General features: G+C 50.7%; 194 protein-coding genes, 1 tRNA gene and 1 riboswitch (1 of these 196 running past the window's edge). Of the genes, 123 read left to right on the top strand and 72 right to left on the bottom strand.

The annotated features are described in order from the left end of the window. Positions 1–20 precede the first annotated feature (20 nt). Together ypaB and yfaL are read left to right on the top strand one after the other, a co-directional pair. Positions 21–164 carry a protein YpaB gene (gene ypaB, locus ACJHXB_RS11175; protein WP_001300064.1) on the top strand — a complete coding sequence of 48 codons (144 nt, stop codon included), beginning with the start codon at positions 21–23 and terminating at the stop codon, positions 162–164. 424 nt (positions 165–588) lie between these two features. Next, positions 589–4347, top strand: a complete 3759-nt coding sequence (gene yfaL / locus ACJHXB_RS11170) for an AIDA-I family autotransporter adhesin YfaL/EhaC (RefSeq protein ID WP_001220058.1) — start codon at positions 589–591, stop codon at positions 4345–4347. A 139-nt stretch (positions 4348–4486) separates the two neighbouring features. Here the strand turns inward: yfaL and ubiG are convergent, their stop codons facing one another. Beyond that, on the bottom strand, positions 4487–5209 hold the full coding sequence (gene ubiG, locus ACJHXB_RS11165; RefSeq protein WP_000990765.1) for a bifunctional 2-polyprenyl-6-hydroxyphenol methylase/3-demethylubiquinol 3-O-methyltransferase UbiG: 723 nt from the start codon (positions 5207–5209) through the stop codon (positions 4487–4489). Between the two features lie 146 nt (positions 5210–5355). Here ubiG and gyrA point away from each other — a divergent pair, with 146 nt between their 5' ends. Beyond that, positions 5356–7992 carry a DNA topoisomerase (ATP-hydrolyzing) subunit A gene (gyrA, locus tag ACJHXB_RS11160; RefSeq protein WP_001281252.1) on the top strand — a complete coding sequence of 879 codons (2637 nt, stop codon included), beginning with the start codon at positions 5356–5358 and terminating at the stop codon, positions 7990–7992. Positions 7993–8103: 111 nt separating this feature from the next. Here gyrA and atoB read toward each other — a convergent pair whose 3' ends face one another. The 6 genes from atoB to atoS all read right to left on the bottom strand — a co-directional run bounded on the left by atoB (position 8104) and on the right by atoS (position 15354). After that, positions 8104–9288 (bottom strand): acetyl-CoA acetyltransferase, encoded by a 1185-nt coding sequence (gene atoB, locus ACJHXB_RS11155; protein WP_000786525.1) that lies wholly within the window; start codon positions 9286–9288, stop codon positions 8104–8106. A 30-nt stretch (positions 9289–9318) separates the two neighbouring features. Continuing rightward, positions 9319–10641, bottom strand: a complete 1323-nt coding sequence (locus ACJHXB_RS11150) for a TIGR00366 family protein (protein ID WP_000580275.1) — start codon at positions 10639–10641, stop codon at positions 9319–9321. Continuing rightward, on the bottom strand, positions 10638–11288 hold the full coding sequence (gene atoA, locus ACJHXB_RS11145) for an acetate CoA-transferase subunit beta (protein WP_000339065.1): 651 nt from the start codon (positions 11286–11288) through the stop codon (positions 10638–10640). The genes ACJHXB_RS11150 and atoA overlap by 4 nt, the downstream gene beginning before the upstream one ends. After that, positions 11288–11950 carry an acetate CoA-transferase subunit alpha gene (atoD, locus tag ACJHXB_RS11140; protein WP_000850538.1) on the bottom strand — a complete coding sequence of 221 codons (663 nt, stop codon included), beginning with the start codon at positions 11948–11950 and terminating at the stop codon, positions 11288–11290. Before atoD ends, atoA begins: the two co-directional genes overlap by 1 nt. 195 nt (positions 11951–12145) lie before the next feature. Continuing rightward, the gene (atoC, locus tag ACJHXB_RS11135; protein WP_000125300.1) at positions 12146–13531 is read right to left on the bottom strand and encodes an acetoacetate metabolism transcriptional regulator AtoC; all 1386 of its coding nucleotides are present in this window, start codon (positions 13529–13531) and stop codon (positions 12146–12148) included. Then, positions 13528–15354, bottom strand: a complete 1827-nt coding sequence (atoS, locus tag ACJHXB_RS11130; RefSeq protein ID WP_001468979.1) for a two-component system sensor histidine kinase AtoS — start codon at positions 15352–15354, stop codon at positions 13528–13530. The genes atoC and atoS overlap by 4 nt, the downstream gene beginning before the upstream one ends. 166 nt (positions 15355–15520) lie before the next feature. Between atoS and rcsC the strand changes: the two genes are divergently transcribed. Continuing rightward, positions 15521–18370 carry a two-component system sensor histidine kinase RcsC gene (gene rcsC, locus ACJHXB_RS11125; protein ID WP_000876041.1) on the top strand — a complete coding sequence of 950 codons (2850 nt, stop codon included), beginning with the start codon at positions 15521–15523 and terminating at the stop codon, positions 18368–18370. A gap of 85 nt (positions 18371–18455) precedes the next feature. Here the strand turns inward: rcsC and rcsB are convergent, their stop codons facing one another. Further along, positions 18456–19106 (bottom strand): response regulator transcription factor RcsB, encoded by a 651-nt coding sequence (gene rcsB / locus ACJHXB_RS11120; protein ID WP_001061917.1) that lies wholly within the window; start codon positions 19104–19106, stop codon positions 18456–18458. Between the two features lie 16 nt (positions 19107–19122). Next, positions 19123–21795, bottom strand: a complete 2673-nt coding sequence (rcsD, locus tag ACJHXB_RS11115; protein WP_001249118.1) for a phosphotransferase RcsD — start codon at positions 21793–21795, stop codon at positions 19123–19125. Between the two features lie 738 nt (positions 21796–22533). Between rcsD and ompC the strand changes: the two genes are divergently transcribed. From ompC to mqo, 6 genes are all read left to right on the top strand, one after another. Continuing rightward, positions 22534–23640, top strand: a complete 1107-nt coding sequence (ompC, locus tag ACJHXB_RS11110) for a porin OmpC (RefSeq protein ID WP_000865595.1) — start codon at positions 22534–22536, stop codon at positions 23638–23640. A gap of 111 nt (positions 23641–23751) precedes the next feature. Beyond that, on the top strand, positions 23752–24807 hold the full coding sequence (gene apbE, locus ACJHXB_RS11105) for an FAD:protein FMN transferase ApbE (protein WP_000406107.1): 1056 nt from the start codon (positions 23752–23754) through the stop codon (positions 24805–24807). Between the two features lie 73 nt (positions 24808–24880). Next, on the top strand, positions 24881–25945 hold the full coding sequence (gene ada / locus ACJHXB_RS11100) for a bifunctional DNA-binding transcriptional regulator/O6-methylguanine-DNA methyltransferase Ada (protein WP_000786360.1): 1065 nt from the start codon (positions 24881–24883) through the stop codon (positions 25943–25945). Continuing rightward, a complete protein-coding gene (gene alkB, locus ACJHXB_RS11095) occupies positions 25945–26595 on the top strand; it encodes a DNA oxidative demethylase AlkB (RefSeq protein WP_000884968.1) in 651 nt (216 codons plus the stop codon). Before ada ends, alkB begins: the two co-directional genes overlap by 1 nt. A 75-nt stretch (positions 26596–26670) precedes the next feature. Beyond that, positions 26671–28314 (top strand): microcin J25 efflux ABC transporter YojI, encoded by a 1644-nt coding sequence (yojI, locus tag ACJHXB_RS11090; protein WP_000422209.1) that lies wholly within the window; start codon positions 26671–26673, stop codon positions 28312–28314. Positions 28315–28531: 217 nt separating this feature from the next. Next, positions 28532–30178: a malate dehydrogenase (quinone) gene (gene mqo, locus ACJHXB_RS11085; protein ID WP_000758076.1), complete on the top strand. Its 1647-nt coding sequence runs from the start codon at positions 28532–28534 to the stop codon at positions 30176–30178. Positions 30179–30327: 149 nt separating this feature from the next. Here mqo and eco read toward each other — a convergent pair whose 3' ends face one another. Beyond that, positions 30328–30816, bottom strand: a complete 489-nt coding sequence (gene eco / locus ACJHXB_RS11080; RefSeq protein ID WP_000849214.1) for a serine protease inhibitor ecotin — start codon at positions 30814–30816, stop codon at positions 30328–30330. Between the two features lie 132 nt (positions 30817–30948). Continuing rightward, complete coding sequence (locus tag ACJHXB_RS11075; RefSeq protein ID WP_410233495.1) at positions 30949–31113, bottom strand: hypothetical protein; 165 nt, start codon at positions 31111–31113, stop codon at positions 30949–30951. Positions 31114–31221: 108 nt separating this feature from the next. Here ACJHXB_RS11075 and napF point away from each other — a divergent pair, with 108 nt between their 5' ends. Genes napF through ccmH form a run of 15 tightly spaced genes read left to right on the top strand, consistent with a single transcriptional unit; the run spans position 31222 to position 43361 of the window. Further along, complete coding sequence (gene napF / locus ACJHXB_RS11070) at positions 31222–31716, top strand: ferredoxin-type protein NapF (RefSeq protein ID WP_000686723.1); 495 nt, start codon at positions 31222–31224, stop codon at positions 31714–31716. Then, a complete protein-coding gene (gene napD, locus ACJHXB_RS11065) occupies positions 31706–31969 on the top strand; it encodes a chaperone NapD (RefSeq protein WP_000557378.1) in 264 nt (87 codons plus the stop codon). Before napF ends, napD begins: the two co-directional genes overlap by 11 nt. Next, the gene (napA, locus tag ACJHXB_RS11060; protein WP_000778064.1) at positions 31966–34452 is read left to right on the top strand and encodes a periplasmic nitrate reductase subunit alpha; all 2487 of its coding nucleotides are present in this window, start codon (positions 31966–31968) and stop codon (positions 34450–34452) included. The genes napD and napA overlap by 4 nt, the downstream gene beginning before the upstream one ends. A gap of 6 nt (positions 34453–34458) precedes the next feature. Next, on the top strand, positions 34459–35154 hold the full coding sequence (napG, locus tag ACJHXB_RS11055) for a ferredoxin-type protein NapG (protein ID WP_000091291.1): 696 nt from the start codon (positions 34459–34461) through the stop codon (positions 35152–35154). Further along, entirely contained in the window at positions 35141–36004 is an 864-nt protein-coding gene (gene napH, locus ACJHXB_RS11050; RefSeq protein WP_000013503.1) for a quinol dehydrogenase ferredoxin subunit NapH, read from the top strand. Before napG ends, napH begins: the two co-directional genes overlap by 14 nt. Further along, complete coding sequence (gene napB / locus ACJHXB_RS11045; RefSeq protein WP_000835177.1) at positions 36001–36450, top strand: nitrate reductase cytochrome c-type subunit; 450 nt, start codon at positions 36001–36003, stop codon at positions 36448–36450. Before napH ends, napB begins: the two co-directional genes overlap by 4 nt. Before the next feature lie 9 nt (positions 36451–36459). After that, positions 36460–37062: a cytochrome c-type protein NapC gene (gene napC / locus ACJHXB_RS11040; protein ID WP_000528376.1), complete on the top strand. Its 603-nt coding sequence runs from the start codon at positions 36460–36462 to the stop codon at positions 37060–37062. Positions 37063–37074: 12 nt separating this feature from the next. Beyond that, complete coding sequence (gene ccmA, locus ACJHXB_RS11035; protein ID WP_000525568.1) at positions 37075–37698, top strand: cytochrome c biogenesis heme-transporting ATPase CcmA; 624 nt, start codon at positions 37075–37077, stop codon at positions 37696–37698. After that, positions 37695–38357: a heme exporter protein CcmB gene (gene ccmB, locus ACJHXB_RS11030; RefSeq protein ID WP_000971741.1), complete on the top strand. Its 663-nt coding sequence runs from the start codon at positions 37695–37697 to the stop codon at positions 38355–38357. The genes ccmA and ccmB overlap by 4 nt, the downstream gene beginning before the upstream one ends. 41 nt (positions 38358–38398) lie before the next feature. After that, entirely contained in the window at positions 38399–39136 is a 738-nt protein-coding gene (gene ccmC, locus ACJHXB_RS11025; RefSeq protein WP_001295447.1) for a heme exporter protein CcmC, read from the top strand. Next, positions 39133–39342 carry a heme exporter protein CcmD gene (gene ccmD / locus ACJHXB_RS11020; RefSeq protein ID WP_000186540.1) on the top strand — a complete coding sequence of 70 codons (210 nt, stop codon included), beginning with the start codon at positions 39133–39135 and terminating at the stop codon, positions 39340–39342. The genes ccmC and ccmD overlap by 4 nt, the downstream gene beginning before the upstream one ends. Then, positions 39339–39818, top strand: a complete 480-nt coding sequence (gene ccmE, locus ACJHXB_RS11015; RefSeq protein ID WP_001026418.1) for a cytochrome c maturation protein CcmE — start codon at positions 39339–39341, stop codon at positions 39816–39818. Before ccmD ends, ccmE begins: the two co-directional genes overlap by 4 nt. Beyond that, positions 39815–41758, top strand: a complete 1944-nt coding sequence (gene ccmF / locus ACJHXB_RS11010; RefSeq protein ID WP_000982474.1) for a cytochrome c-type biogenesis heme lyase CcmF — start codon at positions 39815–39817, stop codon at positions 41756–41758. The genes ccmE and ccmF overlap by 4 nt, the downstream gene beginning before the upstream one ends. Beyond that, complete coding sequence (dsbE, locus tag ACJHXB_RS11005; RefSeq protein WP_000824447.1) at positions 41755–42312, top strand: thiol:disulfide interchange protein DsbE; 558 nt, start codon at positions 41755–41757, stop codon at positions 42310–42312. The genes ccmF and dsbE overlap by 4 nt, the downstream gene beginning before the upstream one ends. After that, complete coding sequence (gene ccmH, locus ACJHXB_RS11000) at positions 42309–43361, top strand: cytochrome c-type biogenesis thiol:disulfide oxidoreductase CcmH (RefSeq protein ID WP_001211558.1); 1053 nt, start codon at positions 42309–42311, stop codon at positions 43359–43361. The genes dsbE and ccmH overlap by 4 nt, the downstream gene beginning before the upstream one ends. A 34-nt stretch (positions 43362–43395) precedes the next feature. On the opposite strand, the gene narP is transcribed toward ccmH, so the two are convergent. Beyond that, positions 43396–44043 (bottom strand): nitrate/nitrite response regulator protein NarP, encoded by a 648-nt coding sequence (gene narP, locus ACJHXB_RS10995; protein ID WP_001113637.1) that lies wholly within the window; start codon positions 44041–44043, stop codon positions 43396–43398. 319 nt (positions 44044–44362) lie between these two features. On the opposite strand from narP, the gene yejO reads away from it, so the two are divergent. Beyond that, positions 44363–46954 carry an autotransporter YejO gene (yejO, locus tag ACJHXB_RS10990; protein WP_001604671.1) on the top strand — a complete coding sequence of 864 codons (2592 nt, stop codon included), beginning with the start codon at positions 44363–44365 and terminating at the stop codon, positions 46952–46954. Between the two features lie 102 nt (positions 46955–47056). Here the strand turns inward: yejO and ACJHXB_RS10985 are convergent. The 3 genes from ACJHXB_RS10985 to ACJHXB_RS10975 form a co-directional block, all read right to left on the bottom strand. Further along, positions 47057–47133, bottom strand: a tRNA-Pro gene (locus ACJHXB_RS10985). A 74-nt stretch (positions 47134–47207) separates the two neighbouring features. Beyond that, entirely contained in the window at positions 47208–48968 is a 1761-nt protein-coding gene (gene yejM, locus ACJHXB_RS10980) for an LPS biosynthesis-modulating metalloenzyme YejM (protein ID WP_000256203.1), read from the bottom strand. A 19-nt stretch (positions 48969–48987) separates the two neighbouring features. Further along, on the bottom strand, positions 48988–49215 hold the full coding sequence (locus ACJHXB_RS10975; RefSeq protein WP_001135667.1) for a YejL family protein: 228 nt from the start codon (positions 49213–49215) through the stop codon (positions 48988–48990). 181 nt (positions 49216–49396) lie between these two features. Between ACJHXB_RS10975 and yejK the strand changes: the two genes are divergently transcribed. Beyond that, positions 49397–50404, top strand: coding sequence for a nucleoid-associated protein YejK (gene yejK, locus ACJHXB_RS10970; RefSeq protein WP_000050790.1), 1008 nt, complete (start codon positions 49397–49399; stop codon positions 50402–50404). A gap of 138 nt (positions 50405–50542) precedes the next feature. On the opposite strand, the gene rplY is transcribed toward yejK, so the two are convergent. Next, on the bottom strand, positions 50543–50827 hold the full coding sequence (gene rplY / locus ACJHXB_RS10965) for a 50S ribosomal protein L25 (protein ID WP_000494186.1): 285 nt from the start codon (positions 50825–50827) through the stop codon (positions 50543–50545). 124 nt (positions 50828–50951) lie between these two features. Next, complete coding sequence (locus ACJHXB_RS10960; protein WP_000578056.1) at positions 50952–52712, bottom strand: DEAD/DEAH box helicase; 1761 nt, start codon at positions 52710–52712, stop codon at positions 50952–50954. A gap of 149 nt (positions 52713–52861) precedes the next feature. Between ACJHXB_RS10960 and rsuA the strand changes: the two genes are divergently transcribed. The 3 genes from rsuA (at position 52862) to ACJHXB_RS10945 (ending at position 55452) form a co-directional block, all read left to right on the top strand. Continuing rightward, positions 52862–53557: a 16S rRNA pseudouridine(516) synthase RsuA gene (gene rsuA / locus ACJHXB_RS10955; protein ID WP_001234850.1), complete on the top strand. Its 696-nt coding sequence runs from the start codon at positions 52862–52864 to the stop codon at positions 53555–53557. A 27-nt stretch (positions 53558–53584) separates the two neighbouring features. Next, entirely contained in the window at positions 53585–54775 is a 1191-nt protein-coding gene (bcr, locus tag ACJHXB_RS10950) for a multidrug efflux MFS transporter Bcr (protein WP_000213369.1), read from the top strand. 332 nt (positions 54776–55107) lie between these two features. Beyond that, positions 55108–55452 carry a YejG family protein gene (locus ACJHXB_RS10945; protein WP_000202798.1) on the top strand — a complete coding sequence of 115 codons (345 nt, stop codon included), beginning with the start codon at positions 55108–55110 and terminating at the stop codon, positions 55450–55452. Positions 55453–55455: 3 nt separating this feature from the next. On the opposite strand, the gene yejF is transcribed toward ACJHXB_RS10945, so the two are convergent. The 10 genes from yejF to yeiP all read right to left on the bottom strand — a co-directional run bounded on the left by yejF (position 55456) and on the right by yeiP (position 67895). After that, positions 55456–57045 (bottom strand): microcin C ABC transporter ATP-binding protein YejF, encoded by a 1590-nt coding sequence (gene yejF, locus ACJHXB_RS10940; protein ID WP_000194918.1) that lies wholly within the window; start codon positions 57043–57045, stop codon positions 55456–55458. 1 nt (position 57046) lies between these two features. Continuing rightward, the gene (locus tag ACJHXB_RS10935; protein WP_000088924.1) at positions 57047–58072 is read right to left on the bottom strand and encodes an ABC transporter permease; all 1026 of its coding nucleotides are present in this window, start codon (positions 58070–58072) and stop codon (positions 57047–57049) included. Further along, positions 58072–59166 (bottom strand): microcin C ABC transporter permease YejB, encoded by a 1095-nt coding sequence (locus ACJHXB_RS10930; RefSeq protein ID WP_000501604.1) that lies wholly within the window; start codon positions 59164–59166, stop codon positions 58072–58074. Before ACJHXB_RS10930 ends, ACJHXB_RS10935 begins: the two co-directional genes overlap by 1 nt. Beyond that, entirely contained in the window at positions 59167–60981 is a 1815-nt protein-coding gene (locus tag ACJHXB_RS10925; protein WP_001316494.1) for an extracellular solute-binding protein, read from the bottom strand. Between the two features lie 81 nt (positions 60982–61062). Continuing rightward, positions 61063–62619 carry a cyclic di-GMP phosphodiesterase gene (locus ACJHXB_RS10920; RefSeq protein ID WP_000470594.1) on the bottom strand — a complete coding sequence of 519 codons (1557 nt, stop codon included), beginning with the start codon at positions 62617–62619 and terminating at the stop codon, positions 61063–61065. 180 nt (positions 62620–62799) lie between these two features. After that, complete coding sequence (mepS, locus tag ACJHXB_RS10915) at positions 62800–63366, bottom strand: bifunctional murein DD-endopeptidase/murein LD-carboxypeptidase (RefSeq protein ID WP_000241011.1); 567 nt, start codon at positions 63364–63366, stop codon at positions 62800–62802. A gap of 411 nt (positions 63367–63777) precedes the next feature. Continuing rightward, positions 63778–64491 carry a Kdo(2)-lipid A phosphotransferase gene (gene lpxT, locus ACJHXB_RS10910; RefSeq protein WP_001468970.1) on the bottom strand — a complete coding sequence of 238 codons (714 nt, stop codon included), beginning with the start codon at positions 64489–64491 and terminating at the stop codon, positions 63778–63780. A 38-nt stretch (positions 64492–64529) separates the two neighbouring features. Continuing rightward, the gene (yeiR, locus tag ACJHXB_RS10905) at positions 64530–65516 is read right to left on the bottom strand and encodes a zinc-binding GTPase YeiR (protein WP_000198813.1); all 987 of its coding nucleotides are present in this window, start codon (positions 65514–65516) and stop codon (positions 64530–64532) included. Positions 65517–65633: 117 nt separating this feature from the next. Further along, a complete protein-coding gene (locus tag ACJHXB_RS10900; RefSeq protein ID WP_001091924.1) occupies positions 65634–67100 on the bottom strand; it encodes a mannitol dehydrogenase family protein in 1467 nt (488 codons plus the stop codon). A gap of 222 nt (positions 67101–67322) precedes the next feature. After that, a complete protein-coding gene (gene yeiP / locus ACJHXB_RS10895; RefSeq protein ID WP_001136827.1) occupies positions 67323–67895 on the bottom strand; it encodes an elongation factor P-like protein YeiP in 573 nt (190 codons plus the stop codon). 154 nt (positions 67896–68049) lie between these two features. Here yeiP and ACJHXB_RS10890 point away from each other — a divergent pair, with 154 nt between their 5' ends. Next, entirely contained in the window at positions 68050–68304 is a 255-nt protein-coding gene (locus ACJHXB_RS10890; RefSeq protein WP_000389030.1) for a YkgJ family cysteine cluster protein, read from the top strand. Here ACJHXB_RS10890 and setB read toward each other — a convergent pair. Further along, positions 68301–69482, bottom strand: a complete 1182-nt coding sequence (gene setB, locus ACJHXB_RS10885; protein ID WP_000551950.1) for a sugar efflux transporter SetB — start codon at positions 69480–69482, stop codon at positions 68301–68303. The two genes, ACJHXB_RS10890 and setB, sit on opposite strands and share 4 nt — an antisense overlap. A 367-nt stretch (positions 69483–69849) precedes the next feature. Between setB and fruB the strand changes: the two genes are divergently transcribed. From fruB to ACJHXB_RS10855, 6 genes are all read left to right on the top strand, one after another. After that, the gene (fruB, locus tag ACJHXB_RS10880; RefSeq protein WP_000487246.1) at positions 69850–70980 is read left to right on the top strand and encodes a fused PTS fructose transporter subunit IIA/HPr protein; all 1131 of its coding nucleotides are present in this window, start codon (positions 69850–69852) and stop codon (positions 70978–70980) included. Beyond that, a complete protein-coding gene (gene fruK / locus ACJHXB_RS10875) occupies positions 70980–71918 on the top strand; it encodes a 1-phosphofructokinase (RefSeq protein ID WP_000091263.1) in 939 nt (312 codons plus the stop codon). The genes fruB and fruK overlap by 1 nt, the downstream gene beginning before the upstream one ends. Before the next feature lie 16 nt (positions 71919–71934). Further along, positions 71935–73626, top strand: coding sequence for a PTS fructose transporter subunit IIBC (gene fruA, locus ACJHXB_RS10870; RefSeq protein WP_000854461.1), 1692 nt, complete (start codon positions 71935–71937; stop codon positions 73624–73626). A 423-nt stretch (positions 73627–74049) separates the two neighbouring features. After that, complete coding sequence (locus ACJHXB_RS10865; protein ID WP_001208114.1) at positions 74050–74991, top strand: pseudouridine kinase; 942 nt, start codon at positions 74050–74052, stop codon at positions 74989–74991. Beyond that, complete coding sequence (gene psuG / locus ACJHXB_RS10860) at positions 74979–75917, top strand: pseudouridine-5'-phosphate glycosidase (RefSeq protein ID WP_001292458.1); 939 nt, start codon at positions 74979–74981, stop codon at positions 75915–75917. The genes ACJHXB_RS10865 and psuG overlap by 13 nt, the downstream gene beginning before the upstream one ends. A gap of 93 nt (positions 75918–76010) precedes the next feature. Then, positions 76011–77261, top strand: a complete 1251-nt coding sequence (locus tag ACJHXB_RS10855; protein ID WP_000353879.1) for a NupC/NupG family nucleoside CNT transporter — start codon at positions 76011–76013, stop codon at positions 77259–77261. A 67-nt stretch (positions 77262–77328) separates the two neighbouring features. Here the strand turns inward: ACJHXB_RS10855 and ACJHXB_RS10850 are convergent, their stop codons facing one another. Beyond that, positions 77329–78027 (bottom strand): transcriptional regulator YeiL, encoded by a 699-nt coding sequence (locus ACJHXB_RS10850; protein ID WP_000658598.1) that lies wholly within the window; start codon positions 78025–78027, stop codon positions 77329–77331. Positions 78028–78156: 129 nt separating this feature from the next. Between ACJHXB_RS10850 and rihB the strand changes: the two genes are divergently transcribed. Next, positions 78157–79098: a ribosylpyrimidine nucleosidase gene (rihB, locus tag ACJHXB_RS10845; RefSeq protein ID WP_000415455.1), complete on the top strand. Its 942-nt coding sequence runs from the start codon at positions 78157–78159 to the stop codon at positions 79096–79098. 99 nt (positions 79099–79197) lie between these two features. Next, positions 79198–80448: a NupC/NupG family nucleoside CNT transporter gene (locus ACJHXB_RS10840; protein WP_001468965.1), complete on the top strand. Its 1251-nt coding sequence runs from the start codon at positions 79198–79200 to the stop codon at positions 80446–80448. 55 nt (positions 80449–80503) lie between these two features. On the opposite strand, the gene ACJHXB_RS10835 is transcribed toward ACJHXB_RS10840, so the two are convergent. From ACJHXB_RS10835 to ACJHXB_RS10825, 3 genes are all read right to left on the bottom strand, one after another. Further along, the gene (locus tag ACJHXB_RS10835) at positions 80504–81592 is read right to left on the bottom strand and encodes a sugar kinase (protein WP_410233494.1); all 1089 of its coding nucleotides are present in this window, start codon (positions 81590–81592) and stop codon (positions 80504–80506) included. 2 nt (positions 81593–81594) lie between these two features. Beyond that, entirely contained in the window at positions 81595–82452 is an 858-nt protein-coding gene (nfo, locus tag ACJHXB_RS10830) for a deoxyribonuclease IV (protein WP_000873880.1), read from the bottom strand. Positions 82453–82525: 73 nt separating this feature from the next. Next, a complete protein-coding gene (locus tag ACJHXB_RS10825; protein ID WP_000182053.1) occupies positions 82526–83575 on the bottom strand; it encodes a YeiH family protein in 1050 nt (349 codons plus the stop codon). Between the two features lie 98 nt (positions 83576–83673). Between ACJHXB_RS10825 and yieE the strand changes: the two genes are divergently transcribed. The 3 genes from yieE (at position 83674) to cirA (ending at position 88501) form a co-directional block, all read left to right on the top strand. Continuing rightward, the gene (gene yieE, locus ACJHXB_RS10820; protein ID WP_000548295.1) at positions 83674–84555 is read left to right on the top strand and encodes a DNA-binding transcriptional regulator YeiE; all 882 of its coding nucleotides are present in this window, start codon (positions 83674–83676) and stop codon (positions 84553–84555) included. Positions 84556–84759: 204 nt separating this feature from the next. Then, on the top strand, positions 84760–86229 hold the full coding sequence (gene lysP, locus ACJHXB_RS10815) for a lysine-specific permease (protein WP_000253273.1): 1470 nt from the start codon (positions 84760–84762) through the stop codon (positions 86227–86229). 292 nt (positions 86230–86521) lie between these two features. Beyond that, the gene (cirA, locus tag ACJHXB_RS10810; protein ID WP_000489238.1) at positions 86522–88501 is read left to right on the top strand and encodes a catecholate siderophore receptor CirA; all 1980 of its coding nucleotides are present in this window, start codon (positions 86522–86524) and stop codon (positions 88499–88501) included. A gap of 31 nt (positions 88502–88532) precedes the next feature. On the opposite strand, the gene yeiG is transcribed toward cirA, so the two are convergent. Further along, positions 88533–89369: an S-formylglutathione hydrolase gene (yeiG, locus tag ACJHXB_RS10805; protein WP_000425463.1), complete on the bottom strand. Its 837-nt coding sequence runs from the start codon at positions 89367–89369 to the stop codon at positions 88533–88535. Positions 89370–89626: 257 nt separating this feature from the next. Between yeiG and folE the strand changes: the two genes are divergently transcribed. From folE to mglC, 6 genes are all read left to right on the top strand, one after another. Beyond that, positions 89627–90295, top strand: coding sequence for a GTP cyclohydrolase I FolE (folE, locus tag ACJHXB_RS10800; RefSeq protein WP_001139613.1), 669 nt, complete (start codon positions 89627–89629; stop codon positions 90293–90295). Positions 90296–90311: 16 nt separating this feature from the next. Continuing rightward, on the top strand, positions 90312–91469 hold the full coding sequence (yeiB, locus tag ACJHXB_RS10795; protein ID WP_000440899.1) for a DUF418 domain-containing protein YeiB: 1158 nt from the start codon (positions 90312–90314) through the stop codon (positions 91467–91469). A 141-nt stretch (positions 91470–91610) separates the two neighbouring features. Then, positions 91611–92651 carry an HTH-type transcriptional regulator GalS gene (gene galS, locus ACJHXB_RS10790; protein ID WP_000628658.1) on the top strand — a complete coding sequence of 347 codons (1041 nt, stop codon included), beginning with the start codon at positions 91611–91613 and terminating at the stop codon, positions 92649–92651. A 279-nt stretch (positions 92652–92930) separates the two neighbouring features. Further along, on the top strand, positions 92931–93929 hold the full coding sequence (gene mglB / locus ACJHXB_RS10785) for a galactose/glucose ABC transporter substrate-binding protein MglB (RefSeq protein ID WP_001036964.1): 999 nt from the start codon (positions 92931–92933) through the stop codon (positions 93927–93929). Positions 93930–93989: 60 nt separating this feature from the next. Next, positions 93990–95510: a galactose/methyl galactoside ABC transporter ATP-binding protein MglA gene (gene mglA / locus ACJHXB_RS10780; protein ID WP_000255046.1), complete on the top strand. Its 1521-nt coding sequence runs from the start codon at positions 93990–93992 to the stop codon at positions 95508–95510. 15 nt (positions 95511–95525) lie between these two features. Continuing rightward, the gene (mglC, locus tag ACJHXB_RS10775; RefSeq protein WP_001275118.1) at positions 95526–96536 is read left to right on the top strand and encodes a galactose/methyl galactoside ABC transporter permease MglC; all 1011 of its coding nucleotides are present in this window, start codon (positions 95526–95528) and stop codon (positions 96534–96536) included. Between the two features lie 70 nt (positions 96537–96606). On the opposite strand, the gene preA is transcribed toward mglC, so the two are convergent. The 7 genes from preA to ACJHXB_RS10740 form a co-directional block, all read right to left on the bottom strand. Beyond that, a complete protein-coding gene (gene preA / locus ACJHXB_RS10770) occupies positions 96607–97842 on the bottom strand; it encodes an NAD-dependent dihydropyrimidine dehydrogenase subunit PreA (RefSeq protein WP_000956077.1) in 1236 nt (411 codons plus the stop codon). Then, positions 97836–99074: an NAD-dependent dihydropyrimidine dehydrogenase subunit PreT gene (gene preT, locus ACJHXB_RS10765; protein ID WP_001136380.1), complete on the bottom strand. Its 1239-nt coding sequence runs from the start codon at positions 99072–99074 to the stop codon at positions 97836–97838. The genes preA and preT overlap by 7 nt, the downstream gene beginning before the upstream one ends. A gap of 318 nt (positions 99075–99392) precedes the next feature. Further along, positions 99393–99632, bottom strand: a complete 240-nt coding sequence (locus ACJHXB_RS10760) for a DUF2542 family protein (protein WP_000383096.1) — start codon at positions 99630–99632, stop codon at positions 99393–99395. A gap of 2 nt (positions 99633–99634) precedes the next feature. Then, the gene (gene sanA, locus ACJHXB_RS10755) at positions 99635–100354 is read right to left on the bottom strand and encodes an outer membrane permeability protein SanA (protein WP_000920064.1); all 720 of its coding nucleotides are present in this window, start codon (positions 100352–100354) and stop codon (positions 99635–99637) included. 149 nt (positions 100355–100503) lie between these two features. Beyond that, a complete protein-coding gene (gene cdd, locus ACJHXB_RS10750; protein WP_000553570.1) occupies positions 100504–101388 on the bottom strand; it encodes a cytidine deaminase in 885 nt (294 codons plus the stop codon). 129 nt (positions 101389–101517) lie between these two features. After that, positions 101518–102213 carry a CidB/LrgB family autolysis modulator gene (locus tag ACJHXB_RS10745; protein WP_000968208.1) on the bottom strand — a complete coding sequence of 232 codons (696 nt, stop codon included), beginning with the start codon at positions 102211–102213 and terminating at the stop codon, positions 101518–101520. Beyond that, positions 102210–102608, bottom strand: a complete 399-nt coding sequence (locus ACJHXB_RS10740) for a CidA/LrgA family protein (protein WP_001299855.1) — start codon at positions 102606–102608, stop codon at positions 102210–102212. The genes ACJHXB_RS10745 and ACJHXB_RS10740 overlap by 4 nt, the downstream gene beginning before the upstream one ends. Before the next feature lie 238 nt (positions 102609–102846). Here ACJHXB_RS10740 and dusC point away from each other — a divergent pair, with 238 nt between their 5' ends. Beyond that, complete coding sequence (gene dusC, locus ACJHXB_RS10735; protein ID WP_001525051.1) at positions 102847–103794, top strand: tRNA dihydrouridine(16) synthase DusC; 948 nt, start codon at positions 102847–102849, stop codon at positions 103792–103794. A gap of 372 nt (positions 103795–104166) precedes the next feature. On the opposite strand, the gene yohP is transcribed toward dusC, so the two are convergent. Beyond that, positions 104167–104250: a small membrane protein YohP gene (yohP, locus tag ACJHXB_RS10730; RefSeq protein WP_000691708.1), complete on the bottom strand. Its 84-nt coding sequence runs from the start codon at positions 104248–104250 to the stop codon at positions 104167–104169. A gap of 223 nt (positions 104251–104473) precedes the next feature. Between yohP and mdtQ the strand changes: the two genes are divergently transcribed. Then, complete coding sequence (mdtQ, locus tag ACJHXB_RS10725; RefSeq protein WP_001078164.1) at positions 104474–105910, top strand: multidrug resistance outer membrane protein MdtQ; 1437 nt, start codon at positions 104474–104476, stop codon at positions 105908–105910. 52 nt (positions 105911–105962) lie between these two features. After that, on the top strand, positions 105963–106724 hold the full coding sequence (locus ACJHXB_RS10720; protein ID WP_000079535.1) for an SDR family oxidoreductase: 762 nt from the start codon (positions 105963–105965) through the stop codon (positions 106722–106724). A 118-nt stretch (positions 106725–106842) separates the two neighbouring features. Here the strand turns inward: ACJHXB_RS10720 and ACJHXB_RS10715 are convergent, their stop codons facing one another. After that, positions 106843–107421 carry a DedA family protein gene (locus ACJHXB_RS10715; protein ID WP_000365433.1) on the bottom strand — a complete coding sequence of 193 codons (579 nt, stop codon included), beginning with the start codon at positions 107419–107421 and terminating at the stop codon, positions 106843–106845. 169 nt (positions 107422–107590) lie between these two features. Between ACJHXB_RS10715 and ACJHXB_RS10710 the strand changes: the two genes are divergently transcribed. Next, the gene (locus ACJHXB_RS10710) at positions 107591–108178 is read left to right on the top strand and encodes a Yip1 family protein (protein WP_001295454.1); all 588 of its coding nucleotides are present in this window, start codon (positions 107591–107593) and stop codon (positions 108176–108178) included. A gap of 173 nt (positions 108179–108351) precedes the next feature. Further along, positions 108352–109284 carry a D-alanyl-D-alanine endopeptidase gene (pbpG, locus tag ACJHXB_RS10705; RefSeq protein WP_001319943.1) on the top strand — a complete coding sequence of 311 codons (933 nt, stop codon included), beginning with the start codon at positions 108352–108354 and terminating at the stop codon, positions 109282–109284. A 38-nt stretch (positions 109285–109322) separates the two neighbouring features. On the opposite strand, the gene dld is transcribed toward pbpG, so the two are convergent. Continuing rightward, positions 109323–111038, bottom strand: coding sequence for a D-lactate dehydrogenase (dld, locus tag ACJHXB_RS10700; protein WP_000097382.1), 1716 nt, complete (start codon positions 111036–111038; stop codon positions 109323–109325). A 195-nt stretch (positions 111039–111233) separates the two neighbouring features. Between dld and bglX the strand changes: the two genes are divergently transcribed. From bglX to yehW, 5 genes are all read left to right on the top strand, one after another. Further along, the gene (gene bglX, locus ACJHXB_RS10695) at positions 111234–113531 is read left to right on the top strand and encodes a beta-glucosidase BglX (RefSeq protein ID WP_000871482.1); all 2298 of its coding nucleotides are present in this window, start codon (positions 111234–111236) and stop codon (positions 113529–113531) included. 148 nt (positions 113532–113679) lie between these two features. After that, positions 113680–114597, top strand: coding sequence for a glycine betaine ABC transporter substrate-binding protein OsmF (gene osmF / locus ACJHXB_RS10690; RefSeq protein ID WP_001131230.1), 918 nt, complete (start codon positions 113680–113682; stop codon positions 114595–114597). A gap of 6 nt (positions 114598–114603) precedes the next feature. Continuing rightward, positions 114604–115761, top strand: coding sequence for a glycine betaine ABC transporter permease YehY (gene yehY / locus ACJHXB_RS10685; RefSeq protein WP_000221812.1), 1158 nt, complete (start codon positions 114604–114606; stop codon positions 115759–115761). Then, on the top strand, positions 115754–116680 hold the full coding sequence (yehX, locus tag ACJHXB_RS10680) for a glycine betaine ABC transporter ATP binding protein YehX (RefSeq protein ID WP_000569373.1): 927 nt from the start codon (positions 115754–115756) through the stop codon (positions 116678–116680). Before yehY ends, yehX begins: the two co-directional genes overlap by 8 nt. Before the next feature lie 4 nt (positions 116681–116684). Continuing rightward, on the top strand, positions 116685–117416 hold the full coding sequence (gene yehW, locus ACJHXB_RS10675; protein ID WP_000783103.1) for a glycine betaine ABC transporter permease YehW: 732 nt from the start codon (positions 116685–116687) through the stop codon (positions 117414–117416). Here yehW and ACJHXB_RS10670 read toward each other — a convergent pair. After that, entirely contained in the window at positions 117397–117504 is a 108-nt protein-coding gene (locus tag ACJHXB_RS10670) for a protein YohO (protein WP_001216963.1), read from the bottom strand. The two genes, yehW and ACJHXB_RS10670, sit on opposite strands and share 20 nt — an antisense overlap. A 59-nt stretch (positions 117505–117563) precedes the next feature. Beyond that, positions 117564–118295: an HTH-type transcriptional regulator MlrA gene (gene mlrA / locus ACJHXB_RS10665; RefSeq protein ID WP_001240388.1), complete on the bottom strand. Its 732-nt coding sequence runs from the start codon at positions 118293–118295 to the stop codon at positions 117564–117566. Positions 118296–118516: 221 nt separating this feature from the next. Between mlrA and btsS the strand changes: the two genes are divergently transcribed. From btsS to ACJHXB_RS10650, 3 genes are read left to right on the top strand one after another with little or no spacing between them, the layout of a single operon-like run. Continuing rightward, positions 118517–120202, top strand: a complete 1686-nt coding sequence (btsS, locus tag ACJHXB_RS10660; protein WP_001295431.1) for a two-component regulatory system sensor histidine kinase BtsS — start codon at positions 118517–118519, stop codon at positions 120200–120202. Next, on the top strand, positions 120199–120918 hold the full coding sequence (btsR, locus tag ACJHXB_RS10655) for a two-component system response regulator BtsR (RefSeq protein ID WP_001308766.1): 720 nt from the start codon (positions 120199–120201) through the stop codon (positions 120916–120918). Before btsS ends, btsR begins: the two co-directional genes overlap by 4 nt. A gap of 46 nt (positions 120919–120964) precedes the next feature. Next, a complete protein-coding gene (locus ACJHXB_RS10650) occupies positions 120965–121435 on the top strand; it encodes a DUF1456 family protein (protein WP_001295430.1) in 471 nt (156 codons plus the stop codon). 41 nt (positions 121436–121476) lie between these two features. Here the strand turns inward: ACJHXB_RS10650 and ACJHXB_RS10645 are convergent, their stop codons facing one another. From ACJHXB_RS10645 to metG, 9 genes are all read right to left on the bottom strand, one after another. Then, the gene (locus ACJHXB_RS10645) at positions 121477–121938 is read right to left on the bottom strand and encodes a YehR family lipoprotein (protein WP_001295429.1); all 462 of its coding nucleotides are present in this window, start codon (positions 121936–121938) and stop codon (positions 121477–121479) included. Positions 121939–122062: 124 nt separating this feature from the next. Continuing rightward, a complete protein-coding gene (locus tag ACJHXB_RS10640; RefSeq protein ID WP_001604659.1) occupies positions 122063–124063 on the bottom strand; it encodes an SWIM zinc finger family protein in 2001 nt (666 codons plus the stop codon). Further along, positions 124060–125196: a vWA domain-containing protein gene (locus tag ACJHXB_RS10635; protein ID WP_001468956.1), complete on the bottom strand. Its 1137-nt coding sequence runs from the start codon at positions 125194–125196 to the stop codon at positions 124060–124062. Before ACJHXB_RS10635 ends, ACJHXB_RS10640 begins: the two co-directional genes overlap by 4 nt. Then, positions 125189–127468 carry a DUF5682 family protein gene (locus tag ACJHXB_RS10630; protein ID WP_410233493.1) on the bottom strand — a complete coding sequence of 760 codons (2280 nt, stop codon included), beginning with the start codon at positions 127466–127468 and terminating at the stop codon, positions 125189–125191. The genes ACJHXB_RS10635 and ACJHXB_RS10630 overlap by 8 nt, the downstream gene beginning before the upstream one ends. A gap of 10 nt (positions 127469–127478) precedes the next feature. Then, a complete protein-coding gene (locus ACJHXB_RS10625; protein WP_410233492.1) occupies positions 127479–128567 on the bottom strand; it encodes an ATP-binding protein in 1089 nt (362 codons plus the stop codon). A gap of 575 nt (positions 128568–129142) precedes the next feature. Then, positions 129143–129463: a protein YehK gene (gene yehK, locus ACJHXB_RS10620; protein ID WP_000636949.1), complete on the bottom strand. Its 321-nt coding sequence runs from the start codon at positions 129461–129463 to the stop codon at positions 129143–129145. A gap of 60 nt (positions 129464–129523) precedes the next feature. After that, positions 129524–133156, bottom strand: a complete 3633-nt coding sequence (gene yehI / locus ACJHXB_RS10615; protein WP_000356850.1) for a DUF4132 domain-containing protein YehI — start codon at positions 133154–133156, stop codon at positions 129524–129526. 9 nt (positions 133157–133165) lie between these two features. Next, a complete protein-coding gene (locus tag ACJHXB_RS10610) occupies positions 133166–136915 on the bottom strand; it encodes a DUF4132 domain-containing protein (RefSeq protein WP_001215557.1) in 3750 nt (1249 codons plus the stop codon). Positions 136916–137055: 140 nt separating this feature from the next. Next, positions 137056–139089: a methionine--tRNA ligase gene (gene metG, locus ACJHXB_RS10605; protein WP_001306372.1), complete on the bottom strand. Its 2034-nt coding sequence runs from the start codon at positions 139087–139089 to the stop codon at positions 137056–137058. Between the two features lie 131 nt (positions 139090–139220). Here metG and apbC point away from each other — a divergent pair, with 131 nt between their 5' ends. The 6 genes from apbC (at position 139221) to ACJHXB_RS10575 (ending at position 146008) form a co-directional block, all read left to right on the top strand. Further along, entirely contained in the window at positions 139221–140330 is a 1110-nt protein-coding gene (gene apbC, locus ACJHXB_RS10600) for an iron-sulfur cluster carrier protein ApbC (RefSeq protein WP_001005448.1), read from the top strand. 262 nt (positions 140331–140592) lie between these two features. After that, positions 140593–140874 (top strand): YehE family protein, encoded by a 282-nt coding sequence (locus ACJHXB_RS10595; RefSeq protein ID WP_001308761.1) that lies wholly within the window; start codon positions 140593–140595, stop codon positions 140872–140874. A gap of 295 nt (positions 140875–141169) precedes the next feature. After that, positions 141170–141712, top strand: a complete 543-nt coding sequence (locus ACJHXB_RS10590; protein ID WP_000830475.1) for a fimbrial protein — start codon at positions 141170–141172, stop codon at positions 141710–141712. Positions 141713–141792: 80 nt separating this feature from the next. After that, positions 141793–142467, top strand: a complete 675-nt coding sequence (locus ACJHXB_RS10585; protein WP_000677339.1) for a fimbria/pilus periplasmic chaperone — start codon at positions 141793–141795, stop codon at positions 142465–142467. A gap of 15 nt (positions 142468–142482) precedes the next feature. Further along, positions 142483–144963 carry a fimbrial biogenesis outer membrane usher protein gene (locus ACJHXB_RS10580; protein WP_000945399.1) on the top strand — a complete coding sequence of 827 codons (2481 nt, stop codon included), beginning with the start codon at positions 142483–142485 and terminating at the stop codon, positions 144961–144963. A gap of 10 nt (positions 144964–144973) precedes the next feature. Beyond that, the gene (locus ACJHXB_RS10575) at positions 144974–146008 is read left to right on the top strand and encodes a fimbrial protein (protein WP_001604656.1); all 1035 of its coding nucleotides are present in this window, start codon (positions 144974–144976) and stop codon (positions 146006–146008) included. 79 nt (positions 146009–146087) lie between these two features. Here ACJHXB_RS10575 and rcnB read toward each other — a convergent pair whose 3' ends face one another. Both rcnB and rcnA read right to left on the bottom strand, forming a co-directional pair. Next, on the bottom strand, positions 146088–146426 hold the full coding sequence (gene rcnB / locus ACJHXB_RS10570; RefSeq protein WP_000153063.1) for a Ni(II)/Co(II) efflux transporter accessory subunit RcnB: 339 nt from the start codon (positions 146424–146426) through the stop codon (positions 146088–146090). Positions 146427–146644: 218 nt separating this feature from the next. Next, positions 146645–147469, bottom strand: coding sequence for a nickel/cobalt efflux protein RcnA (rcnA, locus tag ACJHXB_RS10565; RefSeq protein WP_000134572.1), 825 nt, complete (start codon positions 147467–147469; stop codon positions 146645–146647). Positions 147470–147589: 120 nt separating this feature from the next. Here rcnA and rcnR point away from each other — a divergent pair, with 120 nt between their 5' ends. The 5 genes from rcnR (at position 147590) to ACJHXB_RS10540 (ending at position 151351) form a co-directional block, all read left to right on the top strand. Continuing rightward, positions 147590–147862: a Ni(II)/Co(II)-binding transcriptional repressor RcnR gene (gene rcnR / locus ACJHXB_RS10560; RefSeq protein ID WP_000019944.1), complete on the top strand. Its 273-nt coding sequence runs from the start codon at positions 147590–147592 to the stop codon at positions 147860–147862. Between the two features lie 91 nt (positions 147863–147953). Next, positions 147954–148050: riboswitch (TPP riboswitch) on the top strand. A gap of 34 nt (positions 148051–148084) precedes the next feature. Further along, entirely contained in the window at positions 148085–148873 is a 789-nt protein-coding gene (gene thiM, locus ACJHXB_RS10555) for a hydroxyethylthiazole kinase (RefSeq protein ID WP_001195599.1), read from the top strand. Beyond that, positions 148870–149670: a bifunctional hydroxymethylpyrimidine kinase/phosphomethylpyrimidine kinase gene (gene thiD / locus ACJHXB_RS10550; protein ID WP_000822277.1), complete on the top strand. Its 801-nt coding sequence runs from the start codon at positions 148870–148872 to the stop codon at positions 149668–149670. The genes thiM and thiD overlap by 4 nt, the downstream gene beginning before the upstream one ends. A 64-nt stretch (positions 149671–149734) precedes the next feature. After that, a complete protein-coding gene (locus tag ACJHXB_RS10545; protein ID WP_001604655.1) occupies positions 149735–150553 on the top strand; it encodes a glycoside hydrolase family 25 protein in 819 nt (272 codons plus the stop codon). A gap of 51 nt (positions 150554–150604) precedes the next feature. Beyond that, entirely contained in the window at positions 150605–151351 is a 747-nt protein-coding gene (locus tag ACJHXB_RS10540) for a GntR family transcriptional regulator (RefSeq protein ID WP_000434052.1), read from the top strand. On the opposite strand, the gene ACJHXB_RS10535 is transcribed toward ACJHXB_RS10540, so the two are convergent. Genes ACJHXB_RS10535 through ACJHXB_RS10525 form a run of 3 tightly spaced genes read right to left on the bottom strand, consistent with a single transcriptional unit; the run spans position 151325 to position 154565 of the window. Then, the gene (locus tag ACJHXB_RS10535) at positions 151325–152290 is read right to left on the bottom strand and encodes a carbohydrate kinase family protein (RefSeq protein WP_000011998.1); all 966 of its coding nucleotides are present in this window, start codon (positions 152288–152290) and stop codon (positions 151325–151327) included. The two genes, ACJHXB_RS10540 and ACJHXB_RS10535, sit on opposite strands and share 27 nt — an antisense overlap. Then, positions 152287–153291, bottom strand: a complete 1005-nt coding sequence (locus ACJHXB_RS10530) for an ADP-ribosylglycohydrolase family protein (RefSeq protein ID WP_000846210.1) — start codon at positions 153289–153291, stop codon at positions 152287–152289. The genes ACJHXB_RS10535 and ACJHXB_RS10530 overlap by 4 nt, the downstream gene beginning before the upstream one ends. Next, positions 153288–154565, bottom strand: coding sequence for a nucleoside permease (locus ACJHXB_RS10525; RefSeq protein WP_000858471.1), 1278 nt, complete (start codon positions 154563–154565; stop codon positions 153288–153290). Before ACJHXB_RS10525 ends, ACJHXB_RS10530 begins: the two co-directional genes overlap by 4 nt. 256 nt (positions 154566–154821) lie before the next feature. Between ACJHXB_RS10525 and fbaB the strand changes: the two genes are divergently transcribed. The 8 genes from fbaB to ACJHXB_RS10485 all read left to right on the top strand — a co-directional run bounded on the left by fbaB (position 154822) and on the right by ACJHXB_RS10485 (position 162350). Beyond that, entirely contained in the window at positions 154822–155874 is a 1053-nt protein-coding gene (gene fbaB, locus ACJHXB_RS10520; RefSeq protein WP_000129551.1) for a class I fructose-bisphosphate aldolase, read from the top strand. A gap of 227 nt (positions 155875–156101) precedes the next feature. Continuing rightward, positions 156102–156956: a tagatose-bisphosphate aldolase subunit GatY gene (gene gatY / locus ACJHXB_RS10515; protein ID WP_001308759.1), complete on the top strand. Its 855-nt coding sequence runs from the start codon at positions 156102–156104 to the stop codon at positions 156954–156956. A 28-nt stretch (positions 156957–156984) separates the two neighbouring features. Further along, positions 156985–158247 (top strand): tagatose-bisphosphate aldolase subunit GatZ, encoded by a 1263-nt coding sequence (gene gatZ / locus ACJHXB_RS10510; protein WP_000853870.1) that lies wholly within the window; start codon positions 156985–156987, stop codon positions 158245–158247. Positions 158248–158256: 9 nt separating this feature from the next. Next, positions 158257–158709: a PTS galactitol transporter subunit IIA gene (gene gatA / locus ACJHXB_RS10505; RefSeq protein WP_000182900.1), complete on the top strand. Its 453-nt coding sequence runs from the start codon at positions 158257–158259 to the stop codon at positions 158707–158709. Between the two features lie 30 nt (positions 158710–158739). Then, positions 158740–159024: a PTS galactitol transporter subunit IIB gene (gatB, locus tag ACJHXB_RS10500; protein WP_000823288.1), complete on the top strand. Its 285-nt coding sequence runs from the start codon at positions 158740–158742 to the stop codon at positions 159022–159024. 3 nt (positions 159025–159027) lie between these two features. Continuing rightward, positions 159028–160383 (top strand): PTS galactitol transporter subunit IIC, encoded by a 1356-nt coding sequence (locus tag ACJHXB_RS10495; protein WP_000490663.1) that lies wholly within the window; start codon positions 159028–159030, stop codon positions 160381–160383. A 47-nt stretch (positions 160384–160430) separates the two neighbouring features. Beyond that, the gene (gene gatD, locus ACJHXB_RS10490) at positions 160431–161471 is read left to right on the top strand and encodes a galactitol-1-phosphate 5-dehydrogenase (protein ID WP_000844258.1); all 1041 of its coding nucleotides are present in this window, start codon (positions 160431–160433) and stop codon (positions 161469–161471) included. Positions 161472–161576: 105 nt separating this feature from the next. Beyond that, on the top strand, positions 161577–162350 hold the full coding sequence (locus tag ACJHXB_RS10485) for a DeoR/GlpR family DNA-binding transcription regulator (RefSeq protein WP_001295426.1): 774 nt from the start codon (positions 161577–161579) through the stop codon (positions 162348–162350). Positions 162351–162431: 81 nt separating this feature from the next. Here the strand turns inward: ACJHXB_RS10485 and yegS are convergent, their stop codons facing one another. Next, positions 162432–163331, bottom strand: coding sequence for a lipid kinase YegS (yegS, locus tag ACJHXB_RS10480; RefSeq protein WP_410233491.1), 900 nt, complete (start codon positions 163329–163331; stop codon positions 162432–162434). Between the two features lie 414 nt (positions 163332–163745). On the opposite strand from yegS, the gene yegR reads away from it, so the two are divergent. Next, positions 163746–164063, top strand: a complete 318-nt coding sequence (yegR, locus tag ACJHXB_RS10475) for a protein YegR (protein ID WP_001303579.1) — start codon at positions 163746–163748, stop codon at positions 164061–164063. Positions 164064–164391: 328 nt separating this feature from the next. Here the strand turns inward: yegR and yegQ are convergent, their stop codons facing one another. The 8 genes from yegQ to mdtA form a co-directional block, all read right to left on the bottom strand. Further along, on the bottom strand, positions 164392–165753 hold the full coding sequence (gene yegQ / locus ACJHXB_RS10470) for a tRNA 5-hydroxyuridine modification protein YegQ (RefSeq protein ID WP_000476008.1): 1362 nt from the start codon (positions 165751–165753) through the stop codon (positions 164392–164394). Positions 165754–165900: 147 nt separating this feature from the next. Beyond that, positions 165901–166233, bottom strand: coding sequence for a YegP family protein (locus tag ACJHXB_RS10465; protein ID WP_000929408.1), 333 nt, complete (start codon positions 166231–166233; stop codon positions 165901–165903). A 179-nt stretch (positions 166234–166412) separates the two neighbouring features. Beyond that, positions 166413–167135, bottom strand: coding sequence for a two-component system response regulator BaeR (gene baeR, locus ACJHXB_RS10460; RefSeq protein ID WP_000137880.1), 723 nt, complete (start codon positions 167133–167135; stop codon positions 166413–166415). Then, positions 167132–168535 carry a two-component system sensor histidine kinase BaeS gene (gene baeS / locus ACJHXB_RS10455; RefSeq protein WP_000675154.1) on the bottom strand — a complete coding sequence of 468 codons (1404 nt, stop codon included), beginning with the start codon at positions 168533–168535 and terminating at the stop codon, positions 167132–167134. Before baeS ends, baeR begins: the two co-directional genes overlap by 4 nt. Further along, a complete protein-coding gene (locus tag ACJHXB_RS10450) occupies positions 168532–169947 on the bottom strand; it encodes an MFS transporter (RefSeq protein WP_000130907.1) in 1416 nt (471 codons plus the stop codon). The genes baeS and ACJHXB_RS10450 overlap by 4 nt, the downstream gene beginning before the upstream one ends. Continuing rightward, positions 169948–173025 carry a multidrug efflux RND transporter permease subunit MdtC gene (gene mdtC / locus ACJHXB_RS10445; RefSeq protein WP_000667504.1) on the bottom strand — a complete coding sequence of 1026 codons (3078 nt, stop codon included), beginning with the start codon at positions 173023–173025 and terminating at the stop codon, positions 169948–169950. Further along, positions 173026–176148, bottom strand: a complete 3123-nt coding sequence (gene mdtB, locus ACJHXB_RS10440) for a multidrug efflux RND transporter permease subunit MdtB (RefSeq protein WP_001197927.1) — start codon at positions 176146–176148, stop codon at positions 173026–173028. Then, positions 176148–177395: a multidrug efflux RND transporter subunit MdtA gene (mdtA, locus tag ACJHXB_RS10435; protein WP_000678997.1), complete on the bottom strand. Its 1248-nt coding sequence runs from the start codon at positions 177393–177395 to the stop codon at positions 176148–176150. Before mdtA ends, mdtB begins: the two co-directional genes overlap by 1 nt. A 278-nt stretch (positions 177396–177673) precedes the next feature. On the opposite strand from mdtA, the gene ACJHXB_RS10430 reads away from it, so the two are divergent. From ACJHXB_RS10430 to yegI, 6 genes are all read left to right on the top strand, one after another. Beyond that, a complete protein-coding gene (locus ACJHXB_RS10430) occupies positions 177674–177730 on the top strand; it encodes a type I toxin-antitoxin system Ibs family toxin (RefSeq protein ID WP_100249772.1) in 57 nt (18 codons plus the stop codon). A gap of 271 nt (positions 177731–178001) precedes the next feature. After that, positions 178002–178058 carry a type I toxin-antitoxin system Ibs family toxin gene (locus tag ACJHXB_RS10425; RefSeq protein WP_012767742.1) on the top strand — a complete coding sequence of 19 codons (57 nt, stop codon included), beginning with the start codon at positions 178002–178004 and terminating at the stop codon, positions 178056–178058. A 272-nt stretch (positions 178059–178330) separates the two neighbouring features. After that, positions 178331–178390, top strand: coding sequence for a type I toxin-antitoxin system toxin IbsA (gene ibsA / locus ACJHXB_RS10420; RefSeq protein WP_010723109.1), 60 nt, complete (start codon positions 178331–178333; stop codon positions 178388–178390). Between the two features lie 220 nt (positions 178391–178610). Then, entirely contained in the window at positions 178611–179270 is a 660-nt protein-coding gene (locus ACJHXB_RS10415) for a vWA domain-containing protein (RefSeq protein ID WP_000003176.1), read from the top strand. Next, positions 179267–180028, top strand: coding sequence for a protein-serine/threonine phosphatase PphC (gene pphC / locus ACJHXB_RS10410; protein ID WP_000119097.1), 762 nt, complete (start codon positions 179267–179269; stop codon positions 180026–180028). The genes ACJHXB_RS10415 and pphC overlap by 4 nt, the downstream gene beginning before the upstream one ends. Further along, on the top strand, positions 180025–181965 hold the full coding sequence (gene yegI, locus ACJHXB_RS10405; RefSeq protein ID WP_001468939.1) for a protein kinase YegI: 1941 nt from the start codon (positions 180025–180027) through the stop codon (positions 181963–181965). Before pphC ends, yegI begins: the two co-directional genes overlap by 4 nt. A gap of 12 nt (positions 181966–181977) precedes the next feature. Here the strand turns inward: yegI and yegD are convergent, their stop codons facing one another. Continuing rightward, on the bottom strand, positions 181978–183330 hold the full coding sequence (gene yegD, locus ACJHXB_RS10400; RefSeq protein WP_000469753.1) for a molecular chaperone: 1353 nt from the start codon (positions 183328–183330) through the stop codon (positions 181978–181980). Positions 183331–183463: 133 nt separating this feature from the next. Here yegD and alkA point away from each other — a divergent pair, with 133 nt between their 5' ends. Beyond that, positions 183464–184321 (top strand): DNA-3-methyladenine glycosylase 2, encoded by an 858-nt coding sequence (gene alkA / locus ACJHXB_RS10395; protein WP_000288358.1) that lies wholly within the window; start codon positions 183464–183466, stop codon positions 184319–184321. A gap of 37 nt (positions 184322–184358) precedes the next feature. Here alkA and ACJHXB_RS10390 read toward each other — a convergent pair whose 3' ends face one another. After that, positions 184359–187676 (bottom strand): diguanylate cyclase, encoded by a 3318-nt coding sequence (locus ACJHXB_RS10390; protein WP_000043744.1) that lies wholly within the window; start codon positions 187674–187676, stop codon positions 184359–184361. A gap of 317 nt (positions 187677–187993) precedes the next feature. Between ACJHXB_RS10390 and udk the strand changes: the two genes are divergently transcribed. The 3 genes from udk to asmA all read left to right on the top strand — a co-directional run bounded on the left by udk (position 187994) and on the right by asmA (position 191183). Beyond that, positions 187994–188635, top strand: a complete 642-nt coding sequence (udk, locus tag ACJHXB_RS10385; RefSeq protein ID WP_001295424.1) for a uridine kinase — start codon at positions 187994–187996, stop codon at positions 188633–188635. Positions 188636–188726: 91 nt separating this feature from the next. Beyond that, positions 188727–189308, top strand: a complete 582-nt coding sequence (gene dcd, locus ACJHXB_RS10380) for a dCTP deaminase (RefSeq protein ID WP_001234777.1) — start codon at positions 188727–188729, stop codon at positions 189306–189308. 21 nt (positions 189309–189329) lie between these two features. Further along, positions 189330–191183 carry an outer membrane assembly protein AsmA gene (asmA, locus tag ACJHXB_RS10375; protein WP_001252363.1) on the top strand — a complete coding sequence of 618 codons (1854 nt, stop codon included), beginning with the start codon at positions 189330–189332 and terminating at the stop codon, positions 191181–191183. 292 nt (positions 191184–191475) lie between these two features. Here the strand turns inward: asmA and ACJHXB_RS10370 are convergent, their stop codons facing one another. Both ACJHXB_RS10370 and ACJHXB_RS10365 read right to left on the bottom strand, forming a co-directional pair. Then, positions 191476–193059 carry a TerC family protein gene (locus ACJHXB_RS10370; protein ID WP_000454701.1) on the bottom strand — a complete coding sequence of 528 codons (1584 nt, stop codon included), beginning with the start codon at positions 193057–193059 and terminating at the stop codon, positions 191476–191478. Between the two features lie 200 nt (positions 193060–193259). Next, positions 193260–193409 (bottom strand): hypothetical protein, encoded by a 150-nt coding sequence (locus ACJHXB_RS10365; protein ID WP_162829205.1) that lies wholly within the window; start codon positions 193407–193409, stop codon positions 193260–193262. Positions 193410–193717: 308 nt separating this feature from the next. On the opposite strand from ACJHXB_RS10365, the gene wza reads away from it, so the two are divergent. The 32 genes from wza to ugd all read left to right on the top strand — a co-directional run. After that, positions 193718–194857, top strand: coding sequence for a polysaccharide export protein Wza (gene wza / locus ACJHXB_RS10360; protein ID WP_000978094.1), 1140 nt, complete (start codon positions 193718–193720; stop codon positions 194855–194857). A 5-nt stretch (positions 194858–194862) separates the two neighbouring features. Beyond that, complete coding sequence (gene wzb, locus ACJHXB_RS10355) at positions 194863–195306, top strand: low molecular weight protein-tyrosine-phosphatase Wzb (RefSeq protein WP_000482906.1); 444 nt, start codon at positions 194863–194865, stop codon at positions 195304–195306. A 2-nt stretch (positions 195307–195308) separates the two neighbouring features. Continuing rightward, positions 195309–197471: a tyrosine-protein kinase Wzc gene (gene wzc, locus ACJHXB_RS10350; RefSeq protein ID WP_000137126.1), complete on the top strand. Its 2163-nt coding sequence runs from the start codon at positions 195309–195311 to the stop codon at positions 197469–197471. Positions 197472–197599: 128 nt separating this feature from the next. Further along, entirely contained in the window at positions 197600–198439 is an 840-nt protein-coding gene (gene wcaA / locus ACJHXB_RS10345) for a colanic acid biosynthesis glycosyltransferase WcaA (RefSeq protein ID WP_000654487.1), read from the top strand. A 2-nt stretch (positions 198440–198441) separates the two neighbouring features. After that, entirely contained in the window at positions 198442–198930 is a 489-nt protein-coding gene (wcaB, locus tag ACJHXB_RS10340; protein ID WP_000888714.1) for a colanic acid biosynthesis acetyltransferase WcaB, read from the top strand. Next, the gene (gene wcaC / locus ACJHXB_RS10335) at positions 198927–200144 is read left to right on the top strand and encodes a colanic acid biosynthesis glycosyltransferase WcaC (protein ID WP_001023893.1); all 1218 of its coding nucleotides are present in this window, start codon (positions 198927–198929) and stop codon (positions 200142–200144) included. The genes wcaB and wcaC overlap by 4 nt, the downstream gene beginning before the upstream one ends. After that, complete coding sequence (gene wcaD, locus ACJHXB_RS10330) at positions 200119–201336, top strand: colanic acid polymerase WcaD (protein WP_000107839.1); 1218 nt, start codon at positions 200119–200121, stop codon at positions 201334–201336. The genes wcaC and wcaD overlap by 26 nt, the downstream gene beginning before the upstream one ends. A gap of 4 nt (positions 201337–201340) precedes the next feature. After that, complete coding sequence (wcaE, locus tag ACJHXB_RS10325; RefSeq protein WP_000927011.1) at positions 201341–202087, top strand: colanic acid biosynthesis glycosyltransferase WcaE; 747 nt, start codon at positions 201341–201343, stop codon at positions 202085–202087. Between the two features lie 140 nt (positions 202088–202227). Beyond that, positions 202228–202776 carry a colanic acid biosynthesis acetyltransferase WcaF gene (wcaF, locus tag ACJHXB_RS10320; protein WP_001153540.1) on the top strand — a complete coding sequence of 183 codons (549 nt, stop codon included), beginning with the start codon at positions 202228–202230 and terminating at the stop codon, positions 202774–202776. 26 nt (positions 202777–202802) lie between these two features. After that, positions 202803–203924, top strand: coding sequence for a GDP-mannose 4,6-dehydratase (gmd, locus tag ACJHXB_RS10315; protein ID WP_000048190.1), 1122 nt, complete (start codon positions 202803–202805; stop codon positions 203922–203924). A 2-nt stretch (positions 203925–203926) separates the two neighbouring features. Further along, complete coding sequence (fcl, locus tag ACJHXB_RS10310) at positions 203927–204892, top strand: GDP-L-fucose synthase (protein ID WP_000043608.1); 966 nt, start codon at positions 203927–203929, stop codon at positions 204890–204892. A 2-nt stretch (positions 204893–204894) separates the two neighbouring features. After that, a complete protein-coding gene (gmm, locus tag ACJHXB_RS10305) occupies positions 204895–205374 on the top strand; it encodes a GDP-mannose mannosyl hydrolase (protein ID WP_087890961.1) in 480 nt (159 codons plus the stop codon). Continuing rightward, positions 205371–206594, top strand: a complete 1224-nt coding sequence (gene wcaI / locus ACJHXB_RS10300; RefSeq protein ID WP_087890960.1) for a colanic acid biosynthesis fucosyltransferase WcaI — start codon at positions 205371–205373, stop codon at positions 206592–206594. Before gmm ends, wcaI begins: the two co-directional genes overlap by 4 nt. A gap of 2 nt (positions 206595–206596) precedes the next feature. Next, a complete protein-coding gene (cpsB, locus tag ACJHXB_RS10295) occupies positions 206597–208033 on the top strand; it encodes a mannose-1-phosphate guanyltransferase (protein WP_083575972.1) in 1437 nt (478 codons plus the stop codon). A 101-nt stretch (positions 208034–208134) separates the two neighbouring features. Further along, on the top strand, positions 208135–209505 hold the full coding sequence (gene cpsG / locus ACJHXB_RS10290) for a colanic acid biosynthesis phosphomannomutase CpsG (RefSeq protein ID WP_087890959.1): 1371 nt from the start codon (positions 208135–208137) through the stop codon (positions 209503–209505). A gap of 54 nt (positions 209506–209559) precedes the next feature. After that, positions 209560–210954, top strand: coding sequence for an undecaprenyl-phosphate glucose phosphotransferase (gene wcaJ / locus ACJHXB_RS10285; protein ID WP_000183130.1), 1395 nt, complete (start codon positions 209560–209562; stop codon positions 210952–210954). Between the two features lies 1 nt (position 210955). Next, complete coding sequence (gene wzxC / locus ACJHXB_RS10280) at positions 210956–212434, top strand: colanic acid undecaprenyl disphosphate flippase WzxC (RefSeq protein WP_087890958.1); 1479 nt, start codon at positions 210956–210958, stop codon at positions 212432–212434. A 161-nt stretch (positions 212435–212595) separates the two neighbouring features. Further along, a complete protein-coding gene (gene wcaK / locus ACJHXB_RS10275; RefSeq protein ID WP_042096525.1) occupies positions 212596–213876 on the top strand; it encodes a colanic acid biosynthesis pyruvyl transferase WcaK in 1281 nt (426 codons plus the stop codon). Further along, complete coding sequence (wcaL, locus tag ACJHXB_RS10270) at positions 213873–215093, top strand: colanic acid biosynthesis glycosyltransferase WcaL (RefSeq protein ID WP_087890957.1); 1221 nt, start codon at positions 213873–213875, stop codon at positions 215091–215093. Before wcaK ends, wcaL begins: the two co-directional genes overlap by 4 nt. A gap of 10 nt (positions 215094–215103) precedes the next feature. After that, positions 215104–216498 carry a colanic acid biosynthesis protein WcaM gene (gene wcaM / locus ACJHXB_RS10265; protein WP_042096528.1) on the top strand — a complete coding sequence of 465 codons (1395 nt, stop codon included), beginning with the start codon at positions 215104–215106 and terminating at the stop codon, positions 216496–216498. Between the two features lie 157 nt (positions 216499–216655). Continuing rightward, positions 216656–217651, top strand: coding sequence for an N-acetyl-alpha-D-glucosaminyl-diphospho-ditrans,octacis-undecaprenol 4-epimerase (locus ACJHXB_RS10260; RefSeq protein ID WP_000999466.1), 996 nt, complete (start codon positions 216656–216658; stop codon positions 217649–217651). 242 nt (positions 217652–217893) lie between these two features. Then, a complete protein-coding gene (gene galF, locus ACJHXB_RS10255) occupies positions 217894–218787 on the top strand; it encodes a UTP--glucose-1-phosphate uridylyltransferase GalF (RefSeq protein ID WP_000183058.1) in 894 nt (297 codons plus the stop codon). A gap of 310 nt (positions 218788–219097) precedes the next feature. Beyond that, positions 219098–220228: an O175 family O-antigen polymerase gene (wzy, locus tag ACJHXB_RS10250; RefSeq protein WP_042096529.1), complete on the top strand. Its 1131-nt coding sequence runs from the start codon at positions 219098–219100 to the stop codon at positions 220226–220228. Then, positions 220225–221301, top strand: coding sequence for a glycosyltransferase family 4 protein (locus tag ACJHXB_RS10245; protein ID WP_042096531.1), 1077 nt, complete (start codon positions 220225–220227; stop codon positions 221299–221301). The genes wzy and ACJHXB_RS10245 overlap by 4 nt, the downstream gene beginning before the upstream one ends. 14 nt (positions 221302–221315) lie before the next feature. Beyond that, entirely contained in the window at positions 221316–222365 is a 1050-nt protein-coding gene (locus tag ACJHXB_RS10240; protein WP_137487183.1) for a glycosyltransferase family 4 protein, read from the top strand. After that, positions 222343–223500 (top strand): glycosyltransferase, encoded by a 1158-nt coding sequence (locus ACJHXB_RS10235; protein WP_001023675.1) that lies wholly within the window; start codon positions 222343–222345, stop codon positions 223498–223500. Before ACJHXB_RS10240 ends, ACJHXB_RS10235 begins: the two co-directional genes overlap by 23 nt. An 11-nt stretch (positions 223501–223511) precedes the next feature. Beyond that, positions 223512–224936, top strand: coding sequence for a mannose-1-phosphate guanyltransferase (cpsB, locus tag ACJHXB_RS10230; RefSeq protein WP_097749514.1), 1425 nt, complete (start codon positions 223512–223514; stop codon positions 224934–224936). A gap of 90 nt (positions 224937–225026) precedes the next feature. Beyond that, a complete protein-coding gene (cpsG, locus tag ACJHXB_RS10225) occupies positions 225027–226397 on the top strand; it encodes a colanic acid biosynthesis phosphomannomutase CpsG (protein WP_097447022.1) in 1371 nt (456 codons plus the stop codon). 55 nt (positions 226398–226452) lie between these two features. After that, positions 226453–227280, top strand: a complete 828-nt coding sequence (locus ACJHXB_RS10220; RefSeq protein WP_001446505.1) for a glycosyltransferase family A protein — start codon at positions 226453–226455, stop codon at positions 227278–227280. A gap of 1 nt (position 227281) precedes the next feature. Further along, on the top strand, positions 227282–228688 hold the full coding sequence (gene wzx / locus ACJHXB_RS10215; protein ID WP_097447023.1) for an O175 family O-antigen flippase: 1407 nt from the start codon (positions 227282–227284) through the stop codon (positions 228686–228688). A gap of 78 nt (positions 228689–228766) precedes the next feature. After that, on the top strand, positions 228767–230173 hold the full coding sequence (gene gndA / locus ACJHXB_RS10210) for an NADP-dependent phosphogluconate dehydrogenase (RefSeq protein WP_042097149.1): 1407 nt from the start codon (positions 228767–228769) through the stop codon (positions 230171–230173). A gap of 248 nt (positions 230174–230421) precedes the next feature. After that, positions 230422–230686, top strand: the 5' end (the start) of a protein-coding gene (gene ugd, locus ACJHXB_RS10205) for a UDP-glucose 6-dehydrogenase (RefSeq protein WP_000704797.1). 902 nt of this gene lie beyond the right edge of the window; only the first 265 of its 1167 coding nucleotides appear in the window; the start codon lies at positions 230422–230424; its stop codon lies beyond the right edge, outside the window.

The following is a 230686-nucleotide window of genomic DNA, read 5'->3' as shown; positions in this document are numbered from 1 at the left end:
CACTGCAAGATAGTGTGAAAATGGCCCTCTTGCAAGTGCATAACTTTGTGGATAACTCAGGAAGGAAAAAGTGGCTTTCGCGCACCTTAGGTCAGACAAGGTGTCCGGGAAAGTCAATGGGAAGAGAAAAATTTGTTAAAAATAACTGTTCGGCGATTTCTTGAACGGAAGAATAGGTTAGATAAATTGATATAGATGGTTTATTAATCTTTTGGCTAATGATTGCAAAAATTGATCTAAGCACGAGTCATCACATAATCTGATGTATCAGTTATGGTCAATATATAAGCGAATGTAAGCGATTGTTGATGTCGAAATGGTTGTTTTCTCTTCGGTTGTTGTTAAATGCGAAGCCATTTTGTTAATTTACCTTATATTATAAGAAAATTATTCATTACTTTAATTCAGTTTAAACATAACTGATATCCCTTAAGGTGATTAACTTGAATTATGACGCACTGATATTATTCATGAAATAATAACAAAATAGCCATTGCACCGGGTTGAACAATTTACAAAAGAAAAATAACCCATATCGTATAATGCGATTAAATATGCCGTCTTATAGAAAATGATGGTCAGATTAATATGCGGATTATTTTTCTACGCAAGGAGTATTTATCTTTACTCCCGTCAATGATTGCATCTCTTTTCTCTGCTAACGGTGTCGCGGCGGCCATTGATTCATGTCAGGGATATGATATCAAAGCGAGTTGTCACGCCAGCAGGCAAAGCCTTTCAGGCATTACGCAGGACTGGAGCATCGCCGATGGGCAATGGCTGGTTTTTTCGGATATGACCAATAACGCCAGCGGTGGGGCCGTATTTTTGCAACAAGGAGCGGAGTTTTCTCTATCGCCAGAAAATGAAACTGGAATGACTCTGTTTGCCAATAATACTGTCTCAGGAGAATATAATAACGGCGGGGCAATATTTGCTAAAGAAAACTCAACGCTGAATCTTACTAATGTTATTTTTTCCGGTAACGTTGCAGGTGGCTATGGTGGCGCAATCTATTCTTCTGGTACTAACGATACCGGTGTCGTCGATTTAAGTGTCACTAACGCCGTGTTTCGCAATAACATCGCTAATGACGGCAAAGGTGGTGCAATTTATACCATCAACAATGACGTCTATTTAAGTGAAGTTATTTTTGATAACAACCAGGCATATACATCAACAAGTTACAGTGATGGCGATGGAGGGGCAATCGATGTCACCGATAATAATAGCAATATCACGCATCCGTCAGGTTTCACAATAATAAATAACACCGCATTTACAAATAACTCTGCTGAGGGATATGGTGGGGCGATTTATACCAATAGCGTGACGGCTCCCTATCTTATTGATATTTCAGTTGATGACAGCTACAGCCAGAACAACGGCGTGTTAGTGGATGAGAACAACAGCGCAGCAGGTTATGGGGATGGTCCTTCCACTGAGGCGGGCGGCTTTATGTATCTCGGCTTAAGTGAAGTTACCTTTGATATTGCCGACGGAAAAACGCTGGTTATCGGCAATACAGAGAATGACGGAGTTGTTGACTCTATTGCTGGTACCGGGGTAATCACCAAAACAGGTTCCGGCGATCTGGTACTTAATGCAGATAACAATGACTTTACTGGCGAGATGCAGATAGAAAACGGTGAGGTTACCCTGGGTCGCAGCAACTCCCTGATGAATGTCGGAGATACTCATTGCCAGGACGATCCGCAAGACTGCTACGGTCTGACGATAGGGAGTCTTGATCAGTATCAGAATCAGGCTGAGCTAAACGTTGGCTCGACCCAACAAACTTTTGTGCACGCATTGACGGGCTTTCAGAATGGCACTTTAAATATCGATGCTGGTGGCAACGTTACTGTTAATCAGGGCAGTTTTGCTGGCACCATCGAAGGTGCTGGTCAGCTCACCATTGCGCAAAACGGCAGCTACGTGCTGGCAGGGGCTCAGTCGATGGCGCTAACTGGCGATATAGTCGTTGATGATGGCGCGGTGCTTACGCTGGAAGGCGACGCGGCAGATCTTGCCGCTCTCCAGGACGATCCGCAGTCGATCGTGTTAAACGGCGGCGTGCTTGATCTCTCTGATTTCGCCACCTGGCAGAGCGGCACATCATACAACGATGGCCTTGCAGTCAGCGGCAGCGGCGGTACGGTTATCGGCAGTCAGGATGTGGTGGATCTCGCAGGTGGCGACAATTTGCATATCGGCGGCGACGAGAAAGATGGCGTCTACGTGGTGATCGATGCGGGCGACGGGCTGGTTAGCCTGGCAAACAATAATAGTTACCTGGGCACCACGCAAATCGCTTCCGGTACGCTGGTGGTGAGCGACAACTCGCAGCTTGGCAATACCGACGAAAACCGTCAGCTCATCTTTACTGATAGCCAACAACAAAGTGAGATGGAAATTACCGCTGACGTTGATACTCGTTCAGAGGCAGCAGGTCACGGGCGTGATATTGAAATGCGCGCCGACGGTGAAGTGGCGGTTGATGCGGGGGTAGACACGCAGTGGGGCGCACTGATGGCTGACAGCAGCGGGCAGCATCTGGATGAGGGTAGCACATTGACTAAAACGGGAGCGGGTACGCTGGAAATGACCGCCAGTGGTACGACGCAGTCGGCGGTACGTGTCGAAGAAGGCACGCTGCAAGGCGATGTAGCGGATATCTTCCCTTATGCTTCGTCGCTGTGGGTCGGTGACGGGGCAACGTTCAAGACTGGCGCGGATCAGGATATTCAGTCAATTGATGTTACTTCCAGCGGCACTATCGACATCAGCGATGGTACGGTTTTGCGCCTGACCGGGCAGGATACTTCCATCGCCCTTAATGCCTCACTGTTTAACGGCGATGGGACGCTGGTGAATGCCACCGATGGCGTGACGTTGACAGGCGAGCTTAATACCAACCTTGAAACTGACAGCCTGACTTATCTTTCCGACGTAACAGTTAATGGCAATCTGACCAATACGTCCGGTGCGGTCAGCCTGCAAAATGGCGTCGCTGGCGACACGCTGACGGTAAACGGTGATTATACCGGCGGTGGTACGCTACTGCTCGATAGCGAATTAAACGGCGATGACTCGGTAAGCGATCAATTGGTGATGAACGGTAATACTGCTGGCAACACAACTGTGATGGTTAACTCCATTACAGGGATTGGTGAGCCGACATCGACAGGCATTAAAGTGGTTGATTTCGCAGCCGATCCAACGCAGTTTCAAAACAATGCGCAATTCAGTCTGGCAGGCAGCGGCTACGTCAATATGGGAGCATATGACTACACGCTGGTGGAAGATAACAACGACTGGTATCTGCGATCGCAAGAAGTAACGCCACCATCGCCACCTGATCCAGACCCGACTCCCGATCCTGATCCCACGCCGGATCCTGATCCAACACCCGACCCGGCCCCGGACCCTACGCCTGCCTACCAGCCGGTGTTGAATGCCAAAGTTGGTGGATATTTTAATAACCTGCGGGCGGCAAATCAGGCGTTTGTGATGGAGCGACACGATCACGCTGGTGGCGATGGTCAGACGCTGAATTTACGTGTTATCGGCGGAGATTATCATTACACAGCAGCGGGGCAACTGGCTCAGCATGAAGACACTTCTACGGTGCAGCTTAGCGGCGACTTGTTTAGCGGGTGCTGGGGCACGGATGGCGAGTGGATGCTTGGGGCGGTTGGTGGCTACAGTGATAACCAGGGCGACAGCCGCTCGAATATGACCGGAACTCGCGCCGATAACCAGAACCACGGTTATGCCGTTGGTCTGACCTCAAGCTGGTTTCAGCACGGTAATCAGAAGCAGGGGGCCTGGCTGGATAGCTGGCTGCAATACGCGTGGTTTAACAATGATGTTTCCGAACATGAAGATGGCGTGGATCATTACCACTCATCGGGGATTATCGCCTCGCTGGAAGCCGGGTATCAGTGGTTACCGGGGCGTGGTGTGGTGATTGAACCGCAGGCGCAGGTGATTTATCAGGGCGTGCAGCAGGATGATTTTACCGCCGCTAACCATGCGCGCGTGTCACAATCGCAGGGTGATGATATTCAAACGCGGCTGGGTTTACACAGCGAATGGCGTACCGCTGTTCATGTCATACCAACATTAGATCTGAATTATTATCACGATCCGCATGCGACGGAAATTGAAGAAGATGGCAGCACTATCAGTGACGATGCGGTGAAGCAACGGGGTGAATTAAAAGTGGGAGTCACGGGCAATATCAGTCAGCGAGTGTCCCTGCGTGGTAGCGTGGCGTGGCAGAAAGGGAGTGATGATTTTGCCCAGACGGCAGGGTTTTTGTCGATGACGGTGAAATGGTAATCGCTGTCTGACCGGCACTATTGCCGGATGCGGCGTAAACGCCTTATCTGGCCTACGGGAGCATTTGTAGGCCTGATAAGGCGCGGCAAGCGTCGCATCAGGCATTGGCGCGGTTGCCGGATGAATCCAAACAACAACCTCACTTATTCTGCGTGTGCAGCATATAGTTCACATCGACGCCGGGGCCGAGTTTAAAAGTATTAGTGATCGGGTTGTAATGTAACCCGGTTATATGTCGCTCTTTAAGGCTTGTCTGATCTACCCAGCCAAGCAGTTCTGCCGGTTTAATAAACTTCTTCACATCATGCGTACCTTTGGGCACCATGCGCAAAATATATTCCGCGCCAACCACCGCCATCAGCCACGACTTGCCGTTACGGTTAAGCGTCGAGAAAAAGACATCGCCGCCCGGTTTCACCAGTTGCGCACAGGCTCTTACCACTGACTGCGGATCGGGCACGTGCTCCAGCATCTCCATGCAGGTCACCACATCATACTGCCCGGCATGTTTTGCCGCGTGCTCTTCCACGGTTTCCTGCACGTAATCCACCTGAATGCCGCTTTCCAGCGCGTGCAGCTTTGCCACCTGCAATGGCTCAAAGCCCATATCCAGACCGGTCACCGTCGCGCCTTCGCGCGCCATACTCTCGGCCAGAATGCCGCCGCCACAACCGACATCGAGCACCTTTTTGCCAAATAAACCGCCAGCACGCTCGGCAATATAGCCCAGACGCAGCGGGTTAATGCGGTGCAGCGGTTTGAACTCACCTTCAAGATCCCACCAGCGGGAGGCGACAGCTTCAAATTTAGCGATCTCTTCGTGGTCTACGTTATGGTTTACCGGCGATTTTTCGGCATTCATTGGCACTTCTACTCCGTAATTGGCAAGACAAACGAGTATATCAGGCATTGGATGTGAATAAAGCGTATAGGTTTACCTCAAACTGCGCGGCTGTGTTATAATTTGCGACCTTTGAATCCGGGATACAGTAGAGGGATAGCGGTTAGATGAGCGACCTTGCGAGAGAAATTACACCGGTCAACATTGAGGAAGAGCTGAAGAGCTCCTATCTGGATTATGCGATGTCGGTCATTGTTGGCCGTGCGCTGCCAGATGTCCGAGATGGCCTGAAGCCGGTACACCGTCGCGTACTTTACGCCATGAACGTACTAGGCAATGACTGGAACAAAGCCTATAAAAAATCTGCCCGTGTCGTTGGTGACGTAATCGGTAAATACCATCCCCATGGTGACTCGGCGGTTTATGACACGATCGTCCGTATGGCGCAGCCATTCTCGCTGCGTTACATGCTGGTAGACGGTCAGGGTAACTTCGGTTCCATCGACGGCGACTCTGCGGCGGCAATGCGTTATACGGAAATCCGTCTGGCGAAAATTGCCCATGAACTGATGGCCGATCTCGAAAAAGAGACGGTCGATTTCGTTGATAACTATGACGGCACGGAAAAAATTCCCGACGTCATGCCAACCAAAATTCCTAACCTGCTGGTGAACGGTTCTTCCGGTATCGCCGTAGGTATGGCAACCAACATCCCGCCGCACAACCTGACGGAAGTCATCAACGGTTGTCTGGCGTATATCGATGATGAAGACATCAGCATTGAAGGGCTGATGGAACACATTCCTGGGCCGGACTTCCCGACGGCGGCAATCATTAATGGTCGTCGCGGTATTGAAGAAGCTTACCGTACCGGTCGCGGCAAGGTATATATCCGCGCCCGTGCTGAAGTGGAAGTTGACGCCAAAACCGGACGTGAAACCATTATCGTCCACGAAATTCCGTATCAGGTGAACAAAGCGCGCCTGATCGAGAAGATTGCGGAACTGGTAAAAGAAAAACGCGTGGAAGGCATCAGCGCGCTGCGTGACGAGTCTGACAAAGACGGTATGCGCATCGTGATTGAAGTGAAACGCGATGCGGTCGGTGAAGTTGTGCTTAACAACCTCTACTCCCAGACCCAGTTGCAGGTTTCTTTCGGTATCAACATGGTGGCATTGCACCATGGTCAGCCGAAGATCATGAACCTGAAAGACATCATCGCGGCGTTTGTTCGTCACCGCCGTGAAGTGGTGACCCGTCGTACTATTTTCGAACTGCGTAAAGCTCGCGATCGTGCTCATATCCTTGAAGCATTAGCCGTGGCGCTGGCGAACATCGACCCGATCATCGAACTGATCCGTCATGCGCCGACGCCTGCAGAAGCGAAAACTGCGCTGGTTGCTAATCCGTGGCAGTTGGGCAACGTTGCCGCCATGCTCGAACGTGCGGGCGATGATGCTGCGCGTCCGGAATGGCTGGAGCCAGAGTTCGGCGTGCGTGACGGTCTGTACTACCTGACCGAACAGCAAGCCCAGGCGATTCTGGATCTGCGTTTGCAGAAACTGACCGGCCTTGAGCACGAAAAACTGCTCGACGAATATAAAGAGCTGCTGGATCAGATCGCAGAACTGCTGCGTATTCTTGGCAGTGCCGATCGTCTGATGGAAGTGATCCGCGAAGAGCTGGAACTGGTTCGTGAACAGTTCGGTGACAAACGTCGCACTGAAATCACCGCCAACAGCGCAGACATCAACCTGGAAGATCTGATCACTCAGGAAGATGTGGTTGTGACGCTCTCTCACCAGGGCTACGTGAAGTATCAGCCGCTTTCTGAATACGAAGCGCAGCGTCGTGGCGGGAAAGGCAAATCTGCCGCACGTATTAAAGAAGAAGACTTTATTGACCGACTGCTGGTGGCGAACACCCACGACCATATTCTGTGCTTCTCCAGCCGTGGTCGCGTCTATTCGATGAAAGTCTATCAGTTGCCGGAAGCCACTCGTGGCGCGCGCGGTCGTCCGATTGTCAACCTGCTGCCGCTGGAGCAGGACGAACGTATCACCGCGATCCTGCCGGTGACCGAGTTTGAAGAAGGCGTGAAAGTCTTCATGGCGACCGCTAACGGTACTGTTAAGAAAACCGTCCTCACCGAATTCAACCGTCTGCGTACCGCCGGTAAAGTGGCGATCAAACTGGTTGAAGGCGATGAGCTGATCGGCGTTGACCTGACCAGCGGCGAAGATGAAGTAATGCTGTTCTCCGCCGAAGGTAAAGTGGTGCGCTTTAAAGAGTCTTCTGTCCGTGCGATGGGCTGCAACACCACCGGTGTTCGCGGTATTCGCTTAGGTGAAGGCGATAAAGTCGTCTCTCTGATCGTGCCTCGTGGCGATGGCGCAATCCTCACCGCAACGCAGAACGGTTATGGTAAACGTACCGCAGTGGCGGAATACCCGACTAAGTCGCGTGCGACGAAAGGGGTTATCTCCATCAAGGTTACCGAACGTAACGGTTTAGTGGTTGGCGCGGTGCAGGTAGATGACTGCGACCAGATCATGATGATCACCGATGCCGGTACGCTGGTACGTACTCGCGTTTCGGAAATCAGCATCGTAGGTCGTAACACCCAGGGCGTGATCCTCATCCGTACTGCGGAAGATGAAAACGTAGTGGGTCTGCAACGTGTTGCTGAACCGGTTGACGAGGAAGATCTGGATACCATCGATGGCAGTGCCGCGGAAGGGGACGATGAAATCGCTCCGGAAGTGGAAAGCGACGATGATGTCGCAGACGACGCTGACGAGTAATCAAGTTAAAAGGGCCGAAAATTCGGCCCTTTACTTTTCTGACTTTAGTCTGTTTCTGGCGCATCGTGGCTGAAACAGATAACCACCCGCCATGCGAGTGGTTCTGATTTGTTAATTCAACCGTTCAATCACCATCGCAATTCCCTGGCCGCCACCAATGCACAGTGTTGCCAGCCCCAGCGTTTTATCGCGTGCCTGCATGGCATGTAATAGTGTGACCAGAATACGAGCACCACTGGCACCGATAGGATGCCCGAGCGCGATGGCCCCGCCGTTGACATTCACTTTCTCAGAATCAAAGCCCAGGGTTTTCCCAACGGCAAGGAACTGTGCAGCAAATGCTTCATTAGCCTCAATGAGATCAATATCCGCCAGTTGCAGCCCCGCCAGTTGTAACGCTTTTTGCGTGGCAGGTACTGGCCCCATACCCATCAATGCGGGGGGCACGCCACCGCTGGCATAACTTTTAATGCGAGCCAGGGGGGTAAGGCCTGCTGCCAGCGCCGCAGATTCTTCCATAATCACCAGAGCGGCAGCACCGTCGTTAATACCAGACGCGTTCCCGGCGGTGACTGTTCCTGCTTTATCGAAGGCCGGGCGCAATGCGCCTAACGCTTCAGTCGTAGAATCCGCTTTCGGGAATTCGTCTTGACTGAAGACGAAGGTTTTCTTCCGAGTGACAACATTTACCGGGACGATTTCGGCTGTAAAAGCACCGGACTCAATTGCGGCTGCCGCTTTACGCTGTGAATGTAGCGCCAGTTCATCCTGCATTTCTCGGGTAATTCCGTACTCTTTGGCCACGTTCTCGGCGGTAATCCCCATATGATAACCATGGGTGGCGCACATCAGACCATCGCGCAGGATTACGTCATAAACCTGTCCGTCTCCAAGACGATAACCAGAGCGTGCTTTTGCATCGAGTAAGTAGGGCGCTAAACTCATATTTTCCATACCCCCCGCCACAATGCTTTGCGCCTGACCTGCCTGAATTGCCTGGGCGGCAAGCGCCACACTTTTAAGACCCGAACCACACACTTTATTGACCGTGAATCCGCACACCGTTTCTGCCAGCCCGCTTTTTAACAGTGCCTGACGTGCCGGATTTTGCCCCAACCCGGCTTGCAACACGTTACCCATAATCACTTCATCAATGTGTAGTGAATCGATTTTTGCACGTTCAATGGCGGCTTTAATTACTGTCGCCCCCAGGTCGATGGCGCTGGTGGAAGCGAGTGAACCGTTAAAACTACCGATAGCAGTACGTACCGCACTGACGATGACACAATTTTTCATTTTTTATTCCTTCTGTCTGTAGGGTTGCCGTCAGAACAGCGTTAAACCAATGACGAAAATGACGCCGGAGAAGAGCAGGGCAGTGATGCAATAGCCCATGATGTCGCGGACACCGAGTCCGGCGATTGCCAGTGCTGGCAGCGCCCAGAATGGTTGTGCCATGTTCATCCATTGCTCGCCGTAGGCGATCGCCATTACCGATTTACCAAGATCAGCGCCCAGCGCCTGGGCTGCGGGTATCACGAAAGGTCCCTGAATAACCCAGTGACCGCCGCCAGACGGAACGGCGAAGTTAATCAGTGCAGAACTAAAAAAGGTCATTACCGGGAAGGTGTCTTTGTTCGCAACATTGATGAAGAATTCGGTAATGAGTCCGCCCAGACCGGAATGCTCCATCATCAGTTGGATCCCAGCGTAGAAGGGGAATTGCACTAGAATACCGGCAGTACTGCGTGCTGCCGCGCTGATAGCACGCATATAAGCCATTGGCGTTTTATGTAGCAGCAGACCCGCAATCATAAACATCAGGTTGACGGTATTGATGGTGATGTTGAAGCCATGTTCGCTGAAGTACATCGCAAGGTAAGCGATACCGAGTGCGCCGATGATCAACGTCAGAATGCGGCTTTCTTCCAGTCGCTCGGATGGTGGGGCATCTTTCGGTAGCTGCTTTTGGAAATCAGCCTCTTCCATGAGTAGTTTCGGATCGATACTCACCACGTCAGACGGTTTTGGCATCATCATGCGGGTGATAAATGGCATCACCACAATCAACGCCACAGTGATGAAAATGTTAAAACCACTGAACAGAGTATCGCCCACCGGGATCAGCCCGGCGATATGCTCAACCGGGTTGCCCGGTGTTGCAGCCAACAGAGGCATTGAGCCAGAGAAACCGCCACCCCAGGTGAGAAAACCAATGTAGGCGCAGGCAATGAGCAACGGATAATCAGAACCGGGTACTCGGCGGGCGACTTCACGGGCAAACATTGCGCCGACAACCAAACCAAATCCCCAGTTGATGACACAAGCGACTGAACCGAAGAAAGTAACCAGCATGACGCCCTGTACGGGCGTCTTTGCGGCGGAGGCGGCAGTACGCAGCAAACTTTTTACCGGAGCAGAGCTGGCAAGGGCATGACCGGTAACGATGATAAGCGCCATCTGCATACCAAACGCCAGCAAGTTCCAGAAACCGTCACCCCACATTTTCACCATGCTGATCGGCGTTTGTGGTGTTAACCAAAGCGCGATCACGAAAGTTAGCAATGTCAGCAACATGGCAAAGATCAGTGGATCGGGAAGCCACCGGCTGACAAAACGCGTCATAAAACGCGATATGCGACCAATCATAAATCACCCCGTTGCGTATTCAGATCGGCGGCGACTTCAAACCGAGCTTCGGTTTTGGCACGCACGGTGGCTAAATCACACCCGTCGGCAATTTCGGTGAGCCACATTTTGCCGTCAATAAAACGAAAGACAGCCAGTTCAGTAACCAGCATATGCACCGCATGTTGCGCAGTGAGTGGCATGGTGCAGCGGCGCAAAATTTTTGCTGAACCATCTTTGGCACAATGTTCCATGGCGATGATCACTTTGCGCGACCCGGTCACCAGATCCATCGCGCCACCCATACCGGGCACCATTTTCCCAGGCACTACCCAGTTCGCGAGGTTTGCTTCTTCGTCTACTTGCAAACCGCCGAGCACGCAGGCATCAATATGACCGCCGCGGATTAGCGCAAATGACATGGCGCTATCAAACATGGCTGCACCGGGTAAAACACCGCACGGTTGCCCGCCAGCGTTCACCAGATCTGGATGCGCTGTCGTGACCGGGCCTAAACCGAGGAAGCCGTTTTCCGATTGCAGAGTGATATGAATACCCTCCGGTAAATAATTGGCGACCATTGTGGGTAAACCGATCCCTAAGTTAACGATGTCACCATCACGAAGCTCTTGCGCCACACGGCGCGCAATACGTTGTTTCGCATCCATTATTTGCTCTCCTGTGAAACGATGATGTGGTCGATAACGGCACCAGGGGTGACAATATGGTCAGGTTGCAGCTCGCCGGTTTCGACCAGTTCATCTGGCTCTACCAGCGTGATATCAGCCGCAAGGGCTATCAGGGGGTTAAAGTTGCGGGCGCTAAGGTGATAGGTCAGGTTGCCAAGTGTGTCGCAACGATGAGCGCGAATTAGCGCCAGGTCGGCGCGCAGTGGGCGTTCGAGCAGCCAGGTTTTACCGTCGAGTGTCAGTGTCTGTTTGCCTTCCTCTACGACGGTGCCGACACCCGTTGGGGTGAGAAAACCACCAAGTCCAGCTCCACCACAGCGAATTTGCTCGATTAGCGTACCTTGCGGCACCAGAACGACGTCCATCTCACCAGATATCATGCGCCGACCTGTTTCCGGGTTGGTGCCGATATGTGAAGCAATCACTTTGCGGACTCGACCATTGACGATGAGCGGACCGATGCCAGTATCAACAAACGCGGTATCATTGGCTATCAATGTCAGGTCGCGAACACCAGATTCCAGTAATGCTTCAACCAGGCGGGATGGAGTGCCAATCCCCATAAATCCGCCCACCATGATGGTCATGCCGTCACGAAAGAAGCCGGTGGCGTCTTGTAATGTCATCAATTTTGTTTTCATTTTTTATCCCTCTTGCATACACCGTTGTGGGTACAGTCAGGGAATAGCAAGGGGAGTGCCAGAATGAGATTATTGAATGTTGTTATTTAACTAATTGAATATGAAGGGATAAATTGGATGGGGATTTATAAGGAGAATGAGCGGCTATGCAGAAAATTGCGCACTGTGCAAATTTCTGCATAGCAAGTTTTGGCGTTATACATCCGCCGGATCGATACCGTATTCCTGGAGTTTATACATCAATGCACGGCGACTGATGCCCAGCATTAAAGCAGTGCGGGTTCGGTTTCCTTCTTGTTGTTCCAGCACTTCCATAATGATGCGTTTTTCGACGCGTTTAATTTCCTCTTTTAAATTACGCTCTCCGACAGGGGATGTTTTTACCTCGCCAGCATTACAGACTGGCTGACGAATCTGCGGCGGAAGATCCTCAGAAAAAATGATCGGGCCTGAATTCATCACGACGGCGCGTTCAATAACGTTGGAAAGCTCTCGAATATTTCCCGGCCATGACCAGGCGGTAAGCAGTGACATTGCCATCGGATCGATGTCGATAATATCGCGCTGATTCTCACTACTGAATTTTTGCAAAAAGTGATTAGCTAACAGGGAAATATCTTCCCGGCGATCGCGCAGAGGCGGCAGTATTAAATGAATAACGTTAAGGCGATAAAAGAGATCTTCACGGAAGGTGCCTTCTTTCACCATTGCCTGCAAGTCGCGGTTGGTGGCAGCAATGATGCGGATATCAACTTTTATGGTCTGATGGCCGCCAATCCGTTCAAATTCCCGTTCCTGCAGAATGCGTAGTAATTTGGCTTGCAGTACCAGCGGCATTTCGCCAATTTCGTCGAGGAGCAGAGTACCTTCGTTGGCACGTTCAAATAATCCCTGACGCAAGGTTTGTGCACCAGTAAATGCCCCTTTTTCATGACCAAACAGTTCACTTTCGAGCAACGATTCCGGCAGCGCCGCGCAGTTGACTTTAATGAACGGCCCCTTTGCCCGCCGCGAATTGTAGTGAATCGCTCTGGCAATCAACTCTTTCCCGGTGCCGCTTTCACCGCTAATCAAGACGCTGGCCTGAGAAAGGGCAATTTTGGCGGTGTCTTTGCAGATGTCCATCATCGCCGGGCTGTTGGTGAGAATGTGCCCCCATTGCCAGCTGGTGCTCAGTGCCTGGTGCAGATGACGGATCTCTTTTTTCATTGACTGGAGTTGTAAAGCGCGCTGAACGATTAAATTCAACTCATCGAGATCAAACGGTTTGATAACATAGTCGAAGGCTCCGCAGCGTAGTGCTTCGACGGCGGTTTCCACTTCAGCATAGGCCGTCATCAGAATAACGGGTGTCCGTGTCTCATGGCTGCGCATCTCCTTTAGTGTCTTGATGCCGTCCATCTCTGGCATGCGGATATCCATCAACACCACGTCAGGGTGAATATCGGCAAACAGGTGTAATGCTGTGCGCCCGTTGTTCGCACAATGTGTTTCGAATCCTTGTAGTGCAAAAGCGGTGCTCAGCATACGGCGAACATTATCTTCATCATCCACAATAAGGATGCGATTAATAGCAGTCATACAGTCTGATTTCCCTGCGGGTTGATCGGTAAAATAAGCGTGAAGGTTGCGCCGTAGCCCGGCAAACTGGCGACGCGAATATCACCCTGATGGGCATTAATGATGCGTTGACTTAACGCCAGACCAAGCCCGGTTCCTGAGGCTTTGGTAGTGAAAAAGGGATCGAAGATCTTTTTTTGCAGCGAGAGATCAATGCCACAGCCGTTGTCCTCTATCGAAATGGCCTGTTGTGAGTCGCTGTACTGCCAGGTTCGAATGCGAATTTTCCCTCGTGCACTGATAGCCTGGACGGCATTGATCAGGATATTCAGTAGTACCTGTTTGAGCAGTTCACGATCGGCGTTAATCGGGCTTAATTCATTATCCAGTTCGCTTATGAAGTCGATCCGCGCTTGTACGCCAGCGGTTTGTACCAGTACCAGAGTTTCTTCAACCAATGCATTGAGGCTGACTTGTTGCCATTGACTGTGGCGTGGACGTGAAAATTCGAGCAATTGCTGAATAACTTTGTTAATTGAATCGATTTCTTTGAGTACTACGGACAGATATTCCTGATGTATTGGGTCACCGGTTTGTTGGCGCAAGATCTGTACATAACCACGAATAGCCGTTAGCGGATTACGTACTTCATGCGCGACGCCAGCCATCAGCTCACCCAGTGTGGCGAGGCGTTCTGCTTGCGCCATGCGGCGCTGGGTTTCTTTGCGGGCAGTTAAATCAGAGAAAATCACCAAAGCACCTATCATTTCACCATGCGTGTTATGAATACGACTGGTAGTGACACTGAGTTCAATGGTGCGGTCACGGCCTGGAAAACTGATCTCCAGCGCTACATGTTCGGTGCCATGTTCCAGCGTATCCAGTACTGGACTGTAGAACTGAGTATTGTCGAACAACATGGAGTAAGGCTGCCCTACCAGTTCATGACGTTGATAGCCAGTGATGACTTCTGCTGCCGGGTTCATGGTGGTTACATCACCCTGGCGGTCAATGGCAATGACGCCATCGGCAGCGTTTTCAATAATCAGATCGTTAAGTGTCCGCGTTTCACGCAGTGCCTGGGCGAGGTTGTTAACACTCTGACTGATTTGCCCCATTTCACCGGGCAATTGTGGTAATCGAGTGGGAATATTTTGCGCCAGAGTCGAGAGGCCATCGGTGATGATATCAATATTGGCGCTCAGGCGACGGGAGAAAAGGACAATCAACAGCAGGCTTATCAGCAAACCGGCGGTGAGCACAATGATAATCCTCACATCCATTTTCCAGGCCTGGCGGCGAATATCTTCGGTTAATTCATTGGCCCAGATATAGCCGAGGATTTCACCATTACGCTCAATGGGGATCATTGAATTCAAAATATCGCCGCGCACCTGCCTGCCTGAATAAACCAAAGGGGTATTTGTACGCATGACTTCGCGACCAGGGTGATCTGCGGCAATGGTAACGCCGACATTATTCTGATATAGCGCTGAAGGCGCGTAGGTGATTATCGCATCCAGCGTTTTGTTGTAATAACCAGCGCCGATGCCAGGGAAGGCGTGAGTGATATTTTCGGTAATGGGGGCAAGTTCTGCATTTAATGCGCGGATACGCTCCTCACGTGGTAAGTCGATGTAGAGATCATAGCGATCGCCTAGTGCCTGATTAAGCAGGTTGACCACGGCAGAAAGTTTTTTCTCTTTTTCAGATAAGACTGCTGAACGTCCTTCCGTTTCTACGATATAACCAATAGTAAGCGTTGGGACAATGACCATCAGGATTGCCATCAGGATCATTTGATTGCGTAAGCGGCGTGGATAAATCCACTTCATATAATGCATGCTGAAATCCACTAGTCTTGTCCGGTATATGACGATTATCAGAGGTTAAGGTGATGATTTCTCGGCGGTGTATCATATTCCAGAGAAGAGAGAACATTGCGGTAACACGCTTTTACCGCTACCTTAACCACACTCCATCGGTCACCTGAGGCGGAGCTTCGCCCCTTTGAAATACCTTGCTTCTTTTCGTACAACCCTGAAAGCCTCGCGCTACATGTTCCGAGCATTGGCGTTAGTGCTCTGGCTGTTGATTGCTTTTTCATCCGTTTTTTACATCGTGAATGCGTTACATCAGCGAGAATCGGAAATTCGTCAGGAATTTAATCTGAGTTCCGATCAGGCTCAGCGCTTTATTCAACGTACCTCTGATGTGATGAAAGAGCTGAAGTACATAGCTGAAAATCGCTTATCGGCAGAAAACGGTGTGCTTTCCCCGCGTGGACGAGAAACGCAGGCGGATGTGCCTGCGTTTGAACCGCTGTTTGCCGACTCCGATTGTTCCGCAATGAGTAACACCTGGCGAGGCTCTCTGGAGTCATTGGTGTGGTTTATGCGCTACTGGCGCGATAATTTCTCTGCGGCTTACGATCTCAACCGGGTATTTTTAATCGGCAGCGATAACCTTTGCATGGCCAATTTCGGTCTGCGTGATATGCCAGTGGAACGCGATACCGCGTTGAAAGCTTTGCATGAACGCATCAATAAATATCGAAATGCACCACAAGACGATAGCGGCAGTAACCTCTACTGGATCAGCGAAGGTCCGCGCCCTGGCGTCGGGTATTTTTACGCGTTGACGCCAGTTTATCTGGCGAACCGGTTGCAGGCGCTTTTGGGTGTCGAGCAGACCATCCGGATGGAGAACTTTTTCTTACCTGGTACGTTGCCGATGGGGGTTACCATTCTTGATGAAAATGGTCATACCCTGATTTCGCTTACCGGACCAGAAAGCAAAATTAAGGGCGATCCTCGCTGGATGCAGGAACGCTCCTGGTTTGGCTATACGGAAGGGTTCCGGGAGCTGGTGCTGAAGAAAAATCTGCCACCCTCATCGCTAAGCATCGTGTATTCGGTGCCGGTTGATAAGGTGCTGGAACGCATTCGCATGTTGATCCTTAACGCAATTTTGCTGAATGTGCTTGCCGGAGCTGCATTGTTTACTCTCGCGCGGATGTACGAGCGACGTATTTTCATTCCGGCGGAAAGCGACGCCCTGCGACTGGAAGAACATGAGCAGTTTAATCGCAAGATTGTCGCCTCCGCGCCAGTGGGTATCTGCATTTTGCGTACCGCTGATGGCGTCAATATTTTAAGTAACGAACTGGCGCATACCTATCTCAATATGCTTACGCATGAGGATCGCCAACGGCTGACACAAATTATCTGTGGGCAGCAGGTCAATTTTGTTGATGTCCTGACCAGCAACAATACCAATCTGCAAATCAGCTTCGTCCATTCGCGCTATCGTAATGAAAACGTGGCCATTTGTGTGCTGGTGGATGTTTCTTCGCGCGTGAAGATGGAAGAGTCGTTGCAGGAGATGGCACAAGCAGCGGAACAGGCGAGCCAGTCAAAATCGATGTTCCTTGCCACCGTCAGTCATGAGCTGCGAACGCCGCTGTATGGCATTATCGGTAACCTGGATCTGTTGCAAACCAAAGAGTTACCGAAAGGCGTCGATCGGCTGGTGACGGCAATGAATAACTCTTCCAGCCTGTTGTTGAAAATTATCAGCGATATTCTCGATTTCTCGAAAATTGAATCAGAACAGTTGAAGATCGAACCGCGTGAGTTTTCACCGCGTGAAGTGATGAACCACATCACCGCCAACTATTTACCGCTGGTGGTACGCAAGCAGCTAGGCTTGTACTGCTTTATTGAACCGGATGTGCCAGTGGCCTTAAATGGCGACCCGATGCGTTTACAGCAGGTCATCTCCAACCTGTTGAGTAACGCCATAAAATTCACCGATACCGGCTGTATAGTTTTGCATGTTCGCGCTGATGGCGATTATCTCTCTATCCGCGTTCGCGATACCGGAGTGGGGATTCCGGCGAAAGAAGTGGTGCGCTTGTTTGATCCCTTCTTCCAGGTCGGAACGGGCGTACAGCGTAACTTCCAGGGGACCGGTCTGGGGCTGGCGATTTGTGAAAAACTGATCAGCATGATGGACGGCGACATCTCGGTAGATTCAGAACCGGGAATGGGCAGCCAGTTTACCGTGCGTATTCCGTTGTACGGCGCTCAGTACCCGCAGAAAAAAGGCGTGGAAGGGTTGAGTGGTAAACGCTGCTGGCTGGCGGTCCGCAATGCGTCGCTCTGTCAGTTCCTGGAAACCAGTTTGCAGCGCAGCGGCATCGTCGTTACAACATACGAAGGGCAGGAACCGACTCCCGAAGATGTGTTAATCACTGACGAGGTAGTGAGCAAAAAATGGCAGGGTAGAGCGGTAGTGACCTTCTGTCGTCGCCATATTGGTATTCCGCTGGAGAAAGCGCCAGGGGAGTGGGTACACAGTGTGGCTGCCCCGCATGAGCTACCGGCATTGTTGGCGCGTATTTATTTGATCGAGATGGAGAGCGATGATCCTGCTAACGCTCTGCCGTCGACGGACAAAGCGGTCAGCGATAACGACGATATGATGATTCTGGTTGTGGATGATCATCCGATTAACCGGCGTCTTCTGGCAGATCAGTTGGGATCGTTGGGCTATCAATGTAAAACCGCGAATGATGGCGTCGATGCGCTTAATGTACTTAGCAAGAATCATATTGATATCGTGCTTAGCGACGTCAACATGCCAAATATGGATGGTTACCGCTTGACGCAACGCATTCGTCAGTTGGGACTGACGTTGCCGGTAATCGGAGTAACTGCTAATGCGTTGGCTGAAGAGAAGCAGCGGTGTCTGGAGTCTGGTATGGACAGCTGCCTGTCGAAGCCGGTAACGCTGGATGTGATAAAACAGACGCTAACGGTATATGCCGAGAGGGTCAGGAAATCGCGGGATTCGTAGGACGGATAAGGCGTTTACGCCGCATCTGGCATTCAGTGCAAATGCCAGATGCGACGCTGACGCGTCTTATCTGGCCTACAGATGATTAGTCTTTATCTGCCGGACTTAAGGTCACAGAAGAGAGATAATTCAGCAGAGCAATATCGTTCTCGACACCCAGCTTCATCATCGCAGATTTCTTCTGGCTACTGATGGTTTTGATACTGCGGTTCAGCTTTTTAGCGATCTCGGTCACCAGGAAGCCTTCAGCAAACAGGCGCAGAACTTCACTCTCTTTTGGCGAGAGACGCTTGTCACCGTAACCACCAGCACTGATTTTTTCCAACAGGCGAGAAACGCTTTCCGGGGTAAATTTCTTCCCTTTCTGCAGCGCGGCGAGAGCTTTCGGCAGATCGGTCGGTGCACCTTGTTTCAGCACGATCCCTTCGATATCCAGATCCAATACCGCACTAAGAATCGCCGGGTTGTTGTTCATAGTCAGAACAATGATCGACAGGCTTGGGAAATGGCGCTTGATGTACTTGATTAAGGTAATGCCATCGCCGTACTTATCGCCAGGCATGGAGAGATCGGTAATCAACACATGCGCATCCAGTTTCGGCAGGTTGTTGATCAGTGCTGTAGAGTCTTCAAATTCGCCGACAACATTCACCCACTCAATTTGCTCAAGTGATTTGCGAATACCGAACAAGACTATCGGATGGTCATCGGCAATAATTACGTTCATATTGTTCATGTAATAGGCTACCTTGCTACAGCAAGCTCTTGACATAACTGTCAATGTCGCTGATGTATTTTTCTATTCCTGGAACATCCTTCTCACGAATCAGATGTTCCAGCGTTTCACATAACTGCTTGCCGGGTACCAGATTTAGCATGGCAAATACGCCTTTAAGACGATGAGCCGTTTGGGCTAACGCAGCAAAGTCACTGGTTGCTGCTTCAGTATACAGCCTCTTAACATCATCCGGTACTGTGTCTACAAAGAGCGCATAATAGCCGCTGGCATGGAGTTGCGCATTTTCATCTCCGCCCAGAGGCGATTCTGTCACCTCTTCCTGCGCCAGTTGCACTTCAATTAATTGTAAGACCGCTTCCTGCATAGCGTTGCTCATATTGAAGTTGACGCACAATTGACCAGGCCCAATTTCCCGTACGCCAGACTCATCATCGCTTAAAAGCAAGCCAGAGGCAGTAAGATTAGACGGATTATCCGTTAAAAAGATATCATAATCTTGACTAATTAATCTTTCATCGGGTGTGATACAGGTTGCACCCCAATTTTCTAACTGGCGAGTGACAATATTCCGAATTTCTGCCGAAGTAACATCCACCATTACGCAGACATCATCCAGTAATCGCTCTTCTTCCTCTTCAACTTCCGGGTCAGCTGCGAGCATTTTGATATGCACAGAGTAGCGTGTACCAAGCCCATCCCGCGTTTTGATGTTTAAATGACCGCCCAGTTTACGCGCCAGTTGATCGCTCAGCCAGAATGCCAGCGGGTCCGCCTTGCCATAGCGATCGTTTTGGGTCTGGTTGATAAACGGGAAGTGCAAATTATCCATTTCATGAATGCTTACGCCTTCTCCAGTGTCCAGAATGCGGAACGTCAGGCGGTCTTCGGAGGACTCATCCTGATCAACCTCAAGGGTGATTTTTCCCAATTGCGTTGAGGTCACGGCATATTGTATCAGTAACAGCAAAATACGTCGTAAGGCATCGCGATCGCCGCGGCGCATATCGTGTGCTTTCAGATGATTGTTAATCAGCAGTTGCAGACCTTTACGCTTGATGGCAGGCAACACTGAAGGCACAACTTCATCAATCAAATCCTGCACGTAGAACAGCACCGTCTCACTTTTCCAGCTATCGTCCGCAAGCATGTTCGCTAACTGTATTTCATCGACCAGCCGCACCAGCACATCAGCCTGATTCGCCAGTTGTTTGCTTTCCGGGGCGTTGAGTTTAGCCGCGCTCTCCGCCAGGGACTGTGCGGGTTCTTTCAGCGCATCGCCAATGTTTTTCATAAAGGTCATCCGCCCCTGCTGGTTTTTCTCATACAGACGCTGCGCCTGCTTGAGTTTCTTGTTTACCAGCACTTCGCGATCCTGATCGCGAATAATGAAAATTTGTGTGCGCGGCGCGACCTGGCTGCGGAACATGCGGATCTCATACAGCTCGTTATTAATCGTCGCCTGAATAATCCCCTGATGCTGTTCCGCCATGGTGGTGATGTTTTGCAGATTCAAATGCGGCAGCAAATGATCGGCAATTTTGTTACTTATGACAGTGCGGTTCGATTCCTGATCGTGAACCAGCAGGCCGAGCGGCAGCAGTGAGACTATCTCTTCATTGATTGCCCGTAAAATGCGCAATTCGTTATTGACCGCCGTGTTGGGTAGACTTTCTGTACTGCGACTGGAGAAATGGCGGAATGTGGTATAGCCAAATAACGCCAGCGCCAGCAAACCGATGTTCAGCAGCAGTGGCAGCAGAATGTTTTGCAACGTATCCAGCAATAAGGTGGCATAAGGAACCTGCCAGACCAGGCGCATATCGGTAGAGTTGAGTGCCGAGGAGATTTCAATCTTCGTACTGTTAAAGTGGATACTGACGCTATCCGTCCCTTCTTTCTCATTATCATTGTTTCCCGTTGCCGTCGCGTCTGGCTCAAGGCGGAAACTGTCCAGCGGCATACCCGGTGGGATCAAATCATTAATCGGCAGATCAAAAGCCACAACCGTTGCCAGATGTCCCGGCTGGTTAAAGGTGGTACGCAAGGTAAAGTAATGACCGTTCTGCCAGGCCAGGCGGCGCATGTTAGAAAAGCTTTCGCGTTCATCGAGGGCGTTGGCCTGTTGCAACATCTCTGCACGACGTGAATCAACAATGTCGCTGACGGTCGATTCTTTAAATCCGGAGGTGAGATCTTTGAGGGGCAGGGTTGAGATCAGCACCAGACTGTTATCCTGACCATTCAGGTAATACATCGACCACGGTACATTTTCTGCGCCCCACAATGTATCCAGATAAGTGGACATCCGCTGAGTCATCTCAAGCGTTGAGTTGTCGTGAGAGCCAAAGATTAACGCTTCCGTTTTGCGGCGCGGTTTTTCCAGATAGTAGACATCCTGTTTCAGGCGCGTCTCTTGTAAACCTTCGCCGGAGGAGGGGGAGGTCGTCGCGGCAATGTTGTCGTAGATCTGCCAGGTCACGTAACGCCAGGTATCGACGCGCTTTTGGATTGCGTGGGTAATGTCGACAATCTGGTAACTTTTATCTTTCAGCCAGGCGTTAACGGCGCTTTGTACCATTACCCCCATCGTCACCAGTAACACAATGATCAACAGTAAAAAGAAGCGGGTAATGCTCCCCGGTAGGAGTGAAAAGCGGGTCGTGGCCGTTGTCTCTTTCTGACGCATTCGTGTTTATGACCTGTTAAAACTTCGCGAAGTGATAGGGCAGTATAAAGGGTACAGTGTGAAATTCCAGACTCTTACCTGATTGATGATTCTCTATTCTCCCGTGATATTTATCATCCTGCATTGGGTGAAATAGATGTACAAGCGCCATTTTGCTGTACAAATAACCTACAAAAAGCCCAACGAAATTAATTGCAAATAAACGAAGATTGCTGGAAATTATGCCGATGTTAATTATTTGTGAAATAGTTAACAAGCGTTATAGTTTTTCTGTGGTAGCACAGAATAATGAAAAGTGTGTAAAGAAGGGTAAAAAAAACCGGATGCGAGGCATCCGGTTGAAATAGGGGTAAACAGACATTCAGAAATGAATGACGGTAATAAATAAAGTTAATGATGATAGCGGGAGTTATTCTAGTTGCGAGTGAAGGTTTTGTTTTGACATTCAGTGCTGTCAAATACTTAAGAATAAGTTATTGATTTTAACCTTGAATTATTATTGCTTGATGTTAGGTGCTTATTTCGCCATTCCGCAATAATCTTAAAAAGTTCCCTTCTATTTACATTTTGAAACATCTATAGCGATAAATGAAACATCTTAAAAGTTTTAGTATCATATTCGTGTTGGATTATTCTGCATTTTTGGGGAGAATGGACTTGCCGACTGATTAATGAGGGTTAATCAGTATGCAGTGGCATAAAAAAGCAAATAAAGGCATATAACAGAGGGTTAATAACATGAAAGTTAAAGTACTGTCCCTCCTGGTCCCAGCTCTGCTGGTAGCAGGCGCAGCAAACGCTGCTGAAGTTTACAACAAAGACGGCAACAAATTAGATCTGTACGGTAAAGTAGACGGCCTGCACTATTTCTCTGACAACAAGTCAGAAGACGGCGACCAGACCTATGTACGTCTTGGTTTCAAAGGCGAAACTCAGGTTACTGACCAGCTGACCGGTTACGGCCAGTGGGAATATCAGATCCAGGGCAATACCTCTGAAGACAACAAAGAAAACTCCTGGACCCGTGTGGCATTCGCAGGTCTGAAATTCCAGGATGTTGGTTCTTTCGACTACGGTCGTAACTACGGCGTTGTTTACGACGTAACTTCCTGGACCGACGTACTGCCAGAATTCGGTGGCGACACTTACGGTTCTGACAACTTCATGCAGCAGCGTGGTAACGGCTTCGCGACCTACCGTAACACTGACTTCTTCGGTCTGGTTGACGGCCTGAACTTTGCTGTTCAGTACCAGGGCAAAAACGGTAGCGTAAGCGGCGAGGGCATGACCAACAACGGTCGTGATGCTCTGCGTCAGAACGGCGACGGCGTTGGCGGTTCTATCACTTATGATTACGAAGGCTTCGGTATCGGTGCTGCAGTTTCCAGCTCCAAACGTACTGATGCTCAGAACACCGCTGCTTACATCGGTAACGGCGACCGTGCTGAAACCTACACTGGTGGTCTGAAATACGACGCTAACAACATCTACCTGGCTGCTCAGTACACCCAGACCTACAACGCAACTCGCGTAGGTTCCTTGGGTTGGGCAAACAAAGCACAGAACTTCGAAGCTGTTGCTCAGTACCAGTTCGACTTCGGTCTGCGTCCGTCTGTAGCCTACCTGCAGTCTAAAGGTAAAAACCTGGGTGTCATCAATGGTCGTAACTACGACGACGAAGATATCCTGAAATATGTTGATGTTGGTGCGACCTACTACTTCAACAAAAACATGTCCACCTACGTTGACTACAAAATCAACCTGCTGGACGACAACCGCTTCACCCGTGACGCTGGCATCAACACTGATGACATCGTAGCTCTGGGTCTGGTTTACCAGTTCTAATTTCGATTTATATCGAACAAAGGGCCTGCGGGCCCTTTTTTCATTGTTTTCAGCGTACAAACGCGTTTTTTTGGTGTACTCTTGCGACCGTTCGCATGAGGATAATCACGTATGGAAATAAGCTTTACCCGCGTGGCACTGCTGGCTGCCGCGCTCTTCTTTGTTGGTTGCGATCAAAAACCACAACCCGCCAAAACCCACGCTACCGAAGTTACCGTTCTTGAAGGCAAAACCATGGGAACCTTCTGGCGTGCCAGCATCCCTGGCATTGACGCCAAACGCAGTGCTGAACTTAAAGAGAAGATTCAGACCCAGCTGGACGCTGACGATCAGCTGCTTTCGACCTATAAAAAAGACTCTGCGCTGATGCGCTTTAACGACTCGCAAAGTCTGACACCGTGGCCGGTAAGTGAAGCGATGGCCGATATCGTCACCACCTCGCTACGTATTGGCGCAAAGACCGATGGCGCGATGGATATTACTGTTGGGCCGCTGGTGAATCTGTGGGGCTTTGGCCCGGAACAACAACCAGTACAAATTCCGAGCCAGGAACAAATTGATGCAATGAAAGCCAAAACCGGCTTACAGCACCTGACTGTCATCAATCAGTATCATCAGCAGTACCTGCAAAAAGATCTTCCGGATTTATATGTCGATCTCTCCACCGTCGGCGAAGGCTATGCCGCCGATCATCTGGCACGCTTGATGGAGCAGGAAGGTATTTCTCGCTACCTGGTGTCGGTGGGCGGGGCGCTGAACAGCCGTGGTATGAACGGTGAAGGCCAGCCGTGGCGAGTGGCGATTCAAAAACCAACCGATAAAGAAAACGCAGTTCAGGCGGTGGTGGATATCAACGGCCACGGTATCAGCACCTCCGGCAGCTACCGCAACTATTACGAACTGGACGGCAAACGCCTTTCTCATGTTATCGATCCGCAAACCGGACGACCTATCGAGCATAATCTGGTGTCCGTGACGGTGATTGCACCGACGGCGCTGGAAGCCGACGCCTGGGATACAGGTTTGATGGTGCTCGGGCCGGAGAAAGCCAAAGAGGTTGTTCGCCGGGAAGGGCTGGCGGTTTATATGATCACCAAAGAAGACGATAGCTTTAAAACCTGGATGTCACCACAGTTTAAAAGCTTCCTTGTCAGCGAAAAAAATTAAAGCGCAAGATTGTTGGTTTTTGCGTGATGGTGACCGGGCAGACTAAAGGCTATCCTTAACCAGGGAGCTGATTATGAAAAACGCCACTTGCTTAACTGACGATCAACGCTGGCAATCTGTCTTAGCCCGCGACCCGAATGCCGACGGCGAATTCGTTTTCGCCGTGCGCACCACGGGTATCTTTTGCCGTCCGTCTTGCCGCGCCAGACATGCCTTGCGGGAAAATGTCTCCTTCTACGCAAATGCCAGCGAGGCACTCGCCGCCGGATTTCGCCCCTGCAAACGTTGTCAGCCAGACAAAGCCAATGCCCAGCAACATCGGCTTGATAAAATTACCCACGCCTGCCGACTTCTGGAACAGGAAACGCCTGTAACGCTGGAAGCCTTAGCCGACCAGGTGGCGATGAGTCCGTTCCATCTGCATCGGTTGTTTAAAGCGACTACCGGAATGACGCCTAAAGCCTGGCAACAGGCCTGGCGCGCTCGCCGTTTGCGCGAATCGCTGGCGAAAGGGGAGAGCGTGACTACATCTATTCTTAACGCCGGATTTCCCGACAGCAGCAGTTACTACCGCAAAGCCGACGAAACGCTGGGCATGACGGCTAAACAATTCCGTCACGGTGGCGAAAATCTGGCGGTGCGTTACGCGCTGGCTGATTGTGAGCTGGGCCGTTGCCTGGTGGCAGAAAGCGAGCGGGGGATTTGCGCGATATTGCTGGGCGATGATGACGCGACACTAATCAGCGAGTTGCAGCAGATGTTTCCCGCTGCCGACAACGCGCCTGCCGATCTGACGTTTCAACAACATCTGCGTGAAGTGATCGCCAGCCTCAATCAACGCGATACGCCGCTGACGTTACCGCTGGATATTCGCGGCACTGCTTTTCAGCAACAAGTCTGGCAGGCACTGCGCACGATACCTTGTGGTGAAACCGTCAGTTATCAGCAACTGGCGAACGCCATCGGCAAACCGAAAGCGGTACGTGCCGTTGCCAGCGCCTGTGCCGCCAACAAGCTCGCTATCGTTATACCTTGTCATCGGGTGGTCCGTGGTGATGGCTCACTTTCCGGTTACCGCTGGGGCGTGTCGCGCAAAGCGCAACTGCTGCGCCGCGAAGTTGAAAATGAGGAGAGGTAATGTTGGACCTGTTTGCCGATGCTGAACCGTGGCAAGAGCCACTGGCGGCTGGTGCGGTGATTTTACGGCGTTTTGCTTTTAACGCTGCGGAGCAACTGATCCGCGATATTAATGATGTTGCCAGCCAGTCGCCGTTTCGCCAGATGGTCACTCCAGGCGGATATACCATGTCGGTGGCGATGACCAACTGTGGGCATCTGGGCTGGACGACCCATCGGCAAGGTTATCTCTATTCGCCCATTGATCCGCAAACAAATAAACCGTGGCCCGCCATGCCGCAGAGTTTTCATAATTTATGTCAACGTGCGGCTACGGCGGCGGGCTTTCCAGATTTCCAGCCAGATGCTTGTCTTATCAACCGCTACGCTCCTGGCGCGAAACTGTCGCTGCATCAGGATAAAGACGAACCGGATCTGCGCGCGCCAATTGTTTCTGTTTCTCTGGGCTTACCCGCGATTTTTCAATTTGGTGGCCTGAAACGAAATGATCCGCTAAAAAGATTGTTGTTGGAACATGGCGATGTGGTGGTATGGGGCGGTGAGTCGCGGCTGTTTTATCACGGCATTCAACCGTTGAAAGCGGGGTTTCATCCACTCACCACCGACTGCCGCTACAACCTGACATTCCGTCAGGCAGGTAAAAAAGAATAAAAATAAGAATTATTATTGCTGTGCGCGCGAAGATGTTTAAACTGCGGGCTGTAATTCATTGTCCGGGTTTTCTGCATGGAACTTCTTGTACTTGTCTGGCGGCAGTATCGCTGGCCATTTATCAGTGTGATGGCGCTAAGCCTCGCCAGTGCGGCTTTAGGCATTGGCTTAATTGCTTTTATCAATCAGCGCCTTATTGAAACGGCGGATACCAGTCTGCTGGTGTTGCCGGAGTTTCTGGGTTTATTGCTGCTGTTAATGGCGGTCACACTGGGATCGCAACTTGCACTTACTACGCTGGGGCATCACTTTGTTTACCGACTGCGTAGCGAATTTATTAAGCGGATTCTGGATACTCACGTCGAGCGTATCGAACAACTCGGTAGCGCCTCGTTGCTGGCGGGGTTAACCAGCGATGTGCGCAATATCACTATTGCGTTTGTTCGTCTGCCGGAACTGGTGCAGGGGATCATTCTCACTATCGGTTCCGCGGCGTATCTGTGGATGTTGTCCGGCAAAATGTTGCTGGTAACGGCTATCTGGATGGCAGTCACCATCTGGGGCGGTTTTGTGCTGGTGGCGCGGGTTTACAAACATATGGCGACCCTGCGTGAAACCGAAGACAAGCTGTACACGGATTTTCAAACCGTACTCGAAGGGCGCAAAGAGCTGACTCTGAACCGTGAACGCGCCGAGTATGTGTTTAACAACCTCTACATTCCTGATGCGCAAGAGTATCGCCATCATATTATCCGCGCAGACACCTTCCATCTTAGTGCCGTGAACTGGTCAAACATCATGATGCTGGGCGCTATCGGCCTGGTGTTCTGGATGGCGAACAGTCTCGGTTGGGCTGATACCAACGTTGCCGCGACCTATTCGTTGACGCTGTTATTCCTGCGTACGCCGCTGCTTTCGGCGGTTGGCGCATTACCGACGCTGCTGACGGCGCAGGTGGCGTTTAACAAGCTGAACAAATTCGCGCTCGCGCCTTTCAAAGCAGAGTTTCCGCGCCCGCAGGCGTTTCCCAACTGGCAAACGCTGGAGCTGCGTAACGTGACATTTGCTTATCAGGATAACGCGTTTTCCGTTGGTCCGATTAATCTCACCATCAAACGTGGCGAGCTGCTGTTTCTGATTGGCGGCAACGGTAGCGGAAAATCGACGCTGGCGATGTTGCTGACGGGCTTGTATCAGCCACAAAGCGGCGAAATCTTGCTGGATGGCAAACCTGTCAGCGGCGAACAACCGGAAGATTATCGCAAACTGTTTTCGGCAGTGTTTACCGATGTCTGGCTGTTCGATCAACTGCTAGGGCCGGAGGGTCAACCCGCTAACCCGCAACTGATTGAGAAGTGGCTGGCGCAACTGAAAATGGCTCATAAGCTTGAGTTAAATAACGGGCGTATTATTAACCTGAAGTTATCGAAAGGGCAGAAAAAACGCGTCGCGCTGTTGCTGGCGCTGGCAGAAGAACGCGATATTATCCTGCTGGATGAATGGGCGGCGGATCAGGACCCACACTTCCGTCGTGAGTTTTATCAGGTGCTGCTGCCGCTGATGCAGGAGATGGGTAAAACGATTTTCGCCATCAGTCATGATGATCATTACTTTATCCACGCTGACCGCCTGCTGGAAATGCGCAACGGGCTACTTAGCGAGCTGACAGGCGAAGAGCGCGATGCTGCTTCGCGTGATGCCGTTGCCCGGACGGCATAATATTTCGACGCTGACCTGGCGGACTGCTGCCGCCAGGTCAATATTCTAAAAATCCCTTCATTTCTAATAACCCTATAATTAATCAACGAAATTATAATGTTTCTAAAATTAGAATATAATTTATAAACATTATTTAAATGTTGTTACTTAAGTGTTACCGTTGATGCCGCGCAAATCTCACCTGCAATAAAGCGACTAAAAGTAAGGCATTAACAAGATGAAAAAAGTGACTGCCATGCTCTTCTCGATGGCCGTGGGGCTTAATGCCGTTTCGATGGCGGCAAAAGCGAAAGCGTCCGAGGAGCAGGAAACTGATGTACTGTTGATTGGCGGCGGCATTATGAGCGCCACGTTGGGGACCTATTTACGCGAGCTGGAGCCTGAATGGTCGATGACCATGGTGGAGCGCCTGGAGGGTGTCGCGCAGGAGAGTTCGAACGGCTGGAACAACGCCGGAACCGGGCATTCTGCACTGATGGAACTCAATTACACTCCGCAAAACGCCGATGGCAGCATCAGTATTGAAAAAGCAGTCGCCATTAACGAAGCATTCCAGATTTCCCGCCAGTTCTGGGCGCACCAGGTCGAACGTGGTGTGCTGCGAACCCCACGTTCATTTATTAATACCGTTCCACATATGAGCTTTGTCTGGGGCGAGGATAACGTCAATTTCCTGCGCGCCCGTTACGCCGCGTTGCAACAAAGCTCGCTGTTTCGCGGTATGCGTTACTCTGAAGATCACGCGCAGATCAAAGAGTGGGCACCGTTAGTGATGGAAGGGCGCGATCCGCAACAGAAAGTGGCAGCCACGCGTACGGAAATTGGTACTGATGTGAACTATGGCGAGATCACCCGCCAGTTAATTGCTTCCTTGCAGAAGAAATCTAATTTTTCGCTGCAACTCAGCAGCGAAGTCCGCGCCCTAAAGCGTAATGACGATAACACCTGGACCGTCACTGTTGCCGATCTGAAAAACGGCACTGCACAGAACATCCGCGCCAAATTTGTCTTTATCGGCGCGGGCGGTGCGGCGCTGAAGTTGTTACAGGAATCGGGTATTCCGGAAGCGAAAGACTACGCCGGTTTCCCGGTGGGCGGACAGTTCCTTGTTTCGGAAAACCCGGACGTGGTTAATCACCATCTGGCGAAGGTTTACGGTAAAGCATCCGTTGGCGCACCACCGATGTCGGTTCCGCATATCGATACCCGTGTTCTGGACGGTAAACGCGTCGTGCTGTTTGGGCCATTTGCCACCTTCTCAACCAAATTCCTCAAAAACGGTTCATTGTGGGATCTGATGAGTTCCACCACCACCTCTAACGTGATGCCGATGATGCACGTCGGGCTGGATAATTTCGATCTGGTGAAATATCTGGTGAGTCAGGTGATGTTGAGTGAAGAGGATCGTTTTGAAGCGTTGAAAGAGTACTATCCGCAAGCGAAAAAAGAGGACTGGCGTTTGTGGCAAGCAGGGCAGCGCGTACAGATTATCAAGCGTGATGCCGAGAAAGGTGGCGTACTGCGTCTGGGTACCGAAGTGGTCAGCGACCAGCAAGGGACTATTGCCGCGCTGCTGGGGGCATCGCCAGGGGCGTCAACCGCCGCGCCGATTATGTTGAATCTGCTGGAAAAAGTATTTGGCGATCGCGTTTCCAGCCCGCAATGGCAGGCAACGTTGAAGGCGATCGTTCCGTCTTATGGACGCAAGCTGAACGGTGATGTAGCGGCAACAGAACGCGAGTTGCAGTACACCAGCGAAGTGCTGGGGCTGAAATACGACAAGCCGCAGGCAGCAGATAGTACGCCGAAACCGCAGTTGAAACCGCAACCCGTTCAAAAAGAAGTGGCGGATATTGCGTTGTGATGATGTGCCACATCCGGCATGGTATGCCGGATGTGGCGTATGCAGATAAGACGCGTCAGCGTCGCATCAGGCAACCGGCTCGGGCGTTAGATGTCGGATGCGGCGTGACCGCCTTATCCGACCTGGCGGGTGCCGCACTTCACGGCAGTTTAGCGAACTACCGCGTTGTCAATTTTCTCTTCCGCCTTCCAGACGCGGTACTTCACATCTACATTGTCTGGCGTATACACCACGATCGGCAGCTTGCTGTTGTAACGCAGCATTCCAGCATCGCCCAGATACGCGGTGACAAATTTCTTCTCTTTTTTGCCATCCGGGCAGGCCATCATCGTCGAAACCGGGGAACTGACTTTATCAAAGACATAATAATCATAGCCCCAGCCTTCCAGCGTTTTGCTTTCCAGCTTCCCGCCGAGACGATGTAAATTGCAGTCGACTTCCAGCGTCTGACCGATTAACAGTTCTACTTTCAGGGTAGATTCATCTTCTTGCGGGGTTAACTGAATCACCTGACGCTTCATGCCTTTTTCAGCTTGTGGATAAGGCGCGATTTTTTCCAGTGGCTGGACGCTCTCTGCCGCCCAGGCGGAGGTGGTGGCGAAAGCGGCAAACAATACTGCAGGTAGAATGGTCTTCATTTTTGCTTTCCTTCTTCATTTATAGGTTTTCACCGATGATGTCGCTGAAGGTTAACATATTCATCAGATTTATTAATTTGCTTTATGAATAACTTAAAGAACATTCAGATAATTTTACCTGCTCTTTTAGTGTTAAATTCTGATGAGAGAGCAAACCAACAGAAATATTTCTGGTGAATTAATCGCTATATAAATATGTTTATAACCATTTGAAATGTGAGCAAAAACCCGTTTTTGCCACGCTTCCCGCCACTCTTTTGATCCTGCTACAGGTTTTACCCCGATCGGGGTATGCATCTTTGACACATCCTTTAATATCTTAGCGGCTATAAAAATGGCTTATTAATTATGCGGTTTATTTGGTCGCTCTCAATTTTCAGAGCGCGTTAATGATGGAAGGTCAATGTGAAGATTGATGCATCCCGTCGGGGCATACTCACTGGTCGCTGGCGCAAAGCCAGTAACGGTATCCGTCCGCCCTGGTCCGGTGATGAATCTCATTTTCTGACCCATTGCACCCGCTGCGACGCCTGTATTAATGCTTGTGAAAACAACATTCTGCAACGCGGCGCGGGCGGCTATCCGAGCGTTAACTTCAAAAATAACGAGTGCAGCTTCTGTTACGCCTGCGCGCAGGCTTGCCCCGAATCGCTATTTTCTCCGCGCCACACCAGGGCCTGGGATTTGCAGTTCACCATTGGGGACGCGTGCCTGGCGTATCAGTCAGTTGAATGCCGCCGCTGTCAGGATAGCTGTGAGCCAATGGCAATTATCTTTCGCCCGACGCTCTCCGGGATCTACCAGCCGCAACTTAATAGCCAACTTTGCAACGGATGTGGAGCATGTGCAGCCAGCTGTCCGGTATCAGCCATAACTGCGGAGTATCTCCATGCACACTAACTGGCAAGTTTGCAGCCTGGTCGTGCAGGCCAAAAGCGAACGAATTTCAGACATCAGCACCCAACTGAACGCCTTTCCCGGCTGTGAAGTTGCTGTCAGCGACGCGCCGAGCGGTCAGTTGATTGTGGTGGTGGAAGCAGAAGACAGCGAAACGCTGATCCAAACCATTGAGTCAGTACGCAACGTAGAGGGCGTGCTGGCGGTGTCGCTGGTTTATCACCAGCAGGAAGAGCAAGGTGAGGAAACACCATGAAACTCAGTCGTCGTAGCTTTATGAAAGCTAACGCCGTTGCGGCCGCTGCGGCGGCTGCCGGTCTCAGCGTGCCGGGCGTTGCCCGCGCCGTTGTTGGTCAGCAGGAAGCCATTAAATGGGATAAAGCGCCGTGCCGTTTCTGCGGTACTGGTTGCGGCGTTCTGGTCGGAACGCAGCAGGGGCGTGTGGTGGCCTGTCAGGGCGACCCGGACGCACCGGTTAACCGTGGCCTGAACTGCATTAAGGGCTATTTCCTGCCCAAAATCATGTACGGTAAAGACCGTTTGACGCAGCCGCTTCTGCGTATGAAAAACGGTAAATATGACAAAGAAGGCGAATTTACCCCAATCACCTGGGATCAGGCCTTCGATGTGATGGAAGAGAAATTCAAAACCGCCCTGAAAGAAAAAGGGCCGGAATCGATCGGTATGTTCGGTTCTGGTCAGTGGACTATCTGGGAAGGTTATGCCGCGTCCAAGCTGTTCAAAGCGGGATTCCGTTCGAACAACATCGACCCGAACGCGCGTCACTGTATGGCGTCGGCGGTAGTTGGCTTTATGCGTACCTTTGGTATGGATGAGCCGATGGGCTGCTATGACGACATCGAGCAGGCTGACGCGTTTGTGCTGTGGGGCGCAAACATGGCGGAGATGCACCCGATCCTCTGGTCGCGCATCACTAACCGTCGTCTCTCCAACCAGAACGTCACCGTGGCGGTGCTTTCTACCTACCAGCATCGTAGCTTCGAGCTGGCGGATAACGGCATCATCTTTACGCCGCAATCTGACCTGGTGATCCTGAACTACATCGCCAACTATATCATTCAAAACAATGCGATAAATCAGGACTTCTTCAGCAAACACGTTAACCTGCGCAAAGGCGCGACGGACATCGGCTACGGTTTACGTCCGACCCATCCGCTGGAAAAAGCAGCGAAGAATCCAGGTTCTGACGCCTCCGAACCGATGAGCTTTGAAGATTACAAAGCCTTCGTTGCCGAGTATACGCTGGAAAAAACTGCTGAAATGACCGGTGTGCCGAAAGACCAGTTAGAGCAACTGGCGCAGCTGTATGCCGATCCGAACAAGAAAGTCATCTCCTACTGGACGATGGGCTTCAACCAGCATACCCGCGGTGTGTGGGCTAACAACCTGGTCTACAACCTGCACCTGCTGACCGGCAAAATTTCCCAGCCGGGTTGCGGTCCGTTCTCCCTGACCGGGCAGCCTTCCGCGTGTGGTACTGCGCGTGAAGTGGGCACCTTTGCTCACCGTCTGCCTGCGGACATGGTGGTGACTAACGAGAAACATCGTGATATCTGCGAGAAGAAGTGGAATATCCCGAGCGGCACCATTCCGGCGAAAATCGGTCTGCACGCGGTAGCACAAGACCGTGCGCTGAAAGACGGCAAGCTGAATGTTTACTGGACCATGTGTACCAACAACATGCAGGCCGGGCCGAACATCAATGAAGAGCGTATGCCGGGCTGGCGCGATCCGCGCAACTTTATCATCGTTTCCGATCCGTATCCGACAGTCAGTGCGCTGGCCGCCGACTTGATCCTGCCGACCGCAATGTGGGTAGAGAAAGAGGGGGCTTACGGTAACGCCGAACGCCGTACTCAGTTCTGGCGTCAGCAGGTACAGGCACCGGGCGAAGCGAAATCGGATCTCTGGCAGTTAGTCCAGTTCTCCCGCCGCTTCAAAACTGAAGAAGTATGGCCGGAAGAGCTGCTGGCGAAGAAACCGGAACTGCGTGGCAAAACGCTGTACGAAGTTCTGTATGCCACCCCGGAAGTGAGCAAATTCCCGCTATCCGAACTGGCGGAAGATCAGCTGAACGATGAATCCCGCGAGCTGGGCTTCTATCTGCAAAAAGGGCTGTTCGAAGAGTACGCATGGTTTGGTCGCGGTCACGGTCACGATCTGGCACCGTTCGATGACTACCACAAAGCGCGCGGTCTGCGCTGGCCGGTGGTGAACGGTAAAGAAACGCAGTGGCGTTACAGCGAAGGTAACGACCCGTACGTGAAAGCGGGCGAAGGCTACAAGTTCTACGGTAAACCGGATGGCAAAGCGGTGATTTTCGCGCTGCCTTTCGAACCGGCGGCGGAAGCACCGGATGAAGAGTACGACCTGTGGCTCTCTACCGGACGCGTTCTGGAGCACTGGCACACCGGCAGTATGACTCGCCGTGTGCCGGAACTGCACCGTGCCTTCCCGGAAGCGGTCCTGTTTATTCACCCGTTGGATGCGAAAGCGCGCGATCTGCGCCGTGGCGACAAAGTGAAAGTGGTTTCTCGCCGTGGCGAAGTGATCTCGATTGTTGAAACGCGCGGTCGTAACCGTCCGCCACAGGGCCTGGTGTACATGCCGTTCTTCGACGCCGCACAGCTGGTTAACAAACTGACGCTGGACGCGACCGATCCGCTCTCGAAAGAGACGGACTTCAAGAAGTGCGCGGTCAAACTGGAGAAGGTGTAAGCCATTATGTCCCGGTCAGCGAAACCTCAAAATGGTCGCCGCCGCTTTCTGCGCGATGTTGTTCGCACAGCAGGCGGGCTGGCTGCCGTGGGTGTGGCGCTGGGGTTACAACAGCAAACCGCACGCGCATCTGGCGTGCGGTTGCGCCCGCCCGGAGCCATAAACGAGAACGCCTTTGCCAGTGCCTGTGTGCGTTGCGGTCAGTGTGTTCAGGCTTGCCCTTATGACACCTTAAAACTGGCGACGCTGGCTTCTGGCCTGTCGGCGGGCACGCCATATTTTGTCGCACGGGATATTCCTTGCGAAATGTGTGAGGACATTCCGTGCGCCAAAGTGTGCCCGAGCGGTGCGCTGGATCGTGAGATCGAATCGATCGACGACGCGCGGATGGGGCTGGCGGTGCTGGTGGACCAGGAAAACTGTCTCAACTTTCAGGGGCTGCGCTGCGATGTTTGTTATCGCGAATGCCCGAAAATTGATGAGGCCATCACCCTGGAGCTGGAGCGCAACACGCGTACCGGTAAGCACGCCCGCTTTCTGCCGACGGTTCACAGCGACGCCTGTACCGGCTGCGGTAAGTGCGAAAAAGTGTGCGTGCTGGAACAACCGGCAATCAAGGTGTTACCGCTGTCACTGGCGAAAGGGGAGTTAGGTCACCATTACCGCTTCGGCTGGCTGGAGGGGAACAATGGCAAATCGTAAACGTGACGCCGGGCGCGAGGCGCTGGAGAAAAAAGGCTGGTGGCGCAGCCACCGTTGGCTGGTGTTACGTCGCCTTTGTCAGTTCTTCGTGCTGGGGATGTTTTTGAGCGGTCCGTGGTTTGGTGTGTGGATCTTGCACGGCAACTACAGCAGTAGCCTGTTATTCGACACCGTTCCGCTGACCGATCCGCTGATGACGCTGCAAAGTCTTGCCAGCGGTCATCTGCCTGCCACGGTGGCGTTGACCGGTGCGGTAATTATCACCGTGCTCTACGCGCTGGCAGGAAAGCGATTATTTTGCAGCTGGGTCTGCCCGCTGAACCCGATTACCGACTTAGCGAACTGGTTACGCAGGCGCTTTGACCTCAATCAGTCTGCGACGATCCCTCGCCACATTCGCTACGTGCTGTTGGTGGTCATTCTGCTGGGATCGGCCTTAACCGGCACACTCATCTGGGAATGGATCAACCCCGTTTCCCTGATGGGGCGCAGTCTGGTAATGGGATTCGGCAGCGGCGCGCTGCTTATTCTCGCGCTGTTTTTATTTGATCTACTGGTCGTTGAACACGGCTGGTGCGGGCACATTTGTCCGGTTGGCGCGCTGTATGGCGTGCTGGGTAGCAAAGGTGTCATTACCGTTGCGGCCAGCGATCGGCAGAAATGTAACCGCTGTATGGATTGTTTTCATGTTTGCCCGGAACCGCATGTGCTACGTGCCCCGGTGCTGGATGAACAAAGCCCGGTGCAGGTCACCAGCCGCGATTGCATGACGTGCGGTCGCTGCGTGGATGTCTGTTCTGAGGATGTATTTACAATAACTACACGATGGAGTTCGGGAGCGAAATCATGAAAAGCCATGACCTGAAGAAAGCGCTGTGTCAATGGACGGCGATGCTGGCCCTGGTGGTGAGCGGCGCGGTTTGGGCGGCTAATGGCGTCGATTTTAGCCAGTCGCCGGAAGTATCCGGGACGCAGGAAGGGGCCATTCGGATGCCAAAAGAGCAGGAACGGATGCCGCTGAACTATGTGAATCAGCCGCCAATGATCCCGCATAGCGTTGAAGGTTATCAGGTAACGACCAATACCAACCGCTGCTTGCAGTGCCACGGTGTCGAAAGCTATCGCACCACTGGCGCACCGCGCATCAGTCCTACTCACTTTATGGACAGCGACGGCAAAGTGGGCGCGGAAGTGGCTCCGCGTCGTTATTTCTGTCTGCAATGTCACGTACCGCAGGCTGATACCGCGCCAATCGTGGGGAATACCTTTACCCCGTCAAAAGGTTACGGGAAATAAGAGGTTATTATGGGAAATTCTGACCGTAAGCCTGGTCTGATTAAGCGCCTGTGGAAATGGTGGCGTACCCCCAGCCGTCTGGCGCTGGGGACGCTGCTGTTGATCGGCTTTGTTGGCGGCATCGTCTTCTGGGGCGGCTTTAACACCGGGATGGAAAAAGCCAATACCGAAGAGTTCTGCATTAGCTGCCACGAAATGCGTAACACGGTGTATCAGGAATACATGGATTCCGTGCACTACAACAACCGTAGCGGCGTTCGTGCGACCTGTCCGGATTGTCACGTTCCGCACGAGTTTGTGCCGAAGATGATACGCAAGCTCAAAGCAAGTAAAGAGCTGTATGGTAAAATTTTTGGCGTTATTGACACGCCGCAGAAATTTGAAGCTCATCGCCTGACGATGGCACAGAATGAGTGGCGGCGCATGAAGGACAATAACTCGCAGGAGTGCCGTAACTGTCACAACTTCGAGTATATGGATACAACCGCCCAGAAATCGGTTGCCGCGAAGATGCATGACCAGGCGGTGAAAGATGGGCAAACCTGTATTGATTGCCATAAAGGGATAGCGCACAAGCTGCCCGATATGCGCGAAGTCGAGCCAGGTTTTTAACAGGGTTATTGCGTGGGTATGCTTGAAGCCAGAGAGTTACTTTGCGAGCGGGATGAACGAACCTTATTTAGTGGCTTGTCATTTACGCTGAACGCAGGAGAGTGGGTACAAATCACCGGTAGCAACGGCGCGGGGAAGACAACGCTTCTCCGTTTGCTGACGGGGTTGTCTCGCCCTGATGCGGGTGACGTTCTCTGGCAAGGGCAGCCCTTGCATCAGGTTCGCGACAGCTACCATCAAAACCTGTTATGGATAGGCCATCAGCCGGGGATCAAAACCCGGCTGACGGCGTTAGAAAATCTGCACTTTTATCATCGCGATGGCGATACCGCACAATGTCTGGAAGCTCTGGCGCAGGCCGGGCTTGCCGGATTCGAAGATATTCCGGTAAATCAACTTTCTGCCGGGCAACAACGCCGCGTCGCTTTAGCGCGTCTGTGGCTGACCCGTGCCACGTTATGGATCCTCGACGAGCCTTTTACCGCGATTGACGTTAACGGCGTCGATCGTCTGACCCAGCGTATGGCGCAGCATACGGAGCAGGGGGGGATTGTGATTCTGACTACCCACCAGCCGCTCAACGTTGCTGAAAGTAAAATTCGCCGCATTTCACTGACGCAAACGAGGGCCGCATGATGTTCTGGCGCATTTTCCGTCTTGAGCTGCGCGTAGCGTTTCGCCACAGCGCCGAAATCGCCAACCCGCTGTGGTTCTTCCTGATTGTCATTACCCTTTTTCCGCTCAGTATCGGTCCGGAGCCGCAACTGCTGGCGCGTATTGCACCGGGCGTTATCTGGGTTGCCGCACTGCTTTCATCCTTGCTGGCACTGGAGCGTCTGTTCCGTGACGATTTGCAGGACGGCAGTCTTGAACAATTGATGTTGTTGCCGTTACCCTTGCCCGCCGTTGTGCTGGCGAAGGTGATGGCGCACTGGATGGTAACCGGTCTGCCGTTACTTATCCTTTCGCCCCTGGTAGCAATGCTACTGGGAATGGATGTTTATGGCTGGCAAGTGATGGCGCTGACGCTACTGCTGGGAACCCCTACGCTTGGCTTTCTCGGAGCACCGGGCGTGGCGCTGACAGTGGGACTTAAGCGCGGTGGTGTGCTGCTCAGCATTCTCGTATTACCGCTGACTATCCCATTACTCATCTTTGCCACCGCCGCGATGGACGCGGCTTCTATGCATTTGCCCGTTGATGGGTATCTGGCAATTTTAGGCGCGTTGCTGGCAGGCACCGCGACATTAAGTCCTTTTGCGACGGCGGCAGCGTTACGAATCAGCATTCAATAACGCTGGATTACTGATTTTTGTTCGAGTCTGGTATCGAAACTATGTGGAAAACACTGCATCAACTGGCGATCCCACCACGGCTGTATCAAATCTGTGGCTGGTTTATACCGTGGCTGGCAATTGCCAGTGTGGTCGTGCTTACCGTCGGCTGGATCTGGGGATTCGGCTTTGCTCCGGCTGATTATCAACAGGGAAATAGCTACCGCATTATCTACCTGCATGTGCCTGCGGCGATCTGGTCGATGGGCATTTATGCATCAATGGCGGTGGCGGCGTTTATTGGCCTTGTCTGGCAGATGAAAATGGCCAACCTGGCGGTGGCGGCGATGGCCCCCATTGGTGCCGTGTTTACCTTTATTGCCCTGGTTACCGGCTCTGCATGGGGAAAACCGATGTGGGGCACCTGGTGGGTATGGGACGCACGCCTGACTTCTGAACTGGTGCTGCTGTTTCTGTATGTTGGTGTAATTGCCCTGTGGCACGCCTTCGACGACCGGCGTCTGGCGGGCCGTGCGGCAGGTATTCTGGTGCTGATTGGCGTGGTGAATCTGCCGATTATTCATTACTCCGTGGAGTGGTGGAACACCCTGCATCAGGGATCAACGCGGATGCAGCAAAGTATCGATCCGGCGATGCGTTCGCCGCTGCGCTGGTCGATTTTTGGCTTCCTGCTGCTGTCTGCCACGCTGACGCTGATGCGGATGCGTAATTTGATTTTGCTGATGGAAAAACGCCGTCCGTGGGTGAGTGAACTGATACTGAAAAGAGGCCGTAAATGACCCCTGCATTTGCTTCCTGGAATGAATTTTTCGCAATGGGCGGTTACGCCTTTTTTGTCTGGCTGGCGGTGGTGATGACCGTTATTCCGCTGGTGGTTTTGGTCGTGCACTCGGTGATGCAGCATCGCGCAATTCTGCGTGGCGTGGCGCAACAGCGGGCGCGTGAGGCGCGTTTACGTGCTGCGCAACAGCAGGAGGCTGCATGAATATTCGCCGTAAAAACCGCTTGTGGATTGCCTGTGCCGTGTTGGCAGGGCTGGCGCTGACTATCGGTCTGGTGCTATATGCGCTGCGCTCGAATATCGATCTCTTTTATACGCCGGGGGAAATTCTCTACGGCAAGCGTGAAACTCAGCAAATGCCGGAAGTCGGTCAGCGTCTGCGCGTTGGCGGGATGGTGATGCCGGGTAGTGTGCAGCGCGATCCCAATTCGCTAAAAGTAACTTTCACCATTTACGACGCTGAAGGTTCAGTAGATGTCTCTTACGAAGGCATTTTGCCGGATCTGTTCCGTGAAGGGCAGGGCGTTGTGGTGCAGGGCGAACTGGAAAAAGGCAATCATATCCTCGCGAAAGAAGTGCTGGCGAAACATGATGAAAACTACACGCCGCCAGAAGTTGAGAAAGCGATGGAAGCCAATCACCGTCGCCCGGCGAGTGTTTATAAGGACCCAGCATCATGATGCCGGAAATTGGTAACGGACTGCTGTGTCTGGCGCTAGGAGTTGCGCTGCTGCTGTCCGTGTATCCGCTATGGGGCGTGGCGCGCGGAGATGCGCGCATGATGGCGTCTTCCCGCTTGTTTGCCTGGCTGCTGTTTATGTCTGTAGCTGGCGCATTTCTGGTGCTGGTCAATGCTTTCGTGGTCAACGACTTTACCGTCACCTATGTTGCCAGCAACTCCAATACCCAGCTTCCGGTGTGGTATCGCGTGGCGGCTACCTGGGGCGCGCATGAAGGTTCGCTTCTGCTGTGGGTGCTGCTGATGAGCGGCTGGACCTTTGCGGTGGCGATTTTTAGTCAGCGTATTCCGCTGGATATTGTGGCCCGCGTACTGGCGATAATGGGGATGGTCAGCGTCGGCTTTTTGCTGTTCATTCTCTTTACCTCTAACCCGTTCTCACGCACGTTGCCGAACTTCCCGATTGAAGGTCGCGATCTTAACCCGCTGTTACAGGATCCGGGGCTGATCTTCCATCCGCCTCTGCTTTATATGGGGTACGTCGGTTTCTCGGTGGCGTTTGCTTTCGCCATTGCTTCTTTGTTGAGTGGGCGTCTGGACAGCACCTATACGCGTTTTACCCGCCCGTGGACGCTGGCGGCGTGGATCTTCCTGACGCTCGGCATTGTGCTCGGTTCCGCATGGGCCTATTACGAACTCGGCTGGGGCGGCTGGTGGTTCTGGGATCCGGTAGAAAACGCCTCGTTTATGCCGTGGCTGGTGGGGACTGCGCTGATGCACTCACTGGCGGTCACTGAACAACGCGCCAGCTTCAAAGCGTGGACATTACTGCTGGCAATCAGTGCCTTCTCGTTGTGTCTGCTGGGGACTTTCCTGGTGCGTTCCGGCGTGCTGGTATCGGTACACGCGTTTGCGTCTGATCCGGCGCGCGGTATGTTTATCCTCGCCTTTATGGTGCTGGTGATTGGCGGTTCGCTGCTGCTGTTTGCCGCGCGTGGACACAAAGTTCGCTCACGCGTAAACAATGCGCTGTGGTCGCGGGAATCTCTGCTGTTAGCGAACAACGTTTTGCTGGTCGCCGCGATGCTGGTGGTGTTGCTGGGGACGCTGCTGCCGCTGGTGCACAAGCAACTGGGACTGGGCAGTATTTCGATTGGCGAACCGTTCTTCAACACCATGTTTACCTGGCTGATGGTGCCGTTTGCGCTACTGCTGGGTGTCGGTCCTCTGGTGCGCTGGGGGCGCGATCGCCCACGTAAAATCCGCAATTTATTGATTATCGCCTTCATCTCTACGCTGGTGCTGTCTCTGCTGTTGCCGTGGCTGTTCGAAAGCAAAGTTGTTGCGATGACGGTGCTCGGCCTGGCAATGGCCTGCTGGATTGCGGTGCTGGCAATTGCGGAAGCTGCGCTGCGTATTTCACGCGGCACGAAAACCACCTTCAGTTATTGGGGGATGGTGGCGGCTCACCTGGGGCTGGCAGTGACAATTGTTGGCATTGCCTTTAGCCAGAACTATAGCGTTGAGCGTGATGTGCGCATGAAGTCCGGCGATAGCGTCGATATTCATGAATATCGCTTCACCTTCCGTGATGTCAAAGAGGTGACTGGCCCGAACTGGCGCGGCGGTGTGGCGACTATCGGCGTAACGCGAGATGGCAAGCCGGAAACGGTGCTGTATGCGGAAAAACGTTATTACAACACTGCTGGGTCGATGATGACCGAAGCGGCGATTGACGGTGGCATCATGCGTGACCTGTACGCCGCGCTCGGTGAAGAGCTGGAAAACGGCGCGTGGGCTGTGCGTCTTTACTACAAACCGTTTGTTCGCTGGATTTGGGCGGGCGGGCTGATGATGGCGTTGGGCGGACTGCTGTGTCTGTTTGATCCTCGCTATCGTAAGCGCGTGAACCCGCAGAAAACTGCGCCGGAGGCTGTATGAAGCGCAAAGTATTGTTAATTCCGTTGATTATCTTCCTGGCGATTGCCGCGGCGCTGCTGTGGCAGCTGGCGCGTAATGCCGAAGGGGATGATCCGACCAATCTGGAATCGGCGCTCATTGGCAAGCCAGTGCCGAAGTTTCGCCTCGAATCACTGGACAATCCGGGGCAGTTTTATCAGGCGGATGTGCTGACTCAGGGCAAACCAGTGCTGCTTAACGTCTGGGCGACCTGGTGTCCGACCTGCCGTGCGGAACATCAATATCTGAATCAGCTTTCTGCGCAGGGCATCCGCGTGGTCGGCATGAACTATAAAGACGATCGCCAGAAGGCAATCAGCTGGCTGAAAGAGCTGGGCAATCCTTACGTACTAAGCCTGTTTGATGGCGACGGCATGTTAGGACTGGATCTCGGTGTCTATGGCGCGCCAGAAACGTTCCTCATCGACGGCAACGGCATCATTCGCTATCGCCATGCGGGCGATCTCAATCCTCGCGTCTGGGAAGAAGAGATCAAGCCGCTGTGGGAGAAATACAGTAAGGAGGCCGCACAATGAGGTTTTTATTGGGCGTGCTGATGCTGATGATCTCCGGCTCAGCGCTGGCGACCATCGACGTGTTGCAGTTTAAGGATGAAGCGCAGGAGCAGCAGTTCCGGCAACTCACTGAAGAACTACGCTGCCCGAAATGCCAGAACAACAGCATTGCCGATTCCAACTCGATGATTGCCACCGACCTGCGCCAGAAAGTGTATGAACTGATGCAGGAAGGTAAAAGTAAGAAAGAGATTGTCGATTATATGGTGGCGCGTTACGGCAACTTCGTCACTTACGATCCGCCGTTAACGCCGCTGACCGTGCTGCTGTGGGTGCTTCCGGTAGTGGCTATTGGCATTGGAGGTTGGGTCATTTACGCCCGTTCGCGGCGTCGGGTACGCGTGGTGCCGGACGCGTTTCCTGAACAAAGCGTGCCGGAAGGTAAGCGTGCCGGATATATTGTTTATCTGCCGGGTATTGTGGTGGCGTTAATTGTGGCTGGCGTCAGCTACTACCAGACGGGCAATTATCAGCAGGTGAAAATCTGGCAGCAGGCCACGGCACAGGCTCCGGCGTTACTGGACAGGGCGCTGGATCCGAAAGCCGATCCGCTCAACGAAGAAGAGATGTCGCGCCTTGCGCTGGGGATGCGTACTCAACTGCAAAAAAATCCGGGAGATATAGAAGGCTGGATTATGTTGGGCCGCGTTGGCATGGCGCTGGGTAACGCCAGTATCGCCACCGATGCATACGCTACTGCGTATCGCCTCGATCCGAAAAACAGCGATGCTGCACTGGGATACGCTGAAGCGTTGACACGTTCATCTGATCCCAACGACAACCGCCTCGGCGGTGAACTGCTACGTCAGCTGGTGAGAACGGATCATAGTAATATCCGTGTGTTAAGCATGTATGCGTTTAATGCCTTTGAGCAGCAGCGATTTGGCGAAGCCGTTGCCGCGTGGGAGATGATGTTGAAACTCTTACCTGCCAACGATACTCGCCGTGCGGTGATTGAACGTAGTATCGCGCAGGCGATGCAACATTTGTCGCCGCAGGAGAGTAAATAATAAGAGGCCCGATGGTGATGCCATCGGGCTATTTTTATTGTGCCCCGCGTTGTTGCAGGAACAGAATGGTGGCCGCCACGCGTGAGCGGACATTGAGTTTACGCAGCAGATTGCGAATGTGTACTTTTACTGTCTGCTCGGAAATATTCAACACCGAGGCAATCTGTTTATTTGACAGCCCCTGTGCCAGCTCGTGCAGAACATCCAGCTCGCGCTCCGTCAGCACGCTGAAGGGATCTTCTTCTGCTCCAAACATTTCACGTTCACGTAAGTACTGATTGACGCGTTCGCTAAAGACTTTGCTGCCTTTCGCTCCGGCACGAATCGCTTCCAGCAACACTTCCGGGTCGCTGTCTTTCAACAGATAACCGTCTGCGCCTGCGTCTATCAGCGCAAAGACATCGCTGGAGGCATCTGATACGGTCAGGATAATAATTTGCGCGGTAACGCCATCCCTGCGCAAGGCATTGAGGGTATCCAGGCCACTCATACCTTTCATATTGAGATCCAGCAAGATCACGTCGATATCCAGTCTATTCGCCAGATCGATCGCGCTCGCGCCGTCGCCCGCTTCGGCGACCACTTCAAAGCCAGGATCAAGCTCCAGTAACTGACGAACACCGCGTCGCATAAGTGGATGATCATCCACAATCATCACCTGAAAAGGCGTTGCTTCAGGCATAGTAGTCTCCTGAGGTTTTATTAGAATCATTATGTTTGAGCGTAGCGTTGGTAACGCTACCAGGCGCGTGAATGTTACCCCATTTTATGTATGGACATGTAGCGAAAACTACAACCTTGTCGTTCGCTTTGGCATCATTTTCATTATAAAGACGGAATTTTGCATCAGCTTCTCATCAAGAAAAACAACTAAAAAATCAATCACAATACTTGTGCATTTCTTTAAACAGTTTTTAAAAACTGACTCCGGGTATGGAGCTATGGGTATTTTCTCTACCCAATGCTTTTAACAGCAATTAATTTCATAGGATGAAAGCTCAATGCATCAATCTGGTTCTGTTTCTCTTTGTCGTTCCGCAATATCTGTTCTGGTGGCTACAGCGTTATATTCACCCATAGCATTGGCATCAACAGTTGAGTATGGTGAGACAGTTGATGGTGTTGTCCTGGAAAAAGATATCCAGCTGGTTTATGGGACCGCCAATAATACGAAAATCAATCCTGGCGGAGAACAGCATATTAAAGAATTTGGTATAAGTAGTAATACTGAAATTAACGGCGGGTATCAGTACATTGAAATGAATGGCACCGCAGAATACTCAGTATTAAATGATGGTTATCAAATTGTTCAAATGGGTGGCGCAGCAAACCAGACTACCCTCAATAATGGTGTGCTACAGGTTTATGGCGCAGCGAATGATACCACCATTAAAGGCGGGCGCTTAATTATTGAAAAAGATGGGATTACCGTCTTTGCCGCTATCGAAAAGGGAGGATTACTGGAGGTTAAAGAGGGGGGATTAGCATTTGCGGTAGATCAGAAAGCAGGCGGTGCGATTAAAACAACCACGCGGGCCATGGAGGTATTCGGAACAAACCGTCTCGGTCAGTTCGATATCAAGGATGGTATTGCTAATAATATGCTGTTGGAAAACGGCGGAAGTTTGCGAGTTGAAGAAAATGACTTCGCTTATAATACCACTGTGGATAGTGGCGGCTTACTGGAGGTTATGGATGGCGGGACTGCAACTGGCGTTGATAAAAAAGCAGGCGGAAAATTAATTGTCTCAACGAATGCACTGGAAGTGAGTGGTACAAACAGTAAAGGCCAATTTAGTATAAAAGATGGTGTGTCAAAAAATTATGAACTGGATGATGGTTCCGGGCTCATTGTTATGGAGGACACGCAGGCCATTGACACTATCCTTGATGAGCATGCCACTATGCAATCGCTGGGAAAGGATACTGGTACGAGAGTGCAGGCAAATGCGGTATATGATCTCGGTCGATCAGATCAGAATGGAAGTATAACGTATTCCTCTAAAGCCATCTCTGAAAATATGGTTATCAACAATGGCCGCGCTAATGTCTGGGCTGGCACGATGGTTAACGTTTCAGTCAGAGGGAATGATGGCATTCTTGAGGTCATGAAGCCGCAAATAAATTATGCACCCGCTATGTTGGTGGGTAGTGTCGTGGTTTCTGAGGGCGCTTCTTTAAGAACGCATGGTGCCGTGGATACCAGCAAAGCGGATGTTTCGCTCGAAAATAGCGCATGGACCATCATTGCCGATAACACTACGACGAACCAAAACACTCGCCTCAACTTAGCCAACCTTGCGATGTCCGGCGCAAATGTGATTATGATGGCTGAACCAGTGACTCGATCATCTGTGACGGCAACTGCGGAAAATTTCACTATGTTGACTACCAATACCCTGTCGGGAAACGGAAATTTTTATATGCGTACCGATATGGCTAATCATCAGAGCGATCAGCTCAACGTCACCGGTCAGGCAACAGGTGATTTCAAAATATTTGTGACGGACACGGGGGCCAGCCCGGCAGCAGGTGATAGCCTTACACTGGTAACAACGGGCGGCGGTGATGCTGCATTTACGTTGGGCAATGCCGGAGGCGTTGTTGATATCGGTACGTATGAATATACCTTGCTGGATAATGGCAACCATAGCTGGAGTCTGGCAGAGAATCGCGCGCAAATTACCCCTTCAACCACTGATGTGCTGAATATGGCGGCAGCACAACCGCTGGTATTTGATGCAGAACTGGACACCGTGCGTGAGCGTCTTGGTAGCGTAAAAGGCGTTAGTTACGATACGGCGATGTGGAGTTCGGCAATTAACACCCGCAACAACGTGACCACTGATGCGGGAGCTGGCTTTGAGCAAACATTGACGGGCCTGACGCTCGGTATCGATAGCCGTTTCTCCCGTGAAGAAAGCAGTACAATTCGCGGCTTGTTCTTTGGTTACTCTCATTCTGATATTGGTTTTGATCGCGGCGGCAAAGGCAATGTCGATAGCTATACCCTGGGGGCTTATGCCGGTTGGGAGCATCAGAACGGTGCCTATGTTGATGGGGTGGTGAAAGTTGACCGTTTTGCCAACACCATCCATGGCAAGATGAGTAATGGGGCAACAGCGTTTGGCGATTACAATAGTAACGGCGCGGGTGCTCATGTCGAGAGCGGGTTCCGTTGGGTTGACGGATTGTGGAGTGTTAGACCTTATCTGGCCTTTACCGGCTTTACCACAGATGGTCAGGACTACACGTTATCAAACGGCATGCGTGCGGATGTGGGAAATACCCGCATATTACGCGCTGAAGCGGGAACGGCGGTAAGCTATCACATGGACCTGCAAAACGGTACGACGCTGGAACCCTGGCTGAAAGCCGCCGTACGTCAGGAATACGCCGATTCTAACCAGGTGAAAGTTAATGACGATGGCAAATTTAATAATGATGTGGCTGGAACCCGTGGCGTTTATCAGGCTGGGATAAGGTCATCGTTTACCCCGACGTTAAGCGGTCATTTGTCTGTCAGCTATGGCAATGGCGCAGGGGTAGAATCACCGTGGAATACTCAGGCGGGTGTGGTCTGGTCGTTCTGATAACAGACAATAAACAGGCCGTGATGTGTCGCGGTCTGTTTATCGAATTAAATGCAGATATAAAAAAACCAACCTTTACGGTTGGTTTTTTTTTGGGATTTTTGGTCGGCACGAGAGGATTTGAACCTCCGACCCCCGACACCCCATGACGGTGCGCTACCAGGCTGCGCTACGTGCCGACTCGTGGCTGTTAATACTACCGTTTTCCACACCGATTGCAAGTAAGATATTTTGCTAACTGATTTATAATTAATCAGTTAGCGATAAAACGCTTCTCGTCTGTCAGTACTTGCAATAACAAACTTAACTGTGGTTTTTCATCTTTCACTCTTTCACCACGTAAGTTGTAAGTACGGTATTTACCGTTATTGTTCAGCACCAGCGTCTTTTTCGGGGTGGTAATTGCCAGCGTATCGTTATCCGCGGCGGTAACCCAGTAATGACGGCGTTGAGGGTTGAACAAATCCTGACCTTGCGAATATTCGCTGGCAGGTGTGCTGACATGTAGCAGGCGTTGCATCAGCGTCGTCATCAGATCGGTATGATCAGTCAGAGCATTAATACGCTGCGCCGGCGTACCTGGCCAGTGAATCACTAATGGTACCTGCAGATGACCGTGGGACCAGTCAAAGGTTTCTTCCTCTTCGCTCAGTGGAATACCCCGACCGGCAGTGATAATCACCACCGTATTGTCCAGTTTGCCAGAATCACGTAGTGCATTGAGCACGCGGTTGATCTGGTCATCGACATTGCCTGCCGCCCGGCTATATTTCCGTGCAAATGCCTGCTGATTGCTGTCGTCAATGTTAGTGCCATTGAAAGAAACCCACGAGAACCAGCGGTTATCTTCTTGTGCGTAGCGGCCCAGCCAGTTGATCCACTGCGTGGCGGTCTGCTCGTCGGATTGGGTGCGTACGCTCGGCATCGAGAAATCTGACAACAATGCCTGGCGATACAGCGGGCTGGTAAAGCCATCTGATGAGAATAACCCCAGCTGATAGCCTTGCTGATTAAGCGCAGTAATTAATGCCGCAGGCGTACGGGTCGACAGAATACCGTCCATATAGCTCGGCGAGATGCCATAGAACAGGCCAAAGATGCCGTTGTCTGTAGTGTTGCCGGAGCTCATATGGCGCGTGAACGAAATATTTTGCTCAGCAAAACCTGCCAGCGCAGGCATCTGCTTCTCGAAGCGTGAGTAGTTCAGGCCATCGACAGTAATCAACAGCACATTCTGCCCGGTGCCCATATCGCGATAGCGCAGTTCGCTTAACGGATACTGAACGGAAACGGCGTCTGGATTACCTTGCTCAATGAGACGGCGTTGATACTCCTGCGCATCAAGCAGACCATGCTTCTCAAGAAAACGTCGCGCCGTCATCGGGTACGAAAGCGGTAGGTTAGCGCGCTGCATGGTGATCGGGCGATAGAAGTTGGCATCGGCCCAGATATAAACCACATGCGAGGCGATAAAGGCGATAAATAAGAATGCGGCCAGCGGGCGCGCGAAGCGTCGACGACGCGTCAGGCTTCGCAGCTTTTGCCAGCTCCACGTCGCAAACACCAGTTCAAGCAATAAAATAACCGGCACGCTGATGAACATCAGCTGCCAGTCGCGCGCCATCTCATTTTCGTCTGGGTTGATAACCAGTTGCCAGACGATGGGATTAAGATGGAGATGGAAACGAGTAAAGACTTCGCTATCGATCAGTAATAGCGTCATTCCCGCCGTTGCCAGAATGACGGACAAAAACCTCATCAGCCTCTGGGAGCCGACGATAAAGGTCAGCGGGAAGAGGATCAGCAAGTAGGTGGCGAACACTAGGAAGCTGAAATGGCCGATAATGCTTACGTAGGAATAAATGCGACCAGCAAGCGTTGTCGGCCAGTCGGCGATAAACAGGTAACGGCTGCCAATGACGAGCGAAAGCAGAATATTGAACAGTGCAAACCAGTGCCCCCAACTGACCATCTGGGAGACTTTTTCACGGTAGCGCTGACGATGAGTTACCATAACCTGTTATCTGTTTCCCTTAGTGCGCTTTGTCTTCGTTGATAGAGGACTGTAAGGCGCGGGCAAAAGAGTTGGCAATTGCCTGGCGTTGGGCCGGGGCAATGCTGGTGTTGATAAGGTTAGTGACCATGTTGCCTAACACCATCAGGGAAAGGTCGGTCGGAGCCTTATGTTTTTCCAGTACGTTGAGTAGCTCTGCGAGCAATTGTTCAACCTGTTCATCACTGTAGCGGGAAATTTGTGGCATAAATCGAAATCAGTTAGTTGATGAAAGGGCAACATATTACCGTAGCAACGGTTTTTTTTCTGCTTTTTTATGCGTTAAATCATTCTCGTTACGCTGCCTTCTGTAAAATGACCGCCATCTTTTATTGCGTCGCTTAACCGGCGGTGGTTGAATACCGCCCGGTCTTAAAGGAGAGTTTATCATGAGTCTGGATATCAACCAGATTGCTCTGCACCAGCTTATCAAGCGTGATGAGCAGAACCTTGAGCTGGTGTTGCGCGATTCATTGCTGGAACCGACAGAAACCGTCGTTGAGATGGTGGCAGAACTGCATCGGGTCTATAGCGCCAAAAATAAAGCTTACGGCTTGTTTAGCGAAGAGAGTGAACTGGCGCAGACGCTGCGCTTACAGCGTCAGGGCGAAGAGGACTTTCTGGCATTTAGCCGCGCGGCAACCGGTCGCCTGCGTGACGAATTAGCGAAATATCCTTTTGCTGACGGTGGATTCGTGCTGTTTTGCCACTATCGCTATCTGGCGGTGGAGTATCTGCTGGTGGCAGTTCTGAGTAACCTGAGCAGTATGCGTGTTAACGAAAATCTCGACATCAACCCAACCCATTATCTTGATATCAATCATGCGGATATTGTTGCGCGTATCGATTTAACCGAGTGGGAAACCAATCCAGAGTCGACCCGCTATCTCACTTTCCTGAAAGGGCGAGTAGGGCGCAAAGTGGCGGATTTCTTTATGGATTTCCTCGGTGCCAGCGAAGGGTTAAACGCGAAAGCGCAAAACCGTGGGCTGTTGCAAGCGGTCGATGATTTCACTGCCGAAGCACAACTGGATAAAGCAGAGCGACAGAACGTGCGCCAGCAGGTTTATAGCTACTGTAATGAGCAGCTACAGGCAGGTGAAGAGATTGAACTGGAATCGCTGTCGAAAGAGCTGGCAGGCGTCAGCGAAGTGAGCTTCACGGAGTTTGCGGCTGAAAAAGGCTACGAACTGGAAGAGAGCTTCCCGGCAGACCGTAGCACACTGCGTCAGTTGACGAAGTTTGCCGGTAGCGGCGGTGGCTTGACTATTAACTTTGATTCGATGCTGTTAGGTGAACGCATCTTCTGGGATCCAGCAACCGATACCCTGACCATTAAAGGCACGCCGCCGAATTTGCGCGATCAATTGCAGCGCCGGACGTCTGGCGGCAATTAATCGGTTTTGTGTTCTGAATGCCAGATGCGGCGTGAACGCCTTATCTGGCCTGCAAAAAATAGCAATACCGTAATCAGGCATAATTTGCAGAGACAAAAAACCCCGCCGGAGCGGGGTTTTTTACAACTTATTCAGCAATTAAGCGCGAACGAAGTCGATGTGCAGCAGCTTCGGTTTGTACGGGTGACGCTGTACGTCCTGAGCTTTAACTTTGATTTCTTTACCGTCAACAACGATGGTCAGAACTTCGCTGTAGAATTCAGCTTTAACTTGCATGTTCATGACTTTGTCGTGATCCAGTTCGACAGCCAGCGGCGCTTCTTTGCCACCGTAGATGATTGCCGGGAACTTGTTAGCGGCACGCAGGCGGCGGCTCGCACCCTTACCCTGCTCTTTACGTACTTCTGCGTTGATAGTAAACATTTCTTTCTCTCTTAAATTAATCCTGCTACAGGCGACCCAGCAACAGGTAAGTGATCTGCTTTGCGTATGCAAAAGCGGGCGAGATTCTATACTCAATCGCCTTATACATCAATCAAAACTACCATTAACCGCGTAATTCGTGCGCCCGACGAAAACGACCTTCGTAATCGAACACTTTTTCACGCACTTGCCAGTACTGACCTTTCATGCGGGCGACGACAAAATCCGGGTGTCGCAGTAAGGCTTGCTGGGCGAGGATATCGGCGGCGGTGATCCAGCGCAGAGGGATGCCCGGTGTGCGCGTATGCGGACGGATAAAAAGTTGTTCGAAGGCGGTACGCTGGGCGGGCGTTTGTAGACGGAAACGCTCACTCACATCCGCGCCGTCTTCATCGTAATAGGTGATTTTCAACCATTCGCCTTTCTCGTCGTGCCCATGCTGCAAAGACATGCCGCTACAGCGTAATACCAGCGCGTCTTTCAGTCGTAGCGCCGCTTTTAACATATCATCCGGATCAACCAGTACGGTGTCACATTCGCGGCAGCGGCGGGCGGCAATATCGTTTTCCGCGTTACATTGCGGGCAATTTTTAAAACGGAAACGGAAATCACACTGTTCTCGATGACCGTCGTCATCTTCAAACCATCCCTGACAGCGGCGACCAAAGTGTTCAATCAATGTCCCGTCGGCGGTCGTTTTCCCCCAAAAGGTGTTGGCAAAACCGCAGGCAGGGCAGAAAACCTGTACCGGAACGTTGTCACTTTTGCCTTTCGGTGTACCAACTTCCGGCGCGTAGAGATCGTGAGGGTTACCCGCATAATCAAGAATTAAGCAATCAGTCTTGCCTGGAGCGAGACGCAGACCGCGCCCGACAATTTGTTGGTAAAGACTCACCGATTCGGTAGGGCGCAGAATAGCAATAAGATCGACGTGCGGGGCGTCAAATCCAGTGGTCAGTACCGCGACGTTGACCAGATAGCGAAAACGCTGGGCTTTAAAATCTTCAATTAACACATCGCGCTCAGCGCCGGGTGTGTCGCCAGTAATTAGTGCTGCATCTTCGGCAGGCAGCAGTCCCACTATCTCCTTGGCGTGTTCAACGGTGGCGGCGAAAATCATCACTCCTTTGCGCGTTGCGGCAAACTCCATGATCTGGCTGATGATGTGCGGGGTAATGCGTTGCTGTTTTTTCAGCTCGCGGTTGAGATCGGCTTCGCTGAAAAGCCCGTTACTCTGTGCCTGCAAGCGGCTGAAATCGTATTGCACTACCGGCATATCCAGCCGTTCTGGCGGCGTCAGATAGCCGTGTTTAATCATATAACGCAGCGGCAGCTCATAAATGCAGTCACGGAAAAGGGCTTTCTCATCCCCGCGTACCATGCCGTGATAATGGAACTGATAAATCCAGCCTTTGCCCAGTCGAAAAGGCGTGGCAGTCAGCCCCAGCAGGCGTAAGTGGGGATTCACTTTTGTCAGGTGAGTGAGGATTTGCTGATACTGGCTCTCTTCATCGTCACCAATACGATGACATTCATCGACAATCAACAGCGAAAATTCACCCTGAAAGGCATCAAGATTACGGGCGACCGACTGCACGCTGCCAAATACCACTTTACCGTGGCTCTCTTTGCGCTTTAGCCCGGCGGCAAAAATATCGGCTTCCAGCCCCAGCGCCTGATATTTTGCATGGTTTTGCGCCACCAGTTCTTTAACGTGTGCCAGCACCAGCACGCGACCACGCGCCAGCCGCGCCAGTTCCGCTATCACCAGGCTTTTACCTGCACCGGTGGGCAGCACGATAACGGCAGGGGTTTTATGACGACGAAAATGGTTGAGCGTGGCATCCACGGCTTCTTGCTGATATGGGCGGAGTGTAAAAATCATGGTCTCGCGTAGGTAGATTATTCTGCTAATAGTATGCCACGGATCTTTTTCCCTTGAGGGAAGTTATTAGACCGCTATACTGGGCAGACAACAGTTCAGATTTTCGGGTCATTACCCGACCTCCGTTTTTTACAGGCAAAATCACACACATGCGACTTGATAAATTTATCGCACAGCAACTCGGCGTTAGCCGTGCTATTGCCGGGCGTGAAATCCGCGGCAATCGTGTCACCGTCGATGGCGAAATCGTCCGTAATGCAGCGTTCAAACTGCTCCCTGAACATGATGTCGCTTACGATGGCAACCCGCTGGCGCAGCAACACGGTCCACGTTACTTCATGCTCAATAAGCCTCAGGGCTATGTTTGCTCCACGGACGACCCGGATCACCCAACGGTGCTCTATTTTCTGGATGAACCGGTAGCGTGGAAACTGCACGCCGCAGGGCGTCTGGATATCGATACCACCGGTCTGGTACTAATGACAGATGATGGTCAGTGGTCGCACCGCATTACTTCCCCGCGCCATCATTGCGAGAAGACCTATCTGGTGACGCTGGAATCACCCGTAGCTGACGATACGGCAGAGCAATTTGCTAAAGGCGTGCAGCTGCATAACGAAAAAGATCTCACTAAGCCGGCGGTGCTGGAAGTGATTACCCCAACGCAGGTTCGTCTGACCATCAGCGAAGGGCGTTATCATCAGGTGAAACGTATGTTCGCCGCCGTGGGTAACCATGTGGTTGAGCTGCATCGTGAACGTATTGGCGGCATTACGCTGGATGCTGATTTAGCCCCCGGTGAATATCGTCCGTTAACTGAAGAAGAAATTGCCAGCGTCGTCTAACTTTTCAATGACTTTCAGGAGCCCGTTGTGACCACCCGACAGCATTCGTCGTTTGCTATTGTTTTTATCCTTGGCCTGCTGGCCATGTTGATGCCGCTGTCGATTGATATGTATCTGCCCGCGCTACCGGTAATTTCAGCGCAGTTTGGCGTACCGGCAGGCAGTACGCAGATGACCCTCAGTACTTATATTCTGGGCTTTGCGTTGGGGCAGTTAATCTACGGGCCGATGGCAGACAGTTTCGGGCGTAAGCCGGTGGTGCTCGGCGGTACGCTGGTGTTTGCCGCCGCCGCGGTGGCGTGTGCGTTGGCAAACACCATCGATCAGCTGATTGTGATGCGTTTCTTCCACGGGCTGGCTGCGGCTGCGGCCAGCGTGGTTATCAACGCTTTGATGCGTGATATCTACCCGAAAGAAGAGTTCTCGCGGATGATGTCGTTTGTCATGCTGGTGACGACCATTGCACCGCTGATGGCACCGATAGTTGGCGGCTGGGTGCTGGTGTGGCTGAGCTGGCATTATATCTTCTGGATCCTCGCTGTGGCGGCGATTCTGGCTTCGGCAATGATCTTCTTTCTGATCAAAGAAACCTTACCACCGGAGCGTCGCCAGCCTTTTCACATTCGTACCACTATTGGTAACTTTGCGGCGCTGTTCCGTCATAAGCGTGTCCTGAGTTATATGCTGGCCAGCGGTTTCAGCTTTGCCGGGATGTTCTCGTTCCTGAGCGCCGGACCGTTTGTCTATATTGAAATTAACCACGTCGCTCCGGAAAACTTTGGTTATTACTTTGCGCTAAACATTGTTTTCCTGTTCGTGATGACCATCTTTAACAGCCGCTTTGTTCGTCGTATTGGCGCGTTAAATATGTTTCGGGCAGGATTATGGATCCAGTTTATGGTGGCGGCATGGATGGTCATTAGTGCGCTGCTGGGCCTGGGGTTCTGGTCGCTGGTGGTTGGTGTTGCGGCATTTGTCGGATGCGTGTCGATGGTGTCATCCAATGCGATGGCGGTCATTCTGGATGAGTTTCCCCATATGGCGGGAACGGCATCTTCGCTGGCAGGAACCTTCCGTTTCGGCATAGGGGCAATTGTTGGCGCATTGCTTTCTCTTGCGACCTTTAACTCTGCATGGCCGATGATTTGGTCAATTGCATTCTGCGCAACCAGCTCCATTCTCTTCTGTCTGTACGCCAGTCGGCCGAAAAAACGGTGATCTATTGCACAACGAGGAAGCTAAAAGGCTTCCTTTGTTGATGCATGTCAACCACAAATCCATCATTCCCCCGATATATGTTTATTTTATGTAAAATCAATTTATGTAAAAAGTCACATCATTGTAGTTAAAAAGGTTGAGTTAGATCGCAGAAACGGGTACATATAGCCCCGCAAACGTGACCACGCCCGCAGATATTATTTAAATCAGAGCCATAGAGGCCACGCAGGCGAGGCATCAATCTTTACGATCTGTATAAAGACGGATTGTTGATGATGTGTTAAAATTGATGTAAATAAATTGTGAAGTAAATGTGCTTCCGGGGAAAATAAGTGACTTCATTACAACTCTCAATCGTCCATCGACTGCCGCAGAACTATCGCTGGTCTGCTGGTTTCGCAGGTTCGAAGGTTGAACCGATTCCGCAAAATGGACCGTGCGGTGACAACAGCCTGGTGGCGCTTAAATTGCTTAGCCCGGATGGTGATAATGCATGGTCGGTGATGTACAAACTAAGCCAGGCGTTAAGCGACATCGAAGTTCCATGCTCGGTACTGGAGTGTGAAGGTGAGCCGTGCCTGTTTGTAAATCGCCAGGACGAGTTTGCTGCAACATGCCGATTGAAAAATTTTGGTGTGGCAATTGCCGAACCCTTTTCAAACTACAATCCTTTTTAAGCGTCAGCTCAACGCCAGTAGCTGACGCGTATACTCCTGCTGCGGTGCGGCAAACACGCGCGCGCACGGTCCTTGTTCCACTACTTCCCCTTGTCGCAGTACGATAACCTGATGACATAACGCGCGGACAACGTGCAAATCGTGACTGATAAACAAATAGGCCAATTGATGCTTTTGTTGCAATGATTTCAATAGCGTCAATATTTGCGCCTGTACCGTTTTGTCGAGTGATGATGTCGGTTCATCAAGAATGATCAACGAGGGCTTAAGAATTAACGCCCTGGCAATCGCAATACGTTGCCGCTGACCACCAGAGAACTCCGCCGGATAACGGTGGCGTGTTTCAGGATCTAATCCCACTTCATGCATCACGGCTATCACTTGTTGTTCGCGTTGTGCGGCAGAAAGCGCCGGCTGGTGAACCCGTAAGCCTTCCTCAATAATCTGCAAAACGTTGAGTCGTGGGTTGAGCGAGGAGTTTGGATCCTGAAATACCACCTGAATGCGATGACGAATAGGTAACAGCTGGCGGCGATTTAAATCTTGTAGTGGCTGACCGTCAAAGACGATGCTGCCCTGAGAGGTAATCAGTCGCAGCAGCGCCAGTCCCGTCGTGCTTTTCCCGGAACCGGACTCGCCCACTAAACCCAGTGTTTCACCCGCTCGTAGCGTAAAACTGATGTTTTTCACCACCACATTATGATCCACAATGCGCTTCAAAATCCCTTTGCGAATGGGGAAGGCAACCTGAAGCTGTTCAACATCCAGCAACGTTGAGGCAGGTTCTGGCAACGGCACTGGATCGCCTGACGGTTCACTGTTGAGTAGCTTTTGTGTGTAAGGATGAGTGGGTGAGGCAAATAGCGTAGCGGCGTTATTTTGCTCGACACAGCGACCGTTTTGCATTACCGCCACGCGGTGGGCCAGTTTTCTGACAATGCTGAGGTTATGAGTAATAAACAGCATGCCCATATTCAGCTCTCCTTGCAGTTCGCGCAACAGCTGTAAAATCTGCGCCTGGACAGAGACGTCCAGTGCGGTGGTCGGTTCATCGGCAATTAATAATTCCGGTCGCGTTAACAGCGCCATCGCAATCATCACCCGCTGGCGTTCGCCGCCGGAGAGCTGATGCGGATAATCTGTCAGCCGTTTTGCCGCCTGGCGGATACCGACGCGATCAAGGCAGTTAAGAATTTCGCCACGAGCCGCTTCCCGACGCATCCCGCGGTGGAGTGAAAGCACTTCATAAAGCTGTTTTTCCAGGGTATGCAATGGATTTAACGACACCATCGGCTCCTGAAAAATCATGGCGATCTTATTACCGCGTACACCGCGCAACGTTTGATCGCTGGCATGAAGCAGCGATTCGCCATGAAAACGAATATCGCCGGAGAGATATTCAACCGGCGGGGAAGGGAGCAGGCGTAAAATTGACAGCGCGGTAACGCTCTTACCTGAACCAGACTCACCCACCAGCGCCAGCGTTTCGCCAGCCTCGATCTGTAGTGAAACATCATTTACTACTGTACGTACGGTTTGCTGATGGCGAAAACCCACCGACAAATTTTCAATCGCTAACAGAGTTTGCGTCATGCTACACCGCCTTATTAGGATCAAATGCGTCGCGGACGGCTTCACCGATAAAGATCAGCAAAGACAACAATATCGCCACCGACAAGAAGGCGGTGATCCCAAGCCACGGGGCCTGAAGGTTATTTTTCCCTTGTAACAGCAGTTCGCCGAGTGACGGTGAACCGAGCGGCAGACCGAAGCCGAGGAAATCGAGTGAGGTCAGGGTGGTGATCGAACTACATAAAATAAACGGTAAAAAAGTGAGGGTAGCGACCATGGCATTTGGCAACATATGACGCAGGATGATACTGCGATCGCTGACGCCAAGCGCCTGCGCCGCACGGATGTAGTCGAAATTACGAGTACGTAAAAACTCCGCCCGCACCACGCCGACCAGACTCATCCAGCCAAACAAGACAGTAATTGCCAGCAGCCACCAGAAGTTAGGCTGTACGACGCTGGAAAGTAAAATAATCAAAAACAGCGTCGGCATCCCCGACCATACTTCAATAAAGCGTTGTCCCCAGAGATCGACTTTACCGCCGTAATAGCCTTGTAGCGCCCCTGCCAGCACGCCCATCACGCTGGAGCAGAGGGTCAGCATCAGGCCAAACAGAACTGAGATCCGCGTGCCATAGAGAATGCGCGCCAGCACATCGCCGCCATTGGCATCCGTTCCCAGCCAGTTTTGCCGGGAGGGTGGGGAGGGGAAGGGCTTGTCAGTAGAAAAGTTGATACTGGTAGCACCAAAGCGAATCGGTGCCCACAGTACCCAGCCGTTATTTTCCAGCCGTTGTTTCAGCCACGGGTCCTGATAATCAGCCTGACTTGCCAGTGGGCCGCCAAAATCGCTTTCGCTGTAGTTTTTCAACAACGGGAAATACCAACTGCCGTCATAACGTACCAGCAACGGTTTATCGTTGGCGATAAGTTCAGAACACAAACTCAAACCAAATAAGACGAGGAAAATCCATAACGACCAGTAGCCGCGACGGTTATGACGAAAACGCGCCCAACGGGCCTGATTGACGGGGCTGAGTCGCGACATTAACGTCCCTCAAAATCTATACGCGGATCGACCAGCGTATAGCTGATATCACTGACAATATTCAGCAGCAGGCCAATCAGGGTGAAAATATACAAGGTACCAAACATTACAGGATAATCGCGCGAGACGGTCGCTTCGTAGCCCAGTAAGCCAAGACCATTGAGTGAAAACATCACCTCAATCAGCAGCGAGCCGGTAAAAAACATGCTGATAAACGTCGCCGGAAAACCGGCAATCACCAGTAGCATGGCGTTGCGGAACACATGTTTCCAGAGAATATTTTTTTCACTTACCCCTTTCGCACGGGCGGTTACCACGTATTGCTTGCGCACTTCATCAAGGAATGAGTTTTTTGTCAGCATGGTCAGCGCCGCAAAGCCGCCAATCACTGTCGCCAGCACCGGCAGCGTGATATGCCACAGATAATCGGTGATTTTCTGATACCATGGCAGCGAATCAAAGTTAGCGGAAACCAGGCCGCGTAGAGGGAACAGGTCGAAATAGCTGCCGCCTGCGAAGAAGACAATCAGCAGGATGGCAAACAAAAAGGCCGGAATGGCGTAGCCGATGATGATAAATGCGCTACTCCAGACGTCAAAGCGGCTCCCATTATAAACAGCTTTGCGAATGCCTAACGGAATCGACACCAGATAGATAATCAGCGTGCTCCACAATCCGAGGGTGATGGAAACCGGCAGACTGTCTTTAATCAGCGTCAGCACTGAGGCGCTGCGAAACAGGCTATCGCCAAAATCAAAGCGGATGTAGTCCCAGAGCATTTTGAAGTAACGTTCGTGGATCGGCTTATCGAAACCGTAGCGATGAGTGATCTCGGCGATCACTTCTGGATCTAATCCGCGTCCGCCACGGTAATTACTGTCGCTGATATTGCCGACGCCCGTTTGCGCATGGCTGGCGCGAACACCTTCACCGCCTGCGCCGGGTAATACTCCGGCATTACCAAACTCAATGGCGGCGATAGCCTGGTCGACCGGACCGCCAGGCGCAATTTGCACGATGAAAAAGTTGATAGTGATAATCGCCCATAACGTTGGGATCACCAGCAACAGACGGCGAATCAGATAAGCGCCCATCTACTCTCCCTGTTGTCTGGCTGACGGCAGTTTGGCCGCTTTATTAACGTCATACCACCAGGTATCGATACCCAGGCTGTAAACAGGGCGCACTGCGGGTTGAGAGAATTTATCCCACCAGGCGAGACGGTCTTCCGCCATATACCACATTGGCAGCATGTAATAATTCCACGTTAATACGCGATCCAGTGCTCGCCCCAACGGCAGTAATTTTTCTTTATTTCCCTGCGCGGCAATAATTTGGTTGATCAGCGAGTCGATAACCGGGCTTTGCACGCCGGGGGCATTATAAGTGGAATTGATATATTCCGATGACCAGGAAATCTGTAAATCGGAACTGGGCCACGGCATCGCCCGCCATACGCGCGGCATCATGTCATAGTCGCGACTGCGCATGCGGTTGGTGATTTGCGAGTTATCCACTTTGCGAATGTCCATGTTGATACCCAGCCGTTGCAGGCTGTGCTGGAACGGCAATACCCACTGACTATTGCTGCTCGAAGGTAGCAATAACTCAAAGCTGAGCGGCTGACCCGTTGTGGCATTTACGCGTTGCTGACCCTTCAGCACCCAGCCCGCTTCGTTGAGAAGTTTGTCGGCTTTTAACAGGTTGTCACGATCGTAGCCATCGCCTTTGGATACCGGCGGCTGGTAGATTTGCGTGAAGACTTCTGGCGGTAGATCTTTTTTCATTGGTGCCAGAAGCACCAGCTCCGCGGCGTCGGGGTAATTTCTGGCCGCGTATTCGGTATTCTGAAAATAACTGTTCGTGCGACTCCAGGCATTGTAAAACAACGCTTTGTTCATCCATTCAAAGTCAAAGGCGAGAGTGATCGCTTCCCGCACCCGGCGATCGCTGAATACCGGACGTTGGATATTAAACGCCAGCCAGCGCGTATCCTGGGCTGATTCGTTCTTTTGCTCATCTTTGATGATGTATTTCTTATCGAAATTTTTACCGGTATAGCGCGTGGCCCAGTTTTTGGCGTCGTTTTCCATACGCAAATCAAAGGCACCGGCTTTAAACGCTTCAAAGGCGACATTATCATCGAGGTAATAATCGTAGCGAATGGTGTCGAAATTCCAGCGTCCACGGTTTACCGGTAAGTTTGCTGCCCAGTAATCTTTCACGCGGGAATAGACAATATTTTGCCCCATTTTCCAGGACGTAATTCGGTACGGACCACTGGCAAGCGGAGGCGTGGCGAGCGGGTCGCTAAGTTTGTGATTCTTCCAGTACTTTTCTGGAAACACCGGCAGCGAAAACAGACTCAGCATATCTTCTTTGCCGGGTTTAGCTAACTCAATGCGCACGGTTAACGGCGCAATGGCTTTGACGGTGGTGCCTTTGTAGACCAGACGAAATTGCGGCACGCCTTCGGTCATAAATTTTTGAAAAGTAAACTCTACATCGCGGGCAGTAATGGGCGAACCATCATGAAAACGGGCGAGCGGATTAATAGCGACCTCCACCCAGGAATAATCGTCAGCATAGCGTGCACTTTCAGCAATCAGCGGGTAATAACTGCCTGGTTCGTCATCGGAAGTCGTAAATAGCGTGTCGTACAGCTGCTCGGTGCGTGCGCCCGGGTTGCCGCGCAGTGCATAGCGGTTGAAATTATCGAAGGTGCCGAGGGCTGACAACGTTATCTGCCCCCCTTTTGGCGCGGCGGGGTTCACATAATCAAAATGGTTGAAATTAAAGGCGTACCGGGGTTCGCCCAGCACGGCAAAGGCATAGCTTTCCTTGATAGCCTGCGCCTGCGCACCAAAGGTGAACAGAGCGATAAACAGCAGCAGTATGCGCACAATCATCTGCAACGGATTTCCTTTTACTCATCATTAGCCGCAATCCGGCATGCTTTCACTATGAATAATAAGGGACGTAAGCACACCTTACCACTGCGGCGTATACGGTTTCTTCAGCCAGCGAACAAAATCGTCCAGCGGTAACGGGCGACTAATCCAGTAGCCTTGCATGAAATTAACGCCGCGTTCGCTTAGCCATCGTGCCTGTTCCGGCGTTTCGACCCCTTCAGCAACCGTCAGCATATTGAGACGTTTCGCCAGCGTCAGCACCGCGTCAAGTACGGGTGAAGTGATCGTTTCCGTACCGATGGCGTTGATAAATCCACGGTCAATTTTCAGATAATCGAGCGTAAAACGCTCAAGATAGATAAGCGCGCTGTGCCCGGTGCCGAAGTCATCAATAGCAATTTCTACGCCGACCGAGTGCAGCCAGGCGAAGAGTTGTGTGGCTTCTTGCTCTTTCAGCATATCGCGCTCGGTAATTTCCAGCACAATCTGGAAATGGTGAGCGGGCAGGGAAGTGAGCAGTTTCTGGATATCAGCTTTAAAGCTTTCGCTGTGCAGATGGTCCGGCGCAATGTTAATGCCAAATTTGACGCCTACCGGCAGTACTTTTTCTAATTCTGCGGCATCGCGGGCAATTAACTCAAACAGGTGCTGAGTCAGCGGCACAATCATCTTTTGCGATTCGGCAAAGTTAATGAAGGCATCCGGGGGAATTTCTCCCGCTACAGGATGCCGCCAGCGTAGCAGTACTTCCAGGCCCGTTACCCGCAAAGCTTGTGTATCCACCACCGGTTGATACGCCACGTAAAATTGTTCGCGCTTGATGGCGGTCATGATTTCTCTGCCGGGGCGCATACGTACGCTCATCAGGTAATAGCAGAGCAGGCCAACGACAGTTCCACTCATGCCGCCCAGTAAAAATGCGTACCACACATCGTTCCATGTCCAGTCATCCGCATAAAGCCGAACGGTCAGAGGAATGCCCGCAATTTTAGTTTCACGGACCGGCATGTCGGTTAATTCATTAACATTCATCAAACGTGACGAAAAGGTAGATAGCGCAGTATTACCAATAATGAGGGCGACACCATCGTAATCTTCCTGCCGTGAGCTATAGAAGAGTGAAGGCGTCAGATTGAGATTCAGCGCGGCAAACACGCCACTATTTTTCAGCAAAGGGTTGCGATACCAGATGACGATTGCGGGTTTGTTCGGCACCATCGGCGTGCCGGGTAAGATCGCCATATCGACGTTTTTATTAATGTCGAGCGCCGGAATCAATTCATTGAGTGGAATGTCCATCTCACCGGTCGCAGATGAACAGAATGTTTTTTTATCTTTCACCAGCACAAACGTACGGACATTCATGCTAAACGCCGCGCGGGCAGTCAGTTCGGGGTTAGCCTGCTGGCAGGTATCTAAGGTCAGCGGCTGGAGCCGGTCAGTAGTGGATTTCAGGTCGGCAAAATAGGTATCGAGATACTTTTGTACGTCGGTAATCAGTGTGTCGTATTTGACTTCGTGCTTATGCCAGGCCACTAAAAACTGAAGGCAGCTCACCAGTATCGCAATCATCACGCCTGCAACAATGCAGGTAAGCAGGAGCTTACGTCCAGAATTGGGAGCGCGTATGAACATGATTCCGTTAATTTCCTGAAATTACGACAACATTTAAAAGATAACAATGACCGGACTATAGCCTGGATCAAGACGCGGAAACATCATTTTCTCTGATGAATGAAAACAAAAAAGCACTGCCTAAGCAGTGCTTTCAGTTAACTCGTCAGGATAGCCAAGGGATTGCATCCAAACGGTTTATTAGCTGCGGCTGAGAACCCGGCGTGCTTCGTTGTAACGCTTCTTCCAGTACGGTTCATTCATGCTGGAAATAATAACACCACTGCTGGTGGAAGCATGGACAAACTGATTGTTGCCGATATAAATACCGACATGGCGTCCCGTTGAACCGGCACGGAACAGAACTAAATCACCCGTACGCAAATTACTGCGGGAAACAGATTTACCCATTTCCTGCTGTTCGTAAGTCGAACGCGGAAGTTCTAAGCCAAATTGCTCACGGAATGTACGCTGTACGAAACCAGAACAATCGATACCTTTTTTAGTGCTGCCGCCCAGACGATAGCGTACGCCTTTCCAGTCAGCATACTGATCCATAATTCGCGATTTTACGTCGACATTACGAACCAGGTTTTCAAATTCATCCTGAGAAGCTTGCAGTGATGATGTTTCACTACCCACTGCACGTGTCTCAGGATGCATATTCTTTGCGGTGTTATTTGCACTACATGCAGAAAGCAGAACCGCTACTGCAATCGCGGGAATCCCGCGCAAGATATATCTCAAAATCGGTTGAGATTTGACCATGTTGTTTGTTTTCCCTTGAAGTCCTTAACGACAAATATCGTTATAAAAAAATGCCAAGCGACACGAGACTAATTACCTGGGCATGTTGAAACAATTCCTTAAGGCCAAATCTGTGGACTAACGCACAAAATTATATGCTGTGAGGATAATCTACCGCCGAGGCAAAACGAGTTCGAGATTACCCGATTGGTGCGGTCTTGGCGAGCGGTTTTACATGATTTTTTATAAGAAAAAGTGATACAGAAAGTTAATAAACGGGATTGGTCAATTAAAGTACGATTGAGTGAAACGCATGCAATCCATTCATTTACTTAGAGAATGATTTTTGCGCGCGATGGATGAAAGCACGGTGCGCATCATCAGGATTATCCTCACTATAAAAATAACCCTGATGATGTTAATTACTGTGAGTTATTTGTTTTGGAAATGTTTGTTTTTTCCCGGTAGTGATTTGTCAAAAAAGGTGATTAATCGATCACTTAATGGCGTCAGCAACACCCAGGGCAAACCGATCAATATCACGGTCATCGAACCGACAATGATGTCAGTAAACCAGTGTGCGCCAATCATTACTCTGGGAAACGCAAAAACCACAAAAATAATAAGGGCGATAAGGCCTGCAACTTTGCCGAAATAACGCCACATGAATGCCGAAAAAATAAGCAGCATCATACCATGATCGCCGGGAAAGCTATCTCGTGAGGCATCTTTAGTGGGAACAGAGAGCAGTTCGCTGACGCGGTTAATATCGGTAAAAGTCAATGTTGGGCTGGCCCGTTTTACAGGAATTAATGCCTGACCCAGCTGGTTTAATGCCACTGCAGTTAATAGCATGACCAGACCAATAATCACGATACGTCGTCTGCCTGGGGCGTTTTCTTTCAGCCAGAAACTCAGCATCAACATTCCCATCGCCAGCAGTGAACAACCGTCGAAAGCGCGATTGTTGGTCAATGCAACCAGCCACAAAAAGGCCTTACTTTCGACCAGTTTCTGATTAAAAAAATAAAAAATATCCGCATCAATCGGCAACCAGAATCCATGATTAACGGGTATATACCAGGAAAGAAACAGCGCGAGGCCGACAATATTCAACAACACTATTTGCGGCAAATTTTTAATCATATTTTCTCTAATTATCTTACTGAAAAACGCAGGCAACCTTACGCGGTAGTCGCTAAACGAAGCTTCAACAGCGCGCTCTGCAAGGCATTCCAGTCAGCTTCGCTGCTGGAAATCAGCTCAATACGACTGTCCGGTGGCGCAACGTTTTGCGTTTCAATGTGCAGGTCATCGCCCTGACGGTTGATTCGCACCAGCCCTTCGGGAATACGCATCACGCCTTTGACGCGTTCCACCGGTGCAAGTCGCGCCCATTCCAGAATGCCAATGGTGTCGAATACCGTATCAGCGTCGAATATCCAGCCACAGGCCTGATGCCCTTGTCCGCTGTTCAGACTGCGACGCCAGCGTTGATGCTCTGGCAGGCTTAACGCTGCTAACCCTTTTTTCACGACATGCTGATGAGAATGCGCGGCGCTGGCGGGCAACTCGGCTAAATTGCGACGCGGCAAATCCAGAAGATGACCGTCAATTTTCCCATGCTCGCTGTGAATCAATTGCCGATCGCCACCATTTTGCTGCCACCAGCGCTGTAGCGCTTGCTCACTTTCGGGCGTCGCACGGTCGGATTTATTGGCGACAATAATGTCTGCGGCAGCCAGCTGGTCACGAAAGTTTTCATTGCTGGCGCTTTTTTCGTCCAGCAGCAGGCGTGGATCGAGAATGCACAACGTGGCGCGCAGATCTATCCACGGTTCATAGACGGGCGCGGTTAAGAGATCGAGGATCTGTTTCGGATGACCCAGCCCGGTCGGCTCTATCAACAAGCGGTCTGGTTTTCCCTGACGCAGTAAGGTATTCAATCCTACCTGCATGGGTAAACCATTAACGCAGCACATGCAGCCGCCGGGGATCTCTTTCAGCAGTGCGCCGCTATCGGCGAGCAAAGCACCATCAATTCCGACTTCCCCAAATTCATTAACCAGTACCGCCCATTTTTCGTTGGGATCTTTATGGGCTAACAGATGAAGAATCGACGTAGTTTTCCCGCTGCCGAGAAAACCGGTGATGAGGTTGGTCCTGGTCACAACGGCTCCGCAATACTCTGATAAGTTAACTGAGCGTTAATCCTGGCTAAAAATGGCAGAAAAGAGAAGGGGAGAGCGGACGAAGGCGAGCTTCATCCGCTTTAACCGCAGAAATCGTTAAATTTTGAGGGTGTTTAATAGCGCCTGATGCGCGCCGAATTGTGAGATTTGTTGCCAGGCTTGTTCGATGGCCTGCACAAAATGCGGGTTATCTGGCAGATCATCACCGAAAACTTCACGCAGGGAAAGCAGGGCGGTGACGCGTTGCTCACTGCTGCTGCCCGCAACAAGATCGCGAATTTTATCGCTAAGCGGATCGCGAACATCAATGGCATTTCCGGCATCATCAACGCCGCTGACGTAACGCATCCAGCCTGCAACGCCTAATGCCAGCAACGACCAGTCCGTTTCGCGCGCCAGATGTATGCGAATACCTGCCAGCATACGTTGCGGTAATTTCTGGCTCCCATCCATCGCGATTTGCCAGGTCTTATGTTTCAGCGCCGGGTTAGCAAAACGTGCAATTAACTTATCCGCATATTGTGTTAAATCGACATCTTTAATTCGCAGTGTCGGCGCTTGCTCATCCAGCATTAATGTTCTGGCGGCATGGCGAAATGTACGATCCTGCATGCAATCGCTGATATGGGCGAATCCTGAGAGGTAACCCAGATAAGCGAGAAAAGAGTGGCTGCCATTAAGCATACGTAGTTTCATCTCTTCCCATGGCAGGACATCATGCACCATTTGTACACCTGCGACTTCCCAGGCAGGACGCCCAGCGACGAAGTTATCTTCCACCACCCACTGGATAAACGGTTCGCAGCTAATCGCGCAGGGATCATTCACCCCCAGATGCTGACTGATTTCCGCCAGTGATTCGTCGGTTGCAGCCGGAACAATACGGTCGACCATGGTTCCCGGAAAACTGACGTGTTCTTTTATCCACCCGGCGAGTTCTGGCGAACGTTTTTCTGCCATTCCCAGCACCGCGTTTTTCACCACATGGCCATTGTCGGGAATATTGTCGCAGGAGAGCACGGTAAACGGTGCAAGGCCGCTTTCACGGCGTCGTTTCAGTGCTTCGACGAGAATACCCGGCGCGGAGTGAGGTTCTTCAGGGTTTTGTAGATCGTGAATAATCCGCGGATTGCTGGTGTCGAGTGCACCGGTGGCTGGGTCAATACAATAGCCTTTTTCGGTAATCGTCAGGGAAACAATTGCCACCTGTGGCTCGCAAAATTTCTCAATAATTGCCGCTAAGGAATCCAGTTTTGCATTCAGGCATTCGTGAACGGCACCGACAATTATCGCCTGATTGCCGTCCGCACCTTTCTCCAGCACGGTATATAAATGGTTCTGTGCGCGGAGCTGGCTCATCAGTTGATCACCGCTGAACAAGCTGATTTCACAGATCCCCCAGTCGCCGCCCTGGGCATTCAGCACACGATCGGTCAGTAACGCCTGATGTGCGCGGTGAAAGGCGCCAAAGCCAAAATGAACGATACGTGATTGCAACTGCTGGCGATCGTAGCGTGGAGCGTGTACATGATGCGGGAGCGTAACGGAGGCGATTGTATTCATAGGAGTCACGTCTTGGTAACGATTAATTAACAATGACAGTGTAAAGTTATATGACAGCAATTGAAATTGGTCTGGATTGTTAATGCGATGAAGTGTGAGGGCGATCAATCAACGAGTGAAAATTGAGGGCGTAAGGTGTTCAGGAAGCGCAAAATAGAAGATTGGTATAATAAATTAAAAAAGGGACAGCCTGAGCTATCCCTTTTCTGCATGCGGCTGAAGTTAGTCAGCACGCCCCATATAACGGCGTTCTTCGATATGGATACGAATTTTTTCGCCCGGGCTTAAGTATTCTGGTACCTGAATCACCAGACCAGTGCTCAATGTCGCCGGTTTGTTACGGGCGCTGGCAGATGCCCCTTTGATGCCTGGTGCGGTTTCAACGATTTCCAGATCAACGGTCTGCGGCAGCTCAAGCGCCAGCAGTTGACCGTCCCAGGTCAGCACCTGCATGTCCGGCATGCCGCCCTCTGGCATAAACAGCAACTCTTCTTCAATCTGATCTTTGGTGAAGGTATACGGGGTATAGTCTTCTTTATCCATAAAGACATATTCGTTGCCATCGACATAGGAGAAGTCAACGTAACGGCGGGTCAGCGTCACGGTGTCAACGATATCATCTCCTTTGAAACGCTCTTCTACTTTCAGCCCGGTACGGACATCAGAAAAACGCATTTTGTACAGCGTAGCGGCACCGCGGGCAGTGGGCGACTGAATATCAATGTCCTTAACCAGCAGCAGTTTGCCGTTGTAATTCAGTACCATACCTTTTTTAATTTCGTTCGCTCTTGGCATCGAAAAATTCCTGTAGTCGAAAATGTCAAAAATATCGCGACAAAGTACTCGCGACGGGCCTTTCGGGCAAGTGGTATTCGCACTTTTGCTGGTGCAAAAAAGGTGGTACTGTGCGCGCTCATCAATCCGGTGGTTAACCTTAAGAGAACAACGTATGGAATGCCGTCCGGGTTGCGGGGCGTGTTGCACCGCCCCTTCAATTTCCAGCCCTATTCCCGGTATGCCAGATGGCAAGCCCGCCAATACGCCCTGCATTCAGCTTGATGAACAGCAACGCTGTAAAATTTTCACCTCGCCACTGCGACCGAAAGTCTGTGCAGGCTTACAAGCCAGCGCTGAAATGTGCGGTAACTCGCGTCAGCAGGCAATGACCTGGCTTATCGATCTGGAAATGCTGACCGCGCCTTAAACATCTTTAATCCGCAGTAAGCAAAACAGAGTGGCGATAATCATCACCATCGCAAACCAGAACACAGCGTGATAATTCCAGATCTCGGCGACGATGCCCGCCACTGATCCTGCGATGATCCAGCCCACGCGCGAAGTGTTGGTATAGAGCGTGGTGGCTGAACCTGCCTGACCGGGCATCAAATCCTGAAAATAGAGCATCCCGATGCCGCCCAGAATGCCAATAAAAATAGCATTTAGCAGCTGCAAGCCCAACAGAATGGCAGGTGAATGCGCCATCAGCATTCCTGCGTAAAAACAGACGCCACCCACGGCAGCAACGCGCATTAAGAAGCGCTTACCCAGACGTTTGGCGAAATATCCGGCAATCAACATGGTCGGGATTTCCAGCCCGGCGGCGGTCCCCATCATCACACCGGCCAGTTTCTCGGGAAGATGCAGTTCGTTGATAATAAATAGCGGCATGTTGATGATGTACAGGCTGTTCGAGCCCCACATCAATGTACAAATGACAAACAGCAGCAGCGTATCGCGACGGTTACGGCGCGGCGCTTCAACCGTGCCGGTCGCCAGTGGAAGTTCTTTTTGCATCGACGGTAAAAACAGCCACACCATCACGCCGCAAACAATAAACGCTACCGCTGCGCTCAGATACATTACCGTAAAGCTGAAACCCATCGCTAAGGCATAAGCCAGCGGCGGGCCAATGACCCATGCCAGTGAAACCTGAGCGCGTAAAAAAGAGCTGAACATCACCGCTTCACGTCCGGTTTTGTCAGCATGTTCACGGGCGAGGGCAAACATTTGCGGGTTAGCAGTCGAGCCAAAGCTGCTAAGAAAGACGCCAACGAATAGCAAAACAAAGTAGTTGCGATTCCAGGCAAAAAGAGTGCAGGCCAGCACGCCTAACACGCAGCAAAAGACAATCAGCGATTTGCGATCGCCGCGCTTATCAGAGCGCCCGGCGAGAAACTGACTTACCAGAATCCCAATGACAGCGCTGCCGGTAAAGAAGAATCCCACCATCGCCGGGCGGGCATGTACTTCATCAGTAAGAAAAATACTGAGTGTCGGGGTTTGTAGAGCGCCCGCAATACCGGTGAGAAAGGCAACGATTAAAAACGCCATCGAGGTCAGGTCAAACGATTTCGCGCTGGAGACTGCGGGGGAGTTATGCATGCTGGTCGATCACTGGAAGAGGAAGACGCGGAGTTTACGCTGCTTGTCAGAAAATAAACAGACAGCGAAATCAAAAGCGCCACGAATAATCAAAATGCCATTTCACTGTTGCTGATTGGCTGCTGACGCTGCTGAAATGAAATTGCTGATAACGGATTTTCCCATCAGCAATTAGGAAAAATGACAAAAAATTGTGCAGCACATCAAACTTTTGCTCATAACTTTACGGCTTTCCTTGCGTGCTGAAACAGAAGTATTATGCTTTCTTGAAACGTTTCAGCGCGATCTTGTCTTTAACCCTAAGCCAGGTTGGCGCTTTTTTTCTCATAGAAGCTGAATCGTTTCAATTCAGCAAGAGAGGAGAACTATGTTCCAGTTATCCGTACAGGACATCCATCCGGGCGAAAAGGCCGGAGACAAAGAAGAGGCGATTCGCCAGGTCGCTGCGGCGCTGGTGCAGGCCGGTAATGTAGCTGAAGGCTACGTCAATGGCATGCTGGCGCGCGAACAGCAAACCTCTACGTTCCTCGGCAATGGTATTGCTATTCCACACGGCACTACCGACACCCGCGATCAGGTGCTGAAAACCGGCGTTCAGGTATTTCAGTTCCCGGAAGGCGTCACCTGGGGTGACGGCCAGGTAGCGTACGTGGCGATCGGTATTGCTGCCAGCTCGGATGAACATTTGGGCCTGCTACGCCAGCTGACCCACGTACTGAGCGATGATTCCGTTGCTGAACAACTGAAGTCAGCAACAACAGCAGAAGAACTTCGCGCATTGCTGATGGGCGAAAAGCAGAGTGAGCAGCTGAAGCTCGACAACGAAATGCTGACGCTGGATATCGTCGCCAGCGATCTGCTGACTCTTCAGGCGCTGAACGCTGCACGTCTGAAAGAAGCGGGGGCAGTTGACGCCACTTTCGTCACCAAAGCCATCAATGAACAACCGCTGAACCTCGGACAGGGCATCTGGCTGAGCGATAGCGCCGAAGGCAATCTGCGTAGCGCGATTGCGGTAAGCCGTGCGGCAAATGCTTTTGATGTGGACGGCGAAACGGCAGCCATGCTGGTGAGTGTGGCGATGAATGACGATCAGCCCATTGCGGTTCTTAAGCGTCTCGCTGATTTGTTACTCGACAATAAAGCTGACCGCTTGCTGAAAGCGGATGCGGCAACGTTGCTGGCGCTGCTGACCAGCGATGATGCGCCGACCGACGACGTGTTAAGCGCGGAGTTTGTGGTGCGCAATGAACACGGCCTGCATGCTCGTCCAGGTACCATGCTGGTCAATACCATTAAACAATTTAACAGTGATATTACCGTGACAAACCTTGATGGCACCGGCAAACCGGCAAACGGACGTAGTCTGATGAAAGTTGTGGCACTTGGCGTTAAGAAAGGTCATCGCCTACGCTTTACCGCCCAGGGTGCAGATGCTGAACAGGCGCTGAAAGCCATTGGCGACGCTATCGCTGCTGGTCTTGGGGAGGGCGCATAATGAGCAGACGTGTTGCTACTATCACCCTTAATCCGGCTTATGACCTTGTTGGTTTCTGCCCGGAAATTGAACGCGGCGAAGTGAACCTGGTGAAAACCACCGGTCTGCATGCGGCGGGTAAAGGCATCAACGTGGCCAAAGTATTAAAAGACCTGGGAATTGATGTCACCGTTGGCGGCTTCCTCGGTAAAGACAATCAGGATGGTTTTCAGCAACTGTTCAGCGAGCTGGGCATTGCCAACCGTTTCCAGGTTGTACAGGGGCGCACCCGAATTAACGTTAAGCTGACGGAAAAAGACGGCGAAGTGACCGACTTCAACTTCTCGGGTTTTGAAGTCACCCCCGCCGACTGGGAACGCTTTGTGACTGATTCTCTGAGCTGGCTCGGTCAGTTCGATATGGTCTGTGTCAGCGGAAGCTTACCGTCAGGCGTCAGCCCGGAAGCGTTCACCGACTGGATGACTCGCCTGCGTAGTCAGTGTCCTTGCATTATCTTTGATAGTAGCCGTGAAGCGTTAGTGGCAGGTTTGAAAGCGGCACCGTGGCTGGTGAAACCTAACCGCCGCGAGCTGGAAATCTGGGCAGGCCGTAAACTGCCTGAAATGAAAGATGTGATTGAAGCTGCGCATGCGCTGCGTGAACAAGGTATCGCGCATGTCGTTATTTCACTGGGTGCCGAAGGCGCGCTTTGGGTTAATGCCTCCGGCGAATGGATCGCCAAACCACCGTCAGTCGATGTCGTAAGCACCGTTGGCGCAGGGGATTCTATGGTTGGTGGCCTGATTTATGGCTTGCTGATGCGTGAATCCAGTGAACACACACTGCGTCTGGCGACAGCTGTTGCAGCCCTGGCGGTAAGTCAAAGCAATGTGGGTATTACCGATCGTCCGCAGTTGGCCGCAATGATGGCGCGCGTCGACTTACAACCTTTTAACTGACAGCAGGAGAGGCATAATGAAAACGCTGCTGATTATTGACGCTAATCTCGGTCAGGCACGCGCCTATATGGCGAAGACCCTGCTGGGCGCGGCGGCGCGAAAAGCAAAACTGGAAATCATCGACAATCCGAACGACGCTGAAATGGCGATTGTTCTCGGTGATTCCATCCCGAACGACAGCGCGCTGAACGGTAAAAATGTCTGGCTGGGCGATATTTCCCGGGCAGTTGCGCACCCTGAGCTGTTCCTGAGTGAAGCCAAAGGCCATGCGAAACCTTACACTGCGCCGGTTTCTGCGACAGCACCGGTTGCCGCCAGCGGTCCGAAACGCGTAGTTGCGGTGACTGCTTGCCCGACTGGCGTAGCACACACCTTTATGGCGGCTGAAGCCATTGAAACCGAAGCGAAAAAACGTGGCTGGTGGGTGAAAGTTGAAACCCGTGGTTCGGTTGGCGCGGGTAATGCAATCACCCCTGAAGAAGTAGCCGCAGCGGATCTGGTGATTGTGGCGGCAGATATTGAAGTGGATCTGGCGAAATTTGCTGGTAAACCGATGTATCGCACCTCTACCGGTCTGGCGCTGAAGAAAACCGCGCAGGAACTGGATAAAGCGGTTGCTGAAGCAACGCCGTATGAACCGGCGGGCAAAACTCAAACAGCGACCACTGAAGGTAAGAAAGAGAGTGCAGGCGCTTACCGTCACTTGCTGACGGGCGTTTCTTACATGCTGCCGATGGTCGTTGCAGGTGGTCTGTGTATCGCGCTTTCTTTTGCTTTTGGTATCGAAGCGTTTAAAGAGCCGGGTACGTTGGCAGCGGCGCTGATGCAGATTGGTGGTGGTTCAGCCTTTGCGCTGATGGTGCCGGTACTGGCAGGTTATATTGCCTTCTCCATTGCCGATCGTCCGGGTCTCACGCCGGGTCTGATTGGCGGTATGCTGGCGGTCAGCACTGGTTCTGGCTTCATTGGCGGTATTATTGCGGGCTTCCTGGCTGGTTACATTGCGAAGTTAATCAGTACGCAATTGAAACTGCCACAGAGTATGGAGGCGCTGAAACCGATCCTGATCATTCCGCTAATTTCCAGTCTGGTGGTCGGTCTGGCGATGATCTACCTGATCGGTAAACCGGTTGCTGGCATTCTCGAAGGGTTGACTCACTGGCTGCAGACCATGGGGACTGCGAATGCGGTTCTGCTGGGGGCGATCCTCGGTGGCATGATGTGTACTGACATGGGCGGTCCGGTAAACAAAGCAGCGTACGCATTCGGTGTGGGTCTGCTGAGTACTCAAACCTATGGCCCGATGGCGGCGATTATGGCGGCAGGTATGGTGCCACCGCTGGCAATGGGCCTGGCAACAATGGTGGCGCGTCGCAAATTCGACAAAGCGCAGCAGGAAGGTGGCAAAGCCGCTCTGGTATTGGGACTGTGCTTCATTTCGGAAGGTGCAATTCCGTTTGCTGCTCGTGATCCGATGCGTGTGCTGCCGTGCTGTATCGTGGGTGGGGCGCTGACTGGCGCAATCTCAATGGCGATTGGTGCGAAACTGATGGCACCGCACGGTGGTCTGTTTGTTCTGCTGATCCCTGGCGCGATTACGCCGGTATTGGGTTACCTGGTAGCCATTATTGCCGGTACGCTGGTGGCGGGTCTGGCCTATGCCTTCCTGAAACGTCCGGAAGTGGACGCAGTAGCGAAAGCAGCGTAATAAAAGGTGTGTTACAGGGCAGAAATTTCCTGCCCTGTAACATTTGATGAGCGCAAAGGGAATGACCGGTTTGTGAATGTAATTTTATGAATTTAAATGGTTTTATCTTTCAGTAGAAACCTGAAACGTTCATCAAACACTAAGGTTATTTCCTCAAGGGCAGATTATTTTCTGCCCTTTTTTAGTGTTCCTGTTCTGTGCATCCCGTCACAAATTCCTCGCTTTTGTAATTCAGGCATTTAATCGCATTTTGTGAGCCTGCTCAAATCTGCCCATTTTGCCTCTCTGGCGGTAATTTACTTTACGTAAAACATGCATACTATGAGCACATGTTTAAATATGAACACATGTTTAATCCGTCTTTGCAGTATCTATATTCTTGTGGATTGACAGGGTTGGTAATTTTTTACCAGAGGACGTGCTATGCGCGAAAAGGATTATGTCGTAATTATAGGTTCGGCGAATATTGATGTCGCCGGATATTCACATGAATCATTAAATTATGCGGATTCAAATCCAGGTAAAATAAAATTTACGCCTGGTGGAGTCGGGCGCAATATTGCACAAAACCTGGCGTTGCTGGGGAACAAAGCCTGGCTACTGAGCGCCGTAGGCAGTGATTTTTATGGTCAATCGCTGCTAACGCAAACCAATCAATCTGGCGTTTATGTCGATAAATGCCTGATTGTGCCGGGAGAAAATACGTCAAGCTATTTATCATTACTCGATAATACCGGTGAAATGCTGGTTGCTATAAATGACATGAATATTAGCAACGCTATTACAGCTGAATATCTCGCACAGCACTGTGAATTTATTCAGAGGGCAAAGGTCATTGTCGCGGACTGTAATATCAGTGAAGAGGCACTGGCATGGATTCTGGATAATGCCGCCAATGTACCTGTATTTGTCGATCCGGTTTCGGCATGGAAATGTGTCAAAGTGCGTGACCGTCTAAATCAGATCCACACCCTGAAGCCAAACCGCCTTGAAGCGGAAACCTTGAGTGGGATTGCTTTGTCAGGGCGTGAAGATGTGGCAAAAGTTGCTGCCTGGTTCCATCAACATGGCCTGAACCGACTGGTAATGAGCATGGGCGGCGACGGCGTTTATTACAGTGATATCAGCGGTGAAAGTGGTTGGTCTGCGCCGAACAAAACCAATGTCATTAATGTTACCGGAGCGGGCGATGCCATGATGGCGGGGCTTGCTTCGTGTTGGGTAGACGGAATGCCGTTTGCCGAATCTGTTCGTTTCGCACAGGGATGTTCGTCAATGGCGCTCTCCTGTGAATACACCAATAACCCCGATTTATCGATTGCCAACGTTATATCGTTAGTGGAGAACGCAGAATGTCTGAATTAAAAATTTCCCCTGAATTATTACAAATTTCCCCGGAAGTGCAGGACGCTTTAAAAAACAAAAAACCGGTTGTGGCGCTGGAATCGACCATTATTTCTCACGGGATGCCGTTCCCACAAAATGCCCAGACCGCAATTGAAGTTGAAGAAACTATTCGTAAACAGGGCGCTGTACCTGCCACTATCGCCATTATTGGCGGCGTGATGAAAGTGGGTTTAAGCAAAGAAGAAATTGAATTGCTGGGTCGTGAAGGGCATAACGTGACCAAAGTTAGTCGTCGCGATTTACCTTTTGTTGTTGCCGCCGGAAAAAATGGCGCAACCACCGTTGCTTCAACGATGATTATTGCGGCGCTTGCCGGAATTAAAGTATTTGCCACCGGGGGAATTGGTGGTGTGCATCGCGGGGCGGAACATACCTTCGATATTTCTGCCGATTTGCAAGAACTGGCAAATACTAATGTCACCGTTGTTTGTGCCGGTGCAAAATCTATTCTCGATTTAGGATTAACAACAGAATATTTAGAAACCTTCGGTGTGCCACTAATTGGCTATCAGACCAAAGCGCTGCCTGCGTTTTTCTGCCGCACCAGCCCGTTTGACGTCAGCATTCGTCTCGACAGCGCCAGCGAAATTGCCCGTGCAATGGCGGTGAAATGGCAAAGCGGGCTGAACGGTGGCCTCGTGGTAGCGAACCCGATCCCGGAACAGTTTGCGATGCCGGAACAGACCATTAACGCTGCGATTGATCAGGCAGTGGCAGAAGCCGAAGAGCAGGGCGTTATTGGTAAAGAAAGCACACCGTTCCTGCTGGCTCGTGTTGCTGAACTGACTGGCGGTGACAGCCTGAAATCCAACATCCAACTGGTGTTCAACAACGCCATTCTGGCGAGTGAAATTGCCAAAGAATACCAGCGTCTCGCGGGTTAATTTCTGACGGGCAGAAAGCCGTCGCCCGTACTGATCATACATACCAAAACCTGGCGCTGACGCCGGGTTTACTGGCATGAAGGGAAAATCATTATGGATATAATGAGAAGTGTTGTGGGGATGGTGGTGTTACTGGCAATAGCATTTTTGTTGTCAGTGAATAAAAAGAGCATCAGTTTGCGCACGGTTGGAGCCGCGCTGCTGCTACAAATCGCCATTGGCGGCATCATGCTCTATTTTCCACCAGGAAAATGGGCGGTAGAGCAGGCGGCATTAGGCGTTCATAAAGTGATGTCTTACAGTGATGCCGGTAGTGCCTTTATTTTTGGTTCATTGGTCGGGCCGAAAATGGATGTCCTGTTTGATGGCGCGGGCTTTATCTTCGCCTTTCGCGTACTCCCGGCGATTATCTTCGTCACTGCGCTCATCAGCCTGCTGTACTACATTGGCGTGATGGGGCTGCTAATCCGCATTCTTGGCAGTATTTTTCAGAAAGCCCTCAACATCAGCAAAATCGAATCTTTTGTTGCGGTTACCACTATTTTCCTCGGGCAAAATGAGATCCCGGCGATCGTAAAACCGTTTATCGATCGCATGAATCGCAACGAGCTATTTACGGCAATTTGTAGCGGGATGGCGTCCATTGCCGGTTCGATGATGATTGGTTATGCCGGAATGGGCGTACCAATTGACTACCTGTTAGCGGCATCGCTGATGGCGATCCCTGGTGGTATTTTGTTTGCACGTATTCTTAGCCCAGCCACCGAGCCTTCGCAGGTGACATTTGAAAATCTGTCGTTCAGCGAAACGCCGCCAAAAAGCTTTATCGAAGCGGCGGCGAGCGGTGCGATGACCGGGCTGAAAATCGCCGCTGGTGTAGCGACGGTGGTAATGGCGTTTGTCGCAATTATTGCGCTGATCAACGGCATTATCGGCGGAATTGGCGGCTGGTTTGGTTTCGCCAATGCCTCTCTGGAAAGTATTTTTGGCTATGTGCTGGCACCGCTGGCGTGGATCATGGGTGTGGACTGGAGTGATGCCAACCTTGCGGGTAGCCTGATTGGGCAGAAACTGGCGATTAACGAATTCGTCGCTTACCTGAGTTTCTCCCCATACCTGCAAACGGGCGGCACGCTGGAAGTGAAAACCGTGGCGATTATCTCCTTTGCGCTTTGTGGTTTTGCTAACTTTGGTTCTATCGGTGTTGTCGTTGGCGCATTTTCGGCTATTTCGCCAAAACGTGCTCCAGAAATCGCCCAGCTTGGTTTACGGGCGCTGGCAGCAGCAACGCTTTCCAACCTGATGAGTGCGACCATTGCCGGGTTCTTTATTGGTTTAGCTTGAGTTTCATTGCCGGATGTACGCGCTTATTAAGTGTTGCATCCGGCAATCGCGCTATTGCAAATAATTTTTACTGCATCATCCCTGAGAATTTATTTTCCGGGTCCATCTCCAGCGCCAGTCCTGACAACTGCTTTCTGTTTTTAATTAGATACCCTTTCTTGCTTTTAATTAATAAACCGTCGTGAATGAATTGCGCGAGAACATATAAAAGATGTCGATAAGAAACGCCTAAATACTCTGCCGCTTGTGTATGCTTTTCGTGATAAAGATCACCTTCCTGCGAGAGTAATATAAATGCTGCCAGGCGATTCACTAACGGAAATGATTGATTCTGAGTTAAAGAAACAATATTACGGTAATTTTTATGACTTAAGGTGACGCAGAGTTTTCGTAAAAATAGCGTGTCGTTTAATAACAGCGGGCGGTAATGTTTCATAGGGAGCGCAAGGCACCAACACTCTTCAATAGCCTGCACCGCACGCGGTTCATGGTCTTTGTCGATTAACTCAATCTCGCCAATAAAACAGGGAGCGGCAAAGAAATCGATCAGCGACACGCGACCATTAGCAAGCGTGGCGTAAAGCCTGGCGCGGCCTCGCGTCAGGTAAAACAGCCAGGACGGCTGTTGCCCTTCCTGCACAATGTAGTCACGCGCTAAAAAATGAAACAGCCGCGTATCGGCTGAAACATCCGTTGAAAAGCAATCCTTAAACGCTGATTCACTCATCAATTGCTGCTTAAGATCATTATTGTGGATTTCTTTCACGATGTTTATCCGCTATGAGATTTCTCATATTTAGCATACGTACGCTGTTGTTAAGATTCAATCATCGGCCCGGTCGAATTTTCTTTGCTGTAGAAAAAATAACGCAACTGGAAACAGAGGAAATAAACAATGGAAAAGAGAAAAATTATTCTGGATTGTGATCCGGGTCATGATGATGCTATTGCAATGATGATGGCAGCGAAACATCCGGCAATAGATTTATTAGGCATCACTATTGTCGCGGGTAATCAAACCCTCGATAAAACATTAATTAATGGCCTGAATGTTTGCCAGAAACTGGAGATTAATGTTCCGGTTTATGCGGGGATGCCACAGCCCATTATGCGTCAACAAATCGTTGCCGATAATATTCACGGTGAAACCGGACTTGATGGCCCGGTATTCGAGCCGCTGACCCGCCAGGCAGAAAGCACTCATGCGGTGAAATATATCATTGATACCCTGATGGCAAGCGATGGCGATATCACTCTGGTGCCGGTTGGTCCACTTTCAAACATCGCGGTGGCAATGCGTATGCAACCCGCGATCCTGCCGAAAATCCGTGAAATTGTGCTAATGGGCGGCGCTTACGGTACAGGCAACTTCACGCCATCTGCCGAGTTCAACATCTTTGCGGACCCGGAAGCGGCGCGAGTGGTGTTCACCTCCGGCGTTCCATTAGTGATGATGGGCCTCGATCTCACCAACCAGACCGTTTGCACCCCGGACGTGATTGCACGAATGGAAAGGGCAGGCGGCCCTGCCGGAGAGCTGTTCAGCGACATCATGAACTTCACTCTCAAAACCCAGTTCGAAAACTACGGCTTGGCTGGCGGCCCGGTGCATGACGCCACCTGCATCGGTTATCTGATTAACCCTGATGGCATTAAAACCCAGGAGATGTACGTCGAAGTGGACGTCAATAGTGGACCTTGCTATGGGCGTACCGTCTGCGACGAGCTGGGCGTTCTTGGCAAGCCCGCTAATACCAAAGTCGGCATCACTATTGATACCGACTGGTTCTGGGGATTAGTCGAAGAGTGCGTGCGCGGCTATATCAAAACCCATTAAGTGTTGATAACAAGCCGGGTCAGTATCGCAAGATGCAGGCCCGGCTATTTCTGATGGGCAGAAAGCCGTCGCCCAAAATGACATGAAGAGATAATAACTATGGATGTCATGAGAAGTGTTCTGGGAATGGTGGTATTGCTGGCAATTGCGTTTTTGCTGTCAGTAAACAAGAAGAGGATCAGCCTGCGTACCGTTGGCGCGGCGTTAGTGTTACAGGTCGTGATTGGCGGCATTATGCTTTGGTTACCGCCAGGGCGTTGGGTCGCAGAAAAAGTCGCTTTTGGCGTGCATAAAGTGATGGCGTACAGCGATGCAGGTAGCGCTTTTATCTTCGGTTCGCTGGTCGGGCCGAAAATGGACACCTTATTTGATGGCGCAGGATTTATCTTTGGCTTCAGGGTATTACCGGCAATTATCTTCGTTACAGCACTGGTGAGTATTCTCTACTACATCGGTGTGATGGGGATCTTAATTCGCATTCTCGGCGGTATATTCCAGAAAGCATTGAATATCAGCAAGATTGAGTCATTCGTCGCGGTCACTACCATTTTCCTCGGGCAAAACGAAATTCCGGCAATCGTCAAACCCTTTATCGATCGTCTGAATCGCAATGAATTATTTACAGCGATTTGTAGCGGGATGGCCTCGATTGCTGGTTCGACAATGATTGGTTACGCCGCACTGGGCGTGCCTGTGGAATATCTGCTGGCGGCATCGTTAATGGCGATCCCCGGCGGGATCTTGTTTGCCCGCCTGTTAAGCCCGGCTACGGAATCTTCGCAGGTTTCCTTTAATAACCTCTCTTTCACCGAAACACCGCCAAAAAGCATTATTGAAGCCGCCGCTACAGGGGCAATGACCGGACTGAAAATCGCAGCAGGTGTGGCGACAGTGGTGATGGCATTTGTTGCAATAATTGCGTTGATTAACGGTATTATTGGCGGCGTTGGCGGCTGGTTTGGTTTTGAACATGCCTCGCTGGAGTCCATTTTAGGTTACCTGTTGGCCCCACTGGCGTGGGTGATGGGGGTTGACTGGAGTGATGCGAATCTTGCCGGGAGTTTGATTGGACAGAAACTGGCGATTAATGAATTTGTCGCTTACCTCAATTTCTCACCTTGTCTGCAAACAGCTGGCACTCTGGATGCTAAAACCGTGGCGATTATTTCCTTCGCGTTGTGCGGTTTCGCTAACTTTGGTTCTATCGGGGTGGTGGTGGGGGCGTTTTCTGCGGTTGCGCCACACCGTGCGCCGGAAATCGCCCAGCTTGGTTTACGCGCGCTGGCGGCGGCGACACTTTCTAACCTGATGAGTGCCACCATTGCAGGATTCTTTATTGGCTTAGCGTAGTGCGCGATTTATGAGCCGGATAAGACGCGGTCAAGCGTCGAATCCGGCAACATTGTTACACCATCGGCACTAATGAAAGCGCGTTATCGGCAGACAGGGTAGGGTTGTTTAAGCTGCCGCTGGCGCGTGAAATTGCCGCGCAGGCCATCGCAAAACGGGCGCTGTCACGGAAATTGTTTCCCTCCAGAAAGCTATATACCAGGCCCGCCATAAAACCATCGTCAGCACCAAAACTGTCTACTGTCGTATGCGCTGGCGCTGTCAGCAAAAATTGCTCTCCATTCTTTTCGCTGCAATAAACTGACTCATCGGGCAAATAAACAAACAGTTGCTGAACGCCTTGCTGATGCAACGCATTCACTGCGGCATTACGGTCAGCATCGCTGGTGATCGCCTGTCCCCATAAAATTTCCAGCTCCGGTAAAGTGGGTTTCAGGGTGTGAATATGCGCCAGCCAGTGTTTGATTTTGCCCGCTTTGAATTCTGAAACGGTATCGACAAACACCGGGATTTCATCAGCGAGGGTAAAGACCCACTCCAGCGCCTCGGCTGTCAGGTTGCAATCAGCAAGTACCACGCCCGCATGACGAAGTAAATCGCGCGACCCGTTCAGTAGTTGCGGTGTCAACTGATCCAGCAGATGGGTATCGTTAATCGCCAGCACGGTTTGATCATCTCGATTGGCAATTGCCAGATACGTCGATGTGCTTTGACCATGTAAACGAACGCAGCCGGAGACATTCACGCCGGCGCGGCGCGTTTCTTCCAGGAGCATTTCGCCATAAAAGTCATCGCCAATCACTGAAAGCAAATGGACGTCGCGGCCTAACAGCGCCAGATTGTGGGCGATATTGCGTCCCACGCCGCCCGCCGAGCAATGAATTGTACCGGGATGAGAAGCCGCTTGTGGGTAACGGATATCCGCCATCCCGCGAATATCCATATTGATTGTCCCAACCACTACGCAGTATTCCTGCTCGGTGAGAATGTAACCTTTGCCTTTAATCCGGCCTTTGCGCATTAAATCCATAATATGCGCCGCAGCGCGCGAACGGCTGATTTGCAGCATATCCGCAATTTCGTTCTGCTGAATCAGCGGGTTACGCCGTAAAATTGCAAGGATCTCCTTCTCCCGGTTGTTCATCTTCAGGCTACCGCTTTTTCAGTTTGTTGCGCTTTCAGCCAGGCGATCTCTTCTGCCCAGATATCCGGGTTGATGGTTTCAAGGATCAGCGGAATGCCGTCGAAACGGTCGTCCTGCATGATCCAGCGGAACGCATCATGACCGATATTGCCTTCACCGAGGCTATGATGGCGGTCAACGCGGCTGCCAAAGGTGCTTTTCGCATCGTTAAGGTGCATCCCGCGCAGATACTTAAAGCCGACAATACGGGCAAAATCCGCGAACGTTTTCTCGCATTCGGCTGGAGTACGCAAATCATACCCGGCAGCGAAAGCATGGCAGGTATCAATGCAGACGCCGACGCGGGATTTATCTTCCACGCCGTCGATAATCGCCGCGAGATGTTCGAATTTAAACCCTAAGTTACTGCCCTGACCGGCGGTGTTTTCAATCACCGCGGTTACACCTTGAGTTTTATCCAGCGCAATGTTGATGGATTCGGCAATACGCGCAAGGCAATCCTCTTCTGAAATCTGCATCAGATGGCTGCCAGGGTGGAAGTTGAGCAAAGAAAGCCCCAGCTGTTCGCAACGCTGCATTTCATCTATAAACGCATCGCGCGATTTTTCCAGAGCTTCAGCGACCGGATGTCCGAGGTTAATCAGATAACTGTCGTGGGGAAGAATTTGCGCCGATGTGTAGTGATATTTTTCACAGGCGGCTTTGAATTCATCGATGGTTTGCGTCGTGAGCGGTGCGGCACGCCACTGACGTTGGTTTTTGGTGAACAAGGCAAACGCGGTTGCGTCGATTTCGGCGGCGCGAATTGCGGCATTTGCCAGACCGCCAGCAGCACTAACGTGCGCTCCAATGTATTTCATGCGAGGACTCCTGTTAAACCCGCTGGAGGAAAACGGTAATGATAGCGGGTTAACAGGAGCAAGATGTAGTGGTTTATGCGATGACGCTTTGAATCACATAGTTAATCGCACCACCACCAACAATCAGCCAGGCAAACAGTACCAGTGCCATCAGCAGAGGTTTCGCCCCGGCTTTTTTCAGCGCGCTGACGTGAGTGGTCAGACCCAGCGCCGCCATCGCCATTGCCAGCAGGAAGGTATCCAGCGTTACCAGCATGTTCACCACGCTCTGCGGTAACAGGTGGAACGAGTTAAAGATGGCAACTACGATGAACAAGATGGCAAACCACGGAATAGTGATTTTGCTTTTCTCGCCGCTGTTCGCCCCAGACAGCTGTTTAACACGCGCCGCCAGCAGGATGAGGAACGGAGCCAGCATCATCACGCGCAGCATTTTGGAAATAACTGCTGCGTTTTCTGCATCCGGGCTGATGGCATGACCTGCCGCCACCACCTGCGCCACTTCGTGCACAGTAGAACCAATGTAGATACCGAAAGTTTCCGGACTAAACCATTGAGACATCAGCGGATATATCGCCGGGTAGAGGAAAATCGCGACGGTCCCGAAGATAACAACGGTTGCAACAGCCACGGTTACTTTACTGGCTTCCGCTTTCACTACCGGCTCAGTCGCCAGTACCGCGGCAGCACCACAGATACTGCTACCGGCACCGATCAACCAGCTGGTGTGCTTATCCAGACCAAACACTTTCTGCCCCAGGAAGCAAGCCAGCAGGAAGGTACTGGACAGCGTCAGCACGTCAATGATGATCCCACTGATACCGACATCGGCAATTTGCGAGAACGTCAGACGGAAGCCATAAAGAATGATACCCAGACGTAATAAATATTGCTTGGCAAACAGCACACCACCGTCACAGCTTTTCCAGATGTGCGGATAGATGGTGTTGCCTAAAACCATCCCCAACAAGATTGCGAGGGTGAGGGCACTAAACCCGGCACCCGCAACCGCGGGAATGGAACCACCCCACAGGGCGACCCCGGTGATAACTGCACTCAGGGCTAACCCCGGAATAAAATGCCACAGTGTACGATGTTGTTTCTGTAAGGTGATATTCGTCATAACCCTCTCCTTTAAACGGGCATAAGGTTACGACTAACTGGTTTAAAAATAAAATTGATTATATATTTATAATTAATCTTTATAAGTGGTAAGCGACTATGCACATCACCCTCCGGCAGTTGGAAGTTTTTGCAGAAGTATTGAAAAGTGGATCAACCACCCAGGCGTCGGTGATGCTGGCGTTGTCGCAATCAGCAGTGAGCGCAGCCTTGACCGACCTGGAAGGGCAGCTTGGCGTGCAACTGTTTGATCGCGTGGGGAAAAGACTGGTTGTTAATGAACACGGGCGGCTGCTCTATCCGCGCGCGTTGGCACTGCTTGAACAGGCGGTTGAAATCGAACAACTGTTTCGCGAAGACAACGGCGCGATTCGTATCTATGCCAGTAGTACTATCGGTAACTACATTCTGCCTGCAGTCATTGCCCGTTATCGCCATGATTATCCGCAGTTGCCGATTGAACTTAGCGTTGGGAACAGCCAGGACGTGATGCAAGCGGTGCTGGATTTCCGCGTTGATATTGGCTTTATTGAAGGACCGTGCCACAGCACTGAAATCATTTCTGAACCGTGGCTGGAAGACGAGCTGGTGGTTTTCGCCGCGCCGACTTCGCCATTGGCTCGTGGTCCGGTCACCTTAGAACAGCTGGCCGCTGCGCCGTGGATCCTGCGTGAACGCGGCTCCGGCACGCGGGAGATTGTCGATTATCTGTTGCTGTCACATTTACCGAAGTTTGAGATGGCGATGGAATTAGGTAACTCCGAGGCAATCAAACATGCGGTGCGTCATGGGTTGGGAATTAGTTGCCTGTCGCGACGGGTGATTGAAGATCAATTGCAGGCAGGCACATTAAGTGAAGTTGCGGTCCCTCTGCCGCGCCTGATGCGTACGTTGTGGCGTATACATCATCGGCAAAAACACCTTTCCAACGCGCTACGGCGCTTTCTGAACTATTGCGATCCCGCGAATGTACCGCGTTAAGTTGCTGTACAAGAACATGCTGGTGCTGTGTCGATTTCGTGACGCAGCGCCCTCAGCATGCATTCGCCAGAAAAGAGATTGGCTGCTTTACTTATAATCCCAGGGCGATCATGAAGGTGTCTTATAACCGTGTATTTCTGCCGGAAGGATTGCCAATCGTCTGCTACAATCGCGCCTCATTTTTTAGATGGATAGCATTTTTGTATGGTTTCCGAAACTAAAACCACAGAAGCGCCGGGCTTACGCCGTGAATTAAAGGCGCGTCACCTGACGATGATTGCCATTGGCGGTTCCATCGGTACAGGTCTTTTTGTTGCCTCTGGCGCAACGATTTCTCAGGCAGGTCCGGGCGGGGCATTGCTCTCGTATATGTTGATTGGCCTGATGGTTTACTTCCTGATGACCAGTCTCGGTGAACTGGCTGCATATATGCCGGTTTCCGGTTCGTTTGCCACTTATGGTCAGAACTATGTTGAAGAAGGCTTTGGCTTCGCGCTGGGCTGGAACTACTGGTACAACTGGGCGGTGACTATCGCCGTTGACCTGGTTGCAGCTCAGCTGGTCATGAGCTGGTGGTTCCCGGATACACCGGGCTGGATCTGGAGTGCGCTGTTCCTCGGCGTTATCTTCCTGCTGAACTACATCTCAGTTCGCGGCTTTGGTGAAGCGGAATACTGGTTCTCACTGATCAAAGTCACGACAGTTATTGTCTTTATCATCGTTGGCGTGCTGATGATTATCGGTATCTTCAAAGGCGCGCAGCCTGCGGGCTGGAGCAACTGGACAATCGGCGAAGCGCCGTTTGCTGGTGGTTTTGCGGCGATGATCGGCGTAGCTATGATTGTCGGCTTCTCTTTCCAGGGAACCGAGCTGATCGGTATTGCTGCAGGCGAGTCCGAAGATCCGGCGAAAAACATTCCACGCGCGGTACGTCAGGTGTTCTGGCGAATCCTGTTGTTCTATGTGTTCGCGATCCTGATTATCAGCCTGATTATTCCGTACACCGATCCGAGCCTGCTGCGTAACGATGTTAAAGACATCAGCGTCAGTCCGTTCACCCTGGTGTTCCAGCACGCGGGTCTGCTCTCTGCGGCGGCGGTGATGAACGCAGTTATTCTGACGGCGGTGCTGTCAGCGGGTAACTCCGGTATGTATGCGTCTACTCGTATGCTGTACACCCTGGCGTGTGACGGTAAAGCGCCGCGCATTTTCGCTAAACTGTCGCGTGGTGGCGTGCCGCGTAATGCGCTGTATGCGACGACGGTGATTGCCGGTCTGTGCTTCCTGACCTCCATGTTTGGCAACCAGACGGTATACCTGTGGCTGCTGAACACCTCCGGGATGACCGGTTTTATCGCCTGGCTGGGGATTGCCATTAGCCACTATCGCTTCCGTCGCGGTTACGTATTGCAGGGACACGACATTAACGATCTGCCGTACCGTTCAGGTTTCTTCCCATTGGGGCCGATCTTCGCATTCATTCTGTGTCTGATTATCACTTTGGGCCAGAACTACGAAGCGTTCCTGAAAGATACCATTGACTGGGGCGGCGTAGCGGCAACGTATATTGGTATCCCGCTGTTCCTGATTATTTGGTTCGGCTACAAGCTGATTAAAGGAACACACTTCGTACGTTACAGCGAAATGAAGTTCCCGCAGAACGATAAGAAATAAGTTTCCTCCCTTCCTTGCTAAGCCCTCTCAACCGAGAGGGCTTTTTCAATTCCATTTCCCTGACAAATCATGCGGATATAAAATTTAACATTTGGATTGATAATTGTTATCGTTTGCATTATCGTTACGCCGCAATCAAAAAAGGCTGACAAATCAGAGGCTCTTCCGGCTTTCTGGGATGATCACCTGCATACAAATAAGTCCACCGCGATGCTGCCGTACGCAAGGGGACATGAAGAAGATGTGAGCGATAACCCATTTTATTTTCGTAGTTACCTCATGGAGATATGGAATGTTTAGGTTGAACCCTTTCGTACGGGTCGGGCTGTGTTTGTCCGCTATTTCTTGTGCATGGCCTGTGTTAGCGGTCGATGATGATGGCGAAACGATGGTTGTCACTGCATCTTCCGTTGAACAAAACCTTAAAGATGCACCTGCCAGTATCAGCGTCATTACCCAGGAAGACCTGCAGCGAAAACCGGTACAGAATCTGAAGGATGTCCTCAAAGAAGTGCCTGGCGTACAACTGACGAACGAAGGGGATAACCGTAAGGGCGTTAGTATTCGTGGTCTGGACAGCAGCTACACCCTGATTCTCGTCGACGGTAAACGCGTTAACTCCCGCAATGCCGTCTTCCGCCACAATGATTTCGATCTGAACTGGATCCCGGTCGATTCCATCGAACGTATTGAAGTGGTCCGTGGCCCGATGTCGTCGCTGTACGGTTCCGATGCGCTCGGCGGTGTAGTGAATATCATCACCAAAAAAATCGGTCAGAAATGGTCGGGTACCGTTACCGTCGATACCACCATTCAGGAACATCGCGATCGCGGTGATACCTATAACGGTCAGTTCTTTACCAGCGGACCATTAATTGATGGTGTGCTGGGAATGAAAGCTTACGGCAGCCTGGCAAAACGTGAAAAGGATGACCCGCAAAACTCAACGACCACCGATACCGGAGAAACGCCGCGTATTGAAGGATTCTCCAGCCGCGACGGCAATGTGGAATTTGCCTGGACACCGAATCAAAATCACGATTTTACTGCCGGATACGGTTTCGACCGTCAGGATCGTGATTCCGACTCGCTGGACAAAAACCGCCTGGAACGCCAGAACTACTCCGTCAGCCATAATGGGCGTTGGGATTACGGCACCAGCGAACTGAAATACTACGGTGAGAAAGTCGAGAACAAAAACCCTGGCAACAGCAGCCCGATAACTTCCGAAAGCAATACGGTCGACGGCAAATACACGTTGCCGCTGACGGCGATTAATCAGTTTCTCACGGTTGGCGGTGAATGGCGTCACGACAAACTTAGCGATGCGGTGAACCTGACCGGGGGAACCAGTTCCAAAACGTCTGCCAGCCAGTACGCGCTGTTTGTGGAAGATGAATGGCGGATCTTCGAGCCGCTGGCGCTGACGACCGGCGTACGTATGGACGATCATGAAACCTACGGTGAACACTGGAGTCCGCGTGCCTACCTGGTTTATAACGCCACCGACACCGTAACGGTGAAAGGGGGCTGGGCGACGGCATTTAAAGCACCTTCTCTGTTGCAACTTAGCCCTGACTGGACGAGCAATTCCTGCCGTGGCGCATGTAAGATTGTGGGTAGCCCGGATCTGAAACCAGAAACCAGCGAAAGTTGGGAACTGGGGCTTTACTACATGGGCGAAGACGGCTGGCTGGAAGGGGTTGAATCCAGCGTGACCGTTTTCCGTAACGATGTGAAAGATCGTATCAGCATCAGCCGTACGTCTGACGTCAACGCTGCACCGGGCTACCAAAACTTTGTTGGTTTTACAGCGAACGGTGTGCCGGTATTCAGCTACTACAACGTTAACAAAGCACGTATTCAGGGCGTGGAAACCGAGCTGAAAATTCCGTTCAACGATGAATGGAAACTGTCACTCAACTACACCTACAACGATGGTCGTGATGTCAGCAACGGCGAAAACAAACCGCTATCCGATCTGCCGTTCCATACTGCTAACGGTACGCTGGACTGGAAACCGCTGGCGCTGGAAGACTGGTCATTCTATGTTTCTGGTCACTATACCGGGCAGAAACGAGCCGACAGCGCGACGGCTAAAACACCGGGCGGTTATACCATCTGGAATACCGGTACGGCCTGGCAGGTGACTAAAGACGTCAAACTGCGCGCAGGCGTGCTGAACCTTGGCGACAAGGATCTCAGTCGTGACGACTACAGCTATAACGAAGACGGACGTCGTTACTTTATGGCAGTGGATTATCGCTTCTGATGAGAAGATGCCCGGCGAACCGGGCGGACTTTCACTTCAGTAAATATTGCGCATGGAAGCGCAAATGATCCTCTATAAAAGAGGCGATGAAGTAGTAACTGTGATCATATCCCGGCTGAATACGCAGCGTCATCGGCCACGCTTTCTGGCGCGCGGCTTCTGCCAGCACTGCGGGTTGCAGCTGGTCGGCAAGAAACTGATCATTATCACCCTGATCGATAAGCGTCGGGATCGCATCCTGCGCGTTACTGGCATACATCAGCGCGCAACTGTCCCATTCCAGCCATGCATTTTTGTCCTCACCTAAATAGGTGCTAAACGCTTTGATTCCCCACGGGACGCTGCACGGATTCACAATTGGCGCAAAGGCGGAAACGCTGGTGTATTTGCCCGGGTTTTTCAGCGCCATAATCAGCGCACCGTGACCACCCATTGAATGACCGCTAATGGCGCAGCGGTCGCTGACATTAAATTGCGACTGAACCAGCGCCGGTAATTCATCGCGCAGATAATCATACATCCGGTAATGCGTCGCCCAAGGCGGTTGCGTGGCGTTAAGATAAAACCCCGCGCCCTGGCCTAAATCGTAGCCATCGTCGTTGGCAACCTGTTCGCCGCGCGGGCTGGTGTCTGGCATTACCAGTACAATCCCCAGTTCTGCCGCCACGCGCTGGGCACCCGCCTTGGTGGTGAAGTTCTCGTCATTGCAGGTTAATCCGGAAAGCCAGTACAGCACTGGAGGCGGGGTGTGATCACGAGGTGGTGGGAGAAAGATACTGAACGTCATCGGGCAGTTTAAGGTACTGGAGTCGTGTCGCCAGCGTTGCTGCCAGCCTTCAAAACAGCGGTGCTCTTCGAGCATTTCCATGCGTGGCTCCTTGTTGTGTTGTTTGCAATTTCTTCATCATACCGTTTATTCAATGTGCTGTGAGTAACTTTCACTTCCGTATTTGCATAACGATGTTTTAACATCTGCTGATGAAAGGCAGCGGCAATTACAATAATTATCGCTGTGAATACTGGATTATGTGCGCCGCCTCACGCACAATAATCAGGCTGTAAATCAGCTTAATAACTTTGCCCCCACGCAGGGCGGAGGCGTCACACCTGCAGGAGAAATCATAAATGCCATCACTCAGTAAAGAAGCGGCCCTGGTTCATGAAGCGTTAGTTGCGCGAGGACTGGAAACACCGCTGCGCCCGCCCGTGCATGAAATGGATAACGAAACGCGCAAAAGCCTTATTGCTGGTCATATGACCGAAATCATGCAGCTGCTGAATCTCGACCTGGCTGATGACAGTTTGATGGAAACGCCGCATCGCATCGCTAAAATGTATGTCGATGAAATTTTCTCCGGTCTGGATTACGCCAATTTCCCGAAAATCACCCTCATTGAAAACAAAATGAAGGTCGATGAAATGGTCACCGTGCGCGATATCACCCTGACCAGCACCTGTGAACACCATTTTGTTACCATCGATGGCAAAGCGACGGTGGCTTATATCCCGAAAGATTCGGTGATCGGTCTGTCAAAAATTAACCGCATCGTGCAGTTCTTTGCCCAGCGCCCACAGGTACAGGAACGTCTGACCCAGCAAATTCTCATTGCGCTACAAACGCTGCTGGGCACCAATAACGTGGCTGTCTCTATCGACGCGGTGCATTACTGCGTGAAAGCGCGCGGCATCCGCGATGCAACCAGTGCCACGACAACGACCTCTCTTGGTGGATTGTTCAAATCCAGTCAGAATACGCGCCATGAGTTTCTGCGCGCTGTGCGTCATCACAACTGATTAAAAGGCAGGAGCCATGGAGCGCAACGTCACGCTCGATTTTGTTCGCGGCGTCGCCATTCTGGGGATCCTGCTATTAAACATCAGCGCCTTTGGGCTACCAAAGGCGGCTTATCTCAATCCCGCCTGGTACGGCGCTATTACGCCGCAGGATGCATGGACCTGGGCATTTCTCGATCTCATCGGCCAGGTGAAATTCCTCACGCTTTTTGCGCTGCTGTTTGGTGCGGGCCTGCAAATGTTGCTGCCCCGTGGCAGACGCTGGATCCAGTCGCGGTTAACGCTGTTAGTCTTGCTGGGCTTTATTCACGGTTTATTGTTCTGGGACGGCGATATTCTGCTGGCTTACGGTCTGGTGGGCTTAATCTGCTGGCGGCTGGTTCGCGATGCGCCATCAGTAAAAAGCCTGTTTAATACCGGCGTCATGCTTTATCTGGTGGGGCTTGGCGTTTTGCTGTTATTGGGGTTGATTTCCGATAGCCAGACCAGCCGCGCCTGGACACCTGATGCATCGGCTATTTTGTATGAAAAATACTGGAAGCTTCACGGCGGCGTTGAAGCGATCGGTAATCGTGCCGATGGTGTTGGCAACAGTTTACTGGCACTGGGCGCACAGTATGGCTGGCAACTGGCAGGGATGATGCTCATTGGTGCGGCGCTGATGCGCAGCGGCTGGCTGAAAGGGCAGTTCAGCTTACGTCACTATCGTCGTACTGGTTTTGTGCTGGTGGCGATTGGGGTGATCATTAACCTTCCTGCTATCGCCCTGCAATGGCGGCTGGACTGGGCGTATCGCTGGTGCGCCTTCTTACTTCAGATGCCGCGGGAACTGAGTGCGCCGTTTCAGGCGATTGGCTATGCGTCGCTGTTTTATGGCTTCTGGCCGCAATTAAGCCGCTTTAAGCTGGTACTGGCAATCGCCTGCGTCGGACGGATGGCACTGACCAACTATCTATTGCAAACGCTGATTTGTACCACGCTTTTTTACCACCTCGGTTTGTTTATGCTGTTTGACCGTCTGGAGCTGCTGGCGTTTGTTATTCCGGTATGGCTGGCGAATATCCTCTTCTCTGTTATCTGGCTGCGTTACTTCCGCCAGGGGCCGGTGGAATGGCTCTGGCGTCAGTTAACTTTGCGTGCTGCCGGACCGGCAATATCTAAAACATCAAGATAACGATCTGGATCACATTCGTTAACAAAATGGCTGTAACCGTTTCCATTGCTGTGACTCGATTCACGAAGTCCTGTATTCAGTGCTGACAAAATAGCCGCCAGCAAGCAGTCATTTACTGCAATCTCATAACAGGTAGTGAATATGATCACCATTCGTGATGTAGCGCGTCAGGCTGGCGTCTCTGTGGCAACGGTTTCCCGAGTGCTCAATAACAGCACGCTGGTCAGTGCCGACACGCGTGAAGCAGTAATGAAAGCCGTGAGTGAGCTGGATTATCGACCAAACGCCAATGCCCAGGCGCTGGCAACTCAGGTTAGCGACACCATTGGCGTGGTGGTGATGGACGTTTCTGATGCGTTTTTCGGCGCGCTGGTAAAAGCGGTGGATCTGGTCGCCCAGCAGCATCAGAAATACGTGCTAATCGGCAATAGCTATCATGAAGCGGAAAAAGAGCGTCACGCCATTGAGGTGTTAATTCGCCAGCGTTGTAATGCATTGATTGTTCACTCAAAAGCATTGAGTGACGATGAACTGGCGCAATTTATGGATAACATTCCCGGTATGGTGTTAATCAACCGCGTTGTGCCGGGGTACGCCCATCGTTGCGTTTGCCTGGATAATCTCAGCGGTGCCCGAATGGCGACGCGCATGTTGCTGAATAACGGTCATCAACGTATTGGTTATCTTTCTTCCAGCCACGGCATTGAAGATGACGCCATGCGTAAAGCAGGCTGGATGAGTGCGTTGAAAGAGCAGGATATTATTCCGCCGGAAAGCTGGATTGGCACTGGTACGCCGGACATGCCGGGCGGTGAGGCGGCGATGGTTGAACTGCTGGGGCGCAATCTACAACTTACCGCTGTATTTGCTTATAACGACAATATGGCTGCTGGCGCACTGACAGCATTAAAAGATAATGGCATTGCGATTCCGTTACATCTCTCAATCATCGGTTTCGATGATATTCCCATCGCCCGTTACACCGACCCGCAATTAACGACCGTACGTTATCCCATTGCTTCAATGGCGAAATTAGCCACCGAACTGGCCTTGCAGGGGGCAGCAGGCAATATTGATCCTCGTGCCAGCCACTGTTTTATGCCGACGTTAGTGCGTCGCCATTCTGTCGCAACACGCCAGAATGCGGCGGCGATCACTAACTCAACAAATCTGGCGATGTAACCGCTTTCAATCTGTGAGTGATTTCACAGTATCTTAACAATGCGATAGCTATGATTGCACCGTTTTAACGTTGTAACCCGTATGTAACAGTGAATAATCACTTTCACCGAGGTAATAGCGTCATAACAACAATTAAAGCCGTTTTCTGGAGCGTTACCGGGCATGGAAGAACGAATTTTAAAAAGTGAGCTTCGGCGTTCAGTAACACTTCATTAACTCTACTGCCCCGCCGAGCATTTATCTCAAGCACTACCCTGCATAAGAAAAACCGGAGATACCATGAATAAGAAGGTGTTAACCCTGTCTGCTGTGATGGCCAGCATGTTATTCGGTGCCGCTGCACACGCTGCTGATACTCGCATTGGTGTAACAATCTACAAGTACGACGATAACTTTATGTCTGTGGTGCGCAAGGCTATTGAGCAAGATGCGAAAGCCGCGCCAGATGTTCAGCTGCTGATGAATGATTCTCAGAATGACCAGTCCAAGCAGAACGATCAGATCGACGTATTGCTGGCGAAAGGGGTGAAGGCACTGGCAATCAACCTGGTTGACCCGGCAGCTGCGGGTACGGTGATTGAGAAAGCGCGTGGGCAAAACGTGCCGGTGGTTTTCTTCAACAAAGAACCGTCTCGTAAGGCGCTGGATAGCTACGACAAAGCCTACTACGTTGGCACTGACTCCAAAGAGTCCGGCATTATTCAGGGCGATTTGATTGCTAAACACTGGGCGGCGAATCAGGGGTGGGATCTGAACAAAGACGGTCAGATTCAGTTCGTACTGCTGAAAGGTGAGCCGGGCCATCCGGATGCAGAAGCACGTACCACTTACGTGATTAAAGAATTGAACGACAAAGGCATCAAAACTGAACAGTTACAGTTAGATACCGCTATGTGGGATACCGCTCAGGCGAAAGATAAGATGGATGCCTGGCTGTCTGGCCCGAACGCCAACAAAATCGAAGTGGTTATCGCCAACAACGATGCGATGGCAATGGGCGCGGTAGAAGCACTTAAAGCACACAACAAGTCCAGCATTCCGGTGTTTGGCGTCGATGCGCTGCCAGAAGCGCTGGCGCTGGTGAAATCCGGTGCACTGGCGGGCACCGTACTGAACGATGCTAACAACCAGGCGAAAGCGACCTTTGATTTGGCGAAAAACCTGGCCGATGGCAAAGGTGCGGCTGATGGCACCAACTGGAAAATCGACAACAAAGTGGTCCGCGTACCTTATGTTGGCGTAGATAAAGACAACCTGGCTGAATTCAGCAAGAAATAAGACTGATTGGGCGCAGTCTATTACTGCGCCCTTATTGTATGACCAACAAGGTAAAATTATATGGTCAGCTCAACGACTCCGTCCTCCGGGGAATACTTGTTGGAAATGAGCGGTATCAACAAGTCCTTTCCTGGTGTTAAGGCACTTGATAACGTTAATTTAAAAGTCCGGCCACATTCTATCCATGCATTAATGGGGGAAAACGGTGCAGGAAAATCGACATTATTAAAATGCCTGTTTGGTATTTATCAAAAAGACTCCGGCACCATTTTATTCCAGGGTAAAGAGATCGATTTCCATTCTGCCAAAGAAGCACTGGAAAATGGTATTTCGATGGTACACCAGGAGTTAAACCTGGTATTACAACGTTCGGTGATGGACAACATGTGGCTGGGGCGATATCCCACCAAAGGTATGTTTGTCGATCAGGACAAAATGTACCGTGAAACCAAAGCGATTTTTGATGAACTGGATATTGATATCGATCCGCGTGCGCGCGTCGGCACATTATCCGTTTCGCAAATGCAGATGATCGAAATCGCCAAAGCGTTTTCCTATAACGCGAAAATTGTGATTATGGATGAACCGACTTCTTCGTTAACCGAAAAAGAAGTTAATCATCTGTTCACTATTATCCGTAAATTAAAAGAGCGCGGCTGCGGTATTGTTTATATCTCGCATAAAATGGAAGAAATCTTCCAGTTATGTGATGAAGTCACCGTATTGCGCGACGGTCAGTGGATCGCCACCGAGCCGCTGGCAGGGCTGACGATGGACAAGATCATCGCCATGATGGTTGGGCGTTCTCTTAACCAGCGTTTCCCTGACAAAGAAAACAGGCCGGGCGAAGTCATCCTCGAGGTGCGTAACCTGACGTCACTGCGCCAGCCGTCGATCCGTGATGTCTCGTTTGATCTGCATAAAGGGGAGATCCTCGGTATTGCCGGGCTGGTGGGGGCGAAACGTACCGATATTGTTGAGACGTTATTTGGTATTCGCGAGAAATCGGCTGGCACTATTACGTTGCACGGCAAAAAGATCAATAACCATAATGCCAACGAAGCCATAAACCACGGATTTGCACTGGTAACTGAAGAGCGCCGCTCAACGGGAATTTATGCCTATCTGGATATCGGTTTTAACTCGTTAATTTCCAATATTCGCAACTACAAAAATAAAGTTGGTTTACTGGATAATTCGCGGATGAAAAGCGATACCCAGTGGGTGATTGATTCGATGCGGGTAAAAACACCGGGGCATCGGACGCAAATTGGTTCGCTCTCCGGCGGTAATCAGCAAAAGGTGATTATTGGTCGCTGGCTACTAACGCAACCAGAAATATTAATGCTCGATGAACCGACGCGCGGTATTGATGTCGGAGCGAAGTTTGAGATCTATCAGTTAATTGCCGAACTGGCGAAGAAAGGCAAAGGGATTATTATTATCTCCTCTGAAATGCCTGAGTTGTTAGGGATAACAGACCGTATTCTGGTCATGAGCAATGGTCTCGTTTCCGGAATTGTCGATACAAAAACAACAACGCAAAACGAAATTCTGCGTCTTGCGTCTTTGCACCTTTAAGATTAGGGGCTTCCCATGAGTGCGTTAAATAAGAAAAGTTTTCTTACTTACCTGAAAGAGGGCGGTATTTACGTCGTTCTTTTAGTTTTGCTGGCAATTATTATTTTCCAGGACCCAACATTTTTAAGTCTGTTGAACTTAAGTAATATTCTCACCCAGTCATCGGTGCGTATTATTATCGCGCTCGGTGTGGCAGGGTTGATTGTCACCCAGGGGACCGACCTTTCTGCAGGTCGCCAGGTGGGGCTGGCGGCAGTAGTAGCGGCGACGTTATTGCAGTCCATGGATAACGCCAACAAAGTGTTCCCGGAAATGGCGACGATGCCGATTGCGCTGGTTATTCTGATTGTCTGTGCCATTGGTGCGGTGATCGGTTTGATCAACGGTCTGATTATCGCCTATCTCAACGTGACGCCGTTCATTACCACGCTCGGCACGATGATCATCGTCTATGGCATCAACTCGCTCTATTACGACTTTGTCGGGGCGTCGCCGATTTCTGGTTTCGACAGTGGCTTCTCTACCTTTGCTCAGGGCTTTGTCGCGCTGGGGAGTTTCCGTCTCTCTTACATCACCTTCTACGCGTTGATTGCGGTGGCGTTCGTCTGGGTGTTGTGGAACAAAACCCGCTTCGGTAAGAACATTTTTGCCATTGGCGGTAACCCGGAAGCGGCAAAAGTATCTGGTGTCAACGTCGGCCTGAACCTGCTGATGATCTACGCGTTGTCTGGCGTGTTCTATGCCTTTGGCGGGATGTTAGAAGCCGGACGTATCGGCTCTGCCACCAACAACCTCGGCTTTATGTATGAGCTGGATGCTATCGCGGCGTGCGTGGTAGGCGGTGTATCGTTCAGCGGCGGTGTGGGGACGGTGATTGGCGTGGTGACCGGGGTAATTATCTTTACGGTCATTAACTATGGCCTGACGTACATCGGCGTAAACCCATACTGGCAGTACATCATCAAAGGGGCGATTATTATCTTCGCCGTGGCACTGGATTCACTGAAATACGCGCGTAAGAAATGATGTGAATGTGGGTATTGCCGGATGCGCCGCATCCGGCAATCGGTGCCAAATGCCGGATGCGTCTCTGGTTTTACAACGTTACCGGGTGTTCTTTCTCTCCCTTCTTAAACTTCACTTCTCCGAGATCAATACAACCCACCGGGCAGACGTGACCGCAAAGCAGACAACCGACGCATTTCTCGGTATTACAATGCGGTGTACGGGTTTTCTCGCTCCATTCCATCGCCTGGTGACCGCCGTCGTAACAGGAAATATAACAGCGTCCACAGCCAACACATTTATCAAGATTGATATGGGGATAGACAATATAACTGCGGTCTAAATCTTCCGCTGGGACAATATTGTGATTCGCCAGACCCACCATCTCCTGCAACGAATCAAATCCCTGATCGGCGAGATAATGCGACAACCCGCTCGCCATATCTTCCACTATCCGATAGCCGTACTGCATAATGCCGGTGGTCACCTGTAACGTTGCTGCGCCGAGCAATAAAAACTCCGCCGCATCCTCCCAGGTTTCAATGCCGCCGATACCGCTGATCGGGAAATTGCGCAGTTCTGGATGGGTGCGCATTTGCTGAATAAAGCGCAGGGCGATCGGTTTCACTGCTTTACCGGAATAACCGGAAATACTCGATTTACCGTTAACGATCGGCATACCAATTTTCTGATTAAGATCGATATTGGTGATTGATTTAACGGTGTTAATCGCCGCAATGCCATCTGCGCCGCCACGCTTCGCTGCCAGCGCCACTTCGCACATATCACCGATGTTCGGCGTCATCTTCGCCAGCATTGGCAGCGTGGAACCACGTTTCACTGCACGACAATATTTTTCTACCAGCTCCGGGCTTTGCCCGACATCGCTACCCATCGCATGAGAAGTCATTTGCGGACAGGAGAAGTTACACTCGATCATATCCGCGCCAGCTTCTTGCACCAGGCGCGCCAGCTCCTCCCATTGCTGCTCATTTTCCCCCATGATCGAAGCGATCAATACTTTGTCCGGGTAATCTTCCTTCAGCCGACGCAGGGCGGCCAGATTCTCTTCCAACGGATGTTCAGCAATCTGCTCCATATTTTTGAAGCCGATAAAACCGGTATCTTCTTTCACCAGATGATCAAAACGCGGCGAGACTTCGTTGGCGATAAAAAAACCGATCGTTTTAAACACCACGCCACCCCAGCCTGTGTCGTAGGCTTTGGCACACATCTCATAGCAGTTGCCTACCGGCGAAGAAGAGAGGCAGAACGGGTTGGGAAACTTCACGCCGCAAAAAGTAATCGAAAGATCTTTCGTTAACATGAGCAAGCTCCCTCTAAATAGTGATGAATCGCCCCGGCGGCTTCTTTCCCGGTTTTCACTGCATAGACCACGGTTTTGTCACCCTCAACAATATCGCCAGCAGCAAAGACTTGCGGATCGCGGGTCTGATAATTTTGTGTTTTGATGGTGTTACGCTGCGGCTCTAACTCCGCAAAGGCATCCAGTCTGGCATGCTGACCGACGGCGAGAATAATTTTATCTGCCGCCATCGTCAGTTCGCCCGGTAACCGTACATGCTTAAACGTGACTTTATTGCCTTCCACGGCTACTGGCGTGAATCCATCGATGATCGAAACGCCCAGCTCCCGAGCGCTGGCAAACTCTTTTTCGCTTGCCGGAAACTCATCTAACTCTTCACGCGCTACGCAAGTTACTGCCTGACAGCCGAGAACTTTCAGCGTGCTGGCTACGTCCATCGCGACATCACCGCCGCCGATAATTAATGCGCTTTGTGGAATGCTGATATCGCCTTGCGCCTGTCGTGCACGTTGCAAGAAGTCGACGGCAATCTCAACGTCGCTATGCTCAAACAGTGGTAGCCCCGAACCGCTTGATAACCCCACGGTGACCAGTACCGCGCGGTTTTCCGCTTTCAGTTGCTCCAGGGTGAGTGTGTTACCGATTTCGTTATTGCACTTAATGGTCACGCCCATTTTTTCAATACGGGCGATTTCTGCATCCAGTACTGATTGCGGTAACCGGAATTGCGGAATGCCGTTACGCAACCAGCCACCGGGTTGTGCTTCTTTCTCATAGATCGTGACGTCATAACCCTGGTTTGTCAGTGTCACACTGGCCTGCAATCCGGCAGGACCCGCGCCAATAATGGCGACTTTGCCGAGCGTTTTAGTACCGGGCTGATAAATTTCCATCCCAGTTTGTTGTTCAAAATCAGTAACAAAACGCTGTAAGCGACCGATATCAATGGGAGTATCAACACCGGCACGGGTACAACCGCTTTGGCATAATTTCTCCGTCGGGCACACTCTGGCACAAACGGCACCGAGGGCATTATTTTCACGAATTGTCTCGGCAGCGCCTTTAAAATTACGAAAGTAGATTGAGCGAATAAATTTCCCCGGATCGGTCTGTGCCGGGCAAGCCTGACTACAGGGAGCGTCGTGACATAATAAACAGCGAGAGGCTTCTTTAATCGCCAGTAACGGTGTAAAAGCCGGAGTGAGTTCATCCAGATAATTTTGTTGCGGCATGTGATCTTCCTTAATGCTATGAGTAATTAAGGCGAACGCTAAATATACTCGTCATACTTCAAGTTGCATGTGCTGCGTCTGCGTTCGCTCACCCCAGTCACTTACTTATGTAAGCTCCTGGGGACTCACTCACTTGTCGCCTTCCTGCAACTCGAATTATTTAGAGTATAAATATTGCGTGCTGATATTAAGGCTATGCGCGTGGGGAAATTTAAACTGTGAAAGGATTCACAAATAGCTGCGGTTCAGAATGTTATATCCGCAGCTTATTGAGTGAAGTAATAATTATTCTCAATAATTAACAGAAAAGAGAAAATATTAACGATAGAAAATAAGATAAACAATCATGCCGATAGATAAAATTCCGAAGCCGATATATGCCACCATATAAGCGAAGAAGAGTCCGGGATTTTTTGCTCGCCAGACATACACCGGTTCCGGTGCATTTTTAACCCGTTTATCAATCGCGCCTGCGCGCCAGCCTTTCCATGCTTCGCGGAAACAAAATATCGGGATAAGGAAAAAAACGGCAACGACAAAAAACTGCTGTACATCCATAACTACTTTCCTTGTTTCTTTTGTAATTCAAGTAACTGTTCGGGTGTGACGGCGGGATACCCCTGCGCATCTTCCGGCACCTGGTGCATAGCCGGAATAGGGACCAGCGGCCCTAAAAAACGCGGTTCACGTTTAAAAATATAAAGGTCAGCTAGCGCACCGAAACGGGCGGCAAATTCGCGAATACGTACTGACAGCATATCTTTCGGTGACGGTACGGCATAACACTGAGCCTGAATCCCCATATGCAGCGCAATAAATAATGCCCGCTCACAGTGGAAACGTTGGGTGATAATAATGAAATCATTAGTATCGAAAACTTTGCGTGTACGCACGATGGAATCCAGCGTACGAAAGCCTGCGTAATCGAGAACAATATCTGATGGGTCGACACCAGCAGCGATTAAATCTTTGCGCATGGTCATCGGCTCATTATAACTTTGCAATGCGTTATCGCCGCTCAGTAATAGATAATTTACCTTACCGCTGTTATAGGCATTAATCGCTCCTTGAATGCGGTAGCGATAATACTGATTAATTACGCCAGTACGATAATATTTTGCTGTTCCGAGCACCACACCGACCTGGCGGTAGGGGAGATCCTGCAATTCGTCGTAGATATAAGGCGCGGTTTTCCAGCTCATCCAGCGATCGAGGCCGAGCACAGTCAACAGCAGCAAGCCGATCAGGACTAACAGGCTGAGGAACACGCGCTTTAACATGCAGGAGACTCGATCTAAGGAAAATTTCCATCAGGCTACTTTACCCGCTGGTTTTGCGCAAGAAACGGCAAACTGTTTGCCGGGATTTTCGACACCAGGAGAGGGCTGGCAAGCCGGACAAGGCGTTCACGCCGCATCCGGCACCAGGCTTAAGCGAGAAGCACGCGGTCGATATTGTGACAGCCGAGAGCTTTCAGCGTTGCGGAGGTGGCATCCCACTGAATCAACGGCGCATCGGCTTTTTCTGCCAGAACCGCGCGCTGGATATCCGGGTAATGATAACCCTTGAGATTCAACAGAATTAACGCCCCCTGCAACGGTGGCAGAGTCGGGTTGAATGCGGCGTTTTCAGCGTAGCTGCCGCTGAAAATACGACCGTCTTTACATTCCAGCGCGACACCGCTTGGCGACTTACTGTAAGGCATGTGCGAACGGTTTGCCGCCGCAATCGCTGCCTGAGAAAGCGCATCACCCGTCAGCGCATAGCCGTGATCCTGTTCGTCCATCAGCAGCGTTTTAATCTCCAGATCTTTCGGCCCAAAGGCATCCGGCAGATAGTCACGCAGCGCGTGTGGCGCGCGGCCCGGCAGATGAATGCGCAGATCCAGACCGCTGTTCAGTTCATTCATAAACTGACGGCAGTGACCACAAGGCGTGTAGTTAACGGTGATGGATGCAAGCGCTTTTTCACCACTCAACCAGGCGTGGCTGATCGCGCTTTGTTCGGCATGAACGGTTTGCTGCATTGTCGCACCAATAAATTCCATATTGGCACCGAAATACCAGGTTCCGCTCACACCGCGCGCAATTGCGCCAACATTAAAATTCGACAATGGCGTACGCGCACAGGCCGCCGCCAGCGGAAGTAGTGCGAATGCCAGCGCGTCTTCGTCCAGCCCCGTTGCGCTCTTCAGCGATGAGACTTGCTCCCCGGTCAACAAAGCGGGGAAGTACTTGTCTGCCAGAATAGGTTCCAGTGCAGATTGCAAGTTATCCGCAAGTTGGGCAAAAGCGGTTTGAAAACGTGGATGCATGGCGTTGCCTCATAATCATGTAATGGGATAACAGTTTACGAACCCGTTATGGCTTTATATGTGATCTGAATCTCATTAATTATGCAACGCGTGAAACTTACATCAAAAATGCGCGACGCATCGCAAATTTTAGCCCATTACTGCCAGAATAATCGGGAAAAGGAACGGTGCGATCAGCGAAGTAATAATCCCGCATAACACCAGCGCCAGCGAACTAAACGCACCTTCCTGATAATCCAGCTCGGCGCAGCGCGCCGTACCGAGGGCGTGCGAGGCTGTCCCCATCGCCAGACCGCGCGCAGCTTTGGTACGAATACGCATCGCATTAAGCAATGTATGGCCAAACACAGCGCCGAGGATGCCGACGAAAATCACGCAAACTGCGCTGATTGCCGGAATACCGCCAATACTGCCGCCAACCGCCATTGCAATAGGCGTGGTGACTGATTTCGGCAGGATTGACGCGGCGATTTCCGGAGAAGCGCCCATCAACAATGCCACGGAAGTCCCCGTCACCATCGCAACCACGCTGCCGATAAAACAGATGGTGATGATCGATTTCCAGCGCGCGCGGATCTGGTGTAGCTGCTCATATAAAGGATAGGCCAGCGCGACGACCGCCGGTTGCAGCAGATCGTTTAGCACTTCGCTACCTTTAAAGTAGCTGTCGTAAGAGATGCCGGTCAGCATTAAAAAAGGAATGATCACCACCATTGCTACCAGCAACGGGTTAAGCAAGGGAAACTTATACCGTGCCGCCAGTTTGCGGGCGGCAAAAAAGACAATCAATGTCAGCGGTAATGACCACCAGATATTCGCCATCATTCTTCTGATCCTTTCTGACCTACGACTTTACGTTCACCGTGTACCAGTTGTGAACTCCAGCTCACCACCAGAAAAACCACCAGCGTACTGATTGCACAGGAAACCACTACCGGGCCAAACTGTGCGCGGAGCAAATCAAAATATTGCATGACGCCTACGCCAATCGGTACAAACAATAGCGCCATATAGCGAATCAGTACGTAGCACCCCGGATTAACCCATTTTGCCGGAAGAATTTGCAAGGCCAGCAGGACAAACAGGATCAGCATTCCGATGATGCTGCCCGGAATGGTTACCGGTAGCAGGGAAGCAATGAAAATGCCTGCATACAGGCAGGCATAAATCAGGACGAAAGCGCGTAAATATTGCCAGATAATGTTCAGTGTCTTACTCATAATCAACACCCCAGATGAGATGGATTCATCATACAATTAATTCGTAAAACGTGCTACCGATCACATTAAGAAATCAGCGCTTATTTTTTCGCTCCCCGGTATTACGCAATGAGCAGCGAACTCAGGCATACATCAAGCATAGAGAGGGATTGCAGTTTGCAGTAATCCCTCTTTGCAGACCTTTAATCCGCTGACCATAGGCGCTAACATAGCGCCTCATTTTTTTGCGGGTGATGATATGCGTGTGTTACTGGCTCCGATGGAGGGTGTACTCGACTCTCTGGTGCGTGAATTGCTGACCGAAGTTAACGACTACGATCTGTGCATCACCGAGTTTGTCCGCGTGGTGGATCAACTGCTGCCGGTAAAAGTCTTTCATCGCATTTGCCCTGAGCTACAAAACGCCAGCCGGACACCATCCGGTACGCTGGTGCGCGTGCAGTTGTTAGGCCAGTTCCCACAATGGCTGGCAGAGAACGCCGCCCGTGCAGTCGAGTTAGGTTCCTGGGGCGTGGATCTCAATTGCGGCTGCCCGTCGAAAACGGTTAACGGTAGCGGCGGTGGGGCGACGTTACTCAAAGATCCTGAACTCATCTATCAGGGTGCAAAAGCGATGCGTGAAGCTGTACCGGCGCATTTGCCCGTCAGCGTGAAAGTGCGTCTGGGCTGGGACAGCGGTGAGAAGAAATTTGAAATCGCCGATGCGGTGCAACAGGCTGGCGCTACGGAGCTGGTAGTACATGGGCGGACAAAAGAGCAGGGTTACCGCGCGGAGCATATTGACTGGCAGGCGATTGGCGAGATTCGCCAGCGGCTGAATATTCCGGTGATTGCCAACGGTGAAATCTGGGACTGGCAGAGTGCGCAACAATGCATGGCGATCAGTGGCTGTGACGCAGTGATGATTGGTCGCGGGGCGCTCAATATTCCCAACCTGAGCCGGGTGGTGAAATATAACGAACCGCGAATGCCGTGGCCGGAGGTGGTTGCTTTGCTGCAAAAATATACCCGTCTGGAAAAGCAGGGCGATACCGGGTTATATCACGTAGCGCGGATTAAACAGTGGTTGAGTTATTTGCGTAAAGAATACGATGAAGCAACGGAATTATTTCAGCATGTTCGGGTGTTGAATAATTCCCATGATATTGCAAGGGCTATTCAGGCAATTGATATCGAGAAACTCTAAGAAACCATAGTGATGTTTTTTGACAATGTGTTAGCTCTTTATCAATAGGCCGCACGGTTGTTTGGTGGCGTCAAAATCGCCGAGGCGTTCCCTGAAGGCCGGGGCAGCCCACATGGATGTGGGCTGAGGGCGCGTTTTACAGGGATGTTACCTCGCGCCCGACCCGGTAGCCGTAAGGGATAAGCCGAGGGCACCGCGCAGCGGCGATTTTGTTCGCCAGAGCCCGGGGGTGCAGGGGGCGGCGGCGATTGGTCGCCCCCTGCGCGCTCCTTGCGTCAGTGATTATATGAAGCAATGCACATGACAGGAGCGCAACAGGATGAGAGACTGAAATATTCTCGTTATTTTCGGATCTGATGACATTAATTAATTTTAAAATATCATCTTAAATACGCCAGTCACCACCAGTAGCCCAATCAGGAAAATAATCAATACAGCCCAGAGTATAATTTTCATTGGCGTTCCTTTATTTGTGAGTGCTGAATAAGTATAGGAAAAAACGAAGCCCTTTGCCGTTATCCATAAACGATTAAGATAAATCGGAAGATATCATTCACTTAGTGTATATTTTTCTGGATATGTCGTTTTATTGCTACTGATGTATTGCCACGCGAAACTAAAAAATATATCGCAACACACGGTAATCTCCGCGCACCTTTTCTTACCTGATTATTCCCCCATGAATCGTGATTCCTTTTATCCAGCCATCGCCTGTTTTCCGCTGTTACTGATGCTGGCCGGGTGTGCACCTATGCATGAAACCCGCCAGACGTTAAGCCAGCAAACGCCCGCTGCACAAGTTGACACCGCATTACCCACGGCGCTGAAAAATGGTTGGCCAGACAGCCAATGGTGGCTGGAGTATCACGATAATCAACTCACTTCCTTAATTAATAACGCACTACAGAGCGCACCGGATATGCAGGTGGCTGAACAGCGCATTCAGCTGGCTGAAGCCCAGGCGAAGGCAGTTGCCACTCAGGATGGTCCGCAGATCGACTTTTCTGCGGATATGGAGCGACAAAAAATGTCGGCAGAAGGCTTAATGGGGCCGTTTGCTCTGAACGATCCGGCCGCAGGTACGACCGGTCCGTGGTACACCAACGGTACTTTTGGCTTAACGGCGGGCTGGCATCTCGATATCTGGGGAAAGAATAGGGCGGAGGTAACTGCTCGCCTGGGAACGGTTAAAGCACGGGCGGCGGAACGCGAGCAAACCCGCCAATTGCTGGCTGGCAGCGTAGCCCGCCTGTACTGGGAGTGGCAAACCCAGGCGGCGTTAAACACTGTCTTACAGCAAATCGAAAAAGAGCAGAACACCATTATCGCCACCGATCGCCAGCTATATCAGAACGGGATTACTTCTTCAGTTGAAGGTGTGGAAACCGATATTAATGCCAGCAAAACCCGGCAGCAGCTCAACGATGTCGCGGGGAAAATGAAAATTATTGAGGCACGGTTAAGTGCACTTACAAATCACCAGACAAAGGCATTGAAGCTTAATCCGGTCGCGTTGCCGAAAGTGGCAAGCCAGCTTCCTGATGAACTGGGGTACTCCTTACTGGCCCGGCGGGCAGATTTGCAGGCGGCGCACTGGTACGTTGAGTCATCGTTAAGCACTATTGATGCGGCAAAAGCGGCATTTTATCCTGACATCAACCTGATGGCCTTCCTGCAACAGGATGCGTTGCACTTAAGCGATCTGTTCCGTCATTCCGCGCAGCAAATGGGCGTTACGGCAGGCCTGACGCTACCCATTTTCGATAGTGGTCGTCTTAACGCCAACCTCGATATCGCAAAAGCCGAAAGCAACTTGTCTATCGCCAGCTACAACAAAGCGGTGGTTGAAGCGGTGAATGACGTGGCGCGGGCAGCCAGTCAGGTTCAGACACTGGCGGAGAAAAACCAGCATCAGGCGCAAATTGAGCGCGATGCCTTGCGTGTAGTAGGTCTTGCGCAGGCGCGCTTTAACGCGGGCATCATTGCCGGTTCCCGCGTCAGCGAAGCCAGAATCCCGGCGCTTCGCGAGCGGGCCAATGGCCTGTTATTGCAAGGGCAGTGGCTGGATGCCTCCATTCAACTCACTGGTGCGTTGGGCGGGGGTTACAAACGCTGATGATATACGTCTTCTATACTTAACGTTTATTCAGCGTTAAGTGGAGAACTCGATGGCACAGGTCGCGATTATTACCGCCTCCGATTCGGGGATCGGCAAAGAGTGCGCGTTATTACTGGCGCAGCAGGGGTTTGATATTGGCATTACCTGGCACTCTGATGAAGAAGGGGCAAAAGATACCGCGCGTGAGGTAGTTAGCCACGGCGTACGTGCGGAGATCGTGCAGCTGGATCTCGGCAATCTACCAGAAGGGGCACTGGCGCTGGAGAAACTCATTCAACGGCTGGGGCGTATTGATGTGCTGGTGAATAATGCGGGCGCAATGACCAAAGCGCCGTTTCTTGATATGGCTTTTGATGAGTGGCGCAAGATTTTTACCGTTGATGTCGATGGTGCATTTTTATGCTCGCAAATTGCGGCCCGTCAGATGGTGAAACAAGGGCAGGGCGGCCGCATCATCAACATTACGTCGGTACATGAACATACGCCGTTGCCGGATGCCAGCGCCTACACAGCCGCTAAACATGCGCTCGGCGGGCTAACCAAAGCGATGGCGCTGGAGCTGGTCAGGCATAAGATTTTGGTGAACGCAGTCGCGCCTGGGGCGATTGCCACGCCAATGAACGGCATGGATGATGGCGACGTGAAGCCCGACGCGGAGCCTTCGATTCCTCTGCGGCGTTTTGGCGCAACGCATGAGATTGCCAGCCTGGTGGTGTGGCTTTGTTCGGAGGGCGCAAATTACACCACCGGGCAGTCGTTGATAGTGGATGGCGGCTTTATGTTGGCGAATCCACAGTTCAACCCAGAATAGCGCAGTGAGGTGCGTGGATATTTCATTGGGTTAGGCCAGATAAGACACGCCAGCGTCGCATCAGGCATGGAACACCCGGTGCCGGGTGTGGCGTGAATGCTTATCTGTGGCAACTGCTTTACGCCTGATTATCCGGCTTTTTCTTCCCGCGCCGTTTCAGCCACCAGCGCACGCCTACCACCAGAACCACGACCAGAATCAACCAGACCCAGTGCTTCAAATGCTGGTCGAGATTGTGCAACCACGGCGCAATCACCTGACCACCAGCGTAACCGATAGTTGTAAAAATCAACGCCCAGGCAAATGCGCCAAGGATATTCAGTGGCAGAAAGATTTTCGGCGGCAGCTGGCTGGCACCAATCAGCGTCGGGCCAATCACCCTAAAGCCATACATAAAACGCGTACCAATGACAAACAGATACGGATGGCGCTGGATAAGTTTCTGCGCCCGCTCAATTTTATCCTGATGTTTCGAGAAACGGCGTAATAGCTTGCCGCCAAAGCGCCGCCCGCACAGATAAAGCACCTGGTCGCCAATCATGCCGCCAAGCGCCACAGAAAGTACCACCAGCGGGAACTTTAATAGCCCCTGATGTGCCGCAACGCCTCCCAGCAAAGTCACGGTTTCACCTTCCGCCAGGCTACCGATCACCAGCGCGGCATAACCATATTGTGAGATGAGTGTATTGAGATCCATAGGCCAGTCTGTCTCCCTTTGCTTGCCTGTAAGCATACACCCTGTGAATAGTTCACGCTGAAAAAGGACGTACATCAGACGGTGCAAATTACATGAGCGAACAAAAAATAATCACAAGCTGACTTATACTTGAACTGTCAGGTTCATGAACTCACAACAAGGGGGCGGTATGAGCCATGTCTGGGGACTGTTTTCCCATCCCGATCGTGAAATGCAGGTGATTAATCGCGAAAACGAAACGATTTCTCATCACTACACCCACCACGTTTTGCTGATGGCGGCGATTCCGGTGATTTGCGCCTTCATTGGCACCACACAAATTGGCTGGAATTTTGGCGATGGCACTATCCTGAAGTTATCCTGGTTTACCGGACTGGCGCTGGCTGTCTTGTTTTATGGCGTTATGCTGGCTGGGGTCGCGGTGATGGGGCGGGTCATCTGGTGGATGGCGCGCAATTATCCGCAGCGTCCGTCACTTGCGCACTGCATGGTCTTTGCGGGCTACGTTGCAACTCCGCTGTTTTTAAGCGGTCTGGTGGCGCTTTATCCGCTGGTCTGGTTGTGTGCGCTGGTCGGCACGGTGGCGCTGTTTTACACCGGCTACCTGCTTTATCTCGGTATTCCGAGCTTCCTGAATATCAACAAAGAGGAAGGCCTTAGCTTCTCCAGTTCGACGCTGGCGATTGGCGTGCTGGTGCTGGAAGTGCTGCTCGCCCTTACCGTTATACTATGGGGCTACGGTTATCGTTTGTTCTAGAAAGTTCTTTTGCGCTGCATTGCTGGCGTAAATGTCAGCAATGCAGCATTTCCTCACGATTCTCCTTTGACGATCGCACTTTTTGCTCGTTATGATGGCGTCGCTAGCCTCAGTAAATCCTTACTCCGGCGGTGCGCAACCTGTGCGCGTGAACCACTATCTGAATGCTCATCATGCCGAAATTTCGAGTTTCTTTATTTAGCCTGGCCCTGATGCTGGCTGTGCCTTTTGCACCGCAGGCCGTTGCGAAAACGGCAGCCGCTACCACCGCTTCACAGCCGGAAATTGCCTCCGGTAGCGCGATGATTGTTGATCTGAATACCAACAAAGTGATCTATTCGAACCACCCGGATCTGGTGCGTCCGATTGCGTCTATCAGCAAATTAATGACCGCGATGGTTGTGCTGGATGCGCGACTGCCGCTGGATGAAAAACTAAAAGTGGATATCAGCCAGACGCCGGAGATGAAAGGGGTCTATTCGCGCGTACGACTGAACAGCGAAATCAGCCGTAAAGATATGCTGTTGCTGGCGTTGATGTCTTCAGAAAACCGCGCGGCGGCAAGCCTTGCGCACCATTATCCCGGTGGTTACAAAGCCTTTATTAAGGCGATGAATGCGAAAGCGAAATCGCTCGGAATGAACAATACGCGCTTTGTTGAACCGACCGGATTGTCGGTGCATAACGTTTCAACTGCCCGTGACTTAACCAAACTGCTCATTGCCAGCAAACAATATCCGTTGATCGGTCAGTTAAGTACTACCCGGGAAGATATGGCAACCTTCTCTAACCCGACGTATACGCTGCCGTTCCGCAATACTAATCATCTGGTGTATCGCGATAACTGGAATATTCAGTTAACCAAAACCGGCTTTACCAATGCGGCGGGCCATTGTCTGGTGATGCGTACGGTTATCAATAATAAACCGGTGGCGCTGGTAGTAATGGACGCGTTTGGCAAATATACCCATTTTGCCGATGCCAGCCGCCTGCGTACCTGGATTGAAACCGGTAAAGTGATGCCTGTTCCGGCAGCAGCGTTGAGCTATAAAAAACAAAAAGCCGCCCAGATGGCGGCGGCGGGGCAGACGGCACAGAACGATTAAATGAATGACGGATGGCGATACTCTGCCATCCGTAATTTTTACTCCACTTCCTGCCAGTTTTTCCGCTTACTGGTTTTACCGATCCCCGGATTCATGCTGTTGGTCGGATCGTTCTCGCGATAGAACTTCTGCAACGTCTCCGGTGCTTTATACAAATGACCGACGTTATGCTCGGCAGGGTATTGCGCGCCGCGCTGCTGAAGCAGTTCCAGCATCTGTTCTTTCAACGCATGCACATCCACGCCTTTTTTAACGATGTAATCCTGATGGAAGACATAGCACATAAAATGGCCGTAATAGAGCTTGTGCACCAGTTGGCTGTCGATCTCCGGCGGTAAATGTTCAAACCACTCGGTGTCGTTACGCCGCAGAGCGATATCCAGCGCCAGAATGTCTTCGACTTCATCGGAATGCACCGCCTGATAACGAATTGCTGCGCCCGCAGCGGCGAAACGGTGTAAAAACGCTTTGCTGCCTTCCTCCGGCGTACAGACAAAGAAATCGCCTTCGGCCTGTTTGAAATAATCCACCAGCCACGATTTGGCTTCGCCCACGCCATCGCCCGCCATTTTTAACAGCAGATGATGCTCGTATTTATCGCGCCAGTTTTTCATGCGCGGCGGTAAATGGCTGGGGAACAGGTGACCGAATTTTTGCATCGCACGGTCAGTAAAATGCGGACGGAAGAATTTCACTTTCTCCAGCATCGCATCGGTGCGTCCCTTGAGATTAAAGAAGAACGGCATCTTGTCGGTGCCTAACTTATCAATCATCAGGAAGGTGTCTTTGCCGTATTTTTCCGCAATATCGTAGATATCCCGGTGCATATATTCCCCGGCAACCGGCAGATTTTCGAAGTTAGCCAGAATATGACGGCGGATTTCGGTCAGTACTTCCGGCTGGTTGGTGCCGACATAAAACACCTGCTGATTTTTTTCCGCTTCGAAGGTATCAAGACGTACCGCAAAGACGGCCAGCTTCCCGGCGCAACCAGAAGATTCAAATAACCGATCCGGATCGGCGTTATAACGTGCGGGCGTGTTGGCTTCAATATCACGAACGCGGTGGACATAGTCATAATCGTGGGCGTGACGACCATCGTGGCGCACATCGTCATCTTTGATGCGATCGTCATCCAGCTTGCTAAGGATTTGCTCCGGCGTTTCGCCCAGATCAATCCCCAGATGGTTCACCAGCGTCAGTTTGCCGTCTTCATTTATACGCGCGAATAACGACATTTCGGTATACGCCGGGCCACGCTGCACCAGCGAGCCGCCGGAGTTGTTACAAATACCGCCGATGACCGATGCGCCTATACACGATGAGCCAATCACCGAGTGCGGTTCGCGTCCCAGCGGTTTGAGGGCTTTTTCCAGCGAATAAAGCGTGGTGCCCGGATAGGCCAGCACCTGTTCGCCCTTACCGAGGACGTGCAACTTATCGAGACGCAGGGTGCTGATGATCACGATATCGCGATCATAATCGTTACCGTTTGGCGTCGATCCTTCGGTCAGGCCTGTATTGGCAGCCTGCATCAGAATAATTTTGTCAGCGGTGACGCAGGCTTTCAGCACCCGCCACAATTCCAGTAGTGAGCCAGGGAAAACGACAGCAAGCGCGTCGCCCTGACCAGAACGGAAGCCCTTGCGATAGCGGGCCGTTTTTGCGGGATCGGTGAGCAGGTGTGAATGACCGACCAGACGGGCAAGTTCATTCAAAAAGGCTTTATTATCAGTTGTTGTCATGGAAGACATTTTCCACTCCTTGTGGTGGCGAAAAAATATCACAAACTAGAATAGCGCCTTGTATGACAATTCAGCGAGTGAATATTTTGAAAATTCAGACAATAAACTGAGCATTCTTTTTCTCTCTCTATCATGCTTATGGCAAACTACGGTTTTTGCACCATTTTCGCTGCCTCGTCGGGCAACAGAGGAAGAAAAATCCATATGAAATGGCTATGTTCAGTAGGAATCGCGGTGAGTCTGGCCCTGCAGCCAGCACTGGCGGATGATTTATTCGGTAACCATCCCTTAACGCCTGAAGCGCGGGATGCGTTCGTCACCGAACTGCTTAAGAAAATGACAGTTGATGAGAAAATTGGTCAGCTGCGCTTAATCAGCGTCGGCCCGGATAATCCGAAAGAGGCGATCCGCGAGATGATCAAAGACGGGCAGGTTGGGGCGATTTTCAACACCGTAACCCGTCAGGATATCCGCGCCATGCAGGATCAGGTGATGGAATTAAGCCGCCTGAAAATTCCTCTTTTCTTTGCTTACGACGTGCTGCACGGTCAGCGCACGGTGTTCCCGATTAGCCTCGGTCTGGCCTCGTCTTTTAACCTCGATGCGGTGAAAACGGTCGGACGTGTCTCTGCTTATGAAGCAGCAGATGATGGCCTGAATATGACCTGGGCACCAATGGTCGATGTCTCGCGCGATCCGCGCTGGGGACGTGCTTCCGAAGGTTTTGGCGAAGATACGTATCTCACCTCAATAATGGGTAAAACCATGGTGGAAGCGATGCAGGGTAAAAGTCCGGCAGATCGCTACTCGGTGATGACCAGCGTCAAACACTTTGCCGCTTACGGCGCGGTAGAAGGCGGTAAAGAGTACAACACCGTCGATATGAGTCCGCAGCGCCTGTTTAATGATTATATGCCGCCGTACAAAGCGGGGCTGGACGCAGGCAGCGGCGCGGTGATGGTGGCGCTGAACTCGCTGAACGGTACGCCAGCCACCTCCGACTCCTGGCTGCTGAAAGATGTTCTGCGCGACCAGTGGGGCTTTAAAGGCATCACCGTTTCCGATCACGGCGCAATCAAAGAGCTGATTAAACATGGCACGGCGGCAGACCCGGAAGATGCGGTGCGCGTGGCGCTGAAATCCGGCATCAACATGAGCATGAGCGACGAGTACTACTCGAAGTATCTGCCTGGGTTGATCAAGTCTGGCAAAGTGACCATGGCAGAGCTGGATGACGCTGCCCGTCATGTACTGAACGTTAAATATGATATGGGGTTGTTTAACGATCCATACAGCCATTTGGGGCCGAAAGAGTCTGACCCAGTGGATACCAATGCCGAAAGCCGCCTGCACCGTAAAGAAGCGCGTGAAGTGGCGCGTGAAAGCCTGGTGTTACTGAAAAACCGTCTAGAAACGTTACCGCTGAAAAAATCGGCCACCATTGCGGTGGTTGGGCCACTGGCGGACAGTAAACGTGACGTGATGGGCAGCTGGTCCGCAGCCGGTGTTGCCGATCAATCCGTGACCGTACTGACCGGGATTAAAAATGCCGTCGGTGAAAACGGTAAAGTGCTGTATGCCAAAGGGGCGAACGTTACCAGTGACAAAGGCATTATCGATTTCCTGAATCAGTATGAAGAAGCGGTCAAAGTCGATCCGCGTTCGCCGCAAGAGATGATTGATGAAGCGGTGCAGACCGCGAAACAATCTGATGTGGTGGTGGCTGTGGTCGGTGAAGCTCAGGGGATGGCGCACGAGGCTTCCAGCCGTACCGATATTACTATTCCGCAAAGCCAACGTGACTTGATTGCGGCGTTGAAAGCCACTGGTAAACCGCTGGTGCTGGTGCTGATGAATGGGCGTCCGCTGGCGCTGGTGAAAGAAGATCAGCAGGCTGATGCGATTCTGGAAACCTGGTTTGCGGGTACGGAAGGGGGTAATGCGATTGCCGATGTATTGTTTGGCGATTACAACCCGTCCGGCAAGCTGCCGATGTCCTTCCCGCGTTCTGTCGGGCAGATCCCGGTGTACTACAGCCATCTGAATACCGGTCGCCCGTATAACGCCGATAAGCCGAACAAATACACGTCGCGTTATTTTGATGAAGCTAACGGGGCGCTTTATCCGTTCGGCTATGGTCTGAGCTACACCACTTTCACCGTCTCTGATGTGAAACTTTCCGCGCCGACCATGAAGCGTGACGGCAAAGTGACCGCCAGTGTGCAGGTGACGAACACCGGTAAGCGCGAAGGGGCGACGGTAGTGCAGATGTACCTGCAGGATGTGACGGCTTCTATGAGTCGCCCGGTGAAACAACTGAAAGGTTTTGAGAAAATCACCCTGAAACCGGGCGAAACTCAGACCGTCAGCTTCCCGATTGATATCGAGGCGCTGAAGTTCTGGAATCAACAGATGAAATATGACGCCGAGCCTGGCAAGTTCAATGTCTTTATCGGCACTGATTCCGCACGCGTTAAGAAAGGCGAGTTTGAGTTGCTGTAATGCTTTAGTAAGGGCGCGACGTCTGCGCCCTTTAAGTATTTATCTGATTCTGCAACTGAATCCGCCCAGACAGGCTAACCCTGTCATTATCAACTATGCTTTTCTCTTAATTCGCTGAAAACAACAGTAAAAGAATGAGGAAAGCATCATGCCACTCTCAAAGCTCTGGGCAGGTTCATTGGTTTTGTTGGCAGCCGTGAGCCTGCCGCTACAGGCGGCTTCCCCCGTTAAGGTCGGTTCAAAAATCGATACCGAAGGCGCGCTGCTCGGCAATATCATTTTGCAGGTGCTGGAAAGCCACGGCGTTCCTACGGTAAATAAAGTGCAACTGGGAACGACTCCTGTGGTACGCGGGGCAATTACTTCCGGTGAACTGGATATCTATCCGGAATATACCGGCAATGGCGCTTTCTTCTTTAAAGATGAAAACGATGCAGCGTGGAAAAATGCCGGGCAGGGCTACGAGAAAGTCAAAAAGCTCGATGCAGAGCAAAACAAGTTAATCTGGCTGACGCCTGCGCCTGCAAATAACACCTGGACCATCGCCGTGCGTCAGGATGTGGCAGAGAAAAACAAACTCACTTCGCTTGCTGACCTGAGTCGTTATCTGAAAGACGGTGGCACCTTCAAACTGGCTGCCTCAGCAGAATTTATTGAACGCGCCGATGCGTTACCCGCGTTTGAAAAAGCCTATGGCTTTAAGCTCGGTCAGGATCAGTTGCTGTCACTGGCGGGTGGCGATACGGCAGTGACGATCAAAGCCGCTGCTCAGCAAACTTCTGGCGTTAATGCCGCAATGGCTTACGGTACCGACGGTCCGGTCGCGGCGCTGGGGCTGCAAACCTTAAGCGATCCGCAAGGCGTGCAACCTATCTACGCGCCTGCACCAGTGGTGCGTGAATCGGTGTTGAAGGAGTATCCGCAAATGGCACAGTGGCTACAGCCAGTCTTCGCCAGCCTCGATGCAAAAACATTGCAGCAACTGAATGCCAGCATTGCTGTGGAAGGACTGGATGCCAAAAAAGTGGCTGCCGACTACCTGAAACAAAAAGGGTGGACGAAGTAATTTCCCGTGACTTATCTACGTATTAATCCTGTTCTGGCGCTGCTGCTGTTGCTGACGGCAATCGCAGCGGCGCTGCCGTTTATCAGTTACGCGCCTAATCGTTTAGTTTCGGGTGAGGGGCGTCATCTCTGGCAGCTGTGGCCGCAAACGATCTGGATGCTGGTGGGCGTTGGTTGCGCCTGGATGACAGCCTGTTTTATTCCCGCTAAAAAAGGCAGCATTTTTGCACTCATTCTGGCGCAATTCGTCTTCGTATTGCTGGTGTGGGGAGCAGGAAAGGCGGCGACACAACTGGCGCAAAATGGCAGTGCGCTGGCGCGTACCAGCCTCGGCAGTGGTTTCTGGCTGGCTGCGGCGCTGGCATTGCTTGCCTGTAGCGATGCCATCCGACGAATCTCCACGCATCCGCTGTGGCGCTGGTTGTTGCATATGCAGATTGCCATCATTCCGCTGTGGTTGCTGTATTCCGGCGCGCTTAACGATCTCTCGCTAATGAAAGAATACGCCAACCGTCAGGATGTGTTTGATGACGCGCTGGCGCAACATCTGACGTTGCTGTTTGGTGCGGTGCTGCCTGCGTTAGTGATTGGTGTGCCGCTGGGCGTCTGGTGCTACTTTTCCACTGCGCGGCAGGGGGCGATTTTTTCTCTGCTGAATGTCATTCAGACCGTGCCTTCGGTGGCGCTCTTTGGCCTGTTGATTGCGCCGCTTGCCGCACTGGTTACGGCCTTTCCGTGGCTGGGTAAGCTCGGCATAGCAGGAACCGGAATGACACCCGCACTGATTGCGCTGGTGCTCTATGCCTTGCTGCCGCTGGTGCGCGGCGTGGTAGTCGGCTTGAACCAGATCCCGCGCGATGTGCTGGAGAGCGCCAGAGCGATGGGCATGAGCGGGGCGCAGCGATTCCTGCATGTTCAGTTACCACTGGCGTTACCGGTATTTCTGCGTAGCCTGCGGGTGGTGATGGTGCAAACCGTCGGCATGGCGGTGATTGCGGCGTTAATCGGCGCAGGCGGTTTTGGTGCGCTGGTTTTCCAGGGGCTGCTAAGCAGTGCCATTGATTTAGTGTTGCTGGGGGTGATCCCGGTAATTGTTCTGGCGGTGCTGATCGATGCGCTGTTCGATTTGCTTATCGCACTGCTGAAGGTGAAACGTAATGATTGAATTTAGCCATGTCAGCAAACTGTTCGGCATACAAAAAGCCGTTAACGATCTCAATCTCAATTTTCAGGAGGGGAGTTTTTCGGTGCTGATTGGTACATCAGGCTCCGGTAAATCCACCACTCTGAAAATGATTAACCGCCTGGTGGAGCATGACAGTGGCGTGATCCGCTTTGCCGGAGAAGAAATTCGCTCGCTGCCAGTGCTGGAGTTGCGCCGCCGGATGGGCTATGCCATTCAATCTATTGGCCTGTTTCCCCACTGGAGCGTGGCGCAAAATATTGCCACCGTGCCGCAATTACAAAAATGGTCACGGGCGCGGATCGACGATCGTATCGACGAATTAATGGCGCTACTGGGGCTGGAGCCAAATTTGCGTGAGCGTTATCCGCATCAGCTTTCCGGTGGTCAGCAGCAACGTGTGGGAGTGGCGCGCGCACTGGCTGCCGATCCGCAAGTCTTACTGATGGATGAACCTTTTGGCGCACTGGACCCGGTAACGCGCGGCGCGTTGCAACAAGAGATGACGCGCATTCACCGTTTGCTGGGGCGCACTATTGTGCTGGTCACTCATGATATTGATGAGGCGCTACGGCTGGCAGAACATCTGGTGTTGATGGATCACGGTGAAGTGGTGCAGCAGGGCAATCCGCTGACGATGCTGACTCGTCCGGCGAATGATTTTGTCCGCCAGTTTTTTGGGCATAGTGAACTGGGTGTCCGCCTGCTTTCGTTACGTAGCGTGGCGGATTACGTGCGTCGCGAAGAACGGGCAGAAGGTGAGGCGCTGGCAGAAGAGATGACGCTACGCGATGCGCTCTCCCTGTTTGTCGCGCGGGGATGTGAAGTGCTGCCGGTGGTGAACACGCAGGGCGAGCCTTGCGGCACGCTGCATTTTCAGGATCTGCTGGTGGAGGCGTAAGCGTATGAAGATGTTGCGCGATCCGCTGTTCTGGCTCATTGCTCTTTTTGTGGCGCTGATTTTCTGGCTACCTTACAGCCAGCCGCTGTTTGCTGCCTTGTTCCCACAACTGCCACGCCCCGTTTATCAGCAAGACAGTTTTGCTGCTCTGGCACTGGCTCATTTCTGGCTGGTGGGAATTTCGAGTTTGTTTGCGGTGATCATTGGTACTGGTGCCGGAATTATTGTTACTCGCCCGTGGGGCGCGGAATTTCGCCCACTGGTGGAAACTATTGCCGCCGTTGGGCAGACTTTTCCGCCCGTTGCGGTGCTGGCGATTGCCGTTCCGGTGATCGGCTTTGGTCTGCAACCCGCGATTATCGCCTTGATCCTTTACGGCGTGCTGCCCGTCCTGCAGGCGACACTTGCCGGGCTGGGAGCGATTGATGTCAGCGTGACAGAAGTTGCGAAAGGTATGGGAATGAGCCGTGGTCAGCGACTGCGTAAGGTCGAGCTACCGCTGGCGGCTCCGGTGATTCTGGCGGGCGTGCGAACTTCGGTGATTATCAACATTGGTACGGCGACGATCGCCTCAACGGTAGGGGCCAGCACGCTGGGTACGCCCATCATCATCGGGCTTAGCGGATTTAATACCGCGTATGTGATCCAGGGGGCGTTACTGGTGGCACTGGCGGCGATCATTGCAGACCGCCTGTTTGAAAGGCTGGTGCAGGCGCTTAGCCAGCACGCAAAATAAAGGTATAACCTGCGAGCATGACGCCACCAATTCCGCCTAACGCCATAAACAGGAACAGGGCGATGACCCCAATTTTAGCTATGCGCATAATGCACTCCTTATGTTAACGAAAGGATTGTACAGTAAAGCGTATTTGTTAACGAATCATTAAATGCCGAGTGGGAAAATATCATGGCCTTGTTCCTGCCAACTGGTAAGTTGCTGCTGTTGGGCAGAGGTTCGATTTTCACCGCACCACACCAGCAATGTACGGCCTTCGAACAGTTCAGGGCGTAGTTGATTGAGCGAGTGGGCGAGGACATCAATGCGCCATCCTTGTTGACTGGCAATCCAGCCCTCCAGCCACAGACGGGTGGTATCGTGAATATTCCAGCCAACCACCAGCGCATCTTTACCCTGTTTTTTACGTGCCGAAGCCAGACAAATGGCGATGTAGTTGATCAGTACGCCGTCGAGGATCGCCAGCAGCGCCTGGAGGGTCGGTTGTTGGCACTGAAGTCGTCGGCGCAGAGGAATAAATAGGTGTGTGGTGAGTGTCTGGGCGGGGTAATCCTGACCGCGCTCTTTGATCCACGTTCGCAGGCTATGCAGATTGCCGCTTTGCAGGTAAGTCAGTAATGTTTCTTGCTGATCGCGCCAGCCGTTGTGCACATCAACATTTTCATTACTGAGCAGCATTTTAACTTTGCTGACCTGCACGCCGTTGTCGATCCATCGTTTGATCTCGCGGATCCGGTCAATATCGGCATCATTGAACAGCCGATGACCGCCGTCTGTCCGTTGCGGTTTCAGCAATCCGTAACGCCTCTGCCACGCGCGTAACGTGACAGGGTTAATATCACAAAGCAACGCCACTTCACCAATTGTGTAAAGCGCCATCGTCTCACCCTTGCTCGCGAGGTCCCGGTTTAACTTTAGACGCAGTTTTGCGAACCAGGTAGTTTTGCCCGTTTTTTGTGCATCTATAGGGTGATTTTATTTTTGCCAGGCGATTTTGAGTGATCGTACTCACGAATTTTCATTTTTCTGCAAGAGTTCAAAGAAAGTTAAACGCAGGCAATGTATGTTACGCGTTTTAAAGGGAAGTGTGGTTTGCGGGTATGTACGATTTTAATCTGGTGTTGCTGCTGCTTCAGCAGATGTGCGTTTTTTTAGTCATTGCATGGTTAATGAGTAAAACGCCATTATTCATACCGTTAATGCAGGTCACGGTTCGTCTGCCGCATAAATTTCTCTGCTACATCGTCTTTTCCATCTTCTGCATCATGGGCACCTGGTTTGGGTTGCACATTGACGATTCTATTGCCAATACCCGTGCGATAGGCGCGGTAATGGGCGGCTTACTCGGCGGTCCGGTCGTCGGTGGGCTGGTTGGCCTGACCGGCGGGTTACATCGATATTCGATGGGGGGCATGACCGCGCTAAGTTGCATGATCTCGACCATCGTTGAAGGATTGCTCGGCGGCCTGGTACACAGCATCCTGATCCGTCGCGGGCGCACTGATAAAGTCTTTAACCCCATTACCGCCGGTGCCGTCACGTTCGTCGCTGAAATGGTGCAAATGTTGATCATCCTGGCGATCGCCCGACCTTATGAAGATGCGGTGCGTCTGGTGAGTAATATTGCTGCGCCAATGATGGTCACCAATACCGTCGGCGCGGCGCTGTTTATGCGTATATTGCTCGATAAACGCGCGATGTTTGAAAAATACACTTCGGCTTTTTCTGCCACTGCGCTGAAAGTGGCGGCCTCGACGGAAGGCATTTTGCGCCAGGGGTTTAACGAAGTGAACAGCATGAAAGTGGCACAGGTGCTGTATCAGGAGCTGGATATTGGTGCAGTCGCGATTACCGATCGAGAGAAATTGCTGGCCTTTACCGGAATTGGTGACGATCACCATTTACCCGGCAAACCGATTTCTTCGACTTACACCTTAAAAGCGATTGAAACCGGTGAAGTGGTCTACGCTGATGGCAACGAAGTACCTTATCGTTGCTCTTTGCATCCGCAATGCAAACTGGGGTCGACGCTGGTAATTCCGTTGCGTGGTGAAAATCAGCGGGTGATGGGTACCATCAAATTGTATGAAGCCAAAAACCGTTTATTCAGTTCAATCAACCGCACGCTGGGCGAGGGGATTGCGCAACTGCTTTCGGCGCAGATCCTCGCCGGGCAATATGAGCGGCAAAAAGCGATGCTCACCCAGTCAGAGATCAAACTGCTTCACGCCCAGGTGAACCCCCATTTTTTGTTTAATGCGCTTAACACCATTAAAGCGGTGATCCGTCGCGACAGCGAACAGGCCAGCCAGCTGGTGCAGTATCTTTCCACTTTTTTCCGCAAAAACTTAAAGCGGCCTTCGGAGTTTGTTACTCTCGCCGACGAAATTGAACATGTGAACGCTTATCTGCAAATTGAAAAGGCGCGCTTCCAGTCGCGGTTGCAGGTCAACATTGCTATTCCGCAAGAATTATCCCAGCAGCAATTGCCCGCGTTTACCCTGCAACCGATAGTGGAAAACGCCATTAAACATGGGACATCACAACTGCTGGATACAGGGCGAGTGGCAATCAGCGCCCGACGTGAGGGGCAACATTTGATGCTGGAGATCGAAGACAATGCCGGTTTGTATCAACCGGTAACCAATGCCAGTGGGCTGGGGATGAATCTGGTGGATAAGCGTTTACGTGAACGGTTTGGCGATGACTATGGGATAAGCGTCGCCTGTGAGCCTGATAGTTACACCCGAATAACGTTACGACTACCATGGAGGGACGAGGCATGATTAAAGTCTTAATTGTCGATGATGAACCGTTAGCACGGGAGAACCTGCGCGTATTTTTGCAGGAGCAGAGCGATATTGAAATCGTTGGTGAGTGTTCAAACGCCGTGGAAGGGATCGGCGCGGTGCATAAACTGCGCCCGGATGTGCTGTTCCTCGATATCCAGATGCCGCGCATCAGTGGTCTGGAAATGGTGGGAATGCTCGACCCGGAACATCGTCCGTATATCGTTTTTCTCACCGCGTTTGACGAATACGCCATTAAAGCCTTTGAAGAACATGCCTTTGATTATCTGCTGAAGCCAATTGATGAAGCGCGACTGGAGAAAACGCTGGCGCGATTGCGTCTGGAGCGCAGCAAGCAGGATGTTTCGCTGTTACCGGAAAATCAACAGGCGCTGAAATTTATCCCTTGTACGGGGCATAGTCGGATTTATCTGCTGCAAATGAAAGATGTGGCATTTGTCAGCAGTCGGATGAGCGGTGTCTACGTTACCAGTCACGAAGGGAAAGAGGGCTTTACCGAACTGACATTACGTACCCTGGAGAGTCGTACACCACTACTACGCTGCCATCGTCAGTATCTGGTTAACCTCGCGCATTTACAGGAGATTCGTCTGGAAGATAACGGCCAGGCCGAGTTGATTTTGCGTAATGGCTTAACCGTGCCGGTCAGCCGCCGTTATCTGAAAAGCTTAAAAGAGGCGATTGGCCTGTAAAAGACTGCTAAAATGGCTTTTTGCCTCATCAACACCTGAAGGCCTCATGCTAAGTAACGATATTCTGCGCAGCGTGCGCTACATTTTGAAAGCCAATAATAATGACCTGGTGCGTATTCTGGCGCTGGGTAATGTCGAAGCCACCGCGGAACAGATCGCCGTCTGGCTACGTAAAGAAGACGAAGAGGGTTTTCAGCGTTGTCCGGACATTGTTTTGTCTTCATTCCTCAATGGCCTGATTTATGAAAAACGCGGCAAGGATGAGTCTGCTCCGGCACTGGAGCCGGAACGTCGCATTAATAACAACATCGTGCTGAAAAAATTACGCATCGCGTTTTCGCTGAAAACCGATGACATTCTGGCAATCCTTACCGAACAGCAGTTCCGCGTTTCGATGCCGGAAATTACGGCGATGATGCGTGCACCGGATCATAAAAACTTCCGCGAATGCGGCGATCAATTTTTACGTTATTTTCTGCGTGGACTGGCAGCGCGCCAGCATGTGAAGAAAAGCTAAGACGGGTATGGCGGCCATGCAAAAACATGGCCGCCGACAGATTATTTCACTTCTTTAAAACCAGCGGCTTTCATCACCAGTTCCATTTGCGCCATAGTGATACCTTTTTTGGCATCTTCAGCAGAAACGTTGATTCCTGAAATACCCTGTAGGGCTTTGAAATCCACTTTTTCCATATCGATAGTCACGTTTTCCTGCGCGTAGGTATCGGTATAGGTTAATTTTTCTTCAACACCCGCGATGTTTTTGTATTTGGCGCTTAACGGCTCAAGTGTCTTGGCAGCATCTTCTTTGGTGGTTGCACCAATGGAGGCAAATTGAATTTTGGTTTCAGAAGATTGCTTAAGCACCTTGTCACCTTTGTAGACATAGGTAATGGCAATTTCAGTACCGTTCAGATTGGCGCTGAATTTTTTCGATTCTTCTTTGTCACCGCAGCCAGCAAGAGAGAAAACCAGAACAGATGCAACAACGAGGGAAAACAGCTTATTGAAAGCCTTCATGTAAAACTCCATTTTATTTAATCAAGAAACTGGTGACTCTCACCAGGAGCTATATAGGATATGCCTAATACCGTGACGTGAGCAGTCCGGAACTGGAGTAGAACTCTTAGTAAAAAGCACTATTTCATCCTTGTTGCTGAAGCATGGGGAATAATTGTTCGCAAAGTAAAACACCGTTATTCATTGCTTCTACCCGTGCCTCGCTTTCTGTATTACGAAATTGTGCCAACACATGTGCCAGCCGATAAAAACCGACCGCGGTGAGGTCATTCGCCAGCAACTCTGCCTGACCAATAGCACTCTGTTCCTGATAGCGCCAGCCGTTATGGAGCAGTTGAATAAGTAACGCCTGGCAGCGCATCAGCAACTGATTAGCGGTAGACGGCACAGGCAAAACGCTGGCAGAAGGTAGCGGTGCCACAGGCGCAGTTTCTGCGTCCAGCGCCCAGGCGCGGGTTTTTGTCATCATCACCCGTGGTTCCAGTGTCAATTGCCCCTCTACAAAGCTGACAAAGCCAGAAACCAGACTCACGGGGTCGTCTGTTTGTTGCAAAAGCGCCGCCATGCGTTCAACGGCAAAAGGAGAACAGGCAGATGCCGGAAGGGATAACGTCAGCAGATTATCTTCACCTTCGCCGCTAATGACCTGCGCGTCCAGCGTCTGGCGGCTGCTATCCCAACCGAGTGAAATACACTCAGCGACTGGCAGAATAAATAAGTTATCCACCTGATTAAGAGGCCGTATGCAGGCGGGGGGACGCTGGCGTAAATATTCCCGCAAAGCCACAATGCCCGGCTGGCGCAATGGCGCGCTCAACATTTGCCAGGCGTCTGGCGACAGCGGCACAACACTACTCAAGCGGTTGCGGGTAGCTAACAACAGCTCGCCATCGGCACTGCGTTTTGCTGCTTGTGAAACAATTTGCCCACCTGCCAGTGCGCCAGCCTGAAAACTAAATAGCCGACGTTTTGCCGCGGGAGCGTTTTCTTGTTCGCTTCTCGGCCAACTACGCGAAAGGTGCAAAATACTGCCGGTGTCGGGATCGGTGAACCAGATGCGTAAACCATACTGCTCAATATCCTGCCAGCAACGCCTACCTAAAGACACCAGCCGCAGATGATCAAGCTTTGCTTCTCCGGCAATGCCAGCGCCAACGACCGTGCGCCACGGCATGGGAGGAACTTCACCAACACTGTCGCGCCGGGCCATCTCTTGTGCGCAATTTAATCGATTGTTTAATGCCGCAAGCTGACGTAAGCATTCTCCGGCATGATAGTGGCTGGCGCGGGCGTGGAAGGCATCAACGCTGGCGCGCAGTTGCCGTAGCGATTCACTCACCCAGCGCCAGTTGCAGCGTTCCGCCGCTTGCTGCGCGCGGCTGAAAGAGGCCTCGTAGTGAATAAGCGGCTGGCTGATGCCGCCCAGCCATAATGCCTGGCTTAATTGCTGAACATATTGACGACACGTTTTGCCTTCTTCGCTGGCAAACGGATCGTCAGATGATGTGACGTGTTCGCTGCGCATCTGCCAGATTAAATGAGTCAATTCCGCTTGCTGCGCTTTGGCCTGGACAAAGGCCTGTACTGCCAGTACGACATGTTCGCAAAGTGTTCCTTCAATACAATCACAGCGAGCGAAACGAATGCTGCTGCGGGAATAAAAACGTACATCGCTCATCGGTAAGCGGGCAGAGGGAATTTCGCTCGGCGTACAGAACAACTCAATGGTGATGCCTTTAGCGACCAGCGCCTGTGCGCGTTTGCGGGTGGCATCGGGCAGGGTAGCCAGTTCTTCCAGCCAGATTGCCGGATCCCACTCTTCTTCTTTTTCCGTAGGCTGGGTGGTGGCGCAAAGTCGCTGATAACTTAAAACCAGCATCACGCGATGGCGGCACATGCCGCTGGCCCCGCAGCTGCACTGAGCCTCTTTCAGTGCCTGACCGTTCGCCAGCTGGGTACGGACACCGTCACTGAAGGTGGCGATTAAAGCGCCGTTCTCATGGCTGATCTCCGGGACGTTGCCATTTTCCAGTTCCTTAAGACTGCGCTTAACAAAACCGGCATTGCTTAACGCTGTCAGGGCCTGCGGTGTCAGTTCTAATAATTCCGGACGTAGTGAATTCATGACTGAAGATTCTCCGCAAGCCATGATGCCAGCTCGCCCGGTGTCATGGCGGCTATTTGTGCGCCGACATTAACCAGCGCCTGGGCCATATCGCGGTCATAGCAAGGTGTTGCGGTGCTGTCGAGCGCCGCCAGTCCCAGCACTTTGATGCCGCTCTGGACACACTTGTTCACCTGATGCGTCAGCAATGATGATGAACCCCCTTCATAGAAATCGCTCACGAGGATAATGACGCTTTTCGCTGGTTGTTCAATAAGTTGCCGACCATACTCCACGGCACTGGCGATATTGGTCCCGCCGCCCAGTTGTACTTTCATTAATAACTCTACCGGATCGGCAACGTCGGCGGTGAGATCGACGACGCTGGTGTCAAACGCCACCAGATGGGTACGAATGCCGGGTAACTGCCATAAACAGGCCGCCATCACCGCTGAGTGGATCACCGAGTCAACCATCGATCCGCTTTGATCAACCAGTAAGACCAGTTGCCATTGATCGCTATGGCGCTTAATGCGGCTGTTAAAGCGGGGGGATTCGATATACAACTTGCCGTGTTGCGGATGCCAGTGTTGCAGGTTGGCACGCAGCGTACTTTTGAAATCGAAATTACGCGCCAGTGGAATAAATGAGCGACGGCGGCGATCGCGGACACCAGAAAAAGCCTGGCGAACTTCCTTTGCCAGTCGCGCCATAATCTCTTCAACAACCTGGCGCACTATCCGGCGAGCGGCAGCCAGCACTTCGGGATTCATCAGATGTTTGGTGTGCAAAACGGCGCGTAGCAGGCTTTCAGAAGGCTGCATACGTTCCAGTACGTCGAGATTCGTCACCACATCTTCAATGCCATAGCGCAGCACGGCATCGCTTTCCAGCCGCTCGATCACCTGTTGCGGAAACAGCGTGTGAATACTGTTGATCCACTCAGGGGTGGTGAGATTTGAGCAACCTAATCCACCGGAGCGTTCACCACGCTGGAGCCGTTCAGGATCGCGCCCATACAGCCACTCCAGCGCGTGGTCTATCTGCCGGGCATTGTCATCCAGCCCACAAAGGGTCGTTTCTGCCGCTTCGCCAAGAATTAATCGCCAGCGTTGTAGCTCACGGGTGGTCAGAAGATCGTTCAGTTCAGACATGGAAAACTCCCCAGTGTTGCAGCGATGCCAGTGCCTGCTGTTCGAGTTGTTGATGATGTGCAATGGCTTGCGGTGGACAATGCAACGGCATTTGCAGTGCCGAAACGGGAAGTTGCGCCAGTTGATAATGCTCAAACACCTGATGCGCCAGCGTCCCGCGTTCTCGTGGTGGTAGCCAGGCCATCGCCGCGCGTAAATCGGGCAGGGCGTTAATAAAATCGTCGTTACTCAGTTGATTTAAATGACTACTGAAACCGGCGATAAATGCCGGCTGACAGGCCAGTTGATGGCGGGCCAGCGCCAGCAAACCGTGCAGCGCTTCGCCGGATTGTGCCGGGGATAATTGCGCCAGCATTGTCAGCGCCGCTTCGGCACTGGCTTTGGGATGTTCCAGACGCATCAGTGCGCCAAGAGCCGCGCCGCGATCCAGCGCCGAGGCATGAATCGCCTGACTGCGGCGCTCCAGTAAGGCTACCGCCGCAGAAAGCGAAACGCCGGGTAAATTAACGCCGCTATGTAGATCGCGCAGGATATGGCAAAGCGCCTGCCAGCTATGCAGGTGAGCGTGAAACTCCTTTTCCTCCGGTCTGCCGTTGGATTCACACAGCCAGAGTGTGCGATCGATAGCCGCGCATAACGTCGTCTGTAATATCTGCGCGCCTTGCATACCGCTAATTTCATCCAGCCGCCATAAGGCGTATAGCACTTCCAGCGCCTGGCCCATTTCGGCAAACTGATTTTCCTGGGCGATTAATAATGTAAGTTGCTCCAGTAATTGTTGACTGAAGGACGTCAGACCCGCTAACGCCGCCTGGCTAAGACATGTGGTGATACTGCCGATTCCACCCGCGTCCAGCATATCGGCTTCTAATTTATTGCGTGCGGCTTCCTGGAGTGTGGCACCAAAGCAGGCGGCCTCAATCAATGCCGCATGCTGGCTAAGCGGGCGGGTTAATTTCCAGCGTTCTTCACCGTTGCCTGCAAGTGTCAGTGTGCTTCCCTGCTGGCGTACAATCCCTGGGATCTCCAGTATTACCAGCCGATGTAACACCTGACTTTGCGCCAGTCCATCGGGGGTAAAGCGATTTAAGGTAAGCTCTGTCGGAAGAGAGATTGTGGTACGTTCCAGTTCGCAGGTGACATCTTTTGGCAGAGGCGGCTGTGGCGTAGAGGGGGCAAGTTTACCGAATCCGCCACCCGCTAATGTGTCTATCAACGTTAGCAGAATCGGATCGGTATCGGGATGAATAACGCCGCGATAGCTCCACGGCAACGGCGCGTTCAAGGCTTCTTTAATCAGCGAGCCTGCTATGGCATCCAGCCAGTCAGTGCGTAACGGTAGTGTATGACCGCGCAACTGTGCCAGCGCCATCGCATGCAGATGAGCGGCAGCCATATCAGCGGTAGAAGCGGGCAATTTGTGCTGGCGCAAACGGGTAAGGATAGTTTTTAGCAGTTGTTCACCGGCCTGCTGTAGGCCCCACTGCCAGCACCAGTTTTGCCAGACCGGGGCAGGCATACCAGAAAGGTATCCTGCCAGCACATCAAGGCGCTTTTCACTGTAGGGGGTGAGATAACAACCTGTAACGGCATCATCCAGTAAGAGCAATTCTGGCGTGTTAATTACCTGCGGACATTCGCGCCACATTTTTGCCAGTGCCGGAGCGTGCCAGCCACCGCAGACAACTAACACGTCGCCATTATTTTGCTGCATCGCCCATCCAATCCAGCGGGCCATAAAGGCTTCGCGCTGACGATTGAGAGCATCTCCGGGGGAGTCGCCCCGCAGTTGGGCAAAATAGTGCGCAAGTGCAGAGGGTAATGCAGTTTGCTGGCTTTCATCTTCGAACAAGTGATCCCACAGGGTGTCGCTGTTATCCATGCGGGTGGCACGCAGCAGCAAGGTCTGGCTTTCCTCTTGCGTATCAGGCGAATCGTCCTCTTCTTCACTCTGCGCCCAGCAAGGCAAATCGATGAAGTAAGTTTGTGCCTGAATACGACGAGCGGCTTGTAGCGCCTGCCACTCCGGCGAAAATTCAGCAAATGGCGTCCAGGCACCACGCCCGGGGGCTACACCGTCCTGATACTGGCAATAACTGTAAATAGCTACCGGAAGCTGGTGGGCTAAAAACAGTTCGTCTACCCGGTCATTAAAATCAGCCGGGCCTTCAATCAACACGTATCGTGGCCGCTGGCTTTCGATTAACGATTTCACCAGCCGGGCGCAGGCCGGACTATGATGCCGGATGCCGACAATTAACGGCTCGCTCATGCATCTTTCCTCACGGCAGGCGGTGGCGGGCTTGATAATAAGCCTGCCAGGGAGCTTCTTTATGTGTGGCGACACGCTGTTCGAAGTAACGGCGCAGACGAGCGCGATCTTCTTCGTTATCTTTAACGATGGTTCCGGCAATACAGTCCACCAGATCGGCTGGCTCACCTGCGCGATTCGCTAAAAACCAGGCGCGGACGCCCACTGCGTGGGCCACGTTCACGGCTTCAGCGGTGGACATAATTGCCGTCAGGGTATCCATTGACGTTTTCTTTTCGCCGTTGGCACGCAGATCGCGGAAGGTGCGGACCAGTAACTCCAGTACCGCGTCAGGCACTTTATGCGGAATACAGCTATGGGCCAGCAAACGCGCCGAAGCACTGGCGACCAGTTCCAGCTCCTGGGCGAAATCCATAATCGGAAAGACGGTTTCAAAATCGAAGCGACGCTTTAGCGCGGCACTCATCTCATTGACGCCGCGATCGCGGGTATTGGCAGTGGCAATAATATTAAAGCCTTCCCGCGCATAGAGCTGACTGGCTTCACCGGTGAGTTCCGGCACCGTCATCACCCTGTCAGAAAGCATACCTAACAGACAGTCTTGTACTTCCAGCGGTGTACGCGTTATCTCTTCAAAACGGACGATTTTGCCGTCGCGCATTCCCTGGTAAAGCGGGGCAGGGACCAGTGCTTCCGTTGACGGACCATGGTTGATAAGCAGGGCGTAGTTCCAGCCGTACTTGATTTGATCTTCAGTAGTAGATGCGCCGCCCTGGATGGTTAACCCGGCATCGCCGCTAATAGCGGTTGCCAGTAATTCAGACAGGAGAGATTTTGCGGTGCCAGGTTCCCCCACCAACATCAAACCGCGCCCGGTGGCAAGAGCGACTAACATACGTTCGACAGCGGAGGGACTAATCACCACTTTACGGCTAATATTTTGCGCTCTATCGCCAAGGATAAAAGCACGGGCCGCAGGCAAACTTAACTGCCAACCGGGCGGGCAAGGTGCGTTATCATTTTGTTTTAATTTTGCCAGTTCATCGGCGTATAACACAGCAGCAGGCGGACGCTGCAGATGATTATTCTGCGGTGACATATATTCATCCCTGAAATGTATTAATGAAATAAACGATATTTTACGCGCAATAAATGTTTGGCGCATTAGTTGTTTGAGCGAAAAATATCTGGAAAGCAGATTACAGTAAATAAAAAAACCTGCTGGTGAGGCAGGTTCTTTTATTTACTATTTTCAGGCCCAACACCGCAGCCTGTGCAACATCGTGTTCCAACGAACGAATTATAACCATCGGTGGACCCCGTTGCAATTAAGATAATGAGATTTATAATCCAGACGGTTGGGACGTTGCGCCGGATCGGACCAATTTTAAGTCCTGGCTACCGGACGGGTGGTGCTGCAGGTGGTGCCCTGATCCGGAGTGCAACATCGTGGTCCAACATACGTAAACCAGTATCGACAGGCAGTGTAAGGGTAAGGTGCTGGTGTTGCGCTCCTTAATAAGGAGAGCGGATGGACACGCTGACACAAAAGTTAACCGTGCTCATTGCCGTACTGGAGTTATTAGTGGCTCTGTTACGGTTGATTGATTTGTTGAAGTAACGGGCAAATTGAAACGCATCTAAGGGGGAATACCGTTTCCCCCTTTAATAAAGCTATTTTTCTATTTCTTGGTTGAATATATTCTGTAGTTCGCGATTAAAAATGGCTATTACCGTTTCTGGTGATTCGCCCCGTAATTTTCGCTCATCAATAAACTCATCTCTTATATAAATCAACGCATCATTTATTAGCGGGTCGACATCCTCTCGATCACGTTGATGAAATGTTGGATGTAGCCGGAAACGCTCCAGCCGGTAGACGGAACCTGTAAATAATTCAGAGCGTTTATGGATCTCAAGTCTGAAGGAAAACGGCTCTTCAGGTACAGGGGCCTCATAATCGTAAATAGTGACCAGCTCTTTTTGCACGATCATCGCTTTTCCCGGTGGCAGGTCGTGTTAATAACGGGCAGTCGCATCACTGCCCGCTGTGTTTTAATGGAAAATAACGTCGGGTGCGCTTAACGCTTCACTCAAATCAAACACATCAAGTTCGGCAAAAGTGACGGATTTATTGTCACGGTACACTCGAAGAGAACGGAAGCTCATTAACGCTTTGCTATCAACATTGTAGTGGTTAAAAACGGGTGAAAACTTAAGGACCAGCCGGTACTCGCCCAGGTCATAGACAAATGCGTCCTCATAGCCTGACTCCCAGCCTTTGTATCGCATTCCCATAAGTTGCCCAACGGTAGCAGATTTACCTTCCCAGCGATTCAAACTATTACTGGCTGACTCGTCAGGCGTGAGCAGTACTGTGCGCCGTGCCAATTGGCGAAAAGGCGGCATAATTTCGTAATCGGCAAAAAGCTGTGCAAACTCACTGCGCATTTCTGCTGCCATTTCTAACGGGTGGGCAATGCCAATCAGAGCATCGGCAGGCAGGTCAATTGGCTCATCTTGCTCATTGCAGAACTCCCCCTCAGCGGCCACACGAAAGGCGTTGAGTAAACGACGCGGTTCATTTGCCGGATAAACACCCCATATTAATCGCTGAGTAACCAGACGGGTAAAGGGATGATTAACAAACAGAGAATGAAAATCTGCCAGCGACCAGCGTCGGGTGGTGCGCAGGGCAGTTTCAAGACGCGGGAGCAGGTTTTTGCTCACCTGAGTGGCATCTTTTTTTAGCCCTTTTAGTCGGGCCAGTGCCTCGGGTGCTTTCAGTTGATCGTCATCGGCGCGCAACCGGGGAACGCTTTTCTGGCGAACGTTTTGCTGATCAAAGATAACCGGGTTAAGGTTTTCATCGAAGCGAACGGTAAATTGCCGTGGACCAAAATCAAAAATCAACGCCTGCGGATCATCAAGACCCAGTGTTGGGACTAATCTGTCCGCTAACTGTTCCTGGCTTAGCCCTCGATTTTCTGCGACCACCTGAAGAAATTCCGCCGCGTTATCACGTAAGGGGCGGGATTTCGCCCGTTGCGATATATGATGCAGCTGTATCAGTGCCATATCATTATTCATCTGAGTAAGTATGTTCAGGCCGCTGACGGCACGGGCAGATTTGCCTTCCTGTGGCCAGGCAAGGATCTGTGTCGTCAGATCCCGTGCCGTGCTTTCGTCGCCAAAGAGACTTAACGCCAGAAATGCCCAGTTGTCTTTTGCGGGAGCACCAGCTTGTTGCCACGCGGTGAAAAGATCCCAGGCAAAGGCTGCCAGCGTTTGCGGCTGGCAAAACGTTTTCAGCTGTTCCAGTCCGCTATAAAAACGTCCGCCCTGGGTAAAGCGCAGCATTTCGCCGATAATTTCCAGAGCGTCATCAGTAACTGGTTGATTATTCGTGATAAGGCGCGGCCTGGACCACATTGCCGGCTGCCAGAAATCAGGGGCTTTTGGAATGCGTGTCGGGTAAATCTCTATTGGACTCTGTTTAAGTAATTGCTCCAGGGCAGGCCATACATCTGTACGCTGCCAGCGGTTTGCCACGGTTTGCAGTAACTCGCCATGTCCCTGTTCGTAAAGTAAACGCAGGGCAAGTAATGCAGCTTCGCTATTATCGCTGGATTTGGTGAAGACAAGAGGGATAAGTGCAGTAGCTGTATGTTCCGGCCATTGTAAAATCCACTGGCGGGCCAGATCACGCTGCGCCGCGAAACGTCGCCAGACGAGGGCAACGGGCAGGGCCAGTTCGGTTGCGCCGAAATTTAAAATTAACGGAAATGTTTCTTTTGGACGATGTGAAAAAGCCAACAGCAGACCTGGTAGAGCATCCAATCCGAAGATACTGAGAAAATAGTCCTCACCCGCAGACAGATGCTTTTTCTCATTGATACGTAGCCAGAAAGTCAAAGCCATCTCACGCGGCAACTGCGCCAATAAATACAGGTTCCAGATACTCTTTTCCCGACGATAGCGTGAGTAGCTGTCATTTTCCCATATGTTAATTAACACTTCTACGTGACCGTTGCGAAGCGCCTGTTCTGCTAATTGAGCTTCCGGGGAGCTCCAGCCATTCATGATCTCTTCAACCCGCCCTGGGTAGTAATGCCACTGAACAATGAGTGAATTGCGTGCAGCATCCAGTTTTCCGGGGAGTATATAATTCAAAAACAGCCATACATCATCTCCAAAACCCAGCTCCTGTAATACAACTCGTCCACTTTTTTGTTCCATGCGTTCCGCAAGAGATTCCGTGCTGAAATAACGGGCAGACTCAGTGGCGGCAAGCCTCTCTCGTTCGCCTGGTTGCCAGTAAACTTGCGGCGTTAATTCGAACGGTGCCAAATCAAGACGTGGAACTGTCATTTTTTTCTTACTACGCCACGGTGGTGAAACGAGGATTTCAGGCATTTGGCTGTTATCGGTGCTATCAATAACCGTTTTAGGCGGTGCCGATAAATAACTATTCAGCACTGACCGGGCTTGAGTACTTAACCACGGCATCACCTCTTCTGCCAGTTGTGGCTGCGATGCCATCAGCGTTTGTAACAGCGTACGCCAGTATTCATCACGTGCTTTTTGCTGTGCAGGCAGCTTTTTGTCTTCGATGATTGGATAACCAGGACGCGTAGGTGGTTCTTTTAGCGCCAGCAGTTTTGCCAGTGCGGCAAGCGTCGCATGGGGGAAATTTTTACTGTATTTAGCTACACGTTGCAGGCTGGGTTTGTTTTTATCAGCAACTAACAGCAGGGTGCGGATGACCTGCGGATGGTTAATTTGTACCAGCAGACTGCCGCAATCTTCTTTATGGGCATACATTGCCAGGCGTGGAACGGCTGCCAGTCCTTGTTCGCGCAAAAGGGCAGCGCAGGCCGCGTAGCCGAAGTGGTTTTCATGCGACATGTAGCTGGCTTCCCGATCGCTAAATATATCCTGGCTCCAGTAGCGTTCGAGTTTTTTCACCGCTCTGGGGTCATTAGCAACAACTTTTAACCACTCCTTAGAATGAAAATGAGTCCGCGGGCATTCAAGGCCTACCAACTCATTGGCGATTTCTGGTTTTTCCGGGAGGATCAGCGCAATAAAAGGGCGGCGAACTTTGGTTATTCCTGGCAGTGCGGCAATGAGTTTGTCGGCGCAACGCTGCCAGCTGCTTTCCTCTGCCAGAGAGAGATGCTTACGCAGTCGGAGATCGAATTCGTTATAGGTTTCTGAGCGATAACCATAGCCATAATCCTCGTTCTGATACTGCAATGTCACTAGCAGAGGATCACTCTCATAACATCGTGTAATAAACTGGCGTGCAATCACCACCTCAGTCGCATATTCCAGTCCCTCTTGTTGGACGATTTCGTCGAGCAACTGTTGGCTGTCATTTTGCGCGATACAGACTAGCGCCGCCATTGTCCGTGCCGGAATTGAGGGTTTATGTTCGCCAATCAAGTTGATGGCTTCCGTGATGGCGGACTGCCACTCCAGTGAAAAATTTTCATAACGCCAGATAATGTTTTTTTTCTTCTCAGCTTTTTGTAGCAATTCATCACCCAGTGTCTGGATGAGGCTTTCAGTGATAACAGGCACCGGTTCGCCCGGCCAACTGCGATGGCTGAGCGGCGTTTTGCCTTTTTTATATTTCAGTTCCACTTGGGCGTTATCCGCCAGCCACGGTAATTCCTTGTCCATGCTCTTTCCTTATTCAAACAGGGCTTCAATATCGTTAATTAGCTCGCTGGCGGTGATGGCATCGAGTACGGAGAACTGCGCTTCCTGTGTTGAATTACTCCCCCAGCCATAGCTTTCCGCTTTGCCTTCCCATAGCCACAGCTTGCTTAAGAGTTGCTCGGCACTGAGTTCGGCTGGCGACATGCCGACCGCAAAACCTTCATCGATTTCCATGATTAACGACCAGCGGCCCAGAGGTTTGATCATCCAGCCGATCCAGCCACCGTCCTGCGGTTCACCACGCATCCAGCCTTTATTCGCCAGCCCCATTACCCGACCACTCGGGCATTTTCTGCCAGCCCAGCGGATCAATTCGCTGGCATTGCGCTCGGTTTCTGTCAGGGCGTAACTGTTACGGTCGAGCTGGCGGAACGGCGGTAGCAGTTCGTAATCGGCAAAAAGCTGACCAAAGGCGGCAGCATCCGTGGGTGATATTTCCAGAACGTGAGGAATGCCAACAGAGATATCGCCTTCCGGCAGGGTGAAAAGATCATCGTCTGCGGTGCTGTAGCTGTTATCTTCCGCCACGCGAAAGCAAGCCAGTAGCTCGTTTTCGGCACTATAAACGCCCCAAATCAGACGGCGGGTTAAGTGACGAACCAGCGGATGCTCAACCAGGAAGAGCTGAAAGTTTTCCGGCGACCAGCGGCGGCGCAGGCACATGGCGGATTCCAGCCTTGCTACCTGCTGGGCGGCGACGGTACGCGCATCTTTTTTCAGCAATTTGTAGCGGTTAACAGCATCGTTCGCCTGTGATTCATCATCGCTTTTATTGGGTTTTGGTAAGTCTTTCAGGCGGCTGCCGGAAACATCGCGCACAAACGGTTTTAAGGTTTCATCAAAGCTGACAGTGAACTGGCGTGGGCCAAAATCCAGCAGTAGCGAACCGTTATCATCCAGACCGAGATCGGGCGCTAACCGATCTTCAAGCTCCGCTACAGTGAGTTCGCGACTTTCGGCAATGTCGGCAATTTTTTCTTTTGCCCGCTCCTGTAAGGCTTTGAATTTCAGTTTCTGGGCGATGCCGTTAAGCTGCATAAGGGCGATATCGCTGCCGATAGCAGCGAGAATATCCAGCCCGACGGTGGCGCGTTTATGCTGGGATTCACCAGGCCAGGCGCGGATTAATGGCGTCAGTTTGCGGGCGGTGTCATCGTTGCCGAGAACACCTAACGCAGTGAATGCCCAGCTTTCTTTCGACGGTGCGCCAGCGGTCTGCCAGGCGGTAAACAGATCCCAGGTAAATTCAGCCAGTGAGTCGGCGGTACAGGCGGCTTTCACCTGCAATAATCCCGGATACAGTGCCTCTTCCTGAGGGAAGCGGAGCATTTCACCGAGGCGTAGGAGGGTGCTATCTGGCAGTGATTGGGCATTTGCTTTTAATACCGGGCGGGTCCAGATCGATGGCTGATAAAAGGCCGGAAGAGTGGGGATTTTTGTCGGATGATTATCTAAGGGATCGAGCGCAAGCATAGCGTTCACCGCATCTGTTACTTCCGGCTGGTTATAACGCCGGGCGATTTCTTGCAGTAATGGCTGATGATCGTTTTCGATAAGCATACGCAAGGCAGCGCGGGCGTTATCCTGTGCTTCACCGGCTTTGCCGAGCGCCGAAGGTAGCAGGCCGGTAATGGCGTGTTCCGGGTATTTCAGCAGCCAGGTGCGGGCGTCTTGTCGTAGGGTTTTGAGTTTGTTGAAGGCGCGGGCGATCAGTGGCGCTAATTCGATAGCCGCAAAATATTGTGCTACAGGCAGAGCTTCTTGTGGATAGCGTGAAAAGGAGTGAATAAAACCCTGTAACCCAGCGAGTTGCAGGTGCGTCATGACAAACTCGACACCGACGTGTGGCTCTTTACTGAGGACATTCCACGCCTGCGCTGTTTTTTCGATAGGCAGGGCGGCTAACATGTAAAGCTGCCATTCCCGTTGATAGGAGTGCCAGAAGGTTTTAAATTCGCTGATTAGCGCAGAATAATCTCCCCTCTGCCAGAGTTCTACAACAGCATCAGACGCTTTCATATACTGGCCATTATTCCAGCGATTGAAACCCAGACGTGTCAGGTAGTTCTGAATATCCTCTTTTTGGCCGATGTCTATTTGATGTGCGTGCCAGCGATGCCTTGCATGAATCTCTTTTTCTGCCGTCTCGGTCAATGTGCAGCATGACTCCAGCGGTAATGGCGTTAAATACAATACCGGCATTACAGATTTTTTCTTTTTCGAAAGCCAGGGCGGTGAGACTAATACGGCAGGCAGCATATCGGCGCTGGCATGGTTTGAGGGCTGTGTCAGTTGTTGCTGGCATGATTTCAGTACGGCAACTGCGGGTGTTGAGAGCCAGGGAGTGACCTGTTCTGCTAGTGCCGGTTGCGAGATAAGCATCGTCATTAGCATAATGCGCCAACTATTCTCTTCTTTTTGCGCAAGAAGTTCCGCCAGTGCCGCCAGTGCCGTGTGTGGGAACGCAGTGCAAGCCTTAGTCATTCGTTCATGGCAGCGTTTAGTTTTGCCAGACACACGTATAAGTAGCATTAATGCTTGTGGGTGATTGATCTCTGCGAGAATACTTCCGCAAAGATCAGCATAAGCATAGGGGGCGAAGCGAGCGATTCCGGCAATCCCTTGCTCCTGCAAAACGGTGACATTCCAGATGCAACCATGGTAATAGTCATTAAAAAGGTCGTACGCGCAATAAGATTCCAGTGCTTTGAGCAACGAAGATTCTTGTACAACAAGTTTCAGCCATTCAACAGTTTGGATATTTTTCTGCTCCAGTAACCGTCGTGCGATTTCTTCTGCAATCTCCGGGCGTTCCGGTAGCATTAGCGCTACCATCGGTTGTTGAACGGGAGGAATATCAGGTAAAGCTGTAATGAATTTATCTACACAGCGTTGCCACAAAGTTTCTTCTGCAAGAGCCAAATGCTTACGCAGTCGAACGTCAAAGGGGGTAACACAATGTGCATGGTTTAATAATGGCTGAAAAGTAATGTGTATGCTTGTTCTGTGATAAGTGCAATCGAACGAGATATATTGCATGGCAATAAACATATCCACGGCAAATTCTAGTCCGTAGACATAGACAATTTCATCCATGAGTTCAGGGCATTCGCCCCAGAATTTACGTGAAACCAGAACAACCTGTACAGCCAACGCAGCAGGAGAAAGTGGACCATTAGCGAGAGCTTCATTGATATTCTGCTGCCAGTTAGCAGAACATGCACTGAAATCGTATGTTGTTAATTTTCCTGATAGATTATGAATATCCTGACCTAAATTCATAAGGAGGCTGTCTTGTGGTTCGCTTACAGCATCCCCAGGAAAACGTCGGGAAGGTAAGGCCTCCTGAGACTTTTTCTCCGATAGGTGGTTAGGGGAATCATCTGTCAGCCACGGGCATGGTGTCTCAGCAGGTTCAACAACCATACTTTGGTCAAATACGACTGTGGTTTCTGCCTCGTCAGCTGTATCTACTTCGATCGTTTCTATTTTGATTGCGGGTTGGGATGGTGAAGATAATTCTTCCACATACCCCTTCTTCACCTTCTCCGCAATCAGCTTCAGTTCCGCTTTTGCCGCTGCCGCAGCATCCGCAAAGCTTTTTACCTGGTTTTGCCCTTTGGTGCCAACTTTTCCCCAACAGATATGCAACTCGTTTCCCTGTTGCTCCACCGCCCAGAATTTATGTGATTTTTCGTCCTGAAAGATAAAGTGCCTCATTCTGCATCCCTGTAATTTTATCCAGTTGAATGCTGATGCTACCAGTATTTATGCGGGTTAGAGAGAGACAAAATCGCAAGAAAACAACTTTAGGAATTTATAAAGAAAAGGCGCTGTCGATGCAGCGCCTTGAAGGGGGATTATTTCACCTGATGACCCGGTTTAGCGCCAGCATCCGGGCTTAGCAGGAAAATATCTTTCCCGCCAGGACCGGCAGCCATCACCATGCCTTCGGAGATACCGAAGCGCATTTTACGTGGTGCCAGGTTAGCCACCATAATGGTATGACGACCAATCAGTGCCTGCGGATCCGGGTAAGCAGAACGAATGCCGGAGAAGACATTGCGTTTTTCACCGCCGAGATCCAGCGTCAGGCGCAGCAGTTTGTCAGAACCTTCAACAAACTCTGCGTTTTCGATCAACGCCACGCGCAGGTCAACTTTGGCGAAGTCGTCAAAGGTGATGGTTTCCTGAATCGGATCATCTGCCAGTGGGCCAGTTACTGGCGTGGCAGCTGCTTTCACTTCTTCTTTAGACGCTTCCACCAGTGCTTCAACCTGCTTCATGTCAATACGGTTATACAGCGCCTTGAACGGATTCACTTTGTGGCCCAGCAGCGGTTGCTGGATACCATGCCAGGTCAGTTCTGTATTGAGGAATGCTTCTGCACGCTCGGTCAGTTTCGGCAGTACCGGCTTCAGGTAAGTCATCAGCACGCGGAACAGGTTTATGCCCATCGAGCAAATTGCCTGCAGGTCGGCATCGCGTCCTTCCTGTTTCGCCACCACCCACGGAGCCTGTTCATCGACATAACGGTTAGCCAGATCTGCCAGCGCCATGATTTCGCGGATCGCTTTACCAAATTCGCGGCTTTCCCACGCTTCACCAATCACTTCAGCGGCATCCGTGAAGGTTTTGTACAACTGCGGGTCAGCCAGTTCGCTTGCCAGCACGCCGTCAAAACGCTTGTTGATAAAGCCAGCATTACGGGATGCCAGGTTAACCACTTTATTCACGATATCGGCATTCACACGCTGAACGAAATCTTCCAGGTTGAGATCGATATCATCAATGCGCGAAGAGAGTTTCGCAGTGTAGTAGTAACGCAGGCTGTCAGCATCAAAATGATTCAGCCAGGTGCTGGCTTTAATAAAGGTGCCGCGAGACTTGGACATCTTCGCGCCGTTCACCGTCACATAGCCATGAACAAACAGGTTAGTCGGCTTGCGGAAGTTGCTGCCTTCCAGCATGGCAGGCCAGAACAGGCTGTGGAAGTAAACGATATCTTTACCGATGAAGTGGTACAGCTCGGCGGTGGAATCTTTCTTCCAGTATTCATCGAAGCTGGTGGTGTCGCCGCGTTTGTCGCACAGATTCTTGAAGGAACCCATGTAGCCAATCGGCGCATCCAGCCAGACGTAGAAATATTTGCCCGGTGCGTTCGGAATTTCAAAACCGAAGTACGGCGCATCGCGGGAGATATCCCACTGTTGCAGGCCAGATTCAAACCACTCCTGCATTTTGTTTGCCACTTGCTCCTGCAACGCGCCGCTGCGGGTCCATGCCTGCAGCATTTCGCTGAAAGAGGGCAGATCAAAGAAGAAGTGTTCAGAATCACGCATTACCGGGGTAGCACCAGAAACCACCGATTTCGGCTCGATCAGTTCAGTCGGGCTGTAGGTCGCGCCGCAGACTTCGCAGTTATCGCCGTATTGATCCGGGGATTTACATTTCGGGCAGGTGCCTTTTACAAAACGGTCCGGCAGGAACATGCCTTTTTCCGGATCGTACAGCTGAGAGATGGTGCGGTTTTTAATAAAACCGTTTTCTTTCAGGCGAGAGTAGATAAGTTCTGACAACTGGCGATTCTCTTCGCTGTGCGTCGAGTGATAGTTGTCATAGCTGATGTTAAAGCCTGCGAAATCAGTCTGATGTTCCTGACTCATTTCGCCAATCATCTGCTCCGGGGTGATACCAAGCTGCTGAGCTTTAAGCATGATCGGCGTGCCGTGGGCATCGTCGGCGCAGATGAAGTTGACCTCGTGGCCGCGCATTCGCTGGTAACGGACCCAGACATCAGCCTGGATGTGCTCCAGCATATGGCCGAGGTGGATTGAGCCGTTAGCGTACGGCAGTGCGCACGTCACCAGAATTTTCTTCGCGACTTGAGTCATAGTAGGCATTACTTCTTAATAGTGAAAAGGGCTTAGATAGTACCAAATGGGAAAATGTTAAGTAAGTACTTCTCTATATTCTTCAGGTAAACTATCAACTGATGGTTTATCTATACAAAAAAGGAGTCGGGATGAACGAACAATCCCAGGCCAAATCACCAGAAGCCTTGCGCGCAATGGTCGCCGGGACACTGGCCAATTTTCAGCACCCAACCCTGAAGCATAACCTCACAACGCTGAAAGCGTTGCACCATGTCGCCTGGATGGACGACACGCTGCATGTGGAACTGGTTATGCCATTCGTCTGGCATAGCGCGTTCGAAGAGTTAAAAGAGCAATGTAGCGCCGAACTGCTGCGCATCACCGGAGCGAAAGCTATCGACTGGAAACTGTCGCATAACATAGCCACTCTGAAACGCGTGAAGAATCAGCCGGGAATTAACGGCGTGAAGAACATTATCGCGGTCAGTTCCGGTAAAGGTGGCGTGGGTAAATCCTCCACGGCGGTAAACCTGGCGTTGGCACTGGCGGCGGAAGGGGCGAAAGTCGGCATTCTGGACGCCGATATCTACGGCCCATCAATCCCCACCATGCTGGGCGCAGAAAATCAGCGTCCAACTTCGCCGGACGGTACCCATATGGCACCGATTATGTCTCATGGACTGGCAACCAATTCAATTGGTTATCTGGTCACTGACGACAATGCGATGGTGTGGCGTGGTCCGATGGCGAGCAAGGCGTTAATGCAGATGTTGCAGGAAACCTTGTGGCCGGATCTCGACTATCTGGTGCTTGATATGCCGCCAGGCACCGGTGACATTCAATTGACACTGGCACAAAACATTCCAGTAACTGGCGCGGTAGTGGTCACCACCCCGCAGGACATTGCGTTGATCGATGCGAAAAAAGGCATTGTGATGTTCGAGAAAGTCGAGGTTCCGGTGCTCGGTATTGTCGAGAACATGAGTGTGCATATTTGCAGTAACTGTGGTCACCATGAACCGATTTTCGGTACCGGTGGTGCTGAGAAACTGGCTGAAAAATACCACACACAGCTGCTGGGGCAGATGCCGTTACACATCTCCTTACGTGAGGATCTCGATAAAGGCACGCCAACGGTTATCAGCCGTCCGGAGAGCGAATTTACCGCTATCTACCGCCAGCTGGCTGACCGCGTTGCAGCTCAGCTCTACTGGCAGGGTGAAGTCATTCCAGGCGAGATTTCCTTCCGCGCGGTCTAACGCCTATTAACCATTCTGGTTATTCTTCATACACCGCAGAGATGTTACATTGATGCGGTGTATTTGTTTTTGCCGCATTAATGAACACTTATTTAATACTGCGAATATTCTGCGGACCTTCGTCCGAAACTCTACAAAGTCGATTGATCGTACAGGCAATGCTTCATTATCATCCTTCGTGGCTGTGTAGTGGATGTACAGCTATAGTTTGTTATGCACTCATTCTATCCAGGCATAACCTTTACTACAGGGATAACGTTCAATGAATAAGTATTGGCTGTCAGGAATTATTTTTCTTGCCTATGGATTGGCTTCTCCCGCATTCTCTTCAGAGACTGCCACATTAGCGATTAATGGCAGGATCAGTCCCCCAACATGCAGTATGGCTATGGTTAATGGTCAACCTCAACAGCATTGTGGTCAGTTAACGTATGATGTTGATACCCGTCATCAGGTTTCTTCGCCAGTCAAAGGTGTAACGACAGAAGTGGTTGTTGCAGGTAGCGATAGCAAACGTCGAATCGTGTTAAATCGCTACGATTAATTTGCCACCCTGGTTTTTTAATCGGATTTAGAAAGCTGAAATCATTCACGTGAATGATTTCAGCTTTTTTATTGATATCAATAATGCCATTTACAAAAATCTGCATTAATTAATAGATGTGATAAATATTTAATATGCTTAAGTATTTGTTGTATTTATATTGCAATGGTTAATTTGTTTTAAATCAATAAAACAATATGTTTACATTGCGGCAACTTTTTTGATGTGAGAAATTTGTTTCCAAGAGATACAGACTCTTAACAACCAAAAAATAAATTTTATTAAGGAACATATTATGAAACGTTCAATTATTGCTGCCGCTGTCTTTTCTTCTTTTTTTATGAGCGCTGGGGTATTTGCCGCAGACGTTGATACCGGAACATTAACCATTAAAGGGAATATTGCAGAATCTCCATGTAAATTCGAAGCGGGTGGCGATTCAGTAAGTATTAATATGCCAACTGTACCAACCACTGTCTTTGAAGGTAAAGCTAAATACTCGACCTATGATGATGCAGTCGGTGTAACCAGCAGCATGTTAAAAATTAGCTGTCCGAAAGAAGTTGCTGGTGTAAAACTCTCGTTGATTACCAACGATAAAATAACCGGAAACGATAAGGCGATAGCCAGTAGCAACGATACCGTGGGGTACTATCTCTATTTAGGTGATAACAGCGATGTCCTGGATGTTTCTACACCTTTTAACATTGAGAGTTATAAAACAGCGGAAGGTCAATATGCTATTCCGTTTAAAGCAAAATACCTGAAGCTGACAGATAATTCAGTGCAATCAGGTGATGTGTTATCTTCTCTGGTTATGCGTGTGGCGCAGGATTAATAAATAAAACTTCAAGTTTCTCCAGGTAATAAACATGGCCGCTATCCCCATGGCGGCCTTTTAATTTAAGAGGCATTAAGATGAAAGGATTATTAGCTTTACTCATTTCTTCTATGGTCCTTCCTGCACATGCCGGTATTGTTATCTACGGGACGCGTATTATTTACCCGGCAGAAAATAAAGAAGTGATGGTGCAGTTGATGAATCAGGGAAACCGTTCTTCGCTGCTGCAGGCGTGGATTGATGATGGCGATACGTCGTTACCACCAGAAAAAATTCAGGTTCCTTTCATGTTAACGCCACCAGTGGCAAAAATAGGGGCAAATTCCGGGCAGCAAGTAAAAATCAAAATTATGCCGAATAAACTGCCCACTAATAAAGAGAGCATTTTTTATCTGAATGTTCTGGATATTCCACCAAATAGTCCAGAGCAAGAGGGCAAGAATGCACTGAAATTTGCAATGCAAAACAGAATCAAATTATTTTACCGGCCTGCGGGTATTGCACCGGTAAATAAAGCGACATTTAAAAAGTTACTGGTAAATCGCAGTGGCAATGGATTGGTGATAAAAAATGACTCAGCAAATTGGGTGACGATTTCGGATGTCAAAGCTAATAATGTCAAAGTCAATTATGAAACTATTATGATTGCCCCCTTAGAAAGTCAGAGTATTAATGTCAAAAGTAATAATGCGAATAACTGGCATCTGACCATTATCGATGACCATGGCAACTATATTAGTGACAAAATTTAATTGCAGGAGCTGCCTATGTTGAGAATGACCCCACTTGCATCAGCAATCGTAGCGTTATTGCTCGGCATTGAAGCTTATGCAGCTGAAGAAACCTTTGATACCCATTTTATGATAGGTGGAATGAAAGACCAGCAGGTTGCAAATATTCGTCTTGATGATAATCAACCCTTGCCGGGGCAGTATGACATCGATATTTATGTCAATAAGCAATGGCGCGGGAAATATGAGATTATTGTTAAAGACAACCCGCAAGAAACATGTATATCAAGGGAAGTTATCAAGCGGTTAGGCATTAATACCGATAACTTTGCCAGCGGTAAGCAATGTTTAACATTTGAGCAACTTGTTCAGGGTGGGAGCTATACCTGGGATATCGGAGTTTTTCGTCTCGATTTCAGTGTCCCGCAGGCGTGGGTGGAAGAACTGGAAAGTGGCTATGTTCCACCGGAAAACTGGGAGCGGGGTATTAATGCGTTTTATACCTCTTATTATGTGAGTCAGTATTACAGCGACTATAAAGCGTCGGGTAATAGCAAGAGTACATATGTACGTTTTAACAGCGGGTTAAATTTACTGGGGTGGCAACTGCATTCTGATGCCAGTTTTAGTAAAACAAATAACAATCCAGGGACGTGGAAAAGCAATACCCTGTATCTGGAACGTGGATTTGCCCAACTTCTCGGCACGCTTCGCGTGGGTGATATGTACACATCAAGCGATATTTTTGATTCTGTTCGCTTCAGCGGTGTGCGGTTGTTTCGTGATATGCAGATGTTGCCTAACTCGAAACAAAATTTTACGCCACGGGTGCAGGGGATTGCTCAGAGTAACGCGCTGGTAACTATTGAACAGAATGGTTTTGTCGTTTATCAGAAAGAGGTTCCTCCTGGCCCGTTTGCGATTACAGATTTGCAGTTGGCCGGTGGTGGAGCAGATCTTGATGTCAGCGTGAAAGAGGCGGACGGTTCGGTAACCACCTATCTGGTGCCTTATGCAGCGGTGCCAAATATGCTGCAACCCGGCGTGTCGAAATATGATTTTGCGGCGGGTCGCAGCCATATTGAAGGGGCGAGCAAACAAAGTGATTTTGTCCAGGCGGGTTATCAGTATGGTTTTAATAACTTATTGACGCTGTATGGCGGATCGATGGTCGCGAATAATTATTACGCGTTCACTTTGGGGACTGGCTGGAATACACGCATTGGTGCCATTTCCGTCGATGCCACGAAGTCGCATAGTAAACAAGACAACGGCGATGTGTTTGACGGGCAAAGTTATCAAATTGCCTACAACAAATTTGTGAGCCAAACGTCGACGCGTTTTGGTCTGGCGGCCTGGCGTTATTCGTCGCGTGATTACCGGACATTTAACGATCACGTTTGGGCAAACAATAAAGATAATTATCGCCGTGATGAAAACGATATCTATGACATTGCCGATTATTACCAGAACGATTTTGGCCGTAAAAATAGCTTTTCTGCCAATATGAGCCAGTCATTGCCAGAAGGCTGGGGTTCTGTGTCCTTAAGTACGTTATGGCGAGATTACTGGGGGCGTAGCGGCAGCAGTAAGGATTATCAGTTGAGTTATTCCAACAACCTGCGACGGATAAGCTATACCCTCGCGGCAAGCCAGGCTTATGACGAGAATCATCATGAAGAGAAACGTTTTAATATTTTTATATCGATTCCCTTTGATTGGGGTGATGACGTTACGACGCCTCGTCGGCAAATATATATGTCTAACTCAACGACGTTTGATGATCAGGGTTTTGCCTCAAATAATACGGGATTATCGGGAACCGTTGGAAGCCGGGATCAATTTAACTATGGGGTCAACCTGAGTCATCAGCATCAGGGAAATGAAACGACAGCTGGAGCGAATTTAACCTGGAACGCGCCGGTTGCGACAGTGAATGGCAGTTATAGTCAGTCGAGTACTTATCGACAGGCTGGAGCCAGTGTTTCAGGGGGCATTGTCGCCTGGTCGAGGGGCGTTAATCTGGCGAACCGTCTTTCCGAAACGTTTGCAGTGATGAATGCGCCAGGAATTAAAGATGCTTATGTCAATGGGCAAAAATATCGCACAACAAACCGTAATGGAGTGGTGGTATACGACGGAATGACACCTTATCGGGAAAATCACCTGATGCTGGATGTGTCGCAAAGCGATAGCGAAGCAGAATTGCGCGGTAACCGGAAAATTGCCGCCCCTTTTCGCGGCGCGGTTGTACTGGTTAATTTTGATACCGATCAGCGCAAGCCCTGGTTTATAAAAGCGTTAAGAGCGGATGGGCAACCATTAACGTTTGGTTATGAAGTCAATGATATCCACGGTCATAATATTGGCGTTGTCGGCCAGGGAAGTCAGTTATTTATTCGCACCAATGAAGTACCGCCATCGGTTAATGTAGCAATTGATAAGCAACAAGGACTTTCATGCACAATCACCTTCGGTAAAGAGATTGATGAAAGTAGAAATTATATCTGTCGGTGAGAGGTGGAATATGATGTTCAGAAATGGAATGTTACTAATATTTATTTTATGGGTTAATTTTACCTGGGCTGGATGTCGTACCACTGCATCATTAAATATTACTGATAGTATTAATGTGGGGGAGATTTTAGCGAATGAGGTTTCCTTTAGTAAAAGTGTTGTGTTTACTGGGATATCTTGTGATACGAGCACGGATAAAATAGTCTATAAAAATATCCAAAGTGATTGGGTTGAAGTCGGGCCTTTTGGTAATGGCGAAAAGTTAAAGGTTAAAATAGAGTCTTTAGGTAAAACCAGTGACACGATTGGGAAATCCAGTAATGCGCAGGCAGTATTACCCTATGTGGTTAAAATATCTAAAGGCACACCTGATTTTACTGGAGAAAGAAAACCTACCTGGTTTCTTTCAGATACTGTGATTGCAAATATTGGCGGTGAGTCATCTTCATCCATTGACTTTTGGTTGAGCATTTGTAAGACATTGAAGATTAACTGGTGTGTAAGTTATCTCACCAGTAAACTGGCGGGGGATACATTTACGCTTGGGCTAAGTATTTCCTATTATCCTAAAAATACGACCTGTAAGCCTCAAAACACAATAATAAAAGTAGATGATATTGCCTTGCCCCAGCTCAGAAGTCAGGGAAAGATTACGGCGAACAGTAAGGAAGGAATAATTTCGTTGAAATGTGATAATCTTTTCGGCGACAAAAACCAAGCATCGAGGAATATGGTCGTATATCTTTCCAGCAGTGACTTAGTTACAGGAAGCAATACAATTTTGCGTGGCAACATAGATAATGGTGTAGGATTTGTGTTGGATCTAAAAGAACCACCAAAAGGAACTGAAGCTGCCATCAAAATTTCTGCTAGCGGCAATCAGGGCGCGGCGACATCATTATGGAAAACAGATAAACCAGGGGCTTCTTTAAATAGTAATATTATTAATATACCAGTTATGGCCAGTTACTACGTCTACGATACAAACAAAGTTAAATCTGGCGCACTGGAGGCAACCGCATTAATCAACGTGAAATACGACTAATAACAAGCAAGACGAGCAAGTGGCTAATAATAAAAATAATAAGGTGTCTGCATTTCCCCCTCATGATGAGGGGGCTTTTTTAGCGATGATAAAAAATCTCACCGTCGTAGGCTTTAATGATTTTACCGTCGGTGTCGTTGATCAACACGTACGCGCCACCCATATAGGTCCAGTGTGTCCCGGCATCAGGCGCGGGCAGGTTACGTAACTGCCACTGCTTAATGTTGTACTCATCGGTGCGGTACATCTCTGGGACGGTATCGCCTGGTTTGAAATGCTTAAAGTCAGCAATGAAACTGCTTAACTCATACTTAGAAATTCCCGAGGTATTGGTCGAACCCGCGGTGGCTGGTGCGGCCCAGGCGGCACTGGTAACCAGCAAAAGCGCACCCAGCAACATCTTATTTTTAATGGTCATAAACTCTCCACTTTGGGGATCTGTAATATCAGTCGCATATCTTTCCTGCCATACAATATAACTGACAAGCGATATTTTGTTAGTGATCCCATGATTTCGTAAAAAGTGTAAATGAAAGGATGCCCTAAAAGCATCCTTAGCGAGCAGAGAGTCAGCGGAAATAGCTGATTTAAGAATCATCCTGGGCTGAAGATAACATGCAAGCCTAAAGGATTGAGTTATCGCATTATGCCCATGAAGCCATGTACGCCCATATACACACCAACTAAGCCAATCAACAGACTGGAAAAATAGGGAGCGCGTTTAGCGAGAGTGTTAAATCCGCTCCAGCGTTTTGCGACCTGCTGAACGCTGATTGCTGCGCCAACGCCTACGGTGACCAGCGTTAACGCCAGGCCAATGCTGAAACTGACGACCAGTGTTGCGCCCAGTGTCAGGGCTTTCAACTGAATGCAAATCAACAGCACGGTAATTGCTGCCGGGCAGGGGATAAGACCACCTGTTAAGCCAAATAGCAAAATTTGCCAGTTGGTGACCTCTCTACCATCAAAGCGTCGTTTAATGTCATTGGCATGGGCTCGTGCATGGGCATCCTGATACTCGCCATGTTCGTGATGGTGATGATGTCCATGGTCGTGGTGATCTTCGTGATCGTGGTGATGATGCTCATGATCATGCTCGTGCATATTCTCCAGCCAGTTGCGTTCGCCGCGCCAGGTACGCCAGAACATCCAGAACGCGGTGCCAATAATGATCACTGCGGAAATCAACTGGAGCCACGGTTCTGCTGATTGAGCAGTAAAGCGTTTGCTGATCACCATCCCGCCAAAGGCAATCAACCAGACCACTGCGGTATGCGAAATGGTTGCTGCCAGTCCGAGCATCACCGCCTGTTTAATGGTGCCTTTGATGGCGATGATAAACGCCGCCATCATCGTTTTTGAATGCCCTGGTTCCAGGCCATGAAGCGCACCAAGTAAGATGGCGCTGGGGATGAAGAACCAGGCGTTTCCTTGCTGAAGAAGAGTTGTAAATTCGGTCATGATAATAATTCTTAGTATTAATTCGGCAATCTGATTCTACTCCCCCCCAGTACCTGATACTACCCCCCAGTAGATTAATAGTGCTATGATTTTTCATATTCTTGTTAACCAGGTGTTGCCATGTCTCATACAATCCGTGATAAACAGAAACTGAAAGCGCGTGCCAGTAAGATTCAGGGCCAGGTCGTGGCGCTCAAGAAAATGCTCGACGAGCCGCACGAATGCGCTGCAGTTTTACAACAGATTGCTGCTATCCGTGGCGCGGTAAACGGTCTGATGCGGGAAGTGATTAAAGGTCATCTGACGGAACACATCGTTCACCAGGGGGATGAGCTAAAACGTGAAGAAGATCTGGATGTCGTTCTGAAGGTGCTGGATTCTTATATCAAATAATTTATTAACGCGATTGTAAAACTGCGGTTTTTACTCGTTTACAACGCGTGCGCTGGACATTACCATCCTCCTCTGCGATTTATCATCGCAACCAAACGACTCGGGGTGCCCTTCTGCGTGAAGGCTGAGAAATACCCGTATCACCTGATCTGGATAATGCCAGCGTAGGGAAGTCACGGACCACCAGGTCATTGCTTCTTCACGTTATGGCAGGAGCAAACTATGCAAGTCGACCTGCTGAGTTCCGCGCAATCTGCGCACGCGTTACACCTTTTTCACCAACATTCCCCTCTTGTGCACTGCATGACCAACGATGTGGTGCAAACCTTTACTGCCAATACCTTGCTGGCGCTCGGTGCATCGCCAGCGATGGTTATCGAAACCGAAGAGGCCAGTCAGTTTGCGGCTATCGCCAGTGCGTTGCTGATTAACGTTGGCACGCTGACGCAGCCACGCGCACAGGCGATGCGTGCCGCCGTTGAACAGGCAAAACGCTCTCAAACACCCTGGACGCTTGATCCAGTAGCGGTTGGTGCACTCGACTATCGCCGCCGTTTTTGTCTGGAACTTCTGTCTCATAAGCCAACCGCCATACGTGGTAATGCTTCGGAAATCATGGCATTAGCTGGCATTGCTAATGGCGGACGGGGAGTGGATACCACTGACGCCGCAGCTAATGCGATACCCGCTGCACAAACACTGGCACGGGAAACTGTCGCAATCGTCGTGGTCACAGGCGAGGTGGATTATGTTACCGATGGTCGTCGCACCGTTGTCATTCACGGTGGCGATCCGCTAATGACCAAAGTGGTAGGAACTGGCTGTGCATTATCGGCGGTTGTCGCTGCCTGTTGTACGCTACCAGGCGATACGCTGGAAAATATCGCATCTGCCTGTCACTGGATGAAACAAGCCGGAGAACGCGCAGTCGCCAGTAGCGAGGGGCCAGGCAGTTTTGTTCCACATTTCCTTGATGCGCTCTGGCAATTGACGCAGGAGGTGCAGGCATGAAACGAATTAACGCTCTGACGATTGCCGGTACTGATCCGAGTGGTGGTGCGGGGATTCAGGCCGATCTTAAAACCTTCTCGGCACTTGGCGCTTATGGTTGCTCAGTGATTACTGCACTGGTGGCGCAAAATACCCGTGGCGTACAGTCGGTGTATCGCATTGAGCCTGATTTTGTCGCCGCCCAGCTCGATTCGGTGTTCAGCGATGTGCGAATCGACACCACTAAAATCGGTATGTTGGCGGAAACCGATATTGTTGAAGCGGTGGCAGAACGGTTGCAACGTTATCAGATCCAAAACGTGGTACTCGACACCGTTATGCTGGCAAAAAGCGGCGACCCACTGCTTTCACCTTCGGCAGTTGCCACGCTACGCAGTCGATTATTGCCACAGGTTTCATTAATAACGCCAAACTTGCCCGAAGCAGCCGCCTTGCTCGACGCGCCACACGCGCGCACCGAACAGGAAATGCTGGAACAAGGGCGATCGCTGTTGGCGATGGGCTGTGGAGCAGTGCTAATGAAAGGTGGTCATCTGGATGATGAGCAAAGCCCGGACTGGCTGTTTACCCGCGAGGGTGAACAACGGTTTACCGCACCGCGCATTATGACCCAAAACACCCACGGCACTGGTTGTACACTCTCTGCGGCGTTGGCTGCACTACGCCCGCGCCATACAAACTGGGCTGACACCGTACAGGAGGCAAAAAGCTGGCTTTCATCGGCGTTAGCCCAGGCCGACACGCTGGAAGTTGGTCACGGTATTGGTCCGGTTCACCACTTCCACGCGTGGTGGTGAGCACCTTACTATAGCTGCTTTGGTTATTGTCAGTCTTTGGCGCTGACATTCAGGGATGAAACCAATGCAGCTTAGAATCACCAGTCGAAAAAAATTCACCGCTTTATTATGCGCTCTTGGGCTAATTTCCATCGTTGCAATTTATCCGCGTCAGACGGTGAATTTTTTCTATTCGACAGCAATTCAGATTAAAGACTACATCCACTTCTACGGTTATCGCCCGGTTAAATCTTTCGCTATTCGCATTCCTGCCAGTTACACCATTCACGGAATAGATGTTTCGCGCTGGCAGGAACGGATCGACTGGCAGCGGGTGGCAAAAATGCGCGATAACGGTATTCGCTTACAATTTGCCTTTATTAAGGCGACGGAAGGCGAAAAGCTGGTGGACCCCTATTTTGCGCGTAACTGGCAACTAAGCCGCGAAAATGGCCTGCTGCGCGGGGCGTATCATTATTTCTCCCCGTCGGTATCCGCTTCAGTTCAGGCGCGATTATTTCTGCAAACGGTGGATTTCTCACAAGGCGATTTACCTGCCGTGCTGGACGTAGAAGAACGGGGAAAATTATCGGCAAAAGAATTACGCAAGCGGGTAAGTCAGTGGCTAAAAATGGTCGAAAAACGCACGGAAAAAAAGCCGATTATTTACTCAGGAGCCGTTTTTTATCACACGAATCTGGCGGGCTATTTTAATGAATATCCGTGGTGGGTGGCTCACTATTATCAACGTCGTCCGGACAATGACGGCATGGCATGGCGCTTCTGGCAGCATTCCGACCGTGGACAGGTAGATGGCATTAATGGTTCGGTGGATTTTAATGTGTTTAATGGCTCGGTGGAGGAGTTGCAGGTATTCGTTGATGGGATTAAAGAAACGCCTTAAATAAGAAGCAGTGATATACTCCCACCAGACTCCCTGGCAGGAAAAAGACAAATGGAACAAGCGCATACCCAGCTGATTTCCCAACTGAACGAACGTATTTTAGCGGCGGATAACACGCCGCTTTATATTAAGTTTGCCGAAACGGTAAAAAATGCCGTGCGCAGCGGGGTGCTGGAGCATGGCAATATTTTGCCCGGTGAGCGTGATTTAAGTCAGTTAACCGGCGTTTCGCGCATTACGGTGCGCAAGGCGATGCAGGCGCTGGAAGAAGAGGGCGTGGTGACGCGTTCGCGTGGTTACGGTACGCAGATCAACAACATCTTCGAATACTCGTTGAAAGAAGCGCGAGGTTTTTCTCAGCAGGTGGTATTGCGCGGGAAAAAGCCCGATACACTATGGGTTAACAAGCGTGTCGTGAAATGTCCCGAAGAAGTCGCGCAGCAGCTAGCGGTCGAAGCAGGAAGTAATGTCTTTTTGCTTAAGCGTATTCGCTATGTCGATGAAGAAGCGGTATCAATTGAGGAATCGTGGGTTCCTGCGCATTTAATTCATGATGTTGATGCCATCGGAATTTCTCTTTATGACTACTTCCGCAGCCAGCACATTTACCCACAACGTACGCGTTCCCGCGTTAGCGCCCGGATGCCGGATGCCGAGTTTCAGTCACATATTCAGTTAGATAGCAAAATACCGGTGCTGGTGATCAAGCAAGTGGCGCTTGACCAACAGCAACGGCCTATTGAGTACAGCATCAGCCACTGTCGCAGCGATCTATACGTTTTTGTGTGCGAGGAGTAGTTCCTCGCGCGTTGGCGCACAATCACCGCCCCGATGCCCGACAACCCACGACGCTACTGCATTGCCCAGTAATACGGCATCCGCCAGTGGCAGACCAGAGGCTAGCCCGGCAAGTACGCCACCTGCATGACTGTCGCCCGCCCCAATGGTGTCTACAACTTGCGTTCGAAATGCCGGAATGCAGCCAGAAGCGTCGTTGCTGAAATACCATGCGCCCTCTTTATCGAGACGAATGATCAACGGCGCGGCAAATTTCTCCTGCCATTGCTTGCCAAGTGTTGTTATCTCTGCGGATAAAGCAAAACGTTCGGCGGCAATCTCAGCCTCTTGACGATTGAGTGATACTAAAGGTCGACAGGCCATGATCCGCGCCAGTAATGCGTCCGGGATATCGCCGATACGTGGGCCAAAATCGATAAACGGCGTCACGTCTTGCAGCTCTTCCAGCCATTCCACTAACAATTCGCCGCAGGGCGAGCCCAGTTGATAACCGGAAAAATAGAGCAGGCTGCCAGGCGCAACGGTTAATCGTGCCAACCATTGGCGATTCCATTGATTTTCCACGCCGCTGAATGACATAAAAGTGCGTTCGCCATCCGGCTCAACCAGCGCCAGACACCAGCCGTTATCACCTTCGGCGTTATCGATCAGGCTGATTAAGCCCTCTTTTGCCATCCGGTTGCGAATAATCTCCGCCCAAACCCCCTGACCGAGCGGCAAGGCATTACCCGCTTCGATGCCGAGACGCTTTAATGCCACGGCAATATTCAGTGCACAGCCGCCAACGTTAACGCTCTGCTGTTTCAGTTCGATATCGCACCCACGCCAGGGGAGGGCATAAGCGTCGGCGATCACGTCAATGACCGCCGCGCCGACGACCATCACCGACTGACGCGTGGTTAATTCAGGCAGCAGCGTGTGTAATCGAGCGCCGCTCATACCGCCTCCCGTTGTTGACGATATTTCGCCAGCGCTGTGGCATAGCGGTTGAAATCAAGCTGATTTACCGCATCCAGCTCCACCTTTAACGCAGGATCGATAGCGTTAATGCCATGCAACGCGCCGCAGATTGCCGTCGCCATAGCACCGATGGTGTCTGTATCGCCGCCAAGGTTAGCGCACAGGACGGCGCAACGGTTCGGGTCGGTTTGTGCCAGTTCAACCAGCGCAATGGCGCACGGAACGGACTCAATAGTGCTGGTACCTGCGCCAACGACCTGGTAAAGCTGTTCGCTGGCGGATTCAGTGCCGTCGGCATTGCGCACAATTTTCAGCGCAATCTCCAGCCGCGCCGCCAGTGAGGCGCTGAACGTGGTCGTGCGTTTTTGCTGTGCATGTTGCGCAATTGAAGGCAGTGAATCAACAATCGCTGACCAGCTTTCTCCGTCAATGGCACGAGAAATCGCCCATGCGATGACTACCGCACCTGCAACTGCCAGATCGGATTTATGGGTCGGGCTCGACGCCAGCGCCACATCATCAATAAAGGAATCAACATCACGCGCCGGAAGCAAACAACCTAATGGCGAGACGCGCATCGCTGCGCCGTTGGTCACGCCGTTGTTTTCCAGTTCAGCAACGGGTTTACCGTCGCGAATGGCGTTGAGAGCAATCTTCGAGGTCGGACCTAGTACGTTTTTGTTAAAGGCATCGAAACGCAGCGCCCAGTCGAGAATATTACGCCCAATCAGATCCGGATCGATCTTGCCTTCACGTTCCAGTAACGCATCCGCCAGACACAGCGCCATCGAGGTATCGTCGGTGAATTCGGCGCGGTTAAAATAACAGGCTGCGTTATTCTCCTTTGGTCCAGGCAGAAAACGATCAATCCAGCCAAAGTGTGCTTTAACGCGGCTGCGTGGCCAAAGCTCGGAGGGCATCCCCATCGCATCCCCTAACGCCTGCCCATAAAGAGCACCGAGAATACGTTCTGTTTTCATTTAACTTCCCCTTGTGTCAACGCAATATCGCGATCATCGACCTTGATAGCCGTAATTTCGTTGTCGGATTCGCGGAAAAAAATCATGAACAGCACGGCGATAATGGCAATCATCACCGCGCCAAAAGTCCACATCCCGGACCAGTTGAAAGTCAGTCCGTTTACCGGTTCCTGATAAGCGAACATCTTTTCCATCATCACACCGCCAAGACGATAGCCGAGCAAACTGCCGAAGCCCTGGCAGCAGAGCGTGATCAGCCCCTGCGCAGCGGTACGCATATGCACGGGGGCTTTTTTATCGACATAGATGTAAGCGGTAACGTAGTAAAAATCGTAACTTACTCCATGCAGCAAAATGCCGAGGAACAGTAACGCGTAGGTGAAATATTCATCCGCACTACCGTAAATAAAGAAGCCATAGCGGATCGCAGCGGTGACCAGACCAAGCAACAATACCTTTTTGATACCAAAGCGTTTAGTGAAAAACGGCAATGCCAGCATAAAGAAGATTTCAGAGAACTGGCCGAGCGTCATCCAGCCGGTGGCGTTTTTCATGCCGACTTCTGTCAGATAACCGTTGGCAAAGATGTAATAGAACGCCAGTGGCATCGCAAACAGGAATGAACAGAAGAAAAAGACGAGGAAGTTTTTATCGCGCAGCAGGATCAGCGCATCCAGGCCGAGCATGACTTTAATGTCCATTTTGCCGGTGCTTTTTGGCGGCGTGTCGGGCAGGAAAAACGCAAACACACCGAGCAGAGCAGAACTTCCGGCGGTAATCAGCAGCGGGATGTTAGTCGGAGAGATATCGGCATAACCCAGCATTTGCGGCAAAAATCCACATGCCAGACCGGAGGCAATCCAGCCGATAGTGCCCATCACACGAATGCGTGGGAAATCACGCTCCACATCCGGCACGTTGGCAAAAGCGATACTGTTAGTCAGCGCAATGGTCGGCATATAGGTTAGCGAGTAGGCCAGCAGTAACGGGAAGAACCCGGCAAAAGTGGTCTGTTGCGCAGCGAAATACATCAGCGCCGCACCAGCGAACATCAATACCGCCAGCACTTTCTGCGCCGAGAAAAAGCGGTCAGTGATGGAGCCAACCAGAATTGGCGACAGGATCGCCGCAATGGCGGTACAGGCATACGACCAGCCAATTTCTCCGGCACTAAAACCGCTTTTACTTAACCACAACCACAATGGCACAAACCACGCGCCCCAGATAAACCATTCAACAAACATCATGAACGACAGCTTTGCTGTTGTTTTCATCTTTTAATTCCTTCATGACAGGTAATGTAAGGTACGCGATGACAATACCATTTAATAATACCTTTTAAATACCTTTGCGGTGAAAACTTGACCGCGGTAACATTTTTTCTGATGAATCGAGCCAACAGAAAACGCTGAAAAAACATCCAAAAGATGGAAAAACTCGCCTGTAACGACCAGGATTATGATTGCCCGCAAAAGGCGGGCCAGGACAATCCATAGCCGATATCCAATCGGAATTTACGGGAGCATAGTAATGACAGATATTGCGCAGTTGCTTGGCAAAGACGCCGACAACCTTTTACAGCACCGTTGTATGACTATTCCTTCTGACCAGCTTTATCTCCCCGGACATGACTACGTAGACCGCGTGATGATTGACAATAATCGCCCGCCAGCGGTGTTACGTAATATGCAGACGTTGTACAACACTGGGCGTCTGGCTGGCACAGGATATCTTTCTATTCTGCCGGTTGACCAGGGCGTTGAGCACTCTGCCGGAGCTTCATTTGCTGCTAACCCGCTCTACTTTGACCCGAAAAACATTGTTGAACTGGCGATCGAAGCGGGCTGTAACTGTGTGGCATCAACTTACGGCGTGCTGGCGTCGGTATCGCGGCGTTACGCGCATCGCATTCCATTCCTCGTCAAACTTAATCACAACGAGACGCTAAGTTACCCGAATACCTACGATCAAACGCTGTATGCCAGCGTGGAGCAGGCGTTCAACATGGGCGCGGTGGCGGTTGGTGCGACTATCTATTTTGGCTCGGAAGAGTCACGTCGCCAGATTGAAGAAATTTCTGCGGCTTTTGAACGTGCGCACGAGCTGGGCATGGTGACAGTGCTGTGGGCCTATTTGCGTAACTCCGCCTTTAAGAAAGATGGCGTTGATTACCATGTTTCCGCCGACCTGACTGGTCAGGCGAACCATCTGGCGGCAACCATAGGTGCAGATATCGTCAAACAAAAAATGGCTGAAAATAACGGCGGCTATAAAGCGATTAATTACGGTTATACCGACGATCGCGTGTACAGCAAGTTGACCAGCGAAAACCCGATTGATCTGGTGCGTTATCAGTTAGCTAACTGCTATATGGGCCGCGCAGGGTTGATAAACTCCGGCGGTGCTGCAGGCGGTGAAACTGACCTCAGCGATGCAGTGCGTACTGCGGTTATCAACAAACGCGCTGGCGGAATGGGGCTGATTCTTGGACGTAAGGCGTTCAAGAAATCGATGGCTGACGGCGTGAAACTGATTAACGCCGTGCAGGACGTTTATCTCGATAGCAAAATTACTATCGCCTGATACGCCTTATACGAACAGCACTACCCCGTATGACGGAAAAGGCGTTTACGTCGCATCCGGCATAAAAACACGCGCACTTTGCTACGGCTTCCCTATCGGGAGGCCGTTTTTTTGCCTGTCATTCTGATTAATTTTCGAATTGTCGTTTTTGTGATCGTTATCTCGACATTTAAAAACAAATAATTTCATTATATTTTGAAATCGAAAATAAACGACAGGATATGAAAATGTACGTGGTATCGACAAAGCAGATGCTGAACAACGCACAGCGCGGCGGTTATGCGGTTCCGGCATTCAATATTCACAATCTCGAAACGATGCAAGTGGTGGTAGAAACCGCTGCCAACCTGCATGCGCCGGTCATCATCGCCGGAACGCCTGGCACATTTACTCATGCTGGTACAGAAAATCTGTTGGCGCTGGTCAGCGCGATGGCGAAGCAATATCACCATCCACTGGCAATTCATCTCGACCATCACACGAAATTTGACGATATCGCTCAGAAGGTTCGTTCTGGCGTGCGCTCAGTCATGATTGACGCCTCGCATTTGCCTTTTGCGCAAAATATTTCACGGGTCAAAGAGGTGGTGGATTTTTGCCATCGCTTTGATGTCAGCGTCGAAGCGGAGCTGGGGCAACTTGGCGGCCAGGAAGATGATGTGCAAGTCAATGAAGCCGATGCTTTTTATACCAACCCCGCTCAGGCGCGTGAATTTGCCGAGGCAACCGGAATTGATTCCCTGGCGGTCGCCATCGGCACGGCTCATGGTATGTATGCCAGCGCACCGGTGCTTGATTTTTCTCGACTGGAGAACATTCGCCAGTGGGTGAACTTACCGCTGGTGCTGCATGGCGCGTCAGGGTTATCGACTAAGGATATTCAGCAAACCATCAAACTGGGGATATGCAAAATCAACGTTGCAACGGAGCTGAAAAATGCCTTCTCGCAGGCGTTAAAAAATTACCTGACCGAGCACCCCGAAGCGACCGATCCCCGGGATTATTTGCAGTCGGCTAAATCCGCAATGCGCGATGTGGTGAGCAAAGTGATTGCCGATTGTGGCTGCGAGGGCAGGGCATAACGCACCTGCCATTTAACAAGGAAAAAACATGAAAACGTTAATTGCCCGGCATAAAGCTGGTGAACATATCGGCATATGCTCAGTCTGTTCTGCCCATCCGTTGGTTATCGAAGCGGCGCTGGCATTTGATCGCAACAGCACGCGCAAAGTGCTGATTGAAGCAACGTCAAACCAGGTCAATCAATTTGGCGGTTATACCGGAATGACACCGGCAGACTTTCGCGAATTTGTTTTTACGATTGCCGATAAAGTCGGATTTGCTCGTGAGCGTATTATTCTCGGCGGCGACCATCTGGGGCCAAACTGCTGGCAGCAAGAAAATGCGGATGCGGCGATGGAAAAATCCGTCGAGCTGGTAAAGGCATATGTTCGTGCCGGCTTCAGTAAAATTCATCTTGATGCGTCAATGTCCTGCGCGGGGGATCCCATACCGTTAGCACCAGAAACGGTTGCGGAACGAGCTGCTGTGCTTTGCTTTGCTGCGGAAAGTGTGGCGACAGATTGCCAGCGTGAGCAACTGAGCTATGTCATTGGCACCGAAGTTCCGGTTCCGGGCGGTGAGGCCAGCGCCATTCAGTCAGTACACATTACCCGGGTTGAAGATGCCGCCAATACTTTACGTACGCATCAAAAGGCCTTTATTGCCCGTGGGCTGGCAGAGGCGTTAACACGCGTGATTGCCATTGTGGTGCAGCCAGGCGTGGAATTTGATCACAGCAATATTATCCATTATCAGCCGCAGGAAGCACAGCCGCTGGCGCAATGGATAGAAAACACCCGAATGGTTTATGAAGCACATTCTACCGATTACCAGACCCGGACGGCTTATTGGGAATTAGTCCGCGATCACTTTGCAATATTGAAAGTCGGTCCCGCATTAACCTTTGCTTTACGTGAGGCGATATTTGCGCTGGCGCAAATTGAGCAGGAACTTATCGCCCCAGAAAATCGCAGCGGTTGCCTGGCGGTAATTGAAGAAGTGATGTTTGACGAACCGCAATACTGGAAAAAATATTATCGTACGGGTTTTAACGATTCATTACTGGATATTCGTTACAGCCTGTCGGATCGTATTCGTTATTACTGGCCGCATAGTCGGATTAAAAATAGCGTCGAAACGATGATGGTGAATCTGGAAGGCATGGAAATCCCTCTGGGCATGATTAGTCAGTATCTTCCTAAACAATTTGAACACATTCAGTCCGGGGAATTATCAGCAATACCGCATCAGTTGATTATGGATAAAATTTATGATGTTTTGCGCGCCTATCGCTACGGCTGTGCGGAATAAGGACGGTATATGACTAACCTGTTTGTTCGTAGCGGAATTTCTTTTGTCGATCGTAGCGAAGTTTTAACCCATATCGGTAATGAGATGCTCGCGAAAGGTGTGGTTCATGATACATGGCCACAGGCATTAATTGCCAGAGAAGCAGAATTCCCTACCGGGATAATGCTTGAGCAGCACGCCATTGCAATACCGCATTGTGAGGCGATTCATGCTAAGTCGTCAGCCATTTATCTGTTAAGGCCAACAAATAAAGTTCATTTTCAGCAAGCGGATGATGATAACGACGTGGCGGTATCGTTGGTTATTGCGTTAATTGTGGAAAATCCGCAGCAGCAATTGAAACTTTTACGCTGTTTATTTGGCAAGTTACAACAGCCCGAGATCGTCGAGACACTAATCACTCTTCCTGAAACCCAGTTAAAGGAATACTTCACAAAGTATGTTTTAGATTCAGACGAATAAATCCCTCTGTAACAATAAAAAGGACTATTTATGAAACGCAAGATTATTGTCGCTTGCGGAGGCGCGGTTGCGACCTCTACGATGGCGGCGGAAGAAATTAAAGAGTTGTGTCAGAGTCATAATATTCCTGTTGAATTAATCCAGTGTCGGGTTAATGAAATAGAAACCTATATGGATGGCGTGCATTTGATATGCACCACTGCCAGGGTGGATCGAAGTTTTGGCGATATTCCGTTAGTTCACGGCATGCCTTTTGTTTCTGGTGTCGGTATCGAAGCATTACAAAATAAAATTCTGACTATCTTACAGGGGTGACCTATGTTTTCAGAAGTCATGCGTTATATTCTCGACCTCGGCCCTACGGTGATGCTGCCAATTGTCATCATTATTTTTTCTAAAATATTAGGCATGAAGGCAGGCGATTGCTTTAAAGCGGGTCTGCATATCGGGATTGGCTTTGTTGGCATTGGCCTTGTGATTGGCTTAATGCTGGATTCCATTGGTCCGGCGGCGAAAGCGATGGCGGAAAATTTCGACCTGAATCTGCATGTGGTCGATGTCGGTTGGCCGGGCTCTTCACCAATGACCTGGGCGTCGCAAATTGCGCTGGTGGCGATTCCGATTGCGATTCTGGTTAACGTGGCGATGCTACTGACCCGTATGACGCGGGTGGTAAATGTTGATATCTGGAATATCTGGCATATGACCTTCACCGGCGCATTGCTGCATCTGGCAACCGGTTCATGGATGATAGGGATGGCGGGTGTGGTAATTCACGCGGCGTTTGTTTATAAGCTCGGCGACTGGTTTGCCCGCGATACCCGAAATTTCTTTGAGCTGGAAGGCATTGCTATTCCGCACGGTACGTCGGCGTATCTGGGGCCAATTGCGGTGCTGGTGGATGCTATCATCGAGAAAATCCCAGGCGTTAACCGTATTAAATTTAGCGCCGACGATATTCAGCGCAAATTTGGTCCGTTTGGCGAGCCTGTCACCGTGGGTTTTGTGATGGGGCTGATTATCGGCATCCTCGCGGGTTACGATGTCAAAGGTGTATTGCAGCTGGCGGTAAAAACGGCGGCAGTTATGCTGCTGATGCCACGGGTGATTAAACCCATCATGGATGGTTTAACGCCTATCGCTAAGCAGGCCCGTAGTCGTTTACAGGCGAAGTTCGGCGGTCAGGAGTTCCTGATTGGCCTTGATCCGGCGTTGCTGCTGGGGCATACGGCGGTGGTATCGGCAAGCCTGATTTTTATCCCGCTCACCATTTTAATTGCTGTTTGTGTTCCGGGTAATCAGGTACTGCCGTTTGGCGACCTTGCCACCATCGGTTTCTTTGTGGCGATGGCGGTCGCCGTGCATCGTGGAAATCTGTTCCGCACCTTAATCTCGGGTGTCATCATTATGAGCATCACCCTGTGGATCGCGACGCAAACTATTGGTTTGCACACCCAACTGGCGGCTAACGCTGGGGCGTTAAAAGCCGGAGGCATGGTGGCATCAATGGATCAGGGCGGTTCTCCCATTACCTGGTTACTGATTCAGGTTTTCTCCCCGCAAAATATTCCCGGTTTCATTATTATCGGTGCCATTTATCTTACCGGTATTTTCATGACCTGGCGTAGAGCGCGCGGCTTTATTAAACAAGAGAAAGCCGTTCTCGCAGAATAATTTTTACCTGAGGGGGAGTTTATCCCCCTTAATAATCAGGAGTTTTTATGAAATCAGTGGTGAATGATACTGATGGTATCGTGCGCGTTGCCCAACGAGTCATTCCTGAAATTAAACATCAGGATGAGGTGCGGGTAAAAATTGCCAGCTCGGGATTATGTGGTTCCGATTTACCCAGAATATTTAAAAATGGTGCACATTATTATCCAATAACGTTAGGCCATGAATTTAGCGGCTATATTGATGCTGTGGGATCCGGTGTTGATGATTTACATCCTGGCGATGCGGTTGCCTGTGTGCCGTTATTACCCTGTTTTACTTGTCCAGAGTGTTTGAAAGGGTTTTATTCCCAGTGCGCAAGATATGATTTTATTGGCTCGCGGCGTGATGGTGGATTTGCTGAGTATATTGTCGTTAACCGAAAAAATGTCTTTGCTCTACCCACGGATATGCCTATTGAGGATGGGGCTTTTATTGAACCGATTACCGTTGGCCTGCATGCTTTCCATTTAGCGCAAGGTTGTGAGAATAAAAACGTTATTATTATTGGTGCCGGAACCATTGGCCTGCTGGCCATTCAGTGCGCTGTCGCGCTGGGAGCAAAGAGTGTGACGGCTATCGACATTAGCTCAGAAAAACTGGCACTGGCAAAATCTTTCGGTGCGATGCAAACATTTAACAGCCTTGAAATGAGCGCGCCGCAAATGCAGAGCGTTTTACGCGAACTGCGTTTTAATCAGCTTATCCTCGAGACGGCTGGCGTCCCGCAAACCGTCGAACTGGCGGTAGAGATTGCCGGGCCTCATGCCCAGCTGGCGCTGGTGGGCACGTTGCATCAGGATCTGCATTTAACATCGGCAACGTTTGGCAAAATATTGCGTAAAGAGCTGACGGTTATCGGCAGTTGGATGAACTACTCCAGCCCTTGGCCGGGGCAGGAGTGGGAAACGGCGTGCCGGTTGCTGACAGAACGTAAGTTAAGCCTGGAGCCATTAATCGCTTACCGTGGAAGCTTTGAAAGCTTCGCCCAGGCGGTGCGTGACATCGCTCGTAATGCTATGCCGGGCAAAGTGTTGCTCATTCCCTGAAACCGCGGGCCAGCGTGATGCTGGCCCGGTATTGTGCAAAACAGATCATTCACCAATGGTCCCCCTTCGTTTACACTAGCCACAATTGAATATGGGTAAATGACGATGAATTCATTCGAGCGAAGGAATAAGATCATCCAATTAGTGAATGAACAGGGAACCGTGCTTGTTCAGGATCTGGCGGGAGTATTTGCTGCCTCGGAAGCGACAATCCGTGCCGATTTGCGCTTTCTCGAACAAAAAGGCGTGGTTACGCGCTTTCATGGCGGTGCGGCGAAAATAATGTCCGGTAATAGTGAAACCGAGACCCAGGAAGTTGGGTTTAAAGAGCGATTTCAGCTCGCCAGCGCGCCAAAAAACAGAATAGCGCAGGCGGCAGTCAAAATGATCCACGAAGGGATGACCGTTATTCTCGACAGCGGAAGTACGACAATGCTTATCGCCGAAGGATTAATGACCGCCAAAAATATCACGGTGATTACCAACAGTCTCCCGGCAGCATTTGCCCTTTCCGAAAATAAAGACATTACTCTGGTCGTCTGTGGTGGGACCGTCCGCCATAAAACACGCTCGATGCATGGTTCCATTGCCGAGCGTTCATTGCAGGATATTAATGCCGATTTAATGTTTGTCGGTGCTGATGGTATTGATGCGGTTAATGGTATTACGACCTTTAATGAAGGTTATTCGATTAGCGGGGCGATGGTTACAGCCGCAAATAAAGTGATTGCCGTTCTCGATTCATCGAAATTTAATCGTCGCGGTTTTAATCAGGTACTGCCAATCGAAAAAATTGACATTATTATTACCGACGATGCCGTGTCAGAGGTGGATAAACTGGCATTGCAGAAGACACGGGTAAAATTAATTACGGTGTAGTATTGTTCTGTATGCCGGATAAGGTGTTTACACCGCATCCGGCATTACGGATTCTCCCTGGTTCAAGAGAGAATAGTTTGATTAACGCAATAATGGACAATCTGGTGGTAATCGACAACGTAACGCCGCCGGAAGTATTTCAATATGGAAGTTTTGCCCACTCAACGGTTCGCCATCAAGATTAAAAGTGATTTCGTGTGGGGCTTGTATATCAAACCACGACGAAGCGCCTTCGATAATATTCGGGTTGTCTTCGTCAGATTTTAAGGTTGATACGAGAGCTGGAAGAATTTCATCGCCGGTAAAAATGCGCAGTTGCAGCAGGCCATCGTTAATTAACGCGTTCGGGCACAATTGCTGACCGCCACCGGCCTGACGCCCGTTACCAATACCAATGACCAGGGCGTCACCTTGCCAGTGAAAGTTTTCACCGCGGATCTTACAACGGTCCGGTTGCAGAGTATCCATGCGCATTAAGCCATGAATGATGTAAGAGACGCCACCCAGCGCGGCTTTTAATTTTTCCGGCGTTTCTGTGGTAATACGCGTCCCAAACCCGCCTGTCGCCATATTAATAAAACAGGTTTGTTTGTTGACCTGCGCCATATCTATCGCAATGGCGTTACCGGAAATTGCCAGTTTCAGCGCCTTATCCAGTGCCTCAGGAATCCCTACACTGGTGGCAAAATCATTGGCGGTTCCTAATGGCAAAATTCCCAGCGCGGGTATGTCATCCCCCTCACACTGAATCAACGCCGTAGAAACTTCATTAATGGTGCCATCGCCACCACCGGCAATCACCGTTGCGACGCCCAACTTCCGGGCCTCCTCTACATATCGTGCGGCATCGCCTTTCTCCCAGGTGACCCGCACATGGATCGTCATTCCTTCCTCACGCAACAGCATAATTGCTTCGCGCAAGGGTAGATTGTCAGTACTTTTGCCATTAAGAATCAGTAAGCTGGCGGGAAATTCTGCCATGATCGTATGTGCCTTTATGATTGGTCTGTAGATAGTGTAGAGCAGAAAAGAAAAGGTGGAGTCAGAACAGGATGAAAGTCGGAGGATAAAAAGTCAGTTCAAGTATGGAGGATTCAGTGGTTACCACCAGGAGCTTGCAATGGGGACAGCGAATACTAACGGCAGCCACCGATAAATTTCAAAAAAGAGCATATACCTAATATTCAACTAAACAGTGGCATCTTCAATATACTATTAAAAATATATTAACCCCCCCATGGGGTTACCCGAAAGGGCATCCGTGTATGTAATTCCTACTTATGTAGGAAATGTTGTACAGAACATTTATTATAATCCTATTCAATTATAATAATCATGCCATTATTATATTTAAACACCAGAGCGTGTCGTTGGTATTTAATGGGGGAAGGTGAGATGAAAAAGATAGCTGCTATATCATTAATTAGTGTTTTTCTTATGTCTGGGTGTGCTGTACATAATGATGAGACAAGTATCGGTAAATTTGGTCTTGCATATAAAAGTAATATTCAGCGTAAACTCGATAACCAATACTACACCGAAGCCGAAGCTTCTTTAGCCAGGGGCAGAATTTCTGGTGCAGAAAATATAGTAAAAAATGATGCAGCTCATTTCTGTGTTACTCAGGGCAAAAAAATGCAGATAGTTGACCTGAAGACAGAAGGTGCAGGATTACATGGCGTCGCTCGTCTGACATTCAAATGTGGAGAGTGAGAATATTTTTTGGTAAGCGTCAAACATGCGCGTTCTGGCTGTGCGTAACCGGAACCTGTGCGAGCACGATGCCAATAAGTGAAAGGCATCGTGCTATGAAGGGGGATTCTATCGATGTGGTCAATGGAAGACGGTGACCAGGATACGGCTTATGCATAAAAAATAAGCCCGTGTAAGGGAGATTACACAGGCTAAGGAGGTGGTTCCTGGTACAGCTAGCATTTTATGGGTTATGTTTTTCAGCGAAACGGATGATAACCTTAATAAATGCAGCTGTATGTGATCGGTTTCTAAGAATTTTCCATCCGGGAAAAATAATCGAAATTAATCACTTACCGTGGGGGTTACGCGTGGTTTCCCCGGAGAAATTACGCATCAGCAGCGCGTAATTTAGCTCAAGATCCTGCGGCACCGGGATCCACACAGTATAACCATCGCCCGGTGCGACCGGCATTGCTTCGCCTTTGGCGTTTTCCATCTGCTCAAGGGTAAAGTTAATGTTGCCATGCGGCGTCATCAGCTCAAGGCTGTCGCCAACGGAGAATTTATTTTTCACCGCTACCGCCGCGAGGTCGCCCTTGCGCTCACCGGTAAACTCACCAACAAACTGCTGGCGGTCAGAAACTGAATAACCGTATTCGTAGTTCTGATAATCATCGTGAGTATGACGACGCAGGAAACCTTCGGTATAGCCACGATGCGCCAGACCTTCCAGAGTTTCCAGCAGGCTGGTATCGAACGGTTTGCCCGCAGCGGCGTCATCGATAGCTTTACGATAAACCTGCGCGGTGCGTGCGCAATAGTAGAAAGATTTGGTACGGCCTTCGATTTTCAGCGAATGCACGCCCATTTTGGTCAGGCGTTCAACGTGGGCGATGGCACGCAGATCTTTCGAGTTCATGATGTAAGTGCCGTGCTCATCTTCAAACGCGGTCATATACTCGCCCGGACGCTGGGCTTCTTCGATCATAAACACTTTGTCGGTCGGCGCGCCGATACCCAGCGTCGGCTCAACATTTTGCACCGGAATCGGCTCGTACTTATGTACGATGTTGCCAACATCATCTTCTTTCCCTTCCTGGACGTTGTACTCCCAGCGGCAGGCGTTGGTGCAGGTGCCCTGGTTCGGGTCGCGCTTGTTGATATAGCCAGAGAGCAGGCAGCGACCGGAGTAGGCCATGCACAGCGCGCCGTGAACGAAGATTTCGATCTCCATATCTGGCACCTGATTGCGGATCTCTTCAATCTCTTCCAGCGACAGCTCGCGAGAGAGGATCACGCGGGTCAGGCCCATTTGCTGCCAGAATTTCACCGTCGCCCAGTTCACGGCGTTAGCCTGTACCGAGAGATGGATTGGCATTTCAGGGAAGTGCTCACGCACCAGCATAATCAGCCCCGGATCGGACATAATCAGCGCATCCGGCCCCATCTCCACCACCGGTTTCAGGTCACGGATAAAGGTTTTCAGCTTGGCGTTGTGCGGTGCAATGTTGACCACGACATAAAACTTTTTCCCCAGCGCGTGGGCTTCATTGATGCCGAGCTGAAGATTTTCGTGGTTAAATTCGTTGTTGCGCACACGTAGGGAGTAACGTGGCTGGCCCGCATAAACAGCATCTGCGCCATAAGCGAAAGCGTAACGCATATTTTTCAGCGTTCCCGCCGGGGAAAGGAGTTCCGGTTTAAACATAATTCTCTCGTTCTGATGACAGGTCAGATCCGCTTCACCTGATGAAGCGGTTAGGGGAGTGCCCCCACTTTAAGGGCGGGCATTGTAGCGCTGTAGGGGGGAGCTGGTAAAGCGCCAGACGCCAACAACACGCGCCCGGCATCGTAATTACGTATTGTCTTTCACCGTCTGGCTTGTGCCATTGGCTTTAACGGAGGCAATTCCGGTTTCACGAGATTGCGCGGTGGCGTACATCTGGCTGGAGCCGATAATTTGATGATTGGCGGCTTTCAGATTGAAATAGAATTTGCCGTTGCTTGCCGTTTTTTTCTCATAGCGTTCTTCTTGCGGGCTGTTGCTACGCACCGACGCGATACCCTTTTCCGCAGAGGCTTTTGAGGTATATAGCTCGCTGGTGAGGATAGTCTCACCATTGCCCGCTTTTAGCACAAACCGGAACTGATTATCACTGCTCTTACTGAGTTCAAACCAACCAGCCATAATGACTCCTTGATTGAAATTGCGTATCGAAAACAGCATCTAAAAGGACTGTTTACCGATTAAAGTATGAGCGATTTTCAGGCGGTTGCCAGGGCGAAGAGATAATGTCAGATAGCCGACAATGCATGGGATAATGTTGCCGGATGTGGCGTGAATGCCTTCTCCGGCAGGTAAAAATGTTAAACGATGCGGCAGGCGTCGGCTTCCCAGCGGTAACCGACGCCGTAAACGGCACGGATAAAGGACTGTTCGGCGTCGAGAGATTCCAGCTTGCGACGCAGGTTTTTAATGTGGCTGTCGATAGTGCGGTCGGTTACTACGCGGTAGTCGTCATAAAGATGATTGAGCAATTGTTCGCGGGAGAACACTTTTCCTGGTTCATGAGAGAGCGTTTTCAGCAGACGAAATTCCGCAGGCGTCAGGTCAAGCATTTTACTGCGCCATGAAGCCTGAAAACGACCTTCGTCGATAATCAACGGGCTTTCAGCATCCTGTTGCTGCAACTCACGCTGCGGTTTGCAACGGCGCAAAATGGTTTTGACGCGCGCTACCACTTCCCGTGGGCTGTACGGCTTACAGATATAATCATCTGCGCCAATCTCCAGTCCGAGCAGGCGATCGATCTCTTCTATTTTTGCCGTCACCATCACGATAGGAATGTCAGAAAAACGACGAATTTCCCGGCACAGCGTCAAGCCATCGGTGCCAGGGAGCATCAGATCCAACAGGATCAGATCCGGTGGTGTCTGGCGCACATACGGCAGTACCTGATCGCCGTGGCTGATAAGCGTCGGCGCATAGCTCGCAGCACGCAGATAATCAATGAGCAACTGTCCCAGCTTCGGTTCATCTTCCACGATCAAAATACGCGGTGTGTTTTCGTCGATTGGTAACTCGGTCATACTTCTCTCTGTAAATCCCGTTCCAGCGGTAACTCTACTGTAATGCTTACCCCGCCAAAAGGCGAATGGGCAGCAATAATGCGGCCATTATGTGCTTCAACAATGTTCAGGCAAATCGCCAGACCCAGCCCGGAACCACCGCTGGCGCGGTTGCGGGAACCTTCGGTGCGATAAAAACGTTCAAACAATTTTTGTAGCTGATCGTCACTGACACCCGGTGCACTGTCGGCAAAGGTCAGGCGCACCGTTTTGTCATGTTGCTCGGCAGAGATATGCAGGCTGCCGCCGCTGTCGGTATAGCGCAGGCTGTTTTCCAGTAAGTTATTGAACAACTGCATTAAACGATCGCGATCGCCAAATACGGTGATGCTGTCTGGCAGGGAAAATTGCAGTTTCAGCCCGCGGCTGGCGAAACGCTCACGAAATGCGCCACCCGCGACTTCCAGTAGCGGGATCAGATCCACCGACGATTTCTGGTAGGCGAGAGCGCCTTCATCAGACATCGACAATTGATGAAGATCGTCCACCAGTTTGGTCAGTGTACCGACCTCCGCCTGTAAAGACGCCACCGTCTCCGGCGTGAATTTACGCACGCCATCCTGAATGGCTTCCAGTTCACCGCGCAGCACCGCTAATGGCGTACGCAGTTCGTGAGAAATATCGGCCATAAAATCGCGCCGCATTTGCTGGTTTTTCTCCAGCGTGCTGGCAAGCTGGTTGAAGTCTTGCGCCAGTTTGCCCAGTTCATCTTCACTGGTGGGCGTCACGCGAGTAGTGAAATCGCCCGCTGCCAGTTTGTGTGTACCGTCCACCAGTCGTTTGACCGGAGCCAGCAAACCGCGCGCCAGTGGGAATGTCGCCAGCGCCGCTAACAAGGTAGATAAAGCGACAATCAGCCAACTGGTTTGCCTCTGTTGTCTGTCAAAATTGATATCGGTATTGCGGGTCAGTCGCTCAACAGGGGAGGCAATCACCGCACCCACTTCCGCACCGTTGACCAGAATGGGTCGCCGTGTACCGTCAGGTGGAATCGGCGCTCGCGGACCAACCAGCACTTTGTTGTTTTGATCAACCACCCAGAACTGGGTACGCCAGCCGTGCGGTGGCATACCCGGGCCGGGTTTATCTTCCGAATTATCGTGTTCAAATGAACGCAGGATCTGAAAGACAAAGCGATCATTGTTGCGCAGGAAGCGCCAGTTGCCATGCTGCGCATACTGCTCGCCAAGCGCATCACTTAACAGTTGTAATCGCTGTTCATTACCATGCTTGATGTAATCAATAAAGCCACGCTCAAAACTGATACGCACCGCCCAGTGCATACTGATCAGCAAGACAATGCAGGTGGCGAAAATCGCCAGAAACAGTTTGCCGGTAATACCGGGTCGCCAGAACTTCATTGCGCGCTCCTTTTTCGCCGCGAAATAGCTACATTTTGATGCGTATCGTTCGGCACTCTGGCAAAGATGAACGCCGGAAGGGCGATGATAAACGCCATGCTAAGCCAGGTGTACATAAAGACGGTTTGTGTGGTGCCGCTGTCGACGCTGACATGCTGTGAACCAAAAAGTCCCAGCAACAGCCCGGCGATAGTGACGCCGATACTCATCGACAATTGCATAATCATCGACAGCAGGCTGTTTCCGCTGCTCGCCAGATTGTCCGGGAGATCTTTCAGCGTCAGGGTGTTCATGGAGGAGAAACGGGTCGAGTTGACCATCCCTTGTAAAAACAGGACGAACGGCAAAACGTAGTACCAGCCCAGCAGAGCGGTAGTCATAAACAATAGGGTGACCAGCGACAGACCCAGCGTGGTCGCTACCAGTACCCGACGATAACCAAAGCGATTCACTACCTGTACCACAATTCGCTTCATCCCCATGCTGCCGAGCACCATCGGGATCATCATCAGTCCGGCATGAAACGGTGAGAAGCCAAGGCCAATTTGCAGGAAAACCGGCGTCATAAAGGGCAACATACCACTGCCGATACGTCCGGCAAAGCTCCCCGCCAGGCCCAGCGAAAAGGTACGAGTACGGAACAGTTTCAGACTGAAAAGCGCGCGGTTGTTATTTCTGGCGTGTAGCAGATAAAGCACCAGTGCTACCACGCCAACTGCGACCAGGCCAGCAATCGCCAGCGGCGATAAACCTGTACCTTTACTGCCGTCCAGCGCCAGGGTTAATACCGCCATGCCAACCGCCAGCAATAAAAATCCGGAGAGATCAAAGCGCCGCGTCTGCATGGTGTAGTTCGGCATTAACATCAGTGTGGCGATCGCGCCAATAATCCCCACCGGAATGTTGATCAAAAAGATCCAGTGCCACGACGCGTATTCCACCAGCAGACCGCCGAGCGCCGGACCGAGCAGCGGACCGACCTGACCGGGTAACGTGACAAAGGTCATCGCCGCCATATATTGCTCGCGCGGTACGATTTTCATCACCGTCAACCTGCCGACCGGCACCATCATCGCACCGCCAACGCCCTGTAACGCGCGTGCCAGCAACAGTTCGTTCAGCGTGACGGAAAGCGCGCAAAACAGTGAACCGAGAGTAAACAGCACGATGGCGGTAAAGAAAATATTGCGCACGCCGACTTTGTCCGCCAGCCAGCCGCTGGCGGGCAGCATCACCGCCACGGTCAGTACATAAGAGACAATGACCATGTGCATATGCAACGGACTTTCCCCGAGGCTTTGCGCCATTGAGGGAAGCGCGGTGTTTACGATGGTGGTGTCCAGCGACTGCATAAAGAAGCCGAAAGCCACAATCCACAATTGCCAGCGGGTGCTGTCGGGAAGATCTGTCATTTACTCGGTTACCGCTTGTTTAGGTTTACGCGAAAAACGCAGCCGCAGACGGTCGAAAAAGAGATACACCACCGGCGTGGTATACAGCGTCAGAAGCTGGCTCATTACCAGACCGCCGACAATGGTGATCCCCAGGGGTTGGCGCAGCTCCGAGCCGTCACCGCCCGACAATACCAGCGGCAGCGCGCCAAACAGCGCCGCCAGGGTAGTCATCATAATCGGGCGAAAACGCAGCAGACAGGCCTGGAAAATAGCTTCCTGCGGCGTCAGGTTACCGTGCCGTTGGGCTTCAAGCGCAAAATCGACCATCATGATGGCGTTTTTCTTTACGATGCCGATTAATAGCATGATCCCTATCAGGGCGATTAGGCTGAACGGGGCATTGAACAGTTCCAGCGCCAGCAGCGCTCCAACGCCCGCCGAGGGCAGGGTGGAGAGAATCGTCAGCGGATGTACGTAACTCTCGTAAAGGATACCCAGCACGATATACACCGTGGCGATGGCGGCGATAATCAGGATCACTTGCGAGTTCATCGTCTCCTGGAACACCTGCGCCGTGCCGGCAAAAATACCGCGCACCGTCGAAGGCACACCAAGCTGGGTCATTGCGCGATCGATCGCCGCACTGGCGTCCGAGAGCGATTTCCCGGTCGGCAGGTTAAACGAAATGGTCGAGGCCGCCGATAATCCCTGATGATTCACCGACAGCGGAGCATTCGCCGGTTGCCATTTAGCGAAATACGACAGCGGGATCGCTTTTCCTTCGTTATTGATAACGAACATTTTTTCCAGCGCGCTGATGTCCTGGGTATAGCGCGGATCCACTTCCATCACCACTTTGTACTGGTTCATCGGCTGGTAAATGGTCGAGATTTGCCGCTGACCGAAGGCGTTATTTAACAGGCTGTTGGCGGCCTGCACGTCGATTCCCAGCCGCGCCATGGTGTCGCGGTCGTAAACCAGATTCATCTCCGCGCCGTTATCCTGCTGATCGGAGTTCACGTCCGCCAGTTCCGGCAACGTTGCCAGTTTTTTGCGGATTTTCGGCTCCCATTCGCGCAGTGCCGCCAGGTCGTCGGATAACAACGTGTACTGGTAACTGGCGTTCGACTGACGTCCGCCAACGCGAATATCCTGTACCGCCATCAGGAACAGATTCGCCCCCGGTTCTTTCGCCAGTTTTACGCGCAGACGGTCGATAATTTGCTGCGCCGTTTCGCTGCGTTCGTCGCGTGGCTTGAGGGTGATAAACATCATCCCACTGTTCACCCGCGAACCGCCGGTAAAGCCGGTGACATTATCCACCGCCGGATCGTCACGGATAATTTTCATAAAATCCTGCAACTTACCGCGCATCGCCTGAAACGAAATACTCTGATCCGCCTGTATCCCGCCCATCAACACGCCGGTGTCCTGCTCCGGGAAGAAGGTTTTCGGGATCGAGATATATAGCCAGATATTCAGCGCAATGGTGCCAAGCAGCACCACGCCCACCAGACGGGTATGATTGAGCACCCATTTCAGCGACTTGCCATAGCCTTGTTGCAGGGCAACCAACATGCGACCAAAACCACGCAGTCGCTTTTGCTCACGCGGCTTGCTGGCTTTTAGCATCCAGCCGCACATCATTGGCGTTAGCGTCAGGGAAACCAGCAACGAAATACCAATGGCGACAGAAAGCGTCACGGCAAATTCGCGTAACAGTCGGCCCGGCAATCCGCCCATCAACAGCAGCGGCAGGAACACCGCCACCAGTGACAGACTCATCGACAGCACCGTAAAACCGACTTCGCGAGTACCTTGCAGTGCGGCTTGCAACGGTTTCATTCCCGCTTCCAGATGACGTGCAATGTTTTCCAGCACCACGATGGCGTCATCCACCACGAAACCAGTAGCAATGGTGAGCGCCATTAACGAAAGATTATTGAGACTGAAACCGCACAGGTACATCGCCGCAAACGTACCAATCAGCGAAACCGGCACCGCAACGGCGGGAATAATAGTGGCGCGACCCGAGCGCAGGAATAAAAAGACCACCAGAATCACCAGCGCCACCGAGATAATCAGCGTTTGCTCGACTTCCTCCAGCGAGGCGCGAATAGTGGGGGAGCGATCCTGGGCAATTTGCAGATCAATCGCCGCCGGAATGGTCTCCTGCAACTCCGGTAATTTTGCCCGGATGCTGTCAACTGTCTGGATAATATTGGCTTCCGGCAGCTTGCGGATCATCAGCAAAATAGCCGGTTTGGCGTTGGTCATCCCGGCGTTGCGCACATCCTGCACTGAGTCGGTCACCGTCGCCACATCGCCCAGACGAACCGCGCCGCCGTTGTTGTAATGAATAATCAGCGGCTGATATTCAGCGGCGGTTTTTAGCTCATCGTTGGTCTGGATCTGCCAGCGGTGAGTGCTATCTTCCAGCGCCCCCTGCGGTTTACGCACGTTGGCATTGCTGATGGCGCTGCGCACATCGTCCAGCGACACGCCCTGATTAAACAGCGCCTGCGGATTCAGCCCGACGCGTACGGCGGGCAGCGAGCTGCCGCCAACATCGACATCACCGACACCGTCGATTTGCGAAATCGTCGGAGCCAACTGCGTCGAGGCGAAATCGTACAGTTCACCCTGCGAATAAGTATCGGACGTCAGCGTCAGGATCATTATTGGCGCATCCGACGGGTTCGCTTTGCGATAGGTCGGACGGCTGGGCATCCCGCTGGGCAGCAAACTTTGCGCGGCGTTGATCGCCGCTTGCACATCGCGCGCTGCGCCGTTGATATCGCGGTCAAAATCAAACTGCAAAATAATGCGCGTGCTGCCGAGCGAACTGCTGGAGGTCATTTCACTGACCCCGGCAATGCGCCCAAGCGAACGTTCCAGCGGCGTGGCAACGGAAGACGCCATTGTTTCTGGTGACGCACCGGGCAGCGAGGCGCTGACCATAATCACCGGAAAATCGACCTGCGGCAGTGGGGCGACCGGCAGCATACGGAAGCCCAGTATGCCGCACAGGGTAATGGCGACCGACAGTAAAATCGTCGCCACCGGGCGGTAAATGAAGAGGGCAAAAAACTTCACTTACGCCTCCTCTTCATGGCGAGCAAAGCGACTTTTGGTCCACAATGCCAGGCGGTCGAACAGCAGATAAATCACCGGCGTGGTGAACAGCGTCAGCACCTGGCTGACAATCAGACCGCCGACCATGCCGATACCTAACGGACGACGCAGTTCCGCGCCGACCCCGGTACTCAACATCAGCGGCAGCGCGCCAAGCAGAGCCGCCAGAGTGGTCATCAGGATCGGACGAAAACGTAACAGACAAGCCTGGTAGATTGCATCGCGCGGCGACATGCCTTGCTCGCGCTCAGCAGCCAGCGCGAAGTCGATCATCATGATGGCGTTCTTCTTCACGATACCGATCAGCAAAATAATGCCGATAATTGCAATCACATCCAGTTCGCTACCAGCAATCATTAACGCCAGCAGTGCGCCAACACCTGCGGTGGGTAGCGTCGAGAGAATGGTGATCGGGTGAATAAAGCTCTCGTACAGAATGCCGAGCACGATATACATCGCCACCACCGCCGCGACAATCAGCCAGACAGTGCTGCCTAGCGCCGACTGGAAGGCGAGGGTGCTGCCCTGGAATTGCGTGGTGATATCCACCGGCAGATTCAGCGTCTTTTCGGTGTCCATAATCGCCTGCACCGCATCGCCCAGCGAATAGTTATCCGGCACGTTAAAGGAGATAGTCGTTACCGGGAACTGATCCAGATGGTTGATGGAGAGCGGCGCAAAACGCTGCTCAATTTTGGCAATTGAGCTTAACGGCACCACGCCACCGTCGCTGCTGGTCAGGCGAATGGTATCCAGCGCCGCAAGCCCTGGGGTATTTTCGGTATTGTGCTCCAGCACCACGCGATACTGGTTGGCCTGAGTATAAATGGTGGAAATCAGCCGCTGACCAAACGCGTTGTACAGGGCGTTATCGACATCCGCCATGCTGATCCCCAGACGGCTGGCGCTGTCCCTGTCGACATTGACATACGCCACCAGCCCTTTGTCCTGCCAGTCGCTGGAGACATCAGAAAGCTGTGGCAGCTGCTGGAGTTTTTCCATCAACTGTGGCACCCAGGTACTGAGCGCATCCAGTGACGTGGCCTGCAAGGTAAACTGGTACTGGGTGCGGCTGACCTGAGTATCGATGGTCAGGTCCTGCGTTGGTTGCAGGAAGAGATCGACGCCCGGCACTTTATCCACCGCCGTTTGCAGACGGGCGATGACTTTTTGCACCCGGTCATCTCGTTCATCCAGTGGTTTGAGGTTGATCTGCAAACGCGCACTGTTCAGCGACGGGTTAGTGCCATCAACGCCAACAAATGAGGTCAGGCTTTGCACTGCCGGATCCTGCAAAATCACATCCGCGACCTGGCGTTGCCGCTGGGCCATATTGGCAAAGGAGCTGGATTGCGGTGCCTGCAAAGTGCCCTGAATAATGCCGTTGTCCTGTACCGGGAAGAAACCTTTCGGAATGAATACCCACAAGAGAACACTAAGCAGCAGCGTGCTGAGTGCCACGCTTAAGGTCAGCCACGGATGATTCAGCACTTTCGCCAGTCCACGACCATAGGCGGCGATTATCCTGTCGAACATTTTCTCAGAGGCTCGGGAGAAGCGATTCTGTTTACGCAGCGACTCCTGGCTGAGCATCCGCGCGCACATCATCGGCGTCAGAGTCAGCGACACCACGGCTGAGATCAAAATCGCGACTGCCAGAGTAATAGCAAATTCGCGGAACAGTCGCCCGACGATATCGCCCATAAATAGCAGTGGGATCAACACTGCAATCAGTGAGAAGGTCAGCGAGATAATGGTAAAGCCGATTTCACCCGCGCCTTTGAGCGCCGCCGCCAACGGTTTTTCGCCTTTTTCGATATAGCGGGAAATGTTTTCGATCACCACGATGGCGTCATCGACCACAAATCCGGTGGCGATAGTTAACGCCATCAGCGTCAGGTTATTGATTGAAAAATCGAGAAACACCATGACCGCGAAGGTGCCGATTAACGACAGCGGCACTGCGACGCCGGGAATGATAGTCGCCGGAATATTACGCAAAAACAGGTAGATAATCATGACTACCAGCGCGATAGCCATCATCAATTCAAACTGAGTATCATCGACGGATGCGCGAATATTGGTGGTACGGTCAGAAAGTACCGTCACTTTTACCGATTTCGGCAAACTCTCGGTGAGTTGTGGCAGCATCTGCCGGATGCTGTCGGCGGTGGAGATAATGTTAGCACCGGGCTGGCGCTGAACATTCATCACAATGGCCTGTTCTTTGTTCGCCCACGCGCCGAGCCAGCTGTTTTCTGCTCCTTGCTCTACGGTTGCGACATCGCCCAGACGAATCGGCGCGCCGTTCTGGTAGGCAATAATTAGCTGGCGATACTCTTCGGCGGATTGCATCTGGTCGTTCGCGGAAAGGGTGACCGCGCGGGAAGGGCCGTCGAGGCTACCTTTTGCCGAGTTAACGTTAGCGCCGGTAATAGCGGTGCGCACGGTTTCGCTGGTCAGGCCGAGGGCGGCAATCGCCTGAGCGTTAAGTTTGACACGAACAGCCGGACGCTGGCCGCCGGAAAGCGTTACCAGGCCGACACCGGAAATCTGCGAGATTTTCTGCGCGACGCGGGTTTCCACCATATCTTCCACTTGCGTCATTGGCATGGCGGTTGAGGTGACGGCGAGCGTCATGATTGGTGGATCTGCCGGGTTCACTTTGCTGTAAACCGGCGGGTTAGGCAGATCGCTCGGCAACAAGTTGGTCGCAGCGTTAATCGCGGCCTGCACTTCCTGCTCGGCGACATCGAGCGGTAATGTTAGCTGGAACTGTAAGGTGATAACTGACGCACCGCCGGAACTTTGCGACGACATCTGTTTCAGGCCAGACATCTGCCCAAACTGGCGTTCAAGCGGCGCGGTAACGACAGAGGTCATGACATCCGGGCTCGCACCTGGGTAGAGCGTGACTACCTGAATGGTCGGATAGTCCACTTCCGGCAGCGCCGAAACGGGCAGGGCTCGATAACCGATAATCCCGGCGAGTAAGATCGCCACCATCAGCAGCGTGGTGGCGACAGGACGCATAATAAACAGGCGCGACGGGCCGCCTGTGCTGCTCGGGGGTAACACCTGCATCAGGAGCGTGCTCCTTTTTTCGCGTATTCGCGGCTGGTGGCTTTCTCTTCCGAAGTGGTGGCGCTCTGGGCTTCCACCACTTCCACTTTCGCCCCTTCGGTCAGGCGATCAATGCCATCCGTCACTACGCGGTCGCCCGCAGAAATACCTGCGCGGATCACCACTTTCTGACTGTCCTGAATGCCCGGCGTCACCAGATGTTTGCTGACCTTGTTTTCGCTATTCAGCACCCAGACAAAATGGCCTTCGTTGCCCATTTGCAGAGCGGCGGTGGGGATCACCACGGCGTTTTGTTCGGTGTCGACTAACATACGCGCGTTAACAAACTGATTGGGAAACAGCGCATCATCCTGATTATTAAAGCGTGCTTTCACTTTAATCGTACCGGTAGTGGCATCGATTTGGTTATCGAGACTTAACAGCGTGCCTTCACTTAATTTCTTCGAGTTGGTGCGATCCCAGGCTTCAACAACCAGCGGTTTTCCGGCTTTTTGCGCCTGTACTACGGTAGCGATATCGCTTTCCGGCAGGGTAAAGAGCAAATCGATAGGATGCGTCTGGGTGATCACCACAATCCCGGTGGTATCACCACTGGAGATTTGGTTACCAACATCAACCTGCTTGAGACCAACGCGACCATCGACTGGTGCGGTGATGCGGCTCCAGTCGAGTTGCAGCTGCGCGCTGGCGACGCTTGCTTCATCAGCCTTAATGGTGCCTTCGGTTTCACTGACCAGCGCTTGTTGGGCATCCAGTTCCTGACGAGATACGAGATTGGTTTTTGCCAGTTGCTGATAACGCGCCAGGTCACGGCGGGCGTTGGCAAGCGTGGCTTTATCTTTTGCCAGTTGGCCCAGGGCTTGTGCTAATGCAACTTTGAACTGGCTGGGGTCAATTTCTGCCAGTAAATCGCCTGCTTTGACCTGCTGGCCTTCCTGGAAATGTAACGCCATCAGTTGACCGTCCACGCGGCTGCGCACCGTAACAGTATTAGCGGCGGTAATGGTGCCAAGCCCGGTGAGGTAACGCGGAACTGCCTGTTCTACGGCGGTCGCCGCCTGAACCGGGGCTAATGGGCCGGAACGCATACCACGGCGACCACCCGCTGGCGATTGCTGCGCTTGTTTCGTCGCCCCTGGGGCTGCACTCCGGGAGTCATTGCGGCCTTGCCAGAACCAGAATGCGGCGATGGCGGCGATAACCACCACGATTACGATTACCCAACGGGATTTATAACTGCCTTTCATCGTTAAGAGTTTCTCTTCCTGAAACGTTTCGCGGAATGATACTAGTGTAGCCAGCCAATAAGGGAGAAAAATGGAGGAATTATGAAACACTATCGGGAATCGTCTGAATGGCGGGCACATTTGCGAGCACGCATCCAGTAATAACACATGAAACTATTTTATCTACGCGTTAGCGATAGACTGCTTGCATGGCGAAAGGAGGTAAGCCGATGATTTCAGCGGGACGCTGAAACGGGAAAGCCCCTCCCGAGGAAGGGGCCATAAATAAGGAAAGGGTCATGATGAAGCTACTCATCATCGTGGTGCTCTTAGTCATTAGCTGGCCAGCTTACTAAGACTACCAGGGCGGGGGAAACCCCGCTCTACCCTCACTCCTGAAAGTATGCCTTCACGATAAGATTGTCAATCTGCAGGCTTTGCAGTCTGCGATCCTGCCAGCAAATATTCTTTGCGAGACGTTACGCAATAATCACACTGGAAACTATTTTATCCGCAAGTCAGCGATAGACTGCATACAGGGCGAAAGGAGGTAAGCCGACGATTTCAGCGGGACGCTGAAACGGGAAAGCCCCTCCCGAGGAAGGGGCCTTAAATAAGGAAAGGGTCATGATGAAGATACTCATCATCGTGGTGCTCTTAGTGATTAGCTACCCAGCATACTAAGACTACCAGGGCGGGGGAAACCCCGCTCTACCCTCACTCCTGAAATTATGCCTTCACGATAAGATTGTCAATCTGCAGGCTTTGCAGTCTGCGATCCTGCCAGCAAATATTCTTTGCGAGTCGTTACGCAATAATCACAGAGGAAACTATTTTGTTCACGCGTTAGCGATAGACTGCATTCAGGGCGAAAGGAGGTAAGCCGACGATTTCAGCGGGACGCTGAAACGGGAAACCCTCTCCCGGAGAAGAGGGCTTTTAATAAGGAAAGGGTTATGATGAAGCACGTCATCATACTGGTGATACTCTTAGTGATTAGCTTCCAGGCTTACTAAGAACACCAGGGGGAGGGGGAAACCTCTCCCTAACCCTCACTCCTGAAATTATGTCACTCCGCCCTTAGTGTCAATCGACGGCTCTTCGTTCTTGCGAGGCGAATAGCAAAATTTTCTGCGCCGCCGGGCCTAATTCTGAAAGTTTCTTCGTTTGCTCTTATTTCATTATTGCAATCGGTATGATACCGGACCTCAATAATTCTCTAAGAAAGGATTTCTTATGAGCGAACAAATCACGTTTGCCACCAGCGATTTTGCCAGTAACCCGGAACCACGTTGCCCCTGCATTTTGCTGCTGGATGTTTCTGGCTCGATGAGCGGCAGACCTATTAATGAACTTAATGCCGGATTGGTTACCTTTCGCGATGAGCTGCTTGCCGACCCGCTGGCCTTAAAAAGAGTGGAACTCGGTATTGTGACGTTCGGCCCGGTGCATGTGGAACAACCATTTACCAGCGCCGCTAATTTTTTCCCGCCCATCCTGTTTGCCCAGGGCGATACACCAATGGGCGCCGCCATTACCAAAGCCCTGGATATGGTTGAGGAGCGCAAACGTGAGTATCGCGCCAATGGTATTTCCTATTATCGTCCGTGGATTTTCCTGATCACCGATGGCGCTCCAACCGATGAGTGGCAGGCTGCCGCCAACAAAGTGTTTCAGGGGGAAGAAGATAAGAAGTTTGCCTTCTTTTCCATCGGTGTTCAGGGGGCGGATATGAAGACTTTGGCACAAATCAGCGTTCGTCAGCCTTTGCCACTGCAGGGATTACAATTCCGTGAACTGTTTAGCTGGTTATCCAGTTCGCTGCGTTCGGTTTCCCGCTCCACGCCGGGAACGGAAGTTGTGCTGGAAGCGCCAAAAGGCTGGACGTCAGTGTGAGCTGGCGTCTGGTCTATGCATCAACCGTTGGAACGTCGCACATCAGCGCGGACTTGCCTTGCCAGGATGCCTGCCAGATGCAGGTTGCCTGGTTAAATGACCAGCAGCCATTATTGTCGGTATTTGTCGCTGATGGCGCAGGCAGTGTCTCGCAGGGTGGCGAAGGCGCGATGCTCGCCGTCAATGAAGCGATGGCTTATATGTCGCAAAAAGTGCAGGGCGGGGAATTGGGGCTTAATGATGTCCTCGCCACGGATATTGTGCTGACCATTCGTCAGCGACTTTTTGCCGAGGCGGAAGCCAAAGAATTAGCGGTTCGCGATTTTGCCTGCACATTTCTGGGACTGATTTCATCGCCTGACGGCACCTTGATTATGCAGATTGGCGATGGCGGCGTGGTGGTAGATTTGGGGCACGGTCTGCAACTGCCGCTCATGCCGATGGTGGGTGAATATGCCAACATGACGCACTTCATTACCGATGAAGATGCGGTTTCCAGACTGGAAACTTTCACCAGCACTGAGCGTGCGCACAAAGTTGCAGCATTTACGGATGGTATCCAGCGGCTGGCGTTAAATATGCTGGATAATTCTCCCCATGTGCCTTTCTTTACCCCGTTTTTCAATGGGCTGGCGTCAGCAACGCAGGAACAACTCGATTTATTACCTGAATTGTTAAAGCAGTTTTTGTCCAGCCCGGCGGTAAACGAGCGTACCGATGATGATAAAACGTTGGCACTGGCGCTGTGGTTACCATGAAACCCACTTTATATACTGCTACTGGTGAGTGCGTTACGCCAGGCTGTGAACTGGGCAAAGGTGGCGAAGGCGCGGTTTATGATATCGAGGAGTTTGTCGATAGCGTCGCCAAGATTTATCACACGCCGCCACCCGCCTTAAAACAGGACAAACTTGCCTTTATGGCTGCGACAGCTGACGCGCAGTTGTTGAATTATGTCGCCTGGCCGCAGGCAACGCTTCACGGTGGACGAGGCGGAAAGGTTATCGGTTTTATGATGCCAAAAGTTTCTGGTAAAGAACCGATTCATATGATCTATAGCCCGGCACATCGTCGCCAGAGTTACCCTCATTGTGCGTGGGATTTTCTACTCTATGTTGCGCGCAATATTGCTTCATCTTTTGCTACGATTCACGAGCACGGGCATGTCGTGGGTGACGTAAACCAGAACAGCTTTATGGTAGGTCGCGACAGCAAAGTGGTGTTGATTGATAGCGACTCCTTTCAGATTAACGCTAATGGCACGTTGCATTTATGCGAAGTTGGCGTGTCGCATTTTACGCCGCCAGAGCTACAAACCTTGTCGTCATTTGTCGGCTTTGAACGCACAGAAAATCACGATAATTTTGGCCTAGCGTTGCTGATTTTTCACGTCTTGTTTGGTGGGCGGCATCCTTATTCTGGTGTGCCGCTTATCTCTGATGCGGGGAATGCACTGGAGACGGATATTGCCCATTTCCGTTATGCCTACGCGTCAGATAATCAGCGACGTGGTTTAAAACCGCCGCCACGATCTATTCCGCTGTCGATGTTACCGGGCGATGTTGAAGCCATGTTTCAGCAGGCATTCACGGAAAGTGGCGTGGCAACCGGGCGTCCGACGGCAAAAGCGTGGGTAGCGGCACTTGATTCTCTACGCCAACAGTTAAAGAAATGTACCGTTTCGGCAATGCATGTTTACCCCGGTCATTTGACTGACTGCCCGTGGTGTGCGCTGGATAATCAAGGCGTTATCTATTTTATTGATCTCGGCGAAGAGGTCATTACCACCAGCGGTGATTTTGTGCTGGCGAAAGTCTGGGCGATGGTGATGGCGTCAGTAGCACCACCAGCATTGCAACTGCCATTACCCGATCATTTCCAACTGACTGGCAGGCCGCTTGCTTTAGGCCTGTTACGGCGTGAATACATCATTCTGATTGAGATCGCACTGTCAGCGTTATCGCTGTTGCTTTGCGGCCTTCAGGCAGAACCGCGTTATATCATTTTGGTTCCTGTGCTGGCGGCTATCTGGATTATTGGCAGCCTGACAAGCAAAGCGTACAAAGCAGAAATCCAGCAACGCCGTGAGGCGTTTAATCGCGCGAAAATGGACTATGACCATTTAGTCAGCCAGATCCAACAGTTGGGCGGGCTGGAAGGTTTTATCGCCAAACGGACGATGCTCGAAAAAATGAAGGACGAAATTCTCGGGTTACCGGAAGAGGAGAAATGCGCTCTGGCAGCACTTCATGACACTGCAAGGGAACGGCAGAAGCAGAAGTTTCTGGAGGGATTTTTTATTGATGTTGCCTCTATTCCCGGCGTTGGCCCTGCGCGTAAAGCGGCGTTACGGTCTTTTGGTATTGAAACAGCCGCAGATGTTACCCGTCGTGGCGTTAAGCAAGTGAAAGGGTTTGGCGACCATCTGACCCAGGCGGTTATCGACTGGAAAGCGAGTTGTGAACGCCGTTTTGTGTTCAGGCCGAACGAAGCGGTAACGCCTGCAGACAGACAAGCGGTACTGACTAAAATGGCCGCCAAACGACATCGGCTGGAATCGACGTTGACTGTCGGCGCGACAGAGTTGCAGCGATTCCGCCTTCAAGCTCCAGCACGGACCATGCCGTTGATGGAACCGTTACGTCAGGCGGCAGAAAAACTGGCTCAGGCGCAGGCTGATTTAAGCCGTTGCTGAGCCAGTTTTCAATTAACGGAACACCACTTCCGCCCAGCGTGCCAGCCCGGCGGTGACGGAGCCAAAGTCATCGCCGCCTGCAATCGGAATGCCCGGCAACTGTTCTGCCAGCGCCTTTTTAATCAGCGGCGAACGGGCGCTACCGCCGGTCAGGTAGATAACGTCCGGTTTTTCCTGGGCGTTATCCAGCGCCAGTTGCACCTGTTCCAGAATCCGCGCCAGTGGCTGGTTGAGGGCGCTTTCCAGCCCTTGCTGGCTAATCAGCGTAGCCAGTTCATCGCTGATAAACGGCAGTGAGGCGCGGGTTTCCGCTACGCTTGAAAGGGCGATTTTGCTCTCTTCTGCACTGCGCACCAGGCGATAGCTTAAACGCTGACGCCAGACTTTCTGTAACAGGGCCACTTTTTCCGGTTCGCGGGCATCGCGTACCAGATCGTTAAGCAGACGACCGTTGGCACTACTGTAGAAATCACTTTGCGCAGGTACGTCGTTGATGGCAACCGCATTCCACCACGGCAGAATCGGCAGGGCGATGCCTTTTTCGGTTTCGCCACCCATGCCAAGTAACGGCATCAGGTTTTTAAACGCCAGCGCGATATCCAGATCGTTACCACCAATACGGCAACCACTGTGACCCAGCAGGCTGGCTTCACGATCGAGACGCGAACGCCACTGCGGCCCCATCAGCAGCAATGAACAGTCAGTCGTACCACCGCCGATATCCACCACCAGCACCCGTTTTTCTTCCTGCAAGGTGGCTTCGTAATCCAGCCCAGCCGCGACCGGCTCGTACTGGAATACCACATCCTTAAACCCGGCACGCTTTGCCGCGCGTTCCAGAATCCCTTGCGCCTGGGTGTTTGCTTCATCGCCGCCCAGCCCCTGGAAGTTGATCGGGCGACCAATCACCGCCTGAGTAATCGCATCCGGCAGCTGCGCCTGCGCCTGCTGGCGAATGTGCAACATCATTGCGCAGACCAGATCCTCAAACAGCGCTACCTGCTGCGGTTTTAAGCCGCTGGCACCGAGGAACGATTTTGGTGATTTCACAAACCACACTTCTTCTGGATCATCAATGTACTGTGCCAGTGAGGAAAGACCGAACTGCACGCTTTTCGCCGTAACATCGATATCTTCTTCGCGGTTATAACGAATCGCCCGACGCAACAGCGCCTGCGTTTCATCGTCGTCTGCCGGAACATAATGATGGCGGTACAGCCATTCGCTTACCGCTTCACGCGTTGGCGCGCAAAGCATTGAAGGCAGCAGCGTGCTGTCGTTTTCCATTTTCAGTAATTGCGGCTTACCGTCGCGCATGACCGCCACTGAACAGTTTGCTGTACCGTAATCAAAACCAATAAACACGAAATAATCCCCATGCCGGTGAAGAAGGGGCGAGACTTTAGCGAAATGTTGCCGTCGCGACAACCGGAATATGAAAGCAAAGCGTAGCGTCTGAATAACGTTTATGCTGAAAGCGGATTAAAAAGGAGATGCGATGTATACCCTGAACTGGCAGCCGCCATATGACTGGTCGTGGATGTTGGGATTTCTCGCCGCCCGTGCGGTGAACGGTGTGGAAACGGTCGCGGACAGTTATTATGCCCGTAGTCTGGCGGTGGGCGAATATCGCGGCGTGGTAACTGCTATTCCGGATATAGCCCGCCATACTCTGCACATAAATTTAAGTGCAGGTTTAGAACCTGTTGCCGCTGAGTGTCTGGCGAAAATGAGCCGCCTGTTTGATCTGCAATGTAACCCGCAGATTGTTAACGGTGCGTTGGGCAAGTTAGGCGCGGCGCGGCCCGGATTGCGTTTACCCGGCAGTATTGATGCTTTTGAGCAGGGCGTGCGGGCGATTTTAGGCCAACTGGTGAGCGTGGCGATGGCGGCAAAATTGACCGCCAGAGTGGCACAGCTTTATGGCGAACGGCTGGATGATTTTCCGGATTATGTCTGCTTCCCCACGCCTCAGCGGCTGGCTGCAGCCGACCCGCAGGCATTAAAAGCGTTAGGTATGCCGTTGAAACGGGCTGAGGCACTGATTCATCTGGCAAATGCGGCGCTGGAGGGCTCCTTACCAATGACAATTCCGGGCGACGTAGAGCAAGCGATGAAAACGCTGCAAACTTTTCCGGGTATCGGGCGCTGGACGGCGAATTATTTCGCCTTACGTGGCTGGCAGGCGAAAGATGTTTTCCTGCCGGATGATTATCTGATTAAACAGCGATTTCCGGGAATGACACCGGCACAAATCCGCCGTTATGCCGAACGCTGGAAGCCCTGGCGTTCTTATGCGCTGTTGCATATCTGGTATACGGAAGGCTGGCAACCAGACGGAACGGACGAATTGTAGGCCTGATACGCCGCATCAGGCGATGGGGAAGCACGCCTTAGTTAATCGCGAAATAACTGCTATTCACCAGCAAATCCAGCGGTTGGGCATCGGCAATCACATCGCCATAAATCAGATCGACGCCGATGCCAGAAAGCGTATCCATCACCAGGGGTAAAACTACTGGCCCGGCGATGGTCTTCATCCCGAGCCGCTGAGCGTGCCCCTGAATGATCGTAATCAGCATCTCATCCATCAAATTTCCCTGCACGTTGGCGCATAACTCACCATCAAGTAGCAGGTAATCTGCCATATTCGCTTTCAGCGAGTTGAAGATTTGCAGATCGCGGCCCACCTGACTGAATACGATCCGACATCCCGCCAGCCGCAGTTTTTGCACGTTTTCTGCGTGATCTAAAATCGCGTCTGCCGGAATAATCAGATGTAATAACCGTGGTGGTAGAGGGCTATTTTCCAGCTGCTCAATTAGTTCATTCACCAGCGTGGCGCTACTCAAACCGGCAACGGAAAGCGGGAGGGCGATGCTTATACCTTTACTGGCAACCGCTTTGGCGGCCTGCTGGAAAAAATCGTGGAATACCCGTCGGTCAAGAGCATGGCTAAGTGCCGGATCGCTGAAGCTACGACGAAATGTTTGTTCATCAATAATCTCGCCTTCGCAACTCCAGAGCTTAAGTGAAATCAGCCACAAATTACGCGCTTGCGGGATCCGCGGCGAAGCGACACCGTGGGCGATCATCATCAACTGATTCTCTTTAATCATCCGCCACTGTTCATCAAGCGACATCGCCGCCCGTTCGCTATGTGCGGTAGCTTGCTGCGGTTCGTAAATCGTCACCCGGCCCCGGCCACCATTTTTGGAGGCATAACAGGCGATATCAGCCTGCGACATCACTTCAGCCGCCTGATGATTGTTGTCATCAATCAAGGTAATCCCGGCACTGGCACCTACCCGATGTACACGTCCTTCCCAGATAAAGTGATAGTCATTCACGGCGCTGATAATGCGTGTAGCGATAAAACGCGCACTTTCGACATTACAATCTGGCAGCAGCAGACCAAATTCATCGCCACCGAGTCGCGCCAGCACGTCGCTGGAGCGCAGCATACTCAGCATCAACGACGCCAGTTCGCGCAGTAAAGCATCGCCAGCGGCGTGCCCGGCGCTGTCATTCACCGCTTTAAAGCGATCAAGATCGATAAACACCAGTGCATGTCGCTGATGTGTACTGTTTACCGTTTGCAGCAGGATACGCAGTTGCTTCTCAAAACTGGCGCGATTGGCGAGATGCGTCAGTGCATCATGGGAGGCGCTGTAGCTCAGCTGGCGCAGCATTTTGCGTGATTCGGTGACGTCCTGAATCACCAGAACCGAGCCTATATTGCTGCCGTCCAGAGTACTTAACGGCGTAATACTGTAATGCACGTCGTAGCTGCCGCCGCTCCGGCAGTGCAACACCACATCTTGTTCAATCGCGGAACGTGAGGTGTCGGCACTGTAAATGTTCTCCATTAATGGTCCGTTGTCGCCAAAAGTAATATGCAACACCGTCAGGAGCGGAACACCTAATGCTTCTTCCTGCGTCCAGCCGCTCATCTTCTCCGCCACCGGATTCATAAAGGTAATTTTCATCGCCATATCAATACAGACCACGGCTTCGCCGATGGAATCCAGCGTAATGTGCAGGCGCTCTTTTTCCTGAAACAATGCCTCGTTAAGCTGTTTCACTTCGGTCATATCCATATTAATGCCGAGCAGGCGTTCGACTTCGCCTTCTTTATTCAGTACCCGGTTAGCGAGGGCGCGGATATGGCGAATGCCGTCTTTCACGGTAATGCGAAATTCCAGTTTAAAGGGAGAGCGTGATTGCAATGAATCGCGAATCACTTTTTCGGCGTGCTGGCGATCTTCCGGCAGCACGCACTCGTACCACACCTGCCAGTTCGGTTTGATATGCGGAGGAATTTCATACAGCTCGAACATCCGCTTATCCCAGCTAAAAATATTCGGCTTAAGCTCCCACTCCCAGATGCCAATTCCGCCCGCTTCGTTAGCCAGCGTGATGCGCTCCATCAGTTGCTGGTTCACCTGTTCGGTGCGTTTTAGCTCGTTAATGTCTTCAATCTGAGCGATAAAATAGAGCGGCGTACCATCGGTGTGGCGCACCAGTGAGACGGCAAGCAACGCCCAGACAACATCGCCATTGCGGTTGTAGTAGCGTTTTTCCATTGAATAGGTGTTTATTTCACCGCTGATCAGCTTTTCAACCTGTTGCAGATCTTTATTGAGATCCTCCGGCCAGGTCAGTTGCTGAAAGGTGAGTCCGCGCAGTTCTTCCTGACTGTAACCGAGAAACTGGCAGAGCGCTTTGTTGGATTGCAGCCATTGCCCCTCGGTGCCCACTAATGCCATGCCGATGGCGGAATATTCCATGGCATTACGAAAACGGGTTTCGCTTTCAGAGATGTGTTTGCGTTCCGCACGAAAGGCATACATCACCATCGTCATGATGTTGGCGGGCAGCAGGATCAGCAAAAACGGTAGCCACGGCATATGGCTCATCAGGTATGTACGCGGTGTAGCAAGCAGGGAGGGATCAGCGGCCATCATCAGTGACACCATCATCACCGTGGTAAGGAAGATCAAAAAGGCTTCCATTCGTGGCAGGCGCACGGCGCTCCACATCAACAGCACAATAATGAAAGTAAAAGGCCACGGCAGATACAGCATCGAAAGCCAGCTTAACGTCAGTGTGATGGCCAACGTGAGCAGCGACTCAAAAAGCAACCGTGGGTTGCGATGGCGCAGCAGATAGTGTGGTTTAAATAACAATCCCAGTGGCACCAGTGCCAGTGCGCCGATGGATTCTGACAGTACCCATATCAAAAATGCCCTGAGAGGATCGTCTCCGGGCGTCAGCAGGATAACCAGAACACCCCCTAACAGAGGTGGAACAATGGCGCTGCCGAGTGCCAGACGCAGCCAGTCAGCCAGATTTTGCAATGGGTTATACCACGGCAGCAATTTACGCAGTAGCACTGCTCCGACCACGGCTTCAACAATATTGATGGTCGTCCAGGTCATGTTCAGCGAGCTGGTGGAAAAAAGCAGGATGGATGCGGCGATATTTCCCAGCGAGCAGCTCAGCGCAATCCCCGGCCACATGCGCCCGGCATGGCGATAAAACGCCACCATCATGATGGACGTCGGGAACCACAGTGGGGCGAGTTGGGTGCCAAACTGCGAAAGCTCAAGCGAGAAAAGGGTAAAGATAAACGAGACTAAACCTAAACTGACCAGGTGAAGCAGCGGGTGGGGCAGGGCAATTAATACATGCTGTGATTGTTTGCTCATTACCGCTTTATCCGCAAGACCAGGTCGCCAGTATTCGTTTCTGTGTTTATGCTAGTACAAAAGTTTTACATTTTATATGCGAATTGCTCATAAAGTGACGTAAAGGCGGATAATTTGCGCAACGGCGTATAACATTTTTTACCTTGTATAAAACTGATCAACGTAATTTGCCACCGGGAATTCTTCGTCAACAATTAACTCTGAGCGCGCGGCAACGCTATTCGACTGGTATCAGGCGGATGAAATCCCTATAATTGCCGCGTTTGGCGCTTCGTCGCCCCCTTCCTAACATCCAGGTTAATCAGGTCGCTAAATATATGACTGATCAGTCTCATCAGTGCGTCATTATCGGTATCGCTGGCGCATCGGCTTCCGGCAAGAGTCTTATTGCCAGTACCCTTTATCGTGAATTACGTGAGCAAGTCGGTGATGAACACATCGGCGTAATTCCCGAAGACTGCTATTACAAAGATCAAAGCCATCTGTCGATGGAAGAACGCGTTAAGACCAACTACGACCATCCCAGCGCGATGGATCACAGCCTGCTGCTTGAGCATTTACAAGCATTGAAACGCGGCTCGGCCATTGACCTGCCGGTTTACAGCTATGTTGAACATACGCGTATGAAAGAAACGGTGACGGTTGAGCCGAAGAAAGTCATCATTCTCGAAGGCATTTTGCTGCTAACGGATGCGCGTTTGCGTGACGAACTTAACTTCTCAATTTTCGTTGATACCCCGCTGGATATCTGCCTGATGCGCCGCATCAAGCGTGACGTTAACGAGCGTGGGCGTTCAATGGATTCAGTGATGGCGCAATATCAAAAAACCGTGCGTCCGATGTTCCTGCAATTCATTGAGCCTTCTAAACAATATGCGGACATTATCGTGCCGCGCGGCGGGAAAAACCGCATCGCCATCGATATATTGAAAGCGAAAATAAGTCAGTTCTTTGAATAAGCTTGATAAATTGTGTACCGTTCAGTGATAACCTGGTATGCCCTTGACGTAATTGGCGTTAAGGGAGTGATGCACGAAAGGAGAAAATGCCATGCGTCTGTGTGACCGAGATATTGAAGCCTGGCTTGATGAAGGCCGTTTGTCGATCAACCCACGTCCGCCAGTGGAGCGTATTAATGGCGCGACGGTGGATGTGCGCCTGGGCAATAAATTTCGTACCTTCCGTGGTCACACGGCAGCGTTTATCGATCTGAGCGGTCCCAAAGATGAAGTGAGCGCCGCGCTTGACCGCGTGATGAGCGATGAGATCGTACTCGATGAAAGCGAGGCGTTTTATCTTCACCCAGGAGAGCTGGCGCTGGCGGTGACACTGGAGTCGGTGACGCTGCCAGCCGATCTGGTGGGATGGCTGGACGGTCGTTCCTCACTGGCGCGTCTGGGGCTTATGGTGCACGTCACCGCGCACCGTATCGATCCGGGCTGGTCTGGCTGTATTGTGCTGGAGTTCTACAACTCCGGTAAGCTGCCGCTGGCGCTGCGTCCGGGCATGTTAATTGGTGCGCTGAGCTTTGAGCCGCTTTCCGGCCCGGCGGCGCGACCTTACAACCGCCGTGAAGATGCGAAATATCGCAACCAGCAGGGCGCGGTAGCCAGCCGAATCGATAAAGACTAATTCAGGCCCATTGAGGATACCATGAGACGATTTCTGACGACGCTGATGATACTCCTGGTCGTGCTGGTGGCCGGGTTATCTGCGTTAGTGTTGCTGGTGAATCCGAATGATTTCCGCGACTATATGGTCAAGCAAGTTGCTGCACGTAGCGGTTATCAATTGCAGCTCGACGGGCCACTGCGTTGGCACGTCTGGCCGCAGCTTAGTATCCTCTCCGGGCGAATGTCTCTCACCGCCCAGGGCGCGAGCCAGCCACTGGTTCGCGCCGACAACATGCGTCTGGACGTGGCGCTTTTACCACTACTGAGTCATCAACTGAGCGTTAAGCAGGTGATGCTAAAAGGGGCAGTGATCCAACTGACGCCGCAGACGGAAGCGGTGCGCAGTGAAGACGCTCCGGTTGCACCGCGCGACAATACCTTGCCGGATCTGTCAGACGATCGCGGATGGTCGTTTGATATATCCAGTCTTAAGGTGGCGGACAGCGTGCTGGTGTTCCAGCATGAAGATGACGAGCAGGTGACAATCCGCAATATCCGTCTGCAAATGGAACAAGATCCCCAACATCGTGGCTCATTTGAGTTCTCCGGGCGGGTTAATCGCGATCAGCGCGATCTCACGATATCCCTTAACGGTACGGTAGATGCTTCTGATTATCCGCATGATTTAACGGCGGCTATTGAACAAGTTAACTGGCAGTTGCAGGGTGCCGATTTACCAAAACAAGGTATTCAGGGGCAGGGGAGTTTCCAGGCCCAGTGGCAGGAGTCACATAAACGCCTTTCATTTAACCAAATCAGCTTGACCGCCAATGGCAGTACGCTGAGCGGGCAAGCACAGGTCACACTGACAGAGAAACCGGAATGGCAGCTGAGGCTGCAATTCCCGCAACTGAATCTTGACAACCTCATCCCCCTTAATGAAACAGCGAACGGTGAGAACGGTGCCGCGCAGCAAGGGCAGAGCCAATCAACGTTGCCGCGCCCGGTCATTTCTTCGCGTATTGATGAACCGGCCTATCAGGGACTGCAAGGCTTTACGGCTGATATTTTGTTGCAGGCCAGTAACGTGCGCTGGCGCGGAATGAATTTTACAGATGTTGCCACGCAAATGACCAACAAGTCGGGGTTGCTGGAAATTACTCAACTGCAGGGCAAGCTTAACGGTGGACAGGTTTCACTGCCGGGCACGCTGGACGCGACATCAATAAATCCGCGGATAAACTTCCAGCCACGGCTGGAAAACGTTGAGATTGGCACCATTCTGAAGGCGTTTAACTATCCGATTTCGTTGACTGGAAAGATGTCACTGGCTGGTGATTTCTCCGGTGCTGACATAGATGCCGACGCATTCCGCCACAACTGGCAAGGACAGGCACATGTCGAAATGACGGATACACGCATGGAAGGGATGAACTTCCAGCAGATGATTCAGCAAGCGGTAGAGCGTAATGGTGGTGATGTGAAGGCCGCTGAAAACTTTGATAACGTGACGCGTCTTGACCGCTTTACCACCGATTTGACGTTGAAGGATGGCGTCGTGACGTTAAACGACATGCAAGGTCAATCGCCCATGCTGGCGCTTTCCGGGGCTGGTACGTTGAATCTGGCGGAGCAAACCTGCGACACCCAGTTTAATATTCGGGTCGTGGGTGGCTGGAACGGAGAAAGCAAACTGATTGATTTCCTCAAAGAAACGCCAGTACCGCTGCGGGTTTATGGCAACTGGCAGCAACTCAATTACAGCCTGCAAGTGGACCAGCTGCTGCGCAAACATCTACAGGACGAAGCGAAACGTCGCCTGAATGACTGGGCCGAGCGGAATAAAGATTCCCGCAATGGCAAGGATGTGAAGAAGTTACTGGAGAAGATGTAGGTTACCAGGTGACCTGTCCTGTAGGCCTGATAAGACGCGTAAAGCGTCGCATCAGGCGTTCGTGGCGGCACCATTATATTCTGAATATGTAAGATCGAAGGCTGTTCCGTTCACTTGATGTTCCTCGCTACTATGGAACGCTCAAGCCGGTGAGCGTGCCTGGGTGGCTCAATCTCCACCACCCTGGCAACCCGGACCCACACCCCCGCTGTGATGTCCATGTACCACAGACATCGCTTCATTGCTGAAGTTATAAGGCGTTACGCAGCATTGGGTAAAATGGCCGATACCATCACACCTCGTACTCCATCTCGCCATCCTTACGCAGCGGTATAATCTGCACCTTCTGCACGCGATGGCTTTCCACCTGCAACGTTTTAAGCAAATAATCCCCCACCTGAACTTCTTCGCCAGGTTTTGGAATACGCTGCAAATATTCCATCAGCAGCCCGGCAATGGTGTGATATTCGCGTTTCTCATCCAGCGGTAGCGGCACATATTGCACCAGATCTTCCAGTGGCATATGACCATTCGCCGTCCAGGAACCGTCGGCGTTTTTCTGAATATCATGGCGGGCGTCGATCTCTTCCACTTCGTTCGGCAAGTTACCGGCAATAGTTTCCGTGACGTCACTTAATGTCACAATCCCTTCCACCGAGCCAAACTCATCCACCACAAAAGCAAAGTGTGTGCGGGCATTACGGAACTGCTCCAGGGCAGGTAACAACGGCAAGGTTTCCGGGAACACCAGCGGCTGGCGAATCAACACCCGCAGGTTGAGCGGTTCGCCGCGCAGTGACTGTTGTAGCAGGTCGATAACGTGAACAACACCGAGCAAATCTTCTGCGTCATCACCGTCGGTAACCACCAACCGCGTATGCTGATTTCGCTCCAGCAACTGGCGGATTTCTTCTTCCGGTGCGTTGAGATCGATATGCTCAATATCGTGGCGCGACGTCATAATGCTGCTGACAGTACGCTGGTTAAGATTAAGTACCCGCTCAATCATCCGCCGTTCCTGCGGATTAAAGATCTGCTGGTTACCATGATCCACCAGCATGGACGCGGTTTCGGCGTCCAGTTCCGCATCTTCTTTTTGCCCGCTAAGCAGGCGCATTACCGCTTCGGTAGTCCGCTGGCGCAGCGTCTGGTTAGCGGAAAGAAAACGTCGCCGGTTAAAGATAGCCAACTGATTGAGCGCCTCGATCATCACCGAGAAACCAATAGCAGCGTACAGGTAGCCTTTCGGAATGACGAAGCCGAAACCTTCTGCCACCAGGCTAAAGCCAATCATCAACAGGAAGCTTAAGCAGAGAATAACGATCGTCGGGTGACTGTTAACAAATTGCGTTAACGGCTTGCTGGCCATCAACATCAGGCTAATAGCGATAACGACGGCGGCCATCATGACCAGTAAATGGTCGACCATCCCGACGGCGGTAATCACCGAGTCGAGTGAGAAGATGGCGTCCAGTACCACAATTTGTGTCACCACCCCCCAGAACTTCGCACCTTTGCGTTGCGTGGGGTTATTGCTGTCTTTCCCTTCCAGCCGTTCGTTCAGCTCCATCGTGGCTTTGAACAGCAGGAAGAAACCACCAAACAGCATGATTAAGTCGCGGGCGCTAAAGGTAAACGAGCGAAAGCTGAATAGCGGTTGTGTCAGGGTGACCAGCCAGGAGATTGACGCCAGCAGTAACAGGCGCATTAACATCGCCAGCAGCAGCCCGGTAACCCGTGCGCGGTCGCGCTGCTTCGGCGGTAGTTTTTCGGCGAGGATGGCAATAAAGACCAGGTTATCAATGCCGAGGACCAGTTCGATCACAATCAGCGTGATTAACCCGGCCCAGATAGACGGATCGGCAATCCATTCCATAGTAAGTACAAAACCTATTCGTTGTATGACAAATGTCACAATTCGATCATGGATAAATCGGGGCAAAAATGCAATGTTGCAGCACTATTTATCTCATATTATTTGAGGTTTATAACCTCACATTATCCCTGAATTAAAAGTGGTAATAATAAAACATTATTTAAGAAATATCGCATGTGGAGACACTATATTAAATATTGTCAACCTAAAGAAACTCCTAAAAACCATATTGAATGACACTTAATATAATTCTTAAAAATAGCCAATTGCCGAATTGTTACCTTGCCTGCTATTCCGTTAGCTGTAACACTTCCTCCTGCATTATTGGAGAGCCAATATTCAATTACCATAATGTCACCTTATATTCGGAAGTTAATTTCCGCAATAACCCTTTCTCATCAACGACTGTATGTTGAGAGGGTTTTAAAAATTAAGCTGAATCAGTGTATTGGTAGCTAAAAAGCCAGGGGCGGTAGCGTGTCTGGATGCCTGAAAGACCAGTCTGAATTATTCTGTCAATAGCCTGCGGATGAAATCAATTTTTTTAGGACTGATGCCAGTTAAATTTTTATTCAATTAACTGCAAGGTAAATGTGCATGGCGACATTGCTATTAATAGTGCACAGGATAATTACTCTGCCAAAGTGATAAATAAACAATGATGAAATCCAAAATGAAATTGATGCCATTATTGGTGTCAGTAACCTTGATAAGCGGTTGCACAGTACTTCCGGGCAGCAATATGTCGACGATGGGCAAAGACGTCATCAAACAGCAGGACGCTGATTTCGATCTCGACAAAATGGTGAATGTTTATCCGTTGACCCCGCGCCTGATTGATCAATTACGCCCACGACCCAACGTAGCGCGCCCCAATATGACGCTGGAAAGTGAGATCGCGAATTACCAGTATCGCGTCGGGCCGGGGGACGTTCTTAATGTCACCGTCTGGGATCACCCGGAACTCACCACGCCAGCCGGTCAGTACCGCAGCTCCAGCGACACCGGCAACTGGGTACAGCCTGACGGCACCATGTTCTACCCGTATATCGGCAAAGTTCACGTGGTGGGGAAAACGCTCGCTGAAATCCGCAGTGATATTACCGGGCGCTTAGCGACGTACATCGCTGACCCGCAGGTGGACGTTAATATCGCCGCCTTCCGCTCGCAAAAAGCGTATATCTCCGGTCAGGTGAATAAATCCGGTCAACAGGCGATCACCAACGTACCACTGACCATTCTCGACGCCATCAACGCCGCAGGTGGCCTGACCGACACCGCTGACTGGCGCAACGTGGTGCTAACACACAATGGTCGTGAAGAACGCATTTCTTTGCAGGCGCTGATGCAAAACGGCGACCTCAATCAGAACCGACTGCTTTACCCCGGCGATATTCTCTACGTGCCGCGTAATGATGATCTGAAAGTGTTTGTGATGGGTGAAGTGAAGAAACAGAGCACCCTGAAAATGGACTTTAGCGGTATGACCCTGACTGAAGCCCTGGGTAATGCTGAAGGCATCGACATGACCACCTCCAACGCCAGCGGCATCTTTGTCATTCGTCCGCTGAAAGGCGAGGGCGGGCGTAATGGCAAGATTGCCAATATCTACCAGCTGGATATGTCCGATGCCACGTCGCTGGTGATGGCGACAGAATTCCGCCTGCAACCTTATGACGTGGTGTATGTCACCACCGCCCCGGTTTCCCGCTGGAACCGTCTGATCAATCAGTTGCTGCCAACTATTAGCGGTGTCCGTTACATGACGGATACAGCCAGCGACATTCATAACTGGTAATCGTCATGTTTAACAACATTTTAGTTGTCTGTGTCGGCAATATTTGCCGTTCCCCGACGGCGGAACGCTTACTGCAACGTTATCACCCGGAGCTGAAAGTGGAGTCCGCTGGACTCGGCGCGCTGGTCGGTAAGGGCGCTGACCCTACTGCTATCAGCGTCGCCGCAGAACATCAACTGTCTCTGGAAGGTCACTGTGCACGGCAAATCAGCCGTCGCCTGTGTCGCAACTACGACCTGATTTTGACCATGGAAAAGCGCCATATCGAACGCTTATGCGAGATGGCACCGGAGATGCGCGGCAAAGTGATGCTGTTTGGTCACTGGGATAACGAATGTGAAATCCCCGATCCGTATCGCAAAAGCCGGGAAACGTTTGTAGCGGTGTACACATTACTTGAACGGTCTGCCCGCCAGTGGGCGCAGGCATTGAACGCAGAGCAGGTATAAGAATGACAGAAAAAGTAAAACAACATGCCGCTCCGGTAACGGGCAGTGATGAAATCGATATTGGTCGCCTGGTCGGCACCGTCATTGAAGCGCGCTGGTGGGTGATTGGCATCACCGCCGTATTTGCCCTCTGTGCCGTGGTTTACACCTTCTTCGCCACGCCGATTTATAGTGCCGACGCACTGGTACAAATCGAGCAAAACAGCGGCAATTCGTTAGTGCAGGACATTGGTTCGGCATTAGCCAACAAACCGCCAGCATCGGACGCCGAGATCCAGTTGATTCGTTCGCGTCTGGTGCTTGGTAAAACGGTGGACGATCTCGACCTCGATATTGCGGTGAGCAAAAACACGTTCCCGATTTTCGGTGCGGGCTGGGATCGCCTGATGGGACGTCAGAACGAGACGGTGAAAGTGACCACCTTCAACCGCCCGAAAGAGATGGCGGATCAGGTGTTTACGCTTAATGTGCTTGATGACAAAAACTACACCCTGAGCACTGATGGCGGCTTTAGCGCCCGTGGGCAAGCGGGCCAGATGCTGAAAAAAGAAGGCGTCACGCTGATGGTTGAAGCCATTCACGCCAGCCCGGGGAGTGAGTTTACCGTCACCAAATACTCCACGCTGGGGATGATCAACCAACTGCAAAACAGCCTGACGGTAACGGAGAACGGCAAAGACGCAGGCGTACTGAGCCTGACTTATACCGGTGAAGATCGTGAACAGATCCGCGACATTCTTAACAGCATCGCTCGTAACTATCAGGAACAAAATATTGAGCGCAAATCGGCGGAAGCGTCGAAAAGCCTCGCTTTCCTCGCGCAACAGTTACCGGAAGTACGTAGCCGCCTTGATGTTGCCGAAAACAAACTGAATGCCTTCCGTCAGGATAAAGATTCTGTTGATCTGCCGCTGGAAGCGAAAGCGGTGCTCGATTCGATGGTGAACATCGACGCGCAGTTGAACGAACTGACCTTTAAAGAAGCGGAAATCTCCAAGCTATACACCAAAGTTCACCCGGCGTATCGCACGCTGCTGGAGAAACGGCAGGCGCTGGAAGACGAAAAAGCCAAACTTAATGGTCGCGTAACGGCGATGCCGAAAACCCAGCAGGAAATTGTCCGTCTGACCCGCGATGTCGAGTCTGGGCAGCAGGTCTATATGCAACTGCTGAATAAAGAACAGGAGCTGAAAATCACCGAAGCCAGCACCGTCGGCGATGTGCGCATTGTTGACCCGGCAATCACCCAGCCTGGTGTGCTGAAACCGAAGAAAGGGCTGATTATCCTCGGGGCGATTATCCTCGGCCTGATGCTCTCTATCGTGGGTGTGCTGCTGCGCTCTTTGTTCAATCGCGGCATTGAAAGCCCGCAGGTGCTGGAGGAACATGGCATCAGCGTCTATGCCAGCATCCCGCTGTCGGAGTGGCAGAAAGCGCGCGATAGCGTCAAAACCATCAAAGGGGTTAAACGCTATAAACAGAGCCAGCTACTGGCGGTGGGGAATCCAACCGATCTGGCGATTGAAGCCATCCGTAGTCTGCGTACCAGTCTGCACTTCGCGATGATGCAGGCACAGAACAATGTGTTGATGATGACCGGGGTTAGCCCGTCAATCGGTAAAACCTTTGTCTGCGCCAACCTGGCGGCGGTGATCAGCCAGACCAATAAACGGGTGTTGTTGATCGACTGCGATATGCGCAAAGGCTACACCCACGAGCTGTTGGGCACCAATAACGTCAATGGCCTGTCGGAAATTCTGATTGGTCAGGGCGATATTACTACCGCTGCTAAACCGACCTCTATTGCCAAATTTGACCTGATCCCGCGCGGTCAGGTACCGCCAAATCCTTCTGAACTGTTGATGAGCGAACGCTTTGCCGAACTGGTGAGCTGGGCGAGTAAAAACTACGACCTGGTGTTGATTGATACGCCGCCGATTCTGGCAGTGACCGATGCGGCAATTGTTGGTCGTCATGTCGGAACCACGTTAATGGTAGCGCGTTATGCGGTCAACACATTGAAAGAAGTGGAAACCAGTCTGAGCCGCTTTGAGCAAAATGGTATTCCGGTGAAAGGGGTGATTCTCAACTCCATCTTCCGCCGCGCCAGCGCGTATCAGGATTATGGCTATTACGAATACGAATATAAGTCGGACGCGAAATAACGAGATCCGCTGTCGGATGCGATGCTGACGCATCTTATCCGACCTCCGTTCACGCCGCATCCGGCAACAGAACCCGTAAACAAGCTTATAAACCGGCAGAACATCTCGACACTCCGGGAGAACAACCTATGAAAGACAATCCGCTGATCTCAATCTATATGCCGACCTGGAACCGCCAACAACTGGCGATTCGGGCGATAAAATCGGTCCTGCGCCAGGACTATAACAACTGGGAGATGATCATCGTGGATGATTGCTCCACCTCCTGGGAACAACTTCAACAGTACGTCACCGCCCTCAACGATCCGCGTATCACTTACATTCACAACGACATTAACAGCGGGGCGTGCGCGGTACGTAACCAGGCGATTATGCTGGCGCAAGGGGAATATATCACCGGGATCGATGATGATGATGAATGGACACCCAACCGTCTGAGCGTCTTCCTCGCCCATAAACAGCAACTGGTCACACACGCCTTTTTGTACGCTAACGACTACGTTTGCCAGGGCGAAGTCTATTCCCAACCGGCAAGTTTGCCACTGTATCCCAAATCGCCGTATTCACGCCGCCTGTTCTACAAACGCAATATCATTGGCAATCAGGTCTTTACCTGGGCGTGGCGTTTCAAAGAGTGTTTGTTCGATACCGAACTGAAAGCGGCACAGGATTACGACATTTTCCTGCGGATGGTGGTGGAGTATGGCGAACCGTGGAAAGTGGAAGAGGCGACGCAGATCCTGCATATCAATCACGGTGAAATGCAGATCACCTCGTCACCGAAAAAATTCTCCGGATACTTCCACTTTTACCGTAAGCACAAAGACAAATTTGACCGCGCCAGCAAAAAATATCAGCTGTTTACCCTCTACCAGATCCGCAATAAACGCATGACCTGGCGCACTTTGCTGACGCTGCTGTCGGTGCGTAACGGCAAACGTCTGGCTGATGGTATTCGGGGGCGCTAAAGATGCTGGAAGATCTGCGCGCCAACAGCTGGAGTTTACGCCCGTGCTGCATGGTTCTTGCCTATCGCGCCGCTCATTTTTGTTCGGTGTGGCGCAAAAAGAACGTCCTCAACAATCTGTGGGCGGCCCCGCTGCTGGTGCTGTATCGCATTATCACCGAATGCTTTTTCGGTTATGAAATCCAGGCTGCCGCGACCATTGGCCGCCGCTTTACTATCCATCACGGTTACGCCGTAGTGATCAATAAAAATGTGGTAGCGGGGGATGATTTTACCATTCGCCACGGCGTCACTATCGGCAATCGTGGTGCCGATAACATGGCATGTCCACACATTGGCAACGGCGTCGAACTCGGTGCCAACGTCATTATTCTTGGTGATATCACGCTTGGTAACAACGTCACCGTGGGCGCGGGCAGCGTGGTGCTCGACTCTGTCCCGGACAACGCGCTGGTGGTGGGAGAAAAAGCGCGAGTGAAGGTAATTAAATGAATATTCTGCAATTTAATGTACGACTGGCGGAAGGCGGGGCGGCAGGTGTGGCGTTAGATCTCCACCAGCGTGCGCTGCAACAGGGGCTGGCGTCACATTTTGTCTACGGCTACGGCAAAGGCGGCAAAGAGAGCGTCAGCCATCAAAACTATCCGCAGGTCATCAAACATACGCCGCGGATGACCGCAATGGCGAATATTGCCCTGTTTCGTCTGTTTAATCGCGATCTGTTCGGCAATTTCAATGAGTTATATCGCACCATTACTCGCACACCGGGTCCGGTGGTCCTGCATTTTCATGTGCTGCACAGCTACTGGCTAAATCTTAAGAGCGTGGTGCGCTTTTGCGAAAAGGTGAAAAACCACAAACCGGATGTCACTCTGGTCTGGACGCTGCACGATCACTGGAGCGTTACCGGACGCTGCGCCTTTACCGACGGTTGTGAAGGCTGGAAAAAGGGCTGCCAGAAATGCCCGACCTTAAATAATTATCCGCCGGTGAAGATTGATCGCGCACACCAGCTGGTGGCGGGCAAACGCCAGTTATTCCGTGAGATGCTGGCGCTGGGCTGTCAGTTTATTTCCCCCAGCCAGCATGTGGCTGATGCTTTCAATAGTCTGTACGGTCCAGGGCGTTGCCGGATTATCAATAATGGCATTGATATGGCAACCGAAGCGATTCTGGCGGACTTGCCTCCGGTGCGCGAAACCCAGGGCAAGCCGAAAATCGCGGTGGTGGCGCATGACCTGCGTTACGACGGCAAGACTAACCAGCAACTGGTGCGCGAGATGATGGCGCTGGGCGACAAAATCGAACTGCATACCTTCGGTAAGTTCTCGCCGTTCACCGCTGGTAATGTTGTCAATCACGGCTTTGAAACCGACAAGCGCAAGTTGATGAGCGCGCTCAATCAGATGGATGCGCTGGTGTTCAGTTCTCGCGTCGATAACTACCCGCTGATTTTGTGTGAGGCGCTATCGATTGGCGTGCCGGTGATTGCTACCCATAGCGACGCAGCGCGGGAAGTGCTGCAAAAATCCGGCGGTAAAACCGTCAGCGAAGAAGACGTGCTGCAACTGGTGCAGTTAAGCAAACCGGAAATCGCGCAGGCGATATTTAGTACCACGCTGGCTGAGTTCAGCCAGCGCAGCCGCGCCGCCTACAGTGGACAACAGATGCTGGAGGAGTATGTCAACTTCTATCAGAATCTGTAGCTACCTGCTGCTGCCGCTGATCTACCTGCTGGTTAACGTCAAAATCGCCCAGCTTGGCGAAAGTTTCCCCATCACCATCGTCACTTTTTTACCTGTCTTGTTACTGCTGTTTTTAGAACGCATCAGCGTTAAAAAATTGATGATTGCCTTAGGGAGTGGCGCGGGACTCACGGCGTTTAACTACCTGTTTGGTCAGTCGTTGGATGCCAGTAAATACGTCACTTCAACCATGCTGTTTGTCTATATTGTGATCATTATTGGCATGGTGTGGAGTATTCGTTTTAAAACGATTTCGCCACACAACCATCGCAAGATATTACGTTTCTTTTATCTGGTGGTCGGGCTGGTGGTGGCGCTGGCGGCGGTGGAGATGGCGCAAATTATCCTCACCGGTGGCAGCAGTATTATGGAGTCGATTTCGAAATATCTGATTTACAGCAACAGCTATGTGCTGAATTTCATTAAATTCGGCGGTAAGCGCACGACAGCACTTTATTTCGAACCGGCATTTTTCGCTCTGGCATTAATCTCAATTTGGCTCAGCATCAAACAGTTTGGTATCAAAACGCCTAAAACAGATGCTATGATTCTCGCAGGGATAATATTATCCGGATCGTTTTCAGGGGTTATGACCTTTATCCTGTTTTATTTGCTGGAGTGGGCATTTCAATATCTGAATAAAGAGGCGATTAAGAAAAAGTTACCGTTAGCATTGATTTCTCTGGCTGTATTCCTGGTTGGTGTGGTAATTGCATTTCCTTATATTTCCACCCGTCTGGGCGATTTAGGTACGGAAGGATCGTCATCGTATTATCGTATTGTCGGTCCGCTGGTGATGGTCGGTTATTCTTTGACCCATATTGACGGTGTAGTCAGATTTGGCTCACTTTATGAATATGTCGCATCATTCGGAATATTTAACGGTGCGGATGTCGGAAAAACCATAGACAATGGTTTGTATCTGCTGATTATTTATTTTTCCTGGTTCGCGGTGTTTTTATCACTGTGGTACATGGGGAAAGTGATAAAAATGATGATCAACGCTTTTGGTGATAACCGCAATTTTCGCGTGCAATTATATCTTTTTACTCCGGTATCGCTGTTTTTTACCGGTTCGATATTTAGCCCGGAATATGCATTTTTAATCGTCTGTCCGTTTATTTTGCGAAAAGCGTTAAATATTACGAGGTAAGAACATGTTGCTTAGCATAATCACTGTCGCGTTTCGTAACCTCGCAGGGATAGTCAAAACACATGCCTCGCTGGCGCATCTGGCGCAGGCGGACGATATCAGCTTCGAATGGATTGTTGTCGATGGCGGTTCCAATGACGGCACCCGTGAGTACCTGGAAAATCTCAATGGTATCTATAACCTACGCTTTGTCAGCGAGCCAGATAACGGTATCTACGACGCCATGAACAAAGGCATTGCGATGGCACAAGGCAAGTTCGCGTTGTTTCTCAACTCGGGCGATATTTTTCATCAGGATGCCGCAAATTTTGTCCGTAAGTTAAAAATGCAAAAAGATAACGTGATGATCACCGGCGATGCGCTGCTGGATTTTGGCGACGGGCATAAAATTAAGCGTAGTGCCAAACCGGGTTGGTATATTTATCACAGCCTGCCCGCCAGTCATCAGGCGATATTTTTCCCGGTATCCGGCTTGAAAAAATGGCGTTATGACCTGGAATATAAAGTTTCGTCCGACTACGCGCTGGCGGCCAAAATGTATAAAGCCGGTTATGCATTTAAAAAACTCAATGGCCTGGTGTCTGAATTTTCCATGGGTGGGGTATCTACCACCAATAATATGGAATTGTGTGCTGACGCCAAAAAAGTCCAACGTCAAATATTACATGTGCCTGGCTTCTGGGCAGAATTATCCTGGCATTTACGCCAGCGTACTACCTCAAAGACGAAAGCCTTATATAACAAAAGCTGAATATACTCGTCATACTTCAAGTTGCATGTGCTGCGGATGCGTTCGTTCACCCCAGTCACTTACTTATGTAAGCTCCTGGGGATTCACTCTCTTGCCGCCTTCCTGCAACTCGAATTATTTAGAGTACATAAGGAAGACCAATGCAAGATTTAAGCGGTTTCTCGGTGCCGAAAGGGTTCCGGGGCGGCAAAGCTATTAAAGTGCAGTTGTGGTGGGCGGTACAGGCAACAATATTTGCCTGGTCGCCACAAGTATTGTATAGCTGGCGGGCATTTTTATTACGTTTATTCGGCGCAAAAATAGGAAAAAACGTAGTTATTCGTCCGTCAGTAAAAATTACCTATCCGTGGAAATTAACCTTAGGTGATTACGCGTGGGTCGGCGATGACGTCAATTTATATACCCTCGGTGAAATAACCATTGGCGCACATTCGGTGATATCGCAAAAAAGTTATTTATGCACCGGGAGCCACGACCATGCAAGTCAACATTTCACCATTAACGCCACGCCTATTGTGATTGGCGAGAAATGCTGGCTGGCAACCGATGTCTTTGTTGCCCCTGGCGTCACGATTGGCGACGGCACCGTCGTGGGTGCACGAAGCAGTGTTTTTAAATCGCTTCCGGCAAATGTGGTTTGCCGGGGGAATCCCGCAGTGGTGATACGCGAACGCGTTGAAACTGAATAAATTCAAAAAATACAGAGGAATAAGACATGTCAAAAGTCGCTCTCATCACCGGTGTAACCGGACAAGACGGTTCTTACCTGGCAGAGTTTCTGCTGGAAAAAGGTTACGAGGTGCATGGTATTAAGCGTCGCGCATCGTCATTCAACACCGAGCGCGTGGATCACATTTATCAGGATCCGCACACCTGCAACCCGAAATTCCATCTGCATTATGGCGACCTGAGTGATACCTCCAACCTGACGCGCATTTTGCGTGAAGTGCAACCGGATGAAGTGTACAACCTGGGGGCAATGAGCCACGTTGCGGTTTCTTTTGAGTCACCGGAATATACCGCAGACGTTGATGCGATGGGTACACTGCGCCTGCTGGAGGCGATCCGCTTCCTCGGTCTGGAAAAGAAAACCCGTTTTTATCAGGCTTCCACCTCTGAACTGTACGGTCTGGTGCAGGAAATTCCGCAGAAAGAAACCACGCCGTTCTATCCACGCTCTCCGTATGCGGTCGCCAAACTGTATGCCTACTGGATCACCGTTAACTACCGCGAATCCTACGGCATGTATGCCTGTAACGGTATTCTCTTCAACCATGAATCCCCGCGCCGCGGCGAAACCTTCGTTACCCGCAAAATCACCCGCGCAATCGCCAACATCGCTCAGGGGCTGGAGTCGTGCCTGTACCTCGGCAATATGGATTCCCTGCGCGACTGGGGCCATGCCAAAGACTACGTAAAAATGCAGTGGATGATGCTGCAACAGGAACAGCCGGAAGATTTCGTTATCGCGACCGGCGTTCAGTACTCCGTGCGTCAGTTCGTGGAAATGGCGGCAGCACAGCTGGGTATCAAACTGCGCTTTGAAGGCACGGGCGTTGAAGAGAAGGGCATTGTGGTTTCCGTCACCGGGCATGACGCGCCAGGCGTTAAACCGGGCGATGTGATTATCGCCGTTGATCCGCGCTACTTCCGTCCGGCTGAAGTTGAAACGCTGCTCGGTGACCCGACCAAAGCGCACGAAAAACTGGGCTGGAAACCGGAAATCACCCTCAGAGAGATGGTGTCTGAAATGGTGGCTAATGACCTCGAAGCGGCGAAAAAACACTCTCTGCTGAAATCTCACGGCTACGACGTGGCGATCGCGCTGGAGTCATAAGCATGAGTAAACAACGCATTTTTATTGCTGGCCATCGCGGGATGGTCGGTTCCGCCATCAGGCGGCAGCTCGAACAGCGCGGTGATGTAGAGCTGGTATTACGCACCCGCGATGAACTGAACCTGCTGGACAGCCGCGCCGTGCATGATTTCTTTGCCAGCGAACGTATTGACCAGGTCTATCTGGCGGCGGCGAAAGTGGGCGGCATTGTTGCCAACAACACCTATCCGGCGGATTTCATCTACCAGAACATGATGATTGAGAGCAACATCATTCACGCCGCGCATCAGAACGACGTGAACAAACTGCTGTTTCTCGGATCGTCCTGTATCTACCCGAAACTGGCAAAACAGCCGATGGCAGAAAGCGAGTTATTGCAGGGTACGCTGGAGCCGACCAACGAGCCTTACGCCATTGCCAAAATCGCCGGGATCAAACTGTGCGAATCTTACAACCGCCAGTACGGACGCGATTACCGCTCAGTCATGCCGACCAACCTGTATGGCCCGCATGACAACTTCCACCCGAGTAATTCGCATGTGATCCCTGCATTGCTGCGTCGCTTCCACGAGGCGACGGCACAGAATGCACCGGACGTGGTGGTATGGGGCAGCGGTACACCGATGCGTGAATTCCTGCACGTCGATGATATGGCGGCGGCGAGCATTCATGTCATGGAGCTGGCGCATGAAGTCTGGCTGGAGAACACCCAGCCGATGCTGTCGCACATTAACGTCGGCACGGGCGTTGACTGCACTATCCGCGAGCTGGCTCAAACCATCGCCAAAGTGGTGGGTTACAAAGGTCGGGTGGTTTTTGATGCCAGCAAACCGGATGGTACGCCGCGCAAACTGCTGGATGTGACGCGCCTGCATCAGCTTGGCTGGTATCACGAAATCTCACTGGAAGCGGGGCTTGCCAGCACTTACCAGTGGTTCCTTCAGAATCAAGACCGCTTTCGGGGGTAATGATGTTTTTACGTCAGGAAGACTTTGCCACGGTAGTGCGCTCCACACCGCTTGTCTCTCTCGACTTTATTGTCGAGAACAGTCGCGGCGAGTTTCTGCTTGGCAAAAGAACCAACCGCCCGGCGCAGGGTTACTGGTTTGTGCCGGGAGGGCGCGTGCAGAAAGACGAAACGCTGGAAGCCGCATTTGAGCGGCTGACGATGGCGGAACTGGGGCTGCGTCTGCCGATAACAGCAGGCCAGTTTTACGGTGTCTGGCAGCACTTTTATGACGATAACTTCTCCGGCACGGATTTCACCACTCACTATGTGGTGCTCGGTTTTCGCTTCAGAGTCGCGGAAGAAGAGCTGTTACTGCCAGATGAGCAGCATGACGATTACCGCTGGCTGACGCCGGGCGCACTGCTCGCCAGTGACAATGTTCACGCTAACAGCCGCGCCTATTTTCTCGCTGAGAAGCGTGCCGGAGTACCCGGATTATGAAAATACTGGTCTACGGCATTAACTACTCGCCGGAGTTAACCGGCATCGGCAAGTACACCGGAGAGATGGTGGAATGGCTGGCGGCACAAGGTCATGAGGTGCGGGTTATTACCGCACCGCCTTACTATCCGCAGTGGCAGGTGGGCGAGAACTATTCTGCCTGGCGGTACAAACGAGAAGAGGGGGCCGCCACGGTGTGGCGCTGCCCGCTGTACGTGCCAAAACAGCCGAGCACCCTGAAACGCCTGTTGCATCTCGGCAGTTTTGCCGTCAGCAGTTTTTTCCCGTTGATGGCGCAACGTCGCTGGAAGCCGGATCGCATTATCGGCGTAGTGCCAACGCTGTTTTGCACGCCGGGAATGCGCCTTCTGGCGAAGCTCTCTGGTGCGCGTACCGTGCTGCATATTCAGGATTACGAAGTGGACGCCATGCTGGGGCTGGGCCTTGCCGGAAAAGGCAAAGGCGGCAAAGTGGCTCAGCTGGCAACGGCGTTCGAACGTAGCGGACTGCATAACGTCGATAACGTCTCCACGATTTCGCGTTCGATGATGAATAAAGCTGTCGAAAAAGGCGTGGCGGCGGAAAACGTCATCTTCTTCCCCAACTGGTCGGAAATCGCCCGTTTTCAACATGTTGCAGACGCCGATGTTGATGCCCTTCGTAACCAGCTTGGTCTGCCGGATAACAAAAAAATCATTCTTTACTCCGGCAATATTGGTGAAAAGCAGGGGCTGGAAAACGTTATTGAAGCTGCCGATCGCCTGCGCGATGAACCGCTGATTTTTGCCATTGTCGGGCAGGGCGGCGGCAAAGCGCGGCTTGAAAAAATTGCGCAGCAGCGTGGACTGCACAACATGCAATTTTTTCCGCTGCAATCGTATGACGCTTTACCCGCACTGCTGAAGATGGGCGATTGCCATCTGGTGGTGCAAAAACGCGGCGCGGCAGATGCCGTATTGCCGTCGAAACTGACCAATATTCTGGCAGTAGGCGGTAACGCGGTGATTACCGCAGAAGCCCACACAGAACTGGGGCAGCTTTGCGAAACCTTTCCGGGCATTGCAGTTTGCGTAGAACCGGAATCGGTCGAGGCGCTGGTGGCGGGGATCCGTCAGGCGCTCCTGCTGCCCAAACACAACACGGTGGCACGTGAATATGCCGAACGCACGCTCGATAAAGAGAACGTGTTACGTCAATTTATAAATGATATTCGGGGATAATTATGGCGCAGTCGAAACTCTATCCAGTTGTGATGGCAGGTGGCTCCGGTAGCCGCTTATGGCCGCTTTCCCGCGTACTTTATCCCAAGCAGTTTTTATGCCTGAAAGGCGATCTCACCATGCTGCAAACCACCATCTGCCGCCTGAACGGCGTGGAGTGCGAAAGCCCTGTGGTGATTTGCAATGAGCAGCACCGCTTTATTGTCGCGGAACAGCTGCGTCAACTGAACAAACTCACCGAGAACATTATTCTCGAACCGGCAGGGCGTAACACTGCACCGGCCATTGCGCTGGCGGCGCTGGCGGCAAAACGTCATAGCCCGGAAAACGACCCATTAATGCTGGTGCTGGCGGCGGATCATGTGATTGCCGATGAAGACGCATTCCGCGCCGCCGTGCGTAATGCTATGCCATATGCCGAAGCGGGCAAGCTGGTGACCTTCGGCATTGTGCCGGATCTACCTGAAACCGGATATGGCTATATTCGTCGCGGTGAAGTATCTGCGGGTGAGCAGGATACGGTGGCCTTTGAAGTGGCGCAGTTTGTCGAAAAACCGAATCTGGAAACCGCTCAGGCCTATGTGGCAAGCGGCGAATATTACTGGAACAGCGGTATGTTCCTGTTCCGCGCCGGACGCTATCTCGAAGAACTGAAAAAATATCGCCCGGATATTCTCGACGCCTGTGAAAAAGCGATGAGCGCCATCGATCCGGATCTCGATTTTATTCGTGTGGATGAAGAAGCGTTTCTCGCCTGCCCGGAAGAGTCGGTGGATTACGCAGTCATGGAACGTACGGCAGATGCTGTTGTGGTGCCGATGGATGCGGGCTGGAGCGATGTCGGTTCCTGGTCCTCTTTATGGGAGATCAGCGCCCACACCGCCGAGGGCAACGTTTGCCACGGCGATGTGATTAATCACAAAACTGAAAACAGCTATGTGTATGCCGAATCTGGCCTGGTCACCACCGTCGGGGTGAAAGATTTGGTGGTAGTGCAGACCAAAGATGCGGTGCTGATTGCTGACCGTAACGCGGTGCAGGATGTGAAAAAAGTGGTCGAGCAGATCAAAGCCGATGGTCGCCATGAGCATCGGGTGCATCGCGAAGTGTATCGTCCGTGGGGCAAATATGACTCTATCGACGCGGGCGACCGCTACCAGGTGAAACGCATCACCGTGAAACCGGGCGAAGGCTTGTCGGTACAGATGCACCATCACCGCGCGGAACACTGGGTAGTGGTCGCGGGAACGGCAAAAGTCACTATCGACGGTGATATCAAACTGCTTGGTGAAAACGAGTCCATTTATATTCCGCTGGGGGCGACGCACTGCCTGGAAAACCCGGGGAAAATTCCGCTCGATTTAATTGAAGTGCGCTCCGGGTCTTACCTCGAAGAGGATGATGTGGTGCGCTTCGCGGATCGCTACGGACGGGTGTAGCAGTTGCATAATCAACCGGATTAATTCTCCGGTAAATAACGACAAAAACAAAATTGGCCGTTTCGGTCAGGGCCAACTATTGCCTGAAAAAGGGTAACGATATGAGAAAATTAACCTGCTTTAAAGCCTATGATATTCGCGGAAAATTAGGCGAAGAACTGAATGAAGATATCGCCTGGCGCATTGGTCGCGCCTATGGCGAATTTCTCAAACCGAAAACCATTGTTTTAGGCGGTGATGTCCGCCTCACCAGCGAAACCTTAAAACTGGCGCTGGCGAAAGGTTTACAGGATGCGGGCGTCGATGTGCTGGATATCGGTATGTCCGGCACCGAAGAGATCTATTTCGCCACGTTCCATCTCGGCGTGGATGGAGGCATCGAAGTTACCGCCAGCCATAATCCGATGGATTACAACGGCATGAAACTGGTACGCGAAGGGGCTCGCCCGATCAGCGGCGATACCGGACTGCGCGACGTCCAGCGTCTGGCTGAAGCCAACGACTTTCCCCCCGTCGATGAAACCAAACGCGGTCGCTATCAGCAAATCAACCTGCGTGATGCATACGTTGATCACCTGTTCGGTTATATCAACGTCAAAAACCTCACGCCGCTCAAGCTGGTGATCAACTCCGGGAATGGCGCAGCGGGTCCGGTAGTGGACGCCATTGAAGCCCACTTTAACGCCCTCGGCGCACCGGTGGAATTCATCAAAGTGCACAACACGCCGGACGGCAATTTCCCCAACGGTATTCCTAACCCGCTGCTGCCGGAATGTCGCGATGACACCCGCAATGCGGTCATCAAACACGGCGCGGATATGGGCATTGCCTTTGATGGCGATTTTGACCGCTGTTTTCTGTTTGACGAAAAAGGGCAGTTTATCGAGGGCTACTACATTGTCGGCCTGCTGGCAGAAGCGTTCCTCGAAAAAAATCCCGGCGCGAAGATCATCCACGATCCGCGTCTCTCCTGGAATACCGTTGATGTGGTGACTGCCGCAGGCGGCACCCCGGTAATGTCGAAAACCGGACACGCCTTTATTAAAGAACGTATGCGCAAGGAAGACGCTATCTACGGTGGCGAAATGAGCGCCCACCATTACTTCCGTGATTTCGCTTACTGCGACAGCGGCATGATCCCGTGGCTGCTGGTCGCCGAACTGGTGTGCCTGAAAGGAAAAACGCTGGGCGAACTGGTGCGCGACCGGATGTCAGCGTTTCCGGCAAGCGGTGAGATCAACAGCAAACTGGCGCACCCCGTTGAGGCGATTAACCGCGTGGAACAGCACTTTAGCCGCGAGGCGCTGGCGGTGGATCGTACCGATGGCATCAGCATGACCTTTGCCGACTGGCGCTTTAATCTGCGCTCCTCCAACACCGAACCGGTGGTGCGGTTGAATGTGGAATCACGCGGTGATGTGCCGCTGATGGAAGCGCGAACGCGAACTCTGCTGACGTTGCTGAACGAGTAATGTCGGATCTTCCCTTACCCCACTGCGGGTAAGGGGCTAATAACAGGAACAACGATGACAAATCTAAAAAAGCGCGAGCGAGCGAAAACCAATGCATCGTTAATCTCTATGGTGCAACGCTTTTCAGATATCACCATCATGTTTGCCGGGCTATGGCTGGTTTGCGAAGTCAGCGGACTGTCATTCCTCTACATGCACCTGTTGGTGGCGCTGATTACGCTGGTGGTGTTCCAGATGCTGGGCGGCATCACCGATTTTTATCGCTCATGGCGCGGTGTTCGGGCAGCGACAGAATTTGCCCTGCTGCTACAAAACTGGACCTTAAGCGTGATTTTCAGCGCCGGACTGGTGGCGTTCAACAATGATTTCGACACGCAACTGAAAATCTGGCTGGCGTGGTATGGGCTGACCAGCATCGGACTGGTGGTTTGCCGTTCATGTATTCGCATTGGCGCGGGCTGGCTGCGTAATCATGGCTATAACAAGCGGATGGTCGCGGTGGCGGGGGATTTAGCCGCCGGACAAATGCTGATGGAGAGCTTCCGTAATCAGCCGTGGTTAGGGTTTGAAGTTGTGGGCGTTTACCACGACCCGAAACCGGGCGGCGTTTCTAACGACTGGGCGGGTAACTTGCAACAGCTGGTCGAGGATGCAAAAGCGGGCAAGATTCATAACGTCTATATCGCGATGCAAATGTGCGACGGCGCGCGAGTGAAAAAACTGGTCCATCAATTGGCGGACACCACCTGTTCGGTGCTGCTGATCCCCGATGTCTTTACCTTCAACATTCTCCATTCACGTCTTGAAGAGATGAACGGCGTTCCGGTGGTGCCGCTTTACGACACGCCGCTTTCCGGGGTTAACCGCCTGCTCAAACGTGCGGAAGACATTGTGCTGGCGACGCTTATCCTGCTGCTGATCTCCCCGGTGCTGTGCTGCATTGCGCTGGCGGTGAAACTGAGCTCACCTGGGCCGGTTATTTTCCGCCAGACTCGCTACGGCATGGATGGCAAGCCGATCAAAGTGTGGAAGTTCCGTTCCATGAAAGTGATGGAGAACGACAAAGTGGTGACCCAGGCGACGCAGAACGATCCGCGCGTCACCAAAGTGGGGAACTTTCTGCGCCGCACCTCGCTGGATGAACTGCCGCAGTTTATCAATGTGCTGACCGGGGGGATGTCGATTGTGGGTCCACGTCCGCACGCGGTGGCGCATAACGAACAGTATCGCCAGCTCATTGAAGGCTACATGCTGCGCCATAAAGTGAAACCGGGCATTACCGGCTGGGCGCAGATTAATGGCTGGCGCGGCGAAACCGACACGCTGGAGAAAATGGAAAAACGCGTCGAGTTCGACCTTGAGTACATCCGCGAATGGAGCGTCTGGTTCGATATCAAAATCGTTTTCCTGACGGTGTTCAAGGGCTTCGTTAACAAAGCGGCATATTGATATGAGCTTACGTGAAAAAACCATCAGCGGCGCGAAGTGGTCGGCGATTGCCACGGTGATCATCATCGGCCTCGGGCTGGTACAGATGACCGTGCTGGCGCGGATTATCGACAACCACCAGTTCGGCCTGCTGACTGTGTCGCTGGTGATTATCGCGCTGGCAGATACGCTTTCTGACTTCGGTATCGCTAACTCGATTATTCAGCGAAAAGAAATCAGCCACCTTGAACTCACCACGTTGTACTGGCTGAACGTCGGGCTGGGGCTTGTGGTGTGCGTGGCGGTGTTTTTGTTGAGTGATCTCATTGGTGACGTGCTGAATAACCCGGACCTGGCACCGTTGATTAAAACATTGTCGCTGGCGTTTGTGGTGATCCCCCACGGGCAACAGTTCCGCGCGTTGATGCAGAAGGAGCTGGAGTTCAACAAAATCGGCATGATCGAAACCAGCGCGGTACTGGCGGGCTTTACTTTTACGGTGGTTTGCGCCCATTTCTGGCCGCTGGCGATGACCGCGATCCTCGGTTATCTGGTCAATAGTGCGGTAAGAACGCTGCTGTTTGGCTACTTTGGTCGCAAAATTTATCGCCCCGGTCTGCATTTCTCGCTGGCGTCGGTGGCACCAAACTTACGCTTTGGTGCCTGGCTGACGGCGGACAGCATCATCAACTATCTCAACACCAACCTTTCAACGCTTGTGCTGGCACGTATTCTCGGCGCGGGCGTGGCAGGGGGATACAACCTGGCGTACAACGTGGCAGTTGTGCCGCCGATGAAACTGAACCCCATCATCACCCGCGTGTTGTTTCCGGCATTTGCCAAAATTCAGGACGACACCGAAAAGCTGCGCGTTAACTTCTACAAGCTGCTGTCGGTGGTGGGGATTATCAACTTTCCGGCGCTGCTGGGGCTGATGGTGGTGTCGAATAACTTTGTACCGCTGGTATTTGGCGAAAAGTGGAGCAGCATTATTCCGGTGCTGCAATTGCTGTGTGTGGTGGGGCTACTGCGCTCCGTGGGTAACCCGATTGGTTCGCTGCTGATGGCGAAAGCGCGGGTCGATATCAGCTTTAAATTCAACGTATTCAAAACCTTTCTGTTTATTCCGGCGATTGTTATTGGTGGGCAGATGGCGGGCGCAATCGGCGTCACGCTTGGCTTCCTGCTGGTGCAGATTATCAACACCATTCTGAGTTACTTCGTGATGATTAAACCGGTTCTTGGTTTCAGTTATCGCCAGTACATCCTGAGTTTATGGCTGCCGTTTTATCTCTCGCTGCCGACGCTGTTGGTCAGTTATGCGCTGGGCATTGTGCTGAAAGGGCAACTGGCGCTGGGGATGCTGCTGGCGGTGCAAATAGCCGCAGGCGTGCTGGCGTTTGTGGTGATGATTGTGCTGTCGCGCCATCCGCTGGTGGTGGAAGTGAAGCGTCAGTTTTGTCGCAGCGAAAAAATGAAAATGCTTTTACGGGCGGGGTGAATGGCTATCCCCGTAAGGTCGTGCGCATTTTCCCCCTCACCCTAACCCTCTCCCCAGGGGGCGAGGGGACTGATCGAGCACGGCTTTGAATATGTCACCGGTTTAACTCTTAATCATCAACCATAGCACCGACGCAATTTAGAACTCCTTTTGAGGTCATAATGAAATTACTTATTCTGGGCAACCACACTTGCGGCAACCGCGGCGACAGCGCCATCTTGCGCGGCTTACTTGATGCCATCAACATCCTCAATCCACATGCCGAAGTGGACGTGATGAGCCGCTATCCGGTCAGTTCTTCCTGGCTGCTCAACCGCCCGGTAATGGGCGATCCGCTGTTCCTGCAAATGAAACAACACAACAGCGCGGCGGGCGTTGTCGGGCGCGTTAAAAAAGTCCTCCGTCGCCGCTACCAGCATCAGGTATTGCTCTCACGCGTCACCGACACTGGCAAGCTGCGTAATATCGCCATCGCCCAGGGATTCACTGACTTCGTGCGCCTGCTTTCAGGTTACGACGCCATTATTCAGGTCGGCGGATCGTTTTTTGTCGATCTCTATGGCGTGCCGCAGTTTGAACACGCACTTTGCACATTTATGGCGAAAAAGCCGCTGTTTATGATTGGTCACAGCGTCGGTCCATTCCAGGATGAGCAATTTAACCAACTGGCGAACTACGTTTTTGGTCACTGCGACGCGCTGATCCTGCGCGAATCGGTCAGCCTTGAACTGATGAAACGCAGCAATATCACCACTGCAGAAGTTGAACATGGCGTCGATACCGCGTGGCTGGTCGATCACCACACCGAAGATTTCACCGCCAGCTATGCCGTTCAACACTGGCTGGACGTTGCCGCACAACAGAAAACGGTGGCAATTACCCTGCGCGAACTGGCACCGTTCGACAAACGTCTCGGCACCACTCAGCAAGCGTATGAAAAAGCCTTTGCCGGGGTGGTCAATCGCATTCTCGACGAAGGCTATCAGGTGATTGCGCTTTCCACCTGTACGGGCATCGACAGCTATAACAAAGACGACCGCATGGTGGCGCTCAACCTGCGCCAGCACATCAGCGATCCTGCCCGTTATCACGTAGTGATGGATGAACTCAACGATCTGGAAATGGGCAAAATTCTGGGTGCTTGTGAACTCACCGTCGGTACGCGCCTGCACTCCGCCATTATCTCGATGAACTTTGCCACTCCGGCGATTGCCATCAACTATGAGCATAAATCCGCCGGGATTATGCAGCAGCTGGGGCTGCAAGAGATGGCGATTGATATCCGTCATTTACTGGACGGCAGCCTGCAAGCGATGGTTGCGGATACCTTAGGCCAGCTTCCGGCGCTGAACGCACGACTTAACGAAGCCGTCACTCGCGAACGTCAGACAGGAATGCAGATGGTGCAGTCTGTGCTTGAGCGCATCGGGGAGGTGAAATGAAGGTCGGCTTCTTTTTACTGAAATTCCCGCTGTCGTCGGAAACCTTCGTCCTCAATCAAATTACCGCGTTTATTGATATGGGATTTGAGGTGGAGATTGTCGCGCTGCAAAAAGGCGATACACAAAACACCCACGCGGCCTGGACGAAATACAACCTTGCCGCCAGAACCCGTTGGTTACAGGACGAACCTGCGGGCAAAGTGGCGAAACTGCGCCACCGCGCCAGCCAGACCTTACGCGGCATTCATCGTAAAAATACCTGGCAGGCGCTCAACCTCAAACGCTATGGTGCCGAGTCGCGGAACCTGATTTTATCTGCCATTTGCGGCCAGGTCGCAACACCGTTTCATGCCGATGTCTTTATCGCTCATTTTGGCCCTGCGGGGGTAACCGCAGCAAAACTACGGGAACTGGGTGTCATTCGCGGCAAAATTGCCACCATCTTCCACGGCATTGATATCTCCAGTCGGGAAGTGCTCAACCACTACACCCCCGAATATCAACAACTGTTTCGCCGTGGCGATTTGATGCTACCGATAAGCGATCTGTGGGCCGGAAGGCTGCAAAAAATGGGCTGCCCGAGGGAAAAAATTGCCGTATCGCGTATGGGCGTGGACATGACGCGCTTTAGCCCGCGTCCGGTGAAAGCGCCCGCAACGCCGCTGGAAATCATCTCCGTCGCACGCTTAACCGAGAAAAAAGGCCTGCATGTGGCGATTGAAGCCTGCCGTCAGCTGAAAGAGCAGGGCGTGGCATTTCGCTATCGCATCCTCGGCATTGGCCCGTGGGAACGACGCCTGCGCACGCTCATCGAACAATATCGACTGGAAGATGTGGTGGAGATGCCGGGCTTTAAACCGAGCCATGAAGTGAAGGCGATGCTCGATGACGCGGATGTCTTCCTGTTGCCATCGGTTACAGGTGCGGACGGCGATATGGAAGGCATTCCGGTGGCGCTAATGGAAGCGATGGCGGTTGGCATTCCGGTTGTTTCTACTCTGCACAGCGGAATACCGGAACTGGTGGAGGCCGATAAATCCGGCTGGCTGGTGCCTGAGAACGATGCCCGTGCACTGGCGCAACGACTGGCGGCGTTTAGCCAACTGGACACCGACGAACTGGCTCCGGTCGTCAAACGTGCGCGCGAAAAAGTCGAACACGATTTTAACCAGCAGGTGATTAATCGGGAACTCGCCAGCTTGCTGCAGGCTTTATAGAGGAGAACGCATGCCATTTAAAAAACTCTCCCGACGCACCTTCCTGACGGCAAGCTCGGCGCTTGCCTTCCTCCATACCCCTTTCGCTCGCGCACTTCCCGACCAACAGAGCGTTAACATTAACGACTACAACCCTCACGACTGGATCGCCTCATTTAAACAAGCCTTCAGCGAAGGGCAAACAGTCGTCGTGCCTGCCGGATTGGTTTGCGACAATATCAACACCGGCATCTTCATTCCTCCTGGCAAAACGTTACACATCCTTGGAAGCCTGCGCGGCAACGGCAGAGGGCGATTTGTTTTACAGGACGGCAGCCAGGTGACAGGGGAGGAGGGCGGCAGTATGCATAACATCACCCTGGATGTGCGTGGTTCTGACTGCACCATCAAAGGGTTGGCGATGAGCGGTTTTGGCCCGGTAACGCAGATTTATATCGGCGGCAAAAATAAACGCGTCATGCGCAACTTGACCATCGATAACCTGACCGTCAGCCACGCTAATTACGCCATTTTACGCCAGGGATTTCATAACCAGATTATCGGTGCCAACATCACCAACTGTAAGTTCAGCGACTTACAAGGCGACGCCATTGAATGGAACGTGGCAATTAACGACAGTGATATTTTGATCTCCGACCACATCATCGAGCGCATCAACTGTACTAACGGAAAAATCAACTGGGGCATTGGCATAGGCCTTGCGGGAAGTACCTACAATAACAATTACCCGGAAGACCAGACAGTGAAAAATTTTGTTGTGGCGAATATCACGGGATCGGATTGTCGGCAGTTGATACATGTTGAAAATGGTAAACATTTTGTTATTCGTAATATCAAAGCCTGCAATATCACACCGGATTTCAGTAAGAAAGCAGGTATTGATAACGCCACAGTTGCTATTTATGGTTGTGACAACTTTGTGATTGATAATATTGAAATGATTAATAGTGCCGGGATGTTAATCGGCTATGGGGTAATTAAAGGCAAATATCTCTCGATACCGCAGAATTTCCGGGTGAATAATATTCAACTGGATAATACTCATCTTGCTTATAAATTGCGCGGCATTCAAATCTCCGCCGGGAATGCTGTCTCCTTTGTGGCGCTGACTAACATTGAGATGAAGCGTGCGTCGCTGGAGTTACACAACAAACCGCAACATCTTTTTATGCGTAATATCAATGTGATGCAGGAATCCTCAGTTGGACCCGCATTGAGCATGGACTTCGACATGCGCAAAGACGTTCGCGGCGTGTTTATGGCGAAAAAAGAAACACTGCTATCTCTTGCAAATGTTCATGCGGTGAATGAAAGAGGGCAAAGCTCCGTCGATATCGACAGGGTTAATCACCATATTGTTAATGTGGAAAAGATTAACTTTAGATTGCCGGAACGGAGGGAGTAGATTTGCGACCATTCATAAACTTACTGGATATAATGTTCTAAAAGATTATAATCCTCACACTAACTGTTAAAGCTGGGGCTGGGCAGCATTGACTTCTCAGGGAAGGTACTCATCTTTATCTTGTGTTTCTTACGTAACAACCAGACTAAAGTGATTTATGAACGATAACGTTTTGCTCATAGGAGCTTCCGGATTCGTAGGAACCCGACTACTTGAAACGGCAATTGCTGACTTTAATATCAAGAACCTGGACAAACAGCAGAGCCACTTTTATCCAGAAATCACACAGATTGGCGATGTTCGTGATCAACAGGCACTCGACCAGGCGTTAGCCGGTTTTGACACTGTTGTGCTACTGGCAGCGGAACACCGCGATGACGTCAGCCCTACTTCTCTCTATTATGATGTCAACGTTCAGGGTACCCGCAATGTACTGGCGGCCATGGAAAAAAATGGCGTTAAAAATATCATCTTTACCAGTTCCGTTGCTGTTTATGGTTTGAACAAACACAACCCTGACGAAAACCATCCACACGATCCTTTCAACCACTACGGCAAAAGTAAGTGGCAGGCAGAGGAAGTGCTGCGTGAATGGTATAACAAAGCACCAACAGAACGTTCATTAACCATCATCCGTCCTACCGTTATCTTCGGTGAACGGAACCGCGGTAACGTCTATAACTTGCTGAAACAGATCGCTGGCGGCAAGTTTATGATGGTGGGCGCAGGGACTAACTATAAGTCCATGGCTTATGTTGGAAACATTGTTGAGTTTATCAAGTACAAACTGAAGAATGTTGCCGCAGGTTATGAGGTTTATAACTATGTTGATAAGCCAGACCTGAACATGAACCAGTTGGTTGCTGAAGTTGAACAAAGCCTGAACAAAAAGATCCCTTCTATGCACTTGCCTTACCCACTAGGAATGCTGGGTGGATATTGTTTTGATATCCTGAGCAAAATTACGGGCAAAAAATACGCTGTCAGCTCAGTGCGCGTGAAAAAATTCTGCGCAACAACACAGTTTGACGCAACGAAAGTGCATTCTTCAGGTTTTGTGGCACCGTATACGCTGTCGCAAGGTCTGGATCGAACACTGCAGTATGAATTCGTTCATGCCAAAAAAGACGACATAACGTTTGTTTCTGAGTAATGCAGACGAGTCAGAGAAAAAAGGACCAGGTTGGACTACGATTATTCGGAAAGAGGTACTGATTAAATTATCAGTATGCGGAATTCCGAGTAATCCGAGTAACCCAGATGCTGATGGTGTGTAGTGTTATCGCAAGGTTTAATCAAAGTTATGCGGAACTAAGCTTTGGTATATAGCCATACCGTTTGGCTAACCTATGGCAATAATTTACGCACTATCAGCCACTTAGAGGTAGGAAAAGAATGACGAATTTAAAAGCAGTTATACCGGTAGCGGGTCTTGGGATGCATATGTTGCCTGCCACTAAGGCGATACCCAAAGAGATGCTACCGATCGTCGACAAGCCAATGATTCAGTACATTGTTGACGAGATTGTGGCTGCAGGGATCAAAGAAATCCTCCTGGTAACTCATGCGTCCAAGAACGCGGTCGAAAACCACTTCGACACCTCTTATGAATTAGAATCTCTCCTTGAACAGCGCGTGAAGCGTCAGCTGCTGGCGGAAGTGCAGTCGATCTGTCCACCGGGAGTGACCATTATGAACGTGCGTCAGGGCGAACCTTTAGGTTTAGGCCACTCCATTTTGTGTGCGCGACCTGCCATTGGTGACAACCCATTTGTCGTGGTACTGCCAGACGTAGTGATCGACGACGCCAGCGCCGACCCGCTACGCTACAACCTTGCTGCCATGATTGCGCGCTTCAATGAAACGGGCCGTAGCCAGGTGCTGGCAAAACGTATGCCGGGTGACCTCTCTGAATACTCCGTCATCCAGACCAAAGAACCGCTGGACCGTGAAGGCAAAGTCAGCCGCATTGTTGAATTCATCGAAAAACCGGATCAGCCACAAACGCTGGACTCAGACATCATGGCCGTTGGTCGCTATGTGCTTTCTGCGGATATTTGGCCGGAACTTGAACGCACTCAACCTGGTGCATGGGGGCGTATTCAGCTGACTGATGCCATTGCTGAACTGGCGAAAAAACAGTCCGTTGATGCAATGCTGATGACTGGTGACAGCTACGACTGCGGTAAAAAAATGGGCTATATGCAGGCGTTTGTGAAGTATGGCTTACGCAACCTGAAAGAAGGGGCGAAGTTCCGTAAAGGTATTGAACATTTATTGAACCAATAATGGTATTAACAGGAAGTTATAGTCAATAGAGGGGCTAAAACGGTGGTGAATGTTTTTTGCGGGAGTATTGCGTAACTGATATTCCTCCCGTTTTTCGTTTGCAAAACCATCAATTAACAACGTGTAGGTATTGGAGGGAAAATTTATCCATATATCCTTGAGTCTTGTTTTTAATGGTAAGACAATCAGTAATTAAATTTTCTTACACAGCATAAACTTGAATTGAATTTAGATAATATGAGGGAAATCGCAGCGTACTGGTAACTGTCAAGCCAGGGGCGGTAGCGTGCCTTTTTAAAGATGATATACTATGAATCGACAAAATTTACTCATCGGTGTGGTGTTTTTTTCCACACTTAAAGTTGCTAGCATATTGGGTAATGTTTTTTTAAGTTTTTTAATACCAGTGATTTTATCTAGTTTTGCTCTCCTCGTTGGATGGGAAAAGAAACTTATTGGGAGACATTCTCTCTTTATAATTGCAGTCGCATTTCTAATCCTTTTTTCACTAATAATTAGTTTAACAATAGGTCATTTTGGGTTCGCAAGCTACCTGCTTTCCTCATATGTTATGATAATCACATATGTATTGATAGTGGGTATGTTTTTGGTACAGTCAAGAGATATACTTTCTCGACCTCATTTCTGGATAAAAACAACAAAAATAGTTATCTTATTTCATACGCTACTATTATCTATGCAAATAGTAGCATTTTACTTCTTCAATACTTTATTAGATGTAGGGGCTCTTACTGGTGGTGCCGAAACAAGAAGTATCGTGATATTATCAGACTCTTTAAGGCTGTTTCGCGGTGGGGGCCTTTTTGAAGAACCTTCAATTTATGTAGGGTTTATATTTCCATTCATATGCTTGCGTTATATAAATAATGGAAACAAGATTGATTATATTATCATGTTAGGCTTGGGGGGGGTCATTGTAACGCTATCAATTGTAGGATGTATTCTTGTTATATTGTTTTTTATTGTTGTTTTTTTTAGATTTAATATAAAATTATTATTAATTCTTACTATGTTATTGCTTGTTGCATATTATTATTCTAGCGATTATCTTCTGTTTAGACTTGATAAGGTCTTGAATGGAAATGATGGAAGCAGTTCTGTCAAATTATCGATGCTTGTAGATTACTTTAATAATGATGTTTTCTTTAAAGGCTATGGTTTACTTAGGAAAAGTGACTTCAACGGTGCATATGATGGTTTGGGGGATACAACAGTTTATACTAGTCTGTTTACTATTTTTGGCTTCCCAATTGGCCTGCTTCTTATTATACCACTACTTTATAAAATCATAACTATGGACTATGGGATAAGGCAAAAGGTTTTATTGTCTTTATGTTTCGTTAAATTAGCGTCTCCTACTTATATGTTTTTCTGGGCTTTATACTTAATAGTCTGCCTTGTGGGAAAAAATAATAAATGAATATTTTAATCATCTCAACTGCATCTGGATATGGTGGAAGTGAAAGAACCATCGAGATTATTTGTAAGGGTTTGATTCAAAAGCATCATGTGGTTGTTTTCGCTGAAAATGAAATTCATTGTAGGAATTTAAAGAATAATAAAATAATGGTTAAAACAGCAAGTAGAGGTAATTCAATTTTTGCAACTATTAATAATATTCAGAATATAATCAAGTTGGCAAATGAAAGTGATGTTATAATTACAAATACAAATAAGTCGGCTTTTTTAATAGCAATCTCTTCAATATTTAGCCAAAATATTAAGAGTAAGCGTAAATTGATTTTTGTTAGGGATTTTCAGTGGCGATATAAAAAAATAATTAAACGATTGCTCGATAATCATATTTTTTGCGTTGCATCTAAGGCCGTTGAAAGTTACGTCAACAAAAATTTCGATAAAAAAGTTTATATAATCCCTAACCCGATAGATGATGTTTCAATTGATAAGCTAACAACTAATGAGGCATTCGACATTAAAGAAAAATTTATTCTCTGTCCAGCTATGATTTCACGATGGAAAGGGATTCACCATATTTTATATGCGATGTATAAATCCAATATTTTAGTAAAGTTATATGTCGTTGGTGATGTTGTCGATCTTCAATATTATGAAGAACTGAAACAAATTGTGCATCGATTAGGATTAAGTGAGCGTGTTGTCTTTAAGGGATATACTAAAAATATTCAAAATTATTATCGGAAATGTGAGTTTGTGATTAGTTCATCTATTTCTCGTTTTGGAGGTCCTGAAACCTTTGGAAGGGTAATTATTGAGTCTTGGCAGAACGAAAAGACTGTAATTGCATTCGATTGTGGCGGGCCAAGTTATCTAATCGATAACGAATATAATGGGATACTGGTTGAAGAAGGAAATGATAGGGAGTTAGGTGATAAAATCAATGAGCTATTGGAAAATGAAGATAAATGCAAAAAAATGGGGTATGTGGGTTATTTGAAAGTTAAAGCTGAGTTTTCAGTTAATAACATAGCTAACGAAATTATAAAACTATCGAGTATGAGAGTTGATTTTTAAGTTGGAGAGTTATTTTGCGTCTATTAATTGACGGAAGAATGTTACATTCTTCTGGTGTTGGTGTGTATATCAAACAAATTATACATGAATTGGTCACTGATTCTAATGAAAATGTGACTTTAATACTTAATGAAACAGAAAGTGTCGAGGGTATACCTGAAGATATACAAATAATAAAAGTTAACTACGGTAGGTTTAGTATCAAGAACATATTCAAACTTCGGAAGTTGTTAATTAACTACGACTGTTATTTAATCCCAAATTTAGCTTTAACGCCTTTTAAAAGCAAAAAATATAAAATTTTTTCAACAGTGCATGATTTATGCCCAGTACGGATGAGAGATTGTTTTCCGCTGCACCTATCTATAGCCTATTGGGTCCTTATGCTATGGCAAATAATTAATTCAAATAAAATTTTTACAATTTCCGGTTTCACCAAAAAAGAATTAAAGTGTTTTTACCCCTTTTTTAATGAAAATAAATATGTTGTAGTTCATAATGGATGGGAAAAGAAAAACGGAAATATTACATTTCAAGGGGCAGAACCCTCTGAAATATATGGGTTGTGTGTGGGCAATGTAAAGAAACATAAAAACATTTTACCTTTAATAGATTATCTAAATAATTACGTACCAGACGCATTAATCTATATAGTGGGAGATTATAGTAATTTTAAAACTAAGGCTATTTCTGATGATCCAGTAAGTACAAAATCTATAGTTTTTACTGGTTTTATTAGTGATGAAGAACTTGATAATTTATATAAAAATGCTTCGTTTTTCATTTTTCCATCGAGATATGAAGGGTTCGGTTTGCCACTACTGGAAGCTATGGCATATCAATTGCCAATATTTGCGTCAAATATTGAAATTTTCCATGAGATTGCAGGGGAACATATAGAATATTTTGACCCATATAATTTTGATGGATTGAATAAAATGATTAGTTCGGTTCAAAAAAAAGATCTGAGGAAAGATTATTCTGATGTATTGAAAAAATTTTCCTGGAAAAAAACTGTTAATAGCATGCTTAAGGTGATGAATGAATATTCTTTTAATAAATAAGTTTTATTGGCCTGATGTTGGAGGCGTAGAAACAGTAGTCCAACAGCACGCTAATTTTTTAACTACGAAAGGGAATAAAGTTACAGTTCTTTGTATTAAAAAAAATGCATCACTGAAAACTGAAAAAATCAATATACAAGGAGTTAATATTATTAGATGTTCATCATTGGGTACTTTTTTTTCGATGCCGCTATCTCTATCTTTTTTTTATCATTATATTAGATCGGTGTTAGATAATAAATTTATAATCTTTCATGAACCATTTCCATTGGCTGATATAGCAATGTGTTTATTTTTGCCGAAAAAAAAGAAAACAATGATTTTTTGGCATAGTGATATCGTAAGACAAAAGAAGCTCAAACTTATTTTAGGTTTTTTTATAAAAAAAGCATTACGTAAAGCAAATGTTGTTTGTACAACATCAAAGAATTTATCTCAACACTCCGAGTATTTGGGAATAGTAAAGGAAAAATTACAAATTGTACCATTGTCAATTGATACTGATGGCTTGAATAAAAAAGTTAATTCTTTAAATGTAAACGAATTTGATTCTGAAATAAAATCTTATGCTGATGCACAGTTTATATCATTTGGTCGTTTATCCTATTACAAGGGATTAGATGTATTACTTGAAGCATTAAAAATTTTAAAAAAAGAGGGGGTTGAACCGAGAGTTGTAATTTCAGGTAAAGGTGAATTATCTAATCATATAGCAAACATCATAAAACAAGAACAGCTTTCTAATGTCATTTTCATTAACAGATTTCTTAAAGAAGATGAGAAGTGTTTTTTATTAAAAAATATAAAATGTTTTTTATTTCCTTCTATTGCAAATTCAGAGGCCTTTGGCATAACACAGCTAGAATCCTTAGCCCTAGGGACTCCTGTCATTAATACTAGCCTCCCAACTGGAGTTCCGGATGTTAGTATCAATAATTTAACTGGGCTTACTGTTACACCGGGGGATCCGTATAGTTTGGCAGAAGCGATTAAAAAAATCTATTTGAATAAAGTAAACTTAGATATATTCTCTGTTAATGCGAAGATTAGGGCATCAACGATTTTTGATGATAAAATAGTACTTCCGCATTTTTATAATATAATATTAGACGTTTGTAACGACAAATATATTTAATAGGAGCGGTTATGTCTTTAATACCAGTAATAATGGCTGGAGGTACTGGTAGCAGACTTTGGCCATTATCTCGCGAGTTATACCCAAAGCAGTTTTTGAGATTATCAGGCGATTACACAATGCTACAATCAACAATACTTCGTTTGGAAAGTATAACAAGTAATTCACCAATTGTTATTTGTAATGAGCAACATAGATTTATAGTTGCAGAACAATTAAGAATGGTAAACAGGTTAAAAAACAATATTATCTTAGAGCCGAAAGGGAAAAATACTGCACCTGCTATTGCCTTAGCTGCTATAGCAGCTAAAAAAATTTATGGTGAAGATTCTAATTTATTAATATTGTCGGCCGATCACATTATAAATAATAATGATGAGTTTTGTGATGCTGTAAATAATTCAATAATACTCTCTGATAAAGGTAATTTAGTTACGTATGGCATTGTGCCTACAAAACCAGAAACCGGATATGGATATATTCTGCGTGGTGATTTAATAAGTTCAACTGATCAACGAACGGCTTTTAAAGTCGAACGTTTTGTCGAAAAACCGAATCTGGAAACCGCCCAGGCCTATGTGGCAAGCGGCGAATATTACTGGAACAGCGGCATGTTCCTGTTCCGCGCCGGACGCTATCTCGAAGAACTGAAAAAATATCGCCCGGATATCCTCGATGCCTGCGAAAAAGCGATGAGCGCCGTCGATCCGGATCTCGATTTTATTCGCGTGGATGAAGAAGCGTTTCTGGCCTGCCCGGAAGAGTCGGTGGATTACGCGGTCATGGAACGAACGGCAGATGCTGTTGTGGTGCCGATGGATGCGGGCTGGAGCGATGTCGGTTCCTGGTCTTCATTATGGGAGATCAGCGCCCACACCGCCGAGGGCAACGTTTGCCATGGCGATGTGATTAATCACAAAACTGAAAACAGCTATGTGTATGCCGAATCTGGCCTGGTCACCACCGTCGGGGTTAAAGATCTGGTAGTGGTGCAGACCAAAGATGCGGTGCTGATTGCTGACCGTAACGCGGTGCAGGATGTGAAAAAAGTGGTCGAGCAGATCAAAGCCGATGGTCGCCATGAGCATCGGGTGCATCGCGAAGTGTATCGTCCGTGGGGCAAATATGACTCTATCGACGCGGGCGACCGCTACCAGGTGAAACGCATCACCGTGAAACCGGGCGAAGGCTTGTCGGTACAGATGCATCATCACCGCGCGGAACACTGGGTGGTTGTCGCGGGAACGGCAAAAGTCACTATTGACGGTGATATCAAACTGCTTGGTGAAAACGAGTCCATTTATATTCCGCTGGGGGCGACGCACTGCCTGGAAAACCCGGGAAAAATTCCGCTCGATTTAATTGAAGTGCGCTCCGGCTCTTATCTCGAAGAGGATGATGTGGTGCGCTTGTCAGATCGCTATGGAAGAATTTAATCCATTACGAATGAAATTAAGAGAATCGTTCATTTTAAAGCATTCAACTCTTATATTTAATAAATAAATTTTTAAATGATGGTGTGTGAAATGACTAAATTAACCTGCTTTAAAGCCTACGATATTCGCGGGAAATTAGGCGAAGAACTGAATGAAGATATCGCCTGGCGCATTGGGCGTGCCTATGGTGAATTTCTCAAACCGAAAACCATTGTGTTAGGCGGTGATGTCCGCCTCACCAGCGAAACCTTAAAACTGGCGCTGGCAAAAGGTTTGCAGGATGCGGGCGTCGATGTGCTGGATATTGGCATGTCCGGCACCGAAGAGATCTATTTCGCCACGTTCCATCTCGGCGTGGATGGCGGCATTGAAGTTACCGCCAGCCATAATCCGATGGATTATAACGGCATGAAGCTGGTGCGCGAGGGGGCTCGCCCGATCAGCGGTGATACCGGACTGCGCGATGTCCAGCGTCTGGCAGAAGCCAACAACTTTCCTCCCGTTGATGCAACCAAACGCGGTCGCTATCAGCAAATCAATCTGCGTGACGCTTACGTTGATCACCTGTTCGGTTATATCAACGTCAAAAACCTCACGCCGCTCAAGCTGGTGATCAACTCCGGGAACGGCGCAGCGGGTCCAGTAGTGGACGCCATTGAAGCCCGCTTTAAAGTCCTCGGCGCGCCCGTGGAATTAATCAAAGTACACAACACACCGGACGGCAATTTCCCCAACGGTATTCCTAACCCGCTGCTGCCTGAATGCCGCGACGACACCCGCAATGCGGTCATCAAACACGGCGCGGATATGGGCATTGCCTTTGATGGCGATTTTGACCGTTGTTTTCTGTTTGACGAAAAAGGGCAGTTTATCGAGGGCTACTACATTGTCGGCCTGCTGGCAGAAGCGTTCCTCGAAAAAAATCCCGGCGCGAAGATCATCCACGATCCGCGTCTCTCCTGGAACACCGTTGATGTGGTGACTGCCGCAGGCGGCACCCCGGTAATGTCGAAAACCGGACACGCCTTTATTAAAGAACGTATGCGCAAGGAAGACGCCATCTACGGTGGCGAAATGAGCGCCCACCATTACTTCCGTGATTTCGCTTACTGCGACAGCGGCATGATCCCGTGGCTGCTGGTGGCCGAACTGGTGTGCCTGAAAGAGAAAACGCTGGGCGAACTGGTACGCGACCGGATGGCGGCGTTTCCGGCAAGCGGTGAGATCAACAGCAAACTGGCGCACCCCGTTGAGGCGATTAACCGCGTGGAACAGCATTTTAGCCGTGAGGCGCTGGCGGTGGATCGCACCGATGGCATCAGCATGACCTTTGCCGACTGGCGCTTTAACCTGCGCACCTCCAACACCGAACCGGTGGTGCGGTTGAATGTTGAGTCAAATGCAAATAGAGAACTTATGATAGCGAAAACTACTGAAATATTGAAGTTACTACAGCTTTAATATATTATTCTAAGATTATGAATATATATTTCAATCAAAAAATGGAATTCTTTATATGGTTATAATTAATATTACTACAATACAATCAAGGCTTGATTTATGTTCAGCAACGTTGTGGTCTTTAATAAACCAAAATCATAAACCTGACAAAATAATATTATGGATATCTAAGGATGCATATTTATTAGATACAGGAGTATTAAGCTTGCCTCAATCAGTGCTAAAACTTATGAAGATTGAGAAAAACCTGGAAATAAGATACGTTACAAATATTGGGCCATATCGAAAAATCATTCCTGCATTAAGAGAATTTTCCGAGGAGGATATTCTGATATATGCAGATGATGATGTAATATATTCACCACTATGGTTGCACGAATTGATGATAACTTTCGATAAATACATGGGTGAATATCCTGTAGCTAGTCGAGTAAGAAAAATAAATAAAAATTTCTTTGGAGCTGTAAAGGGATATATTAGGTTTCCATTAATAGAATATGAAAGTATTATTGAAGATAATTTCATTATAACGGGGGTTGGAGGCTGTGTATTGAAAAAAAAACATATTAAACATGAAATGATATATGATGATTCATTTATAGATGTTGCCCCTCGTACAGATGACTTATGGCTTAGTAAAATCCTTCAGCTATCTAATACAAAGATTGTTGTATGTCCAGCAGCATTACCACATCTGAATGAAATATCACATGATTCTTATGCCCTTAATACTTTAAATAACAATGAGCACAAAAATTCTAATGTAATTATGAAAGGGATTCGTAAGTTTAAGAGTTTATTTTTAGCTGAGTTGGGCTTTGCAACGTGTAATAATGACATTATGCTTCGGAGTATTGATGATCATTTTCATGGAATAAAATGATATGTCTTTGATTTCAAATATAAAAAACACATCAATTGCACAGGTGGTAAAAATAATATGTCAATTAACTGCTATTCTAGTTTTTGCGAAACTATTAACCCCAACAGAGTTTGGGGTTGTCGCTATGGCAACAGTAGTTATCAATTTTGCTAATATAATTAGAGATATAGGTACAAATGCAGCAATAATAAGTAGAGATACAATTAGTCATCAATTGAAAAGTACTCTTTTCTGGGTTAATTTTATAATAGGTATCACTCTATTTTCAATAATCGCTTTATCTTCTGAGTTGATCGCTGCTTATTTTAATAATCAACATTTACGACTGTTGCTTATCGTTCTTTGTTTGAGCTTTCCATTAAATAGTGTTTCAAGTGTGCATTTAGCCTTGTTAGAGAGAGAATCAAAATTCTCTACTATTGCGAAGGTTGAAATATTTTCATCTGTAATTTCATTAATTGTGGCGATAGTTGCTGCTGCTAATCATTTTGGAGCATATAGTTTAGTCATACAAACGCTACTTTATTCTTTGTTAAGTTCCATTTTTTTTATACGTTATTCTAAATGGAGTCCGTTTTTTGTTTTTGATTTCAATGAATTGAAAAGCATTTTTAATTTCAGTTCAAACATAGTTGGTTTTAATTTTATCAATTATTTCTCAAGAAATAGTGACCAGATAATAATTGGGAAAATTTATGGGCCAGAATTACTTGGGAATTACTCTTTAGCATATAGAATGATGTTATTCCCTTTGCAAAGTATAACATTTGTTCTTACGCGTTCGTTATTTCCTATTATCAGTAGAATAAAAGATGATAAAATTGAATCTGGAAAAGCTTATTTAAGAGTGTTAACAATTATATGTTTAATTGTTCCTCCGCTCATGATAATGTTATCTTTATTGAGTTTTGACGTAATATCATTATTTTTTCCAGGAAAGTGGGATATGGTCCCGAATATGCTCATGTGGTTAGCACCGACAGCCATACTGCAATCAATGATTAGTACGACAGGCTCGATATTTATGGCATTTAATAGAGTCAATTTTTTATTAAAAATATCAATTTTTAACTGCGCTTTACAAATGAGTGCATTCCTATTAGGTAGTTTTTTTGACGTGTACGTTTTATTGCAGTTTTATTTTATCGCAAACTTGATAATGTTTTTGCCAAATGTTATGTCTGCGCTAAGTTTGGTTGGGCTGCGCTACTCGATTTTTCTGAAGCAAATGATTGTATGCCTAGTTCCATCCGGAATATTGTTTTTTATACTTTCTCTGTTAAGTATGGTTTTATGTAGGAACACGGTTCTTAACTTATTTCTTAAGTGCTCTCTTTCATTTCTGGTATATATTATTGCGGTTTTTTCACTAAGAAATGTATTTGAAAATAATGTGAAATGTTTATAACTATTTTTATTAGTGTTATCGTTCCTATCGTTTTAGTATCACCGCATTCCCCGCGGTAACCCCTGACAGGAGTAAACAATGTCAAAGCAACAGATCGGCGTCGTCGGTATGGCAGTGATGGGGCGCAACCTTGCGCTCAACATCGAAAGCCGTGGTTATACCGTCTCTATTTTCAACCGTTCCCGTGAGAAAACGGAAGAAGTGATTGCCGAAAATCCAGGCAAAAAACTGGTTCCTTACTATACGGTGAAAGAGTTTGTTGAATCTCTGGAAACGCCACGTCGCATCCTGTTAATGGTGAAAGCAGGTGCAGGCACGGATGCTGCTATTGATTCCCTCAAACCATACCTCGATAAAGGCGACATCATCATTGATGGTGGTAATACCTTCTTCCAGGACACCATTCGTCGTAACCGTGAGCTTTCTGCCGAAGGCTTTAACTTCATTGGTACCGGTGTCTCCGGTGGTGAAGAAGGCGCGCTGAAAGGTCCTTCCATTATGCCTGGTGGGCAGAAAGAAGCCTATGAACTGGTTGCACCGATCCTGACCAAAATCGCCGCAGTAGCTGAAGACGGTGAGCCATGCGTTACCTATATTGGTGCCGATGGTGCAGGTCACTATGTGAAGATGGTTCACAACGGTATTGAATACGGCGATATGCAGCTGATTGCTGAAGCCTATTCTCTGCTTAAAGGTGGCCTGAATCTTTCCAACGAAGAACTGGCACAGACCTTTACCGAGTGGAATGACGGTGAACTGAGCAGCTACCTGATCGACATCACCAAAGATATCTTCACCAAAAAAGATGAAGACGGTAACTACCTGGTTGATGTGATTCTGGATGAAGCGGCTAACAAAGGTACGGGCAAATGGACCAGCCAGAGTGCGCTAGATCTCGGCGAACCGCTGTCGCTGATTACCGAGTCTGTGTTTGCACGTTATATCTCTTCTCTGAAAGATCAGCGTGTTGCCGCATCTAAAGTTCTCTCTGGCCCGCAAGCGCAGCCAGCAGGCGATAAGGCTGAGTTTATCGAAAAAGTTCGTCGTGCGCTGTATCTGGGCAAAATCGTTTCTTACGCTCAGGGCTTCTCTCAGCTGCGTGCGGCGTCTGAAGAGTACAACTGGGATCTGAACTACGGCGAAATCGCGAAGATTTTCCGTGCTGGCTGCATCATCCGTGCGCAGTTCCTGCAGAAAATCACCGATGCATATGCCGAAAATCCGCAGATCGCTAACCTGCTGCTGGCCCCGTACTTCAAGCAAATCGCCGATGACTACCAGCAGGCGCTGCGCGATGTCGTCGCTTATGCAGTACAGAACGGTATCCCGGTTCCGACCTTCGCCGCTGCGGTTGCCTATTATGACAGCTACCGTGCCGCTGTTCTGCCTGCGAACCTGATCCAGGCACAGCGTGACTATTTCGGTGCGCATACTTATAAGCGCATTGATAAAGAAGGTGTGTTCCATACTGAATGGCTGGATTAATCTGATTTAAATCAATTAACCAACACAAGGCCCGGAGAAACCCTCCGGGCTTTTTTATTATACAAAGCGGCAGGTTATGGCCTTTTTTTATAATTTATGGTTAAAAAAGCGATATAATACAGAGCCGCACAGCAGGATCGCTGCCTTGACAGTTCATCTACATCAGCGTTAAAAATCCCGCAGTAGATGAAGCTGTGGTGGTGGATTAATGACCACTCTAAATGTTTAACCGGAAGAAGTCAGAGCTAATGAAAATAACAATTTCAGGAACAGGTTATGTTGGTCTTTCAAATGGTATCCTGATTGCGCAAAACCACGAAGTGGTTGCACTGGATATCGTTCAGGCCAAAGTGGACATGCTTAACAAGAAGCAGTCACCGATTGTTGATAAGGAGATTGAAGAGTATCTGGCGACTAAAGATCTCAATTTCCGCGCTACGACAGATAAGTATGACGCGTATAAAAATGCCGATTACGTTATTATTGCCACACCTACCGATTATGATCCGAAAA

It is taken from the genome of Escherichia sp. WS3227_2 (assembly GCF_046486495.1).
Taxonomy (GTDB): domain Bacteria; phylum Pseudomonadota; class Gammaproteobacteria; order Enterobacterales; family Enterobacteriaceae; genus Escherichia; species Escherichia coli.
Note: the sequence above shows the minus strand (reverse complement) of the source record. Positions and strands in the feature narration are given on the sequence as shown.

Excerpts from the sequence above, each read along its gene's own strand:
- wcaM (WP_042096528.1), top strand. The coding sequence starts at position 215,104 with ATGCCATTTAAAAAACTCTCCCGACGCACCTTCCTGACGGCAAGCTCG.
- ccmB (WP_000971741.1), top strand. The coding sequence starts at position 37,695 with ATGATGTTCTGGCGCATTTTCCGTCTTGAGCTGCGCGTAGCGTTTCGC.
- ccmH (WP_001211558.1), top strand. The coding sequence starts at position 42,309 with ATGAGGTTTTTATTGGGCGTGCTGATGCTGATGATCTCCGGCTCAGCG.
- wzb (WP_000482906.1), top strand. The coding sequence starts at position 194,863 with ATGTTTAACAACATTTTAGTTGTCTGTGTCGGCAATATTTGCCGTTCC.
- yfaL (WP_001220058.1), top strand. The coding sequence starts at position 589 with ATGCGGATTATTTTTCTACGCAAGGAGTATTTATCTTTACTCCCGTCA.
- wcaI (WP_087890960.1), top strand. The coding sequence starts at position 205,371 with ATGAAAATACTGGTCTACGGCATTAACTACTCGCCGGAGTTAACCGGC.
- atoD (WP_000850538.1), bottom strand. The coding sequence starts at position 11,950 with ATGAAAACAAAATTGATGACATTACAAGACGCCACCGGCTTCTTTCGT.
- dld (WP_000097382.1), bottom strand. The coding sequence starts at position 111,038 with ATGTCTTCCATGACAACAACTGATAATAAAGCCTTTTTGAATGAACTT.
- ACJHXB_RS10645 (WP_001295429.1), bottom strand. The coding sequence starts at position 121,938 with ATGAAGGCTTTCAATAAGCTGTTTTCCCTCGTTGTTGCATCTGTTCTG.
- yojI (WP_000422209.1), top strand. The coding sequence starts at position 26,671 with ATGGAACTTCTTGTACTTGTCTGGCGGCAGTATCGCTGGCCATTTATC.
- wcaD (WP_000107839.1), top strand. The coding sequence starts at position 200,119 with ATGTCAACTTCTATCAGAATCTGTAGCTACCTGCTGCTGCCGCTGATC.
- mdtA (WP_000678997.1), bottom strand. The coding sequence starts at position 177,395 with ATGAAAGGCAGTTATAAATCCCGTTGGGTAATCGTAATCGTGGTGGTT.
- ccmF (WP_000982474.1), top strand. The coding sequence starts at position 39,815 with ATGATGCCGGAAATTGGTAACGGACTGCTGTGTCTGGCGCTAGGAGTT.
- ACJHXB_RS10740 (WP_001299855.1), bottom strand. The coding sequence starts at position 102,608 with ATGAGTAAGACACTGAACATTATCTGGCAATATTTACGCGCTTTCGTC.
- ACJHXB_RS10925 (WP_001316494.1), bottom strand. The coding sequence starts at position 60,981 with ATGATTGTGCGCATACTGCTGCTGTTTATCGCTCTGTTCACCTTTGGT.
- napG (WP_000091291.1), top strand. The coding sequence starts at position 34,459 with ATGTCCCGGTCAGCGAAACCTCAAAATGGTCGCCGCCGCTTTCTGCGC.
- napB (WP_000835177.1), top strand. The coding sequence starts at position 36,001 with ATGAAAAGCCATGACCTGAAGAAAGCGCTGTGTCAATGGACGGCGATG.
- mdtB (WP_001197927.1), bottom strand. The coding sequence starts at position 176,148 with ATGCAGGTGTTACCCCCGAGCAGCACAGGCGGCCCGTCGCGCCTGTTT.
- ACJHXB_RS10365 (WP_162829205.1), bottom strand. The coding sequence starts at position 193,409 with ATGGTAATTGAATATTGGCTCTCCAATAATGCAGGAGGAAGTGTTACA.
- ypaB (WP_001300064.1), top strand. The coding sequence starts at position 21 with ATGGCCCTCTTGCAAGTGCATAACTTTGTGGATAACTCAGGAAGGAAA.
- ACJHXB_RS10825 (WP_000182053.1), bottom strand. The coding sequence starts at position 83,575 with ATGACGAATATCACCTTACAGAAACAACATCGTACACTGTGGCATTTT.
- ACJHXB_RS10545 (WP_001604655.1), top strand. The coding sequence starts at position 149,735 with ATGCAGCTTAGAATCACCAGTCGAAAAAAATTCACCGCTTTATTATGC.
- fcl (WP_000043608.1), top strand. The coding sequence starts at position 203,927 with ATGAGTAAACAACGCATTTTTATTGCTGGCCATCGCGGGATGGTCGGT.
- ACJHXB_RS10235 (WP_001023675.1), top strand. The coding sequence starts at position 222,343 with ATGAATATTCTTTTAATAAATAAGTTTTATTGGCCTGATGTTGGAGGC.
- cdd (WP_000553570.1), bottom strand. The coding sequence starts at position 101,388 with ATGCATCCACGTTTTCAAACCGCTTTTGCCCAACTTGCGGATAACTTG.
- ompC (WP_000865595.1), top strand. The coding sequence starts at position 22,534 with ATGAAAGTTAAAGTACTGTCCCTCCTGGTCCCAGCTCTGCTGGTAGCA.
- ACJHXB_RS10590 (WP_000830475.1), top strand. The coding sequence starts at position 141,170 with ATGAAACGTTCAATTATTGCTGCCGCTGTCTTTTCTTCTTTTTTTATG.
- napC (WP_000528376.1), top strand. The coding sequence starts at position 36,460 with ATGGGAAATTCTGACCGTAAGCCTGGTCTGATTAAGCGCCTGTGGAAA.
- ACJHXB_RS10390 (WP_000043744.1), bottom strand. The coding sequence starts at position 187,676 with ATGAGCAAACAATCACAGCATGTATTAATTGCCCTGCCCCACCCGCTG.
- udk (WP_001295424.1), top strand. The coding sequence starts at position 187,994 with ATGACTGATCAGTCTCATCAGTGCGTCATTATCGGTATCGCTGGCGCA.
- fruK (WP_000091263.1), top strand. The coding sequence starts at position 70,980 with ATGAGCAGACGTGTTGCTACTATCACCCTTAATCCGGCTTATGACCTT.
- ACJHXB_RS10625 (WP_410233492.1), bottom strand. The coding sequence starts at position 128,567 with ATGTCACCGCAGAATAATCATCTGCAGCGTCCGCCTGCTGCTGTGTTA.
- ACJHXB_RS10220 (WP_001446505.1), top strand. The coding sequence starts at position 226,453 with ATGGTTATAATTAATATTACTACAATACAATCAAGGCTTGATTTATGT.
- apbE (WP_000406107.1), top strand. The coding sequence starts at position 23,752 with ATGGAAATAAGCTTTACCCGCGTGGCACTGCTGGCTGCCGCGCTCTTC.
- ACJHXB_RS10960 (WP_000578056.1), bottom strand. The coding sequence starts at position 52,712 with ATGATTTTTACACTCCGCCCATATCAGCAAGAAGCCGTGGATGCCACG.
- yegQ (WP_000476008.1), bottom strand. The coding sequence starts at position 165,753 with ATGTTTAAACCGGAACTCCTTTCCCCGGCGGGAACGCTGAAAAATATG.
- ccmC (WP_001295447.1), top strand. The coding sequence starts at position 38,399 with ATGTGGAAAACACTGCATCAACTGGCGATCCCACCACGGCTGTATCAA.
- ACJHXB_RS10630 (WP_410233493.1), bottom strand. The coding sequence starts at position 127,468 with ATGAGCGAGCCGTTAATTGTCGGCATCCGGCATCATAGTCCGGCCTGC.
- gatA (WP_000182900.1), top strand. The coding sequence starts at position 158,257 with ATGACTAACCTGTTTGTTCGTAGCGGAATTTCTTTTGTCGATCGTAGC.
- wcaA (WP_000654487.1), top strand. The coding sequence starts at position 197,600 with ATGAAAGACAATCCGCTGATCTCAATCTATATGCCGACCTGGAACCGC.
- lpxT (WP_001468970.1), bottom strand. The coding sequence starts at position 64,491 with ATGATTAAAAATTTGCCGCAAATAGTGTTGTTGAATATTGTCGGCCTC.
- ACJHXB_RS10525 (WP_000858471.1), bottom strand. The coding sequence starts at position 154,565 with ATGAAAACAACAGCAAAGCTGTCGTTCATGATGTTTGTTGAATGGTTT.
- mglC (WP_001275118.1), top strand. The coding sequence starts at position 95,526 with ATGAGTGCGTTAAATAAGAAAAGTTTTCTTACTTACCTGAAAGAGGGC.
- mqo (WP_000758076.1), top strand. The coding sequence starts at position 28,532 with ATGAAAAAAGTGACTGCCATGCTCTTCTCGATGGCCGTGGGGCTTAAT.
- cpsB (WP_083575972.1), top strand. The coding sequence starts at position 206,597 with ATGGCGCAGTCGAAACTCTATCCAGTTGTGATGGCAGGTGGCTCCGGT.
- gmd (WP_000048190.1), top strand. The coding sequence starts at position 202,803 with ATGTCAAAAGTCGCTCTCATCACCGGTGTAACCGGACAAGACGGTTCT.
- mepS (WP_000241011.1), bottom strand. The coding sequence starts at position 63,366 with ATGGTCAAATCTCAACCGATTTTGAGATATATCTTGCGCGGGATTCCC.
- yeiP (WP_001136827.1), bottom strand. The coding sequence starts at position 67,895 with ATGCCAAGAGCGAACGAAATTAAAAAAGGTATGGTACTGAATTACAAC.
- wcaB (WP_000888714.1), top strand. The coding sequence starts at position 198,442 with ATGCTGGAAGATCTGCGCGCCAACAGCTGGAGTTTACGCCCGTGCTGC.
- ACJHXB_RS10585 (WP_000677339.1), top strand. The coding sequence starts at position 141,793 with ATGAAAGGATTATTAGCTTTACTCATTTCTTCTATGGTCCTTCCTGCA.
- cpsG (WP_087890959.1), top strand. The coding sequence starts at position 208,135 with ATGAGAAAATTAACCTGCTTTAAAGCCTATGATATTCGCGGAAAATTA.
- gatD (WP_000844258.1), top strand. The coding sequence starts at position 160,431 with ATGAAATCAGTGGTGAATGATACTGATGGTATCGTGCGCGTTGCCCAA.
- gmm (WP_087890961.1), top strand. The coding sequence starts at position 204,895 with ATGTTTTTACGTCAGGAAGACTTTGCCACGGTAGTGCGCTCCACACCG.
- cpsB (WP_097749514.1), top strand. The coding sequence starts at position 223,512 with ATGTCTTTAATACCAGTAATAATGGCTGGAGGTACTGGTAGCAGACTT.
- ccmD (WP_000186540.1), top strand. The coding sequence starts at position 39,133 with ATGACCCCTGCATTTGCTTCCTGGAATGAATTTTTCGCAATGGGCGGT.
- ACJHXB_RS10580 (WP_000945399.1), top strand. The coding sequence starts at position 142,483 with ATGTTGAGAATGACCCCACTTGCATCAGCAATCGTAGCGTTATTGCTC.
- ACJHXB_RS10855 (WP_000353879.1), top strand. The coding sequence starts at position 76,011 with ATGGATATAATGAGAAGTGTTGTGGGGATGGTGGTGTTACTGGCAATA.
- apbC (WP_001005448.1), top strand. The coding sequence starts at position 139,221 with ATGAACGAACAATCCCAGGCCAAATCACCAGAAGCCTTGCGCGCAATG.
- yegR (WP_001303579.1), top strand. The coding sequence starts at position 163,746 with ATGAAAAAGATAGCTGCTATATCATTAATTAGTGTTTTTCTTATGTCT.
- napH (WP_000013503.1), top strand. The coding sequence starts at position 35,141 with ATGGCAAATCGTAAACGTGACGCCGGGCGCGAGGCGCTGGAGAAAAAA.
- preA (WP_000956077.1), bottom strand. The coding sequence starts at position 97,842 with ATGTTAACGAAAGATCTTTCGATTACTTTTTGCGGCGTGAAGTTTCCC.
- rplY (WP_000494186.1), bottom strand. The coding sequence starts at position 50,827 with ATGTTTACTATCAACGCAGAAGTACGTAAAGAGCAGGGTAAGGGTGCG.
- mglB (WP_001036964.1), top strand. The coding sequence starts at position 92,931 with ATGAATAAGAAGGTGTTAACCCTGTCTGCTGTGATGGCCAGCATGTTA.
- thiD (WP_000822277.1), top strand. The coding sequence starts at position 148,870 with ATGAAACGAATTAACGCTCTGACGATTGCCGGTACTGATCCGAGTGGT.
- napD (WP_000557378.1), top strand. The coding sequence starts at position 31,706 with ATGCACACTAACTGGCAAGTTTGCAGCCTGGTCGTGCAGGCCAAAAGC.
- ACJHXB_RS10495 (WP_000490663.1), top strand. The coding sequence starts at position 159,028 with ATGTTTTCAGAAGTCATGCGTTATATTCTCGACCTCGGCCCTACGGTG.
- ACJHXB_RS10720 (WP_000079535.1), top strand. The coding sequence starts at position 105,963 with ATGGCACAGGTCGCGATTATTACCGCCTCCGATTCGGGGATCGGCAAA.
- ACJHXB_RS10370 (WP_000454701.1), bottom strand. The coding sequence starts at position 193,059 with ATGGAATGGATTGCCGATCCGTCTATCTGGGCCGGGTTAATCACGCTG.
- ACJHXB_RS10650 (WP_001295430.1), top strand. The coding sequence starts at position 120,965 with ATGCTAAGTAACGATATTCTGCGCAGCGTGCGCTACATTTTGAAAGCC.
- wcaE (WP_000927011.1), top strand. The coding sequence starts at position 201,341 with ATGTTGCTTAGCATAATCACTGTCGCGTTTCGTAACCTCGCAGGGATA.
- folE (WP_001139613.1), top strand. The coding sequence starts at position 89,627 with ATGCCATCACTCAGTAAAGAAGCGGCCCTGGTTCATGAAGCGTTAGTT.
- ACJHXB_RS10610 (WP_001215557.1), bottom strand. The coding sequence starts at position 136,915 with ATGAGGCACTTTATCTTTCAGGACGAAAAATCACATAAATTCTGGGCG.
- setB (WP_000551950.1), bottom strand. The coding sequence starts at position 69,482 with ATGCATAACTCCCCCGCAGTCTCCAGCGCGAAATCGTTTGACCTGACC.
- cpsG (WP_097447022.1), top strand. The coding sequence starts at position 225,027 with ATGACTAAATTAACCTGCTTTAAAGCCTACGATATTCGCGGGAAATTA.
- rcsD (WP_001249118.1), bottom strand. The coding sequence starts at position 21,795 with ATGCGTCAGAAAGAGACAACGGCCACGACCCGCTTTTCACTCCTACCG.
- yehW (WP_000783103.1), top strand. The coding sequence starts at position 116,685 with ATGAAGATGTTGCGCGATCCGCTGTTCTGGCTCATTGCTCTTTTTGTG.
- ACJHXB_RS11150 (WP_000580275.1), bottom strand. The coding sequence starts at position 10,641 with ATGATTGGTCGCATATCGCGTTTTATGACGCGTTTTGTCAGCCGGTGG.
- gatY (WP_001308759.1), top strand. The coding sequence starts at position 156,102 with ATGTACGTGGTATCGACAAAGCAGATGCTGAACAACGCACAGCGCGGC.
- atoA (WP_000339065.1), bottom strand. The coding sequence starts at position 11,288 with ATGGATGCGAAACAACGTATTGCGCGCCGTGTGGCGCAAGAGCTTCGT.
- thiM (WP_001195599.1), top strand. The coding sequence starts at position 148,085 with ATGCAAGTCGACCTGCTGAGTTCCGCGCAATCTGCGCACGCGTTACAC.
- ACJHXB_RS10840 (WP_001468965.1), top strand. The coding sequence starts at position 79,198 with ATGGATGTCATGAGAAGTGTTCTGGGAATGGTGGTATTGCTGGCAATT.
- yeiG (WP_000425463.1), bottom strand. The coding sequence starts at position 89,369 with ATGGAAATGCTCGAAGAGCACCGCTGTTTTGAAGGCTGGCAGCAACGC.
- ACJHXB_RS10715 (WP_000365433.1), bottom strand. The coding sequence starts at position 107,421 with ATGGATCTCAATACACTCATCTCACAATATGGTTATGCCGCGCTGGTG.
- yegS (WP_410233491.1), bottom strand. The coding sequence starts at position 163,331 with ATGGCAGAATTTCCCGCCAGCTTACTGATTCTTAATGGCAAAAGTACT.
- ACJHXB_RS10670 (WP_001216963.1), bottom strand. The coding sequence starts at position 117,504 with ATGCGCATAGCTAAAATTGGGGTCATCGCCCTGTTCCTGTTTATGGCG.
- ACJHXB_RS10415 (WP_000003176.1), top strand. The coding sequence starts at position 178,611 with ATGAGCGAACAAATCACGTTTGCCACCAGCGATTTTGCCAGTAACCCG.
- ACJHXB_RS10635 (WP_001468956.1), bottom strand. The coding sequence starts at position 125,196 with ATGTCTGAACTGAACGATCTTCTGACCACCCGTGAGCTACAACGCTGG.
- ACJHXB_RS10890 (WP_000389030.1), top strand. The coding sequence starts at position 68,050 with ATGGAATGCCGTCCGGGTTGCGGGGCGTGTTGCACCGCCCCTTCAATT.
- napA (WP_000778064.1), top strand. The coding sequence starts at position 31,966 with ATGAAACTCAGTCGTCGTAGCTTTATGAAAGCTAACGCCGTTGCGGCC.
- ACJHXB_RS10595 (WP_001308761.1), top strand. The coding sequence starts at position 140,593 with ATGAATAAGTATTGGCTGTCAGGAATTATTTTTCTTGCCTATGGATTG.
- ACJHXB_RS10535 (WP_000011998.1), bottom strand. The coding sequence starts at position 152,290 with ATGAGCGGCGCTCGATTACACACGCTGCTGCCTGAATTAACCACGCGT.
- ccmE (WP_001026418.1), top strand. The coding sequence starts at position 39,339 with ATGAATATTCGCCGTAAAAACCGCTTGTGGATTGCCTGTGCCGTGTTG.
- rcnA (WP_000134572.1), bottom strand. The coding sequence starts at position 147,469 with ATGACCGAATTTACAACTCTTCTTCAGCAAGGAAACGCCTGGTTCTTC.
- nfo (WP_000873880.1), bottom strand. The coding sequence starts at position 82,452 with ATGAAATACATTGGAGCGCACGTTAGTGCTGCTGGCGGTCTGGCAAAT.
- yejK (WP_000050790.1), top strand. The coding sequence starts at position 49,397 with ATGAGTCTGGATATCAACCAGATTGCTCTGCACCAGCTTATCAAGCGT.
- ACJHXB_RS10260 (WP_000999466.1), top strand. The coding sequence starts at position 216,656 with ATGAACGATAACGTTTTGCTCATAGGAGCTTCCGGATTCGTAGGAACC.
- wzc (WP_000137126.1), top strand. The coding sequence starts at position 195,309 with ATGACAGAAAAAGTAAAACAACATGCCGCTCCGGTAACGGGCAGTGAT.
- wzx (WP_097447023.1), top strand. The coding sequence starts at position 227,282 with ATGTCTTTGATTTCAAATATAAAAAACACATCAATTGCACAGGTGGTA.
- yehI (WP_000356850.1), bottom strand. The coding sequence starts at position 133,156 with ATGGACAAGGAATTACCGTGGCTGGCGGATAACGCCCAAGTGGAACTG.
- preT (WP_001136380.1), bottom strand. The coding sequence starts at position 99,074 with ATGCCGCAACAAAATTATCTGGATGAACTCACTCCGGCTTTTACACCG.
- ubiG (WP_000990765.1), bottom strand. The coding sequence starts at position 5,209 with ATGAATGCCGAAAAATCGCCGGTAAACCATAACGTAGACCACGAAGAG.
- metG (WP_001306372.1), bottom strand. The coding sequence starts at position 139,089 with ATGACTCAAGTCGCGAAGAAAATTCTGGTGACGTGCGCACTGCCGTAC.
- atoS (WP_001468979.1), bottom strand. The coding sequence starts at position 15,354 with ATGCATTATATGAAGTGGATTTATCCACGCCGCTTACGCAATCAAATG.
- ACJHXB_RS10540 (WP_000434052.1), top strand. The coding sequence starts at position 150,605 with ATGGAACAAGCGCATACCCAGCTGATTTCCCAACTGAACGAACGTATT.
- rcsB (WP_001061917.1), bottom strand. The coding sequence starts at position 19,106 with ATGAACAATATGAACGTAATTATTGCCGATGACCATCCGATAGTCTTG.
- bglX (WP_000871482.1), top strand. The coding sequence starts at position 111,234 with ATGAAATGGCTATGTTCAGTAGGAATCGCGGTGAGTCTGGCCCTGCAG.
- ACJHXB_RS10485 (WP_001295426.1), top strand. The coding sequence starts at position 161,577 with ATGAATTCATTCGAGCGAAGGAATAAGATCATCCAATTAGTGAATGAA.
- rihB (WP_000415455.1), top strand. The coding sequence starts at position 78,157 with ATGGAAAAGAGAAAAATTATTCTGGATTGTGATCCGGGTCATGATGAT.
- fbaB (WP_000129551.1), top strand. The coding sequence starts at position 154,822 with ATGACAGATATTGCGCAGTTGCTTGGCAAAGACGCCGACAACCTTTTA.
- yehK (WP_000636949.1), bottom strand. The coding sequence starts at position 129,463 with ATGATCGTGCAAAAAGAGCTGGTCACTATTTACGATTATGAGGCCCCT.
- ACJHXB_RS10930 (WP_000501604.1), bottom strand. The coding sequence starts at position 59,166 with ATGGGCGCTTATCTGATTCGCCGTCTGTTGCTGGTGATCCCAACGTTA.
- ACJHXB_RS10465 (WP_000929408.1), bottom strand. The coding sequence starts at position 166,233 with ATGGCTGGTTGGTTTGAACTCAGTAAGAGCAGTGATAATCAGTTCCGG.
- atoC (WP_000125300.1), bottom strand. The coding sequence starts at position 13,531 with ATGACTGCTATTAATCGCATCCTTATTGTGGATGATGAAGATAATGTT.
- eco (WP_000849214.1), bottom strand. The coding sequence starts at position 30,816 with ATGAAGACCATTCTACCTGCAGTATTGTTTGCCGCTTTCGCCACCACC.
- mlrA (WP_001240388.1), bottom strand. The coding sequence starts at position 118,295 with ATGGCGCTTTACACAATTGGTGAAGTGGCGTTGCTTTGTGATATTAAC.
- galS (WP_000628658.1), top strand. The coding sequence starts at position 91,611 with ATGATCACCATTCGTGATGTAGCGCGTCAGGCTGGCGTCTCTGTGGCA.
- rcnR (WP_000019944.1), top strand. The coding sequence starts at position 147,590 with ATGTCTCATACAATCCGTGATAAACAGAAACTGAAAGCGCGTGCCAGT.
- fruB (WP_000487246.1), top strand. The coding sequence starts at position 69,850 with ATGTTCCAGTTATCCGTACAGGACATCCATCCGGGCGAAAAGGCCGGA.
- wcaK (WP_042096525.1), top strand. The coding sequence starts at position 212,596 with ATGAAATTACTTATTCTGGGCAACCACACTTGCGGCAACCGCGGCGAC.
- asmA (WP_001252363.1), top strand. The coding sequence starts at position 189,330 with ATGAGACGATTTCTGACGACGCTGATGATACTCCTGGTCGTGCTGGTG.
- wcaF (WP_001153540.1), top strand. The coding sequence starts at position 202,228 with ATGCAAGATTTAAGCGGTTTCTCGGTGCCGAAAGGGTTCCGGGGCGGC.
- alkB (WP_000884968.1), top strand. The coding sequence starts at position 25,945 with ATGTTGGACCTGTTTGCCGATGCTGAACCGTGGCAAGAGCCACTGGCG.
- btsR (WP_001308766.1), top strand. The coding sequence starts at position 120,199 with ATGATTAAAGTCTTAATTGTCGATGATGAACCGTTAGCACGGGAGAAC.
- ACJHXB_RS10710 (WP_001295454.1), top strand. The coding sequence starts at position 107,591 with ATGAGCCATGTCTGGGGACTGTTTTCCCATCCCGATCGTGAAATGCAG.
- wcaC (WP_001023893.1), top strand. The coding sequence starts at position 198,927 with ATGAATATTCTGCAATTTAATGTACGACTGGCGGAAGGCGGGGCGGCA.
- mglA (WP_000255046.1), top strand. The coding sequence starts at position 93,990 with ATGGTCAGCTCAACGACTCCGTCCTCCGGGGAATACTTGTTGGAAATG.
- wcaL (WP_087890957.1), top strand. The coding sequence starts at position 213,873 with ATGAAGGTCGGCTTCTTTTTACTGAAATTCCCGCTGTCGTCGGAAACC.
- atoB (WP_000786525.1), bottom strand. The coding sequence starts at position 9,288 with ATGAAAAATTGTGTCATCGTCAGTGCGGTACGTACTGCTATCGGTAGT.
- gndA (WP_042097149.1), top strand. The coding sequence starts at position 228,767 with ATGTCAAAGCAACAGATCGGCGTCGTCGGTATGGCAGTGATGGGGCGC.
- yegI (WP_001468939.1), top strand. The coding sequence starts at position 180,025 with ATGAAACCCACTTTATATACTGCTACTGGTGAGTGCGTTACGCCAGGC.
- alkA (WP_000288358.1), top strand. The coding sequence starts at position 183,464 with ATGTATACCCTGAACTGGCAGCCGCCATATGACTGGTCGTGGATGTTG.
- ACJHXB_RS10640 (WP_001604659.1), bottom strand. The coding sequence starts at position 124,063 with ATGAATTCACTACGTCCGGAATTATTAGAACTGACACCGCAGGCCCTG.
- ACJHXB_RS10865 (WP_001208114.1), top strand. The coding sequence starts at position 74,050 with ATGCGCGAAAAGGATTATGTCGTAATTATAGGTTCGGCGAATATTGAT.
- rcnB (WP_000153063.1), bottom strand. The coding sequence starts at position 146,426 with ATGACCATTAAAAATAAGATGTTGCTGGGTGCGCTTTTGCTGGTTACC.
- yohP (WP_000691708.1), bottom strand. The coding sequence starts at position 104,250 with ATGAAAATTATACTCTGGGCTGTATTGATTATTTTCCTGATTGGGCTA.
- pbpG (WP_001319943.1), top strand. The coding sequence starts at position 108,352 with ATGCCGAAATTTCGAGTTTCTTTATTTAGCCTGGCCCTGATGCTGGCT.
- rsuA (WP_001234850.1), top strand. The coding sequence starts at position 52,862 with ATGCGACTTGATAAATTTATCGCACAGCAACTCGGCGTTAGCCGTGCT.
- ACJHXB_RS10450 (WP_000130907.1), bottom strand. The coding sequence starts at position 169,947 with ATGACAGATCTTCCCGACAGCACCCGCTGGCAATTGTGGATTGTGGCT.
- fruA (WP_000854461.1), top strand. The coding sequence starts at position 71,935 with ATGAAAACGCTGCTGATTATTGACGCTAATCTCGGTCAGGCACGCGCC.
- ACJHXB_RS10900 (WP_001091924.1), bottom strand. The coding sequence starts at position 67,100 with ATGAATACAATCGCCTCCGTTACGCTCCCGCATCATGTACACGCTCCA.
- yejF (WP_000194918.1), bottom strand. The coding sequence starts at position 57,045 with ATGACGCAAACTCTGTTAGCGATTGAAAATTTGTCGGTGGGTTTTCGC.
- wzxC (WP_087890958.1), top strand. The coding sequence starts at position 210,956 with ATGAGCTTACGTGAAAAAACCATCAGCGGCGCGAAGTGGTCGGCGATT.
- gyrA (WP_001281252.1), top strand. The coding sequence starts at position 5,356 with ATGAGCGACCTTGCGAGAGAAATTACACCGGTCAACATTGAGGAAGAG.
- wza (WP_000978094.1), top strand. The coding sequence starts at position 193,718 with ATGATGAAATCCAAAATGAAATTGATGCCATTATTGGTGTCAGTAACC.
- baeS (WP_000675154.1), bottom strand. The coding sequence starts at position 168,535 with ATGAAGTTCTGGCGACCCGGTATTACCGGCAAACTGTTTCTGGCGATT.
- dsbE (WP_000824447.1), top strand. The coding sequence starts at position 41,755 with ATGAAGCGCAAAGTATTGTTAATTCCGTTGATTATCTTCCTGGCGATT.
- galF (WP_000183058.1), top strand. The coding sequence starts at position 217,894 with ATGACGAATTTAAAAGCAGTTATACCGGTAGCGGGTCTTGGGATGCAT.
- ACJHXB_RS10530 (WP_000846210.1), bottom strand. The coding sequence starts at position 153,291 with ATGAAAACAGAACGTATTCTCGGTGCTCTTTATGGGCAGGCGTTAGGG.
- ACJHXB_RS10745 (WP_000968208.1), bottom strand. The coding sequence starts at position 102,213 with ATGATGGCGAATATCTGGTGGTCATTACCGCTGACATTGATTGTCTTT.
- dusC (WP_001525051.1), top strand. The coding sequence starts at position 102,847 with ATGCGTGTGTTACTGGCTCCGATGGAGGGTGTACTCGACTCTCTGGTG.
- baeR (WP_000137880.1), bottom strand. The coding sequence starts at position 167,135 with ATGACCGAGTTACCAATCGACGAAAACACACCGCGTATTTTGATCGTG.
- wcaJ (WP_000183130.1), top strand. The coding sequence starts at position 209,560 with ATGACAAATCTAAAAAAGCGCGAGCGAGCGAAAACCAATGCATCGTTA.
- mdtQ (WP_001078164.1), top strand. The coding sequence starts at position 104,474 with ATGAATCGTGATTCCTTTTATCCAGCCATCGCCTGTTTTCCGCTGTTA.
- yejO (WP_001604671.1), top strand. The coding sequence starts at position 44,363 with ATGCATCAATCTGGTTCTGTTTCTCTTTGTCGTTCCGCAATATCTGTT.
- gatZ (WP_000853870.1), top strand. The coding sequence starts at position 156,985 with ATGAAAACGTTAATTGCCCGGCATAAAGCTGGTGAACATATCGGCATA.
- ACJHXB_RS10245 (WP_042096531.1), top strand. The coding sequence starts at position 220,225 with ATGAATATTTTAATCATCTCAACTGCATCTGGATATGGTGGAAGTGAA.
- dcd (WP_001234777.1), top strand. The coding sequence starts at position 188,727 with ATGCGTCTGTGTGACCGAGATATTGAAGCCTGGCTTGATGAAGGCCGT.
- gatB (WP_000823288.1), top strand. The coding sequence starts at position 158,740 with ATGAAACGCAAGATTATTGTCGCTTGCGGAGGCGCGGTTGCGACCTCT.
- wzy (WP_042096529.1), top strand. The coding sequence starts at position 219,098 with ATGAATCGACAAAATTTACTCATCGGTGTGGTGTTTTTTTCCACACTT.
- osmF (WP_001131230.1), top strand. The coding sequence starts at position 113,680 with ATGCCACTCTCAAAGCTCTGGGCAGGTTCATTGGTTTTGTTGGCAGCC.
- ACJHXB_RS10835 (WP_410233494.1), bottom strand. The coding sequence starts at position 81,592 with ATGAACAACCGGGAGAAGGAGATCCTTGCAATTTTACGGCGTAACCCG.
- ACJHXB_RS10935 (WP_000088924.1), bottom strand. The coding sequence starts at position 58,072 with ATGTCGCGACTCAGCCCCGTCAATCAGGCCCGTTGGGCGCGTTTTCGT.
- yeiB (WP_000440899.1), top strand. The coding sequence starts at position 90,312 with ATGGAGCGCAACGTCACGCTCGATTTTGTTCGCGGCGTCGCCATTCTG.
- ACJHXB_RS10760 (WP_000383096.1), bottom strand. The coding sequence starts at position 99,632 with ATGGATGTACAGCAGTTTTTTGTCGTTGCCGTTTTTTTCCTTATCCCG.
- lysP (WP_000253273.1), top strand. The coding sequence starts at position 84,760 with ATGGTTTCCGAAACTAAAACCACAGAAGCGCCGGGCTTACGCCGTGAA.
- ACJHXB_RS10575 (WP_001604656.1), top strand. The coding sequence starts at position 144,974 with ATGATGTTCAGAAATGGAATGTTACTAATATTTATTTTATGGGTTAAT.
- psuG (WP_001292458.1), top strand. The coding sequence starts at position 74,979 with ATGTCTGAATTAAAAATTTCCCCTGAATTATTACAAATTTCCCCGGAA.
- ACJHXB_RS10920 (WP_000470594.1), bottom strand. The coding sequence starts at position 62,619 with ATGTTCATACGCGCTCCCAATTCTGGACGTAAGCTCCTGCTTACCTGC.
- ACJHXB_RS11075 (WP_410233495.1), bottom strand. The coding sequence starts at position 31,113 with ATGCATACCCCGATCGGGGTAAAACCTGTAGCAGGATCAAAAGAGTGG.
- ACJHXB_RS10975 (WP_001135667.1), bottom strand. The coding sequence starts at position 49,215 with ATGCCACAAATTTCCCGCTACAGTGATGAACAGGTTGAACAATTGCTC.
- yehX (WP_000569373.1), top strand. The coding sequence starts at position 115,754 with ATGATTGAATTTAGCCATGTCAGCAAACTGTTCGGCATACAAAAAGCC.
- narP (WP_001113637.1), bottom strand. The coding sequence starts at position 44,043 with ATGCCTGAAGCAACGCCTTTTCAGGTGATGATTGTGGATGATCATCCA.
- ada (WP_000786360.1), top strand. The coding sequence starts at position 24,881 with ATGAAAAACGCCACTTGCTTAACTGACGATCAACGCTGGCAATCTGTC.
- yieE (WP_000548295.1), top strand. The coding sequence starts at position 83,674 with ATGCACATCACCCTCCGGCAGTTGGAAGTTTTTGCAGAAGTATTGAAA.
- btsS (WP_001295431.1), top strand. The coding sequence starts at position 118,517 with ATGTACGATTTTAATCTGGTGTTGCTGCTGCTTCAGCAGATGTGCGTT.
- sanA (WP_000920064.1), bottom strand. The coding sequence starts at position 100,354 with ATGTTAAAGCGCGTGTTCCTCAGCCTGTTAGTCCTGATCGGCTTGCTG.
- yejM (WP_000256203.1), bottom strand. The coding sequence starts at position 48,968 with ATGGTAACTCATCGTCAGCGCTACCGTGAAAAAGTCTCCCAGATGGTC.
- cirA (WP_000489238.1), top strand. The coding sequence starts at position 86,522 with ATGTTTAGGTTGAACCCTTTCGTACGGGTCGGGCTGTGTTTGTCCGCT.